Raw genomic sequence first — 226,644 nt, 5'->3', positions numbered from 1 at the left:
GGCGCGATGCCGGGGTCGGACTTGCGCCGACGCAGCAGGAAGGGCCGGACCAGCCGGGCGAGCCGCTCGACCGCCTCCTCGTTGCCGATCTCCTCGTGGTTCTCCACCGCGCGGGCGTGCCGGGAGCGGAAGGCCTTCAGGGGGCCGAGGAGGCCGGGGGTGGTCCAGTCGAGCAGCGCCCACAGCTCGGAGAGGTTGTTCTCCACCGGGGTGCCGGTGAGGGCGACCCGGGCGGGCGCCGGGATCGTGCGCAGGGCCTTGGCCGTCGCCGAGAAGGGGTTCTTGACGTGCTGGGCCTCGTCGGCGACGACCATGCCCCAGTCCTGCCCGGCGAGCCGGTCGGCGCTGGTGCGCAGGGTGCCGTAGGTGGTGAGGACGAAGCCGCCGTCGAGCCCGTCGAGGGTGCGGTCGGCGCCGTGGAAGCGGCGGACGGGGACGCCGGGGGCGAAGCGGCGGATCTCGCGCTGCCAGTTGCCCAGGAGCGAGGCGGGGCAGACGACGAGGGTGGGCGCGGTCCGGGCGCGCCGCAGATGGAGGGCGATGAGGGTGACGGTCTTGCCGAGGCCCATGTCGTCGGCGAGGCAGCCGCCGAGGCCGAGGGAGGTCATCAGGTCGAGCCAGGCCAGGCCGCGGAGCTGGTAGTCGCGGAGGGTGGCGTCGAGGCCGGGCGGCGGGGGCACCTCCCCGGGTCCGGCCAGCAGCCGGTCGCGCAGCGCGGCGAGGGCGCCGACGGGCACGGCGGGGACGGTCTCGCCGTCCACCTCCGCGGTGCCGCCGAGGGCGACGGCGAGCGCGTCGACCGGCTCCAGGAGGCCCAGCTCCCGCTTGCGGGCCTTGCGGACGAGGGCGGGGTCCACCACGACCCACTGGTCGCGGAGCCGGACGACGGGGCGGTGGGCCTCGGCCAGGGCGTCCATCTCACGCTCGGTGAGAGGGTCGCCGTCGAGCGCGAGCTGCCAGTTGAAGCGGAGCAGTTCCTCGCTGTCGAAGAAGGAGGTGCCGTCGGTGGCGGAGCCGGGCGCGGAGCGGGCGGGGCGGACGACGGCGGAGGCGCTGAGCGAGCGGGCGAGGTCGCGGGGCCAGTGGACGACGACCCCGGCGTCGGCGAGCCGGGGGGCGGCGGGGCCGAGGAGCTCGTACAGCTCGTCCTCGGTGATCGGCAGGACGTCGGGCACGTCCCGCTCCAGGAGGCGGCCGAGCGGCGGCCAGACGCGGGCGGCGCGGCGCAGGGCGAGGACGGCGTCGATCCGCGCGCGGGGGCCGAAGTGCTCGTGGCCGTCGCCCGCCCACAGGGCGGCGGCGTCGATGACGAGGGTGGGGTCGGCGAGGCTGTGCACCTGGAGCAGCACGGCCGCGGCCTGCCGCCCGGCCGCCTCCTCCGGCTGGTCCGCGACGTCGAAGAGCTCGAACTTCGAGAGGTCGAGGCGGAGCGAGACGCGGACGCCCGCGTCCATGCCGGCGGCGGCCTCGGCCGCCCAGGCGCGCGCCCGGGGCAGGTGGACGGCCTCCCGCGCGGCGAACGGCCTGCCGACCGCGTGGGGAGCGGCGGGAGTGCGGGGCAGGGTGTCGGCGACCGCGTCGAGGAAGGCCCTGACCAGGGCCTCCGGCTCGGGCAGGCGCAGCGGTCCACGCCCGGAGCCGGGGCCCTGAACGGGCGTGGCGTGTGCCTCGTAGGGCATGGCGGCGGCGATGGCCCGCAGGTGCGCGATGTCGTCCGCGTCGAGCGGCCCGGCCCGCCAGGCGTCGTGGTCGTCGGCGGTCAGCCCGGGCAGCAGCCGGCCGCGGGCGATCAGGTGCAGGGCGTGCAGGGCGGCGGCGCCCCAGCAGGCCGCCGCGGGGTGCGCGGCCGGGTGGTGGCGGGCAGCGGCCAGGAGGGGCAGGGCCTCGGCGACGGGCAGGAACAGGGCGGGCACGGTCCGGCCGCGTGCCCCGGTCCCGTGGCGGCGCGCGACGGTCAGCTCGCCGCTCGTGGCGGCGCCCGGCCCGGCCCCGGCAGGGGCGAGCCGCCCGGGATCCGGCAGCGGGGCGCCTTCGGGGGACCAGAAGGCGATCCGGCCCTCGCGGGGCAGGGCGGCGGGCAGGAAGACGGCGGCGGCGCCGAGCAGGGACTCGTTCACGGCACTCCTCACCTCCCGTTCCGCGACGGAACTCCGACTGGACCTCCGACCATACGGGTGGGGTCTGACAACAGAGTGTCACGGCGCATCGCCCGGACGGCCCAACCGGACATGACGACCGGTCCCGGAGGGGGCACGGTGGCCAGGAACAGGCTTCCGCCGCCAGTCTCCGACAGACGAGGATCCCGCCATGTCCCTTCGCCGGCGTCTCACCATCGCCACCGGGGCCGCCCTGCTCGCCCTCACCGTCACGGGCTGTTCGGGGCTCGGCCGCAGCATGGTCGGCACGCTCTCGTACGAGACCGGGCGGGAGCTGGTGGTGACGGTGACGAGTCCGTCCGTGAAGGGCTGCCACCGGCTGGCGCCGTCGGGCGCGACGCGGGTCGAGAACAACACGCTGGTGGACATCCAGCTGTACCGGACCCGCGACTGCAAGGGCGAGAAGCCGATCTACGTGGCGACGAACACGGGGAACACGATCGCGCCGGGCAGCCTGCCCTGGCGCAGCTACAACGTCATCCACTGACAGGGACCGGGGCCCGGGCCGCCGGGAAGGCGGGCTCCGCTTCCGGTTCGCGCGCCGCGGGTGGATGCTGGAAGGACCTGGGGGCCGCCTGGGGAGATGTCGGCGTCATGCGTACAGGGAGCGAACCGGTGACCGCGCGCAGTCCGCTGCGGCTGCGGTTGCTGCTGAGCCTGTGGGGGCTGCTGTGGGCCGGTTTCGGCACCACGGTCTTCGCGCTGCTGGCCCGGCCCGGCTGGGCCGCGGCCTGCGGGGTGCTGTTCGTGGTGGCCGCCGTCGACCTGGTGATGGTCGTACGGCATCTGCGGCAGGGCCCGCACTGGCAGCCGGGGCGGGACGTCCCCCCGTACGAGCCCGATCACGGCGAGCGGCGGCGCTGACGCCTTCCCGGACCGGTCCGGGAGGGACCGGTCCGGGATCGCCCTCCGACCGGCGGTGGCCGTCAGTCGGCTTCCGCGCCGAAACGGGCCGCCTCCAGGTACTCGGGCTTGGGGTCGAGAGCGGCGGCGAGCCGGAAGTGGCGCATGGCCAGCTCGGGGCGGCCGGAGCGCTGGAAGGTGCGGGCGAGCGCGAAGTGCGCGAAGGCGTTGTCCGGCTCGCGCTCCAGGACCAGCTCGAACTCCAGCTCGGCGGGGCGGAGCTGGGCGGCGGCGAAGAACGCGCGGGCGCGCAGCAGGCGGGCCGCGGTGTTCTCGGGATGGGCGGCGATCACCGAGTCGAGCAGCTTGACGGCACCTCGCGGGTCCCGGGCGGCCAGCAACTGCTCGGCGGCACGGAAGTCGATGACGTGGGTCTCCGGGTTCCTCTCGGCCACAGTGGCGTCCTTCCCTCGCTCCGGCGGTTCAACAAGCGGGCACGGTGGCCGTATTCCACGGGAACCCGAGCGTGCGCGAGCCCCCGAGCAGCTCATCTCTACCCATTCCTCGGGCACTTGCGAACCGCCGCGCTCCCCCGGTCTTCACCACTCGCCCAAGGGGCCGGGCGCGGCCGGCACCGACCGTCACGGGGCCCCGGCGGCACGGACCGTCACGGGGCCCCGGCGGCGCGCTCCTTGAGCGCCTCCCAGATCTTGCGCACCTGGGGCTCCAGCTGCTCCAGCGGGCCGTTGTTGTCGATCACCACGTCGGCGATCTCCCGCCGCTGCGCGCGGTCGGCCTGGGCCGCCATCCGCGCCCTGGCCTCGTCCTCGGTCATGCCGCGCAGCCGGACGAGCCGGTCGAGCTGGGTCTCGGGGGAGGCCTCCACCACGACGACGACGTCGTAGAGGGGTGCCAGGCCGTTCTCGGTGAGCAGCGGGACGTCGTGGACGACGACGTCCCCGGCCGTGGCCCGCGCCTCCAGTTCGGCGGAGCGGGCGCCGACGAGCGGGTGCACGATCGCGTTGAGGGCGGCCAGGCGCTCGGGGTCGGCGAACACGACCGACCCGAGCCTGGGCCGGTCCAGGGTCCCTTCCGGGGTGAGGATCCCGGGCCCGAACTCCGCGACGACGGCTTCGAGACCTGGGGTCCCGGGCTCGACGACCTCCCGGGCGATCCGGTCGGCGTCGATCAGCACGGCCCCGTACGAGACGAACAGCCGCGACACTTCACTCTTGCCGGCGCCGATACCGCCGGTCAGGCCCACCTTCAGCATGAGCGGCAGCTTAGGTCCCACGGCCGGGCGGCTAGCCGTCGCCCTCCCGTTCGGCGAGGAAGCGCTCGAATTCGCGGCCCAGCTCGTCGGCGGAGGGCAGGTCGACGGGCTCGGCGACCAGGCTGCCGCGCGTCTCGGCGCCGGCCATCGCGTCGTACTGGTGCTCAAGTCCCTGGACGAGCGCGACGAGCTCGTCGTCGCCCTCACCGATCTGGCGCTCGATCTCGGTCTGGGTGCGGCGGGCCTCGGTGCGCAGGGAGTGCGCGACGCCGGGCAGGACCAGGCCGGTGGCCGCGGTGACGGCCTCCAGCGCGGTGAGGGCCGCGTCCGGGTACGGGGAGCGGGCCACGTAGTGCGGAACGTGGGCCGCGACGCCGAGGGTGTCGTGGCCGGACTCGCCGAGGCGGAACTCGATGAGCGACTCAGCGCTGCCGGGCACCTGGGCCTCGTCGAAGGGGCTGCGGTGGCCGGGCATGAGGTCGGTGCGGCTGCCGTGCGGGGTGAGGCCGACGGGGCGGGTGTGCGGGACGCCCATGGGGATGCCGTGGAAGTTGACGGCGAGGCGCACGCCGAGGCGCTCGACGATCTGGCGCACGGCGGCGGCGAACCGCTCCCACTCGACGTCGGGTTCGGGACCGGAGAGCACCAGGAAGGGCGCGCCGGTGGCGTCCTGGACGAGCCGGACCTCGATCACGGGCGTCTCGTACGCCGTCCAGCGGTCGCGCCGGAAGGTCAGCAGGGGCCGACGGGCCCGGTAGTCCACGAGCCGGTCGTGGTCGAAGCGGGCCACGAGCTGGTGCGGCAGGGTGTCGAGCAAGCCCTCGATGATCTGCTCACCGGTCTCTCCGGCGTCGATGTAGCCGTCGAAGTGGTAGAGCATGACCAGTCCGGCCGACTCCTGGGCCAGGGCCATGTCGACCACGGCCAGCCCCTTCTGGTCCCATTCGTACAAATCCTTGGGATCAAGCACGATTTCCGCTCCTCCTCGCGTCCTTTCTGGACAACACCGCCTGTGACGGCGCCATTCCCCGGCCGCGGATCCGGTGCGGAAAAAGACCGAGGCCCGCTCCCCCGAAGGGGAGCGGGCCTCGACGCTAGCTACTGGAGCTCAGCGGAGAGCCTGTTCAGCTCTGGCCGCCGGCCAGCTTCTCGCGCAGGGCAGCCAGGGCCTCGTCCGACGCCAGGGCGCCGGCGTTGTCGTCCGACTCCGAGGAGTACGAACCACCGGAGACACCCGCCGGGGCACCGGCCGGAGCGGCGGCGCCACCCTCGGCAGCGGCGGCCTCGTCGGCCTCGCGGGACTTGATGACCTGAGCCTGGTGCTGCTCGAAGCGCTGCTGCGCCTCGGCGTACTGGGTCTCCCAGGCCTCGCGCTGGGTCTCGTAGCCCTCGAGCCAGTCGTTGGTCTCGGGGTCGAAGCCCTCGGGGTAGATGTAGTTGCCCTGGTCGTCGTAGGACGCGGCCATGCCGTACAGGGTCGGGTCGAACTCGACCGAGGCCGGGTCGGCACCGAAGGACTCGTTGGCCTGCTTCAGCGAGAGGCTGATGCGGCGGCGCTCGAGGTCGATGTCGATGACCTTGACGAAGATCTCGTCGTTGACCTGGACGACCTGCTCCGGGATCTCCACGTGGCGCTCGGCCAGCTCGGAGATGTGGACCAGACCCTCGATGCCCTCGTCCACGCGGACGAACGCACCGAACGGAACCAGCTTCGTGACCTTACCCGGGACGACCTGGCCGATCTGGTGGGTACGGGCGAACTGCTGCCACGGGTCCTCCTGCGTCGCCTTCAGCGACAGGGAGACACGCTCGCGGTCCATGTCCACGTCGAGAACCTCGACGGTGACCTCCTGGCCGACCTCGACAACCTCGGACGGGTGGTCGATGTGCTTCCAGGACAGCTCGGAGACGTGCACGAGGCCGTCGACGCCACCCAGGTCCACGAAGGCACCGAAGTTGACGATCGAGGACACGACGCCGGAGCGGACCTGACCCTTCTGGAGGGTCGTGAGGAAGGTCTGGCGGACCTCGGACTGGGTCTGCTCGAGCCAGGCACGGCGGGACAGGACCACGTTGTTGCGGTTCTTGTCCAGCTCGATGATCTTCGCCTCGAGCTCCTTGCCCACGTAGGGCTGGAGGTCGCGGACGCGACGCATCTCGACCAGGGAGGCCGGGAGGAAGCCGCGGAGGCCGATGTCGAGGATGAGACCACCCTTGACGACCTCGATGACGGTACCGGTGACGATGCCGTCCTCTTCCTTGATCTTCTCGATGGTGCCCCAGGCGCGCTCGTACTGGGCACGCTTCTTCGAGAGGATCAGGCGGCCTTCCTTGTCCTCCTTCTGGAGAACCAGGGCCTCGATCTCGTCGCCGACCTTGACGACCTCGTTGGGGTCGACGTCGTGCTTGATCGAGAGCTCGCGGCTCGGGATGACACCTTCGGTCTTGTAACCGATGTCGAGCAGGACCTCGTCCCGGTCGACCTTCACGATGACGCCGTCGACGATGTCGCCGTCGTTGAAGTACTTGATCGTCTCGTCGATCGCGGCGAGGAAGGCTTCCTCGTTACCGATGTCGTTGACCGCAACCTGCGGGGTGGTGCTGGTGGCGGTGGTCTCGGTGCTGCTCGTCATGTGGGAAAGGGCTCCGGTTACGGACAGAAAGTCGTAGGTACTGCTACGCCGAAAGCCCGTATCGCAGCTGATGAAGCCGGCCAGCCAAAGAAGCGCGTCTCCCGTGACCGGGAAGCGCCTCGAAAACCGAGGGGACATACAACAGATGCGAGCGCGACCTGCTCCGTCTGAGGCGCGCAGGCTCGCAACGCAACCTTTAGCATACGGGGGCGGCCGGACAGGGTCAATGCGCGAAGCGCTCACCCGGGGCGGATCACCGCAAACCCGGCACAACTCATGGCGGCCCAGGCCTTCCTGGCCGGGGGTGCCGCGCCGCAGCACTGAGCGCAAACTACATCGGCGGGCGAGATGAACCAAGAGTACGGACAGGAAGACGGCCCCGGGGACGAGCCGGAGGCGACCCGGCGCGAGACGGGGGACGCGGAGAGCAGTCGGGCGAGCAGGGGCTGGTGGGACCGGAACGCCGACGAGTACCAGACCGAGCACGGGGCCTTCCTCGGCGACGACCGCTTCGTCTGGGGGCCCGAGGGCCTCGACGAGGAGGACGCGGGGCTGCTCGGCCCGGCCGGCTCGTTGAAGGGGATGGACGTCCTGGAGATCGGCGCGGGCGCGGCGCAGTGCTCGCGCTGGCTGGCGGCGCGGGGGGCCCGGCCGGTGGCCCTGGACCTCTCGCACCGGCAGCTCCAGCACGCGCTGCGGATCGGCGGCGAGGTGCCGCTGGTGGAGGCGGACGCGGGGGCGCTGCCGTTCCGCGACGGCTCCTTCGACCTGGCGTGCTCGGCGTACGGGGCGGTGCCGTTCGTGGCCGACCCGGTGCGGGTCTTCCGCGAGGTCCGGCGGGTGCTGCGGCCGGGCGGCCGGTGGGTGTTCTCGGTGACGCACCCGATCCGCTGGGCGTTCCCGGACGAGCCGGGGCCGGAGGGCCTGTCGGTCGCGGCCTCCTATTTCGACCGGACGCCGTACGTGGAGCAGGACGAGCGGGGGCGGGCGGTGTACGTGGAGCACCACCGGACGCTCGGCGACCGGGTGCGGGACGTGGTCGCGGGCGGCTTCCGCCTGGTGGACCTGGTCGAGCCGGAGTGGCCGGAGTGGAACAGCCAGGAGTGGGGCGGCTGGTCCCCGCTGCGGGGCAACCTGATCCCGGGCACGGCGATCTTCGTCTGCGAGCGGGCGGAGGACTGAGGGGGCTGAGGGGCTGAGGCAGGGCCGAGGCGCGGGGATGGGGCGGGGCTGAGGCGGGGCTGAGGCGGGGCCTGGGCCGGGGCGGCTCGGCAGCCGGGCGGGCCCGGTAATAGTCCTACTAATAGGTGGGGCCTGTGGACAGCCGCGCACGCCGGTCGGCGGGGCGTACGAGACTGAGTCCGTGATCCGAAACGACGCACTCGACCTGCTTCCCGTCCGCCATGCCGTCCCCGAGCTGCTGACCGCGCTCGCGGAGCGCGGCAGCGCGGTGCTGTACGCCCCGCCCGGGACCGGCAAGACCACGCTGGTCCCGCTGGCCCTCGCGGGGCTCATAGGGGACGAGCCGCGGCGGCGGGTGCTGGTGGCCGAGCCGCGTCGGATGGCGGTGCGGGCTGCCGCCCGGCGGATGGCGTGGCTGCTCGGCGAGGAGGTCGGCGGGACGGTCGGCTTCTCCGTGCGGGGCGAGCGGCGGGCCGGGCCGGCCACCCGGGTCGAGGTGGTGACCACGGGCATCCTGCTCCAGCGGCTCCAGCGCGATCCGGAGCTGGGCGGGGTGGAGGTGGTGCTCCTCGACGAGTGCCACGAGCGGCATCTGGACGCGGACACGGCGATGGCGTTCCTGGTGGACGTGCGGGCGACGCTGCGGCCGGAGCTGAAGCTGATCGCCGCCTCGGCGACGAGCGACGCGGAGGCCTGGGCGGAGCTGCTGACCGTGCTGGACGGCGGCGGGCCCGCGCCGATCGTGCGGGGCACGGGCGAGGGGCACGGGTACGCGGTCCGGTTCGCCGCGCCGCCCGCCGGGATCCGGCCCGCCCACGGCACCCGGGTGGACCCGGCGCTGCTGCGGCACGTGGCGGCGACGGTGCGGGAGGCCCTGGGGCGGCACGAGGGCGACCTCCTCTGCTTCCTGCCGGGCACGGGGGAGATCGCGCGGACGGCGGGCCTGCTCGCGGACCTGGACGCCGACGTCCTCCAGCTGCACGGGCGGGCGCCCGCCTCGGTGCAGGACGCGGTGCTGCGGGGCGCGGGTCCCGGCGGGCGGCGCCGGGTGGTGCTGGCGACCTCGGTGGCGGAGTCCAGCCTGACGGTGCCGGGCGTGCGGATCGTGGTCGACTCCGGGCTGGCGCGGGAGCCGCGGATGGACCATGCCCGGGGGCTGGGCTCGCTGGCGACGGTCCCGGTGTCGGTGGCGGCGGCGACGCAGCGGGCCGGCCGGTCGGGGCGCGAGGCCCCGGGAGTGGTCTACCGCTGCTGGGCGGAGGCGGAGGACGGGGCGCGGGCGCGGTTCCCCTCCCCCGAGATCCGCGTCTCGGACCTGGCGGACTTCGCGCTGCGCGCGGCCTGCTGGGGCGACCCGGCGGGCACCGGGCTCGCGCTGCTCGACGCGCCGCCGGCCGGGGCGATGGCGGCGGCGTGGGCGGTGCTGACGGCGATCGGCGCCGTGGACGGGGAGGGCCGGGCGACGGACCGGGGGGTGCGGATGTCCCGGCTGGGCCTGCATCCTCGGCTGGGGCGGGCGCTGCTGGACGGGGCGGCCGAGGTGGGGGCGCGGCGGGCGGCGGAGGTGGTGGCCCTGCTGAGCGAGGAGCCGCCGCGGGAGTACGGGGACGATCTGGCGGCGGCCTGGCGCGAGGCGCGCAAGGGCGGCGACGGGTACGCGGCCCGCTGGAAGGCCGAGGTGCGGCGGCTGGAGCGCGCGGTGGGAGAGGAGACGGGCGGGCGGCCCGGGGCCGGGGCGGCGGGCGAGGACGCGGCGGCCGGGATCGTGACCGCGCTGGCCTTCCCGGAGCGGGTGGCCAGGGCCCGGGAGCAGGGCGGGTATCTGATGGTGTCGGGGACGGGCGCCGGGCTCTCGGAGGGCTCGGGGCTGCGGTCCAGCCCCTGGCTCGCGGTGGCGGTGGCGGACCGTACGGCGCAGAGCGCCACGGCCCGGGTGCGGCTGGCGGCCGTGGTGGACGAGGGGATGGCGCGGGAGGCGGCGGGGCGGCTGTTCGCGTCGGGTGAGGAGGTGCGCTGGGAAGACGGGGACGTGGTGGCCCGCGCGGTGGACCGGCTCGGCGCGGTGGAGCTGACCGTGCGCCCGCTGCGGGACGGCGCCGATCCGGTGCTGGTGCGGGCGGCGCTGCTGGAGGGGCTGGCCCGGGAGGGTCTGTCGCTGCTGCGGTGGAGCCAGGGGGCGACGGAGCTGCGGAGCAGACTGGCCTTTCTGCACCGGGAGTTGGGCGAGCCGTGGCCGGACGTGGCGGAGGAGGCGCTGCTGGGCCGGGCGGAGGAATGGCTGGAGCCGGAGCTGTCGCGGGCGCGGCGGCGGGCGGATCTGGGGCGCGTCGACGCGGGGCAGGGGCTCCAGCGGCTGCTGCCGTGGGCGTCGGGCGAGGCGGGGCGGCTGGACGAGCTGGCGCCGGAGCGGATCGAGGTGCCGAGCGGTTCGCGGATCCGGGTGGAGTACGGCGGGGAGCGGCCGGTGCTGGCGGTGAAGCTCCAGGAGATGTTCGGCCTCGCGGAGACGCCCCGGGTGGCGGGGGTCCCGGTCCAGGTGCACCTGCTGTCCCCGGCGGGGCGGCCGGCGGCGGTGACGGCGGACCTGGCGTCGTTCTGGCGGGAGGGGTACCGCTCGGTGCGGGCGGAGCTGCGGGGGCGCTACCCCAAGCACCCGTGGCCGGAGGACCCGTCGGCGGCGGAGCCCACCCGGCACACGAGCGCCCGGCAGCGCTCGCTCAGGCCGGAGCGGTGAAGGGGCCGGGGCCGGGGTCCGGGCCGGGGCCTTGAGCCGGTCCCGGGTCCGGGTCCGTACCGAGGTCCGCGTCCGGCCCGGGTTCCTCGGCCGAGGGCTCAGGGGTTCGGGGGCGGCGGGAGCGGGCTTCGAGCCAGAGGGAGAGGGCGAGGAGGAGGAGAGCCAGGAGGGAGAAGGTCCAGGGGAGGTAGGAGACGACCATGAGGACGGCGAGGCGGTTGGACTTGACCAGGGCGCCGACGCTCTCGATGTAGTCCTCGCGCATCTTCACGTGGCCCGCGAAGACGGTGATGGTGTCCTGGCCCATCAGGGCCTTGGCGTTGCGGAGCTCCTCGGTGTGGATCTCCTCGCCGTTGACGGGGGCGCCGGTGACCGGGTCCACCCAGAACATGCGCTTCGTGGTGTACCAGCGGGTGAGGCCGGTCTGGGCGAGGACCTCGGGGGTGATGCCCTTGATGGGCATCGACTTGGGCATGGGGACCTTCGTCCAGGGGACGGTCTGCTCGAAGTAGTAGACCTCCATGCCCCGGAAGGTGCGGGTGCCCTTGTAGTGGATGGGGGCGGAGGTGCGGGTCTGGGCGTCGAAGTACTGGTAGTCCCGCTTCTCGACGAGGAAGGGCCACTTGAACTCGATGCCCGTGCGCCGGACCGGGTCGCCGTCGACCATCTCACCGGTGGCGTTGACGGGATCCTGGGTGTGGGCGTCGAAGACGTAGCGCTCGGGGATCTTGGAGACCATCTTGCCGTCGGGTCCGGCGACATAGGAGAGGGAGTCCCAGACGACGACGTCGCGCCCGGCGTCGCGCTCGATCCGGCGGGACTCCTCCACGTTGCCCTTGAGGGTCTGGATGATCGTGATCTTGTCGACCTTCTCGGCCTTGAAGGTCGAGTAGTTGAGCAGGGTCGCGGGCTTCGCCTCCAGGATCGTCACCTGGTACTGGTTCGACGGGATCTTCACCACGCGGGGGAAGACGTACCACCGCAGGGTGGGGACCATCGCGGCGAAGAAGACGGCGAGCGAGAGCAGGACGAGGCTGGCTCGGCGGCGCATGGTCGGCCCTCCCTACTTCTCGGGGCCGGGCTCGGCGGTCAGCAGGGGCTTGGGCGAGGTGGGGCCTTCCGGCGGCAGGTCGACCAGAGTGAGGAACAGGACGATCAGCAGGACCGGGACCAGCCCGATGGCGGCGGCTGCTAGGGCGCGCATGGTCGGCCTCCCGGCGCTGGATCTGATAGGTCGTCAGGGCGGGGGCACCGTAGCAACGCGACCGCGAGATGAGAACACGTTGCACTCAGAACGACGGACGCCGCCCCCGTGTCCTGCGCGGACAAGGGGGCGGCGGAGAGGAGCCGAAGGGGAGGTGGAGCGGATGTCAGGAGCTCGGCGTGGCCTCCGGGGCGCCCGAGGACTGCGACGCGGAGGGCGTCGGAGTCGGGGTCGGCGTGGGGGTCGGCTCCGGGGCGGGCTCGGTGACCTTCAGGGTGACGGTCAGCACCCCGCCGCCGGGCGCGGTCAGCCGGAGCTGGTAGCTGCCGGCCTTCCCGTCCGCGTAGATCTTCGGCAGCGTGAGGAGGCCCTCGGCGTTCGTCCGCAGGCCCGTGAGGGTGTGCACGGCGGTGCCGTCCGCGGCCTTGAAGAAGGGACCTTCGGTGGCCGGCTGCGGATTGTCGCCCGCGGTGACGAAGGTGGCGGTGAGGAGGACACCGGAGGCGACGCCGCCGCCGACGGTGGCCTTCACCTGCACCTGGTCGGCGAACTCGGCGCCGGCGACGGCTTCGAGCTCCTTGGCGTCGAGCCGGGTGAGCTTGTCGGCGCTCCGCTCGGTGACCGTACCGGCGATCGGGACGGCGGCGAGGGTGCGGCCGACGACCGCGGCGCTGACGGTGAAGCCACCGGTCCGCTCGCCCGCCTTGAGGACGGGCGCGAGGGCCTTGCCGTTGGCGCCGGTGGTGGCGGTGAAGTCGGCGGCGCCGGTGGCGAAGCGGGCGTCGGCGTCACCGGTGATCCGGAAGCGCACCTGGACGCCGACGACCGGCTTGCCCTTGGCGTCGAGGGCCAGGACGGCCGGGCGGGTGACGAAGGTGCCGCCCGCGCTGGCGGTCAGCGTGGCGCCGGTCGCGTCCTGGATCCGCGCCACCGTGGCCGCCGGGGAGGTGGTCGGCGGGGTGGTCGGCTTCGGGGTGACGGGGGTCGTCGGCTTCGGCGGGTTCGGCTTGGGGGTGACCGGCGGGGGCGTCGTCGTGGGCGGCGGGGTGGTGCCGGGCCGGGTGACGCCGTCGTCGCTGCGGTCGCCGGGCAGCACGCCCGTGCCGTCGGGCACCTGGTGGGTGCCGCGCTTGTAGTACTCGAACCAGGAGAGCACCGTGCGCAGGTACTCGGTCGAGCGGTTGTAGCTGAGGATCGCGCGGTCCAGGTCCGCCTTGACCGCGAGGTTGCGGTCGTTGGCGCACAGGTACATGCCCGCCGCCTGGGCCGCGTCGTAGATGTTGTTGGGGTCCTTCTTCCCGTCGCCGTTGGCGTCCTGGCCCCAGGTGGCCCAGGTGGACGGGATGAACTGCATCGGGCCCACGGCGCGGTCGTGCGTGGAGTCGCCGTCGTACAGCCCGTTGTCGGTGTCCGAGATGTTGGCGAAGCCGACGCCGTTGAGGACCGGGCCGAGGATGGGCGAGTTGGTCGTGCCGTTGGCGTCGACCTGGCCGCCGCGCGCCTGTCCGGACTCGACCTTGCCGATGCCCGCGAGCAGCTGCCACGGCAGGTTGCAGTTCGGGTCCGTCGACTTGATCGACTGCTCGGCGCGCTTGTAGGCGGCGAGGACGGTCGCGGGTATGCCGGCCTCGGCCGGGCCGGTGATGACCGGCAGATTGGTGGTGGCGCCGGGCTTGTTCGGGGTGTTCAGCGGCGGCAGGTCGGTGTAGTACGGCGAGTTACCGGAGGCCGATCCGTCCGGGGGCGTCGTCGTGTCGCCGGCGCCGATCGGCGCGTCACCGCTCGCGTTGTCCGCGGGCGGGGGCGCCAGGTCCGGTGCCTGCGAGGCGGCGAGCGCGGCGACGGCCGCCGCCACCACCGCGCCGCTGGTGGCTCCCCTGCGCAGCCTGCGGCCCAAGTGCGATGCCATACGTGTGGCCCCTCCCCGTTCACCTCGTCCGCGCTCCCCGCGCGAATATCTGACCAGGTGACCCTATGCCAACTCCCGGCACGGCGGCACCGGGCCCTGACCGTGTTTCACGGTTTCGTCACCGCGTGGCCGCTCGCGGTTCCGGCCCCCGCCCCTCTTGCATACTGGGCCGCACGCCAGTCGAGGGGATCCCGGTGCCGTTCACACTCAGCCATGCCGCCGCCGTCCTGCCGGGCATCCGGGGCGACGGCCGGGCGCGCGGACCGCTGGTGGCCTCGGCGCTCGTCGCGGGCTCCTTCTCCCCCGACCTGACGTACTTCGCGGCGAGCGTCGTGCCCGGCGCGATGGAGTTCGGGAACGTCACCCACTCCCCCGTCGGCGTCGTCACCGTGGACGTGCTCATCACGGCGGCGCTGGTGGCACTGTGGCTAATGGTGCGTGAGCCGCTGCTGGGGCTGCTGCCGCGGCGGTGGAGCGGCCGGGCGTACGGGCTGCTGCGGGGGCGCCCGTGGCGGGAGCGGCGGCCGGCCGGGCTCGCGCTGTGGTTCGCGCTCTCGGCGCTGCTCGGGGCGACGACCCATGTGGTGTGGGACGCCTTCACCCATCACGGGCGCTGGGGCACCCGCGCGATCCCGTTCCTGGGCGAGCTCGCGGGCGGCTTCCCCGGCTATCTGTACGCGCAGTACGGGAGTTCGGCGCTGGCCCTGCCGCTGCTCGGCTGGTTCGTCGTCCGGGCGCTGCGGGCGGCTCCGGCCGGTGCCGAGCCGCCCGCCACGGTCCCCGTCCTCGACCGGCGCGGGCGGCTGCTCGCGGCCACCGTGATCGGGGCGTGCGTGCTGGCCGGTGCCGCCCACCGGGTGGCCCGCTTCTACGCGTACTGGGGCCGGATCGACAAGCCCCTCGACCTCGTCCCCACCGTCTGCTTCGGGGCCGGTTCGGGTCTGGCGCTCGGGCTGCTGCTGTACGGGGCGGGGATGCGGCTGCGGTCGCTCGGCCGGGCCGCCGCCGACCCGGGCGTCCGTCCTACCGCCGGACCGGGAGACCGTCCCGCAGCCACTCCGCCAGCGGGCTCCGGAGTCCGGCCGTCCGCCCCTCCGGCCGCTCGTCCGACCGCGCCCTCGACCGCCCCTCCGTCGTCGTCTTCGTCGTCGGCTCCGTCATCCCGTCCGCCGTCCCGGCCGTCCGCCCGTCCCGGCGGCGGTCCCACGGCGGGCCCGGCCGGGGGGTCCGCCGGGTCGGGGCCGCTTCCGGAGCGCTCCCGTCCGAGGTCTCGCTGATCGTCTCCCCCGGAGTGAAGCCTCGGTCCGCCGGGACGCCACCGAGGCGGCGGTGGACGGCGAGGGCGACGCCCTCCAGGGTGCGCACGCCGTACTTCATGGTCTCGTTGTCGTGGCTCAGCAGGGCGAGCCGGTAGTCGAGCCCCGTACCCCGCACGATGCCGATGCTGTGCACCCGCCAGCCGTGGGTGGCCCGGGGCAGCCAGCCGTTCTTCAGATGCACCTTCGCGCCCTTGGGTGCGCCCGCGCCGACGCCCCAGGACTGGCTGCGGATCACCTGTCCCATCAGGGTCAGGGCGGCGGGGCGCCCGGCGACGGCGGCGAGGAGGGCGAGCTGGTCGCGGGCGGTGGTGCGGGTGAGCCCCCAGTACTGGTCGTGGCCCAGCACGGTGTCGGTGGCGCCGGCCTCGCGCAGCACCCGGTTCATGCGCTCCCGGGAGAGCCCGACCCACAGGTCCGTCGCGGACTCGTTGTCGGAGCGGGTGATCATCGCCTTGAGCCGCCGGGCCTCCAGGGCGGTGGGCTCCCGGCCGAGCTCCTCGGCGCGGCCGAGCACCGCCTCCATGATGAGGACCTTCGCGATGCTGGCGGAGTCGTACGCCCGTAGCTCCGAGAGCCTGCAGCGCAGGCCCCGGCCCGGGGCGTGCACGGCGACGGAGACGGTCCCCTCGCGGCCCTTGAGGGCGGTGCGGATGTCCTGCGAGAGCCGGGTGGCGAGGGCGGGTTCGCGGGCGGAGGAGCACAGCTCGGGCGCGCGGTGGGCCGCGGCGGCCGACGGGAGGGCCAGGGCTCCGAGGGCGGTCCCCAGCACGGCCCAGACGCGCAGGCGGGGACGGTGGCGGTTGATCATGGCCCCAGTCTCGGGAGCCACCGCCGCCCGGCGCCCCCGCGCTTGGTCCACCTGGCGCAAGGGCGGGAGCGGGCCGGCGGGGGCGGGGGACCGGAGCCCGCCGCCCCGCCGTACGGCGTCAGTGCGCGGCCGAGTCCCAGTCGCGGCCGACGCCCACCGAGACGTCGAGCGGGGCGCGGAGGTCGGCGGCCCGGGACATCTGCTCGCGGACCAGGGCCTCGACCCGCTCGCGCTCGCCGGGGGCGAGCTCCAGGACGATTTCGTCGTGGACCTGGAGCAGCATCCGGGAGGCGAGGCCCGCCTCGGTGAGGGCGCGGTCCACGTTCAGCATCGCGACCTTCACGATGTCCGCCGCGGTGCCCTGGATCGGGGCGTTCAGCGCCATCCGCTCGGCGGCCTCGCGGCGCTGGCGGTTGTCGCTGTTGAGGTCCGGGAGGTAGCGGCGGCGGCCCAGCATGGTCTCCGTGTACCCCGTGGCGCGGGCCTCGTCGACGACCCGGCGCAGATAGTCGCGGACGCCGCCGAAGCGCTCGAAGTAGGTGTCCATCAGACCGCGGGCCTCGGCCGGGTCGATGCCCAGCTGCTGGGAGAGGCCGAAGGCGGAGAGCCCGTACGCCAGGCCGTACGACATGGCCTTGATCTTGCGGCGCATCTCGGCGTCGACGGCGGACCGCTCGACGCCGAAGACCTGCGAGGCGACCGTGGTGTGCAGGTCCTCGCCGGAGGCGAAGGCCTCGATCAGGCCCTCGTCCTCGGAGAGGTGGGCCATGACGCGCAGCTCGATCTGGCTGTAGTCGGCGGTCATCAGGGCCTCGAAGCCCTCGCCGACGACGAAGCCGTGCCGGATCGCGCGGCCCTCGTCGGTGCGCACCGGCACGTTCTGCAGGTTGGGGTCGGTGGAGGAGAGGCGGCCGGTGGCGGCGACGGTCTGGCTGAAGGTGGTGTGGATCCGGCCGTCGGCCGCGACGGTCTTGATCAGGCCCTCGACGGTCGAGCGGAGCCGGGCCTGCTCGCGGTGCCGGAGCATGATCACCGGGAGCTCGTGCTCGGTCTGGCCGGCCAGCCAGGCGAGGGCGTCGGCGTCCGTCGTGTAGCCGGTCTTGGTCTTCTTCGTCTTGGGAAGGTTGAGCTCGCCGAAGAAGACCTCCTGGAGCTGCTTGGGCGAGCCCAGGTTGAACTCGTGGCCGACGGAGGCGTGGGCCTCCTTCACGGCCTGCTGGACGGCGCCCGCGAACTGCTGCTCCAGGGCCTCCAGGTGGTCCCGGTCGGCGGCGATGCCGTGCCGCTCCAGGCGGGCCAGCAGGACGGACGTGGGCAGCTCCACCTCGTGCAGCAGCTCGCGCGCGCCCACCTCGGCGAGCCGCTCCTCGAAGGCGGTGCCCAGGTCGAGGACGGCGCGGGCCTGGCTCATCAGGGCCTCGGCCTCGGCGGTGTCGTCGGCGCCGAAGGCGAGCTGTCCGTCGGCAGCGGCGGCGGGGGCGAGCTCGCGGCCCAGGTACTCGATGGAGAGGGCGTCCAGGGCGAAGGAGCGGCGGCCCGGCTTGACCAGGTAGGCGGCGAGCGCGGTGTCCATGGTGACGCCGTCGACGCTCCAGCCGTGCTCGGGGAAGACCCGCATGGCGCCCTTGGCGTTGTGCAGGACCTTGGGGCGCTCCGGGTCGGCGATCCAGCCGGCCCAGGCGCGCTCGTCGGCCTCGTCGAGCTGCGCGGGGTCGAACCAGGCGGCGGCCCCGCCCGCGGCGGCGAGGGCGACCTCGGTGACGCTGCCGGTGCCGAGGGCCCAGCTGTCGACCGTGGCGACGCCGAGCGGCCCGGTGCCGTGCTCGCCGAGCCAGCCGGTGAGCTCGCCGGTGCCGAGGACGGTGAAGTCGAGCTCGACGCCCGCGGCGGGGGCCGGGGCGGCCTCCTCGGCGGCACCGGGGTCGACGGCCAGGAGCCGCTCGCGCAGCGAGGGGTTGCGGATCTCCAGGGTGTCGAGGACGAGGGCGACGGCCGCGCGGTCGTACGGCTCGCGGGCCAGGTCCAGGACGCCCTTGGGCAGCTCGACGTCGCGGACCATCTCGGTGAGGCGGCGGTTGAGCTTGACCGACTCCAGGTGGTCCCGGAAGTTCTGCCCGGCCTTGCCCTTGACCTCGTCGGCGCGCTCCACGAGCTCGGCGAAGGAGCCGAACTGGTTGATCCACTTGGCGGCGGTCTTCTCGCCGACGCCGGGGATGCCCGGGAGGTTGTCCGAGGGGTCGCCGCGCAGGGCGGCGAAGTCCGGGTACTGGTTCGGGGTGAGTCCGTACTTCTCCTGGACCTTCTCCGGGGTGAAGCGGGTCAGCTCGGAGACGCCCTTGGTCGGGTAGAGCACGGTGGTGTGGTCGGTGACCAGCTGGAAGGAGTCCCGGTCGCCGGTGACGATGAGGACCTCGAAACCGGCCGCCTCGGCCTGGGTGGCGAGGGTCGCGATGACGTCGTCGGCCTCGAAGCCGTCGACGGCGAAGCGGGGCGCGTGCATGGCGTCGAGGAGCTCGCCGATCAGCTCGACCTGCCCCTTGAACTCGTCGGGGGTCTTGGAGCGGTTCGCCTTGTACTCGGGGAACTCGTCGGACCGCCAGGTCTTGCGGGACACGTCGAAGGCGACGGCGAAGTGCGTGGGCGCCTCGTCGCGGAGCGTGTTCGCCAGCATGGACGCGAATCCGTAGATCGCGTTGGTCGGCTGCCCGGTCGCGGTGGTGAAGTTCTCCGCGGGCAGCGCGAAGAACGCCCGGTACGCCAGGGAGTGCCCGTCCATGAGGAGCAGGCGCGGACGGTTCTCTTCGGTCATATCGGTCTTCTTCGCTGCTGTCTCGGCCACGGGACGATCCTGCCACGCGCCGCTGACATTCCCGTCCACTCCACGGGTGCCGACGGGGCCTGGGCCGCTGTCGGAGGGGCGTGACAGGATCGGAGGCGTACGAGGAGTTCCTCCCCGGTCCCGTCCGGGGCCCCCACCGCTCAAAGGAGAGCGCGATGGTCAGCAAGCCGCCCGCGGGCGACCCGGTCCAGGACGCGCCGCAGGTCGCGGCCCCGCAGCACGCCGCGGCCGGGCTGCCCGCCATCGGGCACACGCTGCGGATCGCGCAGGCGCAGATGGGCGTGCGGCGCACCGCGCGGACGCTGCTCAAGGTCAACCAGAAGGACGGCTTCGACTGTCCGGGGTGCGCGTGGCCGGAGGGCGACAAGCGGCACGTCGCGGAGTTCTGCGAGAACGGGGCGAAGGCCGTCGCCGAGGAGGCGACGCTGCGCCGGGTGACCCCGGAGTTCTTCGCCGCGCACCCGGTGGCCGACCTGGCGGAGCGCAGCGGCTACTGGCTGGGCCAGCAGGGCCGGATCACGGAGCCCGTCTATCTGGCGGAGGGCGCCGAGCGGTACGAGGCGGTGTCCTGGGAGCGGGCCTTCGCGATCCTGGCGGAGGAGCTGACCGCGCTCTCCTCCCCCGACGAGGCGCTGTTCTACACCTCGGGGCGCACGAGCAACGAGGCGGCGTTCCTGCTCCAGCTCTTCGCCCGCGAGTTCGGCACGAACAACCTGCCGGACTGCTCCAACATGTGCCACGAGTCCTCGGGCTCCGCGCTCAACGAGACCATCGGCATCGGCAAGGGCAGCGTCTCCCTGGAGGACCTGCACCAGGCCGAGCTGATCATCGTGGCGGGCCAGAATCCGGGGACGAACCATCCTCGGATGCTGTCGGCGCTGGAGAAGGCGAAGGCCGGCGGCGCGCGGATCATCTCGGTGAACCCGCTGCCGGAGGCTGGCCTGGAGCGCTTCAAGAACCCGCAGACGCCGCAGGGGATGCTCAAGGGCGCGGCGCTCACGGACCTCTTCCTGCAGATCCGCATCGGCGGCGACCAGGCGCTGTTCCGGCTGCTCAACAAGCTGGTCCTGGAGACGCCGGGCGCCGTGGACGAGGAGTTCGTCGCCGCGCACACCCATGGGTACGAGGCGTTCGCCGCCGCCGCGCGGGAGGCTGACTGGGACGAGACGCTGGCGGCTACCGGCCTGTCCCGGGCGGAGATCGGGCAGGCCCTGGAGATGGTGCTCGCCTCGAAGCGGACGATCGTCTGCTGGGCGATGGGGCTCACCCAGCACAAGCACGCGGTGCCGACCATCCGCGAGGTGGTCAACCTTTTGCTGCTGCGCGGCGACATCGGGCGCCCCGGCTCCGGGGTGTGCCCGGTGCGCGGTCACTCCAACGTGCAGGGCGACCGGACGATGGGCATCTTCGAGCGGCCCTCCACGGCCTTCCTTGACGCCCTGGACAAGGAGTTCGGGATCGTCTCGCCGAGGCACCACGGCTTCGACGTGGTCCGCTCGATCGAGGCGCTGCGGGACGGCGAGGCGAAGGTCTTCTTCGCCATGGGCGGCAATTTCGTCGGCGCGACCCCGGACACGGAGGTCACCGAGGCGGCGATGCGCCGGGCGCGCCTGACGGTGCACGTGTCCACGAAGCTGAACCGCTCGCACGCGGTGACCGGCACCCGCGCGCTGATCCTGCCGACGCTGGGCCGCACCGACAAGGACGTACAGAAGAGCGGCAAGCAGTTCGTGACGGTCGAGGACTCGATGGGCCTGGTGCACGCCTCGCGCGGCAACCTGCCGCCGGCGGGCCCTCGGCTGCTCTCGGAGCCGGCGATCGTGGCGCGGCTGGCCCGCGCGGTGCTCGGCGAGGCGTCGGCGACGCCGTGGGAGGCGTTCGAGGCGGACTACGCGGCGATCCGCGACCGCATCGCCCGGGTGATCCCGGGCTTCGAGGACTTCAACGCGCGCCTCGCGGCGAACCCGGGCGGCTTCGCGCTGCCCCACGCGCCGCGCGACGAGCGGCGCTTCCCGACGGCCACCGGCAAGGCCAACTTCACGGCGGCGCCGGTCGAGTACCCGAAGGTGCCGGAGGGCCGGCTGCTGCTGCAGACGCTGCGCTCGCACGACCAGTACAACACCACGATCTACGGTCTGGACGACCGCTACCGCGGCATCAGGGGCGGGCGCCGGGTGGTGCTGGTGCACCCGGACGACGCGGCGGCGGCGGGCTTCGCGGACGGGGCGTACGCGGACCTGGTGAGCGAGTGGACGGACGGCAGCGAGCGCCGGGCGCCCGGTTTCCGGGTCGTGCACTATCCGACGCCCCGGGGGTGCGCGGCGGCGTACTACCCGGAGACCAATGTGCTGGTGCCGCTGGAGTCGACGGCGGACGTCAGCAACACCCCGGCGAGCAAGTCCGTGATCGTGCGTCTTGAGGCGCCGACGGAAGACTGACCGGTTCTGTGCGGCGCGGGCGCGCGGGGATTCACTATCCTCCACTCCCGCGCCGCGGCAGCCGGCCGCGGCCGAGGACACCACGGGGGTCCCCTTGACGACGCCGCCCACCGACGGGCCACCGCCGGACCAGCAGCCGCCACGACCGCCCGGTCCGCCGCCATCGCCCGGGCCATCGCAGCGACCGCCCGCCGCACCACCGCAGGCCCCACCGGAACCAGCGGCCCCGTCGCCGCAGGCCCCACCGGAACCACCAGCACCACCGGCCCCGCCGCTCCAGCCGCCGCAGGCCCCACCGGCGCCGCCAACCCCGCAGGCCCCACCGGCCCCACCGACCCCGTCGGCCCCGCCGCCGCAGGAGCCCCCCGAAGCCCCCGGGCCGTCCCTGACGGCGCTCGCGCTGGAGCGGGTCGCGCCGGGGAGTCCGGTGCCGCCGACCCGGCGGGGCCGGGCGCGGGTGCTGGTCCGGGGGCTGCTGGTGGTCGCCGCGGGGCTGCTCGCGGGGGCGGTGCTGGCGCAGGCCGTCACCTACGTCTACGACACCGTGTTCGCCACCGACCGGGCCCGGGCCGAGGACGCCGCCCAGGACACGGTGGACGGCGCCAAATCCCCGTTCACCGTGAGCGCCGACGCCGACCTGTCCGCGCTCGACGCGGACGAGTGGACGATCGTCCTCGACCGGACGCTGACTCCCGAGGAGCAGCGCTCCCTGCGGGCCCTCGACGTCCGGAGCCCGGGCTACGGCCGCCAGGCCTGGCGGGTCCTCGGCCCGCTCGGGGCGCGGGTCATCGGCACCACCCCGCGCCTGGACGCGGGGGCGAAGGGCGTCGAGTCCCCGAGGTCCGGGCCCACCACCCGGTTCCGCCTGAACCTCTTCAGCGACCGTGACTCCCCGCTGTCGGTCACCGGCATGACGGCGGTCGACCTGCGCTGTTTCCCCTCGACCGCCCGCTTCGCGCTCTGGCACCCGGCGCAGGGCGAGGCCCCCTATCCGGGCGTCCACTTCGATCTGCGCGAGCCGGACGCGACCCCGGTGATCACCGACGAGGGCGAGGACCAGGGGCGGCGGTACTTCGACCGGCGGCGGATCGACCTCGGCGGCAACAGCGAGCCCGGCGGGCTGCGGATCGCGGCCACGGTCGGGGCGGAGAGCTGCGACTGGGCGATCAGGGCGGAGTACCGCGCCCCGTCCGGCACCCGCGGCGAGGTGCTGCTCCGCGACGGGAACCGGCCGTTCCGGGCGGAGGCCCCGCCGGTCGCGCCGGAGCAGCTCTTCGTGGCGCGGTTCGCCCCGTTCGCGCTCACCGCGTGCCATGAGCCCGGACAGGAGAAGGAGATCTTCTGCACAGTCTTCGGCCGACGGGGTGCGTGACACAATCACCTCGCCTAAGCGTTTGCTCAGGCAGCAGCCGTACGAAGACGAACGGAGCCGGACCCATGGGCGAGCAGCAGCAGGTGAAGTTCCCGCAGGAGGTCATCGACGAGTACGCCTCGCTCGGAGTGGACCTGCCCGCGCTCTTCTCGGCCGGCCACCTCGGGAGCCGGATGGGCGTGCAGGTCCTGGAGGCCTCGGCGGACCGGGTCGTCGGCACGATGCCGGTGGAGGGCAACACCCAGCCGTACGGGCTGCTGCACGGCGGCGCCTCGGCGGTGCTCGCCGAGACGCTGGGCTCGATCGGTTCGATGCTGCACGGCGGGGTGTCCCGGATCGCCGTGGGTGTGGACCTGAACTGCACCCACCACCGCGGGGTGCGCAGCGGTCTGGTGACCGGGGTCGCGACGCCGGTGCACCGGGGCCGGTCCACCGCCACGTACGAGATCGTGATCACCGACGAGCAGGACCGGCGGGTCTGCTCGGCGCGGCTGACCTGCCTGCTGAAGGAGGTCGGCGCGAACGACGCCGCCGCCCTGCCGGAGGCCGGGCGCGCCGCCGGGGCCTGAGCCCCGCGAGCCCGCGCCGGCTCGCGACCCCCTTGCCAGATCTCCGCACAACTCCCTTTACCGGCAAGGCTCTTGCCTCCCCCGACGGCAGCCGCTTCACTGGCGGTCCACGCACCCGTCCGGGGAGGTCCGGTGAGCGAACGAGCATCCGCGGCGAAGCCGCGGCTCCCGTGACCCGGCGTCCGGGAGCGACCCCCGCCAGGACCGCGTACGCCGCGGCCCTGGCGGTCTGCGTTCTGGCCCTGTCCGGCGGCTGCGGGCGGACCCCCGAGGAGCCGGCGCCGCGCGCGAGCTCGCCCGCGGACGTGTGCGCGAACCTGGTCTCGTACTGGGTCAAGGAGGCGCTCAAGGGCAGCAAGTGGGCGGGGCTCGACTGGGAGCAGAAGGGCCTGTCCAACGAGCAGTACGGGATCCACGACGAGGTGCTGCCGCTGGCGCGCGCCGAGGAGCGCCGCGCGGGGCGCGAGGCGGCCTTCGCGCTGGCCGACCGGGAGAGCCGGCGGCGCTGCGAGGACGCGAAGGGCGCGACCGGGAGTTCGGAGAACTGGCGTCCGCCCAGCGAACAGAGAGTACCCACGGGCGGACCCTCACCCTCCTCTTCGTAACACTGCGTTACATCGGCGCAATGTCGGAGCGGAGCGCTCCGGTCAGCTCGAAACGTCCGATGACATCGAGCGCCGTGTCCGATATCCGGAGAGTCGACAGAGACGGTCGTCAGGAGCCAAAAGCGCTCAAGCCCCTTAGCGGAACTGCGCGTTCTCAGTATGTGAACACCGCACTACCGACCGTTGTGCCCGGCTTTGCCCACCCCCCGCACACCGTCTCCCCTCGTCGGCATAACAAGACAGTCACATCCTGACCTCGGCGCTCCCGGTCCTTCCCCCCCTGCGCCTAGAGTCACGGCCAGTCACCGCGCCGCCGGGCGCCCTCTCTGCACGGCACCCGTTCCACCCCGTACGGCCCGGCATCGATACGGCACCTCTAGCTACACAGCTTCACGGCACCGCCTCAGCTTGAGGGGGCCGCGCCAGGGAAAGGATTCTTCGTGCGACACCGTTCTTTGCTCATCCTCACCAGCGTTCTCACCACGGGAGCGCTCACCCTCACCGCCTGCGGTTCGCGCGACGAGGGCAAGACCGGTGGCGGCGGCGACAGCGCCGGTGGCTCCACCACCGTCGTGATCGGCGTCGACGCCCCGCTCACCGGCTCGCTCTCCGCTCTGGGCCAGGGCATCAAGAACTCCGTGGACCTGGCGGTCCAGACCGCCAACAAGAACAAGGAAGTCCCCGGGATCACCTTCAAGGTGGAGGCCCTGGACGACCAGGCCGTCCCGGCCTCCGGCCAGGCCAACGCCACCAAGCTGGTCGGCAAGAAGGACGTCATGGGCGTCGTCGGCCCGCTGAACTCCGGCGTCTCCCAGCAGATGCAGGGCGTGTTCGCCGCCGCCGGCCTCGCGCAGGTCTCCCCGGCCAACACCAACCCCTCGCTCAGCCAGGGCGACAACTGGGGCAAGGGCGAGTTCAAGCGCCCCTTCAAGACCTACTTCCGCACCGCCGCCACCGACGTGGTCCAGGGCAAGTTCGCCGCCCAGTACCTCTTCAAGGACGCCGGCAAGAAGAAGGTCTTCGTCGTCGACGACAAGCAGACCTACGGCGCCGGCCTCGCGGCGATCTTCAGCGACGAGTTCAAGCGGCTCGGCGGCCAGGTCGTCGGCACCGACCACGTCACCGTGAAGGAGACCGACTTCTCCTCCACCGCCGACAAGGTCAAGAGCTCCGGCGCGGACTCGGTCTACTTCGGCGGCCAGTACCCCGAGGGCGGCCTGCTCTCCGACCAGATCAAGAAGACCGGCGCCAAGGTCCCGGTCATGGGCGGCGACGGCATCTACGACCCGGCCTTCATCAGCGCCTCCGGCGAGGCCAACGACGGTGACCTGGCCACCTCGATCGGCTACCCGGTCGAGAAGCTGGACACCGCCAAGAAGTTCATCGCGGACTACAACGCGGCCGGCTACAAGGACCCGTACGCGGCCTACGGCGGCTACTCCTACGACGCCGGCTGGGCGATCATCCAGGCCGTCAAGGCCGCCGTCGCCGCCAACAACGGCAAGCTGCCCACGGACGCCCGCGCCAAGGTGACCGAGGCGCTCGGCAAGGTCTCCTTCGACGGCGTGACCGGCAAGGTCTCCTTCGACGAGTACGGCGACACCACCAACAAGCAGCTCACGGTCTACAAGGTCGAGGGCGGCAAGTGGGTCGACGTCAAGAGCGACACCTTCAACCAGTAGTCCCCGGCTCGTAGCTCCACCAACTGAACCAACCCGCGCGAGGGCGCAAACAGCGCCCTCGCGCGGAGTCATATCCGACACGCTCATCGGAGGCCCTGCGGTGAACGAACTGCCGCAACAGCTGGCCAACGGCCTGGCCCTCGGTGCCCTGTATGGCCTCATCGCCATCGGGTACACCATGGTCTACGGCATCGTCCAGCTCATCAACTTCGCCCACGGCGAGATCTTCATGATCGGGGGCTTCGGCGCCCTCACCACCTACACCGCTCTGCCGAGCGGAACGTCCCTGCTGGTGGCGATCCCGCTCATGATCGTCGGTGGCGCGATCGCCTCCGTGGCCGTCGCCACCGCCGCCGAGCGCTTCGCCTACCGGCCGCTGCGCAACGCGCCCCGACTGGCGCCGCTGATCACCGCGATCGGTCTGTCCATCGCGCTCCAGCAGCTGGTCTGGCAGTTCTACCCGGACGCCAAGAAGGCCGTCAGCTTCCCCGAGTTCAAGGGCGAGCCCTTCCACCTCCTGGGCAACCTGACCATCCAGCGCGCCGACGCCTTCGTGCTCGCCCTCGCCCCGCTGTGCATGCTCGCCCTCGGCGTCTTCGTCTCGAAGAGCCGCAGCGGACGCGCCATGCAGGCCACCGCGCAGGACCCGGACACCGCGAAGCTGATGGGCATCAACACCGACCGCATCATCGTCATGGCCTTCGCCATCGGTGCCGCGTTCGCCGCCGTCGCCGCCGTCGCCTACGGCCTCGACAAGGGCCAGATCGGCTTCGAGATGGGCTTCATCCTCGGCCTCAAGGCCTTCACCGCGGCCGTCCTCGGCGGCATCGGCAACATCTACGGCGCCATGATCGGCGGCGTGGTCCTCGGCATCGCGGAGTCCCTCTCGATCGCCTACATCGAGGACATCCCCGGCATGTCGCAGCTCGGCGGCGGCGCCTGGTCCAACGTGTGGGCCTTCGTCCTCCTCATCGTCGTCCTCCTCGTGCGGCCCCAGGGCCTGCTCGGCGAGCGCGTCGCGGACAGGGCGTGAGCGGCATGAGCGAGAACCTCACCACCGGCGGGACCGCCGAGACCCCGGCCTCCCCCTCGGCCAAGCCGGCCGGCCTGCTCTGGACGGCCGTCGGCGGCAGCGTCGCCACCGCCGTCAGCGCCTTCCTCGCCTGGACGTGGACCGACGCGTTCCCCGGCAACCTCACCATCTACGGCAACCCCGCCCCGCTCCAGCTGCTCACACTGGTCGGCGCCGTGCTCACCGCCGCCCACGCGCTCTCCGCGCTCGGCGTCAAGGGCCTCGGCTGGCTCACCCCCGGCGGCGCCCGCAAGGCGCTGTGGATCGTGGCCCTCGGCACCTTCGCCACCACCCTGTTCACCACGATATCCATCGTCGTCGAGCTGGGCGCCCTGGTGGACCTGGAGCCCGGCGCGGGTGTCGCGGTCCTCGCCTCGGCCGTCCCGGCGCTGGCCGCCTACAAGCTGCCGGACGACAGCCGCAAGCCGGCCCGCGCCAAGGCGCTGCCCTCCTGGGCCGAGATCCTGATCATCGTCCTCGTCTTCGCCCTCGGCCTGTTCGTGGTCACCTTCGGCATCGACACCGACGACTCGGAGCCGCAGCTCTTCATCGCGTACCTGATCCTGGTCGGCTTCTCCGCCACGGCCCTCGTCAAGTCCGGTGTCACCGGGCGGCTTTCGGCGATGACCGCGCGCAACCGGCAGGTGACCGTCACGGCCAGCCTGGTCATGGCGATCGCCTTCCCGTTCATCCAGCAGAGCGGCGACACGTACACGCTGATCGCGGTCAACATCCTGATCTTCGCGACCGTCGCCCTCGGCCTGAACATCGTCGTCGGTCTGGCCGGCCTGCTCGACCTCGGCTACGTCGCCTTCCTCGGCGTCGGCGCGTACACCGCGGCGCTGGTCTCCGGTGCCACCTCCTCCGCCTTCGGAGTCCAGTTCCCCTTCTGGGCCGCGGCCCTCACCGGCATGGCCGCCTCGCTGGTCTTCGGCGTCGTCATCGGCGCGCCGACCCTGCGGCTGCGCGGCGACTACCTCGCCATCGTGACCCTCGGCTTCGGTGAGATCTTCCGCATCGCCATGGGCAACCTGGACGGCACCTCGGGCCCGCAGATCACCAACGGCCCGAACGGCATCCCGAACATCCCGCAGCTGGAGTTCTTCGGCTACAACTTCGGCGAGCCGCACACCGTCCTGGGCGTCGAGCTCGGCGCGTACGCCAACTACTACCTGCTGATGATCCTCATCATGGTGATCGTCATCGTGGTCTTCTCCCGCGCGGGCAACAGCCGCATCGGGCGGGCCTGGGTCGCCATCCGCGAGGACGAGACCGCCGCCACCGCGATGGGCATCAACGGCTTCCGGGTCAAGCTGGTCGCCTTCGCCCTCGGCGCGGCCCTGGCCGGTCTCGCGGGCACCGTGCAGGCACACGTCAACACCACGGTGGTGCCGGAGAACTACGTCTTCGCCGGCCCCGTGCCGCCGAACTCCGCGTTCCTCCTCGCGGCCGTCATCCTCGGCGGCATGGGCACCATCAGCGGCCCGATCGTCGGCTCCGCGCTGCTCTTCCTGATCCCGGCCAAGCTGTCCTTCCTCCAGGACTACCAGCTGCTCGGCTTCGGCATCGCCCTGATCCTGCTGATGCGCTTCCGCCCCGAGGGCCTCATCGCGAACAAGCGCGCCAAGCTGGAATTCCACGAGAACGACGAACAGCCCGACGTACCGGAGCAGCGACAGCCCGCCGACGCGGAGTCCGGCGCCGGTGCGGCGAAGGCGGGGGCGTGAACGCCATGACGACCACCACCGAGACCGGTACCGGCACGACCGCGACGGGCGCCGCCGTCCTGGAGGCGCGCGGGGTCACCATGCGCTTCGGCGGTCTGACCGCCGTCAGCGGCGTCGACCTGACCGTCCGCCAGGGCGAGATCGTCGGCCTCATCGGCCCCAACGGCGCCGGCAAGACCACCTTCTTCAACTGCCTGACCGGCCTGTACGTCCCGACCGAGGGCCAGGTCAGCTACAAGGGGACGGTCCTGCCGCCCAAGCCGCACCTGGTCACCCAGGCTGGCATCGCCCGTACCTTCCAGAACATCCGCCTCTTCTCCAACATGACGGTCCTGGAGAACGTCCTCGTCGGACGGCACACCCGGACCAAGGAGGGCCTGTGGTCCGCGCTGGTGCGCGGTCCCGGCTTCAAGCGGGCCGAGGCGGCCTCGCGGGCGCGGGCCATGGAGCTCCTGGAGTTCGTGGGCCTGGCCGCCAAGGCCGAGCACCTCGCGCGCAACCTGCCGTACGGCGAGCAGCGCAAGCTGGAGATCGCCCGCGCGCTCGCCAGCGACCCCGGGCTGCTGCTGCTCGACGAGCCGACGGCCGGCATGAACCAGGCCGAGACCCGCACCACCGAGGAGCTGGTCTTCGCGATCCGCGACCTCGGCATCGCGGTCCTGGTGATCGAGCACGACATGAAGTTCATCTTCAACCTGTGCGACCGGGTCGCCGTCCTCGTCCAGGGCGAGAAGCTGGTCGAGGGCACCTCCGAGGTCGTCCAGGGCGACGAGCGGGTCGTCGCCGCGTACCTGGGCACGCCGTACGAGGGCGCGCCCGGCGCGGAGGAGGCGGCCGAGGTCGCGGCGGCCGAGGCCCACGCGGCCGAGTCCGCCGAGTCCGCCGAGAGCACGGACGGCACCACCGAAGGAGACTCCAAGTGACCGCGCTTCTGGAGGTCGAGGACCTCAGGGTCGCCTACGGCAAGATCGAGGCCGTCAAGGGCATCTCCTTCTCCGTCGAACAGGGCCAGGTCGTCGCGCTGATCGGCACCAACGGCGCCGGCAAGACCACGACCCTGCGCACGCTGTCGGGCCTGCTCAAGCCCTCCGGCGGCAAGGTCACCTTCGACGGCCAGGTGCTCAACGGCATCCCGGCCCACAAGGTGGTCTCGCTGGGCCTCGCCCACTCCCCCGAGGGCCGGCACATCTTCCCGCGCCTGAGCATCGCGGAGAACCTGCAGCTGGGCGCCTTCCTCCGCAAGGACAAGGAGGGCATCGAGCGGGACGTCCAGAAGGCCTACGACCTCTTCCCGATCCTGGGAGAGCGCCGCAAGCAGGCCGCGGGCACCCTCTCCGGCGGTGAGCAGCAGATGCTGGCGATGGGCCGGGCGCTGATGTCCCAGCCGAAGCTGCTGATGCTGGACGAGCCCTCGATGGGCCTCTCCCCGATCATGATGCAGAAGATCATGGAGACCATCGCGGCGCTGAAGGCCGAGGGCATGACGATCCTGCTCATCGAGCAGAACGCGCAGGCCGCGCTCTCCCTCGCGGACTACGCGTACGTGATGGAGGTCGGGACGGTGAAGCTCTCCGGCACCGGCCCGGACCTGCTGGTCAACGACGAGGTGCGCAAGACCTACCTCGGCGAGGAGTAGCCCCCGCCGCCCGGACAGCGGAGAGGCCCGCCCCACGCGCTCGTGGGGCGGGCCTCTTCGCTGTCACTGCTCCTTGGCCTTGGCGGCCTTCTTCTCCTCGGCGTCCTCGATGACCGCCTCGGCGACCTGCTGCATGGACATCCGGCGGTCCATGGAGGTCTTCTGGATCCAGCGGAAGGCGGCCGGCTCGGTGAGGCCGTACTGGGTCTGGAGGACCGACTTGGCGCGGTCCACCAGCTTGCGGGTCTCCAGCCGCTGGGAGAGGTCGGCGACCTCCTGCTCCAGGGCGCGCAGCTCGGCGAAGCGGGAGACGGCCATCTCGATGGCCGGCACCACGTCGCTCTTGCTGAACGGCTTGACCAGGTACGCCATGGCGCCGGCGTCCCGGGCGCGCTCGACGAGCTCGCGCTGGGAGAAGGCGGTGAGCATGAGGACCGGGGCGATGGACTCGCCGGCGATCTTCTCGGCCGCCGAGATGCCGTCGAGGACGGGCATCTTCACATCGAGGATGACCAGGTCGGGGCGGTGCTCGCGGGCGAGCTCCACGGCCGTGGCGCCGTCGCCGGCCTCGCCGACGACGGTGTAGCCCTCCTCCTCCAGCATCTCCTTGAGGTCCATGCGGATGAGTGCCTCGTCCTCGGCGATGACGACACGGGTCGTCAGCGGCGGGACGTGCGACGTGTCGGCGGCGACGTCGTCATCGGCGGGCTGGGGCGACTCGGGGGCGGTCACGCGGGCTCCTCGTTCAAGGCCTCGTACCAGGGGTCATCGAGGCGGATACAGCTCCCCATGAGCCTACCCACCTCCTGTAAGGTAGGGGCACGGCGGGTGACCGCCCCCCTTCGTTTCGAAGGATGCCCCGGTAGCCCAGCGGTAGAGGCAATGGTCTCAAACACCATCTAGCGTGGGTTCGAATCCCACCCGGGGTACATTAGCGCGATTTCCAAGGTCACGCCCCGACTGCGGCTTCCGGGGGACCGTCAGTTCGTCAGCGCCTCGCCGATGTGATGGACGCGGACCAGGTTGGTGGAGCCCGCCACACCGGGCGGCGAGCCGGCCGTGATGACCACGATGTCCCCCTTCTCGCAGCGCCCGATCCGCAGCAGCTCCTCGTCCACCTGCGCCACCATCGCGTCAGTCGAGTCGACGTGCGGGCCCAGGAAGGTCTCGACGCCCCAGGTGAGGTTGAGCTGGGAGCGGGTCGCCGGGTCCGGGGTGAAGGCGAGCAGCGGGATCGGCGAGCGGTAGCGGGAGAGCCGCTTGACGGTGTCGCCGGACTGGGTGAAGGCCACCAGGAAGCGGGCCCCGAGGAAGTCGCCGATCTCGGCGGCGGCCCGGGCCACCGCGCCGCCCTGGGTGCGCGGCTTGCTGCGCTCGGTCAGCGGGGGCAGGCCCTTGGCGAGGACGTCCTCCTCGGCCGCCTCGACGATCCGGCTCATCGTGCGCACGGTCTCGACGGGGTACTTGCCGACGCTGGTCTCGCCGGAGAGCATCACGGCGTCGGTGCCGTCGATCACGGCGTTGGCGACGTCGGAGGCCTCGGCGCGGGTCGGCCGGGAGTTGTCGATCATCGAGTCGAGCATCTGGGTCGCGACGATGACCGGCTTGGCGTTCCGCTTGGCCAGCTTGACGGCCCGCTTCTGGACGATCGGCACCTGCTCCAGGGGCATCTCGACGCCCAGGTCGCCGCGGGCGACCATGATGCCGTCGAAGGCGGCGACGATGTCCTCGATGTTCTCGACCGCCTGCGGCTTCTCGATCTTGGCGATGACCGGGACCCGGCGGCCCTCCTCGTCCATGATCCGGTGGACGTCCTCGATGTCCCGGCCGCTGCGGACGAAGGAGAGGGCGATCACGTCGGCGCCGGTGCGCAGGGCCCAGCGCAGGTCCTCGACGTCCTTCTCGGACAGCGCGGGGACGGAGACCGCGACACCCGGCAGGTTGAGGCCCTTGTTGTCGGAGACCATGCCGCCCTCGACGACCCGGGTGTTGACCCGGGGCCCCTCCACGGAGACGACCTCCAGGGTGACCCGGCCGTCGTCGACGAGGATGCGCTCCCCGGCGGTGACGTCCTCGGCGAGGCCGGCGTAGGTGGTACCGCAGCAGTGGCGGTCGCCCTCCATCGGCTCGACGGTGATGGCGAACTCGTCGCCGCGTTCAAGGAGTACGGGACCTTCGCGGAAGCGGCCGAGGCGGATCTTCGGGCCTTGAAGGTCGGCCAGCACGCCGACATTGCGGCCGGTCTCCTCGGCGGCCTTGCGAACGCGCTGGTAGCGCTCCTCGTGCTCGGCGTAGGAGCCGTGGCTGAGGTTGAGGCGGGCCACGTCCATCCCGGCTTCGACCAAGGCTTTGATCTGGTCGTATGTTTCGGTGGCGGGCCCAAGGGTACAAACGATTTTTGCTCGGCGCATGAGGCGAGCCTAGGGCTTACCGGTGGGTAGCGAATGGGTCGGGCATGACTACTCAACAACCTTTCAGTGAAAGGTTGTTGACAAGTCTTGAATCTGTGCGACCGACTGCTCTGATGAGCGATTTCCGGCCGCTTCGGGGGTACGTCTCAGAGTGCGGGCGGCGCCATCGTGAAGCGCGCGGCGACCTCCGCCGTGACGGTCTGCCGCTGCGGTTCGAGCTCCAGCGGGGCGGGCGCGTCCACCGCCTCCGCCGCGAACGCCATCCGCGCCCCGCCCATCGGCACCGGCCCGCCGCCCTGCCCGAGCCCGGTGTCGGACAGTTCGAGCAGCGCCACCAGCGAGGAGCCCAGCGCCTCCGCGTACTCGCGCGCCCGGCGCACCGCCTCCCCCACCGCGCGCCGGCGCGCCTCCGCGTACGCCGGGGAGTCCGGGCGGAGCGCCCACCACGGGCCGTCCACCCGGGTCCACTCCAGGTCCGCCAGGCGCGTGGTCAGCTCGCCGAGGGCGGTGAAGTCGGTCAGCTCCGCCGACAGGTGCACCCAGCCCTGGTAGCCGCGCACCCGCTCGCCGCGCCCGTGCCGGGAGGGCTCCGGGCTCACCGAGAGGGCGCCCGTCTCCAGCTTGGCGACGGCGTCCCCGTACGACTTCACCAGGGCGATGGCCTCGGCGTTGCGGGCGGTCAGGGCGGCGAGGACGGAGGAGCGGTCGGTGCCTCGGGCGCGGACCGAGACGCCGATCCGGGCCAGCTCCGGATCGACCTCCAGTCGCCCCTCGCCACGGACCGTCACCTGGGGCGCCTCGGGGGTGGGCTGCTGCTGTGTCATGCCGAACACTTTCCCACTCCGTAACCCGATAGGGCTGTTGCGACCGAGCGATCCGAGCCAGAATCTACGCGCGTTGTGCGCCACGGTCGGCGCCCGCGCCACAGAACCACTAGGGGAGAACACACATGCCGCTGAACCGCAGGACCTTCCTGGAGCGCTCGGCCGCCGCCGGGGCCGGAGCGGCCCTCACCGGAGCCGTCGCCGTTCCCGCCGAGGCCCACGACGGCGGCCACGGCCACGGTCACGACCGGCCGCGCCCGCGGAAGCGGTACTCCTTCACGGTGATGGGCACGACCGATCTGCACGGGAACGTGTTCAACTGGGACTACTTCGTCGATCGTGAATTCGACGACAAGGCGCACAACGACGTCGGCCTCGCCAAGATCTCCACCCTGGTCGAGCAGGTCCGCGCCGCCAAGGGCCGACGCAACACCCTGCTCATCGACGCCGGCGACACCATCCAGGGCACCCAGCTGTCCTACTACTACGCCAAGGTCGACCCGATCACGAAGGCCGGCGGCCCGGTCCACCCGATGGCCCAGGCCATGAACGCGATCGGCTACGACGCCGCCGCGCTCGGCAACCACGAGTTCAACTACGGCATCCCGGTGCTGCGGAAGTTCCAGGAGCAGTGCGACTTCCCGCTGCTCGGCGCCAACGCCCTCGACGCCAAGACCCTGCGCCCGGCCTTCCCCCCGTACAGCATCCACCGGCTGCGCACCCCGCACGGGCGCGACGTCAAGGTCGCCGTGCTCGGGCTGACCAACCCCGGCATCGCGATCTGGGACAAGGCCAACGTCAGCGGCAAGATGGTCTTCCCCGGCCTGGAGGAGCAGGCGGCGAAGTGGGTGCCGAAGCTGCGCTCCATGGGTGCCGACGTGGTCGTCGTGTCCGCGCACTCCGGCTCCAGCGGCACCTCCTCCTACGGTGACCAGCTCCCCTACGTCGAGAACGCGGCCGGGCTCGTCGCCGAGCAGGTCCCCGGGATCGACGCGATCCTCGTCGGCCACGCGCACACCGAGATCCCCGAGTACCGGATCACGAACAAGGCCACCGGCAAGGACGTCGTCCTGTCCGAGCCGCTCAAGTGGGGCCAGCGCCTCACCCTCTTCGACTTCGACCTGGTGTGGGAGAAGGGCCGCTGGACCGTCGAGAAGGTCGCCGCGAGCGTCCTCAACTCCAACACGGTCGCCGAGGACCCGGAGATCACCGGACTCCTCGCGGACGAGCACCGGAAGGTCGTCGCGTACGTCAACCAGGTCATCGGCACCTCCACCGCCGCCATGACCACCGCCGACGCGCCGTGGAAGGACGAGCCGATCATCGACCTGATCAACGTCGTCCAGGCCGAGACGGTGAAGGCGGCGCTCGCCGGCGGCGCCTACGCGGCCCTGCCGGTGCTCTCCCAGGCCTCCTGCTTCTCCCGCACCGCCCGGATCCCGGCCGGCGCGATCTCCATCAAGGACGCCGCCGGGCTCTACCCCTTCGAGAACACCCTGGAGGCCCGCCTGATGACGGGCGCCCAGATCGCGGAGTACCTGGAGTACTCGGCGAAGTACTACGTCCAGACCCCGGCGGGCGCCCCCGTCGACACCGCGAAGCTCACCAACGCGGACAGCACGCCGGACTACAACTACGACGCCGTGTCCGGGCTGACGTACGACATCGACATCGCCCAGCCGGTCGGCAAGCGGATCGTGAACCTGTCCTTCCAGGGCAAGCCGCTCGACCCGGCCGCCCGGTTCGTGCTCGCCGTCAACAACTACCGGGCCAGCGGCGGCGGCGCCTTCCCGCACGTGGCCAAGGCCCAGCAGCTGTGGGCGAACTCGGACGAGATCCGCAACACCCTCATCCAGTGGGTGCAGGCGAAGGGCACGGTCGACCCGGCCCTGTTCGCCTCGGTGGACTGGAAGCTGGTCCGGGACGGCGTCCCGGTCTTCTAGCCCCCGCTCGTCACTGCTGGACGAGAGGCGTCAGCTTCTGGCCCTGGGCCGGGATGCTCGGCGCCTCTCGCGCGTCCAGGCCGAAGGTGGTGAAGGCGGTCCGGCGCGGCAGCGGGTACGGCTCCTTCCCGGTGACCGAGTTGAGGATCACGGCGCTGCGCCAGGCGGCGAGCCCCAGGTCGGGGGCGCCGACGCCGTGGGTGTGCTTCTCCGCGTTCTGCACGTAGACCGAGCCGGTGACCGACGGGTCGAGGACCAGCCGGTACGCGGAGTCGATCCGGGGCCGCCCGGCCGAGTCGTGGCGCAGATACGGGTCGAGACCGGCGAGCATCCGGCCGACCGGGCGCTCCCGGTAGCCGGTGGCCAGCACCACGGCGTCGGTGGTGAGCCGGGAGCGGGTGCCCTGCTGGGCGTGCTCCAGGTGCAGCTCGATCTTGGTGGTGGCGACCCGGCCGGCCGTGCGGACCCGGACCCCGGGGGTGAGGACGGCATCCGGCCAGCCGCCGTGCAGGGTGCGCCGGTAGAGCTCGTCGTGGATGGCGGCGATGGTGTCGGCGTCGATGCCCTTGTGCAACTGCCACTGGCGGGGCACCAGTTCGCCGCGCACCGGCTCGGGCAGGGCGTGGAAGTAGCGGGTGTAGTCGGGGGTGAAGTGCTCCAGGCCCAGCTTGGAGTACTCCATCGGCGCGAAGGCCTCGCTGCGGGCCAGCCAGTGCAGCTTCTCGGCGCCCTCGGGCCGGGCCCGCAGCAGGTCCAGGAAGACCTCGGCGCCCGACTGGCCGGAGCCGATGACGGTGACGTGCCCGGCGGCCAGCAGGGTCTCGCGGTGGCTCAGGTAGTCGGCGGAGTGGATCACCGGCACGCCGGGCGCGTCGGCGAGCGGGCGCAGCGGCTCGGGGACGTACGGCTCGGTGCCGACGCCGAGGACGACGTCGCGGCTGTAGGCCCGGCCCAGCGCCTCGGCCTCCCCGTCCGCGTCGAGCTGGGTGAAGTCGACCTCGAACAGGCGCCGTTCCGGATTCCAGCGGACGGAGTCGACCTGGTGTCCGAAGTGCAGTCCGGGGACCTGGCCGCTGACCCAGCGGCAGTAGGCGTCGTACTCGGCGCGCTGGATGTGGAACTTCTCGGCGAAGTAGAAGGGGAAGAGCCGGTCGCGGCTGCGCAGGTAGCTGAGGAAGCTCCAGGGGCTGGCCGGGTCGGCGAGGGTCACCAGGTCGGCGAGGAAGGGGACCTGGAGGGTGGCGCCCTCGATGAGCAGGCCGGGGTGCCAGTGGAAGGCGGGGCGCTGCTCGAAGAAGGCGGTGGCCAGGCCGCCGGGGACGCCGTGGGCGAGCGCGGCGAGGGAGAGGTTGAACGGGCCGATGCCGACGCCCACCAGGTCGAGCGGGCGGTCGAGGTCGTGCGGGGGGGTGCTGCCGGTCATCGGTCGGTGCCGCCTTCCACGAGGGTGAGGATCTGTGCCAGGTCGCCGGGGGTGGCGTGGGGGTTGAGCAGGGTGGCCTTGAGCCACAGCCGCCCGTCGGCCGAGGCCCGGCCGAGGACGGCGCGGCCCTCGGCGAGCAGGGTGCGGCGGATCCCGGCGACGGTCTCGTCGGGGGCGCCGGAGGGGCGGAAGAGGACGGTGGTGAGGGTGGGACGGGCGTAGAGCTCCAGGCCCGGGGCCTTCTCGACCAGGTCGGCCAGCTCCTCGGCGAGCGCCATGCAGGTGTCGACGAGGGCGCCGAGCCCGGTGCGGCCGAGCGCCCGCAGGGTGACGGCGGTCTTGAGGACGTCGGGGCGCCGGGTGGTGCGCAGCGAGCGCCCGAGCAGGTCGGGGAGGCCGGCGTCGGTGTCGTCGTCGGCGTTGAGGTAGTCGGCGGTGTGCCCGAGGACGGCGAGGTCGTCCGTGTCGCGGACGGCGAGCAGTCCAGCGGCGGCCGGCTGCCAGCCCAGCTTGTGCAGGTCGACGGTGACCGTGCGGGCCCGGTCGAGCCCGGCGAGCAGCGGGCGGTGCCGGTCGCTGAAGAGGAGCGGGCCGCCGTAGGCCGCGTCGACGTGCAGGTCGGCGTGGCCGTGGGCCGCGCACAGGTCGGCGAGCTGCGGGAGCGGGTCGATGAGCCCGGCGTCGGTGGTGCCGGCGGTGGCGGCGACGAGGAGCGGTCCGGGGAGCTCGGTGAGCGCCTGGGCCAGGGCGGCGGGGTCCATGGTGCCGCTGGGGGCGGGTACGAGGACGGGTTCGGGCAGCCCGAGGAGCCAGGCGGCGCGGGTGAAGGAGTGGTGGGCGTTGGCGCCGACGAGGGTGCGCACGGTGCCGTGGCGCTCGCGGGCCAGGAGCAGGGCGAGCTGGTTGGACTCGGTGCCGCCGGTGGTGACCAGGGCGTCGGGGCGGGGCGCGGCGGGGAAGGTCTCGGCGGCGAGGGCGGCGGTGACCAGCGCTTCGAGGGCGGAGGCGGCGGGGGCCTGGTCCCAGGAGTCCATCGAGGGGTTGAGCGCGGAGGCGGCGAGGTCGGCGGCGGCGGCGAGCGCGAGCGGCGGGGTGTGCAGGTGGGCCGCGCACAGCGGGTCGGCGGGGTCGGCGGCACCGGCGGCGAGGGCCCGTACGACGGTGGCCAGGGCCTCGGCGGCGCCGGTCCCGTGCTCGGGCAGCGCCTCGCCGAGGGCCTCGCGCACCCGGTGGGCGACCGCCGCGGGCCCGCCGGCCGGGAGCGGGCCGCCGCGCTCCTCGGCGCCGGCGCGCAGGGCGTCGAGGACGGTGGCGAGGAGCGGACGGAGCTGTTCGGGGCCGGGGGCGCCTCCGGCGAGGGGTGCGGCACGCATGGACGACAGCGTGCCGGGGGTTCTGCGGGTTTGTCCGGAGAGTGCGGTGCTGTGACCCGAACGGGGGACGGGGCCCTGGCGCGGGGGCCCCGTCCCGGGGTGGGATCAGGCGCGTACGCGCAGCGCCCGGCGCAGGTCGTCGAGCTGGTCGACGAGCTTGCGGTGGAGGGCCGGGGTCGTCTCGTCCTCGGCGAGGTGGCGGTCGCCGAGGGCCAGGGAGTCCGCGTCGACGGCGTCGGCGGGGAAGGCCCAGCGGCCGGCGGCCTCGGCCATGGCGGCGCCGCGGCGCTCGGCGAGGGCGAGGGCGTCGGGGTAGAAGCGGGCCACGTAGGGGTGCAGGAGCTCGGCCTGTTCGGGCTTCCAGAAGCCCTGGGCGGTGGCGGTGAACAGGTAGTTGGAGAGCTCGTCGGAGTCGAACATGGCGGCCCAGGCGGTGGCCTTGGCCTCCTCGGTGGGCAGGGCGGCGCGACAGCGGGCGGCGCCCTCCTGGCCGGTGGCGCTGGGGTCGCGGTCGAGTTCGGCGGCGATGGCGGTCTCGTCGGTGGCGCCGAGGACGGCGAGCCGGGCGAGGATCCGCCAGCGGAGCTCGGGGTCGAGCTCGGGGCCGCCGTGCACGGTGCCCTCGTCGAGCCAGGAGGCGATCTTGTCGGGGGTGGTGGCGCTGTCGATGAAGGCGCGGACGGCGGTGAGGCGCAGGCCGGGGGCGTCGCCGTCCTCGGTGCGGCGCATCAGGTCGCGGGCGATCGCGCACAGCGCGGCGAGCGCGGCGGGGCGGTCGGCGGCGGAGACGTAGCGGTCGGCGAGCTGCGCGCGGGCGAAGCCGAGGACGCCCTGGACGACGCCGAGCTCCGTCTCCTCGGGGAGGTGGGCGACGGCGGTCTCCAGGTAGGCGGCGGGCTCCAGTTCGCCGTCGCGGACCATGTCGCGCAGGGCGTTCCAGACGACGGCGCGGGTGAGGGCCTCGGGGATCCGGGAGAGGCCGCGCAGCACGGTCTCCTGGGAGACCTCGTCGAAGCGGATCTTGGCGTAGGAGAAGTCGCCCTCGTTGACGACGACGAGCGCCGGGCGGGGGCCGTTCAGCGGCAGCGGGGCCTCCTGCGGGACGTCCACCCAGGGGCGCTCGCGGAGCACGAGGCCGCCGGCCGCGTCGCGGTCGTAGACGCCGACGGAGACGCGGTGCGGGCGGCTGCCGTCGCGCTCGACGGTGAGCCGCCACTGGTTGCCGGCGCCCTCGACGCGGGGGGTGAGGGTGTCGACGCCGGTGGTGCGCAGCCACTGCTCGGCCCAGCCGTGGACGTCGCGGTCGGTGGCGGCGGCGAGGTTGTCGATGAAGTCGGCGAGGGTGGCGTTGCCGAACCGGTGCCGCTTGAAGTGGATGTTGATGCCGGCGAGGAAGTCCTCCTCGCCCATCCAGGCGACGAGCTGGCGCAGCGCGGAGGCGCCCTTGGCGTAGGAGATGCCGTCGAAGTTGAGGAGGGCGGAGGCGGTGTCGGGGACGGCGTCCGGGTCGGGCGCGACGGGGTGGGTGGAGGGCCGCTGGTCGGCCTCGTAGCCCCAGGCCTTGCGGGTGGCGGCGAAGTCGATCCAGGTGTCGGCGAAGCGGTCGGAGCAGGCCTCGTTGACGGTCTGGAAGCCCATGTACTCGGCGAAGGACTCGTTCAGCCAGATGTCGTCCCACCAGCGCAGGGTGACGAGGTCGCCGAACCACATGTGGGCCATCTCGTGGGCGATGACCATGGCGCGGGTCATCCGCTCGGTGTCGGTGACGGCGGACCGGAAGACGAACTCGTCGCGGAAGGTGACGAGTCCGGGGTTCTCCATGGCTCCGGGGTTGAACTCGGGGACGAAGGCCTGGTCGTACGAGTCGAAGGGGTACGGCTCGTCGAACTTCTGGTGGTAGCGATCGAAGCAGGCCTTGGTGACGTCGAGGATCTCGTCGGCGTCGGCGTCGAGGTGGGGGGCGAGCGAGCGGCGGCAGTGGATGCCGAAGGGCAGGCCGGCGTGCTCGGTGCGGACGGAGTGCCAGGGTCCGGCGGCGACGCAGACGAAGTAGGTGGAGAGCGGCTGGGTGGGGGCGGCGGTCCAGCGGCCGTCGGCGCCGCGCTCGGTGACGCCGTTGGAGAGCACGGTCCAGCCCTCGGGGGCGGTGACGGCGATCTCGAAGACGGCCTTGAGGTCGGGCTGGTCGAAGGCGGCGAAGACCCGCTGGACGTCCTCCATGAACAGCTGGGTGTAGACGTACGTCTCGCCGTCGGTGGGGTCGGTGAAGCGGTGCATCCCCTCGCCGGTGCGGGAGTAGCGCATGGTGGCGGTGACGCTGAGGGTGTGCTCGCCCTCGGTGAGGGTGAGCGGGAGGCGGTTGCCGTCGAGGGCGGCGGTGTCGAGGGCCTCGCCGTCGAGGACCGCGGTGTGCAGGGCGTCCGGCTTGAGCTCGACGAAGGTGTCCCCGGCGGCGCGGGCGGTGAAGCGGATGAGGCTGGTGGACTCGAAGGTCTCGTCGCCGGTGGTGAGGTCGAGGTCCACGGTGTAGCGGTGGACGTCGAGGAGCTGGGCACGGGTCTGCGCTTCGTCGCGCGTCAGTACGGACATGGGGGCCATGCTGCCTGATGGCCCCCCGGCTCGGCAGGGGGGTTGTCGATCAGGGCGGTGCGGAGCCCGGCCGGGGCCCTCCCCCGGCCCGCGCGGTCAGGCCCGTCCCGTCAGGCCGATCCCGTCAGGCCCGTCCCGTCAGGCCAGTCCGGCGCCGTCCAGGTGCGCGAAGGCCGCCGCGATCCGGGGCCGGTCGTAGCCGGCCGGGCCCTTGGCGCCGCTGGAGAGCAGGGCGTGCAGCAGCAGCCGTGCCTTGGCGGGGGCGAGCGGGCCGGCCGGGACGAGGCCGCGGTGCAGCAGGTCGTACTCGGAGCCGGGGCCCCGGTAGGTGTGCGAGAGGGTCGCGCCCGCGCCCGTACGGGAGGCGAGGACGACCGGCATCCGCTCGGCGAGCGCGGCGAGGGGTTCGACGAGGGCGGCGGGGACGTGGCCCGCGCCGAAGGCGGCGAGGACGAGGCCGTCGTACCGCTCGGCGACCGTGTCGAGGAGCTCGCCCCGGTCGCCCAGCGAGAGGGTGAGCAGCGCCACCCGGACGCCCGGGTCGAAGTCCAGCGCGCGGAGGCGGGCCGGGACGGCGGGGCGGAGCAGGATCCGGGGCTCGCCCTCGACGACGGCGCCGAGGGGGCCGGCGCCGGGCGAGGTGAAGGTGGCGACGGAGGTGGTGTGGGCCTTGTGGGCGAAGCGGGCGGCGTGGATCTCGTCGGCGAGCACCACGAGGACGCCGAGGCCCGCGCAGCCGGGGTCGGCGGCGACGGCGAGGGCGGCGGCCAGGTTGGCGGGGCCGTCGGCGCCGGGCAGGTCGGGGCGGCGCATGGCGCCGGTGACGGCGACCGGCCGCTCGGTGGTGCACAGGAGGTCGAGGAGGAAGGCGGTCTCCTCCAGGGTGTCGGTGCCCTGGACGACGACGGCGCCGGAGCCGGCGGCGACGGTGGCGCGGACCTCCTCGGCGAGGGCGGTGAGGTCCGCGAAGGAGAGGGAGGAGCTGGGGACGCGGCGGAAGTCGCGGAGCTCGACCTCGACGCCCTCGGGGGCGACGCCGAGCTCGGCGAGGACCTCGGTGCCGGTCATGCGGGCGGCGTCACCGCCTCGCGCGGAGATGGTGCCCCCCAGCGTGAACACGGTGACGCGCGCCATCAGCGGGCTCCGTCCGCGATGGTCTCGTGGTGCCGGATGACCTCGGCGATGATGAAGTTCAGCAGCTTCTCCGCGAAGGCCGGGTCCAGTTTCGCGCTCCCGGCCAGCTCCCGCAGCCGGGTGATCTGGCGGGCCTCGCGGGCCGGGTCGGCGGGCGGCAGGTCGTGCTCGGCCTTGAGGACGCCGACCTGCTGGGTGCACTTGAAGCGCTCGGCGAGCATGTGGACGACGGCCGCGTCGATGTTGTCGATGCTCTCGCGCAGCCGGGTCAGCTCGGCGGTGACGGCGGGGTCGATGGCGCCCGCGGCGCGCCGGGTGCCGCGCTCGGTGCCGGTCGCGTCGCCGGTCCCGCCGGTCTCCTCGGGCGCGCCGGTCTCACTGATCTCGCTCATGACCAGCGAGCCTATCCGGATCTCGGGAGGATCGTGGGCGGGTGTTCGGGATCCGGAACGGTGGTGCTCCAGCCGCCGGGGACGGCACGGCCCTGCTGCTCGCGGAAGCGGATGGGGGCGGTGCCGACGCGGCGGGTGAAGAGCCGGGAGAAGTAGGCGGGGTCGTCGTAGCCGACCCGGCGGGCGACGGCGGCGACCGGCAGTTCGGTGCCGGCGAGGAGTTCCTTGGCGCGGCCGAGGCGGACGGTGAGCAGGTAGTCCTTGGGGCTGCACCCGGCGGCGCGGCGGACGGCGGTGCGCAGTTCGGCGGCGGTCATGCCGTGCCGGGCGGCGTGCTCGGCGACGGTGAGGCGGCTGAAGGCGTCGCGGGCGAGGGCGGTGAGGACGGGGTCGCCGTCGCCGTTGGTGTCGGCGCGGGCCCGGCGCAGGGCGACGAGCAGCTCGTGGACGGCGGCGCCGGTCTCGACCTCCAGGAGCGGGTTGCCGGGGCGGGCCGCGCGGGCGATCCGGGCGATGGCGGCGCGGGCGGGGGCGGCGTCGGCGAGGGGGACGACGGGCCGGTCGGGTTCGATGTAGCCGAGCTCGGTGTAGGTGGTGGTGGCGGGCCCGGTGAAGTCGACGAAGGCCTCGTCCCAGCCGGTGCCGGGGTCGGCGGCGTAGTGGTGGGGGACGCCGGGGGTGAGCCAGAGCACGGCGGGGGCGGTGACGGTGGTGCGGCGCCCGTCGGCGCCCCGGTACCAGCCGCCGCCGGAGCTGACGAGGACGGCGACGTGGTGGTCGAGGGTGCGCGGTCCGACGGTGGGCAGGGTGCCGTGCTGGAGTCCGACGCCGAGGCAGACCAGGCCGAGGCGGTGGTGGACGGGTCCGGGTGTGAAGTAGCGCATCCAGGTGTGAAACATCGTGGCGACACCCTCCCCGGCGCCCTTCTGAAGGTCCAAACTGCGACGATCTTTGTCCATGGACCGGTCCGCCGCCAGAGGGCGAAGGTGAGGCGCATGAGCGAGTTCGTGGTGGGTGACGAGGACTTTCTTCTCGACGGGCGGCCCGTGCGGCTGCTCTCGGGGGCACTGCACTACTTCCGGGTGCACGAGGAGCAGTGGGCGCACCGGATCGCGATGCTGCGCGCGATGGGGCTCAACTGCGTGGAGACGTACGTGCCGTGGAACCTGTACGAGCCGGAGCCCGGCCGGTACGGGGACGTGGCGGCGCTCGGGCGCTTCCTGGACGCGGTGGCGGACGCGGGGATGCTCGCGATCGTGCGCCCCGGCCCGTACATCTGCGCCGAGTGGGACAACGGCGGTCTGCCGCACTGGGTGACGGGGCCGCTGGGGCGGCGGGTGCGCACGGACGACGCGGAGTACCTGGGGCACGTGGAGCGCTGGTTCCGGCGGCTGCTGCCGCAGGTGGTGGAGCGGCAGATCGGCCGGGGCGGTCCGGTGGTGATGGTGCAGGCGGAGAACGAGTACGGCAGCTACGGCACCGACGCGGGCCATCTGCGGCGGATCGCCGACCTGCTGCTGGAGTGCGGGGTGGAGGTGCCGCTGTTCACCTCGGACGGCCCGGAGGACCACATGCTGACGGGCGGTTCGGTGCCGGGGCTGCTGGCGACGGCGAACTTCGGCTCGGGGGCGCGGGCGGCGTTCGAGACGCTGCGGCGGCACCAGCCGACGGGTCCGCTGATGTGCATGGAGTTCTGGTGCGGCTGGTTCGACCACTGGGGCACCGAGCACGTGGGCCGGGACGCGGCGGACGCGGCGGCGACGCTGCGGGAGATCCTGGAGTGCGGGGCGTCGGTCAACATCTACATGGCGCACGGCGGCACCAACCTCGCCGGGTGGGCGGGGGCGAACGGGGCCGGGGCGATGCACGACGGGCCGCTGCTGCCGACGGTGACCTCGTACGACTACGACGCGCCGGTCGACGAGGCGGGGCTGCCGACGGAGAAGTTCTGGCGCTTCCGCGAGGTGCTGGCGGAGTACGCGCGGGGGCCGCTGCCCCCGGTGCCGGAGCCGCCCGCGCGGATCGGGGCGCCCGCGAGCGGCGTGCCGGACGGCTGGGCGCCCGCGCCGGAGGTGCTGGAGGCGCTGGGCGACCCGGAGTCGGTCACGCCGGTGCCGCCGACCTTCGAGGAGCTGGGCGTGGACCGGGGGCTGGTCCGCTACCGGGTCGAGGTGCCGGGCCCCCGGCAGCCGTACCCGCTGATCGTGACGGGGCTGCGGGACCGGGCCTCGGTGTACGTGGACGGGGTCCTGGCGGGGGTCCTCGACACGGAGGAGGCGACGCTGCCGGAGCCGGTGGCGGGGCCCGCGGTGGTGGAGCTGTGGGTGGAGTCGCTGGGCCGGGTGAACTACGGGCCCCGGCTGGCGGAGCCGAAGGGGATCACCGGCGGCGTCCGGCACGAGCGGCAGTACCTGCACGGCGTACGGGCCCGGGGGCTGCGGCTGGACGCCTTCGAGGCGGCGGCGGTGGCGCGGCTGCCGTTCGGCCCGGTCCCGGCGGACGCGGGCCCGGGGCTGTACCGGGCCACGGTGGAGGTGCCGGTGCCGGGCGACGCGGCGCTGCGGCTGCCGGGATGGACCCGCGGCTTCGTGTGGGTCAACGGCCGCTGCCTGGGCCGCTACTGGAGCGCGGGCCCGCAGGAGTCGCTGTTCGTGCCGGGCCCGGTGCTGCGGGCGGGCGCGAACGAGGTGTGGGTGCTGGAGCTGGAGGGCGGGGCGGGCGGACCGGTGGAGCTGGCGTAGCGGGCCGGCCGCCGGGGCCGCGCGGAGGTGCCCGGGACCGTGGGGGTCCCGGGCACCTCGGCGCGCGTGTACGTGTACGAGTACGAGTTACAGGGTGGCCGCCGCCGACTTGATGGCCGCGGCGAAGGTGGAGACCTCCGAGTACACACCCGGGTAGCCGGCCCGGGCGCAGCCCTCGCCCCAGCTCACGATGCCGACCTGGACCCAGGCGTTGGTGTTGTCCTTGCGGAACATCGGGCCGCCGGAGTCACCCTGGCAGGTGTCGGTGCCGCCCTGGCTGTAGCCGGCGCAGATCTCGTCGCCCGGGACGAGCGAGCTGCCGTAGGCGGACTGGCAGTCGGCGTCCGAGACGAACGGCACGTTGGCCTTGAGCAGGTAGCGCTGCTGCGCGCCGCCCTCGCGGGCCGCGCCCCAGCCGGCCACGGTGAAGGTGCCGTTGTTGTACGCGGTGGTCTCGGCGATCTTCAGGTTGGGCAGGCTGGTGATGGGCGAGGCCAGCTTGATCAGCGCCCAGTCCTTGCCCTGGCCGTTGTAGCCGGGGGCCTGGTAGACCTTGGTCGACTTGACCTTGATGGCGCTGCTCGACTGCAGGTCCACGACTCCGGCGGTGGCCGTGATGCTGGTGTTGGGGCCGGAGCCGTTCACACAGTGCGCGGCGGTGAGGACGACCTGCGGGGTGATCAGGGAGCCGCCACAGCCCATCGAGAGCCGGACCATCCAGGGGAACTCGCCCTGGGCGGCGCGGACGCCGCCGACGACCGGCGCGGGCGCGGCCGAGGCGGTGGTGGTGGGCTGGAGGCTGACGGCGGCGAGCACGACGGCGCCGGCCGCGGCGAGTTTCTGCAGTGCGCGGACCAGAGTGTTCTTCTGCATCGACTGCCTTCTTTCATGGGGGGTTGATCTTGATGGCATGTGCCCGTCAAGACGTGGTCCGGATTATGGACATCGCTTGACGGGGGTCACAAGGTGGCCTTTTCGGCCATGCGGGGGACGCCCGGGGCCGGCGGACGCACCGCCCGTACCCTGGACGGCAGGGGGTGGTCCGGGATGCCGCACAGCGATGAAGTCTCCCGTGTCGTCCACGGGTTCCCGCATCTCGACACGGTCCACGCGGCCATCCGCGCGCTCTACCGGCGGCTCTCCCCCGAGGGCGTGCTGCGGTACGGGACGAGCGTGCCCGCCTCGGACGTCTCGATGGAGGGCGCCGAGCCGTCGCCCCCCGGCCCGGGCGTCCACCTCGGCGCCCAGGCGGTGGCCCGCGCCCTGGTCCGGCAGCTGCGGCTGCCCGGCGCGCGGATGGTGGTGGGCTTCCGGACGATGAAGCACGCGGCGAGCGTCGAGCTGACGGCGGGGCCGGAGTACTTCGTCGAACTCAACGAGCGCTTCGCCCGCCCCGAGCACCGCCGGGACATCGGCGCCGCGCTCGCCCACGAGATCACCCATGTGCTGCTGCACCGCCTCGGCCTGGCCTTCCCGACCACCGCCGAGAACGAGATCCTCACCGACGTCGCCGCCGCGTACCTCGGGGCGGGCTGGCTGCTGCTCGACGCCTTCCGGCAGGACGGCGTCTCCAGCCAGAAGCTGGGCTATCTGACGCCCGAGGAGTTCGGCTACGTGCTCGCCAAACGGGCCGCGCTCTTCGGGGAGGACCCCTCCCCCTGGTTCACCAGCGCGGTGGCGTACGAGGCGTGGGTACGGGGCCGGGAGGAGGCCGCCCTCGACTGGCGCCGCCCGCCGCTCGCGGGCGCCGGCTGGGCCGCCCGGCGGCGCGCGCGGGCCACCGGGGACGGCGTCTTCCCCTGCCCGGTGTGCGGGCAGCGGCTGCGGATCGCGGCCGGACGGGGGCGGGTGCGGGCCCGCTGCGGAGTGTGCGCCACGGTCCTGGACTGCGCGCCCTGACGGGACGTCCGCACCCCTCCCGGGGAACGGATTTGCGCCGTTCGGGGGGCTCGGGCGAGGGTCGGGAGCATGAGCACGTTGTTCGAGGCGCTGTGGGACGGGGACGACGACGGGGTGGTCCGGGCCCTGCGGGCCGGGGCCGACCCCGAGACCCGGGAGGACGACGAGACCGCGCTCTACCGGGCGGCGGTCGGGAACCAGCCGGTCGCGGTCCGGCTGCTGCTCGCCGCCGGCGCCGATCCCGGGCGGCGCGGCGGCGCGGACGAGGCCGACCTGCCGCTGTGCGGGGCCGCCTGCGGGGGCCACACCGAGGTGGTGCGGGCCCTGCTCGCGGCGGGCGCGGACCCGGACCAGGAGGAGGGCTACGGCTTCACCGCCCTGGCCTGGGCGATCCGGCTCGGCCACACCGAGGTGCTGCGGGAGCTGCTGGAGGCGGGCGCGGCGCCGGACCGCCCGGGGCCCGACGGGCTCGCCCCGCTGGTCGCCGCCGCCCGGCGCGGCTCGGCCTCCTGCGTCCGGGCGCTGCTCGAACACGGCGCCGGAAGCCGGGCACGGGCGCTGGCGGAGGCGCTGGCCGAGGCCCGCCGGTGGGTCGGCGCGGACATGGCGGCGGTGCTGCGGCGCGGGCTGGTCGAGGGCGGCGGCGCCGGGGACACGTACGAGGCGGTGGTGCGGCGGGTCCCCGAGGACGGCGGGGTGACCGTGGTCGTCGAGCTGCTGGGCGAGGACGGGGCGCCGACCCGGGGCGACGAGCGCCAGACCGGCCACGCGGCGATCGCCACGCTGCTGGAGGGCGCCCTGGGCGTCCGCGTCCCGCACGAGGAGCTCGCCGGGCGCGCGCTGGCCTGCGGGGACCCGGCGCGGGACGACTGGACGACAGCGGTCGCGGCGCTGGCCGCCCGCGCCGACGAGGACGTCTTCACGGCCGCCGCCGGGTGGTGCGACGCCCCCGCCCCGCTGCGGCGCGCCCTGGGCGCGCAGGTGCTGGCCGCGCTCCCGGGCTTCGCGGAGCGCGCGCTGCCGGTGCTGTGCGCGACGGCGGAGCGGGAGGTGGCGCGGGAGGCGGGCGGCGGGACGGAGCGGGAGGCGTCTCGGGAAGCGGGCGGCGGGGCGGAACCAGCGGCATGGGAAGCGGGTGGCGGGCCGGAGCGGGAGGCGGGCGGCGGACCTGAGCGGGAGGCGGCACGGGAAACGCCCGCCGGGACGGAACCGGCGGCACGGGAGGCCCCGGGCGCCCGGGGTCCGGCCCCGGAGCCGGCCCGCTCGCTGGCCGCCGCGCTCGGGCAGGGCGCGGACCCGGCGGCGGTCCCCGCGCTGCTCGGGCTCGCCGGGCACCCCGACGACGAGGTGCGGCGGCTGGCGGCCGCCTCGCTGACCGGGCTGGTGCCCGCGGGGCACGCCGAGGCGCGGGCGGTGCTCATCGCCCTGAGCCGGGACCGGGCGCCCCGGGTCAGGGACTGGGCCACCCTGGCGCTCGCCGAACTCCCCGACGACACCTCCGCCCTGCGCGAGGCGCTGGCCGCGCGGCTCGCCGACCCGGACCCGGAGACGGCGGCCGAGGCGGCCCGGGGCCTGGCCCTGCGGCAGGACCCGCGCGCGGTGGAGGCCCTGGCCCGCGTCCTGGCGGACGCCGACCCGACGGGCCCGGCCCGCGAGACGGCCCTGTCCGCCCTGGAACACCTGACGGACCCCCGCACCCGCACCCGCCTGGAATGGACGGCGCCCCGCTGCCGGTGAGGACGGGCGCGGGCCGCCGGGACCGGTGCGGACGGGGTCCGGGACGCCCCGCGCCGGTGCAGGCGGAGCCCGCCGCGCCCCGGCCGCCGGGGCCGACCCGCCGGCTCCCGCCCGAGCCCGGCTCCGGCCCCGGCCCCGGGCACGCGGCGGGATGGCGCCGACGGCACGGAACCGGCACGGAACCGCACCCGGTGCAGGGCCGCGCCCGGAGCCGGAGCCCCGCCCGCGCAGCCCCGCGCAGCCCCGCGCAGCCCACCCCGCCCCCGCGCCCGCTGAAGGCGGCGCTCAGGCCCCGTACACCGCCCCCGGCGGCTCCGACGCCGCCAGGAGTTTGAGGGCCGTCTCGCCCGCCTCCGCCGGGGTGCGGCGGGCGGTGCGGGTCTCGGTGGGGCCGGGGCGCCAGCCCTCCATCACGGTGAGGCGGCCGCCCTCGGCCTCGAAGACGCGGCCGGTGACACCCGCCGAGGCGGCCGAGCCGAGCCAGACCACGAGCGGGGAGACGTCCTCCGGCAGGGCGGCCAGGTCGGCGAAGGTCTGTTCGGTCATCCGGGTGCGCGCGGCGGGCGCGATCGCGTTGACCTGGACCCCGTACCGGCCCATCTCGGCCGCCGCGACGAGGGTGAGGCCGACGATCCCGGCCTTGGCGGCGGCGTAGTTGCCCTGGCCGACGCTGCCGAGGAGTCCGGCGCCCGAGGTCGTGTTGACGACCCGCGCGGCCACCGGGCGGCCCGCCTTGGCCTCGGCCCGCCAGTGCGCGGCGGCGTGCCGCAGGGGCAGGAAGTGGCCCTTCACGTGGACCCGCAGCACCGCGTCGAAGTCGTCCTCGCCGAGGTTGACGAGCATCCGGTCGCGCAGGAACCCGGCGTTGTTGACGAGGGTGTCCAGGCGCCCGTACGCGGAGAGGGCGGCGTCCACCAGGGACGCGGCGCCCTCGGTCGTCGCGATGTCGCCGCCGTGCGCGACGGCCTCGCCGCCCGCCGCCCGGATCTCCGCCACGACGAGGGCCGCCGGGCTGTCCGGCCCGGGCCGCCCGTCGAGCCCGACCCCGAGGTCGTTGACCACGACCCGGGCGCCCTCGGCGGCGAAGGCGAGGGCGTGGGCCCGGCCGAGCCCCCGGCCGGCGCCGGTCACGATGACCACCCGTTCGTCACACAGACCCATCACGACTCTCCGTTCGGCTTGTTGACGGTCGCTGCGTTCAGGAAGGCGGGGCGTTCGCCGCCCCCGTGCACCAGGAGCGAGGCCCCCGTGACGTACGCCGCCCGGTCGGAGGCGAGGAAGACGGCCGCCTCGCCGATCTCGGACGGTTCGGCGAGCCGGCCCAGCGGCACGGTGGCGCCGACGGCGGCGAGCCCCTCGGCGTCGCCGTAGTGGAGGTGGGACAGCTCGGTCCTGACCATGCCGAGGACCAGGGTGTTGACCCGGACCTCGGGGGCCCATTCGACGGCCATCGTGCGGGCCAGGTTCTCCAGGCCGGCCTTGGCGGCGCCGTAGGCGGCGGTGCCCGGCGAGGGGCGGGTGCCGCTGACGCTGCCGATCATGACGACCGAGCCTCGGGAGGCCCGCAGCAGCCCGTGCGCGGCGAGCGAGACCGCGAGCGGGACGGTGAGGTTGAGCTCGACGACCCTTGCGTGCCGCTCGGCGGCGCCTTCGCCGAGCAGCCGGTAGGGGGTGCCGCCCGCGTTGTTGACGAGCACGTCGAGGCGTCCGTACCGCTCGGCGATCCCGGTCATGAACTCCCGTACGGCCGCCGGTTCGCGCAGGTCGAGCGGGTGGAAGACGGCGGTCCTGCCGGCCTCGGCGACGGGTTCGCCGGGGGGTCTGCGGGCGCAGACCAGGACCTCGGCCCCGGCGCGCAGAAAGGCCCTGGCGATGCCCGCGCCGACCCCGCGCGTGCCACCGGTGACGACGGCGACCCTCCCGTCCAGCTCCATCGGCTGCTACCTTCCTCCCAGCACGGTCACCTAACAAACGTTTGGTGGAAAGGTAGCTGATCCGCACATGGGTGTCTCCACCTCCCGCCCGAACAAGGGCATCGCGCTCGTCACCGTCGACCGTCCCCCCGTCAACGCCCTGCCCGTAAGCGACTGGTACGCGCTCGCCGACGCCGTCCGCGCGGCCGGCCGCGACCAGGAGGTCCGCTGCGTCGTGCTCGCCGCCGAGGGCCGCGGCTTCAACGCCGGCGTCGACATCAAGGAGCTCCAGCGGGACCCCGGCCACGCCTCCCTCATCGCCGTCAACCGGGGCTGCGCCGAGGCCTTCGCCGCCGTCTACGACTGCGAGGTCCCGGTCGTCGCCGCCGTCGGCGGCTTCTGCCTCGGCGGCGGCATCGGGCTCGTCGGCAACGCCGACGCGATCGTCGCCGCCGACGACGCCGTCTTCGGGCTGCCGGAGCTGGACCGGGGCGCCCTGGGCGCCGCCACCCACCTGGCCCGGCTCGTCCCGCAGCACCTGATGCGCGCCCTGTACTACACCTCGCGCACCGCCACCGCGGCTGAGCTGCACGCCCACGGCTCGGTGTGGAAGGTGGTGCCGCGCGCCGGACTGCTCGGCGCCGCCCTGGAGCTGGCGGCCGAGATCGCGGCGAAGGACGGCACCCTGATCCGGCTCGCCAAGGCGGCCATCAACGGCATCGACCCCGTCGACGTGCGCCGCAGCTACCGCTTCGAGCAGGGCTTCACCTTCGAGGCGAACCTGAGCGGCGTGGCCGACCGGGTCCGCGACGGCTTCGGCGCGAGCGCCCGGGAGGACGCGTGACCGACAAGACCATGAGCCCCGAGGACGTCGTGGGGCGGCTGCGTTCCGGCATGACGATCGGCATCGGCGGCTGGGGTTCCCGGCGCAAGCCGATGGCCCTGGTCCGAGCACTGCTCCGGTCCGAGATCACTGATCTCACCGTCATCGCGTACGGCGGTCCCGAGGTCGGCCTGCTCGCCGCCGCGGGCCGGATCCGCCGCCTGGTCGCCCCCTTCGTGACCCTGGACTCCATCCCCCTCGAACCCCACTACCGGGCCGCCCGCGAGAGCGGCGCCCTCGCCCTCACCGAGCTCGACGAGGCGATGTTCATGTGGGGACTGCACGCCGCCGCCAACCGGCTGCCCTTCCTGCCGGTCCGCGCCGGACTCGGCTCCGACCTCATGCGGGTCAACCCCGGGCTGCGGACGGTCCGCTCCCCGTACGAGGACGGCGAGGAGTTCGTCGCCGTGCCGGCCCTGCGGATGGACGCCGCCCTCGTCCACGTCAACCGCGCCGACCGCCGGGGCAACGGGCAGTACCTGGGCCCCGACCCGTACTTCGACGACCTGTTCTGCGAGGCCGCCGACACCGCCTACGTCTCCTGCGAGCGGATCGTCGAGTCCTTCCCCGCCGACACCGTCCCGCAGACCCTGCTGATCTCCCGGCACAGCGTCACCGGCGTCGTGGAGACCCCGAACGGCGCCCACTTCACCTCCTGCGCGCCGGACTACGCGCGCGACGAGCCCTTCCAGAAGCTGTACGCGAGCACCCCCTGGCCCGAGTTCGCCGGACGCTTCCTGTCCGGCAAGGGCGAGGACGACTACCAGGCGGCCGTCCGCACCTGGCACGAGGAGGCACAGCGGTGACCAGCCGAGCCGAGTACTGCGTGATCGCCTGCGCCGAGGCCTGGCGCGACAACGGGGAGGTGCTCGCCAGCCCGATGGGCCTGGTCCCCTCCGTCGGCGCCCGCCTCGCCAAGCGCACCTTCTCCCCCGACCTGCTGCTCACCGACGGCGAGGCGCTGCTCGTCGGCCTCGACGGGGAGCCGGAGGGCTGGCTGCCGTACCGCCGCCACCTCGCGATGGTCACCGGCGGACGACGGCACGTGATGATGGGCGCCAGCCAGATCGACCGGTACGGCAACCAGAACATCTCCTGCATCGGTGACTGGGAGCGCCCCGCCCGCCAGCTCCTCGGGGTGCGCGGCGCCCCCGTCAACACCCTGAACAACCCGGTCAGCTACTGGATCCCCCGGCACTCCACCCGGGTCTTCGTCGAGCGCGTCGACCTGGTCAGCGGCGTCGGCTACGACCGGGCCGTCGGCCCCTACCACCGCCTCGCCCGGGTCGTCAGCGACCTCGGCGTCTTCGACTTCGACACCCCCGACCGGTCCATGCGGCTCGCCTCCGTGCACCCGGGCGTCACCGCCGAGGAGGTCCGGGCGGCGACCGGCTTCGCGCTCGCGGGCGGCGCGGACGTGCCGTACACCCGCGAACCCACCGCCGGGGAACTGCGCCTGATCCGCGAGGTGATCGACCCGGCGGGCCTGCGGGAGCGGGAGGTCCCGGCCCGATGAGGACGCCGCTCACCGAGCTGGTCGGCGTCGAGCACCCGATCGTGCAGACCGGCATGGGCTGGGTCGCGGGCCCCCGGCTCGTGTCGGCCACCGCGAACGCCGGGGCGCTCGGCGTGCTCGCCTCCGCCACCATGACCGTCGACGAACTGCGCTCCGCCGTACGGGAGGTGAAGTCCCGCACCGACCGCCCCTTCGGGGTCAACCTCCGCGCGGACGCGGGCGACGCCCGCGAACGGGTCCGGATCATCGTCGACGAGGGCGTACGGGTCGCCTCCTTCGCCCTCGCCCCCTCCCGCGAACTGATCGCCGAGCTGAAGGACGCCGGGGTCGTCGTCATCCCCTCCATCGGGGCGCGCCGGCACGCCGAGAAGGTCGCCGCCTGGGGCGCCGACGCGGTCGTCGTGCAGGGCGGCGAGGGCGGCGGGCACACCGGCGAGGTCGCCACCACCGTGCTGCTGCCGCAGGTCGTCGACGCGGTGGACATCCCGGTGATCGCGGCCGGCGGCTTCCACGACGGGCGCGGCCTGGTCGCCGCGCTGTCCTACGGGGCGGCCGGCATCGCCATGGGCACCCGCTTCCTCCTCACCTCCGACTCGACCGTCCCCGACGCGGTCAAGGCCCGCTATCTGGCCGCCACCGTCAAGGACGTCACCGTCACCACCGCGGTCGACGGCCTGCCGCACCGGATGCTGCGCACCGAGATGGTCGCGGCGCTGGAGCACGCGGGCCGGGTCCGCGCCCTGGCCCAGGCGGTCCGCAGGGCGGCCGGCTTCCGGCGCCTGTCCGGGCTCTCCTGGGCCGCGATGGTCCGCGAGGGCCTCGCCCTGCGCCACGGCAAGGACCTGTCCTGGAGCCAGGTCCTGCTCGCCGCGAACACCCCGATGCTCCTCAAGGCCTCCATGGTCGAGGGCCGCACCGACCTCGGCGTCATGGCCTCCGGACAGGTCGCGGGGGTGATCGAGGACCTGCCCGGCTGCGGGGAACTCGTCACCCGGATCATGTCCGAGGCCGCGCACGTGCTCCGTACCCTTCCCGCTCCATGAGTCCGCAAGGGAGACAGCCATGTCGTTGTCGAGACGCGCACTGCTGGGCACCGCCGCCGCCAGCACGCTCCTGGCGGCCACCGCCCCGCCGGCCCTGGCCCGCCCCCGCGCCCCCCGCCCCATCCGCCAGATCCCGCTCCAGGGCGCGGTCAACGTCCGCGACCTGGGCGGCTACCCCACCTACGACGGGGCCAGGGTCCGGCACGGCCTGGTCTACCGAGGCGACCACCTCGGCAAGCTGACCGACACCGACCTGGGCGTGCTCGGCGGCCTGGGCCTGGCCCGGGTGATCGACTTCCGCATCCCGCTGGAGGTGCGGTCCGACGGCGCCGACCGCCTCCCGCCCGGCCCCGCCCTCGTCTCCCGCCCCGTCACCGACAACGGCCTCTACGGGCAGCTGCTCGCCGCGATCGGCTCCCGGGACCCGGTGCGGCAGGAGGAGATGCTGGGCGGCGGCCGGGCCGCGGCCTTCATGACCGGGGTCTACCGCACCTTCGTCACCGACCCCGCCAACCGCGCCCACTTCGGCGCCACCCTGCGCGAACTGGCCGCCCCGGGCTCGGGCCCGCAGCTCTACCACTGCACCTCGGGCAAGGACCGCACCGGCTGGACCAGCTGGCTCCTGCTCACCGCCCTCGGCGTCCCCGACCACGCGGCGACCGACGACTACCTGGCCTCCAACACCTTCCGCGCCGCCTACGACTACAGCGTCCGCGAGGGCCTGCGCCAGGCGGGCCTGATGCGGGACCCGGACCTGATCATCCCCCTCCAGGAAGTCCGCCAGACCTACCTGGACACCGCCCGCACCGAACTCCGCACCGCCTACGGCTCCGTCTTCCGCTACCTCACGGAGGGCCTCGGCCTGGACCTCCGCACCCTGGCGGGACTGCGGGGGAGGCTGGTGCACTGAGCGTGCGGGTGTGCGGCGGCCCGCCGTCCCGGGCCGCCCGGACCTCGCGAAATCCCAACCCGACCGCACGACCTGGCGGTTAACCTTCTTGAGCCCCTCGCACCCGAGCATCCGAGTGTCTGGAGAAGTGCCGCCGTTGAGTACCGATCTCAGCACAGCCACCGGTGTCCGGCAGTCCATCGCGGTCGTCTTCCCCGTACGCCTGCCCGCCCCGCCCCCGTGGCGGACGGGCCCCCTGCCACTGAGCCTCGGCTCCCGTACCGCCGACGCGGCGACCCGGCAGACGTACTTCACCCCCGCCGCCGCCCGCGCGCTGTACGGCACGCCCGAGCGCCCCTGCCGCTGGCACTCCTTCGCCTCGGTCACGCACGGCGATCTCACCCTGACCGCGATGGAGATCCTGCACACCGCGACCGCGCAGCACCCGCGGCACGCCCTCGCGATCCTGCATCTGGACGTGACCGGACCGGCCCTGCTGACGGCCCTGCGGGCCATCGGCCACCGGTCCACGGCCGGCCCCGACCCGCTCACGGGCCCGCTCGACCCCGCCGCGCTGCTCGCCGGCATCGCTGTGCCGATGACCGCCGCGGGGCCCTTCGCGATCGCCCGCCCGTACACCGTCGCCTTCCTCACCCCGGGCCCCGAGCACACCGCCGTGGTACGGGTCGACGGGCGGCTGCCGGACTCCGCCGACGGCTGGCTGTGGTCGCTGGCCTCCCGCTCCGCCGAGACGGACGTCCCCTCCGCGCCGGAGCAGTTTCCCCGGCAGACCGCCGACACGGTACGCATCTCCGCGGACTGGAGTGCCCTGGTGCTGCGGCACGGCGCCGCGTTCCTCGGCCACCGGCCCGACGGCGGCGAGGGGGACTTCTACGCGTTCGCCGCGCTGCACTCCCGGACGGTCTATCTGGACGCGATCCTGCTCGGCACCGTCCAGCGCGATCACATCGACGAGCTCACGGAGGGGCTGTCAGACGTCTTCGACGGGCCCCGGCTGGCCCGCCGGGTCACCGCCCTGGAGCGCCACATCGCCGCCTTCCGCAGCACCTACTGGCGGCAGCACCTGACGGCGCACGGGCCCGCGAACGACCTGCTCGTCGCCTTCCAGGCGCAGTACCGGCTGGCCGACCGGTTCACCGAGATCCTCGCCGAGGCGGCCGACTACAGCAGGCTCGTGCAGACGCAGGACAACCAGCAGATCGCCGCCGCGCTCGGCGTGCTGACGATCCTCGGCCTTCCGCTCAGCACGGCGCTGGGCGTCCTGCAGGTCCTGGGAGACGACGACCCGGCCCACATGGCCATCGGCCTGGGCGCGGCCCTGGTCGCCACCGCCGGCGCCTTCGCCACCCGCTACGGCCGCATCGTCCTGGCCTCGCTGAGCGGTGACCGGCACTGATCCGACAAGACACCCAAGGGCTGGCAGGGCAACCGCCGGCCTTGGTAGCTTCCGCGAAAAACAGTGAAGAGGACACGGGTGACGTGACGTCGAACGAGGGGGAGCCGATCCGGTTGTACCGGAAGGCGCTGCGCTACGCGGAGGCGGACCCGGAGGTCTTCCTCGGCACGGCACGAAGGGCGGCGGAGTCGATCCTGTTGGATATCGCCATGCAGCAGGCGGTCGGTGCCAGACCGACGCTGGAGTCCTTATTGACGACCCTCACGGCCAAGGGCCTGGTCCCGCCTAAGGTCGTGCTCGCCGTGCGGACCATCCAGAACTACGGCAACTACGGCAGCCACGCGCAGGACGCGGCGGGCGAGGAGATCTCCGCCGAGGACGTGCAGCCGTGTCTCAACGCGCTGACCCAGCTGGCGGTCTGGTACGGCAGGACCACCGCGACCCTCGCCGAGGACGAGGCCCAGCACGAACTGTCCGCCCTGCAGCACCGGACGGGCACCACCCGGCTCGCCGATTCGACGCTCATCGTGGTGAAGGCGGTCCTGCTGGGCTGCGGGTTCGACGAACTCCTCTCCCGCCGCCGCCACCGCGTGGTGCATGTGCAGATGCCCTGGTCGGACAGCCTGGTGACCGATGTCGCCCGAGGTCTGCTGGATCTGGCCGTGTACAACGAGCAGCGGCTGCGCCACATGCGCGAGGCGAACGCGGAGGTCGCCTCCGAGGTCGTCCGGATCGGGCAGGTCGGCTACTCGATGGGCGGTCGCAACTTCTATCTGCTGGCCGCGCGGGACGGGCGGTGGGGAGACGCCTCGGGCGAGGAGTTCCTGCGGGACCCGGCGGGGGCGACGATCGCCGTACCACGGCACAGCGACATGTTCGACAACATCCTGCGGGCGTTCTCGACGGACGAGGAGGGGCTGGCCGAGAAGGGCATCCGCATCCTCGACGTGCCGCACCACCTGGGCCTGGAACTGTTCCACCTCAACGGGGACGTGCTGGCGGTCGGCGGCCAGAACCTGCGGATGCACGCGCTGGAGAACGACGCCTACTTCGAGCTGCTGAACTCCGACATGCTGCCCCGGGACGCCCAGGCTCGGCTGCGATCGGCGGCCTCGAACGTCCTGCTGGCCAACCGCTCCTGGCTGGCGGAGCTGAAGGTGCCCCCCGAGCAGCTGCACCAGGAGTTCATGCGCTCCTTCCACGACCTGAGCTCGGACGAGGGCCGGTTCGAGGAGTTGGTCCGCGACCTGGTGACACACGCCTCCTTCCCGTTGCAGAGCACATCCGAGAGCAGGGAACGGCTGGTGCGGCACGTCCTGTTCGAGAGCTACCGGCTGGGGCGTCCGTGACCCGGCGCACCGCGCCGGAGAGCCCCGGCGGACCCTGGCCCCGGCCCCGCTCGCTCGCTCGCGGGGGAGACCCGCCGGTACACCGCTTCGACGTCCGGCCATGTGATCCTGCCCCGGGGACCGGACGGCGCCTTGTGAGCGGCGTGCCCGGCCCGGGGGCTCGACACCGCACCGCATGTGATCACGAAGATTGGAGCTCAGCCGTGACGAGATGGCTCGGCATCGCCCTGCTGCCCAGCGCGGAGCACCGCGCCACCGCGATTCGCCTCCAGCGGGAAATAGGCGGCAGACACGAGCTGCGCCCGCCACTGAGCCCCGAGGGCAACCTGCCCCATGTGACGGTGTTCCAGGGGCCGTTCCTCGACTCGCTCGATCCGGCACAGGAGCTCGACCGGATCGTCGCCGCCGCGGAGGCGCCGGAACGGATCACGCTTGCCTCGCGGGGCGTCGTGTACCAGCCGACCGGCTGGGTGTTCCTGTCGCTGGAGCGCCCTCCGCTGCTGGACAGCATCCAGGAGTCGGCGCTGCGGAGGCTGGAGCCGCACCTGGACCGGGCCGCGTTCGACCCGTCCAAGGACGTCTCGCGGTTCACGGCGGAGGAGCGGGAGAGCTTCGAGCGGTACGGGTACCGGTACACGGGACCCGCGTACGCGCCCCACATCACGCTGGGGCGGGCCGAGGAAGTGGTGGCCCGGGAACTGGTCCGGTCGGCGCCCGAGCGGGTGGACCTGCCGGAGACCTGGGTCTTCGACCGTTTCAGCTGCTACGTGATGGGCGAGAACGGGGCCCATGCGGAGATCCTCGAAGAGAGGGGGCTGACCGCGCGGTGACAGGAGACCGTGTGCTCCTCGCTGTCGCCGAGGAGGCGGTGGACGCCGGGGCGCGTTGGCTGGCCGGAGCGGACGCCGGCTGGTCCCGGGTGCGGCGCAAGCCCTCGGGCGAGGAGGTGACCGACACCGACGAGGAGATCGAACGCCGGGTGACGGAGTTCCTGCGCGGGCGGACGCCGGACGTCCCGGTCGTCGGCGAGGAAGGGTTCGCCGGGGGCCCGCTGCCCGGCCGCTGCTGGGTGCTCGACCCCGTGGACGGCACCATGAACTTCACCCGCGGGGCTCCCCTGTACGGGATCTCGCTGGCGTACGCGGAGGAGGGGGTGCCCCGGCTCGGGGTGATCGACGCCCCGGCCCTCGGCCGCCGCTGGTCGGCCGGCGGGCAACCGTCCGGAGCCCGGGTCGCGGAGCCTCCGTCCGTCGTGGGCGAGTTGGCGCGGGCGGTCGTCGGCCTGACAGGTACGGGCTCGGGCGACCCTCGCAAGCGGGATCTGCTGACTCTGCTGTACGACCACGCCTACCGGATCCGGCTTCAAGGCGCGATGAGCCTGGACCTGGTGGGCGTGGCCGAGGGCTGGCTCGACGCGTGCCTGTGCGTCGGCGCGAAGCCCTGGGACGTGGCGGCGGGCGTGCCGCTGGTCCGGGAGCACGGCCTGACGGTCCTCGGCGCGGACGGCGGCGACTACCGCTTCGGATCACCCGTGGTCGCCGCCGGCGGCCGCGCGGTGGCGGAGGAGCTCATCGGCCTGTGGGGGCGGGCCGGCCTGGCCCGCCCCTGAGCCGCCCGGTCCGCGGCCGGGCTCAAAGCCGTTCGATGATCGTCACGTTGGCCTGGCCGCCGCCCTCGCACATCGTCTGGAGGCCGTAGCGGCCGCCGGTGCGCTCCAGTTCGTGGAGGAGGGTCGTCATCAGGCGGACGCCGGTGGCGCCCAGGGGGTGGCCGAGGGCGATGGCGCCGCCGTTGACGTTGACGCGGGCCGGGTCGGCGCCGGTCTCCTTGAGCCAGGCGAGGACGACCGGGGCGAAGGCCTCGTTGATCTCGACCAGGTCGATGTCGTCGATGGTCAGGCCGGTCTTCTTGAGGGCGTGGGCGGTGGCCGGGATCGGGGCGGAGAGCATCCGGATCGGGTCCTCGCCGCGCACCGAGAGGTGGTGGACGCGGGCCCGGGGGGTGAGGCCGTGTTCGCGGACCGCGCGTTCGCTCGCGAGCAGCATCGCGGCGGCGCCGTCGGAGACCTGGGAGGAGCAGGCGGCGGTGATGGTGCCGCCCTCGACGACGGGCTTCAGGGCGCCCATCTTCTCCAGGGTGGTGTCCCTGCGCGGCCCCTCGTCGGCGGTGACCTCGCCGTACGGGACGGTCTCGCGGGCGAAGCGGCCCTCGTCGAGGGCGCGCAGGGCCCGCTGGTGCGAGCGGAGGGCGAACTCCTCCTGGTCCCGGCGGGTGATGCCCCACTTGGCGGCGATCAGTTCGGCGCCGTGGAACTGGTTGACCGGCGCGTCCCCGTACCGCGCCCGCCAGCCGGCGGAGCCCGCGTACGGGCCCTCGGTGAGGCCGAGCGGGTCGGCGGCCTGCCGGGAGGCGAAGGCGATGGGGATCATCGTCATGTTCTGGGTGCCGCCCGCCACCACCAGGTCCTGGGTGCCGGACAGGACGCCCTGCGCGGCGAAGTGGACGGCCTGCTGGGAGGAGCCGCACTGGCGGTCGATGGTGACGCCCGGGACCTCCTCGGGCAGCCCGGCCGCCAGCCAGGCGGTGCGGGCGATGTCGCCGGCCTGCGGGCCGACGGTGTCGAGGCAGCCGAAGACGACGTCCTCCACGGCGGCCGGGTCGATCCCGCTGCGCTCGACCAGGGCCTTGAGGACGTGGGCGCCGAGGTCCGCCGGATGGACGGCGCCGAGCCCGCCCCTGCGGCGGCCCACCGGGGTGCGGACCGCTTCGACGATGTAGGCCTCGGGCATGGCTGTTCCTCCTGGAGGGCGAGGGGCGAGAGCTGCTAGACGCGTACGGCGATCCCGTCCAGCACCATCGACAGGTACTGGCGGGCGATCTCCTCGGGGCTGTGCCGGCCGCCGGGGCGGTACCAGGACGCGGCGACCCAGACGGTGTCGCGGACGAAGCGGTAGGTGAGGCGGACGTCGAGGTCGGCGCGGAAGGCCCCGGAGGCGACCCCGCGTTCCAGGGTGCCGAGCCAGGCCTTCTCGAACTTGACCTGCGAGTCGGCCAGGTAGTGGAAGCGGTCCTGGTCGACGAGGTGGCGGGACTCCTTCTGGTAGATGGCGACGGCGGCGCGGTGCCGGTCGATCTCCCGGAAGGACTCGGTGACGAGGGCCTCGATGGTCTCCCGGGGTCCGAGCCCGGCGGCGAGCACGGTGTCGTAGCCGGCCCACAGCTCGTCCAGGAAGGTCGAGAGGATCTCGTCGAGCATCGACTCCTTGGAGTCGAAGTGGTAGTAGAGGCTGCCCGCGAGCATCCCGGCCTCGTCCGCGATCTTGCGGACGGTGGTGGCGTTGTAGCCCTGGGCGGCGAACACCTCGGCGGCGATGCCGAGGAGTTCGCGGCGCCGCTCGGGTGAGGCGCTCACCTGGGACTTCTTCGTGGCGGGCTGCTTCGTGGCGGGCTGCTTCGCGGGCGAGGACTTCGCGGGCGATGGCTTCGCGGGGGTCTTGGGGGATGTCTTGGGCGTCGGCACGGGTCCATTGTCGTCTGCCGTCCTACGGGTGCTGACTGCTGACGGAGACCGTCTCGCCGGTCATGTACGAGGAGTAGGGGCTGGCCAGGAAGACGATGACGTTCGCGACCTCCCACGGCTCCGCGTACCGCCCGAACGCCTCCCGGGCCGTCAGCTCCTCCAGGAGTTCGGCGGAGGTGACCTTGACCAGGTGCGGGTGCATGGCGAGGGAGGGGGCGACCGCGTTGACCCGGACCCCGTAGGCGGCGGCCTCGATCGCGGCGCAGCGGGTCAGCGCCATCACCCCGGCCTTGGCGGCGGCGTAGTGCGCCTGGCCGGCCTGGGCGCGCCAGCCGACGACGGAGGCGTTGTTCACGATCACCCCGGTGCCGCCGGTGTCGCGGAAGTGGCGCAGGGCGGCCCGGGTGCAGCGGAAGGTGCCGTTGAGGGTGACGTCGAGGACCCGGTTCCACTGCTCGTCGGTCATGTCGGCGAGGGCGGCGGTGCCGCCGAGCCCGGCGTTGTGGACGAGGACGTCGAGCCCGCCGTGCAGGCGGACGGCGGTGTCGTACAGCTCCTGGACCTGGGTCTCGTCGGTGACGTCGCAGGGCCGGGCGGCGACCCGGCCGGCGCCGAACTCGGCGGCGAGGGCCTCCTCGGTCTCCTTGAGCCGGCGGGCGTGGGCGTCGCTGATCAGGACCCTGGCCCCCTCCTCCAGGAGGCGGCGGGCGGTGGCGCCGCCGATGCCCGCGCCGGCGGCGGCGGTGACGACGGCGGTGCGGCCGGCCAGCAGGCCGTGGCCGGGGACGTAGGCGGGCGCGGTGGTCACGGGCGCGGCTCCTTCGGGAGGCCGAGCACCCGCTCGGCGATGATGTTCCGCTGGATCTCGCTGGATCCGGCGTAGATGGTGTCGGCGCGGGAGAAGAGGAACAGGCGCTGCCAGTCGTCGAGTTCGTACGGTTCACCGGCGGCGAGGGTGGCGGCGGGGCCTCGGATCTCCATGGCGAGTTCGCCGAGGTCCCGGTGCCAGTGGGACCAGTGGAGCTTGGCCATGGAGGGCTCGGCGCCGCAGCGGGCGTGGGCGCGCATGGCGCGCAGTCCGGTCCAGGCGCGGACCAGTCCGTCGCGGACGCGCGGGTCGTCGGCGGTGCCGTTGGCGCGGGCGAGCGCGGCCAGCGCCTCCAGCTCGCGGCGGAAGCCGACCTGCTGGCCGAGGGTGGAGACGCCCCGCTCGTAGCCGAGGGTGGCGAGGGCGATCCGCCAGCCGTCCCCGGGGGCGCCGACGACGTGGGCGGCGGGGGTGCGGGCGCCGTCGAAGACGACCTCGTTGAACTCGCTGGTGCCGGTGAGCTGGACGATCGGCCGGATCTCCACGCCCGGCTGGTCGAGCGGGACGAGGAGGTACGAGAGGCCCGCGTGGCGGCGGTCGGTGCGGGGCTCGGTGCGGGCGAGGACGAAGCACCACTGGGACTCGTGGGCGAGGGAGGTCCAGATCTTGCGCCCGTCGATCACCCACTCGTCGCCGTCGCGGACCGCGCGGGTGCGGACGGCGGCGAGGTCGGAGCCGGCGTCGGGCTCGCTGTACCCCTGGCACCAGAGCTCCTCGACGGCGCGGACGGCGGGCAGGAAGCGGGCCTTCTGCTCCTCGGTGCCGTGGTCGATGAGGGTGGGGCCGAGGAGCTGTTCGCCGATGTGGTTGACGCGGGCGGGGGCGTCGGCGAGGGCGTACTCCTCGTGGAAGGCGAGCTGCTGTTCGATGCTCGCGCCGCGCCCCCCGTACGCCTCGGGCCAGCCGACGCAGGTCCAGCCGTGGTCGGCCATGTGCCGCTCCCAGGCCAGGCGTTCGGCGAAGGCCTCGTGCTCGCGGCCGGGGCCGCCCCGGCCGCGCAGGGCGGCGAACTCGCCCCGGAGCCGGTCCCGCAGCCAGTCCCGTATCTCGGCGCGGAACTCCTCGACGCTGCTCATGGCGCTCGTCATGAGCGTCACGGTAACCTACCAAACACTTGTTAGGGAAGGAGGTGGGGGTCCGATGGACCTCTCGTACACCGCCGAGGAGCACGCCTTCCGGGCCGAGGCCCGGGAGTGGCTGCGCGCCCGGGTGCCCCGCACGCCGCTGCCGTCCCTGGAGACCGCCGAGGGCTTCGCCGCCCACCGCGCCTGGGAGGCCGAACTCGCCGCCGGACGCTGGTCGGTGGTCTCCTGGCCCGAGGAGTACGGGGGCCGGGGCGCCGACATCTTCCGCTGGCTGGCCTTCGAGGAGGAGTACCACGCCGCCGGCGCCCCGGGCCGGGTCTCGCAGAACGGCGTCAGCCTGCTCGCGCCCACCCTCTTCGAGCACGCCACCGGGGAGCAGCGGGCCCGGGTGCTGCCGTCCATGGCGACCGGGGAGACCATCTGGGCGCAGGCCTGGTCCGAGCCCGAGGCCGGCTCCGACCTCGCCTCGCTGACCTCGCGGGCCGTGCGGACGGACGGCGGCTGGCTGCTGCACGGCCAGAAGACCTGGTCCTCGCGGGCCGCCTTCGCCGACCGGGCCTTCGGCATCTTCCGCACCGACCCGGGCCCGGCGGCCGAAGGGCGCCCGCACCGGGGGCTCACGTATCTGATGTTCGACCTGCGGGCGCCGGGGGTGACCGTGCGGCCCATCGGGCGGCTCGACGGCAAGCCCGCCTTCGCCGAACTCTTCCTCGACGGGGTGTTCGTGCCCGACCAGGACGTCATCGGCGAGCCCGGGCAGGGCTGGCGGATCGCCATGTCCACCACCGGCAACGAGCGCGGGCTCACGCTGCGCTCCCCCGGCCGCTTCCTGGCCGCCGCCGACCGGCTGCGGCGGCTGTGGGACGAGCGGGGCGACCCCTCGGACACGGCACTGCGGGACCGGGTCGCCGACGCGCTGATCGGGGCCCGCGCCTACCAGCTGTTCACCGCCGCCGGGGCCTCGCTCTTCGCGGCGGGCGGGCGGATCGGGGCGGAGTCCAGCCTCAACAAGGTCTTCTGGTCGGGGCTCGACATCGCCCTGCACGAGACGGCGCTGGACCTGCTGGGGGCGGACGGCGAGCTGGCCGGCACCGAGTGGGCCGAGGGCCACGTCTTCTCGCTCGCCGGGCCGATCTACGCCGGGACCAACGAGATCCAGCGCGACATCATCGCCGAGCGGCTGCTCGGCCTCCCGAAGGGCCGCCGCTGATGCGCTTCCTGCCGACCGACGAGCAGCGCGACTTCGCGCGCTCCCTGGACGCGATGCTCACCGCCGCAGGCACCCCGGCCGTCGCGCGGGCCTGGGCGGCCGGCGAGCCGGGGCCCGGCCGCGCGCTGTGGGGCCGGCTCGCCGACGCCGGGGTGTTCGCGCTGGCCGCGCCCGAGGCGTACGAGGGCGTCGGCCCGCTCCCCGTCGAACTCGCCCACGCCATGGTGGAGTCGGGCCGCCACGCGGTCCCGGGCCCGCTCGTGGAGACCGTCGCGGCGATCGCGCTCCTCACGGAGCTGGCCGGGCGGGGCGAGGAGGGTCCGGCGAAGCGGCTGCTGCCGGGTCTCGTGGGCGGCGGGACGGTGGCGAGCCTGGCGCTGACCGGGGTCTCCCCGTACGCGCTGGACCCGGACGCCGCCGATCTGCTGCTCGTCGTGGACGGCGAGGAGCTGCGGATCGCCCCCGGGTACGGGGAGCTCCGGGCCTCCGCCGATCCGGTACGGCGGCTGGCCCGGCCCGCGCCGGGCGGGGAGCCGCTCGCGGCCGGGCCCTCGGTGGCCTCGGCGGCGACGGCGGCGCGGCGCTGGGCGCTGCTGGCGACGGCGGCGCAGGCGCTGGGGGTGGGGCTCGCACTGCTGGACCGGACGGTGGAGTACGCGAAGCAGCGCACCCAGTTCGGGGTGCCGATCGGCTCCTTCCAGGCGGTCAAGCACCGGCTGGCGGACGCGCTGATCGGCCTGGAGTTCGCCCGGCCGCTGGTCTTCGGAGCGGCGCTCACCTTCGAGAGCGGCGATCTCGCGGCGGCGAAGGCCGCCGCCGGGGAGGCGGCGTACGCGACGGCCGGCACCGCCCTGCGGGTGCACGGCGCCGTCGGCTACACCGAGGAGCTCGACCTCTCCCTCTGGCTCCGCAAGGCCCGCCCGCTACGGGACGCCTGGGGCGGCCCGGCCTGGTGCCGGGCGGAGGTGCTCGCGGCGGCGGCAGCGGGACGGTGAGCGGGGGGGCGGGACGGGGGCGGGGGCGCGGGCTCCCCTCAGCGCTCCCGCGTCATCCCTCCCGGGGCACCTCTCCGGGCACCCCTCCCGGCTCATCCCTCCTGGGTCGCCCCTCCCCGGTCACCCCTCCCGGGGCGGCGCCTCGTCGTTGCCCCGGCGGATGGTGCGGGTGCCGCGCCCCGGGGTCCAGGCGGTCAGGACCAGGTCGTCGCCCTCGACGGCGGTGCGCACGACCTCCGCCGGCTCGACCAGGAAGACGTGGAACGGCATCGGCATCCCGACCTCCCCCGCGTACCACTCCAGGGTGGGCCGGTCGGTGATCTCCACGGCCCGGCCGGAGACGCGGACGTCGCCGCCGCCCATGGTGGTGCCCTCGCCGGGATTGGCGAGCAGCGCGAAGCGGGGGTCGCGGCGCAGGTCCAGCGCCTTGCGTGAGCCCGGCATCATGCCGAGCCACAGCTCCCCGGCCCGGAAGTCCGCCTCGATGCCGCTCAGGCGCGGGGAGCCGTCCTTGCGGAGGGTGGCGAGGGCGTGGTGGGTGTACCCGCCGAAGCGCTCGCGCACGAGGCCGGCGAAGGCAGGCTCGGCGGCCTCGAAGGAGGCCCAGCCCGCGGGGTGCGCGGGGCGGGCGGTGCTGTCGGCGGCGGTGGTTCCGGTGTCTCCCATGCCTCCAGGAGACACCGGAATCCCGACACCTTCTGTCGGGATTACTCCGGGCGCCGGATTACTCCGGACGCCGGATCACTCCGCAGGCCGGATCACTCCGGACGCCGGATCACTCCGGACGCTGGGCGTCCCGCTCCGCCTGGCTGCGCTCCACGCAGAACTCGTTCCCCTCGGGATCCGCCAGGGTCGCCCACCCGGTCCCGTCCGGCCTGCGGTGGTCGCCGACCAGCGTCGCGCCGAGGCCGAGCAGCCGCTCGACCTCCTCGTCGCGGCTGCGGTCCTGCGGCTGGAGGTCGAGGTGGACCCGGTTCTTCACGGACTTCGGCTCCGGGACCTGGATGAAGAGCAGCGCGGCGCCCGGCGACTCCACCAGGGCCTCGGGGTCGCCGGGCTTGTCGTCGTCGGAGAGCTCGGTGTCGAGGACCCCGGCCCAGAAACCCGCGAGGGCGTAGGCGTCGGCGCAGTCGATGGTCACATGGCGTACGAGAGAACTCATCCGGCCACTATGTCCCGCGCCCCCCGCACCCGGCCACCCGATTTCAGCCGGGGCCGGGGCCCCCGACATGGTGGTCCCGCTCCAGCGCCTCGACGTCCGCGAGCATCGCCTCGGCCAGGTCGCGCTCGGCGGCGTAGTAGCGCTCGGCCCAGCGGAGGGTGAGCAGCGGGTACGCCCAGTCGGGGTCGGCCCCGGCGTCGGCGGCGTCCGCCTCGGCGCGGCGCCGCATGGCCTCGGCGTGCTCGCGGTGCGCGGCGAGGAGTTCGCGGGTGCGGGCGGGCTCCAGGAGGTGGCCGAGCCAGAGCCGCAGCATCGGCCCGTGCTTGAGGACCGGCGGGTCGGCGGGGGCGCCGGCGGCCCAGGCGCGGACGGCGGCGAGCCCTTCGGGGGTGACGCGGTAGACGCGCTTGTCGCGGGAGCCGGACTCGGGGGCGACCAGGCGGGAGGTGGCGTACCCGGCCGCCTCCAGGCGCTTGAGCTCGGCGTAGATCTGGCTGAAGGAGGGGCTCCAGTAGAAGAGGCCGAGCGAGCGATCGGACCACTTCTTGAGGTCGTATCCGGACAACTCCCGCCCGAAGGAGAGCAGTCCGAGCACCGCCCAGCTCGTCGCGGGCAGCGCGGGCACCTTCTCGTCATCCGGCACGGGCGCAGTCTACGGCCCTTCCCTCCCCCACCTATGCCTGCTAGAAGTATTTCGATTAGGCATAAAGCGCGATCAGGCATCGGCCGCCTTCGGGAGGAGCTCCCCGTGAAGTTCTCGATGATCTTCGAAGCACAGCTCGTCGACCCCACCCCCGCCCGCGAACACCAGGTCATCCGCGACTGCGTCGAACAGGCCGTGTACGCGGAGGAGATGGGCTTCGACCGGATCTGGGCGGTGGAGCACCACTCGCTCACCCAGTACGCCCACATGAGCGCGTCCGAGATCTTCCTGACCTGGGTCGCCGCCCGCACCGAACGGATCCGCGTCGGGCACGGCGTGGTCACCATGCCGTTCGGCTACCAGCACCCGGTCCGGGTCGCCGAGCGCGCCGCCATGCTCGACGTGCTCTCCGGCGGCCGGGTCGACATCGGCGCCGGGCGCGGCGCGACCCGCCAGGAGACCCGCATGTTCGGGGTGGACCCCGACGACACCCGGCCGCAGATGGAGGAGGCCCTGCGGATCCTGGCCGCCGCCTGGCGGGAGCCGGAGTTCGAGTGGCACGGCTCGATCGACATCGGCCCCGGCGCGGTGCTGCCCCGGCCGGTGCAGGGCCCGCACCCGCCGCTCTTCATGGCCTGCTCGCAGCACGACTCGCTCGCGCGGGCCGCCGAACTCGGCGTCGGCGCCCTGGTGATGGGCTTCGCTGGCGCCGACGACGTCCGCGCGATGCGCGCGGTGTACGACGCGGCCATCGCCGCGCGGGACGGCGCGCACCTGGTCTCCACCGAGGTCAACGACCACTTCTCGGCGCTCTGCCCGACGATCGTCCTGGACGACGCGGCCCGCGCCCTGCGCCTGGGCACCCGGGGGCAGCGCTTCTTCGCCGAGTCGATCGCCCACTGGTACGGCGGCGCCCCCGCGCCGACCGGCTACGCGGAGGACGAGGACCACGCGGGCGCGCTGGAGCGGGAGCGGCGGGAGCTGGTGGCCCGGCTGCACGAGGCGGACATCCCGGCCCGGCCCGTGGACACCGGCACGTACAACACCGACCACGCCTACGGGGACGCGGACACCGCCCTCGCCTACGTCGAGCGGCTGCGGCGGATCGGCGTCGACGAGGTGATGTGCCTGATCCAGATGGGGACCGTGCCGCAGGAGGTCTGCCTGGAGACCATCCGGCAGTGGGGCGAGAAGGTCATCCCGCACTTCCGCGCCCTGGACGCCGCCACGTGACGGACCTGGACGGCAAGGTGGTGCTCGTGACGGGCGCGGCGCGCGGCCAGGGCGCCGCCGAGGCGCGGCTGCTGGCGGCGGCGGGGGCGCGGGTGGTGCTGACCGACGTACGGGAGCCGGAGGGCCGCGCGGTGGCGGCCGGACTCGGCCCGGACCGGGCCGTGTTCGTGCGCCACGACGTGACGTCGGCCGAGGAGTGGACGCGGGCCGTGGACACCGCGCTGACCGGGTACGGGCGCCTGGACGGCCTGGTCAACAACGCGGCCCTGTGGCGGACCGCGCCGCTGGAGTCGGAGACGTACGACAACTTCGAGCTGCTGCTGCGGGTCAATCTGCTCGGCCCGTTCCTCGGGATGCGCGCGGTGCTCCCGGCGCTGCGCGCGGCGGGCGGCGGCTCGGTGGTGAACGTGTCCTCGACGGCGGGGCTCGTCGGCGTCCCGGGCCACGCGGCGTACGGGGCGGGGAAGTTCGGCCTGCGCGGCCTCAGCCGCTCGGCGGCCCGCGACCTGGCGGGGTACCGCGTCCGGGTCAACTCGGTGCACCCCGGCGCCGTGGACACCCCGATGACGGCGGCGGTCGCGGACAAGGACTGGTCGCACGTGCCGCTCGGCCGGATGGGCCGGCCGGAGGAGGTCGCCGGCCTGGTCGCGTACCTGCTCTCCGACGCCGCCTCGTACGTGACGGGCGCGGAGTTCACGGTGGACGGAGGACTCACGGCATGACAGAGGGACCTACGCCCCCGAATCCGGCGGCCCCGGCCCCGGCGGCCCCGGAACGGCCCCCTTCCGCACCCGCACCCGACCCGCCCGTCCCCTCCCCTCTCCCCCCTCTCCCCCCTCTCATCCCCCTCACCCCCCTCACCCCCGACCCCCTCACCCCCGCCGCCCGCGCCCTCTGCGACGCCCTGGCGGCGGGCTTCCCCCGGCCCGGGGCGGGCGCCGGGGCGCTGCGCGCGGCGGCCCGCGCGCACCTGGGCGCGCTGCCGCCGGGCGAGTGGGACCTGTCGGCGGACGGGGTCCCGGTGCGGGTGTACCCGGGGGACGCGGACCCGGTGATCGTGTTCGCGCACGGCGGCGGCTGGGTGCTGTGCGACCTGGACACCCACGACCGGCTGTGCCGCGCCCTCGCCGCCGGGACCGGGGCGACCGTGGTCTCCGTGGACTACCGGCGCGCGCCCGAGCACCGCTTCCCGGCGGCCGAGGACGACGTGCGCACGGCACTGGGGTGGGCGGCGGCGCGCTGGCCGGGCCGTCCGCTGGTCCTGGCCGGCGACTCCAGCGGCGGCAACCTGGCGGCAGCCGTCGCCCTGCGCGCCCGCGACCTCGGCGGGCCGCCCCTCGCGGGGCAGCTCCTGGTCTACCCGGCGCTGGACCACCGCCTGGCGGGCGCCTCGGCGGAGACGTACGCGGAGGGCTTCTTCCACACCCGGGAGCACATGCGCTGGTACTGGGAGCAGTACGCGGGCCCCGGCGGCGACCCGGCCGCCGCCTCCCCCGCCCTCGCGCCCGACCTCACCGGCCTCCCGCCGGCCCTGCTGGTCCTCGCCGACTGCGACGTGCTGCGCGACGAGGGCCTGGCCTACGCCCGCCGCCTGTCCGCGGCGGGCGTCCCGGTCCGCGTCCAGCTCCACACCGGCATGTTCCACGGCTTCCTGGGCGGCCTCGGCCTCCTCCCGGAGGCGGCCGACGCGCTGGCCGGGGCGGCACAGTGGCTGGGGCGGCTGACGGAGTGACCCGGACCGGGGCCGGGACCGGCCGGAGTCTGGAATCATGACTCCTTCGAGGGCGCCGGACAAGGAAGTTGGGGGCACGGGTGAGCTCGACGAACGGAACCATCGAGGGCGCCACGGGGAAACCGGCCGGAGCCCTCCGCGCCCTCCTCATCGGCGTCCGGGACACCGACACTCTGGCTCGCAATCCGCGTCTCGCCGCCCGGTACAAACCGCTGCCCTGCGTCGAGGGAGACGTGCTGCGGATCGCGGAGGCCCTCGGAGCCTCCGACTACTCGGTGACCTCGCGCCACCCCGGCCACCCGCTCGAAGACCACCGTACGACCACCCGACAGGCGATCGGGCAGGCCGTGGAGGACTTCTTCGCCACCTGCTCGGCAGGGGACACCGCCCTGGTCTACGTGTCCGGCCACGGTGTGGTGATCGACGGCCGCGAGTACCTCCTCCCGTCAGACGCCGGGCACCACCCCGACGACCGGCTCAACCCGCGGTCCCTGATCGAGACCACCGTCAGCGACCTCCTGTACGGGGTTCCGTCGGGAGTGACGGTCGTGGCCTGTCTGGACATCTGCCGGACCGATGTCCCCGGCACCGCTCCCAAGCTGGACAAGGCCCTCGTGGGAGAGGAGTACGAGAACGTCGTCTGGCTGCGCGCCGTGGGACGTGGCCAGGCCGCCTTCGCCGATCCCGAGAAGGGCAGCTTCTTCGGGCTCGCCCTGTCCGAGGCGCTCTCCGCGGCCCGGCCGCCGAAGACCCTCGGCTCGGTCCACGAGTTCGTGCAGGGCCGCGTCGACCGGCTCACCGCGGCGATCGACGGGCCGGCGCCCACCGTCAGACTGCTGGCCCCCGAAGGACGCGAGGCGTGGGCGCGGGAGCTCTTCCTCTGCGAGGGCTCCGAGGAGACCGTGCGCTGGGCGAAGATCGTCGAGGACTCCGTCCTGTGGCAGCACACCTCCGGGACCCCGGCCTGCCAGAGCCGGGTGAAGGAGGCCCTCGGCGAGCTCGCCGCCGAGGTCGCCCGCAGCCGCATCGACACCGAGGCGCCGCTCGCCACCCCGTGGCACGACCCCGACTATCCCGAGCGGGTCGTCCAGGTGCTCGGCAGGCTCGTGACCGACGCCGGGCTGGCGCCGTCCGAACGCCTCTCTCCCGCCGAGACCGCCACCCTCCTCGCGGCGCCGCTGCTGCACGAGGGGGTCGTGGCCATCGCCCTGAGCGAGCTGGCGCGGCTCCGGCCGGACCGGCTCGCGCGCTGGGACGACGGCCGGGGGCACGACCCCGCGCGGGAGGCGGACCGTGAGCTGTGCGAGGGGGCCACCGATGTCTGCCGGGCCCACGCACGGGTCGATCTCGCGGCCGAGACGCTGCGCCGACGGGGCCTGACCGATGCCGCCACGGCGGCCGACCACTGGCTCCGTCACCGGCTCATCGCCGACTGGGACAGGCTGTGGGAGCGCGACGGCGGCTTCCCCGCCGTCGGCGCCCTGCTCGCGATGGCGGTCACGGCCGTCTCCGCCGGCGCCGAGGGCGGGCTCGCCCGGGCGTCGGACGTCGAGCAGGCCGTCCTGCGGGTGGTGCCGCACATGACGGTCGCCCCGGGGTCGAGCCCGCGCGTCGACAATTCCGACGACCCCGGGTGGCGGCGGGGCGAGCGCCCCGTGCCCGGGAACATCTGGCGCGACAGGGAGCTCGCCTACCTCCTGTGGCTGGCGGCGCTGCTCGCCGCGGACCCTCGCCGCATGTCCAGCGTGCTCGTCGAACACCTCGGCGCGCACCGACCGCTCGCCGCCGCCGAGGTGGTCGCCACCGCCGCCGCCTCGGGCTGGGAGCGGACCGGTCAGGGCGGCCTGACCGCCTACGCCCTGCGCCTCGGCTGTCCGCACCCGGCGCTGCATGCCGCGTTCGAGGAGCTGGCCGCGACGGCCGGATGTGCCGTCGCCGCCCTCCATCAGAAGGGCCGCGAAGCGGGACTCGTGGCACTGCTCCGGGGCGTCCCTCAGCAGGTGACCACCGAGTTCCTCAAGCCGGAGGGCAGCCGCTACACCACGCCGCTGGAACGCTTCCGCCTCGCCGAGGAGGAGATCCGCCCGTTGCTCATGGGCATCCAGCTGTACGGCGACCGCATGCTCGCCGTACGGGAGCTGTACCAGAACGCGCTGGACGCCTGCCGCTACCGGCGCCTGCGGACCCGGTACGGGCACGAGCGGGGCCGCTACCACGGGGCCGGAGCGGAGCCGGAGATCCGGTTCGTCCAGGGGTACGACGAGGGCCGCCCGTACATCGAGTGCGGGGACGACGGCACGGGCATGAGCAGGCAGAAGCTCACGTCGATGTTCGCCCGGGCCGGAAAGCGGTACGAGCAGGACCCCGAGTTCGTGCAGGAGCGACGCAACTGGCGGCGGGTCGGGATCGTCCCGACCCCCTTCAACAGCCGCTTCGGGATCGGCGTGTTCAGCTACTTCATGCTGGCCGAGGAAGTCGTCGTCGGAACCGTGGCGGTCGACCAGTACGGCAATCTCGACCGGGCGGTCCCGCCCCTGCAGGCCACCATCCAGTCGGGCTCCGGCCTTCTGGAGATGCGCGAGACGGCGGGCGGTCCGCAGCTCGGCGGCTCGGTGGTGCGGCTCTACCTGAGCGCGGAGGAGGACCAGGAGGACCCGCCGTCGGTGGTGGAGACGCTGCGGCGCCTGCTGTGGGTGAGCGAGTTCCGGGTGACGGCGGAGGAGCTGGACCGGGACGGCAAGCGGATCCGCTCCGAGACCTGGGAGCCGGAGATCCTCAGGGCGCCCGAGACCCGGGGGGCGGACTGGCACGGAGAACCCGTCCGGGCGGGGGACAACGGCTGGATCGTGCAGGGACCGGGCCAGCTTCTCCTCGACGGCATCGTCGTCGAGGAGGCACCGGATGCCTTCGGATACGTCTTCAACCTCAGTGAGCGGCACCGCCCGGTGCCGAGCGTGAACCGCAACTCCCTGCTCGACTACGACACGAGCGCGGTGCAACGAGAGCTGCTCGCGGCGGTGCCGCGGATCGGCCACGCGCTGAGCGAGATGTCGATGGAGTGGCTGTGGGCGCTGGCGCTCAAGACGCCGCGGCTCGCGGTGGCGCTGTTCGACCACGCACCACCGGACACGTACGCCGTCCTCAACCGGTACAACACCGAGTTTCCCCTCATGTCCGATCGCGTGCTGCTGCGCCGGACGGGCGTCCTGGGCATGGACTCGCGGCAGTTCCGCGGCAAGCTCGCCGTGCCCGGCCAGGCCCGCGGCAAGAACGCGGGGATCAATCTGCTGCACCGCTGGCGTGCCACCGTCCTCGGCACGGCGCCCGGCTACGAGGCCGCCTTCCACCCGAGCGGCTACCCGGCGCCCATCGGGCTCGACGCCCTCCTCCTCTCCGGGGTCGCCCGCTCGCCGTGGTCGGCCCCGCTGTCGGCCGCCGCCGAGGCGGGGGTCCCGATCGCCGACAGCCTGCGGGCGCTTCGGCGCTACGCGATCGCGGGCATCCAGGTCCCCGCCGTACCGAGCATTCCGGACCTGCGCACGTTCGGTACGCCGAGCCTGCGGCTCGCGGAGCTCCACGAGCAGTACGACATCACCCCGGCCGCCATCGACTCGCCGCTCGCCGCCGCCGCGCATGCGGCACTGATCACCGTGGCAGCCCGCCATGACATACCGCTCGGGCACCTGCTCGACGATGTGGACCTGCTGATCCGCCTCGGCGTCGAGCTCCCCGACCCGAGCGCCTTGCGCTCCGCCGATCTCAGCAAGAAGCTCCTCCCCTCCGAGGTGCGGCTGATCGCCCCCGACGCGACCCACGGAGGAACCTGGCTCCCCGGTGTCGTGGAGCCCGCCGAGCTGATCGCCCGCGCGCCCGTGCCCGGCCAGCGGCGCTCGCTCGCCGAGCGCATCACCCAGCTGAAGCCGCTGGGGTTCACCCTCTCCGAGGCGGTGACGGACACCACGATCGACCATCACGGACTCAGCGCCCCCCAGCAGCGGCTGATCTCACGGGACGTCGACGGCTACGGTCCCTGGCTGCCGGCCGGCACCTTGACGATGTGGCAGCTCGTGGCACGCGGCGCCGCGACCCAGCGACGGCTCGGCGACATCACGGCGGAGATCAACGCGATCACCCCGGTCACCGGGGTCATCGCTCCGGACGCCCCCCTTGGATGCCGCGACTGGACCCCGGCACGGTGGATCGACAAGCTGGGGCCGGACCGGTTCCTTCCCCAGATCGCCTCGCACAAGGTCACCCGGAGCGGCTGGCGCCTGATGCTCGGCGCGCACCGGATGGAGGCGAGGCCCAGCCCGGAGGAGCTTCGGAGGGAACTCGCGCTCCTCGACGAATGCGTCGGCCTGAGCGACCCGGTGGATGCGATCGTGGAGCAGTTCGACCGCCCCGCACCGACCCTGATGATCCTGTTGGACGAGGTCTTCCCGGACTGGCCCAATCGGGAGGATCCCTGGGGATTCGAGACCGGGAACGCCGGTTTCCCCCTGCTCCTGAGACTCGCCAAACGGCGCCGCGCCACCCTCGGCACCATCGTCGACGAGCTGCGCCAGGCCGACGCACGGCTTCCGCTGCGCCTGCCGGACCTCACCGACGAGGCACGGGCCCTGAGGCCGGAGTCCCTGGAGATCGACCACCTGGTCGAAGACGCGGACCTGGGGCAGGCGTTCAAGAGCCGACTCGCTCCCCTCGACCTCCTGACGCACGCCCGGGGAGGCTCCTGCACCCTGGGCGAATCCGCCCGCGCCCTCGACACATACCGCTGCATCGGCGCCCCCGCCCTGCCGGGCCCGGTCGACGGGCCCCTCGCCACGCTCGAACCGACCGAGTTCGATCTCGCCGCCTTCGATGCCGACCTGCTCGGCCCGGGACTCCTCGGCCCCCTCGAACTCGTCCTCGTCGCGGGACGATTCGGCTGGACCCTCGGCGAGACGTACGACCGCTACGCGCCGTTCGCCGCTCTCGGTCTGCGGGTGACGGCACCCGAACTCATCAGCGAAGAGCGGGACATCGTCCCTGGCTGGGCCGATGTCATCGTCCTCACCCAGCAGTTGACGGGACGGTCGCCCGCCCTCTCGGGAACCGTGGACACCGCACACGTCGTTCTCTGCGCCGAGGAGACGGAGCGGAGCACCGAGGACGTCCTCGGCCTGCTCCGGCCCTACGCCCGGCTGTTCGACCTCACTCTTCCCGACTCCGGAGGACCGTGCCCATGAGCTCCGCCGCGCACTACCAGACGACGGACTTTCCGGAGGACCAGGCCGTCACGACCTTCCTCTGGCGGATCTCGTCCGCGCCGACCCGTGTCGAGGCCACCGGCGAGTGCCCCGCGTGCCGGTGCGCGACCACACGTGTGTGGGAGGAGTACCAGCACATCCCCAAGGGTCCGGCCTCGGACGACTGGAAGTCGTTCGACGACGGGCGGCCCCGGTACGCGCGCTGCCTCTGCGAGAACTGGCACGTGAACCGGCCGGCCGGCGTGACGAGGGGCTGTGGCGCCTCCTTCTACATCGCTCCGCCGTCGCGGGGCCTGTCCCTGTGAGCCCCGGGGAGTTCACCGCGGAGCAGTTGCGCGACGCGGACGAACGGGTGCTGGCGATGACCTCTCCGCCCGAGCAGCTGCGGATCGCGCGACAGCAGGCCGAGGGGTACCGGAACTTCCTGGCCTCGATCACCGGCCTGCTCACCGTCGTCTTCGTGCTCAAGGGCCAGGAGAACCTGAGCAAGATGACCACCGGCCCGCGCTGGTGGGTGATCGGCCTGCTCGCCGCCGGGTTCCTGCTGCTGCTCACGAGCTCGTGGATCATGGTCTCGGCCGTGCACGAGCGACCGGGCCGGATGCGGGTCTCCGACGCGGAGCTGCTGCTGCGCTACGAGAAGACCAGGGCGGCGGCGATCCGGCGGATGGCCGGCTGGGCCCGCTGGATGGGTCTGGCCGGTGTCGTGGCGGTGTCCGCCGCGTCCCTGGTCACCTGGATCTTCCCCGGCAAGAGCTGACCCGGCTCCCGGCCCTGAACGCGCCGCGACGCCCTCCCTGTCGTCCGGTCGGGGACATTCGGGGGGCGTCGCGCTCAGTTCCGCACCTCGTTGTACGGGACGTTCTCGGGTCCGACGGTCAGCCGGTCAAGCGGTCAGACCGTCAGGGCGCGGTCCGTGGGACGGATCGGGGCCGGCAGCGAGCTGGCGCCCGTCAGGTGGCGGTCCACGCCACGGGCGGCCGAGCGGCCCTCGGCGATGGCCCAGACGATCAGCGACTGGCCACGGCCGGCGTCACCGGCGACGAACACGCCATCGACGTTGGTGGCGAAGTCCGCGTCACGGGCGATGTTACCCCGCTCGTCGAGGTCTAGACCAAACTGGGCGACCAGGCCGTTCTCCACGTCGGTGCCGGTGAAGCCCATGGCGAGGGTGACCAGCTCGGCGGGGATCCTGCGCTCGGTGCCCGGCTTCTGGGTCAGCCTGCCGTCGACGAACTCGACCTCGACGAGGTGCAGGAAGGCCACGTTGCCGTCCTCGTCGCCCTCGAAGTGGGTGGTGGAGACGGAGTAGACCCGCTCGCCGCCCTCCTCGTGCGCCGAGGTGACCTTGTAGAGCATGGGGAAGGTCGGCCACGGCTGGCCGGCCGGCCGGTCCTCGCCCGGCTTCGGCATGATCTCCAGCTGGGTCACGGAGGCCGCGCCCTGCCGGTGGGCCGTGCCGACGCAGTCGGCGCCGGTGTCGCCGCCGCCGATGACGACCACGTGCTTGCCCTCGGCCGAGATCGGCGAGGAGACGAAGTCGCCCTCGACGACCTTGTTGGCGAGCGGCAGGTACTCCATCGCCTGGTAGACGCCCTTGAGCTCACGGCCCGGGACGGGCAGGTCGCGGGCGGTGGTGGCGCCGGCGGCGACGACCACCGCGTCGAACCGCTTGCGCAGGTCCGTCGCGGTCAGGTCGCGGCCGATCTCGATGCCGGTGCGGAACTTGGTGCCCTCCGCGCGCATCTGCTCGATGCGGCGGTTGATGTGCCGCTTCTCCATCTTGAACTCGGGGATGCCGTAGCGCAGCAGTCCGCCGATGCGGTCGGCCCGCTCGTACACGACCACGGTGTGGCCGGCCCGGGTCAGCTGCTGGGCGGCGGCGAGTCCCGCCGGGCCGGAGCCGATGACCGCGACGGTCTTGCCGGACAGGCGCTCGGGGGCCTGCGGGCGCACGTCGCCGCCGTCCCACGCCTTGTCGATGATCGAGACCTCGACGTTCTTGATGGTCACGGCCGGCTGGTTGATGCCGAGCACGCACGCCGCCTCGCACGGAGCCGGGCACAGGCGGCCGGTGAACTCCGGGAAGTTGTTGGTGGCGTGCAGCCGCTCCGACGCCGCCGACCAGTCCTCGCGGTAGGCGTAGTCGTTCCACTCGGGGATGAGGTTCCCCAGCGGACAGCCGTTGTGGCAGAACGGGATGCCGCAGTCCATGCAGCGGCCGGCCTGCTTGCCGATGATCGGCAGCAGGGAGCCGGGGACGTAGACCTCGTTCCAGTCCTTGACGCGCTCGCCCACCGGCCGGGTCTTGGCGACCTCGCGCCCGGTGGTCAGGAAGCCCTTGGGGTCAGCCATGGGTCGCCGCCTCCATCATCTTCTCGGTGGTCTCGGCCTCGGAGAGACCGGCGAGCTCAGCGGCGTCCTTGGCGGCGAGCACTGCCTTGTACGTGGTGGGGATGATCTTGCTGAACCGGTCCGCGCTCGCGGTCCAGTCGGCGAGCAGCTTCTCGGCGACCGTCGAGCCGGTCTCCTCGGCGTGGCGGCGCACGACGTCGTGCAGCCGCGCCTTGTCGGCGTCCGAGAGGGTCTCGACCGCGCCCAGGTTGCCCGCGTTGACGTTGTCCCGGTCGAGGTCGATGACGTAGGCGACGCCGCCGGACATGCCGGCCGCGAAGTTGCGCCCGGTCTCGCCGAGGACGACCGCCGTGCCGCCGGTCATGTACTCGCAGCCGTGGTCGCCCACGCCCTCAGAGACGACCAGGGCGCCGGAGTTGCGGACGCAGAAGCGCTCGCCGGTGCGGCCCCGCAGGAACAGCTCGCCGCCGGTCGCGCCGTAGCCGATGGTGTTGCCGGCGATGGTCGAGTACTCGGCCAGGTGCTCGGCGCCTCGGTCCGGGCGGACCACGATCCGGCCGCCGGAGAGGCCCTTGCCGACGTAGTCGTTGGCGTCGCCCTCCAGGCGGAGGGTGACACCGGCCGGCAGGAAGGCGCCGAAGGACTGGCCCGCGGAGCCGGTGAAGGTGATGTCGATGGTGTCGGCGGGGAGGCCGGCGCCGCCGAACCGCTTCGTGACCTGGTGGCCGAGCATGGTGCCGACGGTCCGGTTGATGTTCCGGATCGGGACCTGCGCGCGGACCGGCTGGGCGGCCTCGGCGGACTCGGCGTTCAGGGCCTCGGCGGCGAGCTCGATCAGCTCGTTGTCCAGGGCCTTCGCCAGGCCGTGGTCCTGCTCGACCAGGGCGTGGCGGACCGCGCCCTCGGCCAGCTCGGGCACGTAGAAGAGCGGCTCCAGGTCCAGGCCCTGCGCCTTCCAGTGGGAGACCGCGCGGCTGGTGTCGAGGAGCTCGGCGTGGCCGACCGCCTCCTCCAGGGTGCGGAAGCCCAGCTCGGCGAGGAGCTCGCGGACCTCTTCGGCGATGAACTCGAAGAAGTTGACGACGAACTCGGGCCGGCCGGCGAAGCGGTCGCGCAGCACCGGGTTCTGGGTGGCGATGCCGACCGGGCAGGTGTCCAGGTGGCAGACGCGCATCATGACGCAGCCGGAGACGACGAGCGGCGCGGTGGCGAAGCCGAACTCCTCGGCGCCGAGCAGCGCGGCGATGACCACGTCGCGGCCGGTCTTGAGCTGGCCGTCGGTCTGGACGACGATCCGGTCGCGCAGCCCGTTGAGCAGCAGGGTCTGCTGGGTCTCGGCGAGGCCGAGCTCCCAGGGGCCGCCCGCGTGCTTCAGGGAGGTCAGCGGGGAGGCGCCGGTGCCGCCGTCGTGGCCGGAGATGAGCACGACGTCCGCGTGGGCCTTGGACACGCCGGCCGCGACCGTGCCGACGCCGACCTCGGAGACCAGCTTCACGTGGACGCGGGCGACCGGGTTGGCGTTCTTCAGGTCGTGGATCAGCTGGGCCAGATCCTCGATGGAGTAGATGTCGTGGTGCGGCGGCGGGGAGATCAGGCCGACGCCGGGCGTCGAGTGGCGGGTCTTGGCGACCCACGGGTAGACCTTGTGGCCGGGCAGCTGGCCGCCCTCGCCGGGCTTGGCGCCCTGGGCCATCTTGATCTGGATGTCGTCCGCGTTGACCAGGTACTCGCTGGTGACGCCGAAGCGGCCGGAGGCGACCTGCTTGATCGCGGAGCGGCGCTCCGGGTCGTACAGGCGGTCCGGGTCCTCGCCGCCCTCGCCGGTGTTCGACTTGCCGCCGAGCCGGTTCATGGCGATGGCGAGGGTCTCGTGGGCCTCGCGCGAGATGGAGCCGTACGACATGGCGCCGGTGGAGAAGCGCTTGACGATCTCGGAGACCGGCTCGACCTCGTCGATGGAGATGGCCTCGCGGTCGGCGAAGCCGAACAGGCCGCGGAGCGTCATCAGGCGCTCGGACTGCTCGTTGACCCGCTCCGTGTACTGCTTGAAGATGTCGTACCGCTTGGAGCGCGTGGCGTGCTGGAGGCGGAAGACGGTCTCCGGGTCGAACAGGTGCGGCTCGCCCTCGCGGCGCCACTGGTACTCGCCGCCGATCTCCAGGGCGCGGTGCGCCGAGGGGATGCCGGTGGCGGGGTACGCCTTGGCGTGGCGGGCGGCGACCTCCTTGGCGACGACGTCGAGGCCGGCGCCGCCGATCTTGGTGGCGGTGCCGTTGAAGTACTTCCCGACGAAGGCGCTGTCGAGGCCGACGGCCTCGAAGACCTGGGCGCCGCGGTAGGAGGCGACGGTGGAGATGCCCATCTTGGACATCACCTTGAGGACGCCCTTGCCCAGCGCGTAGATCAGGTTGCGGATGGCCTGCTCGGACTCCAGGCCCTCGATGAAGGTGCCGGCCCGGACCAGGTCCTCGACGGACTCCATGGCCAGGTACGGGTTGACCGCGGCGGCGCCGTAGCCGATGAGGAGGGCCACGTGGTGGACCTCGCGGACGTCGCCCGCCTCGACCAGCAGGCCCACCTTGGTGCGCTGCTTGGTGCGGATGAGGTGGTGGTGGACGGCGGCCGTGAGCAGCAGCGAGGGGATCGGCGCGTGCTCGGCGTCGGAGTGCCGGTCGGAGAGGACGAGCAGGTGCGCGCCGCCCTCGATCGCCGTGTCGGCCTCGGCGCAGATCTCCTCGATGCGGGCGGCGAGCGCCTCGCCGCCGCCGGAGACCCGGTAGAGGCCGGAGAGCGTGGCGGCCTTCATGCCGGGCATGTCGCCGTCGGCGTTGATGTGGATGAGCTTGGCCAGCTCGTCGTTGTCGATCACCGGGAAGGGCAGCGTGACGCTGCGACAGGACGCGGCGGTCGGGTCGAGCAGGTTGCTGCCGGGGCCGAGGGAGGAGCGCAGCGAGGTGACGAGCTCCTCGCGGATGGCGTCCAGCGGCGGGTTGGTGACCTGCGCGAAGAGCTGGGTGAAGTAGTCGAAGAGCAGCCGCGGGCGGGCCGACAGGGCCGCGATGGGCGAGTCGGTGCCCATGGAGCCGATCGGCTCGGCGCCGGTGCGGGCCATCGGGGCGAGGATGACGCGGAGCTCTTCCTCGGTGTAGCCGAAGGTCTGCTGGCGGCGGGTGACGGAGGCGTGGGTGTGCACGATGTGCTCGCGCTCGGGGAGGTCGGAGAGCTCGATCTCCCCGGTCTCCAGCCACTCCGCGTAGGGCTGCTCGGCGGCCAGGCCGGCCTTGATCTCGTCGTCCTCGATGATGCGGTGCTCGGCGGTGTCGACGAGGAACATCCTGCCGGGCTGGAGGCGGCCCTTGCGGACGACCTTGGCGGGGTCGATGTCGAGGACGCCGACCTCGGAGGAGAGCACGACGAGGCCCTCGTCGGTGACCCAGTAGCGGCCGGGGCGCAGACCGTTGCGGTCGAGGACCGCGCCGACCTGGACGCCGTCGGTGAAGGTGACGCAGGCGGGGCCGTCCCAGGGCTCCATCATCGTGGAGTGGTACTGGTAGAAGGCGCGCCGGGCCGGGTCCATGGAGTCGTGGTTCTCCCACGCCTCGGGGACCATCATCAGGACCGCGTGCGGCAGCGAGCGGCCGCCGAGGTGGAGCAGCTCCAGGACCTCGTCGAAGGAGGCGGAGTCGGAGGCGTCGGGGGTGCAGACCGGGAAGATCCGGTCCAGGGAGCCCTCGCCGAAGACGGTGGAGCCGAGCTGGGCCTCGCGGGCGGTCATCCAGTTGCGGTTGCCCTTGACCGTGTTGATCTCGCCGTTGTGCGCGACGAAGCGGTACGGGTGGGCGAGCGGCCAGCTCGGGAAGGTGTTGGTGGAGAACCGGGAGTGGACCAGGGCCACGGCGGTGGCGCAGCGGCGGTCCGACAGGTCCGGGAAGAAGGGCTCCAGCTGGCCGGTGGTCAGCATGCCCTTGTAGACGATGGTGCGGGCGGAGAGCGAGGGGAAGTACGTCCCTGCCTCGCGCTCGGCGCGCTTGCGCAGGACGAACGCCTTGCGGTCGAGCGCGATGCCGGTGCTGGCGCGGTCCGCGACGAAGAGCTGGCGGAAGACCGGCATGGTGGCGCGGGCGGAGGCGCCGAGCAGCTCGGGGGCGACGGGGACCTCGCGCCAGCCGAGGACCTCCAGGCCCTCCTCGGACGCGATCGTCTCGATCCGCGAGACGGCCTGTGCGGAGCCGTCGGCGGGGAGGAAGGCGATGCCGACGGCGTACGCGCCGGCCTCGGGGAGCTCGAATCCGGCGACCTCGCGCAGGAAGGCGTCGGGCACCTGGAGGAGGATGCCGGCGCCGTCGCCCGAGTCGGGCTCGGAGCCGGTGGCGCCGCGGTGCTCGAGGTTGCGCAGTACGGTCAGCGCCTGCTCGACCAGCGCGTGGCTGGCAACACCGGTCAGGGTGGCCACGAACCCGACACCGCAGGCGTCGTGTTCGTTACGGGGGTCGTACATCCCCTGCGGAGCGGGGCGACCGTCCATGGGCGACCAGGCGTCGGAACGCATCGGCTCTCCCGTCGTCGTCGTGGCATATGCAGCAGCCGAGGGACGACGTTGGCCCTCCGCGAAATTTCGTGCAGGTTACATGATGGCTGGCTTCTCGGAAAGTGGAAAGCTCATTCCAACATGCGGACACCGCGTGGCAGGGCGGTGACGGGGATCCAGCAGGTGGGAGAGGGGAACGCGAGGGCTCCCATGGCTCCCATGGGGGACGGATCGGGGGTTTCCGGAGGTCTGCCGCGACCGTCCGCAGGGCGGGCCTCATTGCCCGCGGCGCTTACGCCTCATGCCCGGTGGTCAGGGTTTCGAAACCGCCGGGTAACCGGCTAGTTATGTGGCGCTGCGCATAGTGTCTCATCGCGGAGCCGGATCCGCTCCGGGATATACGTCACAGAGACACGGGCCCTCGGTCGTGTCTTCGGACATGCCGAAGGCCCCCGGCGGGTGGACCAGGGGCCTGAGGGGGCGGGGGCGGGCCGGAGCGCGGCCCGGAGCGCGGCCAGGGCGGGCCGGGGGCGCCGGCAAGGCCCTAGAGCACCGCCCCGAAGAGCATGCCGAGACCGTACGTGACGGCGGCGGCGGCACCGCCGAGGACGAGCTGGCGCATCCCGCTGAACCACCAGCTGCGGGCGGTGACCCGGGCGACCAGGGCGCCGCAGGCGAAGAGGCCCAGGAGCGCCAGCAGCAGGGCCGGCCAGAGCGAGGTCGCGCCGAGCAGGAACGGCAGGACCGGCACCAGCGCGCCGAGCGCGAAGGAGGCGAAGGAGGACACCGCGGCGACCGTCGGCGAGGGCAGGTCGTCGGGGTCGATGCCCAGCTCCTCGCGGGCGTGGATCTCCAGCGCCTGCTCCGGGTCGCGGGACAGCTGCATGGCGACCTCGCGGGCGAGCGCGGGCTCGACGCCGCGGGAGACGTAGAGCGCGGCCAGCTCCTCCATCTCGTCCACCGGGTGCTTGCGCAACTGGCTCCGCTCGACGTCCAGTTCGGCCTGGACGAGCTCGCGCTGCGAGGCGACGGAGGTGTATTCGCCGGCGGCCATCGAGAAGGCGCCGGACGCGAGCCCGGCGAGGCCGGTGATCACGACGGTCTGGGTGGAGGCCGCGCCGCCGACGACACCGGTCATCAGGGCGAGGTTGGAGACGAGTCCGTCCATGGCGCCGAACACGGCGGGGCGCAGCCAGCCGCCGTTGACGTCCCGGTGGGTGTGGTTGTCGCGGTGGGCCTCGTGGAGCGGTGCGACGGCTTCGATGATGGACATGCTTCTCCCCTGTCTTTCCAGCGGGTTCGGCGACGCCCGCCCCCTTCGACATCATCGAAAATACGCCCGATGTAAGGGGCGCGCCAGCAAGGCAGGCCGTACTTAGTAAGGCCCGCTTTACTGAGGCAGACCTTCCTGACCTGCTTCCCGACCTGCTTCCTGACCTGCTGTCACCCGGGTGACAGAAACGTTTCCTTGGAGGTTCCGGCCCCCGCGCGTGGCAGGCATCCGGGGGAGCGTGAAAGGGGAGCGAACATGATCGGCAAGACGGTGACCGAGGTACGCGAGCGCGCCCGGGGCGCGCTGCTCGGACTCGCGGTCGGCGACGCGCTCGGCGCGCCCGCCGAGAACCTGCGCCCCTCGGAGATCCGGCGCCGCTGGGGCCGGATCGAGGGTTTCGTGACGGACCGTCCGGCGGGCACGGACGACACCGAGTACGCCGTGTTCTCCGGGCTGCTGCTCGCCCGGCACGGCTCGGCGCTGACCACCGCCCATGTCGAACGGGCCTGGCACCACTGGATCGCCGACCTCGACGAGGGCCCGTTCCGAGGCGCGGGCTTCTCCGAGCGCGGCACCCTGGAGAACCTGCGCCGGGGGCTGACCGCCCCCATCTCCGCCCAGCACCGGCACGCCTGGAGCGACGGCCTCGCCATGCGCGCCGCGCCCTTCGGGGTCTTCGCGGCGGGCCGCCCCGCCGAGGCGGCGCGGCTGGTCGCCGTCGACGGGAGCGTCAGCCACGAGGGCGAGGGCATCTACGGCGGCCAGGCGGTCGCGGCGGGGGTCGCGGCGGCGATGGCCGGCGCCTCGGTCACCTCGGTGATCGCGGCGGCCCTCTCGGTCGTCCCCATGGACTCCTGGACGGCCCGCTCGATGCGCCGCGCGGTGGTCGCGGCCCAGCGGGTCCAGCCCGACCCGCTGACCCGGGAGCGCACGGTCCGCTCGGCGGTCGTCATCGGCGGCTACCCCTGGACGGACCTCGCCCCCGAGGCCGTCGCCCTGGCCTTCGGCGCCTTCGCGGCGGCCCGCGGCGACTTCCGCACGGCGGTCCTCACCGCCGTCAACATGGGCCGCGACGCCGACACGACGGCCGCGGTGGCGGGCGCCCTGGCCGGCGCCTCGGGCGGCCTCGCCGCCATCCCGGAGGAGTGGGCCGGCGCCATCGGCCCGGTCACCGGAAGCTGTCTGCCGTCGATGCGCGGCCATCACATCCTGGACATCGCGGACCTGCTGACCCCGGAGGGCGAATCCTGATGAGCGCCGACACCACCCTCCCCTCCGACCCGACGGCGGCGGACGGACGCGCCCCGGGGCGGCGGGGTACGTCACCCCTGACGGAGTCCGGGGCGGAGCCGGGCCCCCGCCCGCTGACCGGCCGCGACTGGGTCCGCGCCACCACCACGGCCCACCCCCCGCACGCCCCGGCCCCGCAGCCCCCGGCCCAGCCCGCCGCCGCCCTCCGGGTCCGGCGGGAGCGGATCGAGGGGCTGCTGCTCGGGCTCGCCGCGGGGGACGCCGCCGGGTGGCCGGCGGCCAGGCACCGGGCCGCCCGGATGCCCGAGTGGACCCGGCGGCTCACCCGCGAGCTCGACACCTTCGCCGAGCAGAACGCGACGACCACCCTCCCCGTCCCCATCGCCCTCAACCAGCCCCCCGAGCCGCTCCGGCTCGGCCCCTCCGACGACGCCGAGTGGGCGGTGTTCACCGCCGAGGCGCTGCTGGCCTCGGCGGGCCCCCTGTTCGACACCCTGCCGGTCGAGCGCCGGCTGCGCGCCGCCGTGGACCTGGCCTGGAACTCCCTGGCCAGCCAGGTCGCCGCCGCGGCGGACCGGGCCCCCGAGGTCGAGTCCGCCGTCCTGCCGCTGCGCGCCCGGATCTCCGTACGGGCCGGGCTCGGCAATCTGGCCGCCGGGCTGCGCCCGCCCGCCACCGGGCACGACAACCCGCACTACTTCGACGACGCCGCCTGCGTCCGCGCCGCCGTGCTCGCGCTGGCGCACCCCGGCGACCCGGCCGCCGCCGCCGAACTCGCCGAGTTCGACGCCCGGTACACCCAGGACGGCGACGGCGTGCACGGCGCCCGCGCCATGGCGGCGGCCACCGCGGCGGCCCTCGGCGGGGCGGGGCCCGACGAGGCGGTGGAGGCGGCCCTGGCGCAGCTGCCGCCCGCCACCGAGATCGGCCGCAACGGGCGGTACGCGGTCGAGCTGGCCCGCTCCGCGGACTCCGCCTTCGCGCTGGTCCCGCTGCTGGAGCACCGGATCGTCGACCACGTCTACAGCTACGGGATCGCCGCCGCCGAGACCGTGCCGGTCGCCCTCGCCCTGACCACGGCGGCACACGGCGCGATGGCCGCCGCGCTGCCCGCCGCCGCCTGCCTGTCCCGGGTGGCCGACTCGGCCCCGGCGCTGGCCGGCGCGCTCACCGGCGCGCTGGGCGGCGGCCGTTCGGTGCCGGAGACCTGGCGGGAGGCCTGCCGGACGCTCGCGGGCTGCGCGCTGCCCCGGCTCGCGGGCACCGACCTGGTGGAACTCGCCGGTCTCCTCGGAGCCACGGAACCGGCCGAGCCGGGTGGACAATTCCGACATGACACCCACTCTGGATGACCGGATCACCGGCAGCCTCATCGGCGCCGCCGTCGGCGACGCCCTCGGCGGCCCCGTCGAGGGCTATACGCCCGCCCAGATCCTGGAACGCCACGGCGGTCGCGTCACCGGCATCGTCGGCCCCTGGAACGGGGACTCCTGGCGCACCGCCCGGCCCATCGCCCCGTACCACAAGGGCGACGGGCACGTCACCGACGACACCTTGATGACCCACGCCCTGATCCGGGTGTACGAGAAGGTCCGCGACCACCTCGACGCGCACGCGGTCGCCGAGCACCTGGTCCCCGAACTCATGGGCCGCCCGGTGTGGATCCCCGAACTGGAGGCGGAGGCGCTCCCCCTCCAGCGGGTGTTCCTCGCCGAGAAGTGGATCGTGACCCGGCTGCACTACGCCCACGCCGACCCGCGCGAGGCCGGCACCGGCAACATCGTCAACTGCGGCGCCGCGATGTACATGGCGCCGGTCGGCCTGGTCAACGCGGCCGACCCGGCGGGCGCCTACGCCGAGGCGCTGGACGTCGCGGGCGCCCACCAGTCCTCGTACGGCCGGGAGGCGGCCGGCGTGTTCGCGGCGGCCGTCGCCGCGGCCTGCGTCCCGGACGCCACCCCCCGCTCCGTCGTCGACGCGGCGCTGGCCCTCGCCAAGGACGGCACCCGGGCCGCGATCCGGGCCGTCACCGAAGTCGCCGGGGAGCACCGGGACTTCGAGACCGCCCTGGAGCCGCTGCGGCGCGCGGTCGCCCCCTACGACTCGGTCGGCCCCGACTACCGCGCCCCCTCCCTCGACGCCCGCCGCCCCTCCCGGACGCACGCCATCGAGGAGCTGCCCGTCGCCCTCGGCTTCCTCCTCGTCGGCGCGGGCGACTACCGCCGCACGGTCCTGGGCGCGGTCAACTACGGCCGGGACTGCGACTCGACCGCCACCATGGCGGGCGCGCTCGCCGGAGCCCTCGGCGGCGAGTCCGCGATCCCCGCCGAGTGGGCGAAGCGGGTCGCCGAGGCCAGCCGGCTCGACCTGCACGCCCCGGCCGCCGCCCTCGCCGCCGTCAGCCGCGAGGTGCACCGCCGCGACACCGCCCGCCGCCGCGCCCACGAGGCGGCCTACGCGGCGCTGACGGGCCCGGCCCGGTGACCCCCGGCACCGGGCTCGCGCCCCGGCCGGCCGCCGTCCCGCTGCGGCTGACCTGGGTCCAGCCCGAGGACCTGGTCGGCCACGAACTGCGGCAGGCCGCGGAGGACGGCCGCAACGGCCCCGAGGCCCGGGCGCTCGCCGCCCGCTGGCGGGCGGCCGGCGGCCCGCCCGCCCCCACGGCCGCCGGGGCGTCCGCCGCGCCGCGCCCGGACCTGCGCCCGCTCGCCGAGGAGATCCTGGACGCCCTCGCCGCGCTCCCCTCCCCGCTCGCCGACCGCGAACCGACCGCGCTCGACGCCATCGTGGCCGCCTGCCCCGACTGGCCGGGCGAGCGGCCCCGGCCCCCGCGACCGCCCCGGGAGCCCGACCCCGGCCTGCTCCCCCGGCTGCACGCCGCCTGGCTCGGCCGCGCCGCCGGCTGCCTGCTCGGCAAACCGGTCGAGAAGCTGCCGCTGGACGCCATCCGCGCCCTCGCCCGCGCCACCGGCAACTGGCCCCTCGCCGACTGGTTCACGGCCCGCGGCGTGCCCGCCGCCCTGCTCTCCGCCCACCCCTGGAACCGCCGCTCCGCCGCCACCTCCCTCGCCGAGAACATCGACGGGATGCCCGAGGACGACGACCTGAACCACCCCCTCCTCGCCCTGCTCCTCCTCGCCCGCCACGGCCGCGCCTTCACCACCGCCGACCTCGCCCGGCTCTGGCTCGACGAACTGCCCGCCGGCCGCGCCTTCACCGCCGAGCGGATCGCCTACCGCAACCTCCTCGACGGCGTCGAACCCCCCGCCACCGCCTCCCGCCGCAACCCCTTCCGCGAGTGGATCGGCGCCCAGATCCGCGCCGACGTGCACGGCTGGACCCACCCCGGCGACCCGGCCGGCGCCGCCCGCCAGGCCCACCGCGACGCGGTGCTCAGCCACACCGGCAACGGCGTCTACGGCGCCATGTTCGTCGCCGCCGCCCTCGCCACCGCCGCCACCGGCACCGCCGACGCGCACCGGGCGCTGGCCTCCGGACTCTCCGTCGTCCCACCGCGGTCACGGCTGGCCGAAGCCGTCCGCCACGGCATCGCCCTCGCCCGCGACGCCCGGGACGCCCGGGACTTCGACTCCGTCGTGGACCGGCTGCACGCCCGCTACGGCGGGTACCACTGGGTCCATGCCGTCCCCAACGCCGCCGTCCTCGCCGCCGCGCTCACCCACGCCGACGGCGACTTCACCCGCTCCGTCTGCGCGGCCGTCTCCGGCGGCTGGGACACCGACTCCAACGGCGCCACCGCCGGATCCCTCGCCGGACTCCTCGCCGGCCACCCCGACCGGCTGCCCGCCCGCTGGACCTCCCCCCTCAAGAACCGGCTCGCCAGCTCCGTACCGTCCTTCGACGGCATCGGATTCGACACCCTGGCCGCACTGACCCACACGGAGGCCGTACGCCCATGACCAGCATCGTCGTGCTCGGCAGCACGAACATGGACCTCGTGGCCTATGTGCCCAGGGCCCCCGCCCGCGGCGAGACCGTGACCGGCCGGGAATTCCGCACCGTCCCCGGCGGCAAGGGCGCCAACCAGGCCGTCGCCGCCGCCCGCGCCGGCGCGGAGGTGTCCCTGATCGGCGCGGTCGGCACCGACGACTTCGGCACCCGGCTGCGCTCCGCGCTCGAACACAGCGGCGTCGACACCGACCTGCTGCGCACCTCCGAGGGCCCCTCGGGCACCGCCCACATCGTCGTCGACGACGAGGGCGGCAACGCGATCGTCGTCGTCCCGGGCGCCAACGGCACCGTCACCTCCCTCACCCACGGCGACGAGGCCCTGATCGGCACCGCCGACGCCCTGCTCCTCCAGCTCGAACTCCCCCTCCCCGTCGTCGTCGAGGGCGCGCGCACCGCCCGCGGCCTCGGCGTCCGCACCGTCCTGACCCCCGCCCCGGCCCGCTCCCTCCCGCCCGAACTCCTCGCCTCCACCGACCTGCTGGTGCCCAACGAACACGAGGCCGCCGCCCTCACCGGACACACCGACCCGCACGCCGCCGCCGAGGCCCTGCTCCGCTTCGTCCCCGAAGTGGTGATCACCCTCGGCGCCTCCGGCAGCCTCTACGCCACCCGGGGCGCCGCCCCGCTCACCGTGCCCGCGCCCCGCGTCCGGGCCGTGGACACCACCGCCGCGGGCGACACCTTCGTCGGCGCCCTCGCCGTCGCCCTCGCCGAGGGCCGTCCCGCGCCCGGGGCCCTCGCCTGGGCCTCGGCCGCCGCCGCCCTGTCGGTGCAGCGCGCGGGCGCCTCCACCTCCATGCCGTACCGCTCGGAGATCGAGGCGGCGGCCGGGGACCGGGAGGCCGATCCCGCGTGAGCACCCCGACCCCGCCCGTGCCCGCGCCGGCCCCACCCGCCGCTCCTCCGCTGCGCGGACTGCGCGTCCTCGACCTCGCCACCCTCTTCGCCGGGCCGCTCGCGGCGACGATGCTCGGCGACTTCGGCGCCGAGGTGGTCAAGATCGAGCACCCCCGCCGCCCCGACCCCTCCCGCGGCCACGGCCCGGCGAAGGACGGCGTCGGCCTGTGGTGGAAGGTCCTCGGCCGGAACAAGCGCACGATGACCCTCGACCTCTCCACCCCCGGCGGCCGCGACACCCTGCTGCGGCTGGCCGCCGACGCCGACGTCGTCGTGGAGAACTTCCGCCCCGGCACCCTGGAGCGCTGGGACCTCGGCTGGGAGGAGCTCTCCGCCGTCAACCCGCGCCTCGTCCTCGCCCGGGTCACCGGCTTCGGGCAGTTCGGCCCGTACGCCCGCAGGCCCGGCTTCGGCACCCTCGCCGAGGCCATGAGCGGCTTCGCCGCCCTCACCGGCGAACCCGAGGGCCCCCCGACCCTGCCGCCCTTCGGCCTCGCCGACTCCATCGCCGCCCTCGCCACCGCGTACGCCGTGATGACGGCGCTCACCGCCAGGAACACCACCGGCCGCGGCCAGGTCGTCGACATGGCCATCATCGAACCGATGCTCTCCGTCATCGGACCCCACCCCCTCTGGTACGACCAGCTCGGCTACGTCCAGCCCCGCACCGGCAACCGCTCCCGCAACAACGCCCCGCGCAACACCTACCGGACCGCCGACGGGTCCTGGGTCGCCGTCTCCACCTCCGCCCAGTCGATCGCCGAGCGCGTGCTGCGCCTGGTCGGCCGCCCGGAGCTGATCGACGAGCCCTGGTTCGCCGACGGCACCGGCCGGGCCGCCCACGCCGACCTCCTCGACGAGGCCGTCGGCTCCTGGATCGCCCGCCACACCCGCGACGAGGCTTTGGCCGCCTTCGAGAAGGCGGAGGCCGCGATCGCCCCGGTCTACGACGTCCGCGATGTGCTCGCCGACCCGCAGTTCCAGGCGCTCGGCACCGTCACCGAGGTCCCGGACCCCGAACTCGGACCGCTCCGGATGCAGAACGTCCTCTTCCGGCTCTCCGAGACCCCCGGCGGGATCCGCTGGGCCGGCCGCCCGCACGGCGCCGACACCACCGCGCTCCTCACCGAGCTCGGCCTCAGCGGCGCCGAGATCGACGCCCTGCGCGAAGAGGGCGCCGTATGACCGGAACCGCCCCGCCCTTCACCCCCCTCACCTGGCTCTACGCCCCCGGCGACCGCCCCTCCGTGGTCCACAAGGCCCTCGCCTCCGGCGCCGACGTCGTCATCGTGGACCTGGAGGACGCGGTGGCCCCGGACCGCCGGGCCTACGCCCTCGCCGCCACCGCCGAGCTGCTCGCCGAACCCCACCCCGTACCGATCCACGTCCGCGTCCACGCCCCCCGTGACATCCCCGCACTCGCACCCCTCCCCGGGCTCGTCGCTCTCCGTGTTCCCAAAGTGACACACCCCACTGACATCCACCGGATCGCCGAGCTCGCCCAGGGCCTCCCGCTCTACCCGCTCCTGGAGAACGCCCTGGCCGTGGAGCACGCCTACGCCATCGCCGCCGCCCACCCCACGGTCCACGGCATCGCCCTCGGCGAGGCGGACCTGCGCGCCGATCTGGGGCTGCGGGACGACAGCGGCCTCGACTGGCCGCGCAGCCGGATCGTGGTCGCCGCCCGCGCCGCCGCCCTCCCGCCCCCGGTCCAGTCGGTCCACCCCGACGTCCGCGACCTGGAGGCGCTCGCCGCCGGGTGCGCGCGGGGCCGGGCGCTGGGCTTCCTCGGCCGGGCCGCGATCCACCCCCGCCAGCTCCCGGTCATCGCCCGCGCCTACCTCCCCACCCCCGACGAGGTCGCCGCCGCCGAACAGGTCGTCAAGGCGGCCGAGGCCGAGGCGGGCGCGCTCGCCCTCCCCGACGGGCGCTTCGTGGACACGGCGGTGGTCGCGGGAGCCCGCCGCGTCCTGGCCCTGGCGGCCCGCGCGGCCTGAGGGCGCCCGCGCGGACGACGGAGGGCCGCCGGGACCCGATGGTCCCGGCGGCCCTCCGCCGTGTACGTCGTGCAGGTGGCCCGGATCGCCCGGGTCAGCGCCCGCCGGCTCCGGCGCCGTTGCCGGCACCGTCCTTGGCGGCCCCGTCGGCGGGAGCGTCGCCCTCACCGGCCGCTTCGGCCGCTTCGGCCGCCTCGGCCTTCTCCGCCCCGCCGTCGGCGTCACCGGCCGTCCCGGCCCCGCCCTTCTCCGCCGGGTCGGCGCTCTCGGCCTCGTCGGTCTTCTCGGCCTTCTCGGCCTTGTCGCCCTTCTCGGTCTTCTCGGTCTTCGGCTCCACGATCTCCTCGCGGCCCGGGCGGACCTTCGACGAGACGACGATGTAGACGACCGCGAGGACGAAGACGATGATCGCCGTCCACACGTTCAGCCGGAGGCCGAGGATGTGGTGCGCCTCGTCGACGCGCATGTACTCGATCCAGGCGCGGCCCGCGCAGTACGCCGCGACGTACAGCGCGAAGGCGCGGCCGTGGCCGAGCTTGAAGCGGCGGTCCGCCCAGATGACCAGGAGCGCGACGCCGACGCACCACAGCGACTCGTAGAGGAAGGTCGGGTGGTAGAGCCCCGCCTCCCGGTTGGCACCGGCGGTGATCTTCAGCGCCCAGGGCAGGTCGGTCGGCCTGCCGTAGAGCTCCTGGTTGAACCAGTTGCCCCAGCGGCCGATGGCCTGGGCGAGGGCGATGCCGGGCGCGATGGCGTCCGCGTACGCCGGGAGCGGGATGCCGCGGCGGCGGCAGCCGATCCAGGCGCCGACGGCACCGAGCGCGATGGCGCCCCAGATGCCGAGGCCGCCCTCCCAGATCTTGAAGGCGTCGACCCAGTCCTCACCCTCGCTGAAGTACAGCTGGTAGTCGGTGATGACGTGGTAGAGCCGGCCGCCGACGAGGCCGAAGGGCACCGCCCAGACGGCGATGTCGGCCACGGTGCCGGCGGTGCCGCCCCGGGCGATCCAGCGCTTGTTGCCGAGCCAGACGGCGACGAAGACACCGATGATGATGCAGAAGGCATAGCCGCGCAGCGGGATCGGTCCGAGGTGGATCACGCCGGTCGACGGGCTGGGAATGTAGGCAAGGTCCATGGCAGGTCCGACGCTACCTTGCCGGGCGGGCCCTGCGGCAGCCAGCCCGGCAACTTCTCCGTAACTACTCCGGCGAACCGGCCGCCGGGGAGGCCGTGCCCGCCTTCTTGCCCTTGTTGGCCTCGGCGACCCACTTCTTCAGGTTCTCCACGGAGATCTGCTCGTTCCCCTTCGAGGGGAAGACCGGTTCCCCGTTGAGCAGGACGGACGGGGTGCCGGTGAATTCGCTGGCCTTGAAGGCGTCGTTCGACTTCTTCACCCAGCCGTCGTGCGTGCCGTCCTCGACGCAGCTGCGGAACGTCGGCGTGTCCAGCCCGGGGACCTTCGCCGAGAGCTCGATGAGCTTCGCGTTCTTCGCGTAGGCGTCGTCCGTCTCCTGGGGCTGGTTGGTGTAGAGGACGTCGTGGTACTGGGTGAACTTCCCGGCGTCCTGGGCGCAGGCCGCCGCGTTCGCCGCGCGCAGCGAGCCGCTGCCGCCCATGTTCCCGTCGATAAGGGTGGCGAGGTGGTATTCCGCCTTGACGGCCCCGGAGGCCTCCAGCTCGTGGATGGTGTCCCGGAAGAAGTTCTCGAACTGGGCGCAGGCCGGGCAGCGGAAGTCCTCCCAGACGGCGAGGGTGGACGGGGCGTCCGGCCTGCCCTGGGGGATGGCCGGCTTGTCGCCGCCGATGGCGCCGGCGGGGGCGACGACGGGGCCCGCCTTGTCGGAGCTGTCCTTGCCGCCCGCGTTGGCGGCGATCACGCCGACGACGGCGGCGAGGCCGAGGACGCCGACGACCGCGGCCGACACGATGAGGACGCGGCGCTGCTTCTCGCGGGCCTTGTCGCGCTGGCGCTGCTGCTGGAGGCGCTCCCGCGCGCTCTGGGTACCACCACTGTTCTTCTCACTCACGCCCACAGCAACGAACCGGGGAGGCATCACCGTGCCTCCCCGGTCCGAAATCCACCCGTATGGGTTACGCGGTGCGGCGCACGCCCTCGGCGAGTTCGGCCGCCAGTTCCCTTACGGCGCCGAGCGCGGCGGTCTCGTCGCCGTCGGCGTCGAGGATCCGCTGGACGAAGGCCGAGCCGACGATGACGCCGTCGGCGAAGGCGGCGACCTCCTTCGCCTGGCGCGCGTTGGAGACGCCGAGGCCGACGCAGACCGGCAGGTCCGAGGTGGCCCGGGTGCGGCGGACCAGGTCGGAGGCCTGGGCACCGACGGACTCGCGGGTGCCGGTGACGCCCATGAGGGAGGCGGCGTAGACGAAGCCGGAGCCGGCCGCGGTGATCGTGGCGAGCCGCTCGTCCCTGCTGCTGGGCGCGACGACGAAGACGGTGGCGAGACCGTGCTTGTCGGCGTGCTCCCGCCACAGGGCGGACTCCTGGACCGGCAGGTCGGGCAGGATGCAGCCCGCGCCGCCGGCCGCGGCGAGCTCCTCGGTGAAGCGCTCGACGCCGTAGCGGTCGATGGGGTTCCAGTACGTCATGACGAGGACCGGCTTGCCGGTGGCCTCGTGGGCCTCCCGCACCGTGCGCATGACGTCGGCGATCTTGACGCCGCCGCGCAGGGCGATGTCGTCGGCGGTCTGGATGACCGGGCCGTCGAGCACCGGGTCGCTGTGCGGCAGGCCGACCTCGACGACGTCGGCGCCGCCGTCGAAGACCGCCTTGATGGCGGCGATGCCGCCGTCGACGGTCGGGAAGCCGGCCGGGAGGTAGGCGATGAGCGCGGCGCGGTCCTCCGCCTTGGCCTTGGCCAGGGTGTCGCTGAGCAGCTGGATGGTGCCGGTCACTTGGAGCCCTCCCCGTCGTACAGGCCGAAGTAGCGGGCCGCGGTGTCCATGTCCTTGTCGCCGCGCCCGGAGAGGTTGACGAGGAGCAGGCCCTCCGGGCCGAGCTCCCTGCCGATCTCCAGGGCCCCGGCGAGGGCGTGCGCGGACTCGATCGCCGGGATGATGCCCTCGGTGCGGGAGAGCAGGCGCAGGGCCCGCATGGCCGCGTCGTCGGTGACGGCGCGGTACTCGCCGCGCCCGCTGTCCTTGAGGTAGGCGTGCTCGGGGCCGATGCCGGGGTAGTCGAGGCCGGCGGAGATCGAGTACGGCTCGGTGATCTGGCCCTCCTCGTCCTGGAGGACGTAGGAACGGGAGCCGTGCAGGATGCCGGGCTCGCCCGCGGTCAGGGTGGCCGCGTGCTCGCCGGTCTCGACGCCGTGGCCGGCCGGCTCGCAGCCGATCAGGCGGACGCCGGCGTCCGGGACGAAGGCGTGGAAGAGGCCGATGGCGTTGGAGCCGCCGCCGACGCAGGCGACGGCCGCGTCGGGGAGGCGGCCGGCGCGCTCCAGGATCTGGCGGCGGGCCTCGACGCCGATGACGCGGTGGAAGTCGCGGACCATGGCCGGGAAGGGGTGTGGTCCGGCGACGGTGCCGAAGAGGTAGTGGGTGTCGTCGACGTTGGCGACCCAGTCCCGGAACGCCTCGTTGATGGCGTCCTTGAGGGTGCGGCTGCCGGACTTCACGGCGATGACCTCGGCGCCGAGGATGCGCATCCGGGCGACGTTGAGGGCCTGCCGCTGGGTGTCGATCTCGCCCATGTAGATGGTGCAGTCGAGGCCGAAGAGGGCACAGGCCGTGGCGGTGGCGACGCCGTGCTGGCCGGCGCCGGTCTCGGCGATGACGCGGGTCTTGCCCATGCGCTTGGTGAGGAGGGCCTGGCCGAGCACGTTGTTGATCTTGTGCGAGCCGGTGTGGTTGAGGTCCTCGCGCTTGAGGAAGACGCGGGCGCCGCCGGCGTGCTCGGCGAAGCGCGGGACCTCGGTGAGGGCGCTGGGGCGGCCGGTGTAGTCGGCCATGAGGGCGTTGAGCTCGCGGGCGAACTCGGGGTCGGCCTTGGCCTTCTCGTACGCGACCGCGACCTCGTCGACGGCGGCGACGAGGGCCTCGGGGATGAACTTGCCGCCGTAGGCGCCGAAGTAGCCCTCGGGCGACGGGACCTGACCCTCCGGGTCCGGAATGAAGAACTCGCTGGACATGCGGTTGCTCCTGGTGCGCGTGCTGACGAATGGTCACCGTATGCGCGCGAGCACGGCCACGAGCGCCGCCCGACGTCGTCAGGCGGTCGTGGTGTCCCTGCGGGTGCGCGCGACGCGCGGGCGCCATCGCATGCCGTTGACCTGGCCCGGCTCGTCGCCGATCACGTACCGGACCCGGCGGCCGTGGACCCGGCGGGCGGGCGCGCGGCAGCCGCGCGGCCGGCAGCCCCGGGCCAGCGGGGCGTGGGCCGGGGCGGCGGCGGTGCGGAGCCGCGTACGGCGCGCCGACGGGACCTCGGGCGAGGTCGGCGACGCGACGCGGCGGGCGGTCATGTCAGGTCAGCTCCGGCCGTGCCGCAGCGCCGGGTGGGCGCCGGCGGCGACCAGGTCGGCGACGGCGGCCTTGGGGTCGCGGCCGGTGACCAGGGACTCGCCGACCAGGACCGCGTCGGCGCCGGCGTTGGCGTACGCGATGAGGTCGTGCGGCCCGCGGACGCCGGACTCGGCGACCTTGACGATGCCGGCCGGGATCTCGGGGCCGACGCGCTCGAAGGTGGCGCGGTCGACCTTGAGGGTCTTGAGGTTGCGCGCGTTGACGCCGATGATCCGGGCGCCGGCGTCGACGGCCCGCTCGACCTCGTCCTCGTCGTGGACCTCGACCAGCGGGGTCAGGCCGATGGACTCGGCGCGCTCGATGAGGGAGACCAGGGCCTCCTGCTCCAGGGCGGCGACGATGAGGAGCGCCAGGTCGGCCCCGTACGCGCGGGCCTCCCAGAGCTGGTACGCGGTGACGATGAAGTCCTTGCGCAGCACCGGGATGTCGACGCGGGCGCGGACGGCCTCCAGGTCGGCGAGCGAGCCGCCGAAGCGGCGCTGCTCGGTGAGCACGGAGATGACGGCGGCGCCGCCGGCCTCGTAGTCCGCGGCGAGCGCGGCCGGGTCGGCGATGGCGGCGAGGGCGCCCTTGGACGGGCTGGAGCGCTTGACCTCGCAGATCACCTTGACGCCGTCGCCGCGCAGCGCGGCGACCCCGTCCTTGGCCTGCGGCGCCTTGGCGGCGCGCTCCTTGAGCTCGTCAAGGGAGACCCGCGCCTGCCGCTCTGCGAGGTCGGCGCGCACGCCTTCGATGATCTCGTCGAGCACACTCACGCGAGAGGCCCCCTTCCGGGACGGTGACGGTGTTGATGAACGCCGAGGAACAGTGTTCAGCCATGTCGATGGTATCCGCAGGTGGGCCCCGGACCCGCATCGGTGGGAGACGCGTCCCACCTGCTGGGACTTCAGGGGGCCAGCGCTGAGCCGAACGGGAGGTTCCGCACGAGGGTGAAGACGGCCAGGACGACCCCGATCCCCCACCACAGCACCGGGGAGACGGAGAGGCGCATGGGGGCGCCCTTGACGGCGCGAATCAGCCATACGGCCATGACGACGGCGAAGACGCCGTAGCCGATGACGGCCAGGGCGTTCGCGCCGAGGGCGGTGCCGAGCTCGCCGTGGACGACGGCGTGGGCGCTGCGCAGTCCGCCGCAGCCGGGGCAGTAGAGGCCGGTGAAGCGGAGCATCGGGCAGACCGGGTAGTGGCCCGGTTCGTTGGGGTCGACCGTGCCGACGTACGCGAAGGCCGCCGCGACGGCGCCGAGCGTGCCGAGCGGTACGAGCAGCCGCCGGGCGAGCGGCCGGGGCGCCGGGGGCGGGCCGTAGGGGCCGTACGGGCCCTGCGCGCCGTGCGGGGCCCACGGGCCGGGCTGCGGTTCGGTGGCGGCTCCCGCCGTCGGCTTCACGTCCACCCGGTGATTCTCGCCCGTGACGCGCGAAGGCGCAGCCCCGCGTCGCGGGGCTGCGCCTTCGGAGTGAGCCGGGAGCGTCAGGCGCGCGCCTTGACGCTCGCGGTGGCGGCCTCACGGGCGGCCACGACGGCGGCCGACTGCTTCGGCATGCCGAGGCCCGCGATCTTCATGACGCCGCCGACGACACCGCCGAGGACGATGACGCCGACGCCGCCCCAGAAAGCGGGCACGTTGGCGGCCACCATGAAGACGCCGGCGATGCAGAAGCCGATGAACGAGATGATGACACCGGTCCAGGCGGCCGGGGTGTGTCCGTGGGCGCTGCCCGCCATGAGTTGCTCCTCGTTGGTGTTGCTCGGTGGTGACGCCTCATTCTTCCGCACATGGGGGCGCGGAGATGAATCGGGGTGCCCGAACGATCACGCGTCGCGTCGCGGCCGCGCCGGTCAGTCGCCCCTGGTGGGGTCCTCGCCTCGGTCCAGGGCCTTCCACAGCTCCTCGGGCCGCTCGGGATCGGCCGGGGCGCCGCGGCGCGCCGCGCGCGGGGCGCCGCCCCGCTCGTACCGGCCGCCCATGGCGGGCCAGGCCTTGCCGTAGCGGAGGGCGAAGAGCCCGGCGGCCAGGATGAGGACGGCGCCGACGGCGGTGACGTACGGCCAGACGGTGTGGCTGAGGCCCTCGACGGCGGCGGCGGTGTTGCCGCTGACGCGGGCCGCCTCGGCGTTCAGGGCGGCGCTGTCGGAGGCGCCGAGGAACGCGGCGAGGGCCGCGCCCGCGCCGCTGAGGGCGAGCAGGGCGGCGACCAGGGTGCGGCCGGTGCGGCGGACGGCGAAGACGGCGACGAGCGCGGCGAGGCCGACGATCGCGAGGGCGGTCGGGACGCCGGTCACGGTGCCGCCGTTGGCGTGCACCGGTACGGCGCCGCCGCCGACCGCCGCGGTGCCCTCGGCCCAGATCTGGCCCGTGGAGAGCAGCACGACGGTGGCTCCGAGGGCGCCGAGCAGAAGAGCCGCGGCGAGGCTGCGGCGGGCGCCCGACGGAGAGGCGGCGCCGCCCGCGCGGGCGGCTCGGGGCTGGGGTACGGGTACGGCACTCACGTACCCCACTATCCCCTACCGGCCCGGCGCGCGTTCATCCGGTCGTGGTCATCCGGTTGGCGGTGTGGACGGCGCGGAGCACCGCGGCGGCCTTGTTGCGGCATTCGTTGTCCTCGGCGACCGGGTCGGAGTCGGCCACCACACCCGCTCCGGCCTGCACATACGCGGTGCCGTCGCGCAGCAGGGCGGTGCGGATGGCGATGGCGGTGTCGGAGTCGCCGGCGAAGTCGAGATACCCGACACATCCGCCGTACAGGCCGCGCCGGGTCGGTTCGAGCTCCTCGATGATCTGCATCGCGCGGGGCTTGGGCGCGCCGGAGAGGGTGCCGGCCGGGAAGCAGGCGGTGAGCACGTCGAAGGCGGTCCGGCCCTCGGCGACGCGGCCGGTCACGGTGGAGACGATGTGCATGACGTGCGAGTACCGCTCGATCGACATGAAGTCGACGACCTCGACGGAGCCCGGCTCGCAGACCCGGCCCAGGTCGTTGCGGCCGAGGTCGACGAGCATCAGGTGCTCGGCGCGCTCCTTGGGGTCGGCCAGCAGCTCCTCGGCGAGGTCGTGGTCCTCCTGCGGGGTGGCGCCGCGGTGCCGGGTGCCGGCGATCGGGTGGAGCATCGCGTGCCCGTCCTCGACCTTGACCAGCGCCTCGGGCGAGGAGCCGACGACGTCGAAGCCGTTCTCGAAGCGGAAGAGGTACATGTACGGGGACGGGTTGGTGGCCCGCAGCACCCGGTAGACGTCCAGGGCGCTCGCGGCGCACGGGGTCTCGAAGCGCTGGGAGGGCACCACCTGGAAGGCCTCGCCGGCCCGGATGCGCTCCTTGATGTCCTCGACGGCGTCCTGGTAGGCCGGGCCGCCCCAGAGGGCGGAGAACTCCGGCAGGGCGGAGTCGGGCAGGGCGGCGGGGACGGTGGCGACGGGGCGGGCCAGGTCGGCCTCCATCGCGTCGAGGCGGGCGACGGCGTCCGCGTACGCCTCGTCGACGCCGGTCTCCAGGTCGTTGTGGTTGATCGCGTTGGCGATCAGCAGGACCGTGCCGTCCCAGTGGTCGAGGACGGCGAGGTCGCTGGTGAGCAGCATGGTGAGCTCGGGCAGCTTCAGGTCGTCGCCGCCGTGCTCGCCGATGCGCTCCAGGCGGCGGACGATGTCGTAGCCCAGGTAGCCGACCATGCCGCCGGTGAACGGGGGCATCCCGCCCGCGAGGTCGCGGGGCGTGTGCAGGGTCTCGACGGTCGCCTTGAGGGCGGCGAGCGGGTCGCCGTCGACGGGGACGCCGACCGGCGGGGTGCCGAGCCAGTGGGCCGCGCCGTCGCGGACGGTCAGGGTGGCGTCGCTGCGGACCCCGATGAAGGAGTAGCGGGACCAGCTGCGCCCGTTCTCCGCGGATTCGAGGAGGAAGGTGCCGGGGCGTTCGGCGGCGAGCTTGCGGTAGAGCCCGACCGGGGTGTCGCCGTCGGCGAGGAGCCTGCGGCTGACGGGGATGACGCGGCGGTCGGCCGCCAGCTTGCGGAAGTGCTCGAGATCCATGGCGCCAGACCCTACTCGGCCGCGAGGAGGACGTCGGCGTCGAAGCAGGTCCGGGCGCCGGTGTGGCAGGCGGCGCCGACCTGGTCGACCGTGACCAGCAGGGTGTCCGCGTCGCAGTCGAGCGCGACGGACCTGACGTGCTGGACGTGGCCGGAGGTGTCGCCCTTGACCCAGTACTCCCGGCGGCTGCGGGACCAGTAGGTGCAGCGGCCGGTGGTGAGGGTGCGGTGCAGGGCCTCGTCGTCCATCCAGCCGAGCATGAGCACCTCGCCGGTGTCGTACTGCTGGGCGATGGCGGGGACCAGGCCGTCCTCGCTGCGCTTGAGGCGGGCGGCGATGGCCGGGTCGAGGGCGCTGGGGGTGCGGGGCGTGCTGCTCATGCCGCCATTCTGCCGCGCGCGGCGGACGGGTCCGGCGGTGCGTCCACTGGGCGGACGGACGGGGGCCGCCGTACCCTGGCCAGCATGTCGACCCATGCCAAGCGTGAACGCCTTCTGCTCGCGGACCTGTTGGAGGCGGCTGGTCCGGACGCGCCGACGCTCTGCGAGGGCTGGCGGACCCGGGACCTGGCCGCCCATGTGGTGGTGCGCGAGCGCCGCCCGGACGCCGCGGCCGGTTCGCTGGTCCCGGCGCTGAAGGCCCGGCTGGAGCGGGTGCAGGCGGAGTTCGCCGAGAAGCCGTACGACGAGCTGATCCAGCTCATCCGGACGGGTCCGCCGAAGCTCTCGCCGTTCACGATCAAGCAGGTGGACGAGGGCGCGAACGTGGTGGAGTTCTACGTCCACGCGGAGGACGTGCGCCGGGCGCAGCCGGACTGGTCGGCGCGCGAGCTCGATCCGGTGTTCTCGGACGCGCTCTGGTCACGCCTGGAGAAGTCGGCCCGGCTGCTGGGCCGCAAGGCCCCGGTGGGGCTGGTGCTGCGGCGCCCGAACGGGCAGACGACGGTGGCGCACAAGGGCACCCCGGTGGTGACGGTCTCGGGCGAGCCGGGCGAGCTGACGATGTTCCTCTTCGGGCGGCAGGACGCGGCGAAGGTGGCGCTGGACGGCGAGCCGGAGGCCGTGGAGCGGCTGCACGACACGAAGCAGCTGGGGATCTGAGGAGCGGGTCCCGTACGGGGAGGGGCACTCCCCATACGGGACCCGCTGGGCAGTGCCGCTCCCTATCGCGTCAGCTCGGCCCGGCGGACCGCCGGGACCAGGAGCCCGTACACCCCCGACAGGGCGCAGACGGACGCGCTCACGACGTACACGGGCCCGACGCCCCACAGGCCGATCGCCGCGCCCGTGAGCGGGTAGCTGAGCGGGGCGAGGCCGAGGGAGCACAGGCCGGCCACGGCGGTGACGCGGCCGAGGTAGGCGGGCTCGCAGTGGGTCTGGACGAGGGCGTTGCACAGCGCCCCGGAGAGCCCGGCGAAGAGGCCGATGGCGAGTCCGACGGCGACGGCGGCGGGCAGGGAGGCCGTGAAGGCGAGGGCGCCGATGGCGACGGCCCCCAGGGTCATGGTCCAGCCGCTGACGGCCCCCGCGCGGGGCACGTGGCCCCGTACGGCGAGGAGCAGGGAGGCGGCGCCCGCGCCGGTGCCGAAGCCGGCGAGGATCCAGCCGATGCCGGTGGCGCCCCAGCCGCGCTGGTCGGCCAGGAGCGCGAGGCCGACGTTGAGGGGCCCGGCGAAGCCGAGGTCGCTGAGCAGCACGATGACGATCAGCGGGCCGAGGACGCGGTGGCGGCGCAGGTGGCGCAGCCCGTCGGCGAGGTCGCCGAGGGCGGTGCCCGCGCGGGCCGTGCCGTCGGCGGGGAGGGCGCGGAGCCGCAGCGCGCACAGTAGCGGGAGGGAGAGGGCGAAGAGCACCCCGGCGGCGCCGAAGGCGGTGGCGGGGCCGCCGAGAGCGACGGCGAGGCCGCCGAGCGGGCCGCCGAGGACGGCGCCCGAGCGGTACGCGAGGCCGCGCAGCCCCTGGAGCCGGGCGAGCTGGTCCCGGGCGGCGATGCGGGGCGGCAGGGCGCCGACCGCGGGCAGGAACAGGGCGTCGACGACGCCGAAGACGAGGGCGACGGCGGCGAGCGCCCACAGGCCGGGCGCGGCGACGAGGAGCGCGGCGGCGAGGCCCAGGACGACGAGGGAGCGGGCGGCGTCGGAGCCGATGACGACGCGGCGGGGGCCGAGGCGGTCGGCGATCACTCCCCCGCCGAGCAGGAGCAGCGCGCGGGGCACGGCGCTGACGGCCATGACGAGTCCGGCCTGGGCGGGGGTGCCGGTGCTGACGGCGGTCCAGGACAGGGCGAGGTAGAAGACGCTGTCGCCGAGCGTGGAGGCGGTGTAGGCGCCGACCCAGCGCAGCACGTTGGGGTCGCGGTGGGCGGGCCGGGCGGGGGCGGGGGCCGGGGCGGTCGTCGTGGCGGGCACGGGATCAGCCTCTGTAGGGGAAGCCGAAGAGGTGGACGGCGACGTTCTCGCGTCCTTCGGTCTCGCCGGCGGCCTCGGCGGCGCGGGACGCCTCGTCGTACTTCCGCACGACGGCGTCGAGCTCGGCGCCGAGGGCGGCCAGTTCGGCGGCGGTGAGCCGGGGCAGCCACTCGGAGCTCACCGAGGCGGCCCGCCACTCCTCGGACCAGGTCTGGCGCTCGTCGAGGAAGCGGTTGAGCATCTCGCTCCGCTGGGCGTTGACGGCGCGGCCGAACGCGGCGGTCGCGGCGACGAGTTCCGGCGCGTCCCGGACGTCCTCCTCGTGGATGCTGAAGCCGTAGGAGCTGGGCCGCCACCACCGCTCGCGGCCGTCGGCGGACTGCGCCTCGGCCTCCTCGATGAGGCCGTGCTCGGCCAGTTTGCGCAGGTGGTAGCTGACGAGCGAGACGGCCTCGTCGACCTGGCCGGCGAGCTGCGAGGCGGTGGCGGTGCGGGCGACGAAGAGGGCGCGGTAGAGGCGCATCCGCAGCGGGTGGGAGATGGCTTTGAGGGTGCCGAGATCGGTGATCCGGCGGTTCTCCGACGAGGTCATGCCAGAACCCTAGATAGGAAAGAAAACTTGCACAATGAAGATTGCGCAAATAATCCTTCGCGTCGAGTGAAAGAAGAGGGCCCCCGGGATACCCCGGGGGCCCTCCAAGGCGACGTGCCCAGACCCGCCTAGCGGACCTGCCGGCCCGCCTCCCTCAGCGCCTGCTTGACCTCGCCGATCCGCAGATCGCCGAAGTGGAAGACGGAGGCCGCGAGCACCGCGTCCGCGCCCGCGTCGATGGCCGGCGCGAAGTCGGACAGCTTGCCGGCGCCGCCGGAGGCGATCACCGGCACGGTCACGTGCCTGCGTACCGCCTCGATCATCTCGGTGTCGTAGCCGTCCTTGGTGCCGTCCGCGTCCATCGAGTTCAGCAGGATCTCCCCCGCGCCCAGCTCGGCCGCCCGGTGCGCCCACTCGACGGCGTCGATGCCGGTGCCCCGGCGCCCGCCGTGCGTGGTGACCTCGAAGGAGCCGGACTCGGTGCGCCGCGCGTCGACCGACAGGACCAGCACCTGTCGCCCGAAGCGCTCGGCGATCTCGCGGATCAGCTCGGGGCGGGCGATGGCGGCCGTGTTCACGCCCACCTTGTCCGCGCCGGCCCGCAGCAGCTTGTCGACGTCCTCGGCGGAGCGCACCCCGCCGCCGACGGTCAGCGGGATGAAGACCTGCTCGGCGGTGCGGCGCACCACGTCGTAGGTGGTCTCCCGGTCGCCGGAGGAGGCGGTGATGTCGAGGAAGGTCAGCTCGTCGGCGCCCTCGGCGTCGTACAGCTTGGCCATCTCGACGGGGTCGCCCGCGTCCCGCAGGTTCTGGAAGTTGACGCCCTTGACGACCCGGCCGTTGTCCACGTCCAGGCAGGGGATCACGCGTACGGCGAGGCTCATGCGGCCCCTCCCCCGGTACCGGCCGGGCGGTAGGCCTCCACCTCGACCTCGACGACCAGGCGGGGGTCGACGAAGCCGGAGACGATGATCATGGAGGCGGCGGGGCGGACGGTGTCGAAGAGCTCCTTGTGGGCCCGGCCGGCCTCGTCCACGTCCCGCGCGTGGGTGAGGTACATGCGGGTGCGGACGACGTGCTCGGCGCCCAGACCCAGCTGCCTCAGGGCGTCGAAGGCGACGTTGAAGGAGTTGACGGTCTGCTCGTACGGGCCGCCGTCGGCGATGGCGCCGCCCACCACGGAGGTGCAGCCGGCGACCAGGACGGTCCCGTTCGGCAGCTCCACCGCGCGGGAGTAGCCGAACTGCTCCTCCCAGGGGGCGCCGGTCACGACCTTGCGCACGGAGTCGCTCATGCGGTCGCCACCGCCTTGAGGGCCTCCTCCAGGGTGAACGCCTTCGCGTACAGCGCCTTGCCGACGATCGCGCCCTCGACGCCCAGCGGGACCAGGCCCGACAGGGCGCGCAGGTCGTCCAGCGAGGAGACGCCGCCCGAGGCGACGACCGGCTTGTCGGTGGCCGCGCAGACGTTCTTCAGGAGCTCCAGGTTGGGGCCCGCCAGCGTGCCGTCCTTGGCGATGTCGGTGACCACGTAGCGGGCGCAGCCCTCGGCGTCGAGGCGGGCCAGCGTCTCGTACAGGTCGCCGCCGTCACGGGTCCAGCCCCGGCCGCGCAGGGTGGTGCCGCGCACGTCCAGGCCGACCGCGATCTTGTCGCCGTGCTCGGCGATGACCTTGGCGACCCACTCGGGGGTCTCCAGGGCCGCGGTGCCCAGGTTGACGCGGGTGCAGCCGGTGGCGAGGGCGGCGGCGAGCGTGGCGTCGTCGCGGATGCCGCCGGAGAGCTCGACCTTGATGTCCATCGCCTCGGTGACCTCGCGGACCAGCTGCCGGTTGTCGCCGGTACCGAAGGCGGCGTCCAGGTCGACCAGGTGCAGCCACTCGGCGCCCGAGCGCTGCCAGGCCAGGGCCGCCTCCAGGGGCGAGCCGTAGGAGGTCTCGGTGCCGGACTCGCCGTGCACCAGCCGGACGGCCTGGCCGTCGCGGACGTCGACGGCGGGGAGGAGTTCGAGCGCGCGGGTCACAGGGTTCCGATCCAGTTGGTGAGGAGCTGGGCGCCGGCGTCGCCGGACTTCTCGGGGTGGAACTGGGTGGCCCACAGGGCACCGTTCTCCACCGCGGCGACGAACGGCTCGCCGTGGGTGGTCCAGCTCACCTTGGGGGCGCGGATGTGGGGGTTGCCGATCTCCAGCTCCCACTCGCGCACCCCGTAGGAGTGCACGAAGTAGTAGCGGGTGTCCGCGTCGAGCCCGGCGAAGAGCTCGCTGCCCTCGGGCGCGTCGACCGTGTTCCAGCCCATGTGGGGCACGACCGGCGCCTTCAGCGGCTCGACCGAGCCGGGCCACTCGTCGAGCCCCTCGGTCTCCACGCCGTGCTCGATGCCCCGGGCGAAGAGGATCTGCATCCCGACGCAGATGCCCATGACCGGACGCCCGCCGGAGAGCCGGCGCCCGACGATCCAGTCGCCCCGGGCCGCCTTCAGGCCCTCCATGCAGGCGGAGAAGGCGCCGACGCCGGGGACCAGCAGCCCGTCGGCGTTCATGGCGCGCTCGTAGTCGCGGGTGATCTCGACGTCGGCGCCGACCCGGGCCAGGGCCCGCTCGGCGGAGCGCACGTTGCCGAAGCCGTAGTCGAAGACGACGACCTTCTTGGGACCCGTCACGCTCATGACCACACGTCCAGCCGCAGCACGCCGGCCGCCAGGCACATGACGGCGCCGAAGGAGAGCAGCACGATCAGGCCCTTGGGCATCTTCTGCTTGACGAAGGAGTAGATGCCGCCGAGCAGGAAGAGCCCGACGACGATCAGGATGGTGGAGAGGCCGTTCACGGTTACAGCGCGCCCTTCGTGGAGGGGAGGATCCCGGCGGCGCGCACATCCCGCTCGGAGGCGTAGCGCAGGGCGCGGGCGAGGGCCTTGAACTGGCACTCGACGATGTGGTGGGCGTTGCGCCCGTACGGCACGTGGACGTGCAGCGCGATCTGCGCCTGGGCGACGAAGGACTCCAGGATGTGCCGGGTCATCGTCGTGTCGTAGGAGCCGATCATCGGCGCCATGTTCTCGGGCTCGGTGTGCACCAGGTACGGGCGGCCGGAGAGGTCGACGGTGACCTGGGCGAGCGACTCGTCCAGCGGGACGGTGCAGTTGCCGAAGCGGTAGATGCCGACCTTGTCGCCGAGGGCCTGCTTGAAGGCGGCGCCGAGGGCGAGGGCGGTGTCCTCGATGGTGTGGTGCGAGTCGATGTGGAGGTCGCCGTCGGTCTTCACGGTCAGGTCGAACAGACCGTGCCGGCCGAGCTGGTCCAGCATGTGGTCGTAGAACCCGACCCCGGTCGACACGTCGACCTTTCCGGTGCCGTCGAGGTCGATCTCGACGACGACGGACGTCTCCTTGGTGGTGCGCTCCACGCGGCCTACGCGGCTCATGCGTCCTGCTCCTTCTTCAACTCACGAACCGCGTCGAGGAACGCGTCGTTCTCTTCGGGGGTGCCCGCGGTGACCCGCAGCCAGCCCGGTACGCCGTTGTCCCGGACCAGGACGCCCCGGTCGAGGATCTTCCGCCAGGCCGCGTGGGAGCCCTCCGCTCCGGCGAAGCGGCCGAACTGGACGAAGTTGGCGTCGGAATCGGTGACCTCGTAGCCGAGGGCCCGCAGCTCGGTGACGAGGCGGTCGCGCTCGGCCTTGAGCTGCTCGACGTACCCGAGGAGGGTGTCGGTGTGCTCCAGGGCGGCGAGCGCGGTGGCCTGGGTGACGGCGGACAGGTGGTACGGCAGGCGCACCAGCTGGACGGCGTCGACCACGGCGGGGTGGGCGGCGAGGTAGCCCAGGCGCAGCCCGGCGGCGCCGAAGGCCTTGGACATGGTCCGGGAGACCACCAGGTTCGGCCGGCCCTCGATGAGGGGCAGCAGCGAGTCGCGGTGGCTGAACTCCACGTACGCCTCGTCGACGACCACCAGCGAGGGCTTGGCGGCCTGCGCGGCCTCGTACAGCGCGAGCACCGTCTCGGCCTCGACCGCCGTCCCCGTGGGGTTGTTGGGCGAGGTGACGAAGACGACGTCCGGCGCGTGCTCGGCGATGGCCCGCCGGGCCGCCGCGAGGTCGATGGTGAAGTCCTCGTCGCGGGGGCCGGAGATCCAGCCGGTGCCGGTGCCCCGGGCGATGAGGGCGTGCATGGAGTACGAGGGCTCGAAGCCGATCGCGGTGCGGCCGGGTCCGCCGAAGGTCTGGAGCAGTTGCTGGAGCACCTCGTTGGAGCCGTTGGCGGCCCACACGTTGCCCAGGGCGACGGGGTGCTTTCCGGTACGGGTGAGGTAGCGGGCGAGCTCGGTGCGCAGCTCGACGGCGTCGCGGTCGGGGTAGCGGTTGAGGCCCCGGGCGGCCTCGGCGACCCGCTCCGCGATCCGGGCCACCAGGGCCTCGGGCAGCGGGTAGGGGTTCTCGTTGGTGTTCAGCTGGACGGGGACGTCGAGCTGGGGCGCGCCGTACGGGGACTTGCCCTTCAGCTCGTCGCGGATCGGGAGGTCGTCGATACGGACCTTGTCGTACGAGGTCACTTGCTCTCCGGCACCTTCCACCCGAACCGGGCCTTGATCGCCGCACCGTGCGCGGGCAGGTCCTCCGCCTCGGCGAGCGTCACCACGTGGTGGGCGACCTCGGCGAGCGCGTCGCGCGTGTAGTCGACGATGTGCACGCCGCGCAGGAAGGACTGCACGGACAGGCCCGAGGAGTGGCAGGCGCAGCCGCCGGTGGGCAGCACGTGGTTGGAGCCGGCGCAGTAGTCGCCGAGGGAGACCGGCGCCCAGGGGCCGACGAAGACCGCGCCCGCGTTGCGGACCCGGTCGGCGACGGCGGCGGCGTCGGCGGTCTGGATCTCCAGGTGCTCGGCGCCGTAGGCGTCGACGACCCGCAGGCCCTCCTCCAGGCCCGCGACCAGGACGATCGCGGACTGGCGGCCGGCCAGCGCGGGGACGATCCGGTCGTCGACGTGCTTGGAGACGGCGACCTGGGCCTTGAGCTCGGCCTCGACGGCCTCGGCGAGCTCCACCGAGGCGGTGACGAGGACGGAGGCGGCCATCGGGTCGTGCTCGGCCTGGCTGATCAGGTCGGCGGCGACGTGCACCGGGTCGGCGGTGGCGTCGGCGAGGACGGCGATCTCGGTGGGGCCGGCCTCGGCGTCGATGCCGATGCGGCCCTTGAGGAGGCGCTTGGCGGCGGCGACGTAGATGTTGCCGGGGCCGGTGACCAGGTTGACGGGCGCGCAGCCGGGCGCCTCGGGGCTGCCCTCGGTGCCGTACGCGAACATGGCGACGGCCTGGGCGCCGCCGGCGGCGTAGACCTCGTCGACGCCGAGCAGGGCGCAGGCGGCCAGGATCGTCGGGTGCGGCAGTCCGCCGAACTCGCGCTGCGGCGGCGAGGACACGGCGATGCCCTCGACCCCGGCCTCCTGGGCGGGGACGACGTTCATCACGACGGACGAGGGGTAGACGGACCGGCCGCCCGGCACGTACAGGCCGACGCGCTCGACGGGGATCCACTTCTCGGTGACCGTGCCGCCGGGCACGACCTGGGTGGTGTGGGTGGTGCGGCGCTGGGCGCGGTGGACCAGACGGGCGCGGCGGATGGACTCGTCGAGGGCGGCGCGGACGGCCGGATCCAGCTCGTCGAGGGCGCGGGTGAGCTCCTCGGCGGGCACGCGCAGGCTCTCGACGCGGACGCCGTCGAACTTCTCCCCGTAGTCGATCACCGCTGCGGCGCCATGATGCCGGACGTCCTCGCAGATCGGCCGCACCTTCTCCAGGGCGGCTTCCACGTCGAACTCGGCACGGGGCAGCAGGTCGCGCAGGGCGGCACCCTCGGGGAGGGCCGCGCCGCGCAGATCGATTCGAGAGATCACGGGTCAATTCTCGCAGACGGCCCAGAGCCCCGGACGCCCGTATCACTGGCTGATACGGGCCACTCTGGCGTCTTGTCGCCACTCCTGACCGTTAGCGTTCAGTCCGTCACTCAGCGGGAAGAACGGCTGTACGAATCCGGGAAAGCGGAATCGTGAGAAGCGAGGGGGGCGGCGGTGACCGAGCCGCGCGTGGACGACGGGGTGCCCGAGGGCCTGACCGGCCCGGAGCGCTACATGTGGCGGGCGTTCAGGATCGGCAAGGCCTGTGATCTCAGGGAGGGGGTCGCGGAGCGGGACGACCCGTTCGACCGGCAGCTCACCTGGGGCGCCGAGCGCAGCGTGCGGGCCGAGGTGGTGGCGCTGCTGCTGCTCGACGGACCGCAGGCCCGGTCCGGGCGCGTCGCGGCCCTGAAGCTGCGCGGCGCGCGGATCACGGGGGTGCTCAACCTGGCGGGCGGCACGATAGGGCCGTACGTGGAGCTGAACGGCTGCCGCTTCGACGGCGAGGTGGTGCTGCCGGAGGCCAAGTTCGGGACGCTGCGGATCATCGAGTGCGCGATACCCCGCCTGGAGGCCGCCCGGCTGCACACGGCGGGCGACCTCCACCTGCCGCGCTGCCGGGTGGAGCGGGGCATCCGCCTGACGGACGCGCAAATCGGCACGGACCTGCTGATCAACCAGATCCGGGTGTGGCCCGACCGGCGCGGCCGGGCGATCACCGCGGACGGCCTGGTGGTCGCCCAGGACCTCCAGGCGGAGCTGATCGAGACGCACGGGGAGGTGAGCCTGCGCGGGGCGAAGGTCGGCGTGTCGCTGAGCCTGCGGGGCAGCGTGCTGCGCGGCGCCCAGCAGCGCCGCGCGCTGAACGCGCCGCAGCTGACGGTCGAGCGCACCCTCTACCTGAACGCCGCCTGGGTCTACGACGCCTCCGGCGACTCGACGGCGACCCCGCCCTACGGGGTGACCCCGTCCCAGGGCGCCCGCCGCAAGCCGGTGGAGTGCCACGGCGGGGTGCGGCTGGACGACGGGCGGTTCGGCGACTCGCTGGACCTGCACTACGCCCGCTTCCTGCTGGACGGCGCCCGCCGCGAGGAGCTGTCGCTGCGCCGCATCGTCACACCGGAGCTCCGCTTCAACGGCGAGCGCCCCGAGGAGGGCCGGGTGGTGCTGAACGGCGCGAAGGTGGTGACCCTGATCGACCTCTCCACCAGCTGGCCGGGCCCCGGCGGCCTGGCGCTGAGCGGCTTCGTCTACGAGAACCTCGTGCCGTACGGGCACTTCCCGCTGAGCAGACGCCTGGAGTGGGTGGCGTCGGCGACCCCGGAGTACGCGCCGGAGCCGTACGAGCGGCTGGCGACGGTGCTGCGGAACAGCGGGGAGGACGCCGACGCGCGGATGGTGCTGCTCGCCAAGCAGCGCCGCCGCCGGGAGACCCTGCCCCTGGCGGGCAAGGCGTGGGGCTACGTCCAGGACCTCGCGGTGGCCTACGGCTACCGCCCGGGCCGGGCGATGGTGTGGATGGCGGTGCTGTGGGCGGCGGGCGCCTACGCGTTCGCGCACTACGACCCGGTCGCGCTGAAACCGGGCGAGGCCCCCAAGTGGAACGCCACCCTCTACGCCCTGGACGTCCTGCTCCCGGTGATCGACCTGGGCCAGGCCGGCTACTGGCGGATGGAGGGCTTCTGGCAGTGGGCGTCGACGGTGCTGATCCTGCTGGGCTGGGTGCTGGCGACCACGGTGGCGGCGGGCGCGTCCCGCCTCCTGAGACGCGGCTGAGCCCGAGGAGACACCGAAGCCCCCCTTCCTTTACACACTCTTGACTGACCCCAGGACAACCTTCCAGCCGCCACCAAGTCTTCACAGTCCCCCACTGGCGCGCCTCTCACCTGCGCTTTTCAATGTTTTGCACCATGTCATTGCTCCGCGCCCTGATCGGCACCGCCCGGATCGTCCGGCACGCCCCGCGGCTGGCCGCCGGCCTCCCGCCGGACGACGACGTGCTGCTGGACGCGCCGGATGAGCGCCTGGCGCCGGCTCTGGTCGCCGCCGCCCTGGGCGACCCGGAACCGGCGGCGAAGCTCCTCGCCACCACCCGGGACGCGGCCGACTGGGAGGAGCGCGACCACTACGTCACCCGGCTGAGCACCTTCGCGTACGGCAGGGACGCCTGGCTGCGGCACTGGCTCTCGGCCGGCCCGGACGACCCGGACGCCCTCCTCGTCGCGGCCCAGCTCGCGGTGCGCCGCGCCTGGGAGTCGCCGGCCAGGGCGGAGCGGCTGCGGGAACTGGACCCGCTGATCGACGCGGCGACCGCCGCCGCCCCGCGCGACCCGGTGCCGTGGCGGCTGGCGCTGGACCACGCGCGGGGCGCGCACGCCGGGCACACCCGCTTCGAGGCGCTGTGGGAGCAGGCCGTGCGCCGCGCCCCGCACCACTACGGCTGTCATGTGGCGGCGCTCGAATACCTGTCGGCGCGGTGGTACGGCTCGCACCGGGAGTGCTTCGACTTCGCCGAGCAGGCGGCGGAGGACGCGCCGCCCGGCTCCCTGGCGCGGACCCTGCCGGTCCGGGCGGCCTTCGCGCAGCTCCTCGCGGACCCGGACCACGGGGTGCCGGCCGCGCGGCTGGACGCGGCGGCGGACCGGGCGCTGGCCCGCTCCGCGGACGCGCCGTGGCCGCCGGAGACCCGCAACCTCCTGGTGCGCGTCCTCGTCCACCGGTCCCGCTGGCACGAGGCCCTGGCGGAGTTCGCCCGGATCGGCACCCTGGCCACCTCGTTCCCCTGGGGCGCGCGGGCGGAGGACCCGCTGCGGGCCTTTCTGGACGCCCGGACCACCACGGTCCGGGAGGCCGCCCGGCGCACCCGGCCGCGCGAGGGCGCCCGGACCCGGTCATGACGGGCCGGACGCCCATTACGCTTGACCGCTGTGACCACAGCTCGCCTGCCCCTGTTCCCGCTCAACGCGGTGCTGTTCCCGGGCCTCGTGCTGCCCTTGAACGTCTTCGAGCAGCGTTATCGCGCCATGATGCGCGAACTGCTGAAGACCGACGACTCCGAGCCGCGGCGCTTCGCGGTGGTGGCGATCCGGGACGGCCGGGAGGTCGCGCCGACGGCGCCGGGCCTGCCGGACCAGACGGCCCTGCCGGAGAAGGGCCCCACGGCCGGCTTCGGCCCCGACCCGATCCAGGCCTTCCACCGGGTGGGCTGCATCGCCGACGCGGCCCAGATCCGGGAGCGCCCGGACGGCGGCTTCGAGGTGATGGCCACGGGCACGACCCGGGTGCGGCTGCTGTCGGTGGACTCCGGCGGCCCGTTCCTGACCGCGGAGCTGGAGGAGATCCCGGAGGAGCGGGGCGACGAGGCCGAAGCCCTGGCCGAGGGCGTCCTGCGGGCCTTCAGGAACTACCAGAAGCGGCTCGCGGGCGCCCGCGAACGCTCGCTGACCACGAGCGAACTGCCGGACGACCCGTCCGTCGTCTCGTACCTGGTCGCGGCCGCCGCCGTCCTGGACACCCCGACGAAGCAGCGCCTGCTCCAGGCGCCGGACACGGCGACGCGGCTGCGCGAGGAGCTGGCGCTGCTGCGCAAGGAGACGGCGGTCCTGCGCCACCTCCCGTCCCTGCCCGCGGTGGAACTGACCCGCACACCGACCAGCCCGAACTAGGACAAGCCATGGCCAAGAAGGAAAAGAAACCAGGCGGCACCCCGGCAACGGTGGCACTGACATCGACGGGCACCCCCTTCACCCTGCACGCGTACGAGCACGACCCGGCGAGCCCCTCGTACGGCGAAGAGGCGGCTCAGGCGATGGGCGTGGAGCCGACCAGGGTGTTCAAGACGCTGGTGGCGGACGTGGACGGCGAGCTGACGGTCGCGGTGGTCCCGGTGGCGGGCCAGCTGGACCTGAAGGCGCTGGCGGCGGCGGTGGGAGGCAAGAAGGCCGCGATGGCGGACCCGGCGGCGGCCGAACGCACGACCGGCTACGTGCGGGGCGGCATCTCCCCGCTGGGCCAGCGCAAGCGCCTGCGCACGGTCCTGGACAGCTCGGCGGAACAGCACGCCACCATCTGCGTCTCGGCGGGCCGCAGGGGCCTGGAAGTGGAACTGGCCCCGCAGGCCCTGGCCCACCTGACGAACGCGACGCTCGCCCCTATCGGCCGCGGCTGAGAATCGACGCGAGCGGGCGCGGTGGAAGGGGCCGCGCCCCCGCGAGCCCCCGCCGACGCCTCAGACAGTGGGCAACGGCGGCCAGGCCCCGTCCTCGGGCTCAGGGTCACGGGGCCCGAAGAGGGCGGTGAGCCCGAGGTGCACGATCATCGCGGCGATGGGCCAGGCGAGCATCGCGGCGGCGGCCATGTTGAGCTCCAGAGGCGCCTGGAAGTCGACATGGGGCCCTACGGCCTTGGCATGGGCGACGACATCCCGCTCGGGCCCGAGGGAGACCCCCACCCACCAGGCGAGCAGCGACCCGAGCACACCACCCGCGGCGAGCCCGAGCACCAGCGCGACACCACCGTGCCGGTGCACGAGGAAGACGACGAGGGCGGCGACGGCGCCGAACCCGAGCGCGAGCAGCACGAAGGTGCCGTCGATCCCGATCGCGGCCTCCCCCTCGCTGTTGCGCAGGAAGACGGCCTTGCCGTCCGAGATGAGGGTGACGCGCGGGGAGAGCCACACCCAGAGCAGCCCGAGCAGCGCACCGACGACGCCGGAGACGACCGCCACGACGGCGGCCTGCCGCAGCTCGGTCACGGTGCTGGGGGCGCCGTCCGGAGCGTCGTCCGCGGGGTGGGGCGCGGGCCACGGGGAGTCGTGCGGCGGCTGGTGGGGCGGCGTCAGAGGTGCGGTCACCCCGCCATCGTGCCAGGTGTGGCTGTGGGCCGCCTCAGCGGACCGCCGCACGCCGGTAGGCCCAGGTGGCGACGGCCAGCGACAGCACCCCGACGGCACCGCAGACGGCGAGGTCGAGGCAGACGGCCCCCCAGTCGGGCCGCTCGTCGAAGGTCCGGGCGAGCGCCTCGACGCCGTACGTGGAGGGCAGCAGGTCCCGCGCCCAGCCGATCGGCCCGGGCAGCCGCTCGGCGGGCAGCACCCCGAGCAGCAGCGCGGCGGACATGCCGAGCTGCCCGAGCAGGGTGGCGAGCTCCGGCCGGGGCGCGAGCAGCCCGAGCGCGGCGCCGAGCCCGGCGAGGGCGGCGCCGGAGAGCGGCACGACGGCGGCGAGGATCCACAGGTGCCCGAGCGGCAGCCCGAAGAGCACGGACCCGGCGACGGCGGTCACGAGGGTGCCGGGCACGGTGAAGGAGGCGTACGCCCCGGCGGCGCCGAGCACGACGGCGGCGGGCGGCACGGGCAGGGTGGCGTAGTGGTCGAGCCCGCCGCCGGCCCGTAGCTGCCCGAAGTACTGGGCGAGCAGGTTGAGCGCGACGAAGGCGACGACGAGCACGGAGGACCCGGCGACGACGGCCCGCGCCTCGGAGCCCCCGTCGACGACCCCCCGCATCAGCACCATGATCCCCACCGACTGGAAGGTGGCGACGAAGAGCAGCGGGATCCGGGAGACCCGGGCGCGCGAGAGCTGCGCGCGGTAGACGGCGGCGAGGGAGGGCCCCAGCCGGGCGCGGGGCGCGAGGGGCGCGGCGTCGTGGTCCTCGGCGTCCCGGGCGGGCTCGTGGCCGAGGGCGGCGGCGGGCAGGACCTCCGCGGGCAGGGTGCTCAACTCGTACGGCTCCTGACATGGGGCAAGGACGTCACGCCTTCACCAGTCCCCGGTTCTCGCCGCCGAGCGCGAGGTACACGTCCTCCAGGCTCGGCGTCGCCAGCGTGAAGTCGTCGAGGGCGGCGAAGGCGGCGCCGCCGGTGACGGCGGCGACCGCCGCGCGGGCCTCGTCGGGGGCGAGCCGCAGCGTCCAGCGCCGCCCGGTCTCCTGGGCGGCGGGGCGCAGCGCGGCGACCTCGGGGAGGTCGAGGGGCGCCCGCTCGCGCCAGACGAGGTCGACGCGGACCTCCCCGGCGACGCGCTCCTTGAGCCCGGCGGGGGTGTCGCAGGCGATGACCCGGCCCCGGTCGATGACGGCGACGCGGTCGAGGACGGTCTCGGCCTCGATGACGTTGTGGGTGACGAGCAGCACGGTGGCGCCGCGTTCGGCGCGCCGCCGGTCGACGGCGGCCCAGACGGCCCGGCGGGCGACGGGGTCCATGCCGGTGGTGGGCTCGTCGAGGACGAGGACGGGCCGTTCGCCGACGAGGGCGGCGGCGACGCAGGCGAGCCGGCGCTGTCCGCCGGAGAGCTTCTTGAGGGGGCGCCCGGCGATCTCGGCGAGTCCGAGTTCGTCGAGTACGGCGTCGCGCTCGGCGCGGGCCGCGCGGACGTCGAGTCCGCGCAGCCGCCCGGTGGTCTCGGCGGCGAGGGCGACGGTGAGCTCGTCGAGCGCGGTGGACTCCTGGCCGAGGTGGGCGAGGAGGCGGGAGGCGCGCTCGGGGTGGCGCACGAGGTCGTGGCCGAGCATCCGGACGGTGCCGGAGTCGGGGCGCATGAGTCCGGTGAGCTGGCGGACGAGGGTGGACTTGCCGGCGCCGTTGGGTCCGAGCAGCCCGAAGATCTCACCGCCGGCCACGTCGAGGCTGATCCCGTCGGTGGCCCGGACCTCGGGGGTCGCGGGGGCTCCGCGTCTGCCGCGCGTGGCGGGGTACGTCTTGACCAGATCCCGCACCACGCACACCGTACTCACGAGGGATGAGCCTACGGGGTCCCCCGGCTCTCCTCGGGCGCGGGGGCGTGTTGGGCGGCGGCGTGGACGTCGATCTCGCGCCAGAAGCCCGCCCGGATGGCGTAGCGGTCGTGCTCGTCGATCTGGTCGTCCTTGTGGGCGAGGAGCCCGAAGCGGGCGGCGTACCGGAGGAGTTCCCCGTCGATGCGGTGCGGGATGCGCGGGTACATGACGGCGAGCTTCTGGACGTGGCCGGGTTCGGTGAGCCGGTCGAGCCAGCGGCGGGCGAAGACCTGGCCGACCTCGTAGGGGTCGCCGCCGACGGTGGTGATGTCCTCCTCGCGGTCGGCCCAGCGCTGCTCGGCGCTGGTGAGCTGGGCGAGGGTGGGCAGGACGGCGGTCTCGGCGGGTTCGCCGAGGGGGGCGGCGGGCCGGTCGATCCAGCCCTTGTCGGAGGACCAGCGGAGGGTGGCGCCGTTGGCGCCGTTGGCCCCGTTGACGTGGGGGGCGGCGGGCGCGGCGGGCCCGCGCAGGGCGGCGAGGTCCTTGGGGGTGGGGACGGTCTTGGCGGAGGCGGGCGCGGGGATGACGGAGCCGTTGACGCCCTCGGTGCCGGCGGTGTCCGGGCCCGCGGGCCCGCCGGAGTCGGCGCGGGCCGGGTCGTGGGCGACGGCGGCGGTCGCGGCGGCGGCCCGTTCGGCGGAGGCGGCGAGGGCGGATTCGGGCAGCGGCGCGGAGAGGATGGCGGCGATCTCGGGGCGGGGCGCGGGCGGCGGGGCGCAGAGCCCGCTGAGGTCGCGGGCGCGGACGGCCCGGGTGATCCAGGCCCGGTCGAGGACGCTGCGCTCGTCGGCCTCGGCGACGAGGTCCTCGGACTGGTTGTAGTCGCCGTCGGCGGCCTGGACGGCCCAGAGGTGGACGGCGACGCCGTGCTCCTTGGCGGACATGAGGCCGGGGAGGAGGTCGCCGTCGCCGGTGACGAGCACGATGTCGGAGCAGGCGCGGTTGCGGGCGAGCTCGGTGAGCTCGGTGTGCATGGCGGCGTCGACGCCCTTCTGGGCCCAGCGTCCGTCGCTGCGGGTCAGGGCGCCGAGCCGGACGGTGACCCGGGGCATCACGCGGAGCCGGCGGTGCTCGGGCTGGGGCACCCGGTCGGGCGCGCCGTCGAACCAGTAGATCCGCAGCAGCGGCAGGGCGGTGTCGGCCTCGGCGCGCTCGCGGAGCTGCCGGATCAGCGCGGCGTGGTCGACGGTGATCCGTGAGCGGGCCGGCTCCCCGGCGAGGAGGCTGGCGGCGGCGCCCAGCAGATAGCCGGCGTCCACCAGGACGACGCAGCGGTCCACGTGTTCCACCCTCTTTCGGGAACCTCGGGATCGGAAGTGCTCCAGGTTGCTCCGAGTCTGCCCGACGGCGCCGACGGAGAGGTCCGGAACTGGATCATCGGCGTGGCGGATCTCACTAGGAGACCGCGACTACGGTCCGTAATGATCCAAAATGCGACGCTTCGCGCGCTATGTGAGTCTGACAGCGGCCCTGGCCCACACCCTCTTGAGGAGGCATCACCCGATGGCCAAGAACCGAAAGCAGGACCGCAGTCAGCAGCAGCGCGGCTCGCAGGCCGAGCGCGGCCGGCAGCAGGCGCAGGCGTCCGCGATGGAGTCCCAGGCCGAGCAGCGCGCCACCCAGGTCACGCCGGGCGACATGGCGCGCAAGGGCCGCCAGAAGCGCTTCGGGCACAACTGACGGCAGCCACCGGCAAAGGGGCGCGCCCGTGACGACGGGCGCGCCCCTTGCGCGTGGGCGTGAAGGTCCTATCCGGCCAGGCAGGACGGCCCGAGCAGCACCTTCAGGTCACCGAAGAGCGCGGGGTCGGGCTGTACCCGGTGCCGGTCGAGCCGGAGCACGGTGGTGGAGCGGGGGCCCTGGAGCTTGATGCGGACCTCGGTGTTGCCCCGGTGGTGCTTGAGGATCTCGCCGAGCCTGCTGACCATCGGCGGGGTGACCTTGACGGTGGGGATGGTGAGGATCACGGGGGCGTTGGTCCCGGCGTTGGAGAGGTCGGGGACCATCAGCTCCATGGCGACCAGCCGGGGGATGTCCTCGCGCTTGTCGAGCCGTCCCTTGACGAAGACGACGGTGTCCTCGACGAGCTGGGTGGAGACCAGCTGGTAGGTGGCCGGGAAGAACATGCACTCGATGGAGCCGGCCAGGTCCTCGACGGTGGCGATGGCCCAGGCGTTGCCCTGCTTGGTCATCTTGCGCTGGAGGCCGGAGATGATGCCGCCGATGGTGACGACGGCGCCGTCGGCGTGCTCGCCGCCGGTGAGCTGGGAGATGCCGGCGTCGGTCTTGTCGGAGAGCACGTGCTCCAGGCCGAAGAGCGGGTGGTCGGAGACGTACAGGCCGAGCATCTCGCGCTCCTGGGCGAGCAGGTAGGCCTTCTCCCACTCGACGTCGGAGAACTGGACGTCGAGGCCGAAGCCGGGCTCGTCGTTGTCCTCCTCGCCCATGCCGCCGAAGAGGTCGAACTGTCCCTCGGCCTCCTTGCGCTTGACGGCGACCACGGTGTCGATCATGGGCTCGTGCTGGGCGACCAGGCCCTTGCGGGTGTGGCCCATGGTGTCGAAGGCGCCGGCCTTGATCAGCGACTCGACGGTCCGCTTGTTGCAGACGACGGCCTCGACCTTGTCGAGGAAGTCGGGGAACGAGGAGTACTTCCCCTTGCTCTTCCGCGTCTTGATGATCGACTCGACGACGTTGGAGCCGACGTTGCGGACGGCGGTGAGGCCGAAGAGGATCACGTCGTCGCCCTGGGCGGCGAAGTTCGACTCGGACTCGTTGACGTTCGGCGGGAGCACCTTGATGCCCATGCGGCGGCACTCGTTCAGGTAGACGGCGGACTTGTCCTTGTCGTCCTTGACCGAGGTGAGCAGGCCCGCCATGTACTCGGCGGGGTAGTTCGCCTTGAGGTAGGCGGTCCAGTAGGAGACCAGGCCGTACGCGGCGGAGTGCGCCTTGTTGAAGGCGTAGCCGGCGAAGGGGACCAGCACGTCCCACAGGGCCTTGATGGCCTCGTCGCTGAAGCCCTTCTTCTTGGCGCCGGCCTCGAAGATCACGAAGTTCTTGGCGAGCTCGTCGGGCTTCTTCTTGCCCATGACGCGGCGGAGGATGTCGGCCTCGCCGAGCGAGTAGCCGGCGATGATCTGGGCGGCCTTCTGGACCTGCTCCTGGTAGACGATGAGGCCGTAGGTGACCGCGAGCACCTCTTCGAGCGGCTGCTCCAGCTCGGGGTGGATCGGGGTGATCTCCTGCTGCTTGTTCTTGCGCAGGGCGTAGTTCGTGTGCGAGTTCATGCCCATCGGGCCCGGGCGGTAGAGCGCGGACACGGCGGAGATGTCTTCGAAGTTGTCGGGCTTCATCAGCCGCAGCAGGGACCGCATGGGTCCGCCGTCGAACTGGAAGACGCCGAGGGTGTCGCCGCGCTGGAGCAGCTCGAAGGTCTTGGGGTCGTCGAGCGGGAGGGCCAGGAGGTCGAGGTCGATCCCCTTGTTGGCCTTCACCATCTTGACGGCGTCGTCCATGATCGTGAGGTTGCGCAGGCCGAGGAAGTCCATCTTCAGCAGGCCGAGCGACTCGCACTGCGGGTAGTCCCACTGCGTGATGGTGACGCCGTCGGTGTGCCGGACCCAGATCGGGGCGTGGTCGACGATGGGCTCGCTGGACATGATCACGCCGGCGGCGTGCACGCCCATCTGGCGGACCAGGCCCTCGACGCCCTTGGCGGTGTCGATGACCTTCTTGACGTCCGGCTCGTTCTCGTACATCCCGCGGATCTCGCCGGCCTCGCTGTAGCGCGGGTGCGAGGGGTTGGTGATGCCGTCGAGGTCGATGCCCTTGCCGAGGACGTCGGCGGGCATGGCCTTGGTGAGCCGGTCGCCCATGGCGTACGGGTAGCCGAGGACGCGGGCGGAGTCCTTGATCGCGTTCTTGGCCTTGATCTTGCCGTACGTGCCGATCATGGCGACCTTGTCGGCGCCGTACTTCTCGGTCACGTACCGGATCACCTCGACGCGCCTGCGCTCGTCGAAGTCGATGTCGACATCGGGCATCGAGATGCGCTCGGGGTTGAGGAAGCGCTCGAAGATCAGGCCGTGCGGGATGGGGTCCAGGTCGGTGATGCCCATGGCGTACGCGACGATCGAGCCGGCCGCGGAGCCTCGGCCGGGGCCGACCGCGATGCCCTGGCTCTTGGCCCACATGATGAAGTCGGCGACGACGAGGAAGTAGCCCGGGAAGCCCATCGAGATGATCGTGTCCATCTCGTACTCGACCTGCTTCATGCGGTCCTCGGGGATGCCCCCGGGGAAGCGCCGCTCCATGCCCTTCATGGTCTCCGCGCGGAACCAGGTGACCTCGGTGTAGCCCTCCGGGATGTCGAACCTCGGCATGAGGTTCTTGGCCTCGAACATGCCGGTGGTGTCGATCTGCTCGGCGACCAGGAGGGTGTTGCGGCAGCCCTCCTGCCAGGCGTCGGAGGAGTCGACGGCGTACATCTCGTCCGTGGACTTCAGGTAGTAGCCGGTGCCGTCGAACTTGAAGCGGTCCGGGTCGGAGAGGTTCTTGCCGGTCTGGATGCACAGCAGGGCGTCGTGGGCGGTGGCCTCGTGCGCGTAGGTGTAGTGCGAGTCGTTGGTGACCAGCGGCGGGATGCCGAGCTTCTTGCCGATCTCCAGGAGCCCGTCGCGGACCCGGCGCTCGATCTCGATGCCGTGGTCCATCAGCTCCAGGAAGTACCGGTCCTTGCCGAAGATGTCCTGGTACTCGGAGGCGGCCTTCAGGGCCTCGTCGAACTGGCCGAGGCGGAGCCTGGTCTGCAGCTCGCCGGAGGGGCAGCCGGTGGAGGCGATCAGGCCCTCGGACCACTGGGAGATGGTCTCCTTGTCCATCCGGGGCCACTTCTGGAGCCAGCCCTCGGCGTACGCGTCGGAGGAGAGCCGGAAGAGGTTGTGGAGGCCGGTGGCGTTCGCCGCCCAGATGGTCTTGTGGGTGTAGCCGCCGGAGCCGGAGACGTCGTCCCGCTTCTGGTGCGGCTGGCCCCACTGGATCTTCCGCTTGTTGCGCCGGGACTCCGGGGCGACGTACGCCTCGATGCCGATGATCGGCGTGACGCCGGCCTTCTTGGCGCTGTGGAAGAAGTCGTAGGCCCCGTGCAGATTGCCGTGGTCGGACATGGCGATATGGGTCATGCCCATCTCGTTGCACGCGTTGAACATGTCCTTCAGCCGCGCGGCACCGTCCAGCAGGGAGTACTGGGTGTGGACGTGGAGGTGCGTGAAGGGCGGCTTGGTCACGGTGGGATGCCTCCGATGAATTCCTGGGGGGACAGCGTCGAAGTCTACGTCGGCCGACTGACAGACCGCGGGCACTCGGCGGTACGGTCACGCGTTGGAAGACCGGGAACACCTGTCCCAATTGTCATGAACAGTCGTGCACCAGGAGGCACCCTCGATGTCGGTCACCCAGCCCACCGCGGCCGAGCGCGGTGAGCAGATCCTCGCCGTCTTCGACACCGCCTTCGGCGAGCTGCTCGCCGCCGACCCCGCCGCCTTCAAGGTCAAGTTCCGCAAGATGGCCGGCTCCGCCTTCGCCTTCTACCGGGGCACCGCCTGCCTCTTCTACCAGGACCTGGAGCGCGAGGCGCATGGCGGCCCGTATCTGGACGAGCGGACCGGCCGGGTGTGGATCCACGGCGATCTGCACGCGGAGAACTTCGGTACGTACATGGACGCCAACGGGCGCCTGATCTTCAACGTCAACGACTTCGACGAGGCCTATGTCGGCCCCTTCACCTGGGACCTCAAGCGGCTCGCCGCCTCCCTGGCGCTGCTGGGCTACCAGAAGGCGCTGGGCGACGAGCAGATCACCGAGCTGGTCCGGATCTGCGCCGCCGCCTACCGGGAGCGGATCCACGCGCTGGCGACCGGCGCCAAGGACGACGAGCTGCCGCCCTTCACCCTGGACACGGCCGGCGGCGCGCTGCTGGACGCGCTGCGCGACGCGCGCGGGATGACCCGCTTCGGGCTGCTGGACTCGATGACGGAGATCCGCGAGTACGAGCGCCGGTTCTCGGCCGGCGGCGGCGCGATCGAGCTGGACGCGGCCACCCGCTACAAGGTGCTGGCCGCCTTCGACGGCTATCTGGAGACCCTGCCGGAGGCGAGCCTGGTCCGCCCCGACTCGTACCGGGTGAAGGACGTCGTGGGCCGCCGGGGCATCGGCATCGGCTCGGCCGGCCTCCCCTCGTACAACATCCTCCTGGAGGGCCACAGCGACGCCCTGGAGAACGACGTCGTCATCTACATGAAGCAGGGGCAGACGCCGGCCGTCTCGCGCCATGTCACGGACGCGGCGGTACGGGACTACTTCCGGCACGAGGGCCACCGCACGGTGATCTCGCAGCGGGCGCTCCAGGCGCACGCCGACCCCTGGCTCGGCTGGACGGAGCTGGACGGGGCCGGGCAGCTCGTCGCCGAGGTCTCGCCGTACGCGGTGGACCTGGACTGGTCCGACATCGACGACCCGGAGGAGATCGCCGCGACCGTGGCCGACCTCGGGCGGGCCACGGCGGCCATGCACGCGGCGGCGGACGACCTCAGCGGGCAGTCGCTGGTGCCGTTCTCCACCGAGCGGGCCATCGACGCGGCCATCGCGGCCGACGAGGAGGGCTTCGCCGAGCTCCTGGTGGACTTCGCGCACTCCTACGGCGCCCGGGCGCGGGCCGACCACCAGATCTTCGTGGACCTCTTCCGGAACGGGCGCATCCCGGGGCTGTAGGGGCGTCCGGGACCGGCCCGGCGCATTCACAGCTCGGCCTTAGCGACCCCTTACGGGCGGGCATGACACACTTTCCCGGCGATGGACATGGCAAGCACTCAGCTGAGAGCCCTGCGGGCGGCGATCTTCACGACCCTGGTCGTGACGCTGTCCGTGGCCTCGCACGTGCTGCTGTCCGGGGTGCCGCTGCCGCTCGGGACGGTCGTCCCGGTCGCGGCCGGCGTCTTCGCCGTCGCCTACGCGCTGGCCGGGCGGGAGCGCGGCCTCGGCCCGATCGCCGGGCTGCTCGTGCCGCTGGAGCTGGCCGCCGACACGCTCTTCACCAGCGGCCAGACCGCCTGTTACGGGCCCACCGGCGGCCCGGTCTTCGGCGCGCTGCGCGCGGTGGGCTTCGACGCGCTGTGCGGCGGCGCCCTCGGCACCCCGCTGCCGGGCGTGGCGGCCCCGGGCAGCGGGACCGCGGCGGCGCTGCTGAGCTCCCCCGACCCGGCGGTGCCCTGGCTGCTGCTGGCCGCGCACATGGCGGTCGGGCTCTCGGCGGCCTGCTGGCTGCGCGGCGGGGAACGGGCCCTCGCCCGGCTGCTGCGCGCGGCCGAGGCCCTCGCCTTCCGGCCGCTGCGCCTGGTGGCGGCCTTCCTCCGCGTCCTGGGCACGGCCCCTCGGCGCGCCGGGCGTCCCGCGGACCGGCCGCACCGGTCGCGGGCCCGGCTGCTCGTGCACTCCGTGGGACGGCGTGGACCGCCGCGCTCCGCGGGCCTCCGGCTCGGCCGCGCGCCGATGCCCGCCCTCGTCTGAGCCGGCACGCGCCCCTTCCCCCCTCCTTCTTCTTCCTTCCTTCTTCATGTCACGGAGATCACGATCATGAGCAAGCGCAACACCCAGGCCAACAAGGCGGCGGCCCGCGAGCGGCTGCGCGAGGAGCGCGAGCGCCAGGCCAAGAAGGACAAGACGCGCCGCCAGGTCGTCGTCGCGGTGTCGGCGGTCGCCGCCCTCGCCGTGGTCGGCGGCGTCAGCTACGCCATCGTCCAGGCCAACAAGCCCTCCGCGTGGGAGGCCGCCGCGGACGCGAAGAACATCACGGCGCCGAAGAACACCGAGGGCACGAACGGCACCACGGTCGTCATCGGCAAGCCCGAGGCCAAGAAGACCCTGGAGCTGTACGAGGACTCCCGCTGCCCGGTCTGCGCGACCTTCGAGCAGGGCGTGGGCGCGACGGTGGCCAAGGACGTCGCCGACGGCAAGTACAAGATCAAGTACATCGGTGCCACCTTCATCGACAACTCCGACCAGGGCGAGGGCTCGAAGAACGCCCTGTCGGCGCTGGGCGCGGCGCTGAACGTGAGCGGGGACGCCTTCCTGAAGTACAAGGAGGCGCTGTACTCGACGAAGTTCCACCCGGAGGAGAGCCAGGACAAGTTCGCCAAGGACTCCTACCTGCTGGAGATCGCGGACACGGTGCCGGCCCTGAAGGGCAACGCCGAGTTCAAGAAGAACGTCGAGAACGGCACCTTCGACGCCTGGGCCATGAAGATGTCGAAGGCCTTCGACGAGAGCGGGGTCCGGGGCACGCCGACGCTGAAGATGGACGGCAAGACCCTGACGGCCGAGGGCAGCGAGAACCCGCCGCTGACGGCGGACCAGTTCAACGCGGCGCTCGCCAAGGTGCTGAAGGGCTGACACCTCCCCCACCGCGCCCGCCGCTCCTTCCGGCCCCCGGACCGCCCCGCCCCGCGCGGGCGGCCCGGGGGCCGCGGCACGTCCGGGGCCGGGGGCGCGGCGGCACGCCGGGAGCGGAGCCGGGGGCTCGGGGCCGGGGGGTACGGAGCCGGGCGACGCCCCGTCGACGAGTCGGCGAACTTTGCGCGCGGAGCTGCCACTTCTCCGTACCGGCCGGTAATCTGACGGCCCGTGACCAGTCCTCACCTGATAGCCGCCCCCACCCGCCGCACCGTCGTGAAGGCCGCCGCCGTGACGGCCGTCGTGACCCCGGCCCTGGTGGCCACCGCCTCCCCCGCGCTCGCCGAACCGGCCGCGCCCGCCTTCCTGCACGGCGTCGCCTCGGGCGACCCGCTGCCCGACGGCGTCCTGCTCTGGACGCGCGTCACCCCCTCCCCCGACGCCGTGCCCGGCTCGGGCCTCGGCCCCGACACGACCGTCGGCTGGGAGCTCGCCGAGGACCGCGGCTTCGCCCGGACCGTGGCGAGCGGCACCGCCCTGGCCTCCGCCGCCGCCGACCACACCGTGAAGGCGGACGTCCGGGGCCTGCGCCCGGGCACCGCCTACTACTTCCGCTTCACCGCGGGCGGGACCGTCTCCCCGGCCGGCCGCACCCGCACCGCCCCCGCCGCCGACTCGGCCGGCCCCGGCGTCCGCTTCGGCGTGGTCTCCTGCGCCAACTGGGAGGCCGGCTACTTCTCCCCGTACCGCCACCTCGCCGCCCGCGCCGACCTGGACGCGGTCCTGCACCTCGGCGACTACATCTACGAGTACGGCACCGGCTCCTACCCGGAGGCGAAGTACACCGTCCGGAAGCACGAGCCGGCCCACGAGATCGTCTCGCTCGCCGACTACCGCACCCGGCACGGGACGTACAAGACGGACGCCGACCTCCAGGCGCTGCACGCGGCGCACCCGGTCGTGGCGATCTGGGACGACCACGAGTTCGCCAACGACGCCTGGTCGGGCGGGGCCGAGAACCACACCCCCGGCACCGAGGGCGACTGGGCGGCGCGGGTCGCGGCGGCCAAGCGGGCCTACTTCGAGTGGATGCCGGTGCGCGCCTCGACCGAGGGCACGGTCTTCCGCCGGCTGCGCTTCGGCAGGCTGGCCGATCTGCACCTGCTGGACCTGCGCTCCTTCCGTTCCCAGCAGGCGGGCACGGGCAGCGGCCAGGTGGACGACCCGGAGCGCTCCATCACCGGCCGGGCGCAGCTGGACTGGCTGAAGTCGGGCCTCTCGGCCTCGGACGCCGCCTGGCAGCTGGTCGGCACCTCGGTGATGATCTCGCCGGTCGCCTTCGGCTCGCTGCCGGCCCATCTGCTGGAGCCGCTCGCGGAGCTGCTCGGGCTGCCCAAGGAGGGCATCGCGGTCAACGTCGACCAGTGGGACGGCTACACGGACGACCGCAAGGAGCTGCTGCGGCACCTGAGGGACGGGGCCATCCGCAACACCGTCTTCCTCACCGGCGACATCCACATGGCCTGGGCCAACGACGTGCCGGTGACGGCGGCGACGTATCCGCTGTCCGCCTCGGCGGCGACGGAGTTCGTGGTGACCTCGGTGACCTCGGACAACCTGGACGACCTGCTGCACGTGGCGCCGGGCACGCTGTCGGTGGTGGCGGCGGGCGCGGTCAAGGCCGCCAACCGGCACGTGAAGTGGGTGGACATGGACCACCACGGCTACGGGGTGCTCGACGTGACGGCGGAGCGCTCCCAGATGGACTACTACACGGTCTCGGACCGGGCGGACGTGAACGCGACGGCGTCCTGGGCCCGTTCGTACCGCACGCTGAGCGGAACGCAGCGCGTCGAGCGCGTGTACCAGCCGGTGCGCTGAGGCGTACGGAGGTCCGATACGGGTCTCCGCGGCGGCGATTTTCAGCCATGATCGGCTCTGTTAACGGGAGATCACATGGCTACGGCGGGTGGTGAGTCCGGACGTTCGAAACCGGACACACCACCCGCCTTCGCCGTTCCTTCTGTTACCCCTCTGTCTCAAACCCCACGACAGACAGAAGTTTTTCTTCCCGATGACCCGCTTTGCCCCATGAATGATTGGGCTTGATCACTCCTCAACGGGGTCTGACATGCACGCGTAATCTCCCGGCCAGTGGCGAGGAAGTACCTCCCCACCACCCCCCACGAGGAGTCACCGTGCGCGCTCTTGTCCGCATATCGCCGCGTATGTCACGTCGTATGCTCGGCACCGCCGTCATGGCCGGAACTCTGGCCCTGGCACCCCTCTCCGCCCCCGCGGCGACCCCGGCCGGCACCACCGCCCTGGCCGCCGCCGAGAAGTGCGCGGACGACTCCGCCGCCCTGTCGGGCGCCCGCAAGGCCAAGGGCCACGCCACCGAGGCCGAGCCCAACGAGGTCACCGCGGCCCAGGCCAAGGCCATGGACGACGACCTGAAGAAGAAGGTGAACGCCGCCCGCGCGGCCGGCCGGCTCTCCGCGGGCGCGAACGCCGCCGCCGTGACGACGATCCCCGTGTACGTCCACGTCATCCACAGCGGCACCACGGGCAAGCTCAGCGCGGCGGCCATCAACAACCAGATGGCCGTCCTCAACGCCGCCTACGCCGGGCAGGGCACCGGCAACGTGAACAGCGGCTTCCAGTTCACCCTGGCCGGCACCGACTACACGGACAACGCCACCTGGTACAACGTCTCCGACGGCACCCAGGCCGAGAAGGACATGAAGAACGCCCTGCGCAAGGGCGGCGCCAACGCGCTGAACGTCTACACCGCCAACCTCGGCGGCGGGCTGCTCGGCTGGGCCACCTTCCCGTCCTCCTACAAGGCCAGCCCCAAGATGGACGGCGTCGTCATCCTCGACGCCTCGCTCCCGGGCGGCTCCGCGGCCAACTACAACGAGGGCGACACCGCCACCCACGAGGTCGGCCACTGGATGGGGCTCTACCACACGTTCCAGGGTGGCTGCAACGGAAACGGCGACTACGTCAGCGACACCCCGGCCGAGAAGAGCGCGGCCTTCGAGTGCCCGACCGGCCGTGACACCTGCACCAACAAGCCCGGCGTGGACCCGATCCACAACTTCATGGACTACACGTACGACTCCTGCATGTACCAGTTCACCTCGGGCCAGGTGACCCGCATGAACGACTCCTGGACCGCGTACCGCGCCTGACGGACCGTCCGGGGCCCTCGGGGGAATCCCCCCCGGGGGCCTACAGGCTGTCCAGGAACGCCAGCGCGACCGACCAGGTCCGCTCCGCCGCCTCCGCGTCCCAGTCCGGCAGCTCCGGGTCGGTGTACAGGTGCCCGGCGCCCCGGTAGCGGTAGACCTCCACGTCCGCACCGGCCCTGCGCATCTGCAGGTACCAGGACGACAGCCAGTCGTCCGTCTCGAACGGGTCGGGCTCCGCCACGTGCAGCTGCACCGGCAGCTCGGCCACCGACGCCGACTCGGCCAGGTCCGAGGTGCCGTGGAGCAGCAGCAGCCCGCGCGCCTTCTCGTCGCCCAGCGCCAGCGTCTGCGCGACCGAGGCGCCGAGCGAGAAGCCCATGTAGACCAGCCCGCGCTCCGAGTACGGCGCCGCCGCCAGGACCGCGCGGCGCAGCAGCTCGTCCTTCCCGATCGCGTCCCGCAGCGCCATGCCCTCCTCGACGGTGCCGGCGGTGCCGCCCTCGAAGAGGTCCGGCGTCCAGACCTGGTGCCCGGCGGCCCGCAGCCGCTCGGCAGCGGCCTCGACGGCGGGGCGCATCCCGTAGACCGAGTGGAAAAGCATGATGTCCATGCCTCCATCCTCCCATCCGGTCCCGAACGCCCGGTGCCGGCCGTCCGGCCCCCACCATCCGGTCCCGACCATCCGACCCCGCCCGTCCGGTCCCGCCCGTCCGGTCCCGCCCGCTCAGCGCATGCTGCGCACGTCGAGCTGCCGCAGCACCCGGTCCACCACCTCCGGGTCGGCGCCCGGCTCGCTGCGCGCCGCCAGCACCTCGTGCCGGGCCGCCGACATCAGCTCCCGCTGGATCCGCTGGACCTTCTTCACCCGCTCCACCCGCTCGGTGAACGCCGCCCGCCGCTCGTCGTCGACCATGTCCGGGCTGATCCGCGCCCCGATGTCGAAGGCCCCGCGCTGGAGCCGCTCGGCGACCTCCTCCGGCAGCTCCTCGACCTCCTCGATCTCCTTCAGGCGCCGCTTCGCGGCCTTGGCCGCCCGGATGGCCAGCTCCCGCTCGAACGCCCGCTCCGCCTCCGCGTCCGCCTTCACGCCGAGCCGCCGGACCAGCCAGGGCAGGGTCAGCCCCTGGACCAGGAGCGTGGCGATGATCACGCAGAAGGCGATGAAGACGACCTCGTCCCGGCCCGGGAAGGGCGCGCCGTCGTCGGTGCGCAGCGGGATGGCGAGCGCCAGCGCCACCGAGGCCACCCCGCGCATCCCGGACCACCACATGACGACGGTCTCCCGCCAGCTCATCGGGATCTCCTCGGCGTAGTCGCGGCCGGTGTGCAGCCGCTGGGCCAGCCAGCTCGCGGGCAGCAGCCACAGCAGCCGCACCCCGACGACCACGCCCACGACGGCCGCGCCCCAGCCGATCACCTCCCGGCCGTGCCGCTCGACGACCCCGAAGACGTTCACCAGCTCCAGGCCGATGAGCCCGAAGGCGATGCCGGTGACGAGGGTGTCCACGATCTCCCAGAAGGTCTGCCCGGCGAGCCGCCCCATCACGTCGTCGGCGTCGCTCGCGTACTCGGCCAGGAAGAGGGCGGTGACCAGGACGCCGAGGACGCCGGAGCCGTGCAGCTCCTCGGCGAGCACATAGGCGACGAAGGGGACCAGGAGGGTGAGGCCGATCTGGAGGGTGGGGTCGCCGAGCAGGCCCATCAGCCGGTTGGCGGCCCAGCCCAGGGCGAGCCCCACGGCGACGGCGACGACGGCCGACAGGACCAGCTCGCCGAGCGCCTCGGGCCAGGAGAAGGAGCCGCTCACCACGGCGGTGATGGCCACGTTGTAGAGCACGATCGCGGTGACGTCGTTGAAGAGCCCCTCGCCCTCCAGGATCGACACCAGGCGCCGGGGCAGCCCCAGCGAGCCGGCGACGGCGGTCGCGGCGACCGGGTCGGGCGGGGCGACCAGCGCGCCGAGCGCCAGGGCGGCGGCCAGCGGGATGCCCGGCACGAGCGCGTCGGCGACCGCGCCGACGGCGGCCGTGGTCACGAAGACCAGGGCCACCGCGAGCAGGAAGATCGGCCGCCTGTTGGCGGCGAACTGGCGCCAGGAGGTCCGCTGCACGGAGGCGTACAGCAGCGGCGGCAGCACCAGCGGCAGGATGAACTCGGGCGGGATGTCCACGTCGGGCACGAAGGGCGCGAAGGCCAGCACGATCCCGACCAGGGTCATCAGGACGGGTGCGGGCAGCCCGAGGCGTCCCCCGAGAGGCACGGTGAGCACGGCGCCGAGCAGCAGAAGGAAGAGCAGGGCCAGTTGATCCACGGCCCTACCCTGTCACGTACGTCCTATTTCGCCGCGATTGCCCCCACCGGAGCGTGGGGGCGGGGCGGCTCAGAGCGTCCGGCGCATCGCCCGGTGCGGCATCCCGGCGTCCGGGAACTCCGGACCGTACGCCGCGTAGCCCAGCCGCTCGTAGAAGCCGAGGGCGTGGGTCTGGGCGTGCAGGTCGACGGCGGTGAGCCCGCGCGCGCGAGCCGCGTCCTCGATGGCCCGCACCAGCGCGGCGCCCACCCCGAGACCGCGGGCGGCCTTGTTCACCGCGAGCCGCCCGAGGGAGCCCACCGAGGCGTCGGAGCCGGTCTTGCCGGTCGCGTCGGCCCCGTACAGCAGCCGCCCGGTGCCCAGCGGCGTGCCGTCGGCGGCGACGGCCAGCACGTGCGCGGCGCTCGTGTCGTACGGGTCGTACTCCAGCTCCTGGGGCACGCCCTGCTCCTCGACGAAGACCTCGCGGCGCACGGCGAAGCAGGCGTCCAGGTCGGCCGCGTCCACGGCCTCGCGCACGGTGACACCCGCGGACGCGGGTGACGGGGCGCTCACCGGCTCTCCGCGGCGATGCGGTCGAGCGCGGTCTGCAGGTCGGCGGGGTAGGTGCTGGCGAACTCGACCCACTGCCCGTCGCCGGGGTGCTCGAAGCCGAGCCGGACGGCGTGCAGCCACTGGCGGGTCAGCCCGAGCCGCTTGGCCATCGTGGGGTCGGCGCCGTAGGTGAGGTCGCCGACGCAGGGGTGGCGCAGCGTGGACATGTGCACCCGGATCTGGTGGGTGCGGCCGGTCTCCAGCTTGATGTCCAGCAGCGAGGCCGCGCGGTAGGCCTCGATCAGGTCGTAGTGCGTGACGGACGGCTTGCCTTCGGCGGTCACGGCCCACTTGTAGTCGTGGTTCGGGTGCCGGCCGATGGGCGCGTCGACGGTGCCGCTCATCGGGTCCGGGTGGCCCTGCACCAGGGCGTGGTAGCGCTTGTCCACCACGCGCTCCTTGAACTGGCGCTTCAGCGAGGTGTAGGCGTACTCCGACTTCGCCACCACCATCAGGCCGGAGGTGCCGACGTCGAGGCGGTGCACGATGCCCTGGCGCTCGGCGGCGCCGGAGGTGGAGATCCGGTAGCCGGCGGCGGCGAGGCCGCCGATCACGGTGGTGCCGGTCCAGCCGGGGCTGGGGTGCGCGGCGACGCCGACCGGCTTCATGATCACGACGATGTCGTCGTCGTCGTGGACGATCTCCATGCCCTCGACGGGCTCGGCGACGACCTGCACCGGGGCCGCGGCGCCCGGCATCTCGACCTCTAGCCACGCGCCGCCGCTGACCCGCTCGGACTTGCCGACGACGGCGCCGTCGACCTGGACCTTGCCTGCGGCGGCCAGCTCGGCGGCCTTGGTACGGGAGAACCCGAACATACGGGCGATGGCGGCGTCGACGCGCTCGCCCTCCAGGCCGTCGGGAACGGGCAGCGTGCGGATCTCGGGACTCGTGCTCACCCGTCGAGTATGCCTTGTGCGGACGACACGCTGTCGTCCGCACGGGTCGGGCGGGGGTTCCGGCTCAGTCCTTGTGGACCGTTCCGTCCGGGTCCAGGCCCCGGAAGGACAGGAAGACGATGAGGATGCCGCCGCAGACGATCGCCGAGTCGGCGAGGTTGAAGACGGCGAAGTGGGCGGGGGCGATGAAGTCGACGACCGCCCCCTCGAAGACGCCCGGCGAGCGGAAGATCCGGTCGGTGAGGTTGCCCAGCGCACCGCCCAGCAGCAGGCCCAGCGCGATCGCCCAGGGCAGGCTGTAGAGCTTGCGGGCGAGCCGGATGATCACGACGATCACCACGGCCGCGATCCCGGTGAAGATGAACGTGAACGCCTCGCCCATGCCGAAGGCGGCCCCCGGGTTCCGGATGGCCTCGAAGCGCAGCAGGTCGCCGATCACCTTGATCGGGGCGCGCCCCTCCAGCTCCTCGACCACCAGCATCTTGCTGCCGAGGTCGAGAAGATAGGCCAGCACGGCCACGACGAGGAGCGCGACGATCCGCCGCCTCCCCCTGGGACGCTCCTCGGGGACGGCCGTCTCGTCGGCCCCTGCTGAATCCGGCGTACCTGAATCCGGCGTACCGATGACGCTCTCCGCCTCTGCCATGTGCACGAGGGTACGGCACACTCCTCCGGCCGCGTCAGCCGCGGCGCTCCTGCCTCTGCTTGTCCTCCACACACAGTGTGGCCCGGGGGAACGCCTGCATCCTGGCCTTGCCGATCGGCTTGCCGCAGACCTCGCACAGGCCGTACGTGCCCGCGTCGAGCCGCTCCAGGGCGTGCTCGGTCTGCTCCAGCATCTCGCGCGCGTTGGCCGCCAGGGCCAGCTCGTGCTCGCGGGTGATGTTCTTGGTGCCGGTGTCGGCCTGGTCGTCGCCGGCCCCGTCGCCGGAGTCGCGCATCAGCCCGGTCAGCTCCTCCCGCGAGTGGACCAGCTCGCTGCGCAGCCGCAGCACCTCCGACTGGAGCTCGTTGCGGGCCTCGGCGACCTCCTCGGGCGTCCAGGGGTCCTCGCCCGGGCGCACGGCGAGCTCGCCGGGCCGGGAGTGAGGCACCGCGGCCTCGCCCGGGGCCGTCGTGACGCCACCCGCGGTCTTCTTCGCTGCCACCGTCCTGGCTCCTGTCTTCTCGGTCGCGGCCTTCGCCGCCTTGGCGGGCGCCTTCTTGGCGGTCGCGGTCTTCTTCACGGCCGTCTTGGCGGCCTTCTCGGCGACGGCCTTCTTGGCGACGGCCTTCGCCGTGGTCTTCTTCGCCGTGGCCTTCTTCGCCGTGGCCTTCTTCTTCGCGGATGCCGCCTTCTTCACGGGGGCCGCGCGGTCCTCCGCCGCCTTCTTCGCGGGCGCGGACTCCTCGGCGGCCGCCGTCTTCCGCGCGGCCGTCGTCTTCTTCGCGGCGGTCTTCTTCGCCACCATGTCGCGGCCCCTTACACATTTTGTGATCTTGCGCGCGAATCGTGCTGGGACGATAAATCGGCCCAGGGCCCGCGGCAACGGGGCACGCCGCCCTGCACGCCCGCCCCGGCGCCCGTCGGGACGGACCTGCCTGCGTTGTGCCCAGCTCCCCGGCCGGTTATCCGTCCCGGCCGTCCCCCACTTGGCCGAAGTCCGACTCCGGGCGGGCCCGTGTGCCCATTCGGGTCACCGGGAAACGCGGGAAATCCGGTCGGCCGGGCCCGCCCCGGCCCCGTACACTGGGCTCAGCGAAAGGCTTGGATGGGGACGAGTAGCGTCGCAAGCAGCCATGAGCGACCCGGGGACGGTGAGAGCCCGGGGGCGAGCCCGATGTGAAGCATCACCCCGGAGCCGCCGGAAGAAAGCCACGGGCGACCACGGCGAGTAGAACCGGCGTCGCGACCCCAATGAGGGGGCGCGGGACGGCAGCGGCCGCCCCGGGCCAAGGAGGGTGGTACCGCGGGAGCACTGCTCTCGTCCCTCCGGACGGAAGCGAAACAAGTCCGCCGGAGGAGCTCGCAAGCATGACGCCGCCGCAATACCGCCAGGTGCCCGCCCAGGTAGACCTGCCCGCGCTCGAGCACGGCGTGCTCGACTTCTGGCAGGACAACAAGGTCTTCGCCAAGACCCTGGAGCAGTCCGAGGGACGCCCCGAGTGGGTGTTCTACGAGGGCCCGCCGACCGCCAACGGAATGCCCGGCGCCCACCACATCGAGGCGCGCGTCTTCAAGGACGTCTTCCCCCGCTTCCGCACCATGCGCGGCTACCACGTGGCCCGCAAGGCCGGCTGGGACTGCCACGGCCTGCCCGTCGAGCTCGCCGTCGAGAAGGAGCTCGGTTTCTCCGGCAAGAAGGACATCGAGGCGTACGGCATCGCCGAGTTCAACGCCAAGTGCCGCGAGTCCGTGACCCGGCACACCGACGCCTTCGCCGAGCTCACCACCCGGATGGGTTACTGGGTGGACCTCGACGACGCGTACCGCACCATGGACCCCTCGTACATCGAGTCGGTCTGGTGGTCGCTGAAGCAGATCTTCGACAAGGACCTGCTGGTCCAGGACCACCGCGTCGCCCCCTGGTGCCCGCGCTGCGGCACCGGCCTCTCCGACCACGAGCTGGCCCAGGGCTACGAGACGGTCGTCGACCCCTCGGTCTACGTGCGCTTCCCGCTGACCTCCGGCCCGCTGGCCGGCAAGGCGGCCCTGGTGGTCTGGACGACGACCCCGTGGACCCTGGTGTCCAACACTGCCGTCGCCGCCCACCCCGAGGTGACCTACGTGGTCGCCACCGACGGCGACGAGCGCCTCGTCGTCGCCGAGCCGCTGCTGGACAAGGCGCTGGGCGACGGCTGGGTGACCACCGGCGAGTCCTTCACCGGCGCCGAGATGGAGCGCTGGACCTACCAGCGCCCCTTCGAGCTCATCGACTTCCCGGCCGAGGCCCACTACGTGGTCAACGCCGAGTACGTCACCACCGAGGACGGCACGGGTCTGGTCCACCAGTCCCCCGCCTTCGGTGAGGAGGACCTCAAGGTCTGCCGCGCCTACGGTCTGCCGGTCGTGAACCCGGTCCGCCCCGACGGCACCTTCGAGGAGGTCCCGCTGGTCGGCGGCGTCTTCTTCAAGAAGGCCGACGAGAAGCTGACCGCCGACCTCGACGAGCGCGGCCTGCTCTACCGGCACATCCCGTACGAGCACAGCTACCCGCACTGCTGGCGCTGCCACACGGCGCTGCTCTACTACGCGCAGCCGTCCTGGTACATCCGTACGACCGCCGTCAAGGACCGCCTTCTCGAAGAGAACGAGAAGACCAACTGGTTCCCGGACTCGGTGAAGCACGGCCGCTTCGGCGACTGGCTCAACAACAACATCGACTGGGCGCTCTCCCGCAACCGCTACTGGGGCACCCCGCTGCCCATCTGGCGCTGCGAGGACGACCACCTGACCTGCGTCGGCTCGCGCGCCGAGCTGTCCGAGCTGACCGGCACCGACCAGTCCGAGCTGGACCCGCACCGCCCGTTCATCGACGCGGTCACCTTCACCTGCCCCACCGAGGGCTGCGCGCACGAGGCCGTCCGCGTGCCGGAGGTCATCGACGCCTGGTACGACTCGGGCTCCATGCCGTTCGCGCAGTACGGCTACCCGTACCAGAACAAGGAGCTGTTCGAGAGCCGCTACCCGGCGCAGTTCATCTCCGAGGCGATCGACCAGACCCGCGGCTGGTTCTACACGCTGATGGCCGTCGGCACCCTGGTCTTCGACAAGTCCTCGTACGAGAACGTGGTCTGCCTCGGCCACATCCTCGCCGAGGACGGCCGCAAGATGTCCAAGCACCTGGGCAACATCCTCCAGCCCATCCCGCTGATGGACCAGCACGGCGCCGACGCGGTGCGCTGGTTCATGGCGGCCGGCGGCTCCCCCTGGGCGGCCCGCCGGGTCGGCCACGGCACCATCCAGGAGGTCGTCCGCAAGACGCTCCTCACCTACTGGAACACCGTCGCCTTCCAAGCCCTGTACGCCCGCACCTCGGGCTGGGCCCCCTCGGCCGCGGACCCGGCGCCGGCCGACCGCACGGTCCTCGACAAGTGGCTGCTCTCCGAGCTGAACACGCTGGTCGGCGCCGTCACCGAGGCCATGGAGGCGTACGACACCCAGCGGGCCGGCAAGCTCCTCTCGGCCTTCGTCGACGACCTGTCCAACTGGTACGTGCGCCGCTCCCGCCGCCGCTTCTGGCAGGGCGACAAGGGCGCGCTGCGCACCCTGCACGAGGTCGTCGAGACGGTCACCCGCCTGATGGCCCCGCTGACCCCCTTCATCACCGAGCGGGTCTGGCAGGACCTGGTCGTCCCGGTCACCCCGGACGCCCCGGAGTCCGTCCACCTCGCCACCTGGCCGGAGGCGGACGCCGCCCTGGTCGACGAGGTGCTGTCCGAGCAGATGCTGCTGGTCCGCCGCCTGGTCGAGCTGGGCCGCGCGACCCGCGCCGAGTCCGGGGTGAAGACCCGTCAGCCGCTGTCCCGCGCGCTGGTCGCGGCGACCGGCTTCGCGGCGCTCTCCCCCGAGCTCCAGGCGCAGATCACCGAGGAGCTGAACGTCTCCTCGCTGGCCTCCCTCTCCGAGGTCGGCGGCAGCCTGGTCGACACCACCGCCAAGGCCAACTTCCGGGCGCTGGGCAAGCGGTTCGGCAAGGGCGTCCAGGACGTGGCGAAGGCGGTGGCCTCGGCCGACGCGGCCGCGCTGTCCCTGGCGCTGCGCGGCGGCGAGGCGGTCGTCACGGTGAACGGCGAGCAGGTGACCCTGACGCCCGAGGAGGTCATCATCACGGAGACCCCGCGCGAGGGCTGGTCGGTGGCCTCCGACTCGGGCGCCACGGTCGCGCTCGACCTGGAGATCACCCCGGAGCTGCGCAAGGCGGGCCTGGCCCGTGACGCGATCCGGCTGATCCAGGAGGCCCGCAAGAACAGCGGCCTGGACGTGGCGGACCGGATCGCGCTGCGCTGGACCTCCACCTCGCCGGAGACGGCCGAGGCGCTGGCCGCCCACGCGGGCCTGATCGCGGACGAGGTGCTGGCCACGGACCACGCCGAGGGCGCGGGCGACGACTCGTACGGCAGCCCGTTCGAGGACGAGGGCCTGGCGCTCAGCTTCCGCCTCCGCAAGGCGTAGCGGATACGGCGAAGGGCCCGGCACCCCGCGAGGGGGCCGGGCCCTTTCCCGTATCCGGACTCCGCGGCAGGGGGATCCGGCTGGTCCGCCGGAAGGGGATCCGGCTGAACCACCGGAAGGAGATCCCCCGACGCGCAAGGGCCGGGCCCCGGATTCTCACCCGGGGCCCGGCCCTTGCGACTGCCGCCGACGGCTACGCGCTCAGCGCGCGGACGTGCGGCGCCGTCAGTTGTCGTCCTCGTCGATCAGGAAGCCGCGCATCGGCGCCGGCGCCTGCTGCATCGGCTGCGGGGCCTGCGGCCGGACCGGAGCCATCGGCTGGGTCATCGCCGGGGACATCTGCTGCTGGCCGCCGTAGGACGGGGCGCCGCCCATCGGGCCGTTGCCGCCGAAGGACGGGGCGGGGGCACCCGCCGAGGCCATCGAGGGGGACGGCGGCAGGGACGCGGTCGCGGGCGTGCGCGCCGGGGCCAGCGAGTCGTCGGCCTGGGTCTCCAGCTGACGCAGCTGCGACTCCAGGTACGACTTCAGGCGGGTCCGGTACTCACGCTCGAAGCCCCGCAGGTCCTCGACCTTGCGCTCCAGCGTGGCGCGGGCGGACTCCAGGGAGCCCATCGCGACGCGGTGCTTCTCCTGCGCGTCCCGCTCCAGGGCGTCGGCCTTGGCGCGGGCGTCCCGCTCCAGGCCCTCGGCGCGCGAACGCGCCTCGCCGACGATCTTGTTGGCCTCGGAACGGGCCTCCGCGATCGCCTGGTCGGCGGTCTGCTGGGCCAGCGAGAGGACACGCGCGGCGCTGTCGCCGCCGGGGCCCTGCGGAGCCGGCTGCATCTGCTGCATCTGCTGCTGCGGGTGACCCATGGGGCCGCCCTGCATGGGACCGCCCTGCATCGGGCCGGGGCCCATCGGACCGCCCTGCATCGGGCCACCCTGCATGGGGCCGCCCTGCATCGGGCCACCCTGCATGGGGCCGCCCTGCATGGGACCGCCCTGCATGGGGCCACCCTGCATCGGACCGCCCTGCATCGGACCGCCCTGCATCGGGCCACCCTGCATGGGGCCGGCGGGCAGCGCCGGGGCACCGGACGGAAGCTGCGGCGGGCCCATCTGCGGGGGCTGCTGCTGGGCCGGCGGTCCGGATATGGCGGCGGGCACCGGGGCGCCGGGACCGACGGGCCGGTCCTGCTGCTCCGGGGGCTTGCGCATACCCTGCTGCTGCTGGTTCTGCGCGGCGGCACGGGTCGCGGCGGCCAGCTTGGCGCGCAGGTCCTCGTTCTCGCGGAGCAGCCGGGTCAGTTCGGCTTCGACCTCGTCGAGGAAGGCATCGACCTCGTCTTCGTCATAGCCTTCTCGAAGGCGGACGGTCGTGAACTGCTTGTTCCGCACGTCCTCGGGGGTCAACGGCATCTCTTCTTCACCTCTACGTAGTCGTCGGCAGTCGGCAAGACCGTATCGTCCACATTTCCCTGATGTTCCTGCACCATCACCTCGCGAAACCACTCACGACGTTGATCAGGATGTAGACGATGATCATCAGAACGAAGAAGGACAGGTCGAGTGCCACGCCCCCGAGACGCAGCGGCGGGATGAGCCGCCGCAGAAGCTTGAGCGGTGGATCGGTGACAGTGTAGGTGGCCTCCAGAACGACCACCATCGCCTTGCCGGGTTGCCATGAACGGGCGAACTGGAAGACGTAGTCCATGACCAGCCGGAAGATCAGGAGGACCAGGAAGCACATCAGCGCGATGTAGACCACTTGTAGTGCGACGCCCATCCCGCGCTTCCCTCTCCCCTGGCTCTCGCTTGTCCGGCCGCCCTGCGGCCGGGTCGTTCTCGGTCTCGGTTCTCAGCTCTGGTTGAAGAATCCGCCCTCTGCGATGCGGGCCTTGTCCTCCGCCGTGACATCGACGTTAGCAGGCGACAACAGGAACACCTTCTGCGTCACGCGCTCAATGCTGCCATGGAGACCGAAGACGAGACCGGCGGCAAAGTCGACAAGTCGCTTCGCGTCGGTGTCGTCCATCTCCGTGAGGTTCATGATCACCGGAGTGCCCTCACGGAAGTGTTCCCCGATGGTACGGGCCTCGTTGTAGGTCCTCGGGTGCAGCGTGGTGATGCGGTAGGGCTCCCGCTCGGACACGACCTTGGGCATGATCACCGGTGCGTTCTTCTCCAGGCTCGGACGTTCGGGTGTGATGGATGCCACGGGGGCAATGCGGGCCGGACGTCCGCTTTCTGCGGATACCGGGACAGAATGGGACACCGGCTCGCGGGGCGCGGGCGGGGAGACCACTCGTACCGGTTCCTCCCGCTCCACCTGGCGCGGGGGCTGGTGATGGCGCCGGTCGCGCTCGGGCTCCGGCTCCAGCTCGGGTTCGAAGTCGTCGTCGGGGTCGAAGCCCCGGCCGTCGTAACCATCGTCCTCCACGAGGCCGAGGTAGACCGCCATCTTGCGCATCGCGCCGGCCATGCTCTGCATCCTCCGCTCTGTGGTGGATCGCCCTTACCGAATGTCGCAGTGTCACCAAGTGCCCGCGATCCACGTGGTCTCCCCGCCTTTCTGGCGGAATGACCATATTTTCTGCTGTGGTCCGACCTGCTTCGCGACGTTACCCGAGCTTCGGGCGGACACCGAGTACCGCCGTACCGATGCGCACGTGTGTCGCTCCGGCCGCCACGGCCTCCTCGAGGTCCGCACTCATCCCTGCTGACACCATGTTCGCAGCCGGACGGGTCGCGCGCAGGGCAGTCGACAAATCCATCAACCGGTCGAAGGCGGCGCGTTGCCGACCGGCGTACGCGCCGGCCAGCGGGGCGACGGTCATCAGTCCGTCCAGCCGCAGTCCCGGCGCCGCGTCCACCGCGGCGGCCAACTCCTCGATCCCGTCGGGCGCGACCCCGCCCCGGTCGCCGCGCGCGCCGGACTCGGCGTCCAGCGCCACCTGGATCAGGCAGCCCAGCTCCCGCTCCGCCTTCTCCGCGCCCGCGGAGAGGGCGGAGACCAGCTTCAGCCGGTCGACGGACTGCACCACATCGGCATAACCCACCACGGAACGGACCTTGTTGGTCTGCAACTGGCCCACGAAGTGCCAGTTCAGGTCCAGGTCCGCGCAGGCGGCCGCCTTGGGGGCGGCGTCCTGGTCGCGGTTCTCGGCGACATGACGGACCCCCAGTCCGTGCAGGATCCGCACGTCGCTGGCGGGGTAGGTCTTGGTGACCACGATGAGGGTCACGTCCCGGCGCGCCCGGCCGGCGGCGGCGCACGCGGCGGCGATGCGCTCCTCCACCCGTGCCAGATTCGCGGCCAGTTCCTCGGTGCGGTCCGTCATGTCTCTTCCCGGTTCAGCCAGACATATCCCGCGAGTCGCCCGGTGGTGCGGTCGCGGCGGTACGAGTAGTGGTCCGGCGACTCCAGGGTGCAGACCCCGCTCGCCGCCGCGTCGGTGACGCCCAGTCGGGCGAGCTGGGCCAGGACGCCCGCGGTCACGTCGACGGCGGGGGTCCCCCAGGAGGTCTCGGCGTACGCGGCCGGTTCGACGGCGGCGACCCCGGCGCGCATCTCCTCCGGCACCTCGTAGCAGCGCCCGCAGACGGCCGGGCCGGTGCGGGCGACGATCCGCTCGGGGCGGGCGCCTAGTTCGGTCATCCGGGCCACCGCGGCCGGGACGACTCCGGCGGCCATCCCGGGCCGCCCGGCGTGGGCGGCGGCGACGACCCCGGCGACGGGGTCGGCCAGCAGGACCGGCACGCAGTCCGCGGTGAGCACCGCGAGGGCGAGGCCGGGCCGGCCGGTGACGAGCGCGTCCACCGAGGGGACGGGGTCCGTCCCCCAGGGGCGGTCCACCACGGCGGCGTCGGCTCCGTGGACCTGGTTCATCCAGACCACCCGGGCCGGGTCGAGACCCAGCCCGGTCGCGGCCCGCTCGCGGTTGGCGAGGACGGCCGCGGGGTCGTCGCCGACGGCTCCGCCGAGGTTGAGCTCCTCGTACGGAACGGCGCTCACCCCGCCCCACCGGTCGGTGAAGGCGAAGTGGGCGCCGCTCGTGTCGTAACGCTGCCCTATCACTTCAAGAAGTCCGGGACATCCAGCTCTTCGGCCTGGGTGTCCGGGTACGGGCGGGCCGGCGGGACGACCGGCGAGGAGACGGGCGGCAGCGGGGTCTCGCCGATGGCCGGGGCCGGCTCGACCGGCACCGGGGGCTCGTCGCGCGGGGTCACCGTGCCCAGTCCGCCCAGCGGGCGGGAGGTCTCCGCGGCGCGGGGGGCCGGGGCCGGCTCCTCGCGCTTGGCCGAGGCCGAGCCGATGATGTTGTCGCGGCGGGCCGGCGGCTGGCCGCCGTCGAAGCCCGCGGCGATGACGGTGACCCGCACCTCGTCGCCGAGGGCGTCGTCGATGACGGCGCCGAAGATGATGTTCGCCTCCGGGTGGGCGGCCTCGCTCACCAGCTGGGCGGCCTCGTTGATCTCGAAGAGACCGAGGTCGCTGCCGCCGGAGATGGAGAGCAGCACACCGCGGGCGCCGTCGATGGACGCCTCCAGGAGCGGCGAGGAGATCGCCATCTCGGCCGCGGCCACGGCGCGGTCGTCGCCGCGGGCGGAGCCGATGCCCATGAGTGCGGAACCCGCCTCGGACATGACCGACTTGACGTCGGCGAAGTCCAGGTTGATCAGGCCCGGGGTGGTGATGAGGTCGGTGATGCCCTGGACACCGCTCAGCAGCACCTGGTCGGCCGACTTGAAGGCGTCGAGCACGGAGACCTGACGGTCCGAGATCGACAGCAGCCGGTCGTTCGGGATGACGATGAGGGTGTCGACCTCTTCGCGGAGCTCGGCGATGCCGTCCTCCGCCTGGTTGGCGCGCCGGCGGCCCTCGAAGGTGAACGGCCGGGTGACCACACCGATCGTCAGGGCGCCGAGCGAGCGCGCGATGTTGGCGACGACGGGTGCGCCGCCGGTGCCGGTGCCGCCGCCCTCGCCGGCGGTCACGAAGACCATGTCGGCCCCCTTGAGGACCTCCTCGATCTCCTCGCGGTGGTCCTCTGCCGCCTTGCGGCCGACTGCCGGGTTGGCCCCGGCGCCGAGGCCGCGGGTGAGTTCACGGCCGACGTCGAGCTTGACGTCGGCGTCGCTCATCAACAGCGCCTGAGCGTCGGTGTTGATGGCGATGAACTCGACGCCCTTGAGACCGACCTCGATCATTCGGTTGATGGCATTGACACCACCGCCGCCGACACCGATGACCTTGATGACTGCGAGGTAGTTCTGCGGTGCTGCCACGTCGAAGGCCTCTCGCCTCGAGTTACGTGTCGCCGCTTCGCGGTGGTAAGCGCGCCGCGACGACGGATGCCGATTGGGACGGTCCGAAACGCCGACCCAAACCCTAACGTTGAAGTTTAGGGTTACCAGTGTCTCTGTTCGCTGGACTCTTCCGAACAGGACACTAAGTCGACAAGTGGCGCACGTTCAACGAACACGCCGAACCTCCCGTTTTTCTTTTCACCCTATGTGATCACCCGTAGCGCTGGCCAACCAGGGTGCTGGCCAGGGGTGATGAGCGTCAACTTCCCGACGAAGCGGGCGCCGTGGGGGCACTTACGTCGAAGTGCCCCGCTTTGGGAGTCGCCTTCATCAGCGCGGCCAGGACCCGGGCCTTGACGGCCCCGTCCTCACCACTGCCCCAGAAGACCGTGCGCCCCCTGCCGAGCTCCAGGGTGATGGAGTCATACGACGCGATCCGGACGACACGGGCGTCCTGGGCGATTTTCTCCGGGAGTTCGCCCGTCACGCCTACCGCCTCGGCCAGCAGCCGCTCCTCGTCGAAGCGGCGCAGGCTGGGCGAGGCGCCCGCGTCGAGCACGAGCCGGGGTACACCGCGGGGCGCCTTGGCGACGGTGGCGAACCGCACACCGCCGGAGTCCACTTCGATGAACTTTCCGCCCTTTTCCCACAGGAGTACGGGCTTGCGCTCGGTCACTTTCAGGCCGATTCCGTGCGGCCAGGACCGGACGACGTCCACGCTGTCGATCCGGGGCAGCCGCTCGCGCAGCCGCGCCTCGATCCCGTCGGTGTCGACCGAGACCATCGGCGCGCCGACCGGGACCGCCGCGATCCGCTCCACCTCGGCCCGGATGAGCACCTCCGTGCCGGAGGTGCTCACCCGCTCCACGCGGAGCCAGTTCGAGCCGTAGAGGACCCAGACGCCGCCGGCCAGCAGGGCGAGCGCGCCGAGGGCGAGGAGGAGGGTGCGCGGGCCGGGGACCCGCGCCCACCGGCCGCCGGACCCGGGGGACGCCCCGGGCGAGCCCTTGGACCCGCCGCTCGCGCTCTTCTGCTCGGTCGCCGGTCCGGCTGCCACAGGGCGTCTCCCTTTCCGCCGCCGCTACGCCTGTCGGCGGGCGGCGATCGCCTCGTACACCATGCCGACGAGCAGGTCGTCGGCGTCCCGGCGGCCGAACTCGGCGGCGGCGCGGGACATCTCGTACAGCCGGTGCGGATCGGCCAGTACGGGCAGGACGTTGCCCTGCACCCACTGCGGCGACAGCTCCGCGTCGTCGACGAGGAGTCCACCGCCGGCCTTGACCACCGGCTGGGCGTTCAGCCGCTGTTCGCCGTTGCCGATGGGCAGCGGGACGTAGGCGGCCGGCAGCCCGACGGCGGAGAGCTCGGCGACGGTCATCGCGCCCGCGCGGCAGAGCATCATGTCGGCGGCGGCGTACGCGAGGTCCATCCGGTCCACGTACGGTACCGGCACGTAGGGCGGCATTCCGGGCATGTTGTCGACACGCGGCAATTCGTTCTTCGGGCCGACCGCGTGCAGGATCTGGATGCCCGAGCGCTGGAGCACCGGGGCGATCTGCTGGACCACCTCGTTGAGCCGCCGGGCGCCCTGCGAGCCGCCCGAGACGAGCAGCGTCGGCAGGTTCGGGTCGAGCCCGAAGGCGGCGCGCGCCTCGGGGCGCACGCGGGCGCGGTCGAGGGTCGCGATGGTGTGCCGCAGCGGGATGCCGATGTAACGGGCGTTGCGCAGCTTGGAGTCCGGGGTGGCCACGGCGACCCCGGCCGCGTACCGCGAACCGATCTTGTTGGCCAGGCCGGGCCGGGCGTTCGCCTCGTGGACCACGATCGGCACGCCGAGCCGCTTGGCGGCCAGGTAGCCGGGCAGCGCCACATAGCCGCCGAAGCCGACCACGCAGTCCGCCTTGGTCCGCTCCAGGACCTGCTCGGCGGCCTTGATGGTGCCGCGCAGCCGTCCGGGGACGGTGATCAGCTCGGGCGTGGGCTTGCGGGGCAGCGGCACGGCGGGGATGAGCGCCAGCTCATAGCCCCGCTCGGGGACCAGCCGGGTCTCCAGGCCCTTCTCCGTGCCCAGCGCCGTGATCCCCACGGAGGGGTCCTGCCTGCGCAGGGCGTCCGCGAGTGCGAGCGCGGGCTCGATGTGGCCGGCGGTACCTCCGCCGGCGAGGACGACATGCACCGAAATTCACCGCTCTCCGGACGGACGCTTCTTGACGCGCCGTCGCATCGACTTCCATCTCCCCCCGGCCCGCTTGCCCCAGCCGGGGCGGCGCAGGGCCAGGGCCGCTTTCGCGGCGGGTTCCTGTCGCGCGAAGGCGATCAGGAGCCCGACGGCGAACATGGTCGGCAGCAGGGCCGATCCCCCGTAGGAGAACAGCGGGAGCGGGACTCCGGCGATCGGCAGCAGACCGAGCACCGCACCGATGTTGATCACGGCCTGCGCCGTGATCCAGGTGGTCACGCCTCCCGCGGCAAACCTCACGAAGGGGTCCTCCGTGCGTCCGGCCACGCGGATACCCGCATAGCCTAGAGCCGCGAACAGGGCCAGTACCGACAGCGTCCCCGCGAGACCCAGCTCCTCACCGGTGACGGCGAAGATGAAGTCGGTGTGCGCTTCGGGGAGTTGGCCCCATTTTTCCACACTCGCCCCGAGGCCGGAACCGAACCAGCCGCCGGAGGCCAGGGCGTAGATCCCGTGCGCCGCCTGGAGGCACGGGGCGCCCTCTCCGCCGGGATCGGTGGCCCCGATGCAGGCGAAGCGCTTCAGGCGGTTGTCGCTGGTCTTGATCAGCAGGAAGCCGATCGCCCCGGCCACGGACAGCACCCCGACGAAGAGCCGGGTGGGCGCGCCGGCGGTCCACAGCAGTCCGAAGAGGATCGCCGAAAGGATGATCGCCGTGCCCATGTCACCGCCCAGCATGATCAGCCCGAGCAGCAGAAACGTTCCGGGCACCAGCGGGACCAGCATGTGCTTCCACTGTGTGAGCAGTTTCATGTCCTGTTTGCGGGCCAGCAGGTCGGCCCCCCACAGGATCAGCGCCAGTTTGCCGAACTCGCTGGGCTGGAGCATGAACGGTCCGCCCAGCGAGATCCAGTTCTGGTTGCCGCCGACCGCCACCCCTATCCCGGGGATCTGGACGAGGACCATCAGGAAGATCGCCCCGACCAGGATCGGGTAGGCCAGCGCCCGGTGCAGCTTCACCGGCATCCGGGAGGCCACCAGCAGCAGCCCCGCCCCGAGCAGCGCCGCGAAGAACTGCTTGCGGAAGAAGTACGAGGGCACCAGGTCGTAGCGGAGCGCCGTGATCATCGAGGCCGAGTAGACCATCACCAGGCCGAGCGCGGTGATGAGCAGCCCGGCGCCGACGATCACGTAGTACGCCGTGAGCGGCCGGTCCCAGGCCCTGCGGGCCCGTTCGGGCAGCCCGCGCAGCCCGCCCCGGCGCGGCTTGCGCGGCGGGGCCGGGGCGCGCCCTCCGCCGCGTACGGCGGACGGGCCGCGCGCCCCTGCGGTTCTGCTCGGCATGGTCGCCGTCCCCTCCAGTCGTGCCCGGCTCGGCCGGACCTCCTTGCTGGTCAGGTCAGGCGCGCCCGGTCGCGGCGAGGGCGCGGACCGCGTCCGCGAAGGCCTCGCCCCGCTTGTTGTAGTTGGTGAACATGTCCATCGAGGCGCAGGCCGGGGCCAGCAGGACCGTGTCCCCCGGCCGGGCGAGCGAGGCCGCCTCCCGGACCGCCGCGGACATCGCCCCAGTGTCGGTCCGGTCGAGGTCCACCACCGGGACCTCGGGGGCGTGTCGGGCCAGCGCTTCGCGGATCAGCTCCCGGTCCCGGCCGATCAGCACCACCCCGCGCAGCCGCTGCGCCGCGTTGGTCACCAGCTCGTCGAACTCGGCGCCCTTGGCGAGGCCGCCGGCGATCCACACGATCGGGTCGTAGGCGGCCAACGAGGCCTCGGCGGCGTGGGTGTTGGTCGCCTTGGAGTCGTCGACGTAGACGACGCCCTCGACCTCCTCGACCAGTTCGATGCGGTGCGGGTCCGGCCGGAAGGCCCGCAGCCCGTCCCGTACGGCCTTGGGCTCCACGCCGAAGGCGCGGGCGAGGGCGGCGGCGGCGAGCGCGTTGGCGATGTTGTGCGGGGCCGGCGGCTGGACGTCGGCGACCTCCGCGAGCTCCTGCGCGTTCTTCTGCCGGTTCTCGACGAAGGCCCGGTCGACCAGGATGTCCTCGACGACGCCGAGCTGGGAGGGGCCGGGGGTGCCGAGGGTGAAGCCGATGGCCCGGCAGCCCTCCTCGACCTCGGCGGCCACGACCAGGTCCTCGGTCGCCTTGTCGGCCACGTTGTAGACGCAGGCGACCCGGTTGCCCTCGTAGATCCGGCCCTTGTCGGCGGCGTACGCCTCCATGGAGCCGTGCCAGTCGAGGTGGTCGGGCGCCAGGTTGAGCACGGCGGCCGAGTGGGCGCGCAGCGAGGGCGCCCAGTGCAGCTGGTAGCTGGAGAGCTCCACGGCGAGCACGTCGTACTCCTCGTCGCCGAGGACGGCGTCGAGCAGCGAGACGCCGATGTTGCCGACGGCGGCGGTCCGCAGGCCGGCCGCCGCCAGGATGGAGGCGAGCATCCGTACGGTCGTGGTCTTGCCGTTGGTGCCGGTGACCGCGAGCCAGGGGGCCGCGTCGGGGCCGCGGAGCCGCCAGGCCAGCTCGACGTCGCCCCAGATCTCCACGCCGGCCTCGGCGGCGGCCAGGAAGAGGGGCTTGTCGGGCCCCCAGCCGGGGGCGGTGACGATCAGTTCGGTGCCGGGCGGCAGGGTCGCCCCGTCGCCGAGGCGGACGGTGACGCCCGCCGCCTCCAGCTCCGCGGCCTGCGCCCGGGAGCGCTCGTCGTCGCCGTCGTTGACGACCGTGACGACCGCGCCCCGGGCGTGCAGGGCACGGGCGGCGGGGATGCCGCTCACGCCGAGCCCGGCGACGGTGACCTTCTTGCCCTGCCAGTCCAGCTCGCTCACTTCTCGGCTGCCCATCCCGCGTAGAAGAGGCCCAGGCCCACGATCACGCACATGCCCTGGATGATCCAGAAGCGGACGACGACCAGGACCTCCGACCACCCCTTGAGTTCGAAGTGGTGCTGGAGGGGTGCCATCCGGAAGACGCGCTTGCCGGTCATCTTGAACGAGCCGACCTGGATGACCACGGACATCGTGATCATCACGAACAGGCCGCCGAGGATGGCCAGCAGCAGCTCCGTACGGGAGCAGATGGCGAGACCGGCCAGCGCGCCGCCGAGGGCCAGCGAGCCGGTGTCGCCCATGAAGATCTTGGCGGGCGAGGTGTTCCACCACAGGAAGCCGAAGCAGGCGCCCATCAGGGCCGCGGCGACGACCGCGAGGTCGAGCGGGTCGCGGACCTCGAAGCAGGCGTTCGGGTTGGTCAGCGTCATCGCGTTGGCGCAGGACTCCTGGAACTGCCAGAGCCCGATGAAGGTGTACGCGCCGAAGACCATCACCGACGCGCCGGTGGCCAGGCCGTCCAGACCGTCCGTCAGGTTCACGCCGTTGGACATGGCCAGGATCATGAAGAGCGCCCAGACCACGAACAGCACCGGGCCGATGGACCAGCCGAAGTCGGCGATGAAGGAGAGCCTCTCGGAGGCCGGGGTGTTGCCGCGCAGGTCCGCGAACTGCAGCGAGAGCACGGCGAAGGCGATGCCGACGATGAGCTGGCCGGCCATCTTCGCCTTGGCCCGCAGGCCCAGCGAACGCTGCTTGACGATCTTGATGTAGTCGTCGAGGAAGCCGACCAGGCCCATTCCGGCCATCAGGAACAGCACCAGGACGCCCGAGTACGTCGGGTCCTCACCGGTGATGACCTTGGTCAGGGCGTACGCGATGAGCGTCGCCAGGATGAAGGAGATGCCGCCCATGGTGGGCGTGCCCTTCTTCCCGGCGTGGCCGCGCGGGCCGTCGTCGCGGATGAACTGCCCGTATCCCTTGCGGGCCAGCAGCTTGATGAGCAGCGGGGTGCCGATCAGGGTCAGGAAGAGGCCGATGGCCCCCGCGAAGAGGATCTGCCTCATCGGCCGGAGACCTCGCCCTCGGCCGTGTCGAGCAGTGCCAGGGCGACCCGCTCCAGCCCCACCGACCTGGACGCCTTCACCAGGACGATGTCCCCCGGTCGCAGCTCACTGCGCAACAGGTCGACCGCCGCCTGCGCGTCGGACACGTGCACCGACTCCTCACCCCACGAACCCTCGTTATAGGCGCCCAGTTGCAGCCAGGACGCTTCCCTGTCCCCGACCGCCACGAGCTTGCTGACGTTGAGCCGGACGGCGAGCCGCCCGACCGCGTCGTGCTCGGCGAGCGACTCGTCTCCGAGCTCGGCCATCTTGCCGAGCACCGCCCACGTGCGGGACCCCTGGGCCTGTGCGGGCCTGCCCATGGCCGCGAGCGCGCGCAGTGCGGCTCGCATGGACTCGGGGTTCGCGTTGTAGGCGTCGTTGACGATCGTCACGCCGTCCGGACGCTCGGTGACCTCCATGCGCCAGCGGGACAGGTTGCCTGCCCCGGAGAGCGCGGTGGCGATCTCCTCGACGGACATGCCGACCTCATGGGCGACGGCTGCCGCGGCGAGCGCGTTCGACACGTGGTGCTCACCGTACAGGCGCAAGGTCACGTCGCTGCACCCGGTGGGTGTGTGAAGCCTGAAGGAGGGCTGTCCGCCCGCTGTGAGGCGGACGTCCTCGGCGCGCACGGACGCGTCCTCGGCCTCGCCGAAGAGCACGACGCGCGCCGCGGTGCGGCTCGCCATGGCCCGTACGAGCGGGTCGTCGGCGTTGAGGACGGCGACGCCGCCGTCCGCCTCGGCGGGCAGCGACTCGACCAGCTCGCCCTTGGCCTGGGCGATCTGCTCGCGGCCGCCGAACTCGCCGATGTGCGCGGTGCCGACGTTGAGGACCAGGCCGATCCGCGGCGGGGTGAGGCCCGTGAGGTAGCGGATGTGGCCGATTCCGCGCGCTCCCATCTCCAGCACGAGGTGCCGGGTGGCGGCGTCGGCCTTCAGCGCGGTCAGCGGCAGGCCGATCTCGTTGTTGAGGGAGCCGGGCGTCCACACGGTCGGCGCGTGGCGCTCCAGGACCTGGGCGATCAGGTCCTTGGTGGAGGTCTTGCCGGCCGAGCCGGTGAGCGCGACGACATCGGCGCCGAGGCGTTCGACGACCGCGCGGGCCAGCGCGCCGAGCGCGGCCTGCACGTCGTCGACCACGATCGCGGGCACGCCGACGGGGCGGGCGGCGAGCACCGCCGCCGCGCCCGCCTGGACGGCGCGCTCCGCGTAGGTGTGGCCGTCGACGTGCTCCCCGGCGAAGGCGGCGAAGAGGCTGCCGGGCCCCACCTCGCGGGAGTCGATGACGACGGGCCCGGTGACCTGCGCGGTCTTATCCGGTATGTCGTGCGGCTGCCCGCCGACGATTTCGGCGATCTCGGCGAGGGAGAGGGCGATCACTGCTTCATCCCTGACTGTTCTCGTGACGGTGTGCGTCCTGTGCCTGCTGTGCGTCCTGCGCGTGCTGTGCGTCTTGCGCGTGCCGTGCCTGCTGCCGGGCGAGCCGGTCCAGCACCGCCGCGCGCAGGACCCGGCGGTCGTCGAAGGGGCGGACCACACCGCCGGCCTCCTGGCCCTGCTCGTGGCCCTTGCCCGCGACCAGCACCGTGTCGCCGGGCTCGGCCCGGGCCACGGCCGCCGCGATGGCGGCGGCCCGGTCGGCGTCCACGAGGACCTCGCCGCGCTCGGCGGCGGGGACCCCGGCGGCGCCGGTGAGCATCGCGGTGAGGATGGCGAGCGGGTCCTCGGAGCGGGGGTTGTCGGAGGTGAGCACGGCGGTGTCGGCGAGCCGGGCCGCCGCGGCGCCCATCGGGCCGCGCTTGGTGGTGTCGCGGTCGCCGCCGCAGCCGATGACGACGTGCAGCCGGCCGCGGGTGACCTCGCGCAGCGAGCGCAGGACCGACTCGACGGCGTCCGTCTTGTGCGCGTAGTCGACGACCGCGAGATACGGCTGGCCGGCGTCGACCCGCTCCAGGCGCCCGGGGACGCCGGGGACGGCGGCGACGCCGTCGGCGGCGGTCTGGGGGTCGATCCCGGCGGCGGCGAGGGTGACGATCGCGGCGAGGGTGTTGGCGACGTTGAACGGGCCGGGCAGCGGCGCGGTGGCCGAAACCCGCTGTCCGTCGGGGCCGAGGACGGTGAAGGCGGAGTCGGCGGGTCCGGTCGCCACGTCCACGGCGCGCCAGTCGGCGTCCGGGTCGCCGGCGGCGGAGAAGGTGACGACGGGGACGCCGGACTCCTTGGCGAGCCGGCGGCCGTACTCGTCGTCCAGGTTCACCACGCCGCGTTTGCTGCGCTCGGGGGTGAACAGGCGCGCCTTGGCCTGGAAGTAGTCCTCCATGTCGGAGTGGAACTCCATGTGCTCCGGGCTCAGGTTGTTGAAGACGGCGACGTCGAAGACGCAGCCGTCGACCCGGCCGAGCACGAGGGCGTGGCTGGAGACCTCCATGGCGACCGCCTCGACGCCGCGCTCGCGCATGACCGCGAAGAGGGCCTGGAGGTCGGTGGCCTCGGGGGTGGTGCGCTCGGACTTGATGCGCTCGTCGCCGATGCGCATCTCGACCGTGCCGACCAGGCCGGTGGCGCGGCCCGCGCCGCGCAGCCCGCCCTCGACGAGGTAGGCGGTGGTGGTCTTGCCGGAGGTGCCGGTGATGCCGATCTGGAGCAGGTCCGCGCCGGGCCGCCCGTAGATCTCGGCGGCGAGCTCGCCCATCCGGCCGCGCGGGTCCTCGGTGACCAGGACCGGCAGGCCGGTCGCGGCGGCGCGCTCGGCGCCGGCCGGGTCGGTCAGGATCGCGGCGGCGCCGAGCCCGGCGGCCTGGGCGACGAAGTCGGCGCCGTGCATCCGGGCGCCGGGCAGGGCCGCGTAGACGTCACCCGGGCGCACCGCCCGCGAGTCGTGCGTGATGCCCGTGACCTCCGTGGCGCCGGTGACGGCGGTCCCTTCGGCGGTCCCGGTGCCGAGCCGTGCGGCGAGCTCGCCCAGGGGTGTCGGGCGGAGCCGCTCCGGACGGGGCGGGGTGGTTCGGTACTGATCAGCGTGTGGCACGGCGGTGAGCGTACCGGGCGTACCGGCCGGGGGGCTAAATGAGGCCGCGGCGTCGCCGGAGTTCGATTTCCGGTTCCCGGAACGGGGGGTGATGGTGGTCACTGGTGCTCCCGGCGTGTCACGGGGTGGGCTTGAAGGTGGTGGGCAGGCGGGCGGGGTCGGTGCCGGTGGGCGCGACGTGGAGGGTCTTGAGGGCGAACTCCATGACCTTCTTGTAGATGGGTCCGCAGATCTGGCCGCCGAAGTAGCTGCCCTTGGTGGGGTTCTGGATGGCGCAGTAGACGGCGATCCGGGGCTCGTCGGCGGGGGCGAAGCCGGCGAAGGAGGCGGTGTAGCCCTTGTAGACGCCGAGTTCGGGGTCCACGCGGTTGGCGGTACCGGTCTTGCCTGCGACCCGGTAGCCGGGGATGGCCGCCTTGTTGCCCGTGCCGTCCTCGTCGTCGACGACGGACTCCAGCATCTGGGCGAGGGTCTTGGCGGTCTTCTCGCTGACCACCCGGTTCTCCTTGGGCGCCGCCGCGGGCGTGAAGCGGCCGTCGGGGCCCTTGGTGCCGCGGACCAGGGTGGGCTCGATCCGTACGCCTCCGTTGGCGATGGTCTGGTAGACGGAGGTGGCCTGCATGGCGCTGAGCGAGAGTCCCTGGCCGAAGGGGATCGTGTACTGCTGCGAGGTGGACCAGTCCTGCGGCTTGGCGAGGATGCCGGGGGTCTCGCCGGGGAAGTCCAGGCCGGTCGGGCTGCCGACGCCGAACTTGCGCAGGTAGTCGTAGAGCACCCGGTTGGCCTCGGGCTGGGTCTTGCCGAGCTGACCGGTGGCGAGGATGGTGCCGATGTTGCTGGACCGGGCGAGGACGCCGTTGAGGGTCAGGTACCAGGTGACGTGGTCGATGTCGTCGCTGAAGAGGCGGTCGCCGCGGTGCAGCCGGTTGGGGACGGTGACCCGGGTGGCGGGGGTGGCGGCGCCCTCCTCCAGGACGGCGGCCATGGACATCACCTTGCTGGTGGAGCCGGGCTCGTAGGCGTCCTGGAGGGCGGCGTTGCCCATGGCGGTGGCGTTGGCCTGGGAGAGGTCGTTGGGGTCGAAGCCGGGGGCGTTGGCCATGGCGAGGACCTCGCCGGTGCGGGTGTCCTGGACGACGACGTAGCCTCGGTCGGCCTTGGACTTCCTGACCTGGTCGGTGATGGCCTGCTGGGCGGCCCACTGGATGTCCCGGTCGATGGTCAGCTCGATGTCGGAGCCGGGCACGGCGGGGGTGCCCTGGGAGCCCGCGGTGGGCACCCGGCGCCCGCCGGACTGGGCGAACCTGATCTTGCCGTCCTTGCCCGCGAGGTCCTTGTCCAGCATGGACTCCACGCCGCCGGCGCCGCGGCCCTCGGCGTTCACGTAGCCCAGTATCCCGGCGGCCAGCTCGCCGTTCGGGTAGACGCGCTTGGTGACGGGCTCGCTCAGGATGCCGCCGAGCAGGCTGATCCCGTTGCCGCCGTTCTCGGGCTTGGCCTTGCGCTCGTAGACCTTCTTCAGGTCCTTGATCTGGTTCCAGACCTGCGGGGTCTGCTTGCGGGCCAGCAGGGTGTAGCGGGACTTCGGGGTGCGGAGCTTCTTCGCGAGGTCGGCGGGCTCCTTGCCGAGGATCGGGGCGAGGAGCGCGGCGGCCTGCTCGGGCGCATCCTTGGTCTTCGCGTCCTCGAAGGTGAAGAGCTTGGGGTCGGCGGTGATGTCGTACGCGTCGACGCTCGCGGCCAGCGCGACGCCGGACCGGTCGGTGATCTCGCCCCGGTCGGCGGAGAGCGTGTACTCCTGGTAGCGGTGCTTCTCGGCCTTGGCCGCGTAGGCGCTGGCGTCCACCGCCTGGACCTGGAGCAGCCGCACCACGAAGACCAGCATGACCAGGGTCAGGCCGAGGGAGACCAGGCGCAGCCGCGGCCGGGCGCTGCCGAGCCGGATGGTGCGCCCGCCCGCCGGGGGTCTGGGGGCCGGGCGCCGGGCCTGCGCGGGCCGGGGCGCGGGGCGGCCGGCGGCGGGCTCGCGGGGGCGCGCGGGCCGGGCGGGGCCGGGGACGCGGCGGCGCGGGGGCTCCTTGGGGGGCACGGGTTCACCTGCCGGAGGTCGTGGGGGCGGTCGTCTTCGGCGTGTCGGGGGTGCGAGCGGCGGGCGGCGCGGGTGTTCCGGCCGAGGGCGGCTTCGGCGTGTCGCCGGGCCTGGGGGACGCGCCGGCGGGGGTCCCCGAGGAGGCCGCCGCCGGGTCGGCGGCCGGCGGGGCGGGCGGGGTGGTGGCCGGTCCGGTGGTGGCGGGCGGGGCGGGCGGCGGCGTGGGCTTCGGCGAGGCGGCCTCGGAGGGCACGCCGCGGACCTTGCCGCCGGGCTCCAGGAAGACCGGGCTGCCGCCGGGGACCATGCCGAGCTCCCGGGCGCGCCGTTCCAGGGCGTCGGGGGCGGAGCTGTCGTCCACGTCCCGCTGGAGGGCCTGCTCCTCGTCGGTGAGCTCGGTGGTCTTCTTCTTGAGCTCGCTGAGCTCGAAGGAGCCCTGGTTGACGGCGGAGTTGAGCAGCAGCAGGCTGATCAGGCCGCCGCCGAGCAGCACCACCACGAGCAGGACGAAGGGGGTGCGGGCCGCACTGCTCGGCCCGGAGGGCATCAGCCTCCCGAGCCGTGCGGCCCGCCCTTTGAGGGGGCCCTGTCGCGTCATCGCGCCTCCTGGTCCGCCGCCGGCCGGTGCCCCCGCCTCACGAAGGCTCGTCCTCCCGGATCCGCTCGGCCCCGCGCAGCCGGGCCGGGGCCGCGCGGCGGTTCTCGGCGACCTCCTCCTCGGTGGGGAGCTCGGCGCCTCGGGTGAGCAGCTTGAGGCGGGGCTGGTAGCGCTCGGGGACGACCGGGAGGCCGGGCGGCGCGGTGTTGGCGGCGCCGGCCGCGAACACCTGCTTGACCAGCCGGTCCTCCAGGGAGTGGTACGAGAGGACGGCGATCCGGCCGCCGACGGCGAGGGCCTTCACGGCCGCCGGGACGGCCCGCTCCAGGACCGAGAGCTCTCCGTTGACCTCGATGCGCAGGGCCTGGAAGGTGCGCTTGGCCGGGTTGCCGCCGGTGCGCTTGGCGGCCTGCGGGAGGGAGTCGCGGATCAGCTCGACCAGACGGGCGCTGTTGCTGAAGGGCTCCTTCTCGCGCTCGCGCACGACCGCGGAGACGATCCGCTTGGCCTGCTTCTCCTCGCCGTACGCGCGCAGGATGCGGACCAGCTCGCCGGGCGGGTAGGTGTTGAGGACCTCGGCGGCGCTCATGCCGGTCGTCTGGTCCATGCGCATGTCGAGCGGGGCGTCCTGCGCGTAGGCGAAGCCCCGGTCGGCCTCGTCGAGCTGCATGGAGGAGACGCCGAGGTCGAAGAGGACGCCGTCGACGCGCGGGACGCCGAGCCGCTCCAGGACCTCGGGGAGCTCGTCGTAGACGGCGTGGACGAGGGTGGCCCGGTCGCCGTAGGGGGCGAGCCGCTCGCCGGAGAGGCGCAGCGCCTCCTTGTCCCGGTCGAGGGCGATGAGCCGGGCCTCCGGGAAGTCCCGCAGCAGCGCCTCGCTGTGGCCGCCGAGGCCCAGCGTGCAGTCGACGACGACCGCGCCGGGGCGCTCCAGGGCCGGGGCCAACATGTCCAGGCACCGCTGGAGCATCACCGGGACGTGTCGGTCGTTGCTCAAAGCGCCCTCTCAGATCCGGCGGGAACGGGTACCACCGGCGAGCGGGAGGAGGCCGAGCCGCAGGTACCGCCGCACATACAGGGGAGAAACGGCGGAAATCGCTCGATGTCTCCGTGAACTTCGCGTCACTTTAGTCCACCGGGCGGGCCGGTCAACCAACCGGCTGGCGCGTCGCGCGCCCGGCCCCGACTCGCGCGCCGCCCGGCGCGGCTCACCCGGACGGCCCCGCCCGGCGCGGCCTGTGGGTTCGCTCACAACAAGGTTCAATGGCGCTCTTTGTCCGCTCTCACAGCAGGCTGGAGCGGTCGGTGACCGTTAACGTCGGAGACATGTCGACCTCTGCGCACCCCTCCGCCGACGCCATACATTCCGAGAGCGCGGTCACCGACCGTCTCGTCCGGGCCAACGAGCGTTACGCCGCCGACTTCACCGACCCCGGGATGGACGCGCGCCCCGTGCTCCACGTGGCCGTGGTCGCCTGCATGGACGCCCGTCTCGACCTGCACGCCGCCCTCGGCCTGGAGCTCGGCGACTGCCACACCATCCGCAACGCCGGCGGGGTCGTCACCGACGACGTCATCCGCTCCCTGACCATCAGCCAGCGGGCGCTCGGCACCCGCAGCGTGATGCTGGTGCACCACACCAACTGCGGCCTCGAGTCGCTGACCGAGGACTTCCGGCACGAGCTGGAGGACGAGGTCGGCCAGCGTCCGGCCTGGGCCGTGGAGGCCTTCCGCGACGTGGACCAGGACGTGCGCCAGTCGATGCAGCGGGTGCGGACCTCCCCGTTCCTCCTGCACACCGACGACGTGCGCGGCTTCGTCTTCGACGTGACGACCGGTCTGCTGCGGGAGATCAGCCCGGCCTGATCACCCCGGCCCCGTCGGCCGGATCTGCCCGATCCGCACGACACAAGGCCGCAAACCCCGGCAATTCGCCCGCAGTTATCCACAGGGCGACGGCGGGCAAGTGACACGACCCGGCCACGGCAACAAGAATGCACGGGTGACACCCCCCGGACCCCGTTCCGGGGGCAGGTGTCGGTGCTGCCGGAAGGGCCGAGGAGGGCCGGGTGACGACCTATGACGATCGAGCGAGCCTCACAGATCTGACCACCACAGCGGAGCGGGTGCGCCGGTCGGTGGAAGGTGTGATCGAGGGCAAGCCCGAGGTCGTACGGCTTGCGCTGACCGTGCTGCTCGCCGAGGGACACCTCCTCATCGAGGACGTCCCCGGCGTCGGCAAGACGATGCTCGCCAAGACGCTGGCGCGGTCGATCGACTGCTCGGTCCGCCGCATCCAGTTCACGCCCGACCTGCTGCCGTCGGACATCACCGGCGTGTCGATCTTCGACCAGCAGCGGCGCGAGTTCGAGTTCAAGCCGGGCGCGATCTTCGCCCAGATCGTGATCGGCGACGAGATCAACCGGGCCTCCCCCAAGACCCAGTCCGCCCTCCTGGAGTCCATGGAGGAGCGCCAGGTCACGGTGGACGGCCAGACCTACGAGCTGCCCAGCCCGTTCATGGTCGTCGCCACGCAGAACCCGGTCGAGATGGAGGGCACCTATCCGCTGCCCGAGGCCCAGCGCGACCGCTTCATGGCCCGGGTCTCCATCGGCTACCCGAGCGCCGAGGCCGAGCTCCAGATGCTCGACGTGCACGGCTCCGCCTCCCCGCTGGACGACCTCCAGCCGGTCGCCCACGCCCATGACGTGATCAAGCTGATCGACGCCGTCCGCGCGGTCCACGTCGCCGAGGCCGTCCGGCGGTACGCGGTGGACGTCGTCGCCGCCACTCGCACCCACCCCGACCTCAGACTCGGCGCCTCCCCGCGCGCCACGCTCCACCTGCTCCGCGCCGCCAAGGCGTCCGCCGCCCTCAGCGGCCGGGAGTACGTGCTGCCCGACGACCTCCAGGCGCTCGCCGCCCCGGTCCTCGCCCACCGCCTGCTGCCCACCGCGCAGGCCCAGCTCAACCGGCGCACCGCCGAGCAGGTCGTCCAGGACATCCTGCAGCGCACGCCCGTCCCGGCCGCCGCGCCCCCGGCGGCGCCCGCCGGACCGCTCTACGGCCAGCAGCAGCCCGGCGCCCGGCGGCTGTGATGGACACCGCCGCCGCTCAGCGGGGACAGGTTCCCCCGGGGGAGAGGGACGGCGACGACGCCCGGGGCGGCCTCCGCGCCGCCCTGGCCGGACTCACCACCCGCGGCAGGTCCTTCCTGGCCGCCGGGATCGCCGCCGGCGTCTGCGCCTACGTGCTGGGCCAGGCCGACCTGCTCCGGGTCGGCCTGCTGCTCGCCGTGCTGCCGCTGGTCAGCGTCGTCGTGCTGCACCGCACCCGCTACCGGGTCGCGGGCAGCCGCCGGCTCGCCCCGCAGCGGGTCGAGACCGGCGCCGAGGCCCGGGTCCACCTGCGCGTGGACAACGTCTCCCGGCTGCCCACCGGGCTGCTGATGCTCCAGGACCACGTGCCCTACATGCTGGGCCCCCGCCCCCGCTTCGTACTCGACCGGGTCGAGGCGGGCGGGCGGCGCGAGGTCTCCTACCGGGTCCGCTCCGACCTGCGCGGACGCTTCGCCCTCGGCCCCCTCCAGCTCCGGCTCACCGACCCCTTCGGCATGTGCGAGCTGACCCGCTCCTTCAGCGCCTACGACACACTCACCGTCATTCCCCGCACCGAGGCCCTGCCGGCGGCCCGCCCGGCCGGCGAGTCCGCGGGCTACGGGGACGGACAGCAGCGGGCCCTCGCGCTCGCCGGAGACGACGACATCATCCCGCGCGCCTACCGGCACGGCGACGACCTGCGCCGGGTGCACTGGCGCTCCACCGCCCGCTACGGCGAGCTCATGGTGCGCCGGGAGGAGCAGCCGCAGCGGGCCCGCTGCACGGTGCTGCTCGACACCCGCGGCATCGCCTACGAGGGCGGCGGACCCGACTCCGCCTTCGAGTGGGCCGTCTCCGGCGCCGCCTCCGTCCTCGTGCACATGCTGGAGCGGGGCTACGGGGTGCGGCTGCTCACCGACACCGGCAGCACCGTCCCCGGCGAGGGCGCGGAGGGCTTCGCCGGCTCCGGGCAGAACACGGCGGACGCCGCCGGGCTGATGCTGGACACCCTCGCGGTCGTCGACCACTCCGACGGCGCCGGGCTCTCCCGCGCCCACGACGTGCTGCGCGGCGGACACGAGGGCCTGCTGGTCGCCTTCCTCGGCGACCTCGACGAGGAGCAGGCGGCGCTGACCGCGCGGATGCGGCAGCGCGGCGGCACCGCGCTCGCCTTCCTGCTCGACTCCGGGACCTGGCTCACCGGCGGCGCCGTGACCGGCGCGGTCGAGGAGCGGCTGCGGCAGCTCCGGGAGGCCGGCTGGACGGCCGTCGCCGTGCCCGCGGGCGCGCGCCTGTCCGAGCTCTGGCAGCGGACCGGCGGCACCCCGACCCAGGCCCCCTCGGCCGACACGTACGGAGGTTGGTCATGAGCGGGCGCGGGCGGCTGACGCTTGCGGCCTTCGGCGCGACGCTCCTGGCGTCCGCCGCGCTGCTGCCGCTGGTGAAGCCGGCGACCTGGATCTTCACCGCGGCGATCCTGCTGGGACTGGTCAGCTCCGTCGGCACGGCCACCCGGCGGGTGCCGCTGGCCCGGCCGCTGACGATCGCCGCGCAGACGCTGGTCGCGCTGCTGGTGCTGACCGTGGTCTTCGCCCGCGAGCAGGCGGTCCTCGGACTGCTGCCCGGACCGGACGCCTTCGCCGCCTTCGGCACGCTCTTCCAGCAGGGCGTGGACGACGTCGGCACGTACGCGGCCCCGGCCCCCGACACGGCCGGCATCCGGCTGCTGCTCGTCGTCGGCGTCGCCTCGGTCGGGCTGCTCGTGGACGCCCTCGCGGTGACCTTCCGCAGCGCGGCCCCCGCCGGGCTCCCGCTGCTCGCCCTGTATTCGGTGGCCGCCGGGCTCTCCGACGGCGGCGCGGGCTGGCTCTTCTTCCTGCTGGCCGCGGCCGGCTATCTGCTGCTGCTCCTGGCCGAGGGCCGGGACCGGCTCTCCCAGTGGGGCCGGGTCTTCGGCGGCGCCCCACGCGGAGGCCGGGGACCCGCGGCCGGCGAGGGCGGTGCCGCCTCCGCGCCGGTGCGCACCGGACGGCGGATCGGCGTGGTCTCCCTGGGCATCGCGCTGGTCGTGCCGTTCGCCCTGCCCGGACTGGGCGGCGGGCTGTTCGGCGGCGGGGACGGCGATGGCCCGGGCGGCAAGGGCGGCACGATCTCGGCGGTGAACCCGCTGGTCTCCCTCCAGGACAACCTGCGCCAGCAGGACGACCGGGAGGTGCTGCGCTACCGGACCAACGCCCGGGACGCCTCCGGGATGTATCTGCGGCTCGTCGCGCTCGACCAGTTCGACGGGACCGCGTGGAAGTCCTCGGTACGCCCGATCGAGGCGGTGCCCGAGCTCCTGCCCTGGCCGGACGGGCTGGCCCAGGACGTCACCACCACCGAGGTCACCAGCAACTTCGTCGCCTCCACGGCGTACGAGCAGAAGTGGCTGCCGATGCCCTACCCGGCCTCGAAGGTCGCCATCGGCGGCAGCTGGCGGTTCGAGCCGGCCGGCCGGATGCTCGTCGGCGACAACGGGCAGAACACCAAGGGCGCCCGCTACTCGGTGACCAGCCTGGACGTCCGGCCCACCGCCGAACAGCTCGCGGCGGCCCCGGCCGCGCCGGAGAAGCTGCGCCAGGAGTACACGAAGGTCCCGCCCTCGCTCCCGGCGGACGTGAAGGCGACGGCCCTGGAGGTCACCCGCGGCGCGCGCGACGGCTACGAGCAGGCGGTGCGGCTCCAGGACTGGTTCGCCCGGGACGGCGGCTTCCGCTACGACGTGGACGTCGACTCCGGCACCGGGGTCCAGGCGATCTCCCGGTTCCTCAAGGACAAGCAGGGCTTCTGCGTCCACTTCTCCTTCACGATGGCCGCGATGGCCCGCTCCCTGGGCATCCCCGCCCGGGTCGCGGTCGGCTTCATGCCGGGCACCCCGCAGCAGGACGGCTCCCTGTCCGTCGGCATCCGGGACGCGCACGCCTGGCCCGAGCTGTACTTCGAGGGCGCGGGATGGACCCGCTTCGAGCCGACCCCCTCGCGCGGCACGGTGCCGGACTACACCCGCGAGCAGGCCACGGGCGGGACGGCGGCCCCCTCCGCGCAGCCCTCGGCGGGCGCGTCGGCCGAGCCCTCGGCCGTGCCGAGCGCCTCGGAGAGCTGCCCGCCGCAGCTGCGCCGCCTGGGTGAGTGCGGTCCGGACCAGGCGGCCGGCGGCACGGCGACCGGAGGCTCCGGGACGCCGCCGCTCCAGCTCGCCCTGCTGGGACTGGGCGTGCTGGTCCTGCTCGTCCTGCCCTTGCTGCCCTGGCTGTGGCGGGCCCGGCTGCGGGCGCGCCGACTGGGCCCGGCGGACGACCCGGTCGCCCGGGCCCTCGCGGTCTGGGCGGAGGTCCAGGACACGGCCTGGGACCACGGGGTGGCCCCGGACGGTTCGCTGACCCCGCGCGGCACGGCGGCGCGGCTGGTCCGGCTGGGCGAGCTGGGGCCGGAGGCCGCGGACGCGGTGCACCGGGTGGCGCGGGCGGTGGAGCAGGCGCTGTACGCGCCGCGCCCCGCGCCCGTGACGGGCCTGACCGACCAGGCGCTGCTGATCCGGCGCGGCTTCGCCGCCTCGGCGACCCGCACGGGCCGGCTGCGCGCGCTGCTGGCCCCGCGCTCGGCGTCCAGGGTCGCCTGGGCGGCGCGAGCCCGCTGGGACTCCCTCCGCACGACCACGGCGACGAGGACCCGCGCCCTCTTCCAGCGCCGCCCGACCGGGGACCCGGCCTGACGGCCCCGGACCCCGGCCCCAGCCGGTCGGCTGCCCGGCCCGGCCCGGCCTGACCGACCTGCTCCGACCCGCTCCGCTCCGGGAGCCCGCGCCACGCGGGCGCCGAGGGAAGCCGCAGGCCCCGACGGCAGACGCGGAGCCCGGCGGCAGGCCCGGAGCCCGGCGGCAGACGCAGGCGCCGGGGGGCAGACGCGGAGCTCAGCGGCAGACGCGGGCCCCGGCGGCAGACGCGGAGCCCGGCGGCAGACGCAGGCCCAGGGAGCAGGGCGCGAAGCCCAGCGGGAGGCGCGGAGCCCGGCGGGAGGCGCAGGCGCAAGGGGGCAGACGCGGAGCCCGGCGGCAGACGCAGGCCCCGGGAGCAGGGCGCGGAGCCCGGCGGCAGACGCAGGCCCCCCGGGAGCAGACGCGGCCCTTGAGGGCGACGTCAGTGCCCCGGGGCGCGGCGCGGTGCCCTCCCCCCTACCCGTTCCCTCCCCGCTCCTCCCCGCTCCCCCCTCCCCTTCCCTTCCCCGGACACAGCTGAGCCCCGCGTCAGCCGGGGCGGGCGCGGGGCTCAGGTGAGTGTGGGGGTCGGGCGGGTCAGTGGTGGCCGCCGCCCTGCTGTTCGTCGCGGCGGCGCTGCCACCGCTCTTCGATACGGGTCATCATCGAGCGGCGCTGCCGGGCCTGACGCCCGCCGCCGCCGGCCGGCCGGGGCTGTTCGCCCGGCTTGGGCGCCTTGCGCCATCCGGTGACCGCCAGGACCGCGCAGCCCAGCATGATGAGGAACCCCACCACACTGAGCGGCCAGATCTGCGGAGCGATCATTCCGGCCATGAGGAGCGCGATACCCACCAGGAAGCCGGCGACTGCCTGGTAGACCCGTCGCCGGGTGTACGTACGCAGCCCGCTTCCCTCGAGCGCTGTCGCGAACTTGGGATCTTCGGCGTACAGCGCTCGCTCCATCTGCTCGAGCATTCGCTGCTCGTGCTCCGAGAGCGGCACGGAGTCCTCCTAGTCGTCGGTCGCGGGGGCGACCGGTTTGCGGCCCTTTCAGGATAGGCAGGGAATCGCCCCCGTGAAACCCGCCCTCAATGCCAAATCGCCAATCCGGGCCGCCATGCGGTTCGGATGCTGAGGCGTTGATTCCCCAGCCCCCTGCCCGTCATGCCGGATCGTGTCTCCCGATCATACGGGGACATGTCCTCGAACGGGCGGCCTGTGGCTTACTCCGTCTGCGGTTGCGTCGCTGCTCAGCGCGTGCGGCGGCGGCCCGGGGCCCGCGCCCCGGTGCACCGCCGTGCGGGTGTCAGGCGCGCTTCTCGCCCAGCACGTGCAGCTGGGTGGCGATGGCGTGGAAGGACGCCAGCTCCGCGGCGGCGGCCTCCAGCTTGAGCAGCGCCTCGGCGGCACCGGGCTCGGTGTCGACGAGGACGCCGGGGACGAGGTCAGCGAAGACCCGCACGCCGTGCACGGCGCCGACGTCCAGGCCCGCGTCCTGGGCGAGCGCGGTGAGCTGCTCGGCGGTGAAGCGGCGCGGCACCGGGTCACCCTCGCCCCAGCGGCCCGCCGGGTCGGTCAGCGCGTGCCGGGCCTCGGTGAAGTGCCCGGCCAGCGCGCGGGCCAGCACGGCCCCGCCCAGTCCGGCGGCGAGCAGGCTCAGCGCACCGCCGGAGCGCAGCGCGGCCACCGCGTTGCGCACGCCCTCGGCCGGGTCGTCCACGTACTCCAGGACGCCGTGGCACAGCACCGCGTCGAAGCCCTCCCGGTCGACGACGTCGAAGAGGCCGCGGATGTCGCCCTGCACTCCCCGCACCCGGTCGGCGACGCCTGCCTCGGCGGCGCGCCGCTCCAGCGCGAAGAGCGCGTTCGGGCTGGGGTCGACGACGGTCACGCGGTGTCCGAGACCGGCCGCCGGCACGGCGAAGTTACCGGAGCCGCCGCCCGTGTCGAGGACATCGAGGCAGTCGTTCCCGGTGGCCTTGACCCGGCGGTCGAGGGCGTCTTTGAGGACGTCCCAGACGACGGCGGTACGCAGGGAGGCGCGCGACGGGCGCGAGGTCGCCTCTCGACCGAAGACAGGGGAAGGGTCCGACACGGTTGCTGACTCCTCGGTGACGGGGACGAACGCCTCCCACCCTATGGCCTCGGACCTCCACTCCCGATCATCCCGAGGTCTCCCCGGCCCCCGGCTGCCTCGGCAGCACGGGCTGGAGCACCAGCAGCCGCTCCACCAGGCGCAGGAACATCCCCGCGTCCCGCAGGAGGTCGTCGGCGTCGCGGCGGCTCGCGGCGCCGGTGATCCCGGCCTCGGCCCTGGCCCGGCGGGCGGCGCCGGAGGCGAAGAGGGCGCTCCACTCGGTGAGCTCGGGCGCTATCTCCGGGAGCACCTCCCAGGCGCTGCGGATGCGGGCCCGCCTGCGGGGGTCGCGCTCGGGCCGGCCGCGGGCGGCGAGCACGGCGGCGGCGGCGCGCAGGGCGGCGAGGTGGGCGGTGGCGTAGCGCTCGTTCGGCACGTCGAGCGCGGCGGCCTCGTCGAGTCCCGCCTCGGCCTTGGCGAGCAGGTCGAGGGCGGCCGGCGGGGCCGAGGCGCGGCGCTGGACGGGGTGGATGTCGGACGCGGGTCCGAGCTGGGCGGGGGCGGGGCGCGGCGCGGTGTGGCGCCGGGGTGCGGCGGCGGCGTTGTGGCCGGCCATGACGAGCCTCCTGTCGTCGGGTGACGGCGCTGTGGCCGTATGTGTTCATCGTGCACGCCCCCACTGACAACGCGGCTGACCTGGCGTTTTGCCTGAGCGGCACAGCGGCGGTACTTTTTGAACTGACCAGTCAGTTCAAAAAAATTCCTAGGGGGGATCGTGGACGCGCAACCGGACGAGCCGCACGGCGCCGCCGTCGTCGCGGACGGATACGGGCTGAAGGGCCCACGCGGCTGGGCCTTCCGCGGCATCGGCTTCGAGGCCGCGCCCGGCTCGCTGGTGGCCATCGAGGGGCCCTCCGGCTCCGGCCGCACCTGCCTGCTGCTCGCCCTCACCGGCCGCATGAAGGCCAAGGAGGGCCACGTCGAGGTCGCCGGGCTCCGGCTGCCCCGCAAGATGGCGGCCGTACGGCGGATCAGCGCGCTCGGCCCGGTGCCGGGCGTCAGCGACCTTGACCCGGCCCTCACCGTCGCCGAGCACCTGCGCGAGCGGGCCCTGCTCCAGCGCCGCTTCGACGGCTCGCTCAAGGCGCTGTTCCGGCCGCCCTCCGAGCGCGCCGCCGCCGCCCGGGCCCGGATCGACGAGGCCCTGAAGGCCGCCGGGCTCGACCCGGAGACCCTGCCGAAGGGCGACCGCACCGCCGTACGGGACCTGGAGCGGCTGGAGGCCCTGCGCCTCTCGCTCGCCCTCGCCCTCATCGGCCGACCCCGCCTGATCGGCCTGGACGACGCCGACCTCAAGCTCTCGGACGGCGACCGCGCCGAGGCGTGGGCGCTGCTGCGGTCCATCGCCGACTCCGGCACCACCGTCCTCGCGGTGTGCAGCGAGGCGCCCGAGGGCGCCCTGCGCGTCTCCACCGCGCCCGCCGCCCGGGCCACGACCCGCAAGCGGAGGCCACCCACGGCCGGGACCACGGTGTCGCCCGCACCATCCGCATCCGCCGCAGCCGCCGATGCGCCCGCGCCCGCAGCCACACCCGCACCCGCACCCGCACCCGCCGACGGCACCGTCCCGATGCACAAGTCACAGACCCAGGCACAGGCCCAGGCACAGGCACAGAAGGGGGAGCCCGATGCGATCGCCGCGACTCGCCGCGCTTGAGCTGAAGCGGTTCGGCAGGGGGAAGCTGCCGCGCGCCGCGCTCGTCGCGATCCTGCTGCTGCCGCTGCTCTACGGCGCGCTCTACCTGTGGTCCTTCTGGGACCCGTACAGCAGGCTCGACAAGATCCCCGTCGCCCTCGTCAACGAGGACCGCGGCGCCACCACCGACGGCAAGAAGATCGCCGTCGGCGACGACCTCACCAAGAACCTGCGCGAGAGCGCCGTCTTCGACTGGCACGAGGTGAGCGACGACGAGGCCCGTGCCGGTGTCGAGGACGGGAAGTACTACCTCTCCCTCACCATGCCCTCGGACTTCAGCGAGCGGATCGCCTCCAGCTCCGGGAACTCGCCGGAGACCGGTGCCCTGAAGGTGCGCACCAACGACGCCAACAACTACATCGTCGGACAGATCTCCCGCACGGTCTTCGCCGAGGTGCGCACCGCCGCCTCGACCAAGTCCTCGCGCACCTTCCTGGACAAGATCTTCATCTCCTTCTCCGACATCCACGAGGCCACCGCCAAGGCCGCCAAGGGCGCCGGCGACCTCAAGGACGGCGTCGACAAGGCCAAGGAGGGCTCCAAGAGCCTCGCCGACGGCCTGACGGACGCCAAGAAGGGCAGCGGCGACCTGGCCACCGGCATCAAGAAGCTGAACAAGGGCGCCGCCGACCTGGAGGACGGCTCCCGCAAGGTCGCCGACGGCACCCAGGCGCTGGCCGACAAGGTGAACGCCACGGCCGACCAGGTCCGCCCGTACCTCGCCAACAACGGCAAGTCGATCCGCGACACCGCCAAGCTGGTCTCCGACTCGGCGACCGCCGTCCGGCACAACCTGGACGACCTGGTGCGCCGCGCCCCGGCCGCCCGCAGCGCCGCCCACCTGGCCGACGACAAGCTCGCCGCGCTCTACAAGAAGCGCTGCCAGACGGCCCCGACGCCCGACGCCCAGGAGTGCGAGGTCCTCAAGGATGCCTCGGTCACCGCGCACGACGTGGCCACGATCGCCGACGACATCCACGAGCTGACCAAGGACCAGACGGGCGACCTGAAGGCCCTGGACACCCGGCTCGCGACGCTCAAGAAGGACGCCGACGAGCTGGCCCGGCGCGCCCCGCACCTGGACCAGGACGTCGAGGGCGCCATCAAGAAGATCAACGAGCTGAACGCGGGCGCCCGCAAGGTCGCCGACGGCGCCGACCGGCTGCACGCCGGCCTGACCGACGCGCGCACCGGCGCCGGCAGCCTGGACACCGGCGTCGGCAAGCTCAAGAAGGGCGCCGGCGAGCTCGACGGCGGCCTGTTCAAGCTGGCCGACGGCTCGGGCGAGCTCGCCACCGGGCTCAACGACGGCGCGAAGCAGATCCCGGACTACGACAAGCAGGACCGCGACAAGCGGACCGAGGTGATGGCGGACCCGGTCAAGCTGGCCGCCCAGTCGATGCACAAGGCGCCCAACTACGGCACCGGATTCGCCCCGTACTTCATCCCGCTCTCCCTCTGGGTCGGCGCGATGGTCGCGTACATGATCATCCAGCCGCTCAACCGGCGCGCGCTGGCCGCCGGCGCCTCCGCCTGGCGGATCGCGCTCGCGGGCTGGCTCCCGGTCGCCGCGATCGGCGTCGTCCAGGTCGGCGCGCTGATGTCGGTGCTCCACTGGGGCCTGGGCCTGGAGATGGTCAGGGCCGCCGGGACCGTGGGCTTCCTGCTCCTGGTGACCTGCTGCTTCGCCGCCGTCATCCAGTGGCTGAACGCCAAGTTCGGCGCGGCGGGCCGCATCCTGGTCCTCGCGGTGCTGATGCTCCAGCTGACCTCGGCGGGCGGCACCTACCCCGTCCAGACCAGTCCGGGCTTCTTCAACGCCATCCACCCCTACCTCCCGATGACGTACGTGGTCGAGGCGCTGCGCCGGCTGATCACGGGCGGCGGCATCGGGCCGGTCTGGCAGGCCGTCGCCGTCCTCACCGCCTTCACGGTGGGCGCGCTGGCCCTGACCGCGCTGACCGCGCGCCAGAAGCAGGTGTGGTCGCTCGACCGGCTGCACCCCGAACTGTCGCTCTGAACCTGTGAGAATCGAGCCCATGGACAGCAGCAGCACCAGACGTCAGGCCACACGCACCAAGCTCTACGAGGCGGCCGTCACGCTCATCGCGGAGCAGGGTTTCTCGGCGACGACCGTCGACGAGATCGCCGAGCGGGCGGGCGTGGCCAAGGGCACGGTCTACTACAACTTCAAGAGCAAGACCGAGCTCTTCGAGGAGCTGCTGCGGCACGGCGTCTCCCTCCTCACCACCTCCCTGCGCTCGGCGGCCGAGGAGACCGCCGGGCGGGGCGGCAGCCGGATAGACGCGCTGGACGCGATGATCCGGGCCGGCCTGATCTTCATCGACCGCTACCCGGCCTTCACCCAGCTGTACGTGGCCGAGCTCTGGCGCACCAACCGGGCCTGGAACGACACCCTCCTGGTGGTCCGCCAGGAGGCCGTGGCCGTGGTCGAGGGCGTGCTGCGCGAAGGTGTCGAGACCGGTGAGCTGAGCGACGAGATCGATGTGAAGCTGACGGCGGCGGCGCTGGTCGGCATGGTCCTGGTGGCCGCGCTCGACTGGCAGGCCTTCCAGCGCGAGCGCTCCCTGGACGACGTCCACGCGGCGCTCTCCCGCCTGCTGCACGGGCGCGTCGGCGGGCGCTGAGCCCGCGAGGAGGCCCCGACACGAAGGAGGCGCCGGTCCGACGAGGCTCGATCCCCCCGAGCCACGCCGGACCGGCGCCTCTTCCGTACGCGCCGCGGACCCCCGTATCCCCCGTGGACCCCCGGCTCCCCCGTACTCCCCCGTGTTTCCCCCGTGGGTCCGCGTGTCCCCCGTGGACCCCGTGCACCCCCGTGCCGGCAGGTGCGCGGCCCCGTTCCGCAGCCCCGTGCCGGCGGTACCGGAGCCGCGCCCCTTCCGTGCGGTCCACTCTCCCTTCCACGCAGGTCACAGCCCATCCGCACACCTACTCATCTCGCCTCCTAGGTACGGATACTCAGAGCTGGCTACGATCGCGGACGTGTCCGTACTCCCCCTGGTGTTCACGAGCGGCTGGGCGAGCGGGATCAACGCGTACGCGGTGGTCCTGCTGCTCGGCCTGTTCGGCGCGGCCGGGATCACCGACGAGGTGCCCGAGGCGCTGCAACGGCCCGACGTCCTGATCGCCGCCGGCGTGCTCTTCCTGTGCGAGGCGGTGGCGGACAAGATCCCGTACGTCGACTCCGTCTGGGACTCCGTCCACACCGTGATCCGGCCGATCGCCGGCGCCGTGGTCGCCGCCCTGCTCGCCGGGCAGTCCGGCTCGCTGCCCGAGCTGGCGGCGGGCGCGGTGGGCGGCACGACGGCGCTGCTGAGCCACTTCGTCAAGGCCGGCACCCGGATGGCGATCAACACCTCGCCGGAGCCCTTCTCCAACATCGCGGTCTCCACGGCGGAGGACCTCGGGGTCGCCGGAGTCGTCACCTTCGCGATATTCCACCCGGTCGCCGCCGCCGTGATCGCGGGCGTGCTGCTCGTGCTCGGCCTGGTGATACTGGTCTTCCTCGCCCACGCCATCCGCCGCTTCTGGCGGCGCCGCGCGCAGCGCCGGGAGGAGCGACGGCTGGCGGACGCCCGGGAGCGGCCACCGGCGCCGACGGACGGTTCGGAGCATTTCTGAGCGTCCCGGCGGCCGGATAAAGTCGCTGGCATGGCACGCATTGCAGTGATCGGGGCGGGGCTCGGCTCGATGGCGGCCGCCGCCCGGCTGGCGGTGGCGGGGCACCGGGTGACGGTGTACGAGAGCGGCGCGACGTACGGCGGCGGGGTCCGCCGGCTGGAGCGGGACGGCTTCGGCTTCGACACCGGCCCCGGGCTGCTGCACCTCCCGGCGGTCTACCGGGACCTCTTCGTCAAGACCGGCAAGCAGCCGCTGGAGGAGTGCGTCACGCTCACCCAGGTGGACCCGGCGAGCCGGCACCTGTTCGCCGACGGCACCCGGGCCGACCTGCCGAACGCCTCGCGGGCGGGCACCCTCGCCGCCCTGGACGCGGCGCTCGGCGCGGGCGCGGGCGAGCGCTGGGGCGAGTTCCTGGTGCGGGCCCGCGAGACCTGGGACCGCACCCGGCGCCCGCTTCTGGAGGAGCCGCAGCCCGAGGACGTCTCGGCGCTGGGCCGCGAGGCCTATCCGGCCCCCAAGGCGGGCCTGCTGCGCCGCCCGACGACGACACTGGCCCGGATCGGCGAGCGCGAACTGCGCGACCCCCGGCTCGCCGCGCTCCTCGACTCGTACGCCTGGAGCTACGGCTTCGACCCGGCCACCGCGCCCGCCTCGGCGGCGGTGCTGCCGTACATGGAGCAGACCTTCGGCAGCTGGTACGTGGCCGGCGGCATCCGGGCGCTGGCCGACGCGGTGTACGAGCGCTGCCGGCAGCGGCGGGTGGAGTTCGTCTTCGGCACCGAGGTGACCGACGTGCTGGAGGAGCGGGGCCGGGCGGTCGGCCTGGCGCTGGCGGGCGGCGAGCACGTGCCGGCCGACCACGTGGTCGCGGGCGCGCCCGTGCCCGCGCTCTACACCGGGCAGATCGTCGGCTGGACCTCGCAGGACGAGTGGCCGCGCCACCAGCCGGTGGCGACCGGCCGGGTGACGCTCTGTCTGGCGCTGCGCGGGGCCCGGGAGTCCGGCGCCGCGCACCGCACGGTCGTCCACGCGGCCGGGGGCCTGCCGACGGTGACGGTGCTGCGGCCCGACGACCCGGCGCTGCGCCCGGACGCGGAACACGAGTCGGTGACGGTCACGGCGACGGTCCGGGTCCGGGAGGCCCTGGCGGACCACCCGGAGCGGATGCTGGCGCAGGCGGAGGCGGCGGTGCCGGGGCTGCGGGAGCGGCTGCTGTGGCAGGAGGTGCGCACCCCGGACGACACCCTCCTGGAGACGGGTGTGGGCGAGGTCCCGGGGCCGGCGCTCGCCGGGGCGCGCGGGCAGTGGCTGCCCGCGCCCAACCGGACGGGCCTCGACGGGCTGTACCTGGTCGGCGGCTGGTCGCACCCGGGCGGCGGGCTGGCGCACGCGGGGATGTCCGGGGCGCTGGTGGCCGGGCTGATCGTGGAGGGCGCGGAGTTCCGCGGCTCGCGCTGACCCGCCCGGGCCGCGTCCCGGAGACGTCCTGGCCCTAGTAGCGGTACCGCTGGTCCTCGCCGTACCCGTGGTGCCCCTGCTGGTCCTGGGGCTGCTGGGGGTGGCCGCCGTCGTGGTCCGCGCGGTTCTGCTGCTGCGGCACCCAGACGCCGCCGGGCGGGGTGTCGTAGGTGTACGAGGGCGCGTACGGGTCGGCGTAGGGCTGCTGGTAGCCGTCGTACCGCTGACCGGTCTCCGGGTAAGTGCCGATGTACGGGTCGGAGTAGGCCGCGTACTGCTGCTGCTCGCCGCCCGCGTAGTCGTAGCCGGGCTGCTGCTCGTAGCCGCCGCCCGCGTACGTGTCGGCGTAGGGCTGGTGCTCGGCCTGGGGCTGCTCGTAGGAGGTGCCGTAGACGGCGTACTGGCCGGTGTCCTCGGGCATCGGCTGCGGCGCGTACACGTCCCCGGCCGCGGCGGCGGTCCCGGCCGGGATCCCGGCGAAGGCGTCGTCGGCGTACGGGTCCTCGGCGGGGGCCGCGGCCCCGGCCGGCTCCGCCGTCTCGTAGGAGAGGTCGCTGACCTCCAGGGTCGGGCCCTTCTTCGCGGCGCGGCCGACGCCCCTGCGGCGGCGGCTCGCGCCCGGGTTGCCGCCGATCGCCCAGCCGGTGGAGAAGCCGCGCCGGAAGGAGAGCGTGACGTAGGTCTGGCCGACGGCGAAGGCGATCGCGCCCGCCACGATCACCAGCACGGAGGGCAGCAGCACGCCGACGACCACGGCGAGGAAGCCGCCGAAGGCGAGCAGCCGCCAGCGCAGCCGCGCCTTGTACTGCAGCAGCACCTCACCCAGCAGCCACAGCGCCACGACACCGAACGCGATGTAGAGGACCGTCCACCCCATGCCCGCCCCTCTCCTACGGCCACCGCCGCGGGAAGGGGCGGGTACGGCCGGTCACGACTGCTGGTGCAGTCCGAGATTCTCGTAGATCTCGAGCGTCGCCTTGGAGTTGTTCAGCGTGATGAAGTGCAGTCCGGGGACACCCTCGGAGAGCAGCCGCGCGCAGAACTCCGTCGCGAACTCGATGCCAATGGAGCGTACAGCGGCCGGATCGTCCTTGACGGCGAGGATGCGGTCTTTCACGTCCTCGGGGAAGGCGGCGTTGCTCAGCTGGGGCAGTCGCTCCAGGCTGCGCACGCTGACCACGGGCATGACCTCGGGGATGATCGGGGTGTCGCAGCCCGCCTTCTCGGCGCTGTCGCGCAGCCGCAGGTAGTTCTCCGGGTCGAAGAACATCTGGGTGATCGCGTAGTCCGCCCCGGCACGGCACTTGTCCACGAAGTGCCGGATGTCCGTGTCCCAGTCGGTGGAGCGCGGGTGCATCTCGGGGAAGGCGGCGACGCCGACGCAGAAGTCGCCGGACTCCTTGATCAGCCGGACCAGGTCGGCCGCGTACCGCACGCCCTCGGGGTGCGCGATCCACTCCCCCAGCGGGTCGCCCGGCGGGTCGCCGCGGACCGCGAGCATGTTCCTGATGCCCGCGTCCGCGTACTGGCCGAGGATGTTGCGGAGTTCGGCGATGGAGTGGTCGACGGCGGTGAGGTGGGCGACCGGGGTGAGGGTGGTGTCGGAGGCGATCTTCTGGGTGGCCTTGACCGTGCCGCCGCGCGTGGAGCCGCCGGCCCCGTAGGTCACCGAGACGAAGCTGGGCGCGACCGCCTCGATCCGCCGCATGGCGTTCCAGAGGCTCTGCTCGCTCTTCTCGGTCCGGGGCGCGAAGAACTCGAAGGAGAAGGAGGTGCCACCGTCGGCGAGGATGTCCCGCACCGTGCGGGCGCGGTCCGTGCGGGTGGAAGCGGTACCAAGGGCCATACGGGCAGGTTAGACGTGGTCCGGGCGACGACAGAAGCCGCGTCCGCGTTCTGGACGGCTTATGGACGGGTTCCGGTCGTATTTCCGGCCGCTCCGGCGCGCCGGAGGACCCGCCGGAGTCCTCGGTCCGCTCTCCCGGTCCGCTCCCCCGGTCCGGTCAGCCGAGCCGCTCGCGGACCCGCTTGGCGAGGTCGGCGGTGGCGGCGGCCGGGTCGTCGGCCTCGGTGATCGCGCGGACGACGACGATCCGGCGGGCGCCCGCGTCGAGCACCTCGTCCAGGTTGCCCGCGTCGATGCCGCCGATGGCGAACCAGGGGCGGTCCTGGGCCAGCGAGGCCGCGTAGCGCACGAGGCCGAGGCCCGGCGCGTACCGCCCCGGCTTGGTGGGGGTGGGCCAGCAGGGGCCGGTGCAGAAGTAGTCCACACCCGGCTCGGCGGCGGCCGCGGCGGCCTCCGGCTCGGCGTGGCAGGAGCGCCCGACGAGGACCTCGTCGCCGAGGATCGCGCGGGCGGCGGGCACGGGCAGGTCGCCCTGGCCCAGGTGGAGCACGTCGGAGCCGATGGCGTGGGCGACGTCGGCCCGGTCGTTGACCGCGAGGAGCTTGCCGTGGCGGCGGCAGGCCTCGGCGAAGACGGAGAGGTGCTCCAGCTCCTCGCCGGCCTCCATGCCCTTGTCGCGGAGCTGCACGATGTCCACGCCGGAGGAGAGCACGGCGTCGAGGAAGGCGGGCAGGTCGCCCTGGCGCTTCCGGGCGTCGGTGCACAGGTAGAGCCGGGCGTCGGCGAGCCGCTCGCGAGGCGTGGGCATGGTGGATCCCCCCGTCGGGTGGCGCGGGCGCCGGGCCGGACCGGATCGGCCGGTCCGGCCCCGCGCCCGCGGTGCTGATGTCGGTGCTGCGTGCGTCAGACGGCGAGCGCCTGGGCGCGGCGCTTCACCTCCGTGCCGCGATTCTCACTCAGGGCCTGCGCGGGGGTGCCGGGCAGGGTCGGGTCCGGAGTGAAGAGCCACTCCAGCATCTCCTCGTCGCTGAAGCCGTCGTCCCGCAGGAGCGTCAGGGTGCCGGCGAGGCCCTTGACGACCTTGTCGCCGTCGATGAAGGCGGCGGGCACCTGGAGCACGCTGCGCTCGCCGCGGCGCACGGCGATGAGCTGGCCCTCCTTGACCAGCTGCCGTACGCGCGTCACCTCGACGTCGAGCATCTCCGCGATGTCCGGGAGGAAGAGCCAGGCGGGGACGAGGGCATCGGTCTTTGCGTCAATCTCGGTCACGGGACAAGCGTGCCATCCCGGACTGACAGCCGGTAGTCGGGCCCTACCGGACCGCCGCCTTCAGGGGCACGGAGGGGTCGGCGGCGCGCGCCGGGTCCACCGGAGTGCGCCGCTCGATCAGCCGGCGCCCCTGGGCGAGGTCGCGGGGGCGGCTGACGGTGAGCACCGCGACCGGCACCTCCTCGCGGAGCCACAGCACGGTCCAGGCCTCCTCGGCCGGGTCGCCGCGCCACAGCAGGGTGTCGGCGGCGCCGTGGTGACCGGCGTACTGGACGAAGCGGCCGAACTGCTCGGACCAGAAGTAGGGCACCGGGTCGTAGGGCCCGGCCGCCCCGCCCCCGGCCGCCGCGCCCTCCGCCGCCCCGCCGAGGATGTCGGCGGCGACGGTCCGGGGGCCCTGGAGGGCGTTGTCCCAGTGGTGGACGAGGAGCCGCTCGCCGTAGCGAGCCGAGGGGAAGGAGGCGCAGTCCCCGACCGCGTAGACGTCGGGCAGGGAGGTGCGCAGCCGGTCGTCGGCGGTGACGGCGCCGCTCGGGTCGAGGGCGATGCCGGAGCCGGCCAGCCAGCCGGTGTCGGGGCGGGCGCCGATGCCGACGACGACGGCGTCGGCGGGCAGCTCGGCGCGCTCGCCGGAGTGCGAGGCGCCCTCGGCGAGCAGGACGCGGCCCTTCTCGACACCGGCCACGCGCGCGTTCAGCCGCAGTGCGGCGCCGTGCTCGGCGTACCAGCCGGCCATCGGCGCGGTGACCTCGGCGGGCAGCGCTCCGGCGAGGGGACGGTCGGCGGCCTCGACGACGGTGACGGCGCAGCCGGCCGCGCGGGCGGCGGTGGCGAACTCGGCGCCGATCCAGCCGGCGCCGACGACCACGACGTCGTGGCGGCGGGCGAGCACCTCGCCGAGCCGGACGGCGTCGTCGAGGGTGCGCAGCAGGTGGACGCCGGGGACGTCCTCGGTACCGGGCAGGGTGAGCGGGCGGGCGCCGGTCGCGAGGACCAGCGTGCCGTACGGGACGGGTCCGGCCTCGGTGTCGATCTCGTGGTCGGCGGCGCGCAGTCCGGTGACGGCGACGCCGAGCCGCAGGGTGATGCCGAGGGAGTCGAAGTCGATGTCGAAGGCGGAGCCCTCGGCGGTGCCGAGGAGGACGGCCTTGGAGAGCGGGGGCCGGTCGTAGGGCTGGTGGGGTTCGGCGCCGATGAGGGCCACGGGGCCCGTGAAGCCCTGTTCGCGCAGGGCGACGGCGGTCTGGACGCCCGCCATGCCGGCGCCGACGATCACGACGTGCCGCTGGGTCTGCTTCTGCTCGCTCACCCGACCACCTTACGCATCTGACGGGCCGTCAGGAAGCCGGGGGGCCTGCGACGGGCCGCGCGCTGCGGCTAGTGTGGCGGGCGTAAAGCACTCGCGGGAGCCCGGACGCACCGGGCTGAGAGGGAGGCTGTCCGGCCTCCGACCGTACGAACCTGATCCGGGTCATGCCGGCGAAGGGAGGGGCTGGACGCCCATGTCGCGTACACGCGGTACCACCGACGTCCTCGTCATCGGGGGCGGCATCATCGGCCTGGTCACGGCCTGGCGGGCGGCGCAGCGCGGGCTGCGCGTCGCCGTGGCCGACCCCGAACCGGGCGGCGGCGCGGCCCGGGTGGCGGCGGGGATGCTGGCCGCCGTCACCGAACTGCACTTCGGCGAGGAGACCCTGCTCGGGCTCAACCTCGACTCCGCCCGCCGCTACCCCGCCTTCGTCGCCGAGCTCGCCGAGGCCACCGGCCACGACGTCGGCTACCGCGCCTGCGGCACCCTCGCGGTGGCGCTGGACACCGACGACCGGGCCCACCTGCGCGAGCTGCACGCCCTGCAGACCCGCTGCGGGCTGGCCTCGGAGTGGCTGAACGGGCGCGAGTGCCGCCGCCTGGAGCCCATGCTGGCGCCGGGCGTGCGGGGCGGGCTGCGGGTGGACGGCGACCACCAGGTCGACCCGAGGCGGCTCGCCGACGCGCTGCTCGCCGCCTGCGAGCGGGCCGGGGTGGTCTTCCACCGGGCGCTCGCCGAGCGGCTGACGGTGAGCGCCGACCGGGCCGTCGGCGCGGTCCTGGCCGGCGGCGCCGAGGTGTCCGAGCTGGCGGCGGACCAGGTGGTGCTGGCCGCGGGCAGCCTCAGCGGCCGGCTGGCCGGGGTGCCGGACCGGGTGCTGCCGCCGGTGCGGCCGGTGAAGGGCCAGGTGCTGCGGCTGCGGGTGCCGCCCGCGTACGCGCCCTTCCTCTCCCGCACGGTCCGCGCGGTCGTCCGCGGCAGCCACGTCTACCTGGTGCCGCGCGCGAACGGCGAGCTGGTCGTCGGCGCCACCAGCGAGGAGCTCGGCTGGGACACCACGGTGACCGCGGGCGGCGTCTACGAGCTGCTGCGCGACGCGCACGAGCTGGTGCCCGGCATCACCGAGCTGCCGCTCACCGAGACCCGCGCGGGGCTGCGTCCCGCCTCCCCCGACAACGCGCCGCTGCTCGGCCCGAGCGCGCTGCCCGGACTCCACCTGGCCACCGGCCACTACCGCAACGGGGTGCTGCTGACCCCCGTGACCGGTGACGTCATGGCCGAGGCCCTGACCACCGGGGCGCTGCCCGACGAGGCCCGCCCCTTCACCGCCCGCCGCTTCTCCCCCGCACACCTGGAGCACGCATGAACGTGTCCGTGAACGGAGAGCCCCGCGAGCTCGCGGACCCGCTCTTCCTCGACGCCCTCGTCGCCACCCTCACCGCCGCCCCCGCCGGGGTGGCCGCCGCCGTCAACGAGACGGTCGTCCCGCGCGGCCAGTGGGCCGCGACCCTGCTCGGCGAGGGCGACCGGGTCGAGATCCTCACCGCCGTCCAGGGAGGCTGAACCATGTCCGACGACGTCTTCGCGCTCGGCGGCACCGAGTTCTCCTCCCGCCTGATCATGGGCACCGGCGGGGCGCCCAGCCTCGACGTGCTCGAACGCTCCCTGGTCGTCAGCGGCACGGAGCTGACCACGGTCGCCATGCGCCGCCTGGACCCGACCGTGCGCGGCTCGGTGCTCTCGGTCCTGGACCGGCTCGGCATCCGGGTGCTGCCGAACACCGCCGGCTGCTACACGGCGGGCGAGGCGGTGCTGACCGCCCGGCTGGCCCGGGAGGCGCTCGGCACGAACTGGATCAAGGTGGAGGTCATCGCCGACGAGCGGACCCTGCTGCCCGACCCGGTGGAGCTGCTGGACGCCTGCGAGACCCTGGTGGACGACGGCTTCGTGGTGCTGCCGTACACCAACGACGACCCGGTCCTCGCGCGGAAGCTGGAGGACGTGGGCTGCGCGGCGGTCATGCCGCTGGGCTCGCCGATCGGCTCCGGGCTCGGCATCCGCAACCCGCACAACTTCGAGCTGATCGTGGAGCGGGCCGGGGTCCCGGTGATCCTGGACGCGGGCGCCGGGACCGCCTCGGACGCGGCGCTGGCGATGGAGCTGGGCTGCTCGGCGGTGATGCTGGCCTCGGCGGTGACCCGGGCCCAGGAGCCGGTGCTGATGGCCGAGGCGATGCGGCACGCGGTCGAGGCGGGCCGGCTCGCCCACCGCGCGGGCCGCATCCCGCGCCGCCGCTTCGCCGAGGCGTCCTCCCCGCACGAGGGCCGCGCGCGGCTGGACCCCGAGCGCCCGGCGTTCGGGGCCTGACCCCGCCGGGGCCAGGGCCGCCCGCGTCACAACCGCGCCGCAAGGCGCCGGACGCGGACGGCGGGCCCCGGCGCGGCTCGTAGACTCGACGCCGTGGACACGACCCTTCAGGACCCCCTCGTCGGGCGGCTGCTCGACGGCCGCTACCGCGTCGACGCGCGCATCGCCGTCGGCGGGATGGCCACGGTCTACCGGGCCGTCGACACCCGCCTGGACCGGGTGCTCGCGCTCAAGGTGATGCACCCGGACCTCGCCACGGACGCCGCCTTCGTGGAGCGGTTCATGCGCGAGGCCAAGTCCGTCGCGCGGCTGGCGCACCCCAACGTCGTCGGGGTCTTCGACCAGGGCGCGGACGGCGCCTACGTGTACCTGGCGATGGAGTACGTGTCCGGCTGCACCCTCCGGGACGTGCTGCGCGAGCGGGGCGCGCTGTCGCCCCGGGCCGCCCTCGACATCCTGGAGCCGGTGCTGGCCGCGCTCGGGGCCGCCCACCGGGCCGGGTTCGTGCACCGGGACATGAAGCCGGAGAACGTCCTCATAGGGGACGACGGCCGGGTGAAGGTCGCCGACTTCGGCCTGGTCCGGGCCGTGGGCTCGGCCACCGACACCACCGGCGCGGTCCTCGGCACCGTCTCGTACCTCGCCCCGGAGCAGATCGAGCACGGCACCGCCGACACCCGCGCCGACGTGTACGCGTGCGGGGTCGTCCTGTACGAGACGCTGACCGGCGCCAAGCCGCACACCGGCGACACCCCCGCCCAGGTCCTCTACCGGCACCTGAACACCGACGTCCCGGCGCCCTCCGGCACCGTCCCGGGGCTCGCCCCCCAGCTGGACGAGCTGGTCGCGAGCGCCACCGCGCGCGACCCCGACCTGCGCCCCTACGACGCGGTCGCGCTGCTCGCCCTGGTCCGCGAGGCGCGCGCCGGGATCGACGACGCCGGGCTCGACGCCGTACCGCCGACCGCGCACGCTCCCGCGCGCGGCGGCGGCTCCGAGGACCGCACCAGCGTCATCCCGCGCCTGCTGCCGCAGCCGGTGGAGCACACGAGCGTGCTGCCCGCGCCGCCGCCCGCGCCGCCGGCCGGACGGCGCCGGGCGCCCCGGGGACCGTTCCTGATCGTCGCCGCCGTACTGCTGGCGCTCGGGCTCGGGGCCGGGGTCTGGTACATCAACTCGGGCCAGTTCACCCGGGTCCCCTCCGTCCTCGGCCAGACCGAGGAGCAGGCCACCCGGCGCCTCGCGGACGCCGGACTCGACGTGGCCGCCACCCGGCGCGCCTTCAGCGACGTGTACGAGCGGGGCACGGTGATGGCCACCGACCCCGGCTCCGGCGAGCGCATCCGGGGCAACGGCACGGTGACCCTCACCGTCTCCCGCGGCCCCGAGATCGTGAAGGTCCCGAACCTGAAGGGCGTCCCGCTCGCCGACGCGAAGAAGCGCCTGGCCGACGAGGGCCTGGCGCCCGGCGTGATCACCTACGCCTTCAGCCAGGCGCTCCCCCAGGGCACCGTGATCGGCTCCGACCCCGAGCCGGGCACCGGACGCGCCCCGGACTCGGCCATCGCGCTCGTGGTCAGCAAGGGCGCCCCGATCGACGTCCCGGACGTCACGGGCGAGACGGTCGCCGAGGCCACCGCAGCCCTCCAGGACGCCGGGCTCAAGGTCACGGTCGCCCCCGAGCGGATCAACTCGCCCGAGGACGCCGGCTCGGTCGCCGCCCAGTCGCTCGCCGAGGGCAGCCGGGCCGCCAAGGGCGACGCGGTCACCCTGACCGTCTCCAAGGGGCCGAGGATGGTCGAGGTGCCGGACGTCGTCGGCATGAAGACCGACGAGGCCAAGGCCGAGCTGGAGGCGGCCGGCTTCGAGGTGAAGGTCGAGAAGACCTTCCCCTTCCTCGGCGACACCGTCGGCAGCCAGTCCGTGCCGGGCGAGTCCACCGCCGCCCAGGGCTCCGCCATCACGATCACGATCAAGGGACTGTAGAGACTCATGCGCAACCCCGTCGGCGGACACGTCCCCGTGGCCGGCGGCCTCGCCACCACCGGCCTCGGCTACGCCGGCGAGCTCGGCGCGGAGACCGTCCAGGTCTTCGTCGCCAACCCGCGCGGCTGGGCCACCCCGGCCGGCAACCCGGCCCAGGACGAGCTGTTCCGGGCCGGCTGCGAGGCCGAGGGCCTGTCGGCCTGGGTACACGCCCCGTACCTCATCAACTTCGGCTCGCACACCGAGGCGACGGCCGAGAAGTCGGTGGAGTCGATGCGCCACTCGCTGCGCCGGGGCCGGGAGATCGGCGCCAAGGGCGTCGTCGTGCACACCGGCTCCGCGACCGGCGGGCGCCCGCGCGCGGTGGCGCTGGCGCAGGTCCGGGAGCGGCTGCTGCCGCTGCTGGACGAGCTGACCCACGAGGACGACCCGTTCCTGCTGCTGGAGTCGACCGCCGGGCAGGGCTTCTCGCTCTGCTCGCGGGCGGAGGACTTCGGCCCGTACTTCGACGCGCTGGACCGGCATCCGAAGCTCGGGATCTGCCTGGACACCTGCCACATCTTCGCCGCGGGACACGACCTGACCGGCCCGCACGGGGCGGCGCGGACGCTGGACGCGCTGGTGGACGTGGTGGGCGAGGGGCGGCTGAAACTGATCCACGCCAACGACTCCAAGGACGTCGTGGGCGCGCACAAGGACCGGCACGCGAACATCGGCGCGGGCCACATCGGCCAGGAGGCCTTCGCCAACCTGCTGGGCCACCCCGCCACCGACGGCGTACCGCTGATCATCGAGACGCCCGGCGGGCCCGAGGGGCACCGCGCCGATGTGGAGCTGCTGAAGACACTGCGCTGAGGGCTGCCCCAGGGCCTGTCCGGCGGCTCAGCCGGCGACGGCGGGCGTGAAGGCGTCGAGGGACTCCGGCAGTGTCTGCCCGCCGTCGACGGTCAGCGTCTGGCCCGTGATGAACGCGGCCTCGTCCGAGGCGAGGAACAGCACCGCGTGCGCGACGTCCGCGCTCTCGCCGAGCCGGCCCAGCGGGATGGCGGCCGCCATCCGGCGCAGATAGGGCTCCCCCAGCTCCATCAGGCCCTCGGTGCGGACGTTGCCGGGCAGCACCGCGTTGACCGTGACGGCGTACGGCGCCAGCTCCAGGGCGGCGCCGCGCAGGAAGCCGAGCTGCCCGGCCTTGCTCGCGCCGTAGTGGGACCAGCCCGCGTACCCGGTGGTGGGCCCGGTGATCGACGAGGTGAGGACGACCCGGCCGGCGCCCGCCCGCCGCATGGCCGGCACACAGGCCCTGGTCGCCAGGATCGTCCCGCGCAGGTTCACGGCCAGCACGTCGTCGACGTCGGCCGCCGTCATCTCCTGGAGCGGCTTCTCCGGGAAGACGCCCGCGTTGGCGCAGAGCACGTCGAGCCGCCCGTGCCGCTCCTCGGCGCCCGCCGCCATCTCCTCGATCGCCGCGGGGTCCCGCAGATCGACGCCCATGCCGGAGACCCGGCCCCCGGTGTCCCCGGCGATCTCGCCCGCCACCCGCTCGGCGACCGACGCGGTGCGGCCCGTGAGCACGACCGCCGCGCCCCGGCGCGCGAAGAGCTCCGCGATGCCCCGCCCGATGCCCCGCGTACCGCCCGTCACGAGCACGGACCGGTCCTGCCAGTGAGTGATCGTCATGGGGCCACGGTAGTGAGACGGCCACCGGCATCTGGCCGGTTCACGCCAGGGCCAGGGCCTGTCCGACGGTCCGCCCCGGACCCGAAGGACCCGACGGACCCGACAGACCCGACGGACACTGCCGGACGGGCCCTAGAGCTCGGGGCCGTCGCCCGGCTCCTCCTGGTACGAGTAGCGCTGCTCGGTCCACGGGTCGCCGATGTTGTGGTAGCCGCGCTCCTCCCAGAAGCCGCGCCGGTCGGCGGCCATGTACTCCACGCCCCGCACCCACTTCGGGCCCTTCCAGGCGTAGAGGTGGGGCACCACGAGCCGCAGCGGGAAGCCGTGCTCGGCGGTGAGCAGCTCGCCGTCCTTGTGGGTGGCGAAGATCGCGCTCTCGGCGGCGAAGTCGGTCAGCCGCATGTTGGCGCTGTAGCCGTACTCCGCCCAGACCATCACATGGGTGACCCCGGGCGCGGGCGGGGCGAGGTCGAGGAGCGTGCGGGCGGAGACGCCGCCCCACTCGGCGCCGATCATGCTGAACTTGGTCACGCAGTGCAGATCGGCCACGACCGAGCCGTAGGGCAGCGCCGAGAACTCCTCGTGGGTCCAGCAGTGCTTGTCGCCGTCGGCGGTCGCTCCGAAGACCCGGAACTCCCAGCGCTCCGGCTTGAAGCGGGGTACGGGTCCGTAGTGGGTGACCGGCCAGCCGCGCTGGAGGCGCTGCCCCGGCGGAAGATCCGTCACTCCTGCTTCCCGGCGTACGCCGCCCTCCGGCTGACCCATGCCATCCATGGTGACAGACGGCGAGGGGTGGTCATGACCAGTCACCGCCCGACATCTCCGGACATCCGGGCGATCCAGCCGACTCCGCGACAACTCAGAGTAAGCCTGCACTTACTGGACGCCACTCGGGCGTGCTGGGAGGATGCGGCCATTCCTGCCCGGTGGCGGCGGTGTCTACGTTGGAAGGATCCTGAAGCGATGCAGGGCGACCCCGAGGTCCTCGAGTTCCTCAACGAGCAGCTCACCGGTGAGCTGACCGCGATCAACCAGTACTGGCTGCACTACCGCATCCAGGACAACAAGGGCTGGACCAAGCTCGCCAAGTACACCCGCGAAGAGTCCATCGACGAGATGAAGCACGCGGACAAGCTCACCGAGCGCATCCTCATGCTCGACGGGCTGCCGAACTACCAGCGCCTCTTCCACGTCCGGGTGGGCCAGACGGTCAAGGAGATGTTCGAGGCGGACCGGCAGGTCGAGGTCGAGGCCATCGACCGGCTGAAGCGCGGGATCGAGGTCATGCGGGCCAAGGGCGACGTCACCTCGGCCAACCTCTTCGAGGAGATCCTGGCCGACGAGGAGCACCACATCGACTACCTGGACACCCAGCTGGAGCTGATCGAGCAGCTGGGCGAGGCGCTCTACTGCTCGACGCTCATCGAGCAGCCGAGCTAGCCAGGCCCTAGGCGGCTTCGGAGAGCTCCGCCGTCAGGGCGGGCATCCCCTGGTCGAGGAGCTCGCGGCGCGGGCAGTTGCCGCGCCCGAGGAGGGCCTGGATGCGCTTCACGCACGAACCGCAGTCCGTGCCGGCCTTGCAGGCCGAGGCGATCTGGCGGGGCGTGCAGGCGCCGGCCTCCGCGTGCTCCTTGACCTGCTTCTCCGTGACACCGAAGCATGAGCAGACGTACACGCGGTTCACCTCCCGCCGGGATCGATAAGGCTAACCTAACCTTACCCGGCGGCCGGGGGCCGTAAAAGACCCGGATACGACGATGGGGCGCGGATCACATGGATCCGCGCCCCGTCGTCGTACGAAGCTCCCTACTGATCGCGGTACATCTCCGCGACCAGGAAGGCCAGGTCGAGCGACTGGCTGCGGTTGAGCCGCGGGTCGCAGGCCGTCTCGTAGCGCTGGTGCAGGTCGTCGACGAAGATCTCGTCACCGCCGCCCACGCACTCGGTGACGTCGTCGCCGGTCAGCTCCACGTGGATGCCGCCCGGGTGGGTGCCGAGCTCCTTGTGGACCTCGAAGAAGCCCTTGACCTCGTCGAGCACGTCGTCGAAGCGGCGGGTCTTGTGGCCCGAGGCCGCCTCGAAGGTGTTGCCGTGCATCGGGTCGGTCACCCAGGCGACGGTCGCGCCCGAGGCGGTGACCTTCTCGACCAGCTCGGGGAGCCGGTCGCGGACCTTGTCGGCGCCCATGCGGACGATGAAGGTCAGCCGGCCCGGCTCGCGGTCGGGGTCGAGGCGGTCGATGTAGGTGAGCGCCTCCTCCGCGGTCGTCGTCGGGCCCAGCTTGACGCCGATCGGGTTGGCGATCTGCGCGCAGAACTCGATGTGGGCGTGGTCGAGCTGACGGGTGCGCTCGCCGACCCAGACCATGTGGCCGGAGGTGTCGTAGAGCTTGCCGGTGCGCGAGTCCGTACGGGTCAGCGCGCCCTCGTAGTCGAGCAGCAGCGCCTCGTGCGAGGAGTAGAACTCCACCGCCTTGAACTCGGCCGGGTCGGTGCCGCAGGCCTTCATGAAGTTCAGCGCGTTGTCGATCTCGCGCGCCAGCTGCTCGTAGCGCTGGCCCGACGGGGACGACTTCACGAAGTCCTGGTTCCAGGCGTGCACCTGGCGCAGGTCGGCGTAGCCGCCGGTGGTGAAGGCGCGCACCAGGTTCAGCGTCGAGGAGGACGCGTTGTACATCCGCTTCAGGCGCTCGGGGTCCGGGATGCGGGCGGCCTCGGTGAACTCGAAGCCGTTCACGGAGTCGCCGCGGTAGGTCGGCAGGGTCACGCCGTCGCGGGTCTCGGTGCCCTTGGAGCGCGGCTTGGAGTACTGGCCGGCGATGCGGCCGACCTTGACCACGGGCACGGAGGCCGCGTAGGTCAGGACGGCGCTCATCTGGAGCAGCGTCTTCAGCTTGGCGCGGATGTGGTCGGCGGACACGGCGTCGAAGGCCTCGGCGCAGTCACCGCCCTGCAGCAGGAACGCCTCGCCACGGGCGACGGCTCCCATCCGGGCACGCAGCTGGTCGCACTCGCCGGCGAAGACGAGGGGGGGATAGCTCTGGAGCTCCGCGACGACGTCGCGCAGAGCCTCGGCATCGGGGTACTCAGGCTGCTGCGCCGCGGGCAGGTCTCGCCAGGTCGCCTTGGCGACGGCGTGGGTATCAGCGTTCACGGTCACGTGCCCCACAGTACGGTGCCGCGGGCCGCGTCCACGCCAGTGACCGCTTGCTGAGACGGGTGTGATCCGACTCATGCGCTACGATCGGCGCCATGTTCGCGCTTTCGACCCAGAACTGGTGGTGGACCGCTCATCCGGCGGCCCACTGACTGCGCGTACACCGACATCACGCGAAGGCCGCCCGAGGGGCGGCCTTTCTCGTACCCCGAGGCCGTTCCTCTCCGCACTCCCCCCGGAAGGAACGACACCCGCCATGGACGTCTCCCCGCTCCTGCACCGCCTGCTCGACCCCTCCTGCCCGCCCTTCGCCCTGCTGCGGCGGCGCACACCGGGCCGGGACCACGACACCGTCGAGGTGCTGATCGGCCCGGTGCGCGAGGCCGGGCGCCTCGCCGAGCTGCCGGTGGGTGCGACGCCCACGCTGGCCCTGGTGCCGTTCCGGCAGATCCGCGAGCGCGGCTTCGAGGTCCGCGACGACGGCACCCCGCTCGCGTACCTGACCGCCGAGGAGTCCTACGAGCTGCCGCTCGCCGAGGTCCTGGCGCACCTGCCGGCCCATGACGTACGGGTCGAGGGCGGCGGCTTCGACGTCTCCGACGAGGCGTACGGGCGGATCGTGCGGCGGGTGATCGACGAGGAGATCGGGGCCGGCGAGGGCGCGAACTTCGTCATCCGGCGCACCTACACCGGGGAGATCCCGGGCTTCGGGCGGGCCGACGCGCTCGCCCTGTTCCGGCGCCTGCTGGCGGGCGAGCGGGGCGCGTACTGGACGTACGTGGTGCACACCGGCGACCGCACGCTGGTGGGGGCGAGCCCCGAGGTGCATGTGCGGATGTCCGGCGGGACGGTCGTCATGAACCCGATCAGCGGCACCTTCCGCTACCCGGCGGGCGCGGCGCCCACCGCCGAGCAGCTCCTCTCCTTCCTCTCCGACCGGAAGGAGACCGAGGAGCTCTCGATGGTGGTCGACGAGGAGCTGAAGATGATGTGCACCGTCGGCGACCGGGGCGGGGTGGTGATCGGGCCGAGGCTGAAGGAGATGGCGCACCTGGCCCATACGGAGTACGAGCTGCGCGGCCGGTCCTCGCTCGACGTGCGGGAGGTGCTGCGCGAGACGATGTTCGCGGCGACCGTGACGGGCTCGCCGGTGCAGAACGCCTGCCGGGTGATCGAGCGGCACGAGGTCGGGGGGCGCGGCTACTACGCGGGGGCCCTGGCGCTGCTCGGGACCGACGCGGGCGGCACGCAGACGCTGGACTCCCCCATTCTGATCCGGACCGCCGACATCGCGCCCGGGGGGCGGCTGCGGGTCCCGGTGGGCGCGACGCTGGTGCGCCACTCGGACCCGGCGGGCGAGGTCGCCGAGACCCACGCGAAGGCGGCGGGGGTGCTGGCCGCCCTCGGGGTGCGGCCGGGGCGGCCCTCGGACGGGGGCGCGGCCGGGCCCCGGCTGGCGGACGATCCCCGGGTGCGGGCGGCGCTGGACGCGCGCCGGGCGGACCTGGCGCCGTTCTGGCTGAAGCTGCAGGCCCGGTCGGCCGAGCTGTCGGGGCACGCGCTGGTCGTGGACGCCGAGGACACCTTCACGGCGATGCTGGCGCACCTGCTGCGCTCCTCGGGTCTCACGGTCTCGGTGCTGCGCTACGACGAGCCGGGGCTGCGGGAGCTGGCGCTCGCGCACGAGGGCCCGGTGGTGCTGGGGCCCGGTCCCGGTGACCCCTCGGACGCGTCGGACCCGAAGATGCGTCTCCTGCGCGGGCTGACGGCGGAGCTGCTGCGCGGGCACCGGCACGGGCTGCTGGGGGTGTGCCTGGGCCACGAGCTGATCGCGGCGGAGCTGGGCCTGGAGATCGTCCGCAAGCGGGTGCCGTTCCAGGGGGCGCAGGTGCGGATCGACCTGTTCGGGCAGGAGCGCGTGGCCGGCTTCTACAACAGCTTCACCGCCCGCTGCGACGAGCGGGCGGCGACGGAGCTGGCGCTGCACCGGATCGAGGTGAGCCGGGACGCGGCGACGGACGAGGTGCACGCGCTGCGCGGGCCGGGCTTCGCCGGGGTGCAGTTCCACCCGGAGTCGGTGCTGACGAAGGAGGGCGCGGCGGTGACCGCGTCCCTCCTGGCGGGGGTGCTCGTGTAGCCGCTAGCCGGCCTTCGGGACCAGGACGTTCTCGCTGCGGCGCCCGGCGAGGTAGTCGAGGACGTTCTGGACCGTGGTGTCGATGATCTGGCCGACCGCGTCGACCGTGTAGTACGCCTGGTGGGAGGTGACGATCACGTTGGGGAAGGTCACCAGCCGGGCCAGGGTGTCGTCCTCGACGACCTCCAGGGACTTGTCGAGGAAGAAGAGCCCGACCTCGGCCTCGTACACGTCGAGGCCGACCCCGGTGAAGCGGCCCGCGCGCAGCTCGGTGACCAGGGCCTCGGTGTCGACGAGGCCGCCTCGGCTGGAGTTCACCAGGATCGCGTCGTCCTTCATCGCGCGCAGGGCGTCGGGGCCGATGATGTGCTGGGTGGACGGCAGCAGCGGCACGTGCAGGCTGATCAGGTCGGACTCGGCGAAGAGCCGCTCCTTCTCGACGTACTTCATGCCGAGCTCCAGGCAGGCGGGGTTCTCGGCGACGTCCCAGCCGAGCAGGTTCATGCCGAAGCCGTGGGCGATCCGGGCGAACGCCTCGCCGATCTTGCCGGTGCCGAGGACGCCGACGGTCCGGCCGCGCATGTCGCGGCCCATCAGCCCGTCGAGCCGGAAGTCGAAGTCGCGGGTGCGGTTGGAGGCGCGGACGATCCGCCGGTTGACGCCCATCGCGAGGGTCCAGGCGAACTCGGCGACCGAGTACGGCGAGTAGTACGAGACCCGGGCGACCGTGAAGCCCAGCCGCTCGGCGACCTCCAGGTCGATGTTGTTGAAGCCCGTGGAGCGTTGGGCGATCATCTGGGTCCCGCCGGCCGCGAGGGTCTGCAGCACCCGGTGGTCGAGGCTGGCGTTGACGCTGGTGGAGACGATCTCGTAGCCGGCCGCGATGGGGGCGGTGTCCTCGTTGAGGAAGACGTCCACGCAGCGCACCTCGTGGTGCCCCGCGAAGGCCCTCTCGATGAGCGGCTTCTCGTCCGCCTGCACGCCGAATGCCAGGATCTCCACGGGGCCCCTCCGGGGATATACGCCGTATTTGTCTGATTACAGTAGTGAATATACGGGCTCTTCCGTCCCCGCGCCCTCAGCCGAAGAAGACCCCCGCCTCCGCGTACCGCGCGGGATCGACCGTCTTGAGCCGGGCGGTGGCGGCGGCCAGCGGCACCCGGACCACCTCCGTGCCGCGCAGCGCCACCATCGTGCCGTGCGCCCCGTCCCGTACGGCGTCCACGGCGTGCAGCCCGAAGCGGGTGGCCAGCCAGCGGTCGAAGGCGCTGGGGCTGCCGCCGCGCTGGACGTGGCCGAGGACGGTGGTGCGGGCCTCCTTGCCGGTGCGCCGCTCGATCGCGTCGGCCAGCCAGGCGGCGATCGAGCCCTCCACCCGGGCGCCGTCGCGCGGCCGGGCCCCCTCGGCGACCACCAGGATCGGGGCGTAGGTGGCCTGGAAGCGGGAGTCGACCCAGGCGCAGACCTGGTCGAGGTCGAAGCGCTGCTCGGGGACGAGGATCACGTTCGCCCCGCCCGCGAGCCCGGCGTGCAGCGCGATCCAGCCGGTGTGCCGGCCCATCACCTCGACGACCAGGACCCGGCTGTGCGAGTCGGCGGTGGTGTGCACCCGGTCGATCGCGTCGGTGGCGATGCCGACGGCGGTGTCGAAGCCGAAGGTCCAGTCGGTGGCCGACAGGTCGTTGTCGATGGTCTTGGGCACGCCGACGCAGGGCGTCCCGTGCTCGGCGTGCAGCCGGGCGGCGACGGCCAGGGTGCCGCGCCCGCCGATGGCGACCAGCGCGTCGAGGCGGTGCTTGGCGAGCTGCTCCCGGATCCGCCGCACCCCGTCCTCGGCGGCGAAGGGGTCGGTGCGGGAGGCGCCGAGCACGGTGCCGCCGCGCGGCAGGATGCCTCGGACGGCCGCCACGTCCAGCGGGACCGTGTCGCCTTCGACGACGCCGCGCCAGCCGTCGCGGAAGCCGGTGACGCTCCAGCCGTGCTGCTGGACGCCCTTGCGGACGACCGCTCGGATCACCGCGTTGAGCCCGGGGCAGTCGCCTCCGCCGGTCAGCACACCGACGCGCATGGGGCACTCCTTCGCCGTACGTGGGGGGATGCGGCCCACGCTAGCGGCGGGCCGGGCCGCCCCGACACGGCGAACCGAGTGAATCGCACGGCGCGAAACCGACGGCGGAAACCAGGCCCCGGCGGGGCTCAGGCGTCGTCGAGGCCCCGCTCGATGGCGTAGCGGACGAGCTCCACCCGGTTGTGCAGCTGGAGCTTGCCGAGGGTGTTCTGCACGTGGTTCTGCACCGTGCGGTGCGAGATGACCAGCCGCTCGGCGATCTGCTTGTAGCTCAGCCCCTTGGCGACCAGCCGCAGCACCTCGGTCTCCCGCTCGGTGAGCTGCGGCGCCTTCGGCTCGTCGGCGCCGGCCGCCGGGACCGGCTCGGAGGCCAGCCGCCGGTACTCCCCGAGGACCAGTCCGGCCAGGCCCGGGGTGAAGACGGGGTCGCCGACGGCGGTGCGGCGCACCGCGTCGATCAGCTCCGCGGTGCTGGCCGACTTCAGCAGGTAGCCGGTGGCGCCGGACTTCACGGCCTCCAGGACGTCGGCGTGCTCGCCGCTCGCGGAGAGCACCAGGACCCGCAGCCGGGGGTCGGCGCCGACCAGCTCCTTGCAGACCTGGACGCCGGGCTTGAGCGGCAGGTTCAGGTCGAGGACCAGGACGTCGGGTCCGGCCGCCGCCGCGCGGCGCACCGCCTGCTCGCCGTCGCCGGCGGTGGCCACCACGTCCAGGCCCGCCTCGGCGAGGTCGCGGGCGACCGCGTCCCGCCACATCGGGTGGTCGTCGACGACCATCACCTTGATCTGCTGCTCGCTCACTTCTCTCCCGCCTTCCCCCGTTCCCGCGCCGCGCGCGGGACCTTCAGTTCCACTTCGGTGCCCTGACCGGGGACCGAGACCAGCTCGGCGCTGCCGCCGAGGTCCCGCAGTCTGCCCCGGATGGACAGGGCGACACCCATCCGGCCCTCCCCCCAGGCCTCGGCCAGCCGGCCCTCGGGGATGCCGGGGCCGTCGTCCCGGACGGTGACGATGACCTCGTCGTCCCAGTCCTCCACGAGGATCCAGGCGTTCGCGTCCTCCCCCGCGTGCACCCGCACGTTGTCCAGGGCGGCGCCGACTGCGGCGGCCAGCTCGCGGGCGGCGGGGGCGGGCAGCAGGACCGGGGCGCCCGGGTCGGACAGGGTCACCCGGGAGCCGGCGCGCGGCAGGAGCAGGGTGCGCAGGTCGGTCTCGGCGTCGGGGCCGGCCGCCTCGTCGGGCTCCTCCACGACCCGGACGACGGCCCCCTCGGACTCGTCCTCGGAGACGTACGAGGTGCGGATGAGCCCGCCGGCGACCAGGGTGCGCAGGGCGACCTCCTGCTCGCCGGCCATCCTGCCGAGCTCGGCCGCCTCGCCGCCGAGCGCGGTGCCGCGCCGCTGCACCATGGCGAGGACCTGGAGCACGCTGTCGTGGATGTCCCGGGCCAGCCGCTCCCGCTCGCGGGTGGTGGCCTCGATCTCCAGGGCGCGGGCGAGGGTGCGCTCGGAGGCGCGGGCGACCTCGACGACGTAGCCGATGGCGATGGAGGCGACCCAGACGAGCAGCACGTTGTGCAGGGTGTCCCGGCTGGGCTCGCCGCGCTCGACGATGTTGGCGACGGCGACGAGGGAGGAGGCGAAGCCGGCCCAGCGCCAGCCGCCCTTGATCGCGTACGCGAGGACGGCGCCGGCGGTCCATATCGACGGCAGGGTGGTGCCGTCCATGGTGCGGGCCTGCTCGTCCGCGAGCGGGGTCAGCAGGATGCCGGCGAGGGCGACGGTGAGGTCGGCGACGAGGAAGCGCTTGGTGCAGCTGGCCGCGTTCGCCACCTTGGGCAGGGTGGCGAGGGTCCAGACGCACAGCACGGCGAGGAAGCCGACGGCGACGCCGGGGCGCTCGTAGCGGCCCTGTCCGAAGACGAAGAGGAGGACCGCGTACACCATGGTGAGTACGCGGTACGCGGTGAGCGCGCGCCACAGCGGCTGCTCGACCGACATGCGCACGACCCGTTCGCGCCTGGCCATCTCCCCCACCCCCGGGCGCCCCCTCTACGGGGTCAGGCGCCGGACTCTTCCCGTGCCGCGATCTCGGCCTTGACGGCCTCCTTGGCGGCCTTCTCGGCATCGGCGATCTGCCGCTTGGCGGCGGTCGCGTAGATGTCCACGTACTCCTGGCCGGAGAGCTTCATGATCTCGTACATGACCTCGTCCGTGACCGAGCGCAGGATGAAGCGGTCGCCCTCCATGCCCTGGTAGCGGGTGAAGTCGAGCGGCTTGCCGATCCGGATGCCCGGGCGCATCAGCTTGGGGACGACCTTGCCGGGCGGCTGGATCTTCTCGGTGTCGATCATGGCGACGGGGATCACCGGGGCGCCGGTGGCGAGCGCCACCCTGGCGAGCCCGCCGGGCTTGCCCCGGTAGAGGCGCCCGTCGGGCGAGCGGGTGCCCTCGGGGTAGATGCCGAAGAGGCCGCCGCCCTCGATGACCTCGATGCCGGCCTTGATCGCCGCCTCGCCCGCGCCCCGGGCGCCGGAGCGGTCCACCGGGAGCTGGCCGACGCCCTTGAAGAAGGCGGCCGTCAGCTTGCCCTTGACGCCGGGGGTGGTGAAGTACTCGGCCTTCGCGATGAAGGTGACCTTGCGGTCGAGGACGGCCGGCAGGAAGAAGGAGTCCGAGAAGGAGAGGTGGTTGCTCGCGAGGATCGCCGGCCCCTCGGCGGGGATGTTCTCCAGGCCCTCCACCCAGGGCCTGAAGGCGAGCTTCAGGGACCCGCCGAGGGAGAACTTCATTGCGCCGTAGATCAACTCGCCATGCCTTCCGTGTGCCGTCACGACGACTTTATCCCCTGCGGGACCGCCGGGGCCCGCGCGGGCGGCCCCGCCGCCCGGGCCGCCGTCCCCCTTCGTGCGAACGGCCCTGGTCGGTGTCGGTCCGGTCGCGTACGGTGAAAGCCTTCCCCTTCCGCCGCCGCTTCGGGCGTCCGCGAAAGCCGGGCACCGAAGTCGAACCGAACAGGAGACCCCCGTGCCGGTCCTCCCCGGAGCCGAGCCGTACCGCCACGAGGGCGGGAAGGTCGGCGTCCTTCTCTGTCACGGATTCACCGGTTCTCCGCAGTCGCTGCGCCCCTGGGCCGAGTATCTGGCCGAGCGCGGGCTGACGGTCTCGCTGCCGCTGCTGCCCGGGCACGGCACCCGCTGGCAGGACATGCAGCTCACCACCTGGGAGGACTGGTACGCGGAGGTCGACCAGGCGCTGCGGGAGCTGTCCGCCCGCTGCGAGCGGGTCTTCGTGATGGGCCTGTCGATGGGCGGCGCGCTGACCCTGCGGCTCGCGGAGCGGCACGGCGAGGCGGTCAGCGGCATCGTCCTGGTCAACCCCGGGAACAAGGTGCACGGCCTGGCCGCGAAGGCGCTGCCGGTGGTCCGGCACCTGGTGCCGTCCACGAAGGGCATAGCCAGCGACATAGCGAAGCCGGGCGGGGCCGAGGTGGGCTACGAGCGGGTGCCGCTGCACGCGGCGCACTCGCTGCGGCGCTTCTTCCAGGTGGTGGACGCGGAGCTGCCGCAGGTGACGCAGCCGGTGCTGCTGCTGCACAGCCCCCAGGACCACGTGGTGCCGCCGGCCGACTCGGCGCGGGTGCTGAGCCGGATCTCCTCGACGGACGTGACGGAGGTCCTGCTGGAACAGAGCTACCACGTCGCGACGTTGGACTACGACGCGGAGCGGATCTTCGAGGAGAGCTGGGCGTTCGTGACCCGGCTCGCTCCGGACCTCGTCGGCGAGAAGGGAAGCGCGAGCGGTGGCTGAGCAGCAGGACGGCGGCGAGCGGGAGCCGCAGCCCATCGACGAGGAGGCGGCGTGGGCCGCGATCGTCGCGGGGTACGGCGAGGAGCCGGTCGACCCGCCGGGGGCCCGGCCCTTCCGGCCGGTGGAGGACCTGGCGCTGCCGCCGCTGCCCGAGGACGGCGGCGCGGCCGAGAAGCCGGACAAGTTCCGCAAGCCCGCGGCGGAGGACGGGGAGCCGGGCGAGCCCGGTGAGCCCGGCCGTCCGGCGCTCGGCTCGTCGGTGGTCTTCGCCCCGGGTGTGAGCGTGTCCGGCGGCCCCCGGGACTACTCGCTGGCGGACCCGGACGAGGCGCCGGAAGGCGGGGACGGCAAGAAGGACGGGAAGAAGCGCGGGAAGGACGACGACTCCGACGAGGGGCACTTCGTCCCGCCGGAGCCGCCGCCGCTGCCGGAGGCCGACACGACGACCAGGTTCGCCTGGCTGGCGGTGATCGGCGGCCCGGTCCTGATGCTGCTCGCGGTGCTGCTCCAGTGGGACATGACCTGGTGGCTGACCACCGTGTGCGTGGGCGGCTTCCTGGGCGGCTTCGCCACCCTGGTGGCCCGCATGAAGCACGACGACGAGGACGAGGACGGCTACGACGACCCGGGGCGCGGGGCGGTCGTGTAGGCGCGGGGCGTCTCACGAGGCAGGGACACGGACCACCGCCAGGACCGGCAGGTGGTCCGTCGCCGTTCTCAGGTCCTCGGGGTTCAGGTCCGTCGGGACGCCGCAGGCGAGGACGTCGATGCCCGGGGTGGTGAGGACCGCGTCGATGCGGCGGTCCGGAGCGGTCGGCGTGAAGGTGTGCTCGGCGCCCCACGGGCTGGTCGCCCAGCCGTCCTGGAGCTCCTTGGCCAGACGGGTGAAACTCCGGCCGCCGGGGCCCTCGTTGAGGTCGCCGGCCACGATGGCGTGCGGGGTGCCGAGGGCGGCGACCCGGTCCAGGACCAGGCCCGCCTGGGCGTAGCGCTCCTCGGCGTCCAGGCTCAGGTGGCAGCTGACCAGGCCGACGCGGGCCCCGCCGACCCGGACCACGGCGGTGGCCAGGCCGCGCCGGTGGCGGCCGGGGGCGAGCGGGAGCAGGACGTCCTCGGTGCGTTCCACCGTGGCCCGCAGCGAGCACAGCAGCAGCGGCCCGGCGGCGGTGGCGCCGCCGGAGAGGTAGAGGAGCTCGCTCTTGGCGGCGAGCCGGGCCGCGTGCTTGCGCCAGCGGAAGAAGCGCGGCGCCTCCTGGACGAAGACCAGGTCGGGGGCGCAGGCCCGGATCACCCGGGCCAGGGCGTCCTCGTCGTCGCGCAGCGAGCGGACGTTGTAGGAGAGGACCCGGAGGACGGCCGAACCGTCGGGTTCCGTACGGGAGTCGGGGAGCTCGCTGAGCGGGGTCGTCGAGGGGTTCGCACCGGTCGCCATGGGCCCCAACATAGGGGCAGTGCCCGCCGCGCCCCAGAGGGCACGACGGGCACCGGAGCGACGGGGGCCGGGGCCCCGGGGCTCAGCCCTGGCGGGCCAGGTCGGCCGCGCCGACGAGTCCGGCCTTGTTGCCGAGCCGCGCGGCGAGCACCTGCGCGTGCGGACGCCACTGGCCGCCGATCAGCCAGCGCCGGAAGGACTTGCGGATCGGGTCCAGGACCAGCTCGCCCTCGTCGGAGACGCCGCCGCCGACGATGAACGCCGACGGGTCGAAGAGCGAGGCCAGGTCGGCGAGGCCCGCGCCGGCCCAGCGGGCCAGCTCGCGGAAGGAGTCGACGGCGACCGGGTCGCCCGCGCGGGCGGCCTGGCTGATGTGCTTGCCCTCGATGCCCTCGGGGGTGCCGTCGCCGAGCCCGAGCAGCACCTCCGCGTTCTCGGGGGTGGCGTTGGCGCGCTGGCGCGCGTACCGCACGAGGGCGCGGCCGGAGGCGTACTGCTCCCAGCAGCCCTGGCTGCCGCAGCCGCACAGCAGGCCGTCGGGGACGACCCGGATGTGGCCGAACTCGGCGGCGACGCCGAAGCGTCCGCGGCGCAGCTTGTTGCCGATGATGATGCCGCCGCCGAGGCCGGTGCCGAGGGTGATGCAGATGACGTCCTCGTGGCCCTGGCCGGCGCCGAAGCGGTACTCGCCCCAGGCTGCGGCGTTGGCGTCGTTCTCGACGACGACCGGCAGGCCGACCCGCTGTTCGACCTTGTCCTTCAGCGGCTCGTGCCGCCAGTCGATGTTCGGCGCGAAGAGGACGGTGGCGCGCTTGTCGTCGACGTAGCCCGCGGCTCCGATGCCGACGGCCTCGATCTGGTGCCCCTTGCCGGCCTCCGAGACGGCGGCGCCGATCGCGTCGACGATGCCCTCGGGCGTCGGCGGGGTGGGCACGGTGTGGGTGTCGAGGATGTTGCCCTCCTCGTCGACCACGCCGGCCGCGATCTTCGTGCCGCCGATGTCGACGCCGATGGTGAGTCCCATGTGTCCCTCAGTTTTCGGTCGAGCCCCGCTAGGGCCCACCGTACCCGAGGGGAGGGGCGCTCCCGATCAGTCCAGATCGATGTGCTGCCCGGTCCCCGGGCCCTCGTCGCGGCCCTCGTCGCGGCCCCCGCGCTTCTCGTCGCGCGGATCGCCCGGTTCCGTGCCGTCGGTGTCGCCTCGGGTCCAGCGGGTCTCCTGGCCCTGGACGGCCGAGCGGTAGGCGGCGAGCAGTTCGTTGCCGGCGGCGGCGAGGTGGTCGAAGACCTGCGGGTTGCGCTCGATGACGGGCTCGACGAGGGCCTTCGCCTGGTTGACGACCTGCTGTACTGTCCCGGCGGCCTGGCCGCCGAGGAGGGGGCCGCCGAGGGCCCCGGAGACCTTCTCGGCGACGGCGTCGAAGAGTTTGCGGAACTCCTCCGCCGGGGTGCCGGGCTCCTCGCCGCGCGCCGCGCGCCGGCGGGCCTTCTCCGCCTCCAGGTCCTCGGCACATGCCTTGGCCCAGGCATCCGCGTCGCTCATGGCGTACTCCTCAGGCTCCTCAGTGTTCAGCGGCTTCAGCGGCTTCATCGGCTTCCCCGGCCGCACCGGCTCCTCCGGCTTCCCCGGCTTCCCCGGCTTCCCCGGCTTCTCTTCTTTCGACGGTACACGCACCGCGCGGCCTCAGGGGGCGGCCTTCGGCCACAGTCCCGGGTCGGGGGTGAAGCGGATCCGCAGGTCCCCGTCGACGAGGGCGGCGCCGGTGACGGCGCAGCGGCGCAGGACGGCGGGGAGGGGCACGTTGCGGCGGAAGGGACCGGTGCCGAGGAGGAGTTCGTCGCCGCGCCGGACGAGGGAGAGGCCGTCCTTGACGGCGCCGGGCAGCGGGACGTGCCAGACCAGGATGCCGTCCTCGGCGCGGCGGTCCTCGACGGTCCAGGCGGGCGCGGGGGCGGAGGGCAGGTCGGCGACGGCGAGCGCGGCGAGGTCCTCGGGGCCGCCGGGGGCGCGTCCGAGGTGGGGCAGTTCGCGGACGTCGGGGTGGGCCTCGCGGAGGGCGGCGAGGTGGCGGTGCTGCTCGGCGGCGAGGCCCGCGAACCAGGGGTCGGCGGAGCCCGCGGGCAGCACCCGGTTGGCGACGACGGCGTCGAGGGCGAGGCCCTGGAGGGCGAGGCCGAGGCGGGCGGTGCGCAGGGCCTCGACGGCGGCGGGTCCGGGTTCGACGACGAGCCGGACGCCGGTGCGCGGGGAGTCGACGAGCTCCTGGACGGCGGCGAGCTCGGTCTCCCAGCGGGCGGTGGCCTCGAAGAGCCACTGGGCGGGCAGCGGGACGCCGGCGAGCTGGGCGAGCATGGGCCGCAGGGCGCGGGCGGCCTGCCGCTCGGGGGGCAGCAGGCGGCGCAGGTAGCGGCGCAGCTGTTCGGGCAGGGCGAGCAGGGCGAGGGCCTCGCGCAGCGGCGGCAGGTCCACGACGAGCAGCTCGGCGTCGCCGGCCGCCGCGTCCCGTACGGCCCTGAGCAGGGCGAAGAGCGGGCTGCCGGGGAGTTCGGTGAGCTCGGCGTCCTCGAAGGGGGTGGTGCCGAGGAGGTCCAGGGCGGTGGCGGAGCGGGCCTGGAGGGCGAGGAACTCGCGGCGGAAGTCGCCGGCGGGGTCGGGGGCGTGCAGGCGGAGGGTGTCCGCGGCGGTCGCCGTCCCGGGGGGCGCGTCGGCCGAGACGAGCGCGACCCGGCGGCCCGCGCGCGCCTCGGCGAGGGCGGTGCCGGTGGCGACGGCGGTGCGTCCGGCTCCGCCGGTTCCGGTGACGAGGATGATCCGCATGGGGCGACCGTACCGGGGGCGGGCCGGGGGGTGCGGGGCGGGGAGCCCGGGCGGTGCCGTCGGCGCCGGGGTGGCCGCCCGGGCTCCGCCTCGGGGGCTACTTCCCGGACTCGACGCGCTGCTTCAGGCCCTGGAGGGCGCGGTCGATGATGACCTTCTCGGCCTTGCGCTTGATCATGCCGAGCATGGGGATCTTGACGTCCACGGTCAGCTGGTAGGTGACCTCGGTGCGGTCGCCGCCGCCCGCCGGGGCGAGGCGGTAGGAGCCGTCGAGGGAGCGGAGCATCTGGGACTTGACCAGGGTCCAGCTGACCTCGTCGTCACCGGTCCAGGTGTACGCGAGGGTGTGGTCGTCCTTGATCGCTCCGGCGTCGAGGAGGAGGCGGACCTTCTCCGCGCGGCCGGCGCCGTCGGTCTCCAGGACCTCGGCCTCCTTCACCTCGCCCGTCCACTCGGGGTAGCGCGCGAAGTCGGCGATCACGCTCATGACCTCGGCCGGGGCCGCCTCGATGGTGATGCTCGAGCTGGTGTGTTCCGCCATCGCGGGGGCTCCTCGTATGGACGCGACTCGTATCTGCCAGAAGGCTATCGCGCCGTCATCGGGCTTCCGTCACCACTCCAGCGTCCAGGGGCGGCCGGTCGCGGCGAAGTGGCCGACGTTGACGCACTCGGTGGAGCCGATCCGCATCCGCCGGGCGAGCGGCTGGTGGACGTGGCCGAAGAGGGCGTAGCGGGGGCGGGTCCGGTGGATGGCGTCGAGGAGGGCGCCGCTGCCGCGCTCGAAGCGGCGGGCGACGGTGTCGTAGACGAGCTCGGGGACGTCCGGCGGGATGTGGGAGCAGAGCACGTCGACGTCGCCGAGGGCCTCGACCTTGGCCGCGTACTCCTCTTCGGAGATCTCGTAGGGGGTGCGCATGGGGCTGTGCAGTCCGCCGCCGACGAAGCCGAAGACGAGGCCGCCGAGCTCGATCCGCTCGCCGTCGAGGACGGTGGTGCCGGGGCGGGCGTACTCGGGCCACAGGCCGGGGATGTCGACGTTGCCGTAGGTGGCGTACGTGGGGGTGGGGAAGGCGGCGAACATCTCGGCGTACTGGCGGCGGACGGCGCTCTCGATGGCGGTGGCGCGGTCGATGCCGAGCTCGGCCCAGAGCCTGCGGCCGAGTTCGCTCGCTTCGCGGAAGCGTCGGGCGGTGCGGAGCTCGACGATGAGGTCGGCGTTCTCGACGCCGAAGAGGTCGGGGAAGATGCCGCGGGCGTGGTCGGCGTAGTCGAGGAAGAGCACCAGGTCGCCGAGGCATATCAGGGCGTCGGCACCCTCCCCCGCCTTCGCGAGGGCGCCGGTGTTGCCGTGCACGTCGCTCACCACGTTGATCCGCATGGCGTCAGGGTAGGGGGTGCCGTGCCGAGGGGGACCGGATCCGGCGGCGGCGCCCGGCCGGACCTGCGGTTACTTCCGAGTCGGGAAAGCGGTGGATTACTGTGCGCAAAGCAACGCCATCCACGTGTGACGCACGGAACATCTGGCCAGGACCCCCTATCCGGAACCGCGTACTGATGGGTAACGTCCGGGCAGTCCGGTCGTGCTCACCCCCACTGAGCACCTGCCCGATCTTGGACCGCACCGACGCATCACACAGAGCCGTGGCGCCGGCGCCCGATGAGGAGCAGCAGTCTTGCGCGAGTTCAGCCTTCCGGCCCTGTACGAGGTCCCCACGGACGGCAACCTGACGGATCTCATCCGCCGCAACGCCGCACAGCACCCAGACGTCGCCGTGATGGGGCGCAAGGTGCCCGGCGGCTGGGAGGACGTCACCGCGAAGCAGTTCCTCGCCGAGGTCCGTGGGGCGGCCAAGGGCCTCATCGCCGCCGGTGTCGAGCCGGGCGACCGGGTCGCGCTGCTCTCCCGCACCCGCTACGAGTGGGTGCTCCTCGACTTCGCGATCTGGAGCGCGGGCGCCGTGACGGTGCCGGTGTACGAGACCAGCTCGCCGGAGCAGATCCAGTGGATCCTCGGCGACTCGGGCGCCTCGCTCGCCCTCGTCGAGTCGGCCGCGCACGAGGCGTCGGTCGAGTCGGTCCGGGCGGCGCTGCCCGCCCTCAAGAGCGTCCGGCAGATCGACGCGGACGCGATCGGGCGGCTCACCGAGGTCGGCGCGGAGGTCCCCGACGAGGAGCTGGACCGCCGGATGTCCGGCGCGCACGCGGACGACCCGGCGACGATCGTCTACACCTCGGGCACCACGGGCCGCCCCAAGGGCTGTGTGCTGACGCACCGCGCCTTCTTCGCCGAGTGCGGCAACGTGGTCGCGCGGATGAAGCCGCTGTTCCGCACCGGCGAGTGCTCGGTGCTGCTGTTCCTGCCCGCCGCGCACGTCTTCGGCCGGCTGGTCGAGGTCGCCGCCGTGATGGCGCCGATCAAGCTGGGCTGCCTGCCCGACATCAAGAACCTCACCGACGAGCTGGCCTCCTTCCGGCCGACGCTGATCCTCGGCGTGCCCCGCGTCTTCGAGAAGGTCTACAACTCGGCGCGGGCCAAGGCGCAGGCGGACGGCAAGGGCAAGATCTTCGACAAGGCCGCACACACGGCCATCGCGTACAGCCGGGCGCTGAGCACCCCGCAGGGCCCGTCCTTCGGTCTGAAGCTCAAGCACAAGGTCTTCGACAAGCTCGTCTACTCGAAGCTGCGCGCGGTCCTCGGCGGCAAGGGCGAGTTCGCGATCTCGGGCGGCGCGCCGCTGGGCGAGCGGCTCGGGCACTTCTTCCGCGGCATCGGCTTCACGGTCCTGGAGGGCTACGGCCTGACGGAGTCCTGCGCGGCGACCGCGTTCAACCCCTGGGACCGGCAGAAGATCGGCACGGTCGGGCAGCCGCTGCCGGGCTCGGTGGTGCGGATCGCCGACGACGGCGAGGTGCTGCTGCACGGCGAGCACATCTTCTCCGGCTACTGGAACAACGAGGCGGCGACGGCCGAGGCGCTGGCGGACGGCTGGTTCCACACCGGCGACATCGGCACCCTCGACGAGGACGGCTATCTCGCGATCACCGGCCGCAAGAAGGAGATCCTGGTGACGGCGGGCGGCAAGAACGTCGCCCCGGCGGTCATCGAGGACCGGATCCGGGCGCACGCCCTGGTCGCGGAGTGCATGGTGGTCGGTGACGGGCGCCCGTTCGTGGGCGCGCTCGTCACCCTCGACGAGGAGTTCCTGGGCCGCTGGGCGTCCGACCACGGCAAGCCGGCCGGGGCGACGGCGGCGTCGCTGCGGGAGGACCCGGAGCTGCTCGCGGAGGTCCAGCGGGCGGTGGACGACGGCAACGCGGCGGTCTCGAAGGCGGAGTCGGTGCGGAAGTTCCGTATCCTGTCCGCGCAGTTCACCGAGGAGGCGGGGCACATCACCCCGTCGCTGAAGCTGAAGCGGAACGTGGTGGCGAAGGACTTCGCCGACGAGATCGAGGCGATCTACCAGGGCTGACAGGCCCTCGGAGCGCCCCCGGCGGGCCCGCGACGCGGGCCGGCCGGGGGCGTTCGCGCGCTCCGGCCCGGAACGGACCATTCCGGCAGAACCCGCCACACACGCCACACACCGCCACACCGATACGAAACGGAAGCAGGGAGACATGCGGGTCAAGCACACCGCCGCCGTCCTGGGCACGGCCCTCACCGCCCTCGTCACCCTCACCGGGTGCAGCAGCACCTGGGGGGAGGACGCCGGGCTGCCCGCGGCCGGTGACATGGCGGCGATCGAGAAACTGGTCGCCTCGCACACCATGTGCAGCGACCTGCGCACCAACGGCGGCGGCGCCATGGGCGAGCAGGCCGCGGACCCGGGCTGGGCGATAGCCGAGCGGGGGGTGTGCGGCGACGACGACCGGGACACCGTGACCCTGCTGTCCGTCTCCGACATGGAGAAGTTCCAGCGGGCCAACAAGGCCGCCGCCGCCCAGGGCAAGGGCGTGCGGGTGCTGCTGGGGCAGGACTTCGCGCTCTACCCCGGCGACGAGAAGACCGCGAAGGCGCTGCTCGCCTCCGACGTGCTCCTCTTCACCTGCGAGAAGGGCTTCAAGGTCCCGGACGGCTACCGGAACGAGAGGCTGCTGGTCGACGGCTGCGCCCTGACGGACTACCTGCCCGCCTAGGGGGTGTCGTCCCCTCCCGTCGTCGCCCGGAGGGCGGCCTCGCGGCGTCAGGTGCGTGCGCCCGGTGCGGCGAGAGCGCGTGCATGGCGTCGCGAGGCAGGCGGGAGTTCGACGACAGGTCCTCGGGCCCGGGCGGGCCGCCCTACAGCAGCTCGCGCAGCCGCTCCGCCAGCAGGTCCCAGCGCCAGCGCTCCTCGACCCAGCGCCGGCCGCGCTCGCCCATGCGGGCGCGCAGCCCGGGGTCGAGGAGCAGGGTGGCGATCCGGTCGGCGGACTCCTCGGGGACGCCGCCGCGGACCACCCAGCCGGTCTCGCCGTCGAGCACCGCGTCCGGGGCGCCGCCCGAGTCGCCGGCGACGACCGGCAGCCCGGTGGCGGAGGCCTCCAGATAGACGATGCCGAGGCCCTCGACGTCGAGCCCGCCGCGCCGGGTCCGGCACGGCATCGCGAAGACGTCGCCGGCCCCGTAGTGCGCGGGCAGCTCGGCCCAGGGCACGGAGCCGGTGAAGCGCACGGAGGCGGCGACCCCGGTGCGGGCCGCCAGCTTGCGCAGCTCCTGCTCGTACGGGCCGCCGCCGACGATCAGCAGGACGGCGTCCGGCACCCGGCGCAGGATCTCCGGCATGGCCTGGATCAGCGTGTCCTGGCCCTTGCGCGGGACCAGCCGCGAGACGCACACGACGACCGGGCGGTCGCTCAGCCCGAGCCGCTCGCGCACCTCGGCGCCGCCCGATTCGGGGTGGAAGGTCTTCTCGTCGACGCCCGGCGGGAGCTGGACCATCCGCCCGGCGGCGGCCGGGGTGAGCGCGGCGGCGATCCGGGAGCGGGTGTACTCGCCGAGGTAGGTGATCGTGTCGGTGCCCTCGCCGATCCGCCGCAGCAGCTGCCGGGAGGCCGGCAGCTGGGCCCAGCCGGCCTCGTGGCCGTGGGTGGTGGCGACCAGCCGGCGGGCGCCCGCGCGGCGCAGGGCCGGGGCCATCAGGCCCAGCGGGGCGGCGGCGCCGAACCAGACGGACTCGCAGCCGTGCTCGCGCAGCAGCGCGGTGGCCCGGGCGGTGACCCGGGGTGTGGGCAGCAGCATGGTGGTGCGGTCGCGGACGACCGTGAAAGGCTGTTCCGCGTCGAACGCGGTGGTCGCCTCGATCCCCTCGCGGCTCCGCTTCCACGTGGAGGCGTAGACCACGATCCGCTCGGGATCGAGGCGCAGCGCCATGTTGTGCAGGAAGGCCTGGATTCCGCCGGGGCGCGGCGGGAAGTCGTTCGTTACGATCAGGGTCTTGTGCATCGTGGCCGACAGTACCGCGATCGCGCCCCCGGCCCGGCACCACCACCCTCCGCCCCGGCGGACCGACAGGACAGGAACAGGACAGGATGACGGGCGCAGTGGGCACGACGGCACCGGACCGCCCGGCACGCGAGGGACTGGGACTTCCCGTCGGCATCTGGGCCGTCACCCGGGTCCTGCTGCTGCTGTGCGTCTTCAAGATCGTGGTGATCCCCGGCCCCGACGTCACGAGCGACGTCGAGCAGATCTACCAGGGCTGGTACGAGGTGCTGCGGAACGGCACGTATCCGCTGGACGACGTCACCTGGCAGTACCCGCCGGGCGCCGCGCTGGCCATCCTCTCCCCCGCCCTGCTGCCCTTCCTCGGCTACTCGGCCGCCTTCTTCGTACTCAGCCTGGTCTGCGACGCGCTCGTCTTCGGGCTGCTCACGTACGCGGGGCGGCGGCCGGGCCGTTCGATGCGCGGCGCCTGGCTGTGGATCGCCGGTGTCGCGCTGCTCGGCCCGACGGCGTACGCGCGCTACGACCTGATGGTCACGGCCGTCGCGGTGGCGGGCCTGCTGGCGGCGGTGCGCCGCCCGACGGTGCTCGGGGCGCTCGCGGGCTTCGGCGCGATGCTGAAGGTGTGGCCGGTGCTGCTGCTCGCGGGCACCGCGCGCGGCCGGGCCACCCTGCGCTCCTGGCCGGCGGCGGTGGGCACGGCGGCCGGGGTGCTGCTGCTGTGCCTGCTGGCGGCGCCCGGGGCGCTCGCCTTCCTCGGCTTCCAGCGGGACCGGGGCACCGAGGTCGAGTCGCTGGGCGCGCTCGTCTTCCACGTGGCCAGGCACTTCGGCTGGAGCGGCGAGGCACGGATGAACTACGGCTCGATCGAATTCCTCGGCCCCGGGGTCCCGGCGGTGTCCACGGCGGCGATGGTGCTGACGATCGCCGCGTTCTGCTGGCTGCTGGTGTGGCGGCTGCGGACCCGCCGCTTCTTCACGTCCACGACGGCGGACGCGGCCTTCGTGGCGGTGCTGCTGTTCGTGACGACGAGCCGGGTGATCAGCCCCCAGTACATGATCTGGCTGGTCGGCCTGGCGGCGGTGTGCCTGGTCTACCGGGCGAGCCGGATGCGCCGGCCGGCCCACCTGGTGCTGTGGGCGACGGCGGTGACGCAGTTCGAGTTCCCGGTGTGGTTCTCGCACGTCTCGCACAGCGACCCGCTGGGCATCGCGCTGCTCCTGGTCCGCAACGGCCTCCTCGTCGCGGCCTGCGTCTCGGCCTGCCGGATCCTGTGGCGGCAGACGGTCACCGAACCGCGCCTCGTCCCGGTGGCGGTGCCGGTCCGGCGGGAGCGCGAGAAGACGCCGGTCGGCGCGGCCTAGGACCTCCGGCGGCCCGTCAGGCCAGCCGCTCCGCCACGTACGCGCGCCAGTCGGCCGTGAAGCGCTCCGGGGTGGTGCCGAGGACGTCCCCCAGCGCCTTCTCCAGGGCGCCCTCGCGCTGCGGGTGGGCGCCGACCGCCCGGTAGAAGGCGGTCAGCTTCGCCTCGCCCCAGCGCGCGGCGACCAGTTCGCAGGCGAGCCAGCCGCCCTCGTAGGCGCGGGCCATCGCGTCCGGGTCGCCGCCGAAGGTGAAGTCCTCGTCGGCGGGCAGGGCGGCGGGCGGGCCGTCCGCCTGGACGGCCCGGCGCAGCTCGGGGGCGGCCTGAACGGCGGTGCGGCCGGTGCCCCGGTAGGCGACCCAGTCGGCGAAGCCCTCGGAGAGCCAGACCGGCGTGGACTTCGTGGTCTGCGCGCGGGTCGCGACGTGGACCGTCTCGTGGGTGAGGACGAGCTGCCGGCCGAAGGAGCCGAGCGTGGCGTACGCCTCGGGGTTGACGACGACCCGGTCGGCGGGGGCGGCCGGGCCGCCGCCGCTCTCGCCGGTGGTGACGGCCGCGATACCCCGGTAGGAGGCCGCCGGGGCGGCCAGCAGCCCGCCCATCGCCTCGACCGAGGCGGGCACCAGCACGACGACCCGGCCCGCCCAGCTCCCCCGCCAGGCGGCGTCGACCGCGGGCACCGCCCGGTCCGCCGCCGAGGCGATCTCGCGCAGCCGCTCGGGGCTCTGGCCGACGCCGAGGACCAGGCTGCGCCGGCCGGTCGCGGTGCGCACCTCGCCCTGCTGCCAGAGCTGCTGCGGGGCGCCGTCGGCGGGGCGGTCGCCGGTGACGTACCAGCGTCCGTCGCGCTCGGCGAGCCGGAGCACCCGCTCGCTGGTGGCGGGCGCGGAGTCGTAGCCCTCGACGCGGTAGCCGAGCTCGGCGCGGGCGGTGGCCGTGCCGTCGGCGCCCCGGTCGACACCGGTGACCCGGTAGCGCCAGCCGCTCAGCGGGAGCTCCCGGAGCCGGGCGAACTCGGTGCGGGCGGCCGGGGCGAGCGCGGGGTCGAGGGCCGCGAGGTAGGCGGCCTCGTCGTGGTCGGTGAGGGCCCGGGCGTGCCGGTCGAGCAGCCGCTGGATCTGTCCGGGCGCGGGGTCGGGGGGCGCCGGGGCGGTGCAGCCGGTCAGCACCAGCAGGGCCGCCGCCAGACACCCGGCCGCGCCGCGCGCCCTGCCGCCTCCCTGACCTGCCACGCCCCCGATCGTACGGGGCGGCGGCTCAGACCCGGGTGACGGTGACGTGGGACATCATGTTGACCGGGTCGTAGCGGACCCGGGCGCCGGGGTACGGGGCGTGGATGACCTGCCCGTTCCCGGCGTAGATCGCCACGTGGCTGGCGTCGCTGCGGTAGGTGACGAGGTCGCCGGGCTGCGCCTGAGAGAGCGGGATCCGGCGGCCCGCGTACCGCTGGGCGGAGGAGGTGCGGGGCAGCGCGATCCCGGCCTTGCGGTACGACCAGACCATCAGGCCCGAGCAGTCGAAGGCGGAGGGGCCGGTGGCGCCCCAGACGTACGGCATCCCGACGGCGCTGCGCGCGGCGATCACCGCGGCGGCGGCCCGGGAGGGCCCGAGGTCGGCGAGCGGCGGGAGGTCGGCGCCGAGGGACTCGCGGCCGGAGCGGGAGGCCCGCTCGTAGCCGGCGCGTTCGTCGTCGGAGAGCGAGGCGAGCACCCGGCGGGCCTCGGCCAGCTTCCCCTCGACGGTGCGTTTGTGCCGGGCCACCTCGGTGCGGCTGCGCTCCAGTTCGGCGAGGGCGCGGCCGGCCTCGGTCCGCTCCTGGGCCAGCTTGCGCAGTTCGCGGCGGAGTTCGGCGAGCGCGGCGCCCTGGCGGGCGGTGACCCGGTCGAGCACGGCGGCCCGGTCGAGGTAGCTCTCCGGGCTGGAGGAGAGCAGCAGGGCGAGGGCGGGGTCGATGCCGCCGGAGCGGTACTGCGCCCCGGCGACCGAACCGAGGGCGCCGCGCATCCGGTTGACGCGCTCCTGGCCTCGGGCGAGGGCGTCCTGGGCGAGCGAGACGGTCCTGCGGAGCCGGTCGGCCTTCTCGTCGGCCTGGTTGTAGCCCTCGGTGGCCTTCTCGGCCTCCTCGAAGAGCCGGTCGACGGTGGCCCGGGTGGCCTCCGGTGCCCCGCCGCCGGGGTCGGCGTGCGCGGGGACGGCGCCGAGGGCCGCCGTGGCCGCGGTGGCCGCGGCTGCGGTGAGGACGGTGACCCTGGCGGGTCGTCGGTGGGACGCCACGGAACGGGCTCCGTTCGGCTCGACGGACTGGCGCCGCAGACAGTAGCCGGTGATCACCCCGGGTCCAACGAAGCCGCCGGGCACGCACAGTGACGCCCCGCCCGTGACCACAGGTCACCGGCGGGGCGTCACGTCAGTCCGGGATTCGGCGAACCACCCGTTCGGAGGGCGTGTGCCGTGGCGTCGGACCGGCCGGGCCGGTCGGACCCGTCAGGTCCGCCGGGTCGGCCGGAGCGTCAGATCCGGACGCCGAACTGGAAGGTGCCCATGTAGTCCATCGACTCGTAGCGGACGTAGGCGCCCGGCTTCGGGGCGTGCAGGATGGTGTTGTTGCCCGCGTACAGGCCCACGTGCGACAGGCCGTTGAAGAAGACCAGGTCGCCCGGCTTGAGCTGGCTGCGGCCGATCTTCACGCCGTCGTTCTGCTGGGTGTAGGTGGTGCGGGTGAGCGAGACGTTGGCCTGGCGGTAGGCCCACTGGGTCAGACCGGAGCAGTCGTACGACTGGGGGCCGGTGCCGCCTCGGGCGTACGGCTTGCCGATCTGGGTGGCGGCGGCGCTGAGGGCGGCGGCGCCGCGCTGCGAGGCGGGCACCTCGTTGCCGAGCTCGACGCGGTCGCCGGCGGCGCGGCTGGCGCGCTGCTCCTCCTGCTGGATCTTGGAGCGCTCGGCGGCGGTCAGCGTGTTGAGCAGCTTGCGGGCCTCGGCCAGCTTGGCCGTGGACTTGTCCTTCTTCTCGTTGAGCGTCTTGCGGACGTCCTCGAGGTCGGCCAGCTTGGTCGCGGCCTCGGTGCGCTGCTGGGCGAGCGTCCGCTGCTTGGCCTGGATCGACTGGAGCACGTCGGCCTGCTTGGCGCCGAGCTGGTCGATCGCGGACGCCTTGTCGAGGTAGGTGTCCGGGTCGGCGGAGAGGAAGAGCTGGAGCGCCGGGTCGATGCCGCCGGAGCGGTACTGGGCGCTGGCGACCGAACCGATCTGGCCGCGCAGGGTGTTGAGGTCCTGCTGGCCTCGGGCCACCTTGTCCTGGAGGGCGCTGATCTCCTTGTGGAGCTTGCCGCGGCGCTCCTCGGCCAGGTTGGCCTGCTCGGTGGCCTCTTCGGCCTCGTGGTAGAGCTTGTCGACCTTGGACTTGACCTCGTCGATCTTCGGCTTGGGGGCGGCGGAGGCGCCGCTCTGAGCGGTGATCGCGACGGCGAGGCCGGCGGTCGCGGTGAGCACGGTCACACGGGTGCGGCTCGGCTGCTTGGGACGACGGTGGGACGCCACGAAGGCGAGCTCCTTCTTCCTTCAGCCGCCGACCGGGTGAGCGGCAGGCGGGCCCTTCGCCGCCACCCCGGATGGGTGATCAACCGCGCGAAGGTTCGAGCCCCGACCCTAGTGACCATCTTGTGATCAGTTCAAATCCCGATAGGCAAAATCTCGCTCGCGCGACAAAGTATTCACACCCATCACACAGGCAGTGATGGTCACTTGACCCTGCGCGGATCACAAAAAAGACATCCGGCACAGAAGTTACGAGTCATCACGTGAGGCGCGAAAGCCGCTTCAGCAGCAAGGCGGACGCGACCGGCCGCGCACCGGACTTGGCGACCCCGTCGGCCACCTCGCGGTCGGTGGAGACCACCACCACCGGACGGCCCGGCGGCTCGGCCCGCACCAGCTGGCGGATCAACTCGTCGGCCGTGACACCCGGCTTGGAGAACAGCACCCGCACCCCGCGCGGCGGCGCGAGCAGCACCGGGGCAGCCAGCTCGGCCCCGTCGAAGACACAGGTGATCTCGGCGCCCGAGCGGGCCGCGAGGGCGGACAGCCCGCCGAGCAGCCGCAGCCGCTGCTTCTCCAGCGGCATCGTCGGATAGCCGGTCTTGGTGACGTTGTAGCCGTCCACCACCAGATGCGCCTGCGGCAGTTCCAGGAGCTGGTCCAGGAGTGCGGGGTCGGTGTCGGAGAGCGCGCGGGCGGCGATGTCCTTCGGCGACATCCGGCCCGGCTCCACCGCGTCCACGGTGTCGGCGGGGTGCATCGAGACCGGGGGCAGGGCCAGCTCACGGCGCAGCCCCTGGGCCGCGTCGAGCACGGTGTCCAGCAGCAGCCGCAGCCGCATGTCCTCCACCGAGCGCCCCTCGCGGGCGGCCCGGCGGCTGGCCTCCAGCGCCGACTCGACCTCGCCGAGCCGGGCCTTGAGGCGCCGGCTCTCGCTCTCGGCGGCGGAGACCTGCGCGGCGGCCTCGGCGCGGGCCGCGTCGGCCTCGGCCTGGACCCGGCGCAGCGCCGCCTCGCCGCGCTTGACGTCGCTCTGGGCGCTGCGCAGCTTGCGGTGAAGCGATTCGGCTTCCTTGCGGGCGGTCTCCAGCTCGTGGCGCAGCTGCTCGGTCTCGGTCCGGGCGCGCTCGCGGGCCCCGGCGACCTCCTCGCGCAGCCGCTCCAGTTCGCGCCGCCCGGCCTCGTCGGCGCGCTCGGCGTCGGCGCGCTCGGCCTCCTCGCCGGCGGCGGCGACCAGCTTGCCCCAGCCGGCCGGGCGCAGCACATAGGCCGCGGCGGCCACGTCGACGGGGTCGGCGGCGGCGGGCGGGGAGCCCGCCTCGACGGCGCCCGCGAGCTCCGGCTGCGCCTCCTTGAAGCGCTCGCCGATCCGCTGCCGGAACAGCGGGTCGCTCTCCAGGGCCGCGGCCATCGCGTTCCCGGCGAACTTGGCGCGCCGGGAGGCGGTGAAGCGGGCGTACTGGCGCAGCGGCGCGGGCAGCTCGCCGACGGTCAGCCCGCCGAAGGCGTCGGCGACCAGCGCGACCACCTTGCGCCGTACGGGTTCGGGCAGCGGCCGGTCGAGCGCCTCGGCGGCGTCGGCGGATCCGGCGGCGTCGGCAGCCCCGTCCGGCGTGCCCGTCGGTTCCTCACCGTGCGCGGGCTGCTCCACGATCCGTCACCCCACTTCCCTGTCGTCCCTCGCGGGCCGCTTCTCAGGAAGCGGAACCCGGCCTGTCCACCAATTCGATCTGGTCCACCGCGTTGCACCAACGGCAGCGGACCGACTCGATGGTCTCACTGACCACCTCGCGCTCCTCGACCTTGGGCTCTCCGGCGAGGTCCAGATGGACGTACTCGACGACCTTGGAGGACCGGGTGACGTCGAAACGGGTCAGATTTCCGCAGAGCGTGCAGCGCCAGCGGGTCTCCGGGGTCGGCAGGGGAACCGTCGTCATCGTGCCGCCTCTTTCTGGGCTTTCCCTGGATGTCCGGGGTTGTACGGGGACCGCGGTGCGCCGTCGGACTGCGGAATCTGCCCGTTACCCTACGGCCTCCCGGGTACCCCGTGTCACGGCGAGGCACTCTGTCCAGTTCGGGCCCGGTACGCCATGATCTGTCCATGATCGACTGGCGGGGCGCGGCCCGTGGCGCGTGGCAGGGGACCCGGACCGGGCCGACCGTGACGTACGGCCTGATCGCGCTGTGCGTGCTGCTCTTCGCGCTGAGTCCGGTGTCGGGACTCAACCCGGGATACGGCACCGGCGACGGGCTGCTCGCGGCGCAGAGCGCGTACTTCGAGCGCTGGGGGGTGATCCCGGCCGAACTGACGAGCGGGCGGCCCGGGACCCTGTTCACCCCGCTGACCGCGCTCTTCGTGCACGGGAGCTGGCTGCACCTGCTGGGGAACATGCTGTTCCTGTACGTCTTCGGCGCGATGGCCGAGGAGCGGATGGGGCCGGCCGCGTTCGCCCTGTTCTACCTGGGCTGCGGCTATCTGGCGCTGGTGGGGTACGCGGTGGCGCACGCCGACAACGAGCAGACCCTGGTGGGGGCCTCGGGGGCGATCTCGGGGGTGCTCGGGGCCTTCCTCTACCTCTTCCCGCGCTCGCGGGTGACGAGCCTGTTCCCCTTCCTCTTCTTCCTGCCGCTGCGCTTTCCCGCCTGGATCGTGCTCGTCTTCTGGTTCGTGCTCCAGTGGCTGGCGGCCGGCGCGGCCGGGGCGGGGCCGGGGGTGGCGTACCTGGCGCACGTGGTGGGCTTCGCGGCCGGATTCCTCTACGCGTGGGCCCGGTACAGGGGTGGCGTTAAAGTGAAGCCACCAGCCGCGGCCACCGAGGGAGAAAGCCAGCCGTGATCACCGCGATCGTGCTCATCAAGACCAGCGTGGACCGGATCCCCGAGATCGCCGAGTCGATCGCCGCGATCGACTGCGTCAGCGAGGTCTTCTCGGTGACGGGGACCTACGACCTGATCGCCATGGTCCGCGTGCCGCGCCACGACGACCTGGCCGACGTCATCCCCGGGAAGATCAGCAAGATCCCCGGTGTCGAGGGCACCGACACCCACGTGGCCTTCCGCGCCTACTCCCAGCACGACCTGGACGCGGCGTTCGCCATCGGCCTGGAGTCCTGAGGCCCCGGCCCCGACGGGCGCACCCGGTGAAGCCGGCCTCTCCCCCGGGGGAGAGGCCGGCTTCACCCGTCTTCACTCGTACGGGGGATGGGAACTCAGCCGCGGTCGGGCACGCAGCGGCCGTCCTCGGTGCGGTACTTCCACTGGGCGCCCTCGCGCACCAGCTCCTTGACCGCGCCGACGAACCGCTCCACGTGCTCGTCGGGCGTGCCCGCGCCGAAGCTGACCCGGATGGCGTTGAGGGAGCGCTCGCCGGGGGCGGCCTCCGGGGCGCCGCACTCGCCCGGGTCCTGCGGGTCGCTGCCGAGCAGGGTGCGCACCAGCGGGTGGGCGCAGAACAGGCCGTCGCGGACGCCGATGCCGTACTCGGCGGAGAGCGCGGCGGCGAAGTGGGAGCTGTTCCAGCCGTCCACCACGAAGGAGATGACGCCGACGCGCGGGGCGTCGTCGCCGAAGAGGGAGAGCACCCGCACCTCGGGCACCTCGGCCAGGCCCTCGCGGACGGTGGCGATCAGGTGCCGCTCGCGGGCGACGAGCTCGTCGAAGCCGGCCTCGGTGAGCGCCTTGCAGGCGGAGGCGATGGAGTAGACGCCGATGACGTTGGGCGAGCCGGCCTCGTGCCGGGCCGCGGTGGTGTGCCACTCCACGTCCACACCGCCGTCGGCCCGGCGGGCCACCTTGCGGGAGGCGCCGCCGCCCGCGAGGTACGGCTCGGCGTCGCGCAGCCAGTCGGCGCGGCCGGCGAGCACGCCGGAGCCGAAGGGCGCGTACAGCTTGTGCCCGGAGAAGGCGACCCAGTCGACGTCCAGCTCCTGGACGGAGACGGGGTGGTGGGGGGCGAGCTGGGCGGCGTCGAGGACGATCCGGGCGCCGTGCGCGTGGGCGGCGGCGGCCAGCTCCTTCACCGGCCACAGCTCGCCGGTGACGTTGGAGGCGCCGGTGACGCAGACCAGGGCGGGGCCGTAGGGGTCGCGGTCGGCGAGGGCGCGCTCCAGGGTCTCGACGGCCTCGCGCGGGGTGCGCGGGGCGTTCAGGTAGGTCACCCGGGCGTCGCGCCAGGGCAGCAGCGAGGCGTGGTGCTCGGTCTCGAAGACGAAGACCTCGCAGCCGGCGGGGATCACCTGGGCGAGCAGGTTGAGCGAGTCGGTGGTGGAGCGGGTGAAGACGACCTGGTCGTCGGCGCGGCAGTCGAGGAACCCGGCGACGGTGGCGCGGCTGTTCTCGAAGAGGTCGGTGGAGAGCTGGGAGAGGTAGCCGGCGCCGCGGTGGACGCTGCCGTAGTAGGGGGCGTACGCGGCGACGTCGTCCCACACGCGCTGGAGGGCCGGGGCGCTGGCGGCGTAGTCGAGCGCCGCGTAGGTGACCTCGCCGCCGGTGACGAGCGGGACGGTGACGTCCCGGCCGAGGACCGGCAGCGGGGCGGCGCAGCAGGGGTCGGCGGACTCGCCGGAGGCGGCGGGGGCGGGACCGGAGACGGCGGAGACGGCGTGCGGGCGTGCGGACATGACGGTATCTCCCGGCAGAAAAGGGGCGCGAAAAGGCGTGAAGGGGCCCGCAGGGCAGCGCGAGGAAGGGGGTGCCGCGTACGGGTGTAAGAGGTCGAGAAGGGGGCCGGAGGCCCTAACGCATTCGCTTGCTCACGAGACAACGCTCCCTAGAGGACCAAGGACCCCAGGGTTGTGCGCAGGGGTCCGCGCTTGCCGCAGGCTTCTGCACATACGGCCTGGTCTTCACCCGGGGCACCCCGCCACGGACGGAGGGTTGCCGGACAGCGAGCCGGGGCTTTTTCGCTGTCACTCATGACCTGTCACAGAACCTATGCCAGTCGATCACGACGACGCAACCCCGTCCCGGCATTCGGAACGGGGTCGCGTGGCGGTGGCACGGGTCAGGCGTTGCTGGCGGTGATCCAGCGCTCCAGGGCGCGGCGGGCGGCGCCGGAGTCGATGGACTCGGCCGCCCGGGCGATGCCCTCGGACAGCTGCTCGGCGAGGGTGCCGGTGCCGGGGGCGAGGGCGGTGAGCGCCGCCGCCGAGTTGAGCAGCACCGCGTCCCGGACCGGACCGGCCTCGCCGGCCAGCAGGCGGCGGGCCACGTCGGCGTTGTACGAGGCGTCGGCGCCGCGCAGGGCATCGACGGGGACGATGCCGATGCCGACGTCGCGGGGGTCGAAGGACTCCTCGCGGACGGTGCCGTCCCGGACGATCCAGACCCGGGAGGTGGCCGTGGTGGTCAGCTCGTCGAGCCCGTCGTCGCCTCGGAAGACCAGCGCCGAGGAGCCGCGCTCGGCGAGCACTCCGGCGACGATCGGGGCCATCCGGGGGTCGGCCACGCCGGTCGCCTGGGCCCGCACCCGGGCGGGGTTGGTGAGCGGCCCCAGGAAGTTGAAGACCGTGCGGATGCCCAGCTCCTTGCGGGCCATCGCCACGTGCCGCAGCGCCGGGTGGAACTTCACGGCGAAGCAGAAGGTGATGCCGGCCTCCTCGGCGACCTCGGCCACCCGGCGAGGGGTGAGCTCCAGGTTGACGCCGAGCTTCTCCAGGACGTCGGAGGCGCCGCTGGCGCTGGAGGCGGCCCGGTTGCCGTGCTTGACGACCTTGGCGCCGGTGCCGGCCACCACGATCGCCGACATGGTGGAGATGTTGACGGTCTTGGCGCCGTCGCCGCCGGTGCCGACGATGTCCACGGACGGGCCGGGCACCTCGATGGTGTTGGCGTGCTCGTACATGGTGCGGACGAGACCGGTGATCTCGTCCACGGTCTCGCCCTTGGCGCGCAGGGCCACGACGAAGCCGGCGATCTGGGCGTCGGTGGCCTCGCCCCGCAGGATCCGGTCCATGGCCCAGGCGGTGTCCTCCGCGCTCTGGTCCCGGCCGCTCAGCAGCCCGTCCAGGACGGCGGGCCAGGAGCGGCCCGCCGAGTCGAGTCCTCCAGCGGGGGTCGCAGCGCTCATGGCAGCTCCTGGTGATCAGCGAAGTGGGTGCCGTCCCACCCTATCGAGCCCCGGGCACGGCAAAGAGCCCCGTCCATCGAATGGACGGGGCTCTCGCCGTGGCGACCTAGGTCAGGAGGTCAGTGGTGATCAGTGGTGGCCGTGGCCGCTCGTGATCTCCTTGTACTCCTCGGCGGTGGGCTTGGCGACCTGGTTGTCGCCGCCGTAGTAGCCCTTGTTGAGCTTGACCCGGAGCTTCTCCATCGCGCCGATCTTGCGCTCCACGCCGTTCTCGTCGACGGCCGGCGGCAGCTGCGCCGGCGCGTACTGCTCGTGCGCCGTGAGCTTGTGCAGCTCACCCTGGCTGAGCGGCTGGTGGACCTCGACGAACTCACCGTGCGGCAGGCGCTTGATGATGCCGGACTCGCGTCCGTGCAGCACCTTGTCCTTGTCCCGGCGCTGGAGGCCGAGGCAGATGCGCTTGGTGACGATGAACGCGATGACCGGTCCGAGGAAGAAGAAGATCCGGACGAACCAGGTGATCGAGTTGATCGACAGGTGGAAGTGCGTGGCCCAGAGGTCGTTGCCGCCACCGACGAGCATGATCATGTACGCGGTGATCCAGGCGACACCGAAGCCGGTGCGCGTCGGAGCGTTGCGCGGGCGCTGCGCGATGTGGTGCTCGCGCTTGTCGCCGGTGATCCAGGACTCGATGAACGGGTAGACCGCGATGGCGCCGAGCACCGCCGGGAAGATCGCCAGCGGGATCATCACGCCGAGGACCAGCGTGTGGCCCCACAGGTTGATCTCCCAGCCCGGCATGACACGGATCAGACCCTCGGCGAAGCCCATGTACCAGTCGGGCTGGGCGCCGGTGGACACCTGGTCCGGGCGGTACGGGCCGAGGGCCCAGATCGGGTTGATCGAGGCGATCGCCGCGATGACCGCGATGACGCCGAAGACCAGGAAGAAGAAGCCTCCGGCCTTCGCCATGTACACGGGCAGCAGCGGCATGCCCACGACGTTCTTGTTCGTACGGCCGGGGCCCTCGAAGTGCGTGTGCTTGTGGACGAACACCAGGATGAGGTGCGCGACCACGAGACCCAGCATGATGCCGGGCAGCAGCAGCACGTGCGCCGAGTAGAACCGGGCGACGAAGTCGCCGCCGGGGAACTCCCCGCCGAACAGGAACATCGACAGGTACGTGCCGACGACAGGCACGGACAGGATCGCGCCCTGCATGAAGCGGACACCGGTGCCGGAGAGCAGGTCGTCCGGGAGCGAGTAACCGGTGAAGCCGGTGAACATGCCCAGGAAGAACAGCAGGAAGCCGAACAGCCAGTTGATCTCACGCGGCTTGCGGAACGCGCCCGTGAAGAACACGCGCATCATGTGCACGAACATGGCCGCGAGGAAGATCAGCGCCGCCCAGTGGTGGATCTGCCGGATCAGCAGACCACCGCGCACCTCGAACGAGATGTGCATGGTCGAGTTGAACGCCTCGGACATCAGCTGTCCCTGGAGCGGGACGTACGGTCCGACGTACTCCACCTCGTTCATCGACGGGTGGAAGAACATCGTCAGATAGACGCCCGTCAGGATGATGATGAGGAAGCTGTAGAGGCAGACCTCGCCCAGCATGAAGGACCAGTGGTCCGGGAAGATCTTCCGCATGTTGGCCTTGGCCAGCGTGTAGATCCCCAGCCGGCTGTCGGCCCAGTCGGCGACCCGCTCACCCGCGGGAGCCTTCTTCTGCGTATTGGTCACAGTGCTCATCCGCGCTCCCAGAAGGCGGGACCGACGGGCTCATCGAAGTCGCCGTGCGCCTCAAGGAAGCCCTTGTCGTTCACGCCGATCCGCAGCTGCGGAAGGGCGTGGCCGGCCGGGCCGAAGATGACACGGGCGCCGTCGGACAGGTCGAAGGTGGACTGGTGGCACGGGCAGAGCACGTGGTGCGTCTGCTGCTCGTACAGCGAGATCGGGCAGCCGACATGGGTGCAGATCTTCGAGAAGGCGACGATGCCCTCGTGCGACCACTCGAGCTCGCGCTTGTCCTTGATGTCGTCCGGCTGAATGCGGACGATCATCAGGGCGGCCTTGGCGATCTCGGTCTGGAAGTGCTCGTCGTGCTCCGAGAGGCCCTCGGGCATCGCGAAGGTCAGCGAACCGACCGCGACGTCCTCGGGACGCAGCGGCTCGTGCGTGTTCATGTTGACGAGCAGCTTGCCCTTGGCCCACAGGGTGGAGCGGAGCTTCTTCTCGGGCAGCGGGCCCATGTCACGCAGCAGCACGACGCCGGAGAGCGGCACCATGGCCAGCGCGCCGAACAGCGTGTTGCGGATCAGCTTGCGGCGGCCGAAGCCGGACTCGGCGGCACCCGCCGCGAAGTCCGCCATGACCTTGGCCTTGACCTCGGGCGTGGCCGCCATCGGGTGACGCTCGTCGGCGACCTCGACGTCGGACATCAGGGTGCGGGCCCAGTGGACCGCGCCCGCGCCGATGAAGAACAGGGCCGCACCGAGGGTCAGACCCAGGGAGAAGTTGAGCGCGGACACCCGGCCGAAGGGCCAGATGTACACGATCTTGTCCACCGGGAAGATCACGTACGAGGCGATGAAGCCGATCGTGGCCAGCATCGACAGCGTGAACATGAAGGCGACCGCACGCTCGGACCGCTTGGCGGCCCGCTCGTCGATGTCCTGGATGCGCGGCTTGTGGGGCGGGAGGCCCGGGTCGGCGAACGGGTCGTCGGCGACCTTCACCGCGCCGTGCGCGGTGCCCTGCTCGGACGGCAGGTTCTCTTCTGGATTCTCTTGGGTACTCATGACTTCTTGGCCTTAGCGGTGTGGGCCGCGACCCAGATGGCAACTGCGATCAGCGCGCCCAGACCGAAGATCCACGCGAACAGGCCCTCGCTGACGGGGCCGAGGCCACCGAGCTTGAGACCGCCCGGGTTGTCGGCTTCGTCGCTGTTGACGGCCTGGACGTAGGCGATGATGTCCTTCTTCTGCTTCTCCGGCATGGTCGTGTCGGGGAAGGAGGGCATGTTCTGCGGGCCCGTCTGCATGGCCTCGTAGAGGTGCTTCGGGCTGACGCCTTCAAGGCTCGGGGCGTACTTGCCGTAGGTCAGCGCGCCACCCTCACCGGTGAAGTTGTGGCACTGGGCGCAGTTCGAGCGGAACAGCTCGCCGCCCTTGGCGATGTCCGCGCCCTCAGGGCTGTACTGGCCCTCGGTCGGAACGATCGGGCCGGCGCCGAGGGAGGCCACGTACGCCGCGAGCTGGTCGATCTCGGCCTGCGTGTAGATGACCTTCTTCTTCGGGACCTGGGCGCCCGGCTGCTGGGCCGGCATACGGCCCGTGCCGACCTGGAAGTCCACGGCCGCCGAGCCGACGCCGACCAGGGACGGGCCGTCGGTGGTGCCCTGACCGCCGGTCCCGTGGCAGCTGGCGCAGCCGACGGCGTAGAGCTTCTTGCCCTCCTCGATGGCGAGGGACTGGGCGGTTTCATCGGCCTTCGCCGTGCCCGCGGGCGCGAAGGCGGCGTACAGCCCCCCGGTTGCCGCCAGCGCGAGGAGTAGGACGACGACCGCCGCCAGCGGATGGCGTCGTCGTGCGGAGAGCTTTTTCACGGATTACCCCGGTGTCAGGATCTTCTGCGTCGATCTTGCTGGATGTGTGGCCCGCCGGGAGCGGCGGAGCCCGATTACTTGATCAAGTAGATCGTGGCGAAGAGGCCGATCCAGACGACATCGACGAAGTGCCAGTAGTAGGACACGACGATGGCGGCGGTTGCCTGCTCGTGGGTGAACCTCTTGGCGGCGTACGTCCGGCCCAGGACCAGCAGGAAGGCGATGAGACCGCCCGTCACGTGCAGGCCGTGGAAGCCGGTGGTCAGGTAGAACACCGTGCCGTACGGGTCGGAGGAGAGGGAGAGTCCCTCTTCCTTGACCAGCTCGGTGTACTCGAAGACCTGGCCGCCGATGAAGATCGCGCCCATCACGAACGTGATGATGAACCACGACCGGAGCTTCTTCACGTCGCCCCGCTCGGCGGCGAAGACGCCGAGCTGGCAGGTGAGTGAGGAGAGCACCAGGATCGTGGTGTTCGTCGCCGAGAACGGGAGGTTCAAGGCCGAGGCCTTTTCCGCCCAGTACTCGGCGCCCATCACGGATCGCAGGGTGAAGTACATCGCGAAGAGGGCCGCGAAGAACATCAGCTCGGAGCTCAACCAGATGATGGTTCCGACGCTGGTGAGGTTCGGTCGATTGACCGAAGGGTGCGCGTGCCCGGTTTCTACTGTCGTTACTGTCGCCACGACCGACATTATGTCGGTCGCTTATCCCGCCCTCACTCCGGGGGGTGCCGTTCGGAGTGTCCGGGGCGCGTGTCCAGCCCGAACGGCCCATCGGAAGCGCCTTCCGGCACCCTTCGAACAGGTGTTGAACGGGTGTTGACGGGGTGTGGACCGGAGTAGCATCCGCGCAACGGCCGACCACCCTCACGCCACCTTCACGGAGGAACGATGCAGTCGAGCGCCACGGTCCTGGTCTACAGCGACGACGCGAACACCCGCGCGCAGGTCCGCCTGGCGGCGGGCCGCAGGCCGGCGGCCGATGTTCCCCCGGTCGAGTTCGTCGAGTGCGCGACACTGCCCGCCCTGTTGACGGCGCTGGACGAGGGCGGGATCGACGTGTGCGTGCTGGACGGCGAGGCGGTCCCGGCGGGCGGCATGGGGGTGTGCCGGCAGATCAAGGACGAGGTCTTCCGCTGCCCGCCCGTGCTGCTGCTGATCGGGCGCCCGCAGGACGCCTGGCTGGCCACCTGGAGCCGCGCGGACGCCGCGGTCACCCTTCCGGTGGAACCGGTCGGGTTCGCGGCGTCCCTGGCCGCCCTGCTGCGCACGCGGCTCGCCGTCGGCGCCTGAGGGCCCGGAGCCTTACAGGGAGGGCCTGAGCCGGGCCTTGGCGTCCATGGTGGCGGCCGGATCCGAGGAGTCCGCCACCAGGGCGCTGCCCTTGCGCCACTTGTCCCAGTCCAGGTTCCAGTCGCCGAAGCCGTTCCCGAAGGTGTCCATCATCTCGCCCTCGCTGTTGACGACGCGGACGATGTCACCCGGACGGACGTTCTCGTAGAACCAGGCGGCGTTACCGGTGGACATGCCGACGCAGCCGTGGCTGACGTTCTCGACGCCCTGGGAGCCGACGGACCACGGGGCGGCGTGCACGTACTCGCCGCTCCAGGTGACCCGGGTCGCGTAGTAGACCGGCAGGTCGTACGAGTCGGAGCTGCCCTCCGAGATGCCGATGCTGGTGCCCCGCATCCGGACGTAGTACTCCTTGCCGAGGACCACTTTGATCCCGTTTCGGGTGGAGTAACCCGGTTTTCCGGTGGTCACCGGAATGGTGTTGATCACTTCTCCGTTGCGGCGCACCGTCATGTAGTGCGAGTCGGCGTCCGCGACCGCCTCGATCCGGTCGCCGATGGTGAGCTTCAGCGGCTTGGAGGCGCCGCCGTAGAGCTTGTCGCCGACCTTCAGGCCGTCCAGGTTGCCGGTGGCGGTGACGACGGCGCCGGTGGGCCAGTACTCCTTGGGGCGGAAGTGCAGCTTCTTGTCGTCCACCCAGTACCAGGAGCCGTCCACGGAGGGCGTGGAGCGGACCTTGAGGGCCCGTTCGACGACCGCGCGGGCCGCCTTGTCCTTGACCGGGACGCTGAGGTCGGCGGTGATCGGCTGCCCGACGCCGTAGGTGCCCGCCTCCGGCCCGAATTCGACGGTCAGGGCCCGTTTGGCCGGAGCCGTCTCGAACGTGAACGTACGGGCCCCAGGGGCGCCGTCGCCGTCCTCCGTGGCCACCTGGACCGTGTAGCGGGCGCCGGCCGCCAGCGCGGCCGTGGAGCGCCATCTGCGCCCGTCCGCGGTGAGCTCGCCGGCCAGGTGGTGGCCGGAGCCGTCCAGGGCGGTCACGTCGGTGATCCGGCCCTCGTCGTCCTTGGCGGTGATCTCCAGCGGCTTCTCGGGGTCGGCCTTCTTCCCCTCGGCCGGGGTGTTGGAGGCGATCTCGTCCGCCGCGTCGTAGGGCTTCGCCGACAGCGGATGGCCGCCCGAGCCGGCGCACGCGGTGGCACCCGCGGTGACGGTGAGGGCCAGCAGGGTGCAGCTCAGAACAGTCCGAATGCGCGGCGTGTCGTTCATGACCTCACGGTAAGAACGATTCCCCGCCGCGGCGCGCCGAGCATGGCAAACGAGGGGCCCGGTCACTTCGTCGGACGAAGTGACCGGGCCCCTCGGGGTGTTACGGGGTACCGCGGGTGCTACTGGTTCTGGTTCTCACCGCGGTAGAACTCGAAGACCCAGCCGAAGATGCCGACCAGGATCACCGGGGCGGAGAAGTACAGCAGCCACCAGCCCATCGCGATGGACAGGAAGGCGAGCGCGCCGCCGATGGCCAGCGCGAGCGGCTGCCAGCTGTGGGGGGCGAAGAAGCCCACCTCGCCGGCCTCGTCCGCGACGTCGGCCTCCTTGTCGTCCTGCGCCATGGTGTCGACCCGCTTGGCCGTGAAGGCCAGGTAGTAGCCGATCATGATGCAGAGACCGAACGTCAGGAACAGCGCCGTCGTGCCGACCGGCTCCTTCGACCACACGCCATAGAGGATCGCCATGGCGAGGACGAAGACGCTCAGCCAGATGAACATCTTGCCCTGGATCTTCACTTGCCGGTCTCCTTGCCGCCGGTGAGCGCCGCCACCTCGTGACCCTTGTTCTCGAGCTGGTCGAGAGCAGCGATCTCAGGGTGGTGCAGGTCGAACGCCGGGGATTCCGAACGGATCCGCGGCAGGGTGAGGAAGTTGTGCCGCGGCGGCGGGCAGGACGTCGCCCACTCGAGCGAGCGGCCGTAGCCCCACGGGTCGTCCACCTCGACCTTCTTGCCGTACTTGGCGGTCTTCCACACGTTGTAGAAGAACGGCAGCATCGACAGGCCGAGCAGGAACGACGAGATCGTCGAGATCGTGTTCAGCGCCGTGAAGCCGTCCGCGTCCAGGTAGTCCGCGTAACGACGCGGCATACCCTCGGCGCCCAGCCAGTGCTGGACCAGGAAGGTGCCGTGGAAGCCCACGAAGAGCGTCCAGAAGGTCATCTTGCCGAGCCGCTCGTCCAGCATCTTGCCGGTGAACTTCGGCCACCAGAAGTGGAAGCCGGAGAACATCGCGAAGACCACGGTGCCGAAGATGACGTAGTGGAAGTGCGCGACGACGAAGTACGAGTCGGAGACGTGGAAGTCCATCGGGGGCGAGGCCAGGATGACGCCGGTCAGACCACCGAAGGTGAAGGTGATCAGGAAGCCGACGGCCCAGAGCATCGGGGTCTCGAAGGACAGCGAGCCCTTCCACATCGTTCCGATCCAGTTGAAGAACTTCACGCCGGTCGGTACGGCGATGAGGAACGTCATGAAGGAGAAGAACGGGAGGAGCACGCCTCCGGTGACGTACATGTGGTGGGCCCACACGGTCACGGACAGACCGGCGATCGCGATGGTCGCGGCCACCAGGCCGATGTAGCCGAACATCGGCTTGCGGCTGAAGACCGGGATGACCTCGGAGATGATGCCGAAGAAGGGCAAGGCGATGATGTACACCTCTGGGTGTCCGAAGAACCAGAAGAGGTGTTGCCAGAGCAATGCTCCGCCGTTGGCCGCGTCGAAGACGTGGGCACCGAACTTGCGGTCCGCCTCCAGGGCGAAGAGCGCCGCCGCCAGCACCGGGAAGGCGAGCAGGACCAGGACACCGGTCAGCAGCACGTTCCAGGTGAAGATCGGCATGCGGAACATCGTCATGCCCGGAGCGCGCATGCAGATGATCGTGGTGATGAAGTTGACCGAGCCGAGGATCGTGCCGAAGCCGGAGAAGGCCAGACCCATGATCCACATGTCGGCGCCGACACCCGGCGAGCGGACGGCGTCCGACAGCGGGGAGTAGGCGAACCAGCCGAAGTCCGCCGCACCCTGCGGGGTGAGGAAGCCGGCCACGGCGATGATCGAGCCGAAGAGGTACAGCCAGTACGCGAACATGTTCAGCCGCGGGAACGCCACGTCGGGCGCGCCGATCTGCAGCGGCATGATCCAGTTCGCGAAGCCCGCGAAGAGCGGGGTGGCGAACATCAGCAGCATGATCGTGCCATGCATGGTGAACGCCTGGTTGAACTGCTCGTTCGACATGATCTGCGTGCCCGGACGGGCAAGCTCGGCGCGCATGAAGAGCGCCATCAGACCGCCGATGATGAAGAACACGAACGACGTCACCAGGTACATGGTGCCGATCGTCTTGTGGTCGGTGGTGGTAAGCCACTTCACCACGACATTGCCGGGCTGCTTGCGGCGGACCGGGACCTCGTTCTCGTACGAGTCCTCAGCCGCTGCCCCGTGGGGTTCGTTGAGAATGCTCACAGCTTGTTCGTCTCCGCATTCCGAGCCGGGTCCGTCTGCTCAATGCCGGACGGGATGTAGCCGGTCTGCCCCTTCTCCGCCAGCTCCTTCAGGTGCTGCTGGTAGCGCTCCGGAGAGACCACCTTGACGTTGAAGAGCATCCGGGAGTGGTCGACACCGCACAGCTCGGCGCACTTGCCGAGGAACGTGCCCTCCTGGGTCGGGGTGACCTCGAAGGCGTTGGTGTGACCCGGGATGACGTCCTGCTTCATGAGGAAGGGGACCACCCAGAAGGAGTGGATGACGTCACGGGAGGTCAGGACGAACCGGACCTTCTCGCCCTTGGGCAGCCACAGGGTCGGGCCCGGGTTGCCGGTCTGCGGGTTCCGGGTACCGGGGATGCCGGCGTCGTAGACGCCGCCCGCGTTCGCGGGGAACGCGTCCTTGTACTTGTCCGGAATCGCCGCGAGGTTCTTGTCCGTCTTGGCGTCGCCCTTCACACCGGGCACGTCCTCGACGTAGTTGAAGCCCCAGCTCCACTGGTAGCCGACCACGTTCACGGTGTGGGCCGGCTTCGGGGAGAGCTCGAGGAGCTTCGACTCGTCGCGCGCGGTGAAGTAGAAGAGCACCGAGACGATGATGAGCGGGGTGACCGTGTACAGCGCCTCGATGGGCATGTTGTACCGGGTCTGCGGAGGTACCTCCACCTTGGTGCGGCTGCGCCGGTGGAAGATGGTGGCCCACAGGATCAGGCCCCACACCAGCACGCCCGTGATGAGCGCTGCCGCCCACGAACCCTGCCAGAGGGAGAGGATCCGAGGGGCCTCTTCCGTCACCGGAGTGGGCATGCCAAGGCGGGGGAAGTCTTCCCAGTTGTACGAGCAGCCGGTGGCTGTCGCCAGGATCAGGCCCGCAGTCAGCACCTGCGGCAGCTTCCGCCGCATCGGGCGCCGCGACGCGGGGGTACCGCCCGCGCCTTTCGGGCTGCGGGGGAGGTCGGAGCCGTTGGGACTCACGTAGCGCCTTCCCGAGAGTCTCGGCCCGCGTTGGTCGGCCACGGCCGTCCGTCTCGCTGGTCGGTCGCCGCCCCGGCCGCGGGCAGGGGTTTGGATGTTTATGCGGACCAAACCCTACTGGACGCTATTTGGGGTCGCGCGGGGAGGGTGCCCAACGCGCCGTCCGAGTCCCCGAAGGGGTGGAGTCGGGGGTTCCGGAGGCGGGTTCCGCAGGGCCGATCGGCCCTGCGGACCGTACATCTGACGGGGGCTTACCCGGTTGCCCCCACCGCGGCGGACGACGGCCGGACGGCGGGGTTAGCGTGGGCGGATGGCCTACTTCGACACCGCGTCCGCCGCCCCGCCGCACCCCGTCGCCCGCCAGGCGCTGCTCGCCTCCCTGGACGAGGGCTGGGCCGACCCGGCCCGGCTGCACCGGGAGGGGCGGCGGGCCCGGATGCTGCTGGACGCCGCCCGGGAGGCCGCCGCGGAGGCCGTGGGCTGCCGTCCGGACGAGCTCGTGTTCACTCCTTCGGGGACGCGCGCTGTTCACGCGGGGGTCGCCGGGGCGCTCGCCGGGCGCCGGCGGGTCGGGGACCGGCTGGTGGTGTCGGCGGTCGAGCACTCCTGTGTGCTGCACGCCGGGGAGGCCCACGCGGCGGCCGGCGGCTCGGTGACCGAGGTCCCGGTGGGGCGCTCGGGCGCGGTGGACCCGGAGGTCTTCGCGGCGGCGCTGGACGCCCGTACGGCCCTGGCCTGTCTGCAGTCGGCCAACCACGAGGTGGGCACCGAGCAGCCGGTGGCCGAGGTCGCGGCGGCCTGCCGGGCGGCCGGGGTGCCGCTGCTGGTGGACGCGGCGCAGTCGCTGGGCTGGGGTCCGGTACCGGAGGGCTGGTCGCTGCTGGCGGCGAGCGCGCACAAGTGGGGCGGCCCGGCGGGGGTGGGGCTGCTCGCGGTGCGCAAGGGGGTCCGGTTCGCCCCGCGGGGCCCGGCGGACGAGCGGGAGTCGGGACGGGCGCCGGGCTTCGAGAACCTGCCGGCGATCGTGGCGGCGGCGGCCTCGCTGCGGGCGGTGCGGGCGGAGGCGGCGGCCGAGGCGGCGCGGCTGCGGGTCCTGGTGGACCGGATCCGGGCGCGGGTGCCGGAGCTGGTGGCGGACGTGGAAGTGGTGGGCGATCCGGTGCGGCGGCTGCCGCACCTGGTCACCTTCTCCTGTCTCTATGTCGACGGAGAGGCGCTGCTGCACGAGCTGGACCGGGAGGGTTTCTCCGTTTCGTCCGGTTCGTCGTGTACGAGCTCGACGCTGACGCCCAGCCATGTGCTGCGCGCCATGGGGGTGCTGAGCGAGGGGAACGTGCGGGTGTCGCTGCCCTCGGGCACCTCCCCGGAGGACGTGGACCGCTTCCTCGCGGTGCTGCCGGGCGCGGTCGCCTCGGTGCGGGACCGGCTCGGGGCCCCCGGCTCCCCGGCGGCGGCCGCGCCCGCGCCCGCGCCCGGCACGCTGCTGGTGGACGCGCTCGGCAGGCGCTGCCCGATCCCGGTGATCGAGCTCGCGAAGGTGTTCGGCTCGGTGCCGGTGGGCGGCACGGTGACGGTCCTGTCGGACGACGAGGCGGCGCGGCTCGACATCCCGGCCTGGTGCGAGATGCGCGGTCAGGAGTACGTGGGCGAGGAGCCCTCGCCGAAGGGCGGCACGGCGTACGTGGTGCGGCGGCTGTCCTGATGAGGGACCGGGGGACGCGGGAAGCCCCGGTCCGCGCCGTACGGGCGGCGGGCCGGGGCTTCCGGGGGCCTGGCGGGGCCGGGTGTCAGGAGAGGTGCGCCTGGACCTCGGCGGCGGCCTCGTCGCCGTACGCCTTGGTGAAGCGGTCCATGAAGTTGGCGCGGCGCAGGGTGTACTCCTGGGTGCCCAGGGTCTCGATCACGAGGGTGGCGAGCATGCAGCCGACCTGGGCGGCGCGCTCCAGGCCGACACCCCAGGCCAGGCCGGTGAGGAAGCCGGCGCGGAAGGCGTCGCCGACGCCGGTCGGGTCGACCTTGGCGTCCTCCTCCGGGCAGCCGACCTCGATGGCCGGCTCGCCGACGCGCTCGATGCGCACGCCGCGGGAGCCGAGGGTGGTGACGCGGTGGCCGACGCGCTCCAGGATCTCCTGCTCGGTCCAGCCGGTCTTGGACTCGATGAGGCCCTTCTCGTACTCGTTGGAGAAGAGGTAGGTGGCCCCGTCGAGGAGGGTGCGGATCTCCTCGCCGTCCATGCGGGCGATCTGCTGCGAGAAGTCGGCCGCGAAGGGGATCTCGCGGTCGCGGCACTCCTCGGTGTGACGCAGCATCGCCTCGGGGTCGTCGGCACCGATCAGGACCAGGTCGAGACCGCCGACGCGGTCGGCGACGGCCTTCAGCTCGATCAGGCGCGCCTCGCTCATGGCGCCGGTGTAGAAGGAGCCGATCTGGTTGTGGTCGCTGTCCGTGGTGCAGACGAACCGGGCGGTGTGCAGGACCTCGGAGATGCGCACCGAGCCGGTGTCGACGCCGTGGCGGTCAAGCCAGGCGCGGTACTCGTCGAAGTCGTAGCCCGCGGCGCCGACGAGCACCGGCTTGCCGCCGAGCTGGCCCATGCCGAAGCAGATGTTGGGGCCGACGCCGCCTCGGCGGATGTCGAGGTTGTCCACGAGGAAGGACAGGGAGACCGTGTGGAGCTGGTCCGCCACGAGCTGGTCGGCGAACCGGCCCGGGAAGGTCATGAGGTGATCGGTGGCGATGGAGCCGGTGACTGCGATACGCACGGCTGGACGCTCCTGCGGGAAGGACGGTAATGACAGTTCACGCTACCGGGTGCGCGGGCCGTTGCCGAACAGCGGAAACTACCCCAGAGTAGGGCTTTTCTCCGAAGTGGTGGCCTGCGTACGGTGCCGCCATGACCCAGTACCCCGCTCCCCGTGAGCCCCAGGAGTCCGAGTTCAGCCTCGCACAGCTGTGCGGGGACGGTGCGCGGATGGCTCCGCACTGGGCGGCCCCGGCCGTTCCCCAGGCCGCTCCGGTCTCCCCCGCGCTCATCCACGGCGTCGAGGTGCCGGCCGCCTCGGCCCGCCTGATCGCCGCCACCGCCGAGTACGGGGGCTGACGGAACCGTTCGCCCACCGCTCCCGTCCCAGGGGTGTCCTTCCCTGGGACGACTCGGATGACCCTGTCAGCGAATCTGTCAGTGAATCTGTCAGAAGGAGCGTGCGGTGAGCAGTACGGAGAACCGGTCCCGCAAGCGCGGCCCGCTCCTCGTCGCCTCGGTGGCGGCGGGGGTGCTGCTGGCCGGCGGCGGGGGTGTCTACTACGCGGCCACGGCCGCCGGCGGGTCCGGCGGCGACGCGAAGGCGGTGGCGCCCGGCGCCCCGCCGGTGCCTCGGCCGGCCCAGGGCGCCGACGGCGGCCCGGGGATCGCGCCGGGCGAGCCGGACCCGGGCGGCGGTGCGGGCGGGACGGTCTACCGGGCCGAGGGCGCCCTGCCCCGGGGGCCCGCCGAGGCGGCGGTGTACCGGCCCGAGGGCCGGATCACGGCGGCGGAGGTGACCCGGCTCGCGAAGGCGCTCGGCCTGGCGGGCACCCCGCGCCTGGTGGGCGAGGTGTGGCGGCTGGCCCCGGACCGGGACGAGTCCGGGCCTCGGCTGGACGTCTCGGCGCGGGCGCCCGGGAGCTGGACGTACAGCTGGTCCCAGGGCGGCCCGGTGGGCGACACCTGTCTGAAGGGCAAGGCGTGCCCGCCGCCCGGGGAGGCCGAGACCCCTCGGGGCGGCACTCCGGTGAGCGAGGCGGCGGCGAGGGCGGCGGTGGCGCCGGTGCTCAAGGCGGCCGGCCAGGACGGCGCCAAGCTGGACGCGCGGCAGCTGATGAACGGCTCGGTGCGGGTGGTCAACGCGGACCCGGTGGTGGGCGGCCTGCCGACGTACGGCTGGTCGACCGGGGTGCACGTGGGTCCGGACGGCGCGCTGGTGGCCGGGAGCGGGCGGCTGCGGGCGCCGGTGGCGGGGGACGCCCGTCCGGTGATCGGGGCGCGGCAGGCCCTGGACGAGCTGAACGCGGAGGCGAAGGGAAGCGGCCGGGTCGGGATCGGCGGCTGCGCGACCGATCCCCCGGCGGGCGGCGCGGCGGAGCCCCGGTCGGGGGCGGCGGAGCCGCGGGGCGAGCGGCCGGCGGCGCCATGCCGCACGGCGGGTCCGGCGGGTCCGGCGGAGCCGACGGTGGTCACGGTGACCGGGGCGCGGTTCGGGCTGGCCGCGGAGTATGCGGACGGCGCGCAGGTGCTGGTGCCGGCGTGGCTGTTCGAGGCGCGCGGGGCGGCGGGCTCGGCCCCGTACACGGTGGTGCGGACGGCGCTGGAGGCGCGCTCTCCGGCGCCGTCGGCGACGTCCTCCCCCGGGCCGGGCACGGGGACGGCGCCGGCCCGGCTGGTCTCCTCGTTCACGGCGGACCCGGCCGCCCGGAAGCTGACGGTGAGCTTCTGGGGCGGGGTCTGCAGCACGTACACGGTGACGGCGGAGGAGACGTCGGAGCGGGTGCTGGTGCGGATCGCGGAGCGGCCGACGGACCCGGACCGGGTGTGCGTCGCGATGGCGGTGGAGATCACGCGTTCGGTGCCGCTGGAGCGGCCGCTGGGCGGGCGTCCGGTGGTGGACGCGGCGAGCGGGCAGCCGGTGCCCCGGGGCTGAGCGCGGACGCGGGAGGGCGGCACCCGGTGCGGGTGCCGCCCTCTCGTACGCGGTGGCTCAGCGGCCGGCTACGGCTTAGCTGAAGCTGTCGCCGCAGGCGCAGGAGCCCGTGGCGTTCGGGTTGTCGATCGTGAAGCCCTGCTTCTCGATGGTGTCGACGAAGTCGATGGAGGCGCCGCCGAGGTAGGGGGCGCTCATGCGGTCGGTGACGACCTTGACGCCGTCGAAGTCCTTCACGACGTCGCCGTCGAGCGAACGCTCGTCGAAGAAGAGCTGGTAGCGCAGGCCGGAGCAGCCGCCGGGCTGAACGGCGACGCGCAGCGCGAGGTCGTCACGGCCTTCCTGGTCGAGGAGGGCCTTGACCTTCGCCGCGGCGGCGTCGGACAGGAGGATGCCGTCGCTGACAGTGGTCTGGTCGTCCGATACGGACATCTGCTTCTCTCCCGGTTTGGTACGGAGACTGCTTGCCGACGGTTGCAACCGGCGGGGCCGCGGATTCATTCCGGGCCGAGGCGTGTCTTTCCCTTTCATGCTCGCACACCCGGCGCGGAAGAGGGAGCGGCGAATTCGTCACATCGACACTATGGCCATCGTCAAAGTGACGTGAACCGGTTATGATAGATAGCGTCATTTAGACGAAAAGACCCTTCGAGGCGGACCTCGGAGGCTCAACGCAGAAGTAGAAAGGGTGCGTGACGTGACCACCGCCCAGCCCCTGGACGTCCAGCCGACGCCGCTCGCCCTGCTGCTCCTCGGCCGCGAGGCCGACCCGAAGAGCGAGCGCGGCGTGGAGTGCCCCGGCGACCTGCCGTCGCCCTCCGACCCGGACCTGGTGGAGCGTGCCCGCGCCGCCAAGGAGAAGCTCGGGGACAAGGTCTTCGTCCTCGGGCACCACTACCAGCGCGACGAGGTCATCCAGTTCGCCGACGTCACCGGTGACTCCTTCAAGCTGGCCCGCGACGCCGCCGCCCGGCCGGAGGCCGAGTACATCGTCTTCTGCGGTGTGCACTTCATGGCCGAGTCGGCCGACATCCTCACCTCGGACGAGCAGAAGGTCGTGCTCCCGGACCTGGCCGCCGGCTGCTCGATGGCCGACATGGCCACCGCCGAGCAGGTCGCGGAGTGCTGGGACGTGCT

201 protein-coding genes, 1 tRNA gene, 4 pseudogenes and 2 riboswitches (2 of these 208 only partly in view) are annotated in these 226,644 nt (G+C 73.2%); of the genes and pseudogenes, 85 read left to right on the top strand and 121 right to left on the bottom strand.

What is annotated here, in order from left to right:
- On the bottom strand, positions 1-2,117 hold the 5' portion of the coding sequence (locus ACZ6J5_RS13950) for a DEAD/DEAH box helicase (RefSeq protein WP_469391044.1). Its footprint begins 784 nt before the window's first position; 2,117 of the gene's 2,901 nt are visible here — the first part of the coding sequence; its start codon is at positions 2,115-2,117; its stop codon lies off the left edge, out of view.
- A 190-nt stretch (positions 2,118-2,307) separates the two neighbouring features.
- On the opposite strand from ACZ6J5_RS13950, the gene ACZ6J5_RS13945 reads away from it, so the two are divergent.
- Both ACZ6J5_RS13945 and ACZ6J5_RS13940 read left to right on the top strand, forming a co-directional pair.
- Positions 2,308-2,643 carry a hypothetical protein gene (locus ACZ6J5_RS13945; RefSeq protein ID WP_469391042.1) on the top strand — a complete coding sequence of 112 codons (336 nt, stop codon included), beginning with the start codon at positions 2,308-2,310 and terminating at the stop codon, positions 2,641-2,643.
- A gap of 107 nt (positions 2,644-2,750) precedes the next feature.
- Entirely contained in the window at positions 2,751-3,020 is a 270-nt protein-coding gene (locus tag ACZ6J5_RS13940; RefSeq protein ID WP_469391040.1) for a DUF6343 family protein, read from the top strand.
- Between the two features lie 62 nt (positions 3,021-3,082).
- Here the strand turns inward: ACZ6J5_RS13940 and ACZ6J5_RS13935 are convergent, their stop codons facing one another.
- From ACZ6J5_RS13935 to rpsA, 4 genes are all read right to left on the bottom strand, one after another.
- Positions 3,083-3,454 carry a tetratricopeptide repeat protein gene (locus ACZ6J5_RS13935; protein WP_469391038.1) on the bottom strand — a complete coding sequence of 124 codons (372 nt, stop codon included), beginning with the start codon at positions 3,452-3,454 and terminating at the stop codon, positions 3,083-3,085.
- A gap of 212 nt (positions 3,455-3,666) precedes the next feature.
- A complete protein-coding gene (coaE, locus tag ACZ6J5_RS13930; RefSeq protein WP_469391036.1) occupies positions 3,667-4,272 on the bottom strand; it encodes a dephospho-CoA kinase in 606 nt (201 codons plus the stop codon).
- A 31-nt stretch (positions 4,273-4,303) separates the two neighbouring features.
- A complete protein-coding gene (locus ACZ6J5_RS13925) occupies positions 4,304-5,242 on the bottom strand; it encodes a PAC2 family protein (RefSeq protein ID WP_469391034.1) in 939 nt (312 codons plus the stop codon).
- 154 nt (positions 5,243-5,396) lie between these two features.
- Complete coding sequence (gene rpsA, locus ACZ6J5_RS13920; RefSeq protein WP_359879743.1) at positions 5,397-6,905, bottom strand: 30S ribosomal protein S1; 1,509 nt, start codon at positions 6,903-6,905, stop codon at positions 5,397-5,399.
- 348 nt (positions 6,906-7,253) lie between these two features.
- Between rpsA and ACZ6J5_RS13915 the strand changes: the two genes are divergently transcribed.
- Positions 7,254-8,087, top strand: coding sequence for a class I SAM-dependent methyltransferase (locus ACZ6J5_RS13915; RefSeq protein WP_469391032.1), 834 nt, complete (start codon positions 7,254-7,256; stop codon positions 8,085-8,087).
- Between the two features lie 181 nt (positions 8,088-8,268).
- Positions 8,269-10,821: an ATP-dependent helicase HrpB gene (hrpB, locus tag ACZ6J5_RS13910; RefSeq protein WP_469391030.1), complete on the top strand. Its 2,553-nt coding sequence runs from the start codon at positions 8,269-8,271 to the stop codon at positions 10,819-10,821.
- Here hrpB and pgfA read toward each other — a convergent pair.
- From pgfA to ACZ6J5_RS13895, 3 genes are all read right to left on the bottom strand, one after another.
- Positions 10,805-11,872 (bottom strand): cell envelope lipid trafficking protein PgfA, encoded by a 1,068-nt coding sequence (gene pgfA / locus ACZ6J5_RS13905; RefSeq protein WP_469391028.1) that lies wholly within the window; start codon positions 11,870-11,872, stop codon positions 10,805-10,807. The genes hrpB and pgfA overlap by 17 nt on opposite strands.
- Before the next feature lie 12 nt (positions 11,873-11,884).
- A complete protein-coding gene (locus ACZ6J5_RS13900) occupies positions 11,885-12,025 on the bottom strand; it encodes an SPW_0924 family protein (RefSeq protein ID WP_469391026.1) in 141 nt (46 codons plus the stop codon).
- A gap of 166 nt (positions 12,026-12,191) precedes the next feature.
- Positions 12,192-13,934: a lytic transglycosylase domain-containing protein gene (locus ACZ6J5_RS13895; protein WP_469391024.1), complete on the bottom strand. Its 1,743-nt coding sequence runs from the start codon at positions 13,932-13,934 to the stop codon at positions 12,192-12,194.
- 194 nt (positions 13,935-14,128) lie between these two features.
- Between ACZ6J5_RS13895 and ACZ6J5_RS13890 the strand changes: the two are divergent.
- Positions 14,129-14,956, top strand: a pseudogene (locus tag ACZ6J5_RS13890) (DUF4184 family protein); the annotation flags it as partial.
- Position 14,957: 1 nt separating this feature from the next.
- Here the strand turns inward: ACZ6J5_RS13890 and ACZ6J5_RS13885 are convergent.
- Both ACZ6J5_RS13885 and polA read right to left on the bottom strand, forming a co-directional pair.
- On the bottom strand, positions 14,958-16,061 hold the full coding sequence (locus tag ACZ6J5_RS13885) for a serine hydrolase (protein WP_469391023.1): 1,104 nt from the start codon (positions 16,059-16,061) through the stop codon (positions 14,958-14,960).
- A 118-nt stretch (positions 16,062-16,179) separates the two neighbouring features.
- Positions 16,180-18,900, bottom strand: coding sequence for a DNA polymerase I (gene polA, locus ACZ6J5_RS13880; RefSeq protein WP_469391021.1), 2,721 nt, complete (start codon positions 18,898-18,900; stop codon positions 16,180-16,182).
- 155 nt (positions 18,901-19,055) lie between these two features.
- Here polA and ACZ6J5_RS13875 point away from each other — a divergent pair, with 155 nt between their 5' ends.
- The 9 genes from ACZ6J5_RS13875 (at position 19,056) to ACZ6J5_RS13835 (ending at position 30,001) form a co-directional block, all read left to right on the top strand.
- Positions 19,056-21,338 (top strand): FdhF/YdeP family oxidoreductase, encoded by a 2,283-nt coding sequence (locus ACZ6J5_RS13875; RefSeq protein ID WP_469391019.1) that lies wholly within the window; start codon positions 19,056-19,058, stop codon positions 21,336-21,338.
- Between the two features lie 427 nt (positions 21,339-21,765).
- The gene (locus ACZ6J5_RS13870; protein WP_469391017.1) at positions 21,766-22,710 is read left to right on the top strand and encodes a hypothetical protein; all 945 of its coding nucleotides are present in this window, start codon (positions 21,766-21,768) and stop codon (positions 22,708-22,710) included.
- 65 nt (positions 22,711-22,775) lie between these two features.
- A complete protein-coding gene (locus ACZ6J5_RS13865) occupies positions 22,776-23,279 on the top strand; it encodes a PaaI family thioesterase (RefSeq protein ID WP_469391016.1) in 504 nt (167 codons plus the stop codon).
- A 170-nt stretch (positions 23,280-23,449) separates the two neighbouring features.
- Positions 23,450-23,884, top strand: a complete 435-nt coding sequence (locus ACZ6J5_RS13860) for a hypothetical protein (RefSeq protein ID WP_469391015.1) — start codon at positions 23,450-23,452, stop codon at positions 23,882-23,884.
- Between the two features lie 440 nt (positions 23,885-24,324).
- Positions 24,325-25,566 (top strand): branched-chain amino acid ABC transporter substrate-binding protein, encoded by a 1,242-nt coding sequence (locus tag ACZ6J5_RS13855; protein WP_469391013.1) that lies wholly within the window; start codon positions 24,325-24,327, stop codon positions 25,564-25,566.
- Between the two features lie 100 nt (positions 25,567-25,666).
- Positions 25,667-26,599, top strand: a complete 933-nt coding sequence (locus ACZ6J5_RS13850) for a branched-chain amino acid ABC transporter permease (protein WP_469391011.1) — start codon at positions 25,667-25,669, stop codon at positions 26,597-26,599.
- 5 nt (positions 26,600-26,604) lie between these two features.
- Positions 26,605-28,365, top strand: a complete 1,761-nt coding sequence (locus ACZ6J5_RS13845) for a branched-chain amino acid ABC transporter permease (protein WP_469391009.1) — start codon at positions 26,605-26,607, stop codon at positions 28,363-28,365.
- A gap of 5 nt (positions 28,366-28,370) precedes the next feature.
- Positions 28,371-29,288 (top strand): ABC transporter ATP-binding protein, encoded by a 918-nt coding sequence (locus ACZ6J5_RS13840; protein WP_469391369.1) that lies wholly within the window; start codon positions 28,371-28,373, stop codon positions 29,286-29,288.
- Complete coding sequence (locus ACZ6J5_RS13835) at positions 29,285-30,001, top strand: ABC transporter ATP-binding protein (protein WP_469391007.1); 717 nt, start codon at positions 29,285-29,287, stop codon at positions 29,999-30,001. The genes ACZ6J5_RS13840 and ACZ6J5_RS13835 overlap by 4 nt, the downstream gene beginning before the upstream one ends.
- A 63-nt stretch (positions 30,002-30,064) precedes the next feature.
- Here the strand turns inward: ACZ6J5_RS13835 and ACZ6J5_RS13830 are convergent, their stop codons facing one another.
- The gene (locus ACZ6J5_RS13830; protein WP_469391005.1) at positions 30,065-30,733 is read right to left on the bottom strand and encodes an ANTAR domain-containing response regulator; all 669 of its coding nucleotides are present in this window, start codon (positions 30,731-30,733) and stop codon (positions 30,065-30,067) included.
- Between the two features lie 124 nt (positions 30,734-30,857).
- Here ACZ6J5_RS13830 and ACZ6J5_RS13825 point away from each other — a divergent pair.
- A tRNA-Leu gene (locus ACZ6J5_RS13825) sits at positions 30,858-30,930 on the top strand.
- Between the two features lie 51 nt (positions 30,931-30,981).
- On the opposite strand, the gene pyk is transcribed toward ACZ6J5_RS13825, so the two are convergent.
- Complete coding sequence (gene pyk / locus ACZ6J5_RS13820; RefSeq protein ID WP_469391004.1) at positions 30,982-32,412, bottom strand: pyruvate kinase; 1,431 nt, start codon at positions 32,410-32,412, stop codon at positions 30,982-30,984.
- A gap of 146 nt (positions 32,413-32,558) precedes the next feature.
- A complete protein-coding gene (locus ACZ6J5_RS13815) occupies positions 32,559-33,236 on the bottom strand; it encodes an SIMPL domain-containing protein (protein WP_362470971.1) in 678 nt (225 codons plus the stop codon).
- A 125-nt stretch (positions 33,237-33,361) separates the two neighbouring features.
- Here ACZ6J5_RS13815 and ACZ6J5_RS13810 point away from each other — a divergent pair, with 125 nt between their 5' ends.
- Positions 33,362-35,179, top strand: coding sequence for a bifunctional metallophosphatase/5'-nucleotidase (locus ACZ6J5_RS13810; RefSeq protein ID WP_469391002.1), 1,818 nt, complete (start codon positions 33,362-33,364; stop codon positions 35,177-35,179).
- 10 nt (positions 35,180-35,189) lie between these two features.
- Here ACZ6J5_RS13810 and ACZ6J5_RS13805 read toward each other — a convergent pair whose 3' ends face one another.
- The 6 genes from ACZ6J5_RS13805 to ACZ6J5_RS13780 form a co-directional block, all read right to left on the bottom strand.
- Positions 35,190-36,602, bottom strand: a complete 1,413-nt coding sequence (locus ACZ6J5_RS13805) for a lysine N(6)-hydroxylase/L-ornithine N(5)-oxygenase family protein (protein WP_469391000.1) — start codon at positions 36,600-36,602, stop codon at positions 35,190-35,192.
- Positions 36,599-37,975, bottom strand: coding sequence for a pyridoxal phosphate-dependent decarboxylase family protein (locus ACZ6J5_RS13800; RefSeq protein WP_469390998.1), 1,377 nt, complete (start codon positions 37,973-37,975; stop codon positions 36,599-36,601). The genes ACZ6J5_RS13805 and ACZ6J5_RS13800 overlap by 4 nt, the downstream gene beginning before the upstream one ends.
- Positions 37,976-38,080: 105 nt before the next feature.
- Positions 38,081-40,564 carry an aminopeptidase N gene (gene pepN, locus ACZ6J5_RS13795; RefSeq protein WP_469390996.1) on the bottom strand — a complete coding sequence of 828 codons (2,484 nt, stop codon included), beginning with the start codon at positions 40,562-40,564 and terminating at the stop codon, positions 38,081-38,083.
- 138 nt (positions 40,565-40,702) lie between these two features.
- Complete coding sequence (locus ACZ6J5_RS13790) at positions 40,703-41,698, bottom strand: asparaginase (protein ID WP_469390995.1); 996 nt, start codon at positions 41,696-41,698, stop codon at positions 40,703-40,705.
- Positions 41,698-42,090, bottom strand: coding sequence for a chorismate mutase (locus ACZ6J5_RS13785; protein ID WP_469390993.1), 393 nt, complete (start codon positions 42,088-42,090; stop codon positions 41,698-41,700). The genes ACZ6J5_RS13790 and ACZ6J5_RS13785 overlap by 1 nt, the downstream gene beginning before the upstream one ends.
- A gap of 11 nt (positions 42,091-42,101) precedes the next feature.
- On the bottom strand, positions 42,102-42,989 hold the full coding sequence (locus ACZ6J5_RS13780; protein WP_469391367.1) for a helix-turn-helix transcriptional regulator: 888 nt from the start codon (positions 42,987-42,989) through the stop codon (positions 42,102-42,104).
- A 96-nt stretch (positions 42,990-43,085) separates the two neighbouring features.
- Between ACZ6J5_RS13780 and ACZ6J5_RS13775 the strand changes: the two genes are divergently transcribed.
- Positions 43,086-44,831 carry a glycoside hydrolase family 35 protein gene (locus tag ACZ6J5_RS13775; RefSeq protein ID WP_469390992.1) on the top strand — a complete coding sequence of 582 codons (1,746 nt, stop codon included), beginning with the start codon at positions 43,086-43,088 and terminating at the stop codon, positions 44,829-44,831.
- Positions 44,832-44,918: 87 nt separating this feature from the next.
- Here the strand turns inward: ACZ6J5_RS13775 and ACZ6J5_RS13770 are convergent, their stop codons facing one another.
- Complete coding sequence (locus ACZ6J5_RS13770) at positions 44,919-45,704, bottom strand: S1 family peptidase (RefSeq protein WP_469390991.1); 786 nt, start codon at positions 45,702-45,704, stop codon at positions 44,919-44,921.
- 174 nt (positions 45,705-45,878) lie between these two features.
- Here ACZ6J5_RS13770 and ACZ6J5_RS13765 point away from each other — a divergent pair, with 174 nt between their 5' ends.
- Positions 45,879-46,730: a hypothetical protein gene (locus ACZ6J5_RS13765; RefSeq protein WP_469390989.1), complete on the top strand. Its 852-nt coding sequence runs from the start codon at positions 45,879-45,881 to the stop codon at positions 46,728-46,730.
- Positions 46,731-46,799: 69 nt separating this feature from the next.
- Positions 46,800-48,467 (top strand): ankyrin repeat domain-containing protein, encoded by a 1,668-nt coding sequence (locus ACZ6J5_RS13760; protein WP_469390987.1) that lies wholly within the window; start codon positions 46,800-46,802, stop codon positions 48,465-48,467.
- Positions 48,468-48,752: 285 nt separating this feature from the next.
- Here the strand turns inward: ACZ6J5_RS13760 and ACZ6J5_RS13755 are convergent, their stop codons facing one another.
- Together ACZ6J5_RS13755 and ACZ6J5_RS13750 are read right to left on the bottom strand one after the other, a co-directional pair.
- Entirely contained in the window at positions 48,753-49,628 is an 876-nt protein-coding gene (locus tag ACZ6J5_RS13755; RefSeq protein WP_469390985.1) for an SDR family oxidoreductase, read from the bottom strand.
- Positions 49,628-50,401 carry an SDR family oxidoreductase gene (locus tag ACZ6J5_RS13750; protein WP_469390984.1) on the bottom strand — a complete coding sequence of 258 codons (774 nt, stop codon included), beginning with the start codon at positions 50,399-50,401 and terminating at the stop codon, positions 49,628-49,630. The genes ACZ6J5_RS13755 and ACZ6J5_RS13750 overlap by 1 nt, the downstream gene beginning before the upstream one ends.
- A gap of 67 nt (positions 50,402-50,468) precedes the next feature.
- Between ACZ6J5_RS13750 and ACZ6J5_RS13745 the strand changes: the two genes are divergently transcribed.
- The 9 genes from ACZ6J5_RS13745 to ACZ6J5_RS13705 all read left to right on the top strand — a co-directional run bounded on the left by ACZ6J5_RS13745 (position 50,469) and on the right by ACZ6J5_RS13705 (position 59,086).
- Positions 50,469-51,224 (top strand): enoyl-CoA hydratase family protein, encoded by a 756-nt coding sequence (locus tag ACZ6J5_RS13745; RefSeq protein WP_469390982.1) that lies wholly within the window; start codon positions 50,469-50,471, stop codon positions 51,222-51,224.
- The gene (locus tag ACZ6J5_RS13740) at positions 51,221-52,069 is read left to right on the top strand and encodes a CoA transferase subunit A (RefSeq protein ID WP_469390981.1); all 849 of its coding nucleotides are present in this window, start codon (positions 51,221-51,223) and stop codon (positions 52,067-52,069) included. The genes ACZ6J5_RS13745 and ACZ6J5_RS13740 overlap by 4 nt, the downstream gene beginning before the upstream one ends.
- Positions 52,066-52,779: a CoA-transferase subunit beta gene (locus ACZ6J5_RS13735; protein WP_469390979.1), complete on the top strand. Its 714-nt coding sequence runs from the start codon at positions 52,066-52,068 to the stop codon at positions 52,777-52,779. The genes ACZ6J5_RS13740 and ACZ6J5_RS13735 overlap by 4 nt, the downstream gene beginning before the upstream one ends.
- Positions 52,776-53,822, top strand: coding sequence for an NAD(P)H-dependent flavin oxidoreductase (locus ACZ6J5_RS13730; RefSeq protein ID WP_469390977.1), 1,047 nt, complete (start codon positions 52,776-52,778; stop codon positions 53,820-53,822). The genes ACZ6J5_RS13735 and ACZ6J5_RS13730 overlap by 4 nt, the downstream gene beginning before the upstream one ends.
- 19 nt (positions 53,823-53,841) lie before the next feature.
- On the top strand, positions 53,842-54,732 hold the full coding sequence (locus ACZ6J5_RS13725; protein WP_469390975.1) for a tyrosine-protein phosphatase: 891 nt from the start codon (positions 53,842-53,844) through the stop codon (positions 54,730-54,732).
- 127 nt (positions 54,733-54,859) lie between these two features.
- Positions 54,860-56,128, top strand: coding sequence for a hypothetical protein (locus ACZ6J5_RS13720; RefSeq protein ID WP_469390973.1), 1,269 nt, complete (start codon positions 54,860-54,862; stop codon positions 56,126-56,128).
- An 83-nt stretch (positions 56,129-56,211) separates the two neighbouring features.
- Positions 56,212-57,477 carry a DUF4145 domain-containing protein gene (locus ACZ6J5_RS13715; protein ID WP_469390971.1) on the top strand — a complete coding sequence of 422 codons (1,266 nt, stop codon included), beginning with the start codon at positions 56,212-56,214 and terminating at the stop codon, positions 57,475-57,477.
- Between the two features lie 203 nt (positions 57,478-57,680).
- On the top strand, positions 57,681-58,307 hold the full coding sequence (locus tag ACZ6J5_RS13710; protein WP_469390970.1) for a 2'-5' RNA ligase family protein: 627 nt from the start codon (positions 57,681-57,683) through the stop codon (positions 58,305-58,307).
- An 11-nt stretch (positions 58,308-58,318) separates the two neighbouring features.
- Positions 58,319-59,086 carry an inositol monophosphatase family protein gene (locus tag ACZ6J5_RS13705; RefSeq protein WP_469390968.1) on the top strand — a complete coding sequence of 256 codons (768 nt, stop codon included), beginning with the start codon at positions 58,319-58,321 and terminating at the stop codon, positions 59,084-59,086.
- Positions 59,087-59,108: 22 nt separating this feature from the next.
- Here ACZ6J5_RS13705 and ACZ6J5_RS13700 read toward each other — a convergent pair whose 3' ends face one another.
- The 4 genes from ACZ6J5_RS13700 to ACZ6J5_RS13685 form a co-directional block, all read right to left on the bottom strand.
- The gene (locus ACZ6J5_RS13700) at positions 59,109-60,266 is read right to left on the bottom strand and encodes an acetyl-CoA C-acetyltransferase (protein WP_469390966.1); all 1,158 of its coding nucleotides are present in this window, start codon (positions 60,264-60,266) and stop codon (positions 59,109-59,111) included.
- Between the two features lie 35 nt (positions 60,267-60,301).
- Positions 60,302-60,889: a TetR/AcrR family transcriptional regulator gene (locus ACZ6J5_RS13695; RefSeq protein WP_469391365.1), complete on the bottom strand. Its 588-nt coding sequence runs from the start codon at positions 60,887-60,889 to the stop codon at positions 60,302-60,304.
- A 130-nt stretch (positions 60,890-61,019) separates the two neighbouring features.
- Positions 61,020-61,805 (bottom strand): SDR family oxidoreductase, encoded by a 786-nt coding sequence (locus tag ACZ6J5_RS13690; RefSeq protein ID WP_469390964.1) that lies wholly within the window; start codon positions 61,803-61,805, stop codon positions 61,020-61,022.
- Entirely contained in the window at positions 61,802-62,953 is a 1,152-nt protein-coding gene (locus ACZ6J5_RS13685; RefSeq protein WP_469390962.1) for an acyl-CoA dehydrogenase family protein, read from the bottom strand. The genes ACZ6J5_RS13690 and ACZ6J5_RS13685 overlap by 4 nt, the downstream gene beginning before the upstream one ends.
- A gap of 52 nt (positions 62,954-63,005) precedes the next feature.
- On the opposite strand from ACZ6J5_RS13685, the gene ACZ6J5_RS13680 reads away from it, so the two are divergent.
- Positions 63,006-64,160 (top strand): acyl-CoA dehydrogenase family protein, encoded by a 1,155-nt coding sequence (locus tag ACZ6J5_RS13680; RefSeq protein ID WP_469390960.1) that lies wholly within the window; start codon positions 63,006-63,008, stop codon positions 64,158-64,160.
- Complete coding sequence (locus ACZ6J5_RS13675; RefSeq protein ID WP_469390958.1) at positions 64,160-65,155, top strand: acyl-CoA dehydrogenase family protein; 996 nt, start codon at positions 64,160-64,162, stop codon at positions 65,153-65,155. Before ACZ6J5_RS13680 ends, ACZ6J5_RS13675 begins: the two co-directional genes overlap by 1 nt.
- 120 nt (positions 65,156-65,275) lie before the next feature.
- On the opposite strand, the gene ACZ6J5_RS13670 is transcribed toward ACZ6J5_RS13675, so the two are convergent.
- The 3 genes and pseudogenes from ACZ6J5_RS13670 to ACZ6J5_RS13660 all read right to left on the bottom strand — a co-directional run bounded on the left by ACZ6J5_RS13670 (position 65,276) and on the right by ACZ6J5_RS13660 (position 66,960).
- On the bottom strand, positions 65,276-65,821 hold the full coding sequence (locus ACZ6J5_RS13670; RefSeq protein ID WP_469390956.1) for a pyridoxamine 5'-phosphate oxidase family protein: 546 nt from the start codon (positions 65,819-65,821) through the stop codon (positions 65,276-65,278).
- Positions 65,822-65,945: 124 nt separating this feature from the next.
- Positions 65,946-66,317, bottom strand: a pseudogene (locus ACZ6J5_RS13665) (VOC family protein); the annotation flags it as partial.
- 43 nt (positions 66,318-66,360) lie between these two features.
- Positions 66,361-66,960: a helix-turn-helix transcriptional regulator gene (locus tag ACZ6J5_RS13660; protein WP_469390954.1), complete on the bottom strand. Its 600-nt coding sequence runs from the start codon at positions 66,958-66,960 to the stop codon at positions 66,361-66,363.
- A 105-nt stretch (positions 66,961-67,065) separates the two neighbouring features.
- Here ACZ6J5_RS13660 and ACZ6J5_RS13655 point away from each other — a divergent pair, with 105 nt between their 5' ends.
- The 6 genes from ACZ6J5_RS13655 to ACZ6J5_RS13630 all read left to right on the top strand — a co-directional run bounded on the left by ACZ6J5_RS13655 (position 67,066) and on the right by ACZ6J5_RS13630 (position 75,934).
- Positions 67,066-68,193, top strand: a complete 1,128-nt coding sequence (locus ACZ6J5_RS13655; protein WP_469390952.1) for an LLM class flavin-dependent oxidoreductase — start codon at positions 67,066-67,068, stop codon at positions 68,191-68,193.
- The gene (locus ACZ6J5_RS13650) at positions 68,190-68,915 is read left to right on the top strand and encodes a glucose 1-dehydrogenase (RefSeq protein WP_469390950.1); all 726 of its coding nucleotides are present in this window, start codon (positions 68,190-68,192) and stop codon (positions 68,913-68,915) included. Before ACZ6J5_RS13655 ends, ACZ6J5_RS13650 begins: the two co-directional genes overlap by 4 nt.
- Positions 68,912-69,925 (top strand): alpha/beta hydrolase, encoded by a 1,014-nt coding sequence (locus ACZ6J5_RS13645; protein ID WP_469390948.1) that lies wholly within the window; start codon positions 68,912-68,914, stop codon positions 69,923-69,925. Before ACZ6J5_RS13650 ends, ACZ6J5_RS13645 begins: the two co-directional genes overlap by 4 nt.
- A gap of 80 nt (positions 69,926-70,005) precedes the next feature.
- On the top strand, positions 70,006-75,153 hold the full coding sequence (locus tag ACZ6J5_RS13640; RefSeq protein WP_469390946.1) for an HD domain-containing protein: 5,148 nt from the start codon (positions 70,006-70,008) through the stop codon (positions 75,151-75,153).
- On the top strand, positions 75,150-75,479 hold the full coding sequence (locus ACZ6J5_RS13635) for a hypothetical protein (protein ID WP_469390944.1): 330 nt from the start codon (positions 75,150-75,152) through the stop codon (positions 75,477-75,479). Before ACZ6J5_RS13640 ends, ACZ6J5_RS13635 begins: the two co-directional genes overlap by 4 nt.
- Positions 75,476-75,934 (top strand): hypothetical protein, encoded by a 459-nt coding sequence (locus ACZ6J5_RS13630; RefSeq protein ID WP_469390942.1) that lies wholly within the window; start codon positions 75,476-75,478, stop codon positions 75,932-75,934. Before ACZ6J5_RS13635 ends, ACZ6J5_RS13630 begins: the two co-directional genes overlap by 4 nt.
- A 134-nt stretch (positions 75,935-76,068) precedes the next feature.
- Here ACZ6J5_RS13630 and ACZ6J5_RS13625 read toward each other — a convergent pair whose 3' ends face one another.
- The 3 genes from ACZ6J5_RS13625 to ACZ6J5_RS13615 all read right to left on the bottom strand — a co-directional run bounded on the left by ACZ6J5_RS13625 (position 76,069) and on the right by ACZ6J5_RS13615 (position 83,330).
- Positions 76,069-77,529 carry a glutamate synthase subunit beta gene (locus ACZ6J5_RS13625; RefSeq protein ID WP_469390940.1) on the bottom strand — a complete coding sequence of 487 codons (1,461 nt, stop codon included), beginning with the start codon at positions 77,527-77,529 and terminating at the stop codon, positions 76,069-76,071.
- Positions 77,522-82,078 (bottom strand): glutamate synthase large subunit, encoded by a 4,557-nt coding sequence (gene gltB / locus ACZ6J5_RS13620; protein WP_469390938.1) that lies wholly within the window; start codon positions 82,076-82,078, stop codon positions 77,522-77,524. The genes ACZ6J5_RS13625 and gltB overlap by 8 nt, the downstream gene beginning before the upstream one ends.
- 523 nt (positions 82,079-82,601) lie before the next feature.
- Positions 82,602-83,330, bottom strand: a complete 729-nt coding sequence (locus ACZ6J5_RS13615; RefSeq protein WP_469390936.1) for a VIT1/CCC1 transporter family protein — start codon at positions 83,328-83,330, stop codon at positions 82,602-82,604.
- Between the two features lie 255 nt (positions 83,331-83,585).
- Here ACZ6J5_RS13615 and ACZ6J5_RS13610 point away from each other — a divergent pair, with 255 nt between their 5' ends.
- The 7 genes from ACZ6J5_RS13610 to ACZ6J5_RS13580 all read left to right on the top strand — a co-directional run bounded on the left by ACZ6J5_RS13610 (position 83,586) and on the right by ACZ6J5_RS13580 (position 91,447).
- Positions 83,586-84,581: an ADP-ribosylglycohydrolase family protein gene (locus ACZ6J5_RS13610; protein WP_469390934.1), complete on the top strand. Its 996-nt coding sequence runs from the start codon at positions 83,586-83,588 to the stop codon at positions 84,579-84,581.
- 77 nt (positions 84,582-84,658) lie between these two features.
- Positions 84,659-85,933, top strand: coding sequence for an ADP-ribosylglycohydrolase family protein (locus ACZ6J5_RS13605; protein ID WP_469391363.1), 1,275 nt, complete (start codon positions 84,659-84,661; stop codon positions 85,931-85,933).
- Complete coding sequence (locus ACZ6J5_RS13600; RefSeq protein ID WP_469390932.1) at positions 85,914-87,065, top strand: ADP-ribosylglycohydrolase family protein; 1,152 nt, start codon at positions 85,914-85,916, stop codon at positions 87,063-87,065. Before ACZ6J5_RS13605 ends, ACZ6J5_RS13600 begins: the two co-directional genes overlap by 20 nt.
- Positions 87,062-88,501 carry an ADP-ribosylglycohydrolase family protein gene (locus ACZ6J5_RS13595; RefSeq protein WP_469390930.1) on the top strand — a complete coding sequence of 480 codons (1,440 nt, stop codon included), beginning with the start codon at positions 87,062-87,064 and terminating at the stop codon, positions 88,499-88,501. Before ACZ6J5_RS13600 ends, ACZ6J5_RS13595 begins: the two co-directional genes overlap by 4 nt.
- Positions 88,498-89,409 (top strand): ribokinase, encoded by a 912-nt coding sequence (rbsK, locus tag ACZ6J5_RS13590; protein ID WP_469390929.1) that lies wholly within the window; start codon positions 88,498-88,500, stop codon positions 89,407-89,409. Before ACZ6J5_RS13595 ends, rbsK begins: the two co-directional genes overlap by 4 nt.
- Positions 89,406-90,635 carry a CaiB/BaiF CoA transferase family protein gene (locus ACZ6J5_RS13585; protein WP_469390927.1) on the top strand — a complete coding sequence of 410 codons (1,230 nt, stop codon included), beginning with the start codon at positions 89,406-89,408 and terminating at the stop codon, positions 90,633-90,635. Before rbsK ends, ACZ6J5_RS13585 begins: the two co-directional genes overlap by 4 nt.
- The gene (locus ACZ6J5_RS13580) at positions 90,632-91,447 is read left to right on the top strand and encodes an HpcH/HpaI aldolase/citrate lyase family protein (RefSeq protein WP_469390925.1); all 816 of its coding nucleotides are present in this window, start codon (positions 90,632-90,634) and stop codon (positions 91,445-91,447) included. The genes ACZ6J5_RS13585 and ACZ6J5_RS13580 overlap by 4 nt, the downstream gene beginning before the upstream one ends.
- Before the next feature lie 94 nt (positions 91,448-91,541).
- Here ACZ6J5_RS13580 and lgt read toward each other — a convergent pair whose 3' ends face one another.
- The 11 genes from lgt to hisI form a co-directional block, all read right to left on the bottom strand.
- Positions 91,542-92,582, bottom strand: a complete 1,041-nt coding sequence (lgt, locus tag ACZ6J5_RS13575) for a prolipoprotein diacylglyceryl transferase (protein ID WP_469390923.1) — start codon at positions 92,580-92,582, stop codon at positions 91,542-91,544.
- A 64-nt stretch (positions 92,583-92,646) separates the two neighbouring features.
- Positions 92,647-93,474 carry a DsbA family protein gene (locus ACZ6J5_RS13570; protein WP_469390921.1) on the bottom strand — a complete coding sequence of 276 codons (828 nt, stop codon included), beginning with the start codon at positions 93,472-93,474 and terminating at the stop codon, positions 92,647-92,649.
- Positions 93,475-93,538: 64 nt separating this feature from the next.
- Positions 93,539-94,357, bottom strand: a complete 819-nt coding sequence (gene trpA, locus ACZ6J5_RS13565) for a tryptophan synthase subunit alpha (RefSeq protein ID WP_469390920.1) — start codon at positions 94,355-94,357, stop codon at positions 93,539-93,541.
- Positions 94,354-95,592, bottom strand: a complete 1,239-nt coding sequence (gene trpB, locus ACZ6J5_RS13560; RefSeq protein WP_469390918.1) for a tryptophan synthase subunit beta — start codon at positions 95,590-95,592, stop codon at positions 94,354-94,356. Before trpB ends, trpA begins: the two co-directional genes overlap by 4 nt.
- 78 nt (positions 95,593-95,670) lie before the next feature.
- Positions 95,671-95,925, bottom strand: coding sequence for a tryptophan biosynthesis modulator TrpM (trpM, locus tag ACZ6J5_RS13555; RefSeq protein ID WP_469390916.1), 255 nt, complete (start codon positions 95,923-95,925; stop codon positions 95,671-95,673).
- Positions 95,926-95,931: 6 nt separating this feature from the next.
- The gene (gene trpC / locus ACZ6J5_RS13550) at positions 95,932-96,741 is read right to left on the bottom strand and encodes an indole-3-glycerol phosphate synthase TrpC (protein WP_469390914.1); all 810 of its coding nucleotides are present in this window, start codon (positions 96,739-96,741) and stop codon (positions 95,932-95,934) included.
- Between the two features lie 131 nt (positions 96,742-96,872).
- Positions 96,873-97,379 carry a DUF2752 domain-containing protein gene (locus tag ACZ6J5_RS13545; RefSeq protein ID WP_469390912.1) on the bottom strand — a complete coding sequence of 169 codons (507 nt, stop codon included), beginning with the start codon at positions 97,377-97,379 and terminating at the stop codon, positions 96,873-96,875.
- A gap of 77 nt (positions 97,380-97,456) precedes the next feature.
- Positions 97,457-97,711 carry an HGxxPAAW family protein gene (locus ACZ6J5_RS13540; RefSeq protein WP_469390910.1) on the bottom strand — a complete coding sequence of 85 codons (255 nt, stop codon included), beginning with the start codon at positions 97,709-97,711 and terminating at the stop codon, positions 97,457-97,459.
- 114 nt (positions 97,712-97,825) lie between these two features.
- The gene (locus tag ACZ6J5_RS13535) at positions 97,826-98,485 is read right to left on the bottom strand and encodes a TIGR02234 family membrane protein (protein ID WP_469390908.1); all 660 of its coding nucleotides are present in this window, start codon (positions 98,483-98,485) and stop codon (positions 97,826-97,828) included.
- A 25-nt stretch (positions 98,486-98,510) separates the two neighbouring features.
- Entirely contained in the window at positions 98,511-100,004 is a 1,494-nt protein-coding gene (locus ACZ6J5_RS13530; RefSeq protein WP_469390906.1) for an anthranilate synthase component I, read from the bottom strand.
- 11 nt (positions 100,005-100,015) lie between these two features.
- Entirely contained in the window at positions 100,016-100,384 is a 369-nt protein-coding gene (gene hisI, locus ACZ6J5_RS13525) for a phosphoribosyl-AMP cyclohydrolase (protein ID WP_469390904.1), read from the bottom strand.
- Positions 100,385-100,468: 84 nt separating this feature from the next.
- Between hisI and ACZ6J5_RS13520 the strand changes: the two genes are divergently transcribed.
- Positions 100,469-101,104, top strand: a complete 636-nt coding sequence (locus ACZ6J5_RS13520) for a TIGR03085 family metal-binding protein (RefSeq protein ID WP_469390902.1) — start codon at positions 100,469-100,471, stop codon at positions 101,102-101,104.
- A 62-nt stretch (positions 101,105-101,166) separates the two neighbouring features.
- Here the strand turns inward: ACZ6J5_RS13520 and ACZ6J5_RS13515 are convergent, their stop codons facing one another.
- The 10 genes from ACZ6J5_RS13515 to hisD form a co-directional block, all read right to left on the bottom strand.
- The gene (locus ACZ6J5_RS13515) at positions 101,167-102,411 is read right to left on the bottom strand and encodes an MFS transporter (RefSeq protein WP_469390900.1); all 1,245 of its coding nucleotides are present in this window, start codon (positions 102,409-102,411) and stop codon (positions 101,167-101,169) included.
- A gap of 4 nt (positions 102,412-102,415) precedes the next feature.
- On the bottom strand, positions 102,416-103,003 hold the full coding sequence (locus ACZ6J5_RS13510) for an ArsR/SmtB family transcription factor (RefSeq protein WP_469390898.1): 588 nt from the start codon (positions 103,001-103,003) through the stop codon (positions 102,416-102,418).
- 128 nt (positions 103,004-103,131) lie between these two features.
- The gene (hisF, locus tag ACZ6J5_RS13505) at positions 103,132-103,887 is read right to left on the bottom strand and encodes an imidazole glycerol phosphate synthase subunit HisF (protein ID WP_469390896.1); all 756 of its coding nucleotides are present in this window, start codon (positions 103,885-103,887) and stop codon (positions 103,132-103,134) included.
- Positions 103,884-104,297: a RidA family protein gene (locus ACZ6J5_RS13500; protein WP_469390895.1), complete on the bottom strand. Its 414-nt coding sequence runs from the start codon at positions 104,295-104,297 to the stop codon at positions 103,884-103,886. Before ACZ6J5_RS13500 ends, hisF begins: the two co-directional genes overlap by 4 nt.
- The gene (gene priA, locus ACZ6J5_RS13495; RefSeq protein ID WP_469390893.1) at positions 104,294-105,025 is read right to left on the bottom strand and encodes a bifunctional 1-(5-phosphoribosyl)-5-((5-phosphoribosylamino)methylideneamino)imidazole-4-carboxamide isomerase/phosphoribosylanthranilate isomerase PriA; all 732 of its coding nucleotides are present in this window, start codon (positions 105,023-105,025) and stop codon (positions 104,294-104,296) included. The genes ACZ6J5_RS13500 and priA overlap by 4 nt, the downstream gene beginning before the upstream one ends.
- Positions 105,022-105,669 carry an imidazole glycerol phosphate synthase subunit HisH gene (hisH, locus tag ACZ6J5_RS13490; protein ID WP_469390891.1) on the bottom strand — a complete coding sequence of 216 codons (648 nt, stop codon included), beginning with the start codon at positions 105,667-105,669 and terminating at the stop codon, positions 105,022-105,024. Before hisH ends, priA begins: the two co-directional genes overlap by 4 nt.
- Entirely contained in the window at positions 105,666-105,830 is a 165-nt protein-coding gene (locus ACZ6J5_RS13485; protein ID WP_469390889.1) for a hypothetical protein, read from the bottom strand. The genes hisH and ACZ6J5_RS13485 overlap by 4 nt, the downstream gene beginning before the upstream one ends.
- Before the next feature lie 2 nt (positions 105,831-105,832).
- On the bottom strand, positions 105,833-106,426 hold the full coding sequence (gene hisB / locus ACZ6J5_RS13480; protein ID WP_030211590.1) for an imidazoleglycerol-phosphate dehydratase HisB: 594 nt from the start codon (positions 106,424-106,426) through the stop codon (positions 105,833-105,835).
- A complete protein-coding gene (locus ACZ6J5_RS13475) occupies positions 106,423-107,553 on the bottom strand; it encodes a histidinol-phosphate transaminase (protein WP_469390886.1) in 1,131 nt (376 codons plus the stop codon). The genes hisB and ACZ6J5_RS13475 overlap by 4 nt, the downstream gene beginning before the upstream one ends.
- Positions 107,550-108,893, bottom strand: coding sequence for a histidinol dehydrogenase (gene hisD / locus ACZ6J5_RS13470; protein WP_469390884.1), 1,344 nt, complete (start codon positions 108,891-108,893; stop codon positions 107,550-107,552). Before hisD ends, ACZ6J5_RS13475 begins: the two co-directional genes overlap by 4 nt.
- A 174-nt stretch (positions 108,894-109,067) precedes the next feature.
- Between hisD and ACZ6J5_RS13465 the strand changes: the two genes are divergently transcribed.
- The 4 genes from ACZ6J5_RS13465 (at position 109,068) to ybaK (ending at position 113,061) form a co-directional block, all read left to right on the top strand.
- Positions 109,068-110,669, top strand: a complete 1,602-nt coding sequence (locus tag ACZ6J5_RS13465; protein ID WP_469390882.1) for an oxidoreductase — start codon at positions 109,068-109,070, stop codon at positions 110,667-110,669.
- 134 nt (positions 110,670-110,803) lie between these two features.
- The gene (locus tag ACZ6J5_RS13460; RefSeq protein WP_469390880.1) at positions 110,804-111,790 is read left to right on the top strand and encodes a hypothetical protein; all 987 of its coding nucleotides are present in this window, start codon (positions 110,804-110,806) and stop codon (positions 111,788-111,790) included.
- Positions 111,791-111,820: 30 nt separating this feature from the next.
- Positions 111,821-112,558 (top strand): LON peptidase substrate-binding domain-containing protein, encoded by a 738-nt coding sequence (locus ACZ6J5_RS13455; protein WP_469390878.1) that lies wholly within the window; start codon positions 111,821-111,823, stop codon positions 112,556-112,558.
- Positions 112,559-112,566: 8 nt separating this feature from the next.
- Positions 112,567-113,061 (top strand): Cys-tRNA(Pro) deacylase, encoded by a 495-nt coding sequence (gene ybaK, locus ACZ6J5_RS13450; protein WP_469390876.1) that lies wholly within the window; start codon positions 112,567-112,569, stop codon positions 113,059-113,061.
- Positions 113,062-113,121: 60 nt separating this feature from the next.
- Here ybaK and ACZ6J5_RS13445 read toward each other — a convergent pair whose 3' ends face one another.
- The 4 genes from ACZ6J5_RS13445 to ACZ6J5_RS13430 are packed head-to-tail and all read right to left on the bottom strand — an operon-like array spanning position 113,122 to position 116,956.
- Positions 113,122-113,745 (bottom strand): DUF2567 domain-containing protein, encoded by a 624-nt coding sequence (locus tag ACZ6J5_RS13445; protein ID WP_469390874.1) that lies wholly within the window; start codon positions 113,743-113,745, stop codon positions 113,122-113,124.
- A 34-nt stretch (positions 113,746-113,779) separates the two neighbouring features.
- Positions 113,780-114,589 carry an ABC transporter permease gene (locus ACZ6J5_RS13440; RefSeq protein WP_469391362.1) on the bottom strand — a complete coding sequence of 270 codons (810 nt, stop codon included), beginning with the start codon at positions 114,587-114,589 and terminating at the stop codon, positions 113,780-113,782.
- A gap of 55 nt (positions 114,590-114,644) precedes the next feature.
- On the bottom strand, positions 114,645-115,616 hold the full coding sequence (locus ACZ6J5_RS13435; RefSeq protein WP_469391360.1) for an ABC transporter ATP-binding protein: 972 nt from the start codon (positions 115,614-115,616) through the stop codon (positions 114,645-114,647).
- A gap of 20 nt (positions 115,617-115,636) precedes the next feature.
- A complete protein-coding gene (locus tag ACZ6J5_RS13430) occupies positions 115,637-116,956 on the bottom strand; it encodes an NYN domain-containing protein (RefSeq protein WP_469390872.1) in 1,320 nt (439 codons plus the stop codon).
- Between the two features lie 214 nt (positions 116,957-117,170).
- On the opposite strand from ACZ6J5_RS13430, the gene ACZ6J5_RS13425 reads away from it, so the two are divergent.
- Positions 117,171-117,347 (top strand): hypothetical protein, encoded by a 177-nt coding sequence (locus ACZ6J5_RS13425; RefSeq protein ID WP_362471155.1) that lies wholly within the window; start codon positions 117,171-117,173, stop codon positions 117,345-117,347.
- Positions 117,348-117,415: 68 nt separating this feature from the next.
- Here ACZ6J5_RS13425 and dnaE read toward each other — a convergent pair whose 3' ends face one another.
- Positions 117,416-120,955 carry a DNA polymerase III subunit alpha gene (gene dnaE, locus ACZ6J5_RS13420; RefSeq protein ID WP_469390870.1) on the bottom strand — a complete coding sequence of 1,180 codons (3,540 nt, stop codon included), beginning with the start codon at positions 120,953-120,955 and terminating at the stop codon, positions 117,416-117,418.
- 157 nt (positions 120,956-121,112) lie between these two features.
- Here dnaE and ACZ6J5_RS13415 point away from each other — a divergent pair, with 157 nt between their 5' ends.
- The 5 genes from ACZ6J5_RS13415 (at position 121,113) to ACZ6J5_RS13395 (ending at position 127,309) form a co-directional block, all read left to right on the top strand.
- Positions 121,113-122,438 (top strand): DUF2252 domain-containing protein, encoded by a 1,326-nt coding sequence (locus tag ACZ6J5_RS13415; RefSeq protein ID WP_469390868.1) that lies wholly within the window; start codon positions 121,113-121,115, stop codon positions 122,436-122,438.
- A gap of 81 nt (positions 122,439-122,519) precedes the next feature.
- Entirely contained in the window at positions 122,520-123,233 is a 714-nt protein-coding gene (locus ACZ6J5_RS13410) for a hypothetical protein (RefSeq protein ID WP_469390866.1), read from the top strand.
- 66 nt (positions 123,234-123,299) lie between these two features.
- A complete protein-coding gene (locus tag ACZ6J5_RS13405; protein ID WP_469390864.1) occupies positions 123,300-124,115 on the top strand; it encodes a thioredoxin domain-containing protein in 816 nt (271 codons plus the stop codon).
- 231 nt (positions 124,116-124,346) lie between these two features.
- Positions 124,347-125,996, top strand: coding sequence for an alkaline phosphatase D family protein (locus ACZ6J5_RS13400; protein ID WP_469390862.1), 1,650 nt, complete (start codon positions 124,347-124,349; stop codon positions 125,994-125,996).
- Between the two features lie 347 nt (positions 125,997-126,343).
- Positions 126,344-127,309, top strand: coding sequence for a zinc metalloprotease (locus ACZ6J5_RS13395; protein ID WP_469390860.1), 966 nt, complete (start codon positions 126,344-126,346; stop codon positions 127,307-127,309).
- A 40-nt stretch (positions 127,310-127,349) separates the two neighbouring features.
- Here ACZ6J5_RS13395 and ACZ6J5_RS13390 read toward each other — a convergent pair whose 3' ends face one another.
- The 6 genes from ACZ6J5_RS13390 to ACZ6J5_RS13365 form a co-directional block, all read right to left on the bottom strand.
- Positions 127,350-127,919 (bottom strand): dienelactone hydrolase family protein, encoded by a 570-nt coding sequence (locus ACZ6J5_RS13390; protein ID WP_469390858.1) that lies wholly within the window; start codon positions 127,917-127,919, stop codon positions 127,350-127,352.
- A gap of 114 nt (positions 127,920-128,033) precedes the next feature.
- Positions 128,034-129,620 carry a Na+/H+ antiporter gene (locus tag ACZ6J5_RS13385; protein ID WP_469390856.1) on the bottom strand — a complete coding sequence of 529 codons (1,587 nt, stop codon included), beginning with the start codon at positions 129,618-129,620 and terminating at the stop codon, positions 128,034-128,036.
- Positions 129,621-129,689: 69 nt separating this feature from the next.
- Entirely contained in the window at positions 129,690-130,175 is a 486-nt protein-coding gene (locus tag ACZ6J5_RS13380) for a GNAT family N-acetyltransferase (protein ID WP_469390854.1), read from the bottom strand.
- The gene (locus ACZ6J5_RS13375; RefSeq protein WP_469390852.1) at positions 130,172-131,113 is read right to left on the bottom strand and encodes an RluA family pseudouridine synthase; all 942 of its coding nucleotides are present in this window, start codon (positions 131,111-131,113) and stop codon (positions 130,172-130,174) included. The genes ACZ6J5_RS13380 and ACZ6J5_RS13375 overlap by 4 nt, the downstream gene beginning before the upstream one ends.
- A gap of 64 nt (positions 131,114-131,177) precedes the next feature.
- Positions 131,178-131,759: a signal peptidase II gene (lspA, locus tag ACZ6J5_RS13370; protein WP_469390850.1), complete on the bottom strand. Its 582-nt coding sequence runs from the start codon at positions 131,757-131,759 to the stop codon at positions 131,178-131,180.
- 34 nt (positions 131,760-131,793) lie between these two features.
- Positions 131,794-132,564 (bottom strand): TraR/DksA family transcriptional regulator, encoded by a 771-nt coding sequence (locus tag ACZ6J5_RS13365; RefSeq protein ID WP_469390848.1) that lies wholly within the window; start codon positions 132,562-132,564, stop codon positions 131,794-131,796.
- 563 nt (positions 132,565-133,127) lie between these two features.
- On the opposite strand from ACZ6J5_RS13365, the gene ileS reads away from it, so the two are divergent.
- Positions 133,128-136,268 carry an isoleucine--tRNA ligase gene (gene ileS, locus ACZ6J5_RS13360; RefSeq protein ID WP_469390846.1) on the top strand — a complete coding sequence of 1,047 codons (3,141 nt, stop codon included), beginning with the start codon at positions 133,128-133,130 and terminating at the stop codon, positions 136,266-136,268.
- Between the two features lie 624 nt (positions 136,269-136,892).
- Positions 136,893-137,270 (top strand): annotated as a pseudogene (locus ACZ6J5_RS13355) (hypothetical protein); the annotation flags it as partial.
- Between the two features lie 270 nt (positions 137,271-137,540).
- On the opposite strand, the pseudogene ACZ6J5_RS13350 reads toward ACZ6J5_RS13355, so the two are convergent.
- From ACZ6J5_RS13350 to rsmH, 16 genes and pseudogenes are all read right to left on the bottom strand, one after another.
- Positions 137,541-137,672: pseudogene (locus tag ACZ6J5_RS13350) on the bottom strand (DivIVA domain-containing protein); the annotation flags it as partial.
- A 76-nt stretch (positions 137,673-137,748) separates the two neighbouring features.
- Positions 137,749-138,039 (bottom strand): YggT family protein, encoded by a 291-nt coding sequence (locus tag ACZ6J5_RS13345; RefSeq protein ID WP_362471196.1) that lies wholly within the window; start codon positions 138,037-138,039, stop codon positions 137,749-137,751.
- A 72-nt stretch (positions 138,040-138,111) separates the two neighbouring features.
- A complete protein-coding gene (locus tag ACZ6J5_RS13340; RefSeq protein ID WP_469390844.1) occupies positions 138,112-138,735 on the bottom strand; it encodes a cell division protein SepF in 624 nt (207 codons plus the stop codon).
- A gap of 139 nt (positions 138,736-138,874) precedes the next feature.
- Complete coding sequence (locus tag ACZ6J5_RS13335; protein ID WP_469390842.1) at positions 138,875-139,594, bottom strand: YggS family pyridoxal phosphate-dependent enzyme; 720 nt, start codon at positions 139,592-139,594, stop codon at positions 138,875-138,877.
- Positions 139,591-140,331 (bottom strand): peptidoglycan editing factor PgeF, encoded by a 741-nt coding sequence (gene pgeF / locus ACZ6J5_RS13330; protein WP_469390840.1) that lies wholly within the window; start codon positions 140,329-140,331, stop codon positions 139,591-139,593. Before pgeF ends, ACZ6J5_RS13335 begins: the two co-directional genes overlap by 4 nt.
- A complete protein-coding gene (ftsZ, locus tag ACZ6J5_RS13325; RefSeq protein WP_469390838.1) occupies positions 140,328-141,542 on the bottom strand; it encodes a cell division protein FtsZ in 1,215 nt (404 codons plus the stop codon). The genes pgeF and ftsZ overlap by 4 nt, the downstream gene beginning before the upstream one ends.
- Positions 141,543-141,822: 280 nt before the next feature.
- Positions 141,823-142,620, bottom strand: coding sequence for a cell division protein FtsQ/DivIB (locus ACZ6J5_RS13320; RefSeq protein WP_469390836.1), 798 nt, complete (start codon positions 142,618-142,620; stop codon positions 141,823-141,825).
- A gap of 24 nt (positions 142,621-142,644) precedes the next feature.
- Complete coding sequence (murG, locus tag ACZ6J5_RS13315) at positions 142,645-143,739, bottom strand: undecaprenyldiphospho-muramoylpentapeptide beta-N-acetylglucosaminyltransferase (protein WP_362363508.1); 1,095 nt, start codon at positions 143,737-143,739, stop codon at positions 142,645-142,647.
- A 6-nt stretch (positions 143,740-143,745) separates the two neighbouring features.
- Positions 143,746-145,086 carry a putative lipid II flippase FtsW gene (gene ftsW, locus ACZ6J5_RS13310; protein ID WP_469390834.1) on the bottom strand — a complete coding sequence of 447 codons (1,341 nt, stop codon included), beginning with the start codon at positions 145,084-145,086 and terminating at the stop codon, positions 143,746-143,748.
- Positions 145,087-145,141: 55 nt separating this feature from the next.
- On the bottom strand, positions 145,142-146,563 hold the full coding sequence (murD, locus tag ACZ6J5_RS13305) for a UDP-N-acetylmuramoyl-L-alanine--D-glutamate ligase (RefSeq protein WP_469391358.1): 1,422 nt from the start codon (positions 146,561-146,563) through the stop codon (positions 145,142-145,144).
- Positions 146,560-147,630: a phospho-N-acetylmuramoyl-pentapeptide-transferase gene (mraY, locus tag ACZ6J5_RS13300; RefSeq protein ID WP_469390832.1), complete on the bottom strand. Its 1,071-nt coding sequence runs from the start codon at positions 147,628-147,630 to the stop codon at positions 146,560-146,562. Before mraY ends, murD begins: the two co-directional genes overlap by 4 nt.
- Complete coding sequence (locus ACZ6J5_RS13295; RefSeq protein ID WP_469390830.1) at positions 147,627-149,054, bottom strand: UDP-N-acetylmuramoyl-tripeptide--D-alanyl-D-alanine ligase; 1,428 nt, start codon at positions 149,052-149,054, stop codon at positions 147,627-147,629. Before ACZ6J5_RS13295 ends, mraY begins: the two co-directional genes overlap by 4 nt.
- A gap of 4 nt (positions 149,055-149,058) precedes the next feature.
- On the bottom strand, positions 149,059-150,804 hold the full coding sequence (locus ACZ6J5_RS13290) for a UDP-N-acetylmuramoyl-L-alanyl-D-glutamate--2,6-diaminopimelate ligase (protein WP_469390828.1): 1,746 nt from the start codon (positions 150,802-150,804) through the stop codon (positions 149,059-149,061).
- Between the two features lie 16 nt (positions 150,805-150,820).
- Positions 150,821-152,791, bottom strand: a complete 1,971-nt coding sequence (locus ACZ6J5_RS13285; RefSeq protein ID WP_469390826.1) for a peptidoglycan D,D-transpeptidase FtsI family protein — start codon at positions 152,789-152,791, stop codon at positions 150,821-150,823.
- 4 nt (positions 152,792-152,795) lie between these two features.
- The gene (ftsL, locus tag ACZ6J5_RS13280) at positions 152,796-153,338 is read right to left on the bottom strand and encodes a cell division protein FtsL (RefSeq protein WP_469390824.1); all 543 of its coding nucleotides are present in this window, start codon (positions 153,336-153,338) and stop codon (positions 152,796-152,798) included.
- A gap of 88 nt (positions 153,339-153,426) precedes the next feature.
- Positions 153,427-154,386, bottom strand: a complete 960-nt coding sequence (gene rsmH, locus ACZ6J5_RS13275; protein ID WP_469390822.1) for a 16S rRNA (cytosine(1402)-N(4))-methyltransferase RsmH — start codon at positions 154,384-154,386, stop codon at positions 153,427-153,429.
- Positions 154,387-154,715: 329 nt separating this feature from the next.
- On the opposite strand from rsmH, the gene ACZ6J5_RS13270 reads away from it, so the two are divergent.
- From ACZ6J5_RS13270 to ACZ6J5_RS13255, 4 genes are all read left to right on the top strand, one after another.
- Complete coding sequence (locus tag ACZ6J5_RS13270) at positions 154,716-155,255, top strand: beta-class carbonic anhydrase (protein ID WP_469390820.1); 540 nt, start codon at positions 154,716-154,718, stop codon at positions 155,253-155,255.
- Between the two features lie 203 nt (positions 155,256-155,458).
- Complete coding sequence (locus ACZ6J5_RS13265; RefSeq protein WP_469390818.1) at positions 155,459-156,487, top strand: AAA family ATPase; 1,029 nt, start codon at positions 155,459-155,461, stop codon at positions 156,485-156,487.
- Positions 156,487-157,857 (top strand): DUF58 domain-containing protein, encoded by a 1,371-nt coding sequence (locus ACZ6J5_RS13260; protein ID WP_469390816.1) that lies wholly within the window; start codon positions 156,487-156,489, stop codon positions 157,855-157,857. The genes ACZ6J5_RS13265 and ACZ6J5_RS13260 overlap by 1 nt, the downstream gene beginning before the upstream one ends.
- Entirely contained in the window at positions 157,854-160,238 is a 2,385-nt protein-coding gene (locus ACZ6J5_RS13255; RefSeq protein WP_469390815.1) for a transglutaminase TgpA family protein, read from the top strand. The genes ACZ6J5_RS13260 and ACZ6J5_RS13255 overlap by 4 nt, the downstream gene beginning before the upstream one ends.
- 579 nt (positions 160,239-160,817) lie before the next feature.
- On the opposite strand, the gene ACZ6J5_RS13250 is transcribed toward ACZ6J5_RS13255, so the two are convergent.
- From ACZ6J5_RS13250 to ACZ6J5_RS13240, 3 genes are all read right to left on the bottom strand, one after another.
- Positions 160,818-161,222 carry a DUF3040 domain-containing protein gene (locus ACZ6J5_RS13250; protein ID WP_469390813.1) on the bottom strand — a complete coding sequence of 135 codons (405 nt, stop codon included), beginning with the start codon at positions 161,220-161,222 and terminating at the stop codon, positions 160,818-160,820.
- 304 nt (positions 161,223-161,526) lie between these two features.
- Positions 161,527-162,315, bottom strand: coding sequence for a methyltransferase (locus ACZ6J5_RS13245; protein ID WP_469390811.1), 789 nt, complete (start codon positions 162,313-162,315; stop codon positions 161,527-161,529).
- Between the two features lie 67 nt (positions 162,316-162,382).
- Entirely contained in the window at positions 162,383-162,913 is a 531-nt protein-coding gene (locus tag ACZ6J5_RS13240; RefSeq protein WP_469390809.1) for an SAV_6107 family HEPN domain-containing protein, read from the bottom strand.
- A 159-nt stretch (positions 162,914-163,072) separates the two neighbouring features.
- Between ACZ6J5_RS13240 and ACZ6J5_RS13235 the strand changes: the two genes are divergently transcribed.
- From ACZ6J5_RS13235 to ACZ6J5_RS13215, 5 genes are all read left to right on the top strand, one after another.
- Complete coding sequence (locus ACZ6J5_RS13235; RefSeq protein ID WP_469390807.1) at positions 163,073-164,014, top strand: ATP-binding cassette domain-containing protein; 942 nt, start codon at positions 163,073-163,075, stop codon at positions 164,012-164,014.
- Positions 163,986-166,073, top strand: a complete 2,088-nt coding sequence (locus ACZ6J5_RS13230; RefSeq protein ID WP_469390805.1) for a YhgE/Pip family protein — start codon at positions 163,986-163,988, stop codon at positions 166,071-166,073. Before ACZ6J5_RS13235 ends, ACZ6J5_RS13230 begins: the two co-directional genes overlap by 29 nt.
- A gap of 19 nt (positions 166,074-166,092) precedes the next feature.
- Complete coding sequence (locus ACZ6J5_RS13225; protein WP_469390803.1) at positions 166,093-166,701, top strand: TetR/AcrR family transcriptional regulator; 609 nt, start codon at positions 166,093-166,095, stop codon at positions 166,699-166,701.
- A 358-nt stretch (positions 166,702-167,059) separates the two neighbouring features.
- Positions 167,060-167,698 carry a DUF4126 domain-containing protein gene (locus ACZ6J5_RS13220; RefSeq protein WP_469390801.1) on the top strand — a complete coding sequence of 213 codons (639 nt, stop codon included), beginning with the start codon at positions 167,060-167,062 and terminating at the stop codon, positions 167,696-167,698.
- Positions 167,699-167,728: 30 nt separating this feature from the next.
- Positions 167,729-169,156: a phytoene desaturase family protein gene (locus tag ACZ6J5_RS13215; protein ID WP_469390799.1), complete on the top strand. Its 1,428-nt coding sequence runs from the start codon at positions 167,729-167,731 to the stop codon at positions 169,154-169,156.
- A 34-nt stretch (positions 169,157-169,190) separates the two neighbouring features.
- On the opposite strand, the gene ACZ6J5_RS13210 is transcribed toward ACZ6J5_RS13215, so the two are convergent.
- From ACZ6J5_RS13210 to ACZ6J5_RS13190, 5 genes are all read right to left on the bottom strand, one after another.
- Positions 169,191-170,033, bottom strand: coding sequence for a hypothetical protein (locus tag ACZ6J5_RS13210; RefSeq protein ID WP_469390797.1), 843 nt, complete (start codon positions 170,031-170,033; stop codon positions 169,191-169,193).
- A gap of 51 nt (positions 170,034-170,084) precedes the next feature.
- Positions 170,085-171,002 (bottom strand): methylenetetrahydrofolate reductase [NAD(P)H], encoded by a 918-nt coding sequence (metF, locus tag ACZ6J5_RS13205; protein ID WP_362471269.1) that lies wholly within the window; start codon positions 171,000-171,002, stop codon positions 170,085-170,087.
- Between the two features lie 157 nt (positions 171,003-171,159).
- Positions 171,160-171,810 carry a thiamine phosphate synthase gene (thiE, locus tag ACZ6J5_RS13200; protein WP_469390795.1) on the bottom strand — a complete coding sequence of 217 codons (651 nt, stop codon included), beginning with the start codon at positions 171,808-171,810 and terminating at the stop codon, positions 171,160-171,162.
- Between the two features lie 95 nt (positions 171,811-171,905).
- Positions 171,906-172,271: an Rv2175c family DNA-binding protein gene (locus tag ACZ6J5_RS13195; protein ID WP_329419889.1), complete on the bottom strand. Its 366-nt coding sequence runs from the start codon at positions 172,269-172,271 to the stop codon at positions 171,906-171,908.
- Positions 172,272-172,314: 43 nt separating this feature from the next.
- On the bottom strand, positions 172,315-173,580 hold the full coding sequence (locus tag ACZ6J5_RS13190; protein ID WP_469390793.1) for an NAD(P)/FAD-dependent oxidoreductase: 1,266 nt from the start codon (positions 173,578-173,580) through the stop codon (positions 172,315-172,317).
- Positions 173,581-173,663: 83 nt separating this feature from the next.
- Positions 173,664-173,776: riboswitch (TPP riboswitch) on the top strand.
- Here ACZ6J5_RS13190 and thiO point away from each other — a divergent pair.
- The 5 genes from thiO to ACZ6J5_RS13165 all read left to right on the top strand — a co-directional run bounded on the left by thiO (position 173,774) and on the right by ACZ6J5_RS13165 (position 178,788).
- The gene (gene thiO, locus ACZ6J5_RS13185; protein ID WP_469390791.1) at positions 173,774-174,946 is read left to right on the top strand and encodes a glycine oxidase ThiO; all 1,173 of its coding nucleotides are present in this window, start codon (positions 173,774-173,776) and stop codon (positions 174,944-174,946) included. (Overlaps the previous riboswitch by 3 nt.)
- Positions 174,943-175,143 (top strand): sulfur carrier protein ThiS, encoded by a 201-nt coding sequence (thiS, locus tag ACZ6J5_RS13180; protein WP_469390789.1) that lies wholly within the window; start codon positions 174,943-174,945, stop codon positions 175,141-175,143. Before thiO ends, thiS begins: the two co-directional genes overlap by 4 nt.
- 3 nt (positions 175,144-175,146) lie before the next feature.
- Positions 175,147-175,947, top strand: a complete 801-nt coding sequence (locus ACZ6J5_RS13175) for a thiazole synthase (protein WP_469390787.1) — start codon at positions 175,147-175,149, stop codon at positions 175,945-175,947.
- 93 nt (positions 175,948-176,040) lie between these two features.
- Complete coding sequence (pknB, locus tag ACZ6J5_RS13170; protein WP_469390785.1) at positions 176,041-177,933, top strand: Stk1 family PASTA domain-containing Ser/Thr kinase; 1,893 nt, start codon at positions 176,041-176,043, stop codon at positions 177,931-177,933.
- Between the two features lie 6 nt (positions 177,934-177,939).
- On the top strand, positions 177,940-178,788 hold the full coding sequence (locus ACZ6J5_RS13165) for a deoxyribonuclease IV (RefSeq protein ID WP_469390783.1): 849 nt from the start codon (positions 177,940-177,942) through the stop codon (positions 178,786-178,788).
- A 27-nt stretch (positions 178,789-178,815) separates the two neighbouring features.
- On the opposite strand, the gene fabG is transcribed toward ACZ6J5_RS13165, so the two are convergent.
- Both fabG and ACZ6J5_RS13155 read right to left on the bottom strand, forming a co-directional pair.
- Positions 178,816-179,610: a 3-oxoacyl-ACP reductase FabG gene (gene fabG, locus ACZ6J5_RS13160; protein ID WP_469390781.1), complete on the bottom strand. Its 795-nt coding sequence runs from the start codon at positions 179,608-179,610 to the stop codon at positions 178,816-178,818.
- Between the two features lie 132 nt (positions 179,611-179,742).
- Positions 179,743-180,375, bottom strand: coding sequence for a sulfite oxidase-like oxidoreductase (locus ACZ6J5_RS13155; protein WP_469390779.1), 633 nt, complete (start codon positions 180,373-180,375; stop codon positions 179,743-179,745).
- Between the two features lie 198 nt (positions 180,376-180,573).
- On the opposite strand from ACZ6J5_RS13155, the gene bfr reads away from it, so the two are divergent.
- Positions 180,574-181,050 (top strand): bacterioferritin, encoded by a 477-nt coding sequence (bfr, locus tag ACZ6J5_RS13150; RefSeq protein WP_362477445.1) that lies wholly within the window; start codon positions 180,574-180,576, stop codon positions 181,048-181,050.
- A 7-nt stretch (positions 181,051-181,057) separates the two neighbouring features.
- Here the strand turns inward: bfr and ACZ6J5_RS13145 are convergent, their stop codons facing one another.
- Together ACZ6J5_RS13145 and ACZ6J5_RS13140 are read right to left on the bottom strand one after the other, a co-directional pair.
- On the bottom strand, positions 181,058-181,294 hold the full coding sequence (locus ACZ6J5_RS13145; protein WP_469390777.1) for a (2Fe-2S)-binding protein: 237 nt from the start codon (positions 181,292-181,294) through the stop codon (positions 181,058-181,060).
- A 122-nt stretch (positions 181,295-181,416) separates the two neighbouring features.
- Complete coding sequence (locus ACZ6J5_RS13140) at positions 181,417-182,769, bottom strand: class II 3-deoxy-7-phosphoheptulonate synthase (RefSeq protein ID WP_469390776.1); 1,353 nt, start codon at positions 182,767-182,769, stop codon at positions 181,417-181,419.
- Between the two features lie 92 nt (positions 182,770-182,861).
- Here ACZ6J5_RS13140 and ACZ6J5_RS13135 point away from each other — a divergent pair, with 92 nt between their 5' ends.
- Positions 182,862-182,918 (top strand): trp operon leader peptide, encoded by a 57-nt coding sequence (locus ACZ6J5_RS13135; RefSeq protein WP_078912442.1) that lies wholly within the window; start codon positions 182,862-182,864, stop codon positions 182,916-182,918.
- A 104-nt stretch (positions 182,919-183,022) separates the two neighbouring features.
- Positions 183,023-184,903, top strand: a complete 1,881-nt coding sequence (locus ACZ6J5_RS13130; RefSeq protein ID WP_469390774.1) for an anthranilate synthase family protein — start codon at positions 183,023-183,025, stop codon at positions 184,901-184,903.
- Positions 184,904-184,906: 3 nt separating this feature from the next.
- Here the strand turns inward: ACZ6J5_RS13130 and ACZ6J5_RS13125 are convergent, their stop codons facing one another.
- The 5 genes from ACZ6J5_RS13125 to ACZ6J5_RS13105 all read right to left on the bottom strand — a co-directional run bounded on the left by ACZ6J5_RS13125 (position 184,907) and on the right by ACZ6J5_RS13105 (position 189,776).
- Positions 184,907-185,905 carry a 2-hydroxyacid dehydrogenase gene (locus ACZ6J5_RS13125; RefSeq protein WP_469390772.1) on the bottom strand — a complete coding sequence of 333 codons (999 nt, stop codon included), beginning with the start codon at positions 185,903-185,905 and terminating at the stop codon, positions 184,907-184,909.
- 76 nt (positions 185,906-185,981) lie between these two features.
- Entirely contained in the window at positions 185,982-186,971 is a 990-nt protein-coding gene (locus tag ACZ6J5_RS13120; protein ID WP_469390770.1) for an ATP-dependent 6-phosphofructokinase, read from the bottom strand.
- A 128-nt stretch (positions 186,972-187,099) separates the two neighbouring features.
- Positions 187,100-187,747, bottom strand: a complete 648-nt coding sequence (locus ACZ6J5_RS13115) for a response regulator (protein WP_469391355.1) — start codon at positions 187,745-187,747, stop codon at positions 187,100-187,102.
- A gap of 20 nt (positions 187,748-187,767) precedes the next feature.
- Complete coding sequence (gene macS / locus ACZ6J5_RS13110) at positions 187,768-188,997, bottom strand: MacS family sensor histidine kinase (protein WP_469390768.1); 1,230 nt, start codon at positions 188,995-188,997, stop codon at positions 187,768-187,770.
- 32 nt (positions 188,998-189,029) lie between these two features.
- The gene (locus tag ACZ6J5_RS13105) at positions 189,030-189,776 is read right to left on the bottom strand and encodes a lysophospholipid acyltransferase family protein (protein ID WP_189802228.1); all 747 of its coding nucleotides are present in this window, start codon (positions 189,774-189,776) and stop codon (positions 189,030-189,032) included.
- A gap of 220 nt (positions 189,777-189,996) precedes the next feature.
- Between ACZ6J5_RS13105 and ACZ6J5_RS13100 the strand changes: the two genes are divergently transcribed.
- On the top strand, positions 189,997-190,779 hold the full coding sequence (locus ACZ6J5_RS13100; protein ID WP_469390766.1) for an alpha/beta hydrolase: 783 nt from the start codon (positions 189,997-189,999) through the stop codon (positions 190,777-190,779).
- Entirely contained in the window at positions 190,772-191,428 is a 657-nt protein-coding gene (locus ACZ6J5_RS13095; protein WP_469390764.1) for a hypothetical protein, read from the top strand. Before ACZ6J5_RS13100 ends, ACZ6J5_RS13095 begins: the two co-directional genes overlap by 8 nt.
- Positions 191,429-191,440: 12 nt before the next feature.
- On the opposite strand, the gene ACZ6J5_RS13090 is transcribed toward ACZ6J5_RS13095, so the two are convergent.
- The 6 genes from ACZ6J5_RS13090 to ACZ6J5_RS13065 all read right to left on the bottom strand — a co-directional run bounded on the left by ACZ6J5_RS13090 (position 191,441) and on the right by ACZ6J5_RS13065 (position 196,395).
- Entirely contained in the window at positions 191,441-192,211 is a 771-nt protein-coding gene (locus ACZ6J5_RS13090; RefSeq protein ID WP_469390762.1) for an endonuclease/exonuclease/phosphatase family protein, read from the bottom strand.
- A gap of 82 nt (positions 192,212-192,293) precedes the next feature.
- The gene (locus ACZ6J5_RS13085) at positions 192,294-193,235 is read right to left on the bottom strand and encodes an ROK family glucokinase (protein WP_469390760.1); all 942 of its coding nucleotides are present in this window, start codon (positions 193,233-193,235) and stop codon (positions 192,294-192,296) included.
- A 66-nt stretch (positions 193,236-193,301) separates the two neighbouring features.
- Positions 193,302-193,754 carry a DUF5304 domain-containing protein gene (locus ACZ6J5_RS13080; protein WP_469390759.1) on the bottom strand — a complete coding sequence of 151 codons (453 nt, stop codon included), beginning with the start codon at positions 193,752-193,754 and terminating at the stop codon, positions 193,302-193,304.
- 141 nt (positions 193,755-193,895) lie between these two features.
- Positions 193,896-195,029, bottom strand: coding sequence for an ArsA family ATPase (locus ACZ6J5_RS13075; protein ID WP_469390757.1), 1,134 nt, complete (start codon positions 195,027-195,029; stop codon positions 193,896-193,898).
- Positions 195,030-195,126: 97 nt separating this feature from the next.
- Positions 195,127-195,570, bottom strand: coding sequence for an SRPBCC family protein (locus ACZ6J5_RS13070; protein WP_362477406.1), 444 nt, complete (start codon positions 195,568-195,570; stop codon positions 195,127-195,129).
- Positions 195,571-195,639: 69 nt separating this feature from the next.
- Positions 195,640-196,395, bottom strand: coding sequence for a metallophosphoesterase family protein (locus ACZ6J5_RS13065; RefSeq protein WP_469391354.1), 756 nt, complete (start codon positions 196,393-196,395; stop codon positions 195,640-195,642).
- Positions 196,396-196,702: 307 nt separating this feature from the next.
- Between ACZ6J5_RS13065 and ACZ6J5_RS13060 the strand changes: the two genes are divergently transcribed.
- Both ACZ6J5_RS13060 and ACZ6J5_RS13055 read left to right on the top strand, forming a co-directional pair.
- Entirely contained in the window at positions 196,703-198,499 is a 1,797-nt protein-coding gene (locus tag ACZ6J5_RS13060) for an AMP-dependent synthetase/ligase (RefSeq protein ID WP_469390755.1), read from the top strand.
- 145 nt (positions 198,500-198,644) lie between these two features.
- Positions 198,645-199,163: a hypothetical protein gene (locus ACZ6J5_RS13055; RefSeq protein WP_469390754.1), complete on the top strand. Its 519-nt coding sequence runs from the start codon at positions 198,645-198,647 to the stop codon at positions 199,161-199,163.
- A gap of 142 nt (positions 199,164-199,305) precedes the next feature.
- On the opposite strand, the gene ACZ6J5_RS13050 is transcribed toward ACZ6J5_RS13055, so the two are convergent.
- Complete coding sequence (locus ACZ6J5_RS13050; RefSeq protein WP_469390752.1) at positions 199,306-200,448, bottom strand: glycosyltransferase family 4 protein; 1,143 nt, start codon at positions 200,446-200,448, stop codon at positions 199,306-199,308.
- 86 nt (positions 200,449-200,534) lie between these two features.
- Between ACZ6J5_RS13050 and ACZ6J5_RS13045 the strand changes: the two genes are divergently transcribed.
- Positions 200,535-201,812, top strand: coding sequence for a glycosyltransferase 87 family protein (locus tag ACZ6J5_RS13045; protein WP_469390750.1), 1,278 nt, complete (start codon positions 200,535-200,537; stop codon positions 201,810-201,812).
- 16 nt (positions 201,813-201,828) lie between these two features.
- On the opposite strand, the gene ACZ6J5_RS13040 is transcribed toward ACZ6J5_RS13045, so the two are convergent.
- The 5 genes from ACZ6J5_RS13040 to ACZ6J5_RS13020 form a co-directional block, all read right to left on the bottom strand.
- Positions 201,829-203,043, bottom strand: a complete 1,215-nt coding sequence (locus tag ACZ6J5_RS13040) for a hypothetical protein (protein ID WP_469390748.1) — start codon at positions 203,041-203,043, stop codon at positions 201,829-201,831.
- Positions 203,044-203,068: 25 nt separating this feature from the next.
- Positions 203,069-204,085: a C40 family peptidase gene (locus ACZ6J5_RS13035; RefSeq protein WP_469390745.1), complete on the bottom strand. Its 1,017-nt coding sequence runs from the start codon at positions 204,083-204,085 to the stop codon at positions 203,069-203,071.
- A 236-nt stretch (positions 204,086-204,321) separates the two neighbouring features.
- Positions 204,322-205,350, bottom strand: a complete 1,029-nt coding sequence (locus ACZ6J5_RS13030) for a C40 family peptidase (protein WP_469390743.1) — start codon at positions 205,348-205,350, stop codon at positions 204,322-204,324.
- A gap of 256 nt (positions 205,351-205,606) precedes the next feature.
- A complete protein-coding gene (locus ACZ6J5_RS13025; protein WP_469390741.1) occupies positions 205,607-206,998 on the bottom strand; it encodes an NYN domain-containing protein in 1,392 nt (463 codons plus the stop codon).
- A 43-nt stretch (positions 206,999-207,041) separates the two neighbouring features.
- Positions 207,042-207,284, bottom strand: coding sequence for a hypothetical protein (locus ACZ6J5_RS13020; RefSeq protein WP_046908952.1), 243 nt, complete (start codon positions 207,282-207,284; stop codon positions 207,042-207,044).
- A 164-nt stretch (positions 207,285-207,448) separates the two neighbouring features.
- Here ACZ6J5_RS13020 and ACZ6J5_RS13015 point away from each other — a divergent pair, with 164 nt between their 5' ends.
- Positions 207,449-208,183: a rhomboid family intramembrane serine protease gene (locus ACZ6J5_RS13015; protein ID WP_469390739.1), complete on the top strand. Its 735-nt coding sequence runs from the start codon at positions 207,449-207,451 to the stop codon at positions 208,181-208,183.
- The gene (locus ACZ6J5_RS13010) at positions 208,180-208,461 is read left to right on the top strand and encodes an Lrp/AsnC family transcriptional regulator (RefSeq protein WP_362477375.1); all 282 of its coding nucleotides are present in this window, start codon (positions 208,180-208,182) and stop codon (positions 208,459-208,461) included. Before ACZ6J5_RS13015 ends, ACZ6J5_RS13010 begins: the two co-directional genes overlap by 4 nt.
- 95 nt (positions 208,462-208,556) lie before the next feature.
- Here ACZ6J5_RS13010 and ACZ6J5_RS13005 read toward each other — a convergent pair whose 3' ends face one another.
- The 6 genes from ACZ6J5_RS13005 to ctaE all read right to left on the bottom strand — a co-directional run bounded on the left by ACZ6J5_RS13005 (position 208,557) and on the right by ctaE (position 215,719).
- Entirely contained in the window at positions 208,557-209,966 is a 1,410-nt protein-coding gene (locus ACZ6J5_RS13005) for an aminotransferase class V-fold PLP-dependent enzyme (RefSeq protein ID WP_469390737.1), read from the bottom strand.
- Positions 209,967-210,149: 183 nt separating this feature from the next.
- Positions 210,150-210,266, bottom strand: a riboswitch (SAM riboswitch).
- 83 nt (positions 210,267-210,349) lie between these two features.
- Entirely contained in the window at positions 210,350-211,414 is a 1,065-nt protein-coding gene (trpD, locus tag ACZ6J5_RS13000) for an anthranilate phosphoribosyltransferase (RefSeq protein WP_469390736.1), read from the bottom strand.
- A gap of 129 nt (positions 211,415-211,543) precedes the next feature.
- Complete coding sequence (gene qcrB / locus ACZ6J5_RS12995) at positions 211,544-213,169, bottom strand: cytochrome bc1 complex cytochrome b subunit (RefSeq protein WP_469390734.1); 1,626 nt, start codon at positions 213,167-213,169, stop codon at positions 211,544-211,546.
- Complete coding sequence (gene qcrA, locus ACZ6J5_RS12990; protein WP_469390732.1) at positions 213,166-214,218, bottom strand: cytochrome bc1 complex Rieske iron-sulfur subunit; 1,053 nt, start codon at positions 214,216-214,218, stop codon at positions 213,166-213,168. Before qcrA ends, qcrB begins: the two co-directional genes overlap by 4 nt.
- The gene (gene qcrC / locus ACZ6J5_RS12985) at positions 214,215-215,024 is read right to left on the bottom strand and encodes a cytochrome bc1 complex diheme cytochrome c subunit (protein ID WP_469390730.1); all 810 of its coding nucleotides are present in this window, start codon (positions 215,022-215,024) and stop codon (positions 214,215-214,217) included. The genes qcrA and qcrC overlap by 4 nt, the downstream gene beginning before the upstream one ends.
- Positions 215,025-215,098: 74 nt before the next feature.
- Positions 215,099-215,719 carry an aa3-type cytochrome oxidase subunit III gene (ctaE, locus tag ACZ6J5_RS12980; RefSeq protein ID WP_362477358.1) on the bottom strand — a complete coding sequence of 207 codons (621 nt, stop codon included), beginning with the start codon at positions 215,717-215,719 and terminating at the stop codon, positions 215,099-215,101.
- 198 nt (positions 215,720-215,917) lie between these two features.
- Here ctaE and ACZ6J5_RS12975 point away from each other — a divergent pair, with 198 nt between their 5' ends.
- Positions 215,918-216,319 carry a hypothetical protein gene (locus tag ACZ6J5_RS12975; protein ID WP_469390729.1) on the top strand — a complete coding sequence of 134 codons (402 nt, stop codon included), beginning with the start codon at positions 215,918-215,920 and terminating at the stop codon, positions 216,317-216,319.
- 12 nt (positions 216,320-216,331) lie between these two features.
- Here ACZ6J5_RS12975 and ACZ6J5_RS12970 read toward each other — a convergent pair whose 3' ends face one another.
- The 4 genes from ACZ6J5_RS12970 to ctaC form a co-directional block, all read right to left on the bottom strand.
- Positions 216,332-217,588 (bottom strand): L,D-transpeptidase, encoded by a 1,257-nt coding sequence (locus ACZ6J5_RS12970; protein ID WP_469390728.1) that lies wholly within the window; start codon positions 217,586-217,588, stop codon positions 216,332-216,334.
- A 119-nt stretch (positions 217,589-217,707) separates the two neighbouring features.
- Positions 217,708-218,106: a cytochrome c oxidase subunit 4 gene (locus tag ACZ6J5_RS12965; RefSeq protein WP_469390726.1), complete on the bottom strand. Its 399-nt coding sequence runs from the start codon at positions 218,104-218,106 to the stop codon at positions 217,708-217,710.
- Complete coding sequence (gene ctaD, locus ACZ6J5_RS12960) at positions 218,103-219,836, bottom strand: aa3-type cytochrome oxidase subunit I (protein ID WP_469390724.1); 1,734 nt, start codon at positions 219,834-219,836, stop codon at positions 218,103-218,105. Before ctaD ends, ACZ6J5_RS12965 begins: the two co-directional genes overlap by 4 nt.
- On the bottom strand, positions 219,833-220,831 hold the full coding sequence (gene ctaC / locus ACZ6J5_RS12955) for an aa3-type cytochrome oxidase subunit II (RefSeq protein WP_469390722.1): 999 nt from the start codon (positions 220,829-220,831) through the stop codon (positions 219,833-219,835). Before ctaC ends, ctaD begins: the two co-directional genes overlap by 4 nt.
- Positions 220,832-221,141: 310 nt before the next feature.
- Between ctaC and ACZ6J5_RS12950 the strand changes: the two genes are divergently transcribed.
- Entirely contained in the window at positions 221,142-222,533 is a 1,392-nt protein-coding gene (locus tag ACZ6J5_RS12950) for an aminotransferase class V-fold PLP-dependent enzyme (protein ID WP_469390720.1), read from the top strand.
- Positions 222,534-222,618: 85 nt separating this feature from the next.
- On the opposite strand, the gene ACZ6J5_RS12945 is transcribed toward ACZ6J5_RS12950, so the two are convergent.
- The gene (locus tag ACZ6J5_RS12945; protein WP_469390718.1) at positions 222,619-223,593 is read right to left on the bottom strand and encodes a carbohydrate kinase family protein; all 975 of its coding nucleotides are present in this window, start codon (positions 223,591-223,593) and stop codon (positions 222,619-222,621) included.
- A 131-nt stretch (positions 223,594-223,724) separates the two neighbouring features.
- Between ACZ6J5_RS12945 and ACZ6J5_RS12940 the strand changes: the two genes are divergently transcribed.
- Entirely contained in the window at positions 223,725-223,931 is a 207-nt protein-coding gene (locus ACZ6J5_RS12940) for a hypothetical protein (protein WP_362477339.1), read from the top strand.
- A 106-nt stretch (positions 223,932-224,037) separates the two neighbouring features.
- A complete protein-coding gene (locus ACZ6J5_RS12935) occupies positions 224,038-225,507 on the top strand; it encodes a hypothetical protein (RefSeq protein WP_469390716.1) in 1,470 nt (489 codons plus the stop codon).
- Positions 225,508-225,582: 75 nt separating this feature from the next.
- Here the strand turns inward: ACZ6J5_RS12935 and ACZ6J5_RS12930 are convergent, their stop codons facing one another.
- Complete coding sequence (locus tag ACZ6J5_RS12930) at positions 225,583-225,939, bottom strand: HesB/IscA family protein (RefSeq protein WP_361238410.1); 357 nt, start codon at positions 225,937-225,939, stop codon at positions 225,583-225,585.
- 256 nt (positions 225,940-226,195) lie between these two features.
- On the opposite strand from ACZ6J5_RS12930, the gene nadA reads away from it, so the two are divergent.
- Positions 226,196-226,644, top strand: the 5' portion of a protein-coding gene (gene nadA, locus ACZ6J5_RS12925) for a quinolinate synthase NadA (RefSeq protein WP_469390714.1). 739 nt of this gene lie beyond the right edge of the window; the window shows 449 of its 1,188 coding nt (coding positions 1-449); its start codon is at positions 226,196-226,198; the stop codon falls past the right edge of the window.

The sequence above is a fragment of the Streptomyces sp. NPDC042100 genome (genome assembly GCF_055582325.1).
Note: the sequence above shows the minus strand (reverse complement) of the source record. Positions and strands in the feature narration are given on the sequence as shown.

Coding starts and splice junctions, on each gene's coding strand:
- ACZ6J5_RS13945 (WP_469391042.1), top strand. CDS start 2,308: ATGTCCCTTCGCCGGCGTCTCACCATCGCCACCGGGGCCGCCCTGCTC.
- ACZ6J5_RS13940 (WP_469391040.1), top strand. CDS start 2,751: ATGCGTACAGGGAGCGAACCGGTGACCGCGCGCAGTCCGCTGCGGCTG.
- coaE (WP_469391036.1), bottom strand. CDS start 4,272: ATGCTGAAGGTGGGCCTGACCGGCGGTATCGGCGCCGGCAAGAGTGAA.
- rpsA (WP_359879743.1), bottom strand. CDS start 6,905: ATGACGAGCAGCACCGAGACCACCGCCACCAGCACCACCCCGCAGGTT.
- ACZ6J5_RS13915 (WP_469391032.1), top strand. CDS start 7,254: ATGAACCAAGAGTACGGACAGGAAGACGGCCCCGGGGACGAGCCGGAG.
- pgfA (WP_469391028.1), bottom strand. CDS start 11,872: ATGCGCCGCCGAGCCAGCCTCGTCCTGCTCTCGCTCGCCGTCTTCTTC.
- ACZ6J5_RS13900 (WP_469391026.1), bottom strand. CDS start 12,025: ATGCGCGCCCTAGCAGCCGCCGCCATCGGGCTGGTCCCGGTCCTGCTG.
- ACZ6J5_RS13895 (WP_469391024.1), bottom strand. CDS start 13,934: ATGGCATCGCACTTGGGCCGCAGGCTGCGCAGGGGAGCCACCAGCGGC.
- ACZ6J5_RS13885 (WP_469391023.1), bottom strand. CDS start 16,061: ATGATCAACCGCCACCGTCCCCGCCTGCGCGTCTGGGCCGTGCTGGGG.
- ACZ6J5_RS13875 (WP_469391019.1), top strand. CDS start 19,056: ATGGTCAGCAAGCCGCCCGCGGGCGACCCGGTCCAGGACGCGCCGCAG.
- ACZ6J5_RS13865 (WP_469391016.1), top strand. CDS start 22,776: ATGGGCGAGCAGCAGCAGGTGAAGTTCCCGCAGGAGGTCATCGACGAG.
- ACZ6J5_RS13845 (WP_469391009.1), top strand. CDS start 26,605: ATGAGCGAGAACCTCACCACCGGCGGGACCGCCGAGACCCCGGCCTCC.
- ACZ6J5_RS13840 (WP_469391369.1), top strand. CDS start 28,371: ATGACGACCACCACCGAGACCGGTACCGGCACGACCGCGACGGGCGCC.
- pyk (WP_469391004.1), bottom strand. CDS start 32,412: ATGCGCCGAGCAAAAATCGTTTGTACCCTTGGGCCCGCCACCGAAACA.
- ACZ6J5_RS13815 (WP_362470971.1), bottom strand. CDS start 33,236: ATGACACAGCAGCAGCCCACCCCCGAGGCGCCCCAGGTGACGGTCCGT.
- ACZ6J5_RS13810 (WP_469391002.1), top strand. CDS start 33,362: ATGCCGCTGAACCGCAGGACCTTCCTGGAGCGCTCGGCCGCCGCCGGG.
- ACZ6J5_RS13805 (WP_469391000.1), bottom strand. CDS start 36,602: ATGACCGGCAGCACCCCCCCGCACGACCTCGACCGCCCGCTCGACCTG.
- ACZ6J5_RS13800 (WP_469390998.1), bottom strand. CDS start 37,975: ATGCGTGCCGCACCCCTCGCCGGAGGCGCCCCCGGCCCCGAACAGCTC.
- pepN (WP_469390996.1), bottom strand. CDS start 40,564: ATGTCCGTACTGACGCGCGACGAAGCGCAGACCCGTGCCCAGCTCCTC.
- ACZ6J5_RS13790 (WP_469390995.1), bottom strand. CDS start 41,698: ATGGCGCGCGTCACCGTGTTCACGCTGGGGGGCACCATCTCCGCGCGA.
- ACZ6J5_RS13785 (WP_469390993.1), bottom strand. CDS start 42,090: ATGAGCGAGATCAGTGAGACCGGCGCGCCCGAGGAGACCGGCGGGACC.
- ACZ6J5_RS13780 (WP_469391367.1), bottom strand. CDS start 42,989: ATGTTTCACACCTGGATGCGCTACTTCACACCCGGACCCGTCCACCAC.
- ACZ6J5_RS13775 (WP_469390992.1), top strand. CDS start 43,086: ATGAGCGAGTTCGTGGTGGGTGACGAGGACTTTCTTCTCGACGGGCGG.
- ACZ6J5_RS13770 (WP_469390991.1), bottom strand. CDS start 45,704: ATGCAGAAGAACACTCTGGTCCGCGCACTGCAGAAACTCGCCGCGGCC.
- ACZ6J5_RS13765 (WP_469390989.1), top strand. CDS start 45,879: ATGCCGCACAGCGATGAAGTCTCCCGTGTCGTCCACGGGTTCCCGCAT.
- ACZ6J5_RS13760 (WP_469390987.1), top strand. CDS start 46,800: ATGAGCACGTTGTTCGAGGCGCTGTGGGACGGGGACGACGACGGGGTG.
- ACZ6J5_RS13755 (WP_469390985.1), bottom strand. CDS start 49,628: ATGGGTCTGTGTGACGAACGGGTGGTCATCGTGACCGGCGCCGGCCGG.
- ACZ6J5_RS13750 (WP_469390984.1), bottom strand. CDS start 50,401: ATGGAGCTGGACGGGAGGGTCGCCGTCGTCACCGGTGGCACGCGCGGG.
- ACZ6J5_RS13745 (WP_469390982.1), top strand. CDS start 50,469: ATGGGTGTCTCCACCTCCCGCCCGAACAAGGGCATCGCGCTCGTCACC.
- ACZ6J5_RS13730 (WP_469390977.1), top strand. CDS start 52,776: ATGAGGACGCCGCTCACCGAGCTGGTCGGCGTCGAGCACCCGATCGTG.
- ACZ6J5_RS13725 (WP_469390975.1), top strand. CDS start 53,842: ATGTCGTTGTCGAGACGCGCACTGCTGGGCACCGCCGCCGCCAGCACG.
- ACZ6J5_RS13700 (WP_469390966.1), bottom strand. CDS start 60,266: ATGCCCGAGGCCTACATCGTCGAAGCGGTCCGCACCCCGGTGGGCCGC.
- ACZ6J5_RS13685 (WP_469390962.1), bottom strand. CDS start 62,953: ATGACGAGCGCCATGAGCAGCGTCGAGGAGTTCCGCGCCGAGATACGG.
- ACZ6J5_RS13680 (WP_469390960.1), top strand. CDS start 63,006: ATGGACCTCTCGTACACCGCCGAGGAGCACGCCTTCCGGGCCGAGGCC.
- ACZ6J5_RS13675 (WP_469390958.1), top strand. CDS start 64,160: ATGCGCTTCCTGCCGACCGACGAGCAGCGCGACTTCGCGCGCTCCCTG.
- ACZ6J5_RS13670 (WP_469390956.1), bottom strand. CDS start 65,821: ATGGGAGACACCGGAACCACCGCCGCCGACAGCACCGCCCGCCCCGCG.
- ACZ6J5_RS13645 (WP_469390948.1), top strand. CDS start 68,912: ATGACAGAGGGACCTACGCCCCCGAATCCGGCGGCCCCGGCCCCGGCG.
- ACZ6J5_RS13635 (WP_469390944.1), top strand. CDS start 75,150: ATGAGCTCCGCCGCGCACTACCAGACGACGGACTTTCCGGAGGACCAG.
- ACZ6J5_RS13625 (WP_469390940.1), bottom strand. CDS start 77,529: ATGGCTGACCCCAAGGGCTTCCTGACCACCGGGCGCGAGGTCGCCAAG.
- gltB (WP_469390938.1), bottom strand. CDS start 82,078: ATGCGTTCCGACGCCTGGTCGCCCATGGACGGTCGCCCCGCTCCGCAG.
- ACZ6J5_RS13615 (WP_469390936.1), bottom strand. CDS start 83,330: ATGTCCATCATCGAAGCCGTCGCACCGCTCCACGAGGCCCACCGCGAC.
- ACZ6J5_RS13610 (WP_469390934.1), top strand. CDS start 83,586: ATGATCGGCAAGACGGTGACCGAGGTACGCGAGCGCGCCCGGGGCGCG.
- ACZ6J5_RS13600 (WP_469390932.1), top strand. CDS start 85,914: ATGACACCCACTCTGGATGACCGGATCACCGGCAGCCTCATCGGCGCC.
- rbsK (WP_469390929.1), top strand. CDS start 88,498: ATGACCAGCATCGTCGTGCTCGGCAGCACGAACATGGACCTCGTGGCC.
- ACZ6J5_RS13580 (WP_469390925.1), top strand. CDS start 90,632: ATGACCGGAACCGCCCCGCCCTTCACCCCCCTCACCTGGCTCTACGCC.
- lgt (WP_469390923.1), bottom strand. CDS start 92,582: ATGGACCTTGCCTACATTCCCAGCCCGTCGACCGGCGTGATCCACCTC.
- trpB (WP_469390918.1), bottom strand. CDS start 95,592: ATGTCCAGCGAGTTCTTCATTCCGGACCCGGAGGGTCAGGTCCCGTCG.
- trpM (WP_469390916.1), bottom strand. CDS start 95,925: ATGACCGCCCGCCGCGTCGCGTCGCCGACCTCGCCCGAGGTCCCGTCG.
- ACZ6J5_RS13540 (WP_469390910.1), bottom strand. CDS start 97,711: ATGGCGGGCAGCGCCCACGGACACACCCCGGCCGCCTGGACCGGTGTC.
- ACZ6J5_RS13530 (WP_469390906.1), bottom strand. CDS start 100,004: ATGGATCTCGAGCACTTCCGCAAGCTGGCGGCCGACCGCCGCGTCATC.
- hisI (WP_469390904.1), bottom strand. CDS start 100,384: ATGAGCAGCACGCCCCGCACCCCCAGCGCCCTCGACCCGGCCATCGCC.
- ACZ6J5_RS13520 (WP_469390902.1), top strand. CDS start 100,469: ATGTCGACCCATGCCAAGCGTGAACGCCTTCTGCTCGCGGACCTGTTG.
- ACZ6J5_RS13510 (WP_469390898.1), bottom strand. CDS start 103,003: ATGACCTCGTCGGAGAACCGCCGGATCACCGATCTCGGCACCCTCAAA.
- hisF (WP_469390896.1), bottom strand. CDS start 103,887: ATGAGCCTCGCCGTACGCGTGATCCCCTGCCTGGACGTGGACAACGGC.
- ACZ6J5_RS13500 (WP_469390895.1), bottom strand. CDS start 104,297: ATGAGCGACTCCGTGCGCAAGGTCGTGACCGGCGCCCCCTGGGAGGAG.
- hisH (WP_469390891.1), bottom strand. CDS start 105,669: ATGAGCGTGACGGGTCCCAAGAAGGTCGTCGTCTTCGACTACGGCTTC.
- hisB (WP_030211590.1), bottom strand. CDS start 106,426: ATGAGCCGCGTAGGCCGCGTGGAGCGCACCACCAAGGAGACGTCCGTC.
- ACZ6J5_RS13460 (WP_469390880.1), top strand. CDS start 110,804: ATGTCATTGCTCCGCGCCCTGATCGGCACCGCCCGGATCGTCCGGCAC.
- ybaK (WP_469390876.1), top strand. CDS start 112,567: ATGGCCAAGAAGGAAAAGAAACCAGGCGGCACCCCGGCAACGGTGGCA.
- ACZ6J5_RS13425 (WP_362471155.1), top strand. CDS start 117,171: ATGGCCAAGAACCGAAAGCAGGACCGCAGTCAGCAGCAGCGCGGCTCG.
- ACZ6J5_RS13415 (WP_469390868.1), top strand. CDS start 121,113: ATGTCGGTCACCCAGCCCACCGCGGCCGAGCGCGGTGAGCAGATCCTC.
- ACZ6J5_RS13410 (WP_469390866.1), top strand. CDS start 122,520: ATGGACATGGCAAGCACTCAGCTGAGAGCCCTGCGGGCGGCGATCTTC.
- ACZ6J5_RS13405 (WP_469390864.1), top strand. CDS start 123,300: ATGAGCAAGCGCAACACCCAGGCCAACAAGGCGGCGGCCCGCGAGCGG.
- ACZ6J5_RS13395 (WP_469390860.1), top strand. CDS start 126,344: ATGTCACGTCGTATGCTCGGCACCGCCGTCATGGCCGGAACTCTGGCC.
- ACZ6J5_RS13390 (WP_469390858.1), bottom strand. CDS start 127,919: ATGGACATCATGCTTTTCCACTCGGTCTACGGGATGCGCCCCGCCGTC.
- lspA (WP_469390850.1), bottom strand. CDS start 131,759: ATGGCAGAGGCGGAGAGCGTCATCGGTACGCCGGATTCAGGTACGCCG.
- ACZ6J5_RS13365 (WP_469390848.1), bottom strand. CDS start 132,564: ATGGTGGCGAAGAAGACCGCCGCGAAGAAGACGACGGCCGCGCGGAAG.
- ileS (WP_469390846.1), top strand. CDS start 133,128: ATGACGCCGCCGCAATACCGCCAGGTGCCCGCCCAGGTAGACCTGCCC.
- ACZ6J5_RS13345 (WP_362471196.1), bottom strand. CDS start 138,039: ATGGGCGTCGCACTACAAGTGGTCTACATCGCGCTGATGTGCTTCCTG.
- ACZ6J5_RS13340 (WP_469390844.1), bottom strand. CDS start 138,735: ATGGCCGGCGCGATGCGCAAGATGGCGGTCTACCTCGGCCTCGTGGAG.
- ACZ6J5_RS13335 (WP_469390842.1), bottom strand. CDS start 139,594: ATGACGGACCGCACCGAGGAACTGGCCGCGAATCTGGCACGGGTGGAG.
- ftsW (WP_469390834.1), bottom strand. CDS start 145,086: ATGCCGAGCAGAACCGCAGGGGCGCGCGGCCCGTCCGCCGTACGCGGC.
- mraY (WP_469390832.1), bottom strand. CDS start 147,630: ATGAGGCAGATCCTCTTCGCGGGGGCCATCGGCCTCTTCCTGACCCTG.
- ftsL (WP_469390824.1), bottom strand. CDS start 153,338: ATGCCCTCCGGGCCGAGCAGTGCGGCCCGCACCCCCTTCGTCCTGCTC.
- ACZ6J5_RS13270 (WP_469390820.1), top strand. CDS start 154,716: ATGTCGACCTCTGCGCACCCCTCCGCCGACGCCATACATTCCGAGAGC.
- ACZ6J5_RS13260 (WP_469390816.1), top strand. CDS start 156,487: ATGGACACCGCCGCCGCTCAGCGGGGACAGGTTCCCCCGGGGGAGAGG.
- ACZ6J5_RS13255 (WP_469390815.1), top strand. CDS start 157,854: ATGAGCGGGCGCGGGCGGCTGACGCTTGCGGCCTTCGGCGCGACGCTC.
- ACZ6J5_RS13240 (WP_469390809.1), bottom strand. CDS start 162,913: ATGGCCGGCCACAACGCCGCCGCCGCACCCCGGCGCCACACCGCGCCG.
- ACZ6J5_RS13230 (WP_469390805.1), top strand. CDS start 163,986: ATGCGATCGCCGCGACTCGCCGCGCTTGAGCTGAAGCGGTTCGGCAGG.
- ACZ6J5_RS13225 (WP_469390803.1), top strand. CDS start 166,093: ATGGACAGCAGCAGCACCAGACGTCAGGCCACACGCACCAAGCTCTAC.
- ACZ6J5_RS13215 (WP_469390799.1), top strand. CDS start 167,729: ATGGCACGCATTGCAGTGATCGGGGCGGGGCTCGGCTCGATGGCGGCC.
- ACZ6J5_RS13210 (WP_469390797.1), bottom strand. CDS start 170,033: ATGGGGTGGACGGTCCTCTACATCGCGTTCGGTGTCGTGGCGCTGTGG.
- metF (WP_362471269.1), bottom strand. CDS start 171,002: ATGGCCCTTGGTACCGCTTCCACCCGCACGGACCGCGCCCGCACGGTG.
- thiE (WP_469390795.1), bottom strand. CDS start 171,810: ATGCCCACGCCTCGCGAGCGGCTCGCCGACGCCCGGCTCTACCTGTGC.
- thiO (WP_469390791.1), top strand. CDS start 173,774: ATGTCGCGTACACGCGGTACCACCGACGTCCTCGTCATCGGGGGCGGC.
- thiS (WP_469390789.1), top strand. CDS start 174,943: ATGAACGTGTCCGTGAACGGAGAGCCCCGCGAGCTCGCGGACCCGCTC.
- ACZ6J5_RS13175 (WP_469390787.1), top strand. CDS start 175,147: ATGTCCGACGACGTCTTCGCGCTCGGCGGCACCGAGTTCTCCTCCCGC.
- ACZ6J5_RS13165 (WP_469390783.1), top strand. CDS start 177,940: ATGCGCAACCCCGTCGGCGGACACGTCCCCGTGGCCGGCGGCCTCGCC.
- fabG (WP_469390781.1), bottom strand. CDS start 179,610: ATGACGATCACTCACTGGCAGGACCGGTCCGTGCTCGTGACGGGCGGT.
- ACZ6J5_RS13155 (WP_469390779.1), bottom strand. CDS start 180,375: ATGGGTCAGCCGGAGGGCGGCGTACGCCGGGAAGCAGGAGTGACGGAT.
- bfr (WP_362477445.1), top strand. CDS start 180,574: ATGCAGGGCGACCCCGAGGTCCTCGAGTTCCTCAACGAGCAGCTCACC.
- ACZ6J5_RS13130 (WP_469390774.1), top strand. CDS start 183,023: ATGGACGTCTCCCCGCTCCTGCACCGCCTGCTCGACCCCTCCTGCCCG.
- ACZ6J5_RS13120 (WP_469390770.1), bottom strand. CDS start 186,971: ATGCGCGTCGGTGTGCTGACCGGCGGAGGCGACTGCCCCGGGCTCAAC.
- ACZ6J5_RS13115 (WP_469391355.1), bottom strand. CDS start 187,747: ATGGTCGTCGACGACCACCCGATGTGGCGGGACGCGGTCGCCCGCGAC.
- macS (WP_469390768.1), bottom strand. CDS start 188,997: ATGGCCAGGCGCGAACGGGTCGTGCGCATGTCGGTCGAGCAGCCGCTG.
- ACZ6J5_RS13090 (WP_469390762.1), bottom strand. CDS start 192,211: ATGGCGACCGGTGCGAACCCCTCGACGACCCCGCTCAGCGAGCTCCCC.
- ACZ6J5_RS13085 (WP_469390760.1), bottom strand. CDS start 193,235: ATGGGACTCACCATCGGCGTCGACATCGGCGGCACGAAGATCGCGGCC.
- ACZ6J5_RS13080 (WP_469390759.1), bottom strand. CDS start 193,754: ATGAGCGACGCGGATGCCTGGGCCAAGGCATGTGCCGAGGACCTGGAG.
- ACZ6J5_RS13075 (WP_469390757.1), bottom strand. CDS start 195,029: ATGCGGATCATCCTCGTCACCGGAACCGGCGGAGCCGGACGCACCGCC.
- ACZ6J5_RS13070 (WP_362477406.1), bottom strand. CDS start 195,570: ATGGCGGAACACACCAGCTCGAGCATCACCATCGAGGCGGCCCCGGCC.
- ACZ6J5_RS13055 (WP_469390754.1), top strand. CDS start 198,645: ATGCGGGTCAAGCACACCGCCGCCGTCCTGGGCACGGCCCTCACCGCC.
- ACZ6J5_RS13050 (WP_469390752.1), bottom strand. CDS start 200,448: ATGCACAAGACCCTGATCGTAACGAACGACTTCCCGCCGCGCCCCGGC.
- ACZ6J5_RS13045 (WP_469390750.1), top strand. CDS start 200,535: ATGACGGGCGCAGTGGGCACGACGGCACCGGACCGCCCGGCACGCGAG.
- ACZ6J5_RS13020 (WP_046908952.1), bottom strand. CDS start 207,284: ATGACGACGGTTCCCCTGCCGACCCCGGAGACCCGCTGGCGCTGCACG.
- ACZ6J5_RS13015 (WP_469390739.1), top strand. CDS start 207,449: ATGATCGACTGGCGGGGCGCGGCCCGTGGCGCGTGGCAGGGGACCCGG.
- ACZ6J5_RS13005 (WP_469390737.1), bottom strand. CDS start 209,966: ATGTCCGCACGCCCGCACGCCGTCTCCGCCGTCTCCGGTCCCGCCCCC.
- trpD (WP_469390736.1), bottom strand. CDS start 211,414: ATGAGCGCTGCGACCCCCGCTGGAGGACTCGACTCGGCGGGCCGCTCC.
- qcrB (WP_469390734.1), bottom strand. CDS start 213,169: ATGAGCACTGTGACCAATACGCAGAAGAAGGCTCCCGCGGGTGAGCGG.
- qcrA (WP_469390732.1), bottom strand. CDS start 214,218: ATGAGTACCCAAGAGAATCCAGAAGAGAACCTGCCGTCCGAGCAGGGC.
- ctaE (WP_362477358.1), bottom strand. CDS start 215,719: ATGTCGGTCGTGGCGACAGTAACGACAGTAGAAACCGGGCACGCGCAC.
- ACZ6J5_RS12975 (WP_469390729.1), top strand. CDS start 215,918: ATGCAGTCGAGCGCCACGGTCCTGGTCTACAGCGACGACGCGAACACC.
- ACZ6J5_RS12970 (WP_469390728.1), bottom strand. CDS start 217,588: ATGAACGACACGCCGCGCATTCGGACTGTTCTGAGCTGCACCCTGCTG.
- ACZ6J5_RS12950 (WP_469390720.1), top strand. CDS start 221,142: ATGGCCTACTTCGACACCGCGTCCGCCGCCCCGCCGCACCCCGTCGCC.
- ACZ6J5_RS12940 (WP_362477339.1), top strand. CDS start 223,725: ATGACCCAGTACCCCGCTCCCCGTGAGCCCCAGGAGTCCGAGTTCAGC.
- ACZ6J5_RS12930 (WP_361238410.1), bottom strand. CDS start 225,939: ATGTCCGTATCGGACGACCAGACCACTGTCAGCGACGGCATCCTCCTG.